The sequence below is a fragment of the Nocardia sp. NPDC055050 genome (assembly GCF_053608345.1).
The window spans coordinates 1-230,686 of record NZ_JBSGVG010000005.1 but is presented as its reverse complement, the minus strand read 5'-3'; the positions used below and the strand labels follow the sequence as shown (position 1 = coordinate 230,686).

At 67.6% G+C, this 230,686-nt stretch carries 188 protein-coding genes, 2 tRNA genes, 1 pseudogene and 1 riboswitch (1 of these 192 cut by a window edge); of the genes and pseudogenes, 87 read left to right on the top strand and 104 right to left on the bottom strand.

Translation table 11 applies throughout. The features are described 5' to 3' along the window. Positions 1-247 carry the beginning of a YceD family protein gene (locus ACWGCN_RS08005; protein WP_364401610.1) on the bottom strand. 359 nt of this gene lie to the left of the window's left edge, so the window shows 247 of its 606 coding nt (coding positions 1-247); its start codon is at positions 245-247; its stop codon lies beyond the left edge, outside the window. A gap of 98 nt (positions 248-345) precedes the next feature. Beyond that, entirely contained in the window at positions 346-1,119 is a 774-nt protein-coding gene (locus ACWGCN_RS08000) for a DivIVA domain-containing protein (RefSeq protein ID WP_378992397.1), read from the bottom strand. Between the two features lie 252 nt (positions 1,120-1,371). On the opposite strand from ACWGCN_RS08000, the gene ACWGCN_RS07995 reads away from it, so the two are divergent. Next, on the top strand, positions 1,372-1,917 hold the full coding sequence (locus tag ACWGCN_RS07995; protein ID WP_378992136.1) for a GtrA family protein: 546 nt from the start codon (positions 1,372-1,374) through the stop codon (positions 1,915-1,917). On the opposite strand, the gene coaD is transcribed toward ACWGCN_RS07995, so the two are convergent. Continuing rightward, positions 1,914-2,399, bottom strand: coding sequence for a pantetheine-phosphate adenylyltransferase (gene coaD / locus ACWGCN_RS07990; protein ID WP_056811926.1), 486 nt, complete (start codon positions 2,397-2,399; stop codon positions 1,914-1,916). The genes ACWGCN_RS07995 and coaD overlap by 4 nt on opposite strands. Positions 2,400-2,485: 86 nt before the next feature. On the opposite strand from coaD, the gene ACWGCN_RS07985 reads away from it, so the two are divergent. Beyond that, complete coding sequence (locus ACWGCN_RS07985) at positions 2,486-3,919, top strand: RNA-guided endonuclease TnpB family protein (RefSeq protein ID WP_378992135.1); 1,434 nt, start codon at positions 2,486-2,488, stop codon at positions 3,917-3,919. A gap of 37 nt (positions 3,920-3,956) precedes the next feature. On the opposite strand, the gene rsmD is transcribed toward ACWGCN_RS07985, so the two are convergent. Continuing rightward, positions 3,957-4,532, bottom strand: coding sequence for a 16S rRNA (guanine(966)-N(2))-methyltransferase RsmD (gene rsmD, locus ACWGCN_RS07980; RefSeq protein WP_378992134.1), 576 nt, complete (start codon positions 4,530-4,532; stop codon positions 3,957-3,959). After that, complete coding sequence (locus tag ACWGCN_RS07975; RefSeq protein WP_452458791.1) at positions 4,529-7,927, bottom strand: pyruvate carboxylase; 3,399 nt, start codon at positions 7,925-7,927, stop codon at positions 4,529-4,531. Before ACWGCN_RS07975 ends, rsmD begins: the two co-directional genes overlap by 4 nt. A gap of 301 nt (positions 7,928-8,228) precedes the next feature. Beyond that, positions 8,229-8,414, top strand: a riboswitch (cobalamin riboswitch). A 137-nt stretch (positions 8,415-8,551) separates the two neighbouring features. Between ACWGCN_RS07975 and metE the strand changes: the two genes are divergently transcribed. Continuing rightward, the gene (gene metE, locus ACWGCN_RS07970; protein WP_452458802.1) at positions 8,552-10,822 is read left to right on the top strand and encodes a 5-methyltetrahydropteroyltriglutamate--homocysteine S-methyltransferase; all 2,271 of its coding nucleotides are present in this window, start codon (positions 8,552-8,554) and stop codon (positions 10,820-10,822) included. An 85-nt stretch (positions 10,823-10,907) separates the two neighbouring features. On the opposite strand, the gene ACWGCN_RS07965 is transcribed toward metE, so the two are convergent. Genes ACWGCN_RS07965 through ACWGCN_RS07955 form a run of 3 tightly spaced genes read right to left on the bottom strand, consistent with a single transcriptional unit; the run spans position 10,908 to position 14,492 of the window. Further along, positions 10,908-12,050 carry a bifunctional 2-methylcitrate synthase/citrate synthase gene (locus tag ACWGCN_RS07965; protein WP_449964594.1) on the bottom strand — a complete coding sequence of 381 codons (1,143 nt, stop codon included), beginning with the start codon at positions 12,048-12,050 and terminating at the stop codon, positions 10,908-10,910. A gap of 4 nt (positions 12,051-12,054) precedes the next feature. After that, a complete protein-coding gene (gene prpB, locus ACWGCN_RS07960) occupies positions 12,055-12,969 on the bottom strand; it encodes a methylisocitrate lyase (RefSeq protein ID WP_452459728.1) in 915 nt (304 codons plus the stop codon). Next, on the bottom strand, positions 12,969-14,492 hold the full coding sequence (locus tag ACWGCN_RS07955) for an MmgE/PrpD family protein (protein WP_452459729.1): 1,524 nt from the start codon (positions 14,490-14,492) through the stop codon (positions 12,969-12,971). Before ACWGCN_RS07955 ends, prpB begins: the two co-directional genes overlap by 1 nt. A gap of 353 nt (positions 14,493-14,845) precedes the next feature. On the opposite strand from ACWGCN_RS07955, the gene ACWGCN_RS07950 reads away from it, so the two are divergent. After that, complete coding sequence (locus tag ACWGCN_RS07950) at positions 14,846-16,270, top strand: short-chain fatty acyl-CoA regulator family protein (RefSeq protein WP_378626319.1); 1,425 nt, start codon at positions 14,846-14,848, stop codon at positions 16,268-16,270. Positions 16,271-16,281: 11 nt separating this feature from the next. On the opposite strand, the gene recG is transcribed toward ACWGCN_RS07950, so the two are convergent. Continuing rightward, on the bottom strand, positions 16,282-18,540 hold the full coding sequence (gene recG, locus ACWGCN_RS07945; protein ID WP_378992128.1) for an ATP-dependent DNA helicase RecG: 2,259 nt from the start codon (positions 18,538-18,540) through the stop codon (positions 16,282-16,284). After that, a complete protein-coding gene (locus tag ACWGCN_RS07940; protein WP_452459727.1) occupies positions 18,541-20,499 on the bottom strand; it encodes a DAK2 domain-containing protein in 1,959 nt (652 codons plus the stop codon). 314 nt (positions 20,500-20,813) lie between these two features. On the opposite strand from ACWGCN_RS07940, the gene rpmB reads away from it, so the two are divergent. From rpmB to ACWGCN_RS07925, 3 genes are all read left to right on the top strand, one after another. Then, entirely contained in the window at positions 20,814-21,005 is a 192-nt protein-coding gene (gene rpmB, locus ACWGCN_RS07935; RefSeq protein ID WP_011210730.1) for a 50S ribosomal protein L28, read from the top strand. Between the two features lie 99 nt (positions 21,006-21,104). Beyond that, positions 21,105-21,611 (top strand): N-acetyltransferase family protein, encoded by a 507-nt coding sequence (locus ACWGCN_RS07930; protein ID WP_452459726.1) that lies wholly within the window; start codon positions 21,105-21,107, stop codon positions 21,609-21,611. Positions 21,612-21,620: 9 nt separating this feature from the next. Further along, on the top strand, positions 21,621-22,409 hold the full coding sequence (locus ACWGCN_RS07925) for an enoyl-CoA hydratase/isomerase family protein (protein ID WP_452459725.1): 789 nt from the start codon (positions 21,621-21,623) through the stop codon (positions 22,407-22,409). Positions 22,410-22,610: 201 nt separating this feature from the next. Here the strand turns inward: ACWGCN_RS07925 and ACWGCN_RS07920 are convergent, their stop codons facing one another. Genes ACWGCN_RS07920 through ACWGCN_RS07910 form a run of 3 tightly spaced genes read right to left on the bottom strand, consistent with a single transcriptional unit; the run spans position 22,611 to position 24,611 of the window. Beyond that, positions 22,611-22,862, bottom strand: coding sequence for a hypothetical protein (locus ACWGCN_RS07920; protein ID WP_266291645.1), 252 nt, complete (start codon positions 22,860-22,862; stop codon positions 22,611-22,613). 49 nt (positions 22,863-22,911) lie between these two features. Continuing rightward, positions 22,912-23,595 carry a uracil-DNA glycosylase gene (locus tag ACWGCN_RS07915; RefSeq protein WP_358064032.1) on the bottom strand — a complete coding sequence of 228 codons (684 nt, stop codon included), beginning with the start codon at positions 23,593-23,595 and terminating at the stop codon, positions 22,912-22,914. 11 nt (positions 23,596-23,606) lie between these two features. Next, positions 23,607-24,611, bottom strand: a complete 1,005-nt coding sequence (locus ACWGCN_RS07910; protein WP_452453340.1) for a thiamine-phosphate kinase — start codon at positions 24,609-24,611, stop codon at positions 23,607-23,609. 119 nt (positions 24,612-24,730) lie between these two features. Between ACWGCN_RS07910 and ACWGCN_RS07905 the strand changes: the two genes are divergently transcribed. After that, a complete protein-coding gene (locus ACWGCN_RS07905) occupies positions 24,731-25,492 on the top strand; it encodes a DUF3515 domain-containing protein (protein ID WP_452459724.1) in 762 nt (253 codons plus the stop codon). Between the two features lie 66 nt (positions 25,493-25,558). On the opposite strand, the gene ACWGCN_RS07900 is transcribed toward ACWGCN_RS07905, so the two are convergent. After that, positions 25,559-26,650, bottom strand: coding sequence for a D-alanine--D-alanine ligase family protein (locus ACWGCN_RS07900; RefSeq protein ID WP_378992123.1), 1,092 nt, complete (start codon positions 26,648-26,650; stop codon positions 25,559-25,561). 44 nt (positions 26,651-26,694) lie between these two features. Further along, positions 26,695-27,690, bottom strand: coding sequence for an NAD(P)H-dependent glycerol-3-phosphate dehydrogenase (locus ACWGCN_RS07895; protein ID WP_378992122.1), 996 nt, complete (start codon positions 27,688-27,690; stop codon positions 26,695-26,697). A 31-nt stretch (positions 27,691-27,721) separates the two neighbouring features. Between ACWGCN_RS07895 and cofC the strand changes: the two genes are divergently transcribed. From cofC to ACWGCN_RS07880, 3 genes are all read left to right on the top strand, one after another. Beyond that, on the top strand, positions 27,722-28,393 hold the full coding sequence (gene cofC / locus ACWGCN_RS07890; protein ID WP_452459723.1) for a 2-phospho-L-lactate guanylyltransferase: 672 nt from the start codon (positions 27,722-27,724) through the stop codon (positions 28,391-28,393). 72 nt (positions 28,394-28,465) lie between these two features. After that, entirely contained in the window at positions 28,466-30,634 is a 2,169-nt protein-coding gene (locus ACWGCN_RS07885) for an RNA degradosome polyphosphate kinase (protein ID WP_378992119.1), read from the top strand. Positions 30,635-30,657: 23 nt separating this feature from the next. Then, on the top strand, positions 30,658-31,578 hold the full coding sequence (locus ACWGCN_RS07880) for an NUDIX hydrolase (protein ID WP_452459722.1): 921 nt from the start codon (positions 30,658-30,660) through the stop codon (positions 31,576-31,578). Positions 31,579-31,700: 122 nt separating this feature from the next. Here ACWGCN_RS07880 and ACWGCN_RS07875 read toward each other — a convergent pair whose 3' ends face one another. From ACWGCN_RS07875 to leuC, 3 genes are all read right to left on the bottom strand, one after another. Further along, positions 31,701-32,351, bottom strand: coding sequence for an HU family DNA-binding protein (locus tag ACWGCN_RS07875; protein WP_358105333.1), 651 nt, complete (start codon positions 32,349-32,351; stop codon positions 31,701-31,703). 156 nt (positions 32,352-32,507) lie between these two features. Next, on the bottom strand, positions 32,508-33,116 hold the full coding sequence (gene leuD, locus ACWGCN_RS07870) for a 3-isopropylmalate dehydratase small subunit (RefSeq protein WP_378626302.1): 609 nt from the start codon (positions 33,114-33,116) through the stop codon (positions 32,508-32,510). Positions 33,117-33,151: 35 nt separating this feature from the next. Beyond that, positions 33,152-34,576 carry a 3-isopropylmalate dehydratase large subunit gene (gene leuC / locus ACWGCN_RS07865; protein ID WP_378992116.1) on the bottom strand — a complete coding sequence of 475 codons (1,425 nt, stop codon included), beginning with the start codon at positions 34,574-34,576 and terminating at the stop codon, positions 33,152-33,154. Between the two features lie 63 nt (positions 34,577-34,639). Between leuC and ACWGCN_RS07860 the strand changes: the two genes are divergently transcribed. Continuing rightward, positions 34,640-35,341 carry an IclR family transcriptional regulator gene (locus tag ACWGCN_RS07860; protein ID WP_101466364.1) on the top strand — a complete coding sequence of 234 codons (702 nt, stop codon included), beginning with the start codon at positions 34,640-34,642 and terminating at the stop codon, positions 35,339-35,341. Between the two features lie 51 nt (positions 35,342-35,392). On the opposite strand, the gene ACWGCN_RS07855 is transcribed toward ACWGCN_RS07860, so the two are convergent. The 4 genes from ACWGCN_RS07855 to ACWGCN_RS07840 form a co-directional block, all read right to left on the bottom strand. Continuing rightward, positions 35,393-35,465: transfer RNA gene (locus ACWGCN_RS07855), tRNA-Glu, on the bottom strand. A gap of 27 nt (positions 35,466-35,492) precedes the next feature. Continuing rightward, positions 35,493-35,564, bottom strand: a tRNA-Gln gene (locus ACWGCN_RS07850). Between the two features lie 190 nt (positions 35,565-35,754). Further along, on the bottom strand, positions 35,755-37,230 hold the full coding sequence (gltX, locus tag ACWGCN_RS07845; protein WP_379221351.1) for a glutamate--tRNA ligase: 1,476 nt from the start codon (positions 37,228-37,230) through the stop codon (positions 35,755-35,757). A 20-nt stretch (positions 37,231-37,250) separates the two neighbouring features. Next, entirely contained in the window at positions 37,251-38,024 is a 774-nt protein-coding gene (locus ACWGCN_RS07840) for a fumarylacetoacetate hydrolase family protein (protein ID WP_378626299.1), read from the bottom strand. 303 nt (positions 38,025-38,327) lie between these two features. Between ACWGCN_RS07840 and ACWGCN_RS07835 the strand changes: the two genes are divergently transcribed. Beyond that, a complete protein-coding gene (locus ACWGCN_RS07835; RefSeq protein WP_378992391.1) occupies positions 38,328-39,503 on the top strand; it encodes an MFS transporter in 1,176 nt (391 codons plus the stop codon). A gap of 185 nt (positions 39,504-39,688) precedes the next feature. On the opposite strand, the gene ACWGCN_RS07830 is transcribed toward ACWGCN_RS07835, so the two are convergent. The 3 genes from ACWGCN_RS07830 to serA all read right to left on the bottom strand — a co-directional run bounded on the left by ACWGCN_RS07830 (position 39,689) and on the right by serA (position 43,224). Further along, positions 39,689-40,297, bottom strand: a complete 609-nt coding sequence (locus ACWGCN_RS07830) for a Uma2 family endonuclease (protein WP_452460493.1) — start codon at positions 40,295-40,297, stop codon at positions 39,689-39,691. Between the two features lie 201 nt (positions 40,298-40,498). Then, a complete protein-coding gene (locus ACWGCN_RS07825; protein ID WP_387442084.1) occupies positions 40,499-41,506 on the bottom strand; it encodes a 3-isopropylmalate dehydrogenase in 1,008 nt (335 codons plus the stop codon). Between the two features lie 119 nt (positions 41,507-41,625). After that, complete coding sequence (serA, locus tag ACWGCN_RS07820; RefSeq protein ID WP_378626296.1) at positions 41,626-43,224, bottom strand: phosphoglycerate dehydrogenase; 1,599 nt, start codon at positions 43,222-43,224, stop codon at positions 41,626-41,628. 135 nt (positions 43,225-43,359) lie between these two features. On the opposite strand from serA, the gene ACWGCN_RS07815 reads away from it, so the two are divergent. Further along, on the top strand, positions 43,360-44,163 hold the full coding sequence (locus tag ACWGCN_RS07815; protein WP_452459076.1) for a nucleotidyltransferase domain-containing protein: 804 nt from the start codon (positions 43,360-43,362) through the stop codon (positions 44,161-44,163). Between the two features lie 72 nt (positions 44,164-44,235). Here ACWGCN_RS07815 and ACWGCN_RS07810 read toward each other — a convergent pair whose 3' ends face one another. After that, positions 44,236-44,439 carry a cold-shock protein gene (locus tag ACWGCN_RS07810; protein ID WP_056812000.1) on the bottom strand — a complete coding sequence of 68 codons (204 nt, stop codon included), beginning with the start codon at positions 44,437-44,439 and terminating at the stop codon, positions 44,236-44,238. Positions 44,440-44,857: 418 nt separating this feature from the next. Here ACWGCN_RS07810 and ACWGCN_RS07805 point away from each other — a divergent pair, with 418 nt between their 5' ends. Together ACWGCN_RS07805 and ACWGCN_RS07800 are read left to right on the top strand one after the other, a co-directional pair. Beyond that, positions 44,858-45,640, top strand: coding sequence for an MHYT domain-containing protein (locus tag ACWGCN_RS07805; protein ID WP_378992106.1), 783 nt, complete (start codon positions 44,858-44,860; stop codon positions 45,638-45,640). A gap of 88 nt (positions 45,641-45,728) precedes the next feature. Next, complete coding sequence (locus ACWGCN_RS07800; protein WP_452459075.1) at positions 45,729-45,998, top strand: hypothetical protein; 270 nt, start codon at positions 45,729-45,731, stop codon at positions 45,996-45,998. On the opposite strand, the gene ACWGCN_RS07795 is transcribed toward ACWGCN_RS07800, so the two are convergent. Then, entirely contained in the window at positions 45,999-46,202 is a 204-nt protein-coding gene (locus tag ACWGCN_RS07795; protein WP_358063985.1) for a cold-shock protein, read from the bottom strand. A gap of 170 nt (positions 46,203-46,372) precedes the next feature. Here ACWGCN_RS07795 and ACWGCN_RS07790 point away from each other — a divergent pair, with 170 nt between their 5' ends. Continuing rightward, positions 46,373-47,668, top strand: a complete 1,296-nt coding sequence (locus tag ACWGCN_RS07790; RefSeq protein WP_452459074.1) for a hypothetical protein — start codon at positions 46,373-46,375, stop codon at positions 47,666-47,668. Here the strand turns inward: ACWGCN_RS07790 and ACWGCN_RS07785 are convergent. After that, positions 47,658-48,101: an NUDIX hydrolase gene (locus ACWGCN_RS07785; RefSeq protein ID WP_452459073.1), complete on the bottom strand. Its 444-nt coding sequence runs from the start codon at positions 48,099-48,101 to the stop codon at positions 47,658-47,660. The two genes, ACWGCN_RS07790 and ACWGCN_RS07785, sit on opposite strands and share 11 nt — an antisense overlap. A gap of 76 nt (positions 48,102-48,177) precedes the next feature. On the opposite strand from ACWGCN_RS07785, the gene ACWGCN_RS07780 reads away from it, so the two are divergent. From ACWGCN_RS07780 to ACWGCN_RS07770, 3 genes are all read left to right on the top strand, one after another. Then, a complete protein-coding gene (locus tag ACWGCN_RS07780) occupies positions 48,178-48,822 on the top strand; it encodes a hypothetical protein (protein ID WP_378992102.1) in 645 nt (214 codons plus the stop codon). An 87-nt stretch (positions 48,823-48,909) separates the two neighbouring features. Next, positions 48,910-49,428: a hemerythrin domain-containing protein gene (locus tag ACWGCN_RS07775; RefSeq protein ID WP_387442075.1), complete on the top strand. Its 519-nt coding sequence runs from the start codon at positions 48,910-48,912 to the stop codon at positions 49,426-49,428. 86 nt (positions 49,429-49,514) lie between these two features. Continuing rightward, complete coding sequence (locus ACWGCN_RS07770; RefSeq protein WP_452459072.1) at positions 49,515-50,087, top strand: HD domain-containing protein; 573 nt, start codon at positions 49,515-49,517, stop codon at positions 50,085-50,087. Here the strand turns inward: ACWGCN_RS07770 and ACWGCN_RS07765 are convergent. Continuing rightward, positions 50,069-50,536, bottom strand: coding sequence for an NUDIX hydrolase (locus ACWGCN_RS07765; RefSeq protein ID WP_452459071.1), 468 nt, complete (start codon positions 50,534-50,536; stop codon positions 50,069-50,071). The two genes, ACWGCN_RS07770 and ACWGCN_RS07765, sit on opposite strands and share 19 nt — an antisense overlap. Positions 50,537-50,546: 10 nt before the next feature. After that, positions 50,547-51,284, bottom strand: coding sequence for an XRE family transcriptional regulator (locus ACWGCN_RS07760; RefSeq protein WP_452459070.1), 738 nt, complete (start codon positions 51,282-51,284; stop codon positions 50,547-50,549). Positions 51,285-51,441: 157 nt separating this feature from the next. On the opposite strand from ACWGCN_RS07760, the gene ACWGCN_RS07755 reads away from it, so the two are divergent. The 4 genes from ACWGCN_RS07755 to ACWGCN_RS07740 all read left to right on the top strand — a co-directional run bounded on the left by ACWGCN_RS07755 (position 51,442) and on the right by ACWGCN_RS07740 (position 55,188). Then, the gene (locus ACWGCN_RS07755; protein WP_378992096.1) at positions 51,442-52,335 is read left to right on the top strand and encodes a radical SAM protein; all 894 of its coding nucleotides are present in this window, start codon (positions 51,442-51,444) and stop codon (positions 52,333-52,335) included. A gap of 548 nt (positions 52,336-52,883) precedes the next feature. After that, positions 52,884-53,564 (top strand): class I SAM-dependent methyltransferase, encoded by a 681-nt coding sequence (locus ACWGCN_RS07750; RefSeq protein WP_452459069.1) that lies wholly within the window; start codon positions 52,884-52,886, stop codon positions 53,562-53,564. Next, on the top strand, positions 53,554-54,108 hold the full coding sequence (locus ACWGCN_RS07745) for a class IV adenylate cyclase (protein ID WP_452459068.1): 555 nt from the start codon (positions 53,554-53,556) through the stop codon (positions 54,106-54,108). Before ACWGCN_RS07750 ends, ACWGCN_RS07745 begins: the two co-directional genes overlap by 11 nt. Before the next feature lie 60 nt (positions 54,109-54,168). Continuing rightward, entirely contained in the window at positions 54,169-55,188 is a 1,020-nt protein-coding gene (locus tag ACWGCN_RS07740; RefSeq protein ID WP_452459067.1) for an HNH endonuclease, read from the top strand. Here the strand turns inward: ACWGCN_RS07740 and ACWGCN_RS07735 are convergent. The 5 genes from ACWGCN_RS07735 to ACWGCN_RS07715 form a co-directional block, all read right to left on the bottom strand. Beyond that, complete coding sequence (locus ACWGCN_RS07735) at positions 55,167-57,275, bottom strand: DEAD/DEAH box helicase (RefSeq protein WP_452459066.1); 2,109 nt, start codon at positions 57,273-57,275, stop codon at positions 55,167-55,169. The two genes, ACWGCN_RS07740 and ACWGCN_RS07735, sit on opposite strands and share 22 nt — an antisense overlap. Continuing rightward, complete coding sequence (gene brxD / locus ACWGCN_RS07730) at positions 57,272-58,549, bottom strand: BREX system ATP-binding protein BrxD (protein WP_452459065.1); 1,278 nt, start codon at positions 58,547-58,549, stop codon at positions 57,272-57,274. Before brxD ends, ACWGCN_RS07735 begins: the two co-directional genes overlap by 4 nt. After that, entirely contained in the window at positions 58,546-59,217 is a 672-nt protein-coding gene (locus ACWGCN_RS07725) for a hypothetical protein (protein WP_452459064.1), read from the bottom strand. The genes brxD and ACWGCN_RS07725 overlap by 4 nt, the downstream gene beginning before the upstream one ends. A gap of 162 nt (positions 59,218-59,379) precedes the next feature. After that, positions 59,380-60,033: a hypothetical protein gene (locus tag ACWGCN_RS07720; protein WP_452459063.1), complete on the bottom strand. Its 654-nt coding sequence runs from the start codon at positions 60,031-60,033 to the stop codon at positions 59,380-59,382. Continuing rightward, positions 60,030-61,109, bottom strand: a complete 1,080-nt coding sequence (locus ACWGCN_RS07715; RefSeq protein ID WP_452459062.1) for a DUF262 domain-containing protein — start codon at positions 61,107-61,109, stop codon at positions 60,030-60,032. The genes ACWGCN_RS07720 and ACWGCN_RS07715 overlap by 4 nt, the downstream gene beginning before the upstream one ends. A gap of 1,063 nt (positions 61,110-62,172) precedes the next feature. Between ACWGCN_RS07715 and ACWGCN_RS07710 the strand changes: the two genes are divergently transcribed. The 3 genes from ACWGCN_RS07710 to ACWGCN_RS07700 all read left to right on the top strand — a co-directional run bounded on the left by ACWGCN_RS07710 (position 62,173) and on the right by ACWGCN_RS07700 (position 64,429). Beyond that, positions 62,173-62,388: a hypothetical protein gene (locus tag ACWGCN_RS07710; protein ID WP_056812051.1), complete on the top strand. Its 216-nt coding sequence runs from the start codon at positions 62,173-62,175 to the stop codon at positions 62,386-62,388. After that, positions 62,385-63,659, top strand: a complete 1,275-nt coding sequence (locus ACWGCN_RS07705; protein ID WP_387442048.1) for a hypothetical protein — start codon at positions 62,385-62,387, stop codon at positions 63,657-63,659. Before ACWGCN_RS07710 ends, ACWGCN_RS07705 begins: the two co-directional genes overlap by 4 nt. A gap of 116 nt (positions 63,660-63,775) precedes the next feature. Continuing rightward, positions 63,776-64,429, top strand: a complete 654-nt coding sequence (locus ACWGCN_RS07700) for a hypothetical protein (protein ID WP_452459061.1) — start codon at positions 63,776-63,778, stop codon at positions 64,427-64,429. Here the strand turns inward: ACWGCN_RS07700 and ACWGCN_RS07695 are convergent. After that, the gene (locus ACWGCN_RS07695; protein ID WP_449964526.1) at positions 64,421-65,377 is read right to left on the bottom strand and encodes a helix-turn-helix transcriptional regulator; all 957 of its coding nucleotides are present in this window, start codon (positions 65,375-65,377) and stop codon (positions 64,421-64,423) included. The two genes, ACWGCN_RS07700 and ACWGCN_RS07695, sit on opposite strands and share 9 nt — an antisense overlap. An 89-nt stretch (positions 65,378-65,466) precedes the next feature. Between ACWGCN_RS07695 and ACWGCN_RS07690 the strand changes: the two genes are divergently transcribed. After that, positions 65,467-65,994 (top strand): DinB family protein, encoded by a 528-nt coding sequence (locus ACWGCN_RS07690; protein ID WP_387442042.1) that lies wholly within the window; start codon positions 65,467-65,469, stop codon positions 65,992-65,994. Here the strand turns inward: ACWGCN_RS07690 and ACWGCN_RS07685 are convergent. Continuing rightward, positions 65,954-68,443 (bottom strand): tetratricopeptide repeat protein, encoded by a 2,490-nt coding sequence (locus ACWGCN_RS07685; protein WP_452459060.1) that lies wholly within the window; start codon positions 68,441-68,443, stop codon positions 65,954-65,956. The two genes, ACWGCN_RS07690 and ACWGCN_RS07685, sit on opposite strands and share 41 nt — an antisense overlap. A 176-nt stretch (positions 68,444-68,619) precedes the next feature. On the opposite strand from ACWGCN_RS07685, the gene ACWGCN_RS07680 reads away from it, so the two are divergent. Both ACWGCN_RS07680 and ACWGCN_RS07675 read left to right on the top strand, forming a co-directional pair. Then, entirely contained in the window at positions 68,620-69,075 is a 456-nt protein-coding gene (locus ACWGCN_RS07680; protein WP_452459059.1) for a carboxymuconolactone decarboxylase family protein, read from the top strand. Between the two features lie 30 nt (positions 69,076-69,105). Next, positions 69,106-69,567, top strand: coding sequence for a nitroreductase family deazaflavin-dependent oxidoreductase (locus tag ACWGCN_RS07675; protein ID WP_378992076.1), 462 nt, complete (start codon positions 69,106-69,108; stop codon positions 69,565-69,567). A gap of 132 nt (positions 69,568-69,699) precedes the next feature. On the opposite strand, the gene ACWGCN_RS07670 is transcribed toward ACWGCN_RS07675, so the two are convergent. The 9 genes from ACWGCN_RS07670 to ACWGCN_RS07630 all read right to left on the bottom strand — a co-directional run bounded on the left by ACWGCN_RS07670 (position 69,700) and on the right by ACWGCN_RS07630 (position 78,958). Continuing rightward, positions 69,700-71,112, bottom strand: a complete 1,413-nt coding sequence (locus tag ACWGCN_RS07670) for a vWA domain-containing protein (RefSeq protein ID WP_452459058.1) — start codon at positions 71,110-71,112, stop codon at positions 69,700-69,702. Beyond that, positions 71,112-71,996, bottom strand: a complete 885-nt coding sequence (locus ACWGCN_RS07665; RefSeq protein WP_387442036.1) for an AAA family ATPase — start codon at positions 71,994-71,996, stop codon at positions 71,112-71,114. The genes ACWGCN_RS07670 and ACWGCN_RS07665 overlap by 1 nt, the downstream gene beginning before the upstream one ends. A gap of 76 nt (positions 71,997-72,072) precedes the next feature. After that, positions 72,073-73,431 (bottom strand): DUF2252 domain-containing protein, encoded by a 1,359-nt coding sequence (locus ACWGCN_RS07660; protein ID WP_387442034.1) that lies wholly within the window; start codon positions 73,429-73,431, stop codon positions 72,073-72,075. 147 nt (positions 73,432-73,578) lie between these two features. Further along, positions 73,579-74,712 (bottom strand): DUF4185 domain-containing protein, encoded by a 1,134-nt coding sequence (locus tag ACWGCN_RS07655; protein WP_452459057.1) that lies wholly within the window; start codon positions 74,710-74,712, stop codon positions 73,579-73,581. Between the two features lie 43 nt (positions 74,713-74,755). Continuing rightward, positions 74,756-75,178, bottom strand: coding sequence for a nucleotidyl transferase AbiEii/AbiGii toxin family protein (locus tag ACWGCN_RS07650; protein WP_452459056.1), 423 nt, complete (start codon positions 75,176-75,178; stop codon positions 74,756-74,758). Next, positions 75,175-75,375, bottom strand: a complete 201-nt coding sequence (locus ACWGCN_RS07645; RefSeq protein ID WP_452459055.1) for a hypothetical protein — start codon at positions 75,373-75,375, stop codon at positions 75,175-75,177. Before ACWGCN_RS07645 ends, ACWGCN_RS07650 begins: the two co-directional genes overlap by 4 nt. Positions 75,376-75,450: 75 nt before the next feature. Beyond that, on the bottom strand, positions 75,451-76,452 hold the full coding sequence (gene ilvC, locus ACWGCN_RS07640; RefSeq protein WP_174551969.1) for a ketol-acid reductoisomerase: 1,002 nt from the start codon (positions 76,450-76,452) through the stop codon (positions 75,451-75,453). A gap of 77 nt (positions 76,453-76,529) precedes the next feature. Then, complete coding sequence (gene ilvN / locus ACWGCN_RS07635; protein WP_019048314.1) at positions 76,530-77,033, bottom strand: acetolactate synthase small subunit; 504 nt, start codon at positions 77,031-77,033, stop codon at positions 76,530-76,532. Continuing rightward, positions 77,030-78,958: an acetolactate synthase large subunit gene (locus ACWGCN_RS07630; protein WP_378992061.1), complete on the bottom strand. Its 1,929-nt coding sequence runs from the start codon at positions 78,956-78,958 to the stop codon at positions 77,030-77,032. Before ACWGCN_RS07630 ends, ilvN begins: the two co-directional genes overlap by 4 nt. A gap of 314 nt (positions 78,959-79,272) precedes the next feature. On the opposite strand from ACWGCN_RS07630, the gene ACWGCN_RS07625 reads away from it, so the two are divergent. Next, the gene (locus tag ACWGCN_RS07625) at positions 79,273-80,052 is read left to right on the top strand and encodes a PH domain-containing protein (RefSeq protein ID WP_452459054.1); all 780 of its coding nucleotides are present in this window, start codon (positions 79,273-79,275) and stop codon (positions 80,050-80,052) included. A gap of 290 nt (positions 80,053-80,342) precedes the next feature. Beyond that, the gene (ilvD, locus tag ACWGCN_RS07620; protein WP_378992058.1) at positions 80,343-82,184 is read left to right on the top strand and encodes a dihydroxy-acid dehydratase; all 1,842 of its coding nucleotides are present in this window, start codon (positions 80,343-80,345) and stop codon (positions 82,182-82,184) included. Positions 82,185-82,341: 157 nt separating this feature from the next. On the opposite strand, the gene ACWGCN_RS07615 is transcribed toward ilvD, so the two are convergent. Then, the gene (locus tag ACWGCN_RS07615; protein ID WP_378997059.1) at positions 82,342-83,961 is read right to left on the bottom strand and encodes a DHA2 family efflux MFS transporter permease subunit; all 1,620 of its coding nucleotides are present in this window, start codon (positions 83,959-83,961) and stop codon (positions 82,342-82,344) included. An 86-nt stretch (positions 83,962-84,047) separates the two neighbouring features. Between ACWGCN_RS07615 and ACWGCN_RS07610 the strand changes: the two genes are divergently transcribed. Then, on the top strand, positions 84,048-84,542 hold the full coding sequence (locus tag ACWGCN_RS07610) for a MarR family winged helix-turn-helix transcriptional regulator (RefSeq protein ID WP_378997061.1): 495 nt from the start codon (positions 84,048-84,050) through the stop codon (positions 84,540-84,542). A 95-nt stretch (positions 84,543-84,637) separates the two neighbouring features. Here ACWGCN_RS07610 and ACWGCN_RS07605 read toward each other — a convergent pair whose 3' ends face one another. Next, positions 84,638-85,486: a DoxX family protein gene (locus tag ACWGCN_RS07605; protein WP_378997063.1), complete on the bottom strand. Its 849-nt coding sequence runs from the start codon at positions 85,484-85,486 to the stop codon at positions 84,638-84,640. Between the two features lie 149 nt (positions 85,487-85,635). Here ACWGCN_RS07605 and ACWGCN_RS07600 point away from each other — a divergent pair, with 149 nt between their 5' ends. After that, positions 85,636-86,757 carry a PQQ-dependent sugar dehydrogenase gene (locus ACWGCN_RS07600; protein WP_387442016.1) on the top strand — a complete coding sequence of 374 codons (1,122 nt, stop codon included), beginning with the start codon at positions 85,636-85,638 and terminating at the stop codon, positions 86,755-86,757. Positions 86,758-86,812: 55 nt separating this feature from the next. On the opposite strand, the gene gatB is transcribed toward ACWGCN_RS07600, so the two are convergent. The 7 genes from gatB to ACWGCN_RS07565 all read right to left on the bottom strand — a co-directional run bounded on the left by gatB (position 86,813) and on the right by ACWGCN_RS07565 (position 95,007). Beyond that, on the bottom strand, positions 86,813-88,318 hold the full coding sequence (gatB, locus tag ACWGCN_RS07595; RefSeq protein ID WP_378991617.1) for an Asp-tRNA(Asn)/Glu-tRNA(Gln) amidotransferase subunit GatB: 1,506 nt from the start codon (positions 88,316-88,318) through the stop codon (positions 86,813-86,815). Between the two features lie 45 nt (positions 88,319-88,363). After that, a complete protein-coding gene (locus tag ACWGCN_RS07590) occupies positions 88,364-89,743 on the bottom strand; it encodes an alpha/beta hydrolase family protein (RefSeq protein ID WP_452460287.1) in 1,380 nt (459 codons plus the stop codon). 52 nt (positions 89,744-89,795) lie between these two features. After that, a complete protein-coding gene (locus ACWGCN_RS07585) occupies positions 89,796-90,830 on the bottom strand; it encodes an ATP-dependent 6-phosphofructokinase (RefSeq protein ID WP_378633402.1) in 1,035 nt (344 codons plus the stop codon). A 28-nt stretch (positions 90,831-90,858) separates the two neighbouring features. Further along, a complete protein-coding gene (locus tag ACWGCN_RS07580) occupies positions 90,859-91,743 on the bottom strand; it encodes a hypothetical protein (protein ID WP_452460286.1) in 885 nt (294 codons plus the stop codon). A gap of 109 nt (positions 91,744-91,852) precedes the next feature. Then, on the bottom strand, positions 91,853-92,662 hold the full coding sequence (fdhD, locus tag ACWGCN_RS07575) for a formate dehydrogenase accessory sulfurtransferase FdhD (protein WP_452460285.1): 810 nt from the start codon (positions 92,660-92,662) through the stop codon (positions 91,853-91,855). A gap of 179 nt (positions 92,663-92,841) precedes the next feature. Next, positions 92,842-93,753: a LysR family transcriptional regulator gene (locus tag ACWGCN_RS07570; RefSeq protein ID WP_452460284.1), complete on the bottom strand. Its 912-nt coding sequence runs from the start codon at positions 93,751-93,753 to the stop codon at positions 92,842-92,844. A gap of 12 nt (positions 93,754-93,765) precedes the next feature. Continuing rightward, positions 93,766-95,007, bottom strand: a complete 1,242-nt coding sequence (locus ACWGCN_RS07565) for an FUSC family protein (RefSeq protein ID WP_452460283.1) — start codon at positions 95,005-95,007, stop codon at positions 93,766-93,768. 296 nt (positions 95,008-95,303) lie between these two features. Between ACWGCN_RS07565 and ACWGCN_RS07560 the strand changes: the two genes are divergently transcribed. Both ACWGCN_RS07560 and ACWGCN_RS07555 read left to right on the top strand, forming a co-directional pair. Further along, positions 95,304-97,625 carry an FdhF/YdeP family oxidoreductase gene (locus ACWGCN_RS07560; protein ID WP_452460282.1) on the top strand — a complete coding sequence of 774 codons (2,322 nt, stop codon included), beginning with the start codon at positions 95,304-95,306 and terminating at the stop codon, positions 97,623-97,625. A 90-nt stretch (positions 97,626-97,715) separates the two neighbouring features. Beyond that, a complete protein-coding gene (locus tag ACWGCN_RS07555; RefSeq protein ID WP_452460281.1) occupies positions 97,716-98,216 on the top strand; it encodes an NADPH-dependent FMN reductase in 501 nt (166 codons plus the stop codon). Between the two features lie 53 nt (positions 98,217-98,269). On the opposite strand, the gene ACWGCN_RS07550 is transcribed toward ACWGCN_RS07555, so the two are convergent. The 3 genes from ACWGCN_RS07550 to ACWGCN_RS07540 form a co-directional block, all read right to left on the bottom strand. Next, entirely contained in the window at positions 98,270-101,203 is a 2,934-nt protein-coding gene (locus tag ACWGCN_RS07550; protein ID WP_452528989.1) for a protein kinase domain-containing protein, read from the bottom strand. Between the two features lie 100 nt (positions 101,204-101,303). Then, the gene (locus tag ACWGCN_RS07545; protein ID WP_358063879.1) at positions 101,304-101,993 is read right to left on the bottom strand and encodes a response regulator transcription factor; all 690 of its coding nucleotides are present in this window, start codon (positions 101,991-101,993) and stop codon (positions 101,304-101,306) included. Further along, positions 101,990-103,303 carry a sensor histidine kinase gene (locus ACWGCN_RS07540; RefSeq protein WP_452458410.1) on the bottom strand — a complete coding sequence of 438 codons (1,314 nt, stop codon included), beginning with the start codon at positions 103,301-103,303 and terminating at the stop codon, positions 101,990-101,992. The genes ACWGCN_RS07545 and ACWGCN_RS07540 overlap by 4 nt, the downstream gene beginning before the upstream one ends. Before the next feature lie 156 nt (positions 103,304-103,459). Here ACWGCN_RS07540 and ACWGCN_RS07535 point away from each other — a divergent pair, with 156 nt between their 5' ends. The 3 genes from ACWGCN_RS07535 to ACWGCN_RS07525 are packed head-to-tail and all read left to right on the top strand — an operon-like array spanning position 103,460 to position 107,022. Next, positions 103,460-103,783 (top strand): hypothetical protein, encoded by a 324-nt coding sequence (locus ACWGCN_RS07535; RefSeq protein WP_449964479.1) that lies wholly within the window; start codon positions 103,460-103,462, stop codon positions 103,781-103,783. Between the two features lie 27 nt (positions 103,784-103,810). Next, on the top strand, positions 103,811-104,533 hold the full coding sequence (locus ACWGCN_RS07530) for an ABC transporter ATP-binding protein (protein ID WP_378633366.1): 723 nt from the start codon (positions 103,811-103,813) through the stop codon (positions 104,531-104,533). Next, positions 104,530-107,022: an ABC transporter permease gene (locus ACWGCN_RS07525; protein WP_452458411.1), complete on the top strand. Its 2,493-nt coding sequence runs from the start codon at positions 104,530-104,532 to the stop codon at positions 107,020-107,022. Before ACWGCN_RS07530 ends, ACWGCN_RS07525 begins: the two co-directional genes overlap by 4 nt. Before the next feature lie 112 nt (positions 107,023-107,134). On the opposite strand, the gene ACWGCN_RS07520 is transcribed toward ACWGCN_RS07525, so the two are convergent. Beyond that, positions 107,135-109,864 (bottom strand): protein kinase domain-containing protein, encoded by a 2,730-nt coding sequence (locus tag ACWGCN_RS07520; RefSeq protein WP_452458412.1) that lies wholly within the window; start codon positions 109,862-109,864, stop codon positions 107,135-107,137. A gap of 154 nt (positions 109,865-110,018) precedes the next feature. On the opposite strand from ACWGCN_RS07520, the gene ACWGCN_RS07515 reads away from it, so the two are divergent. Then, positions 110,019-110,915 (top strand): serine hydrolase, encoded by an 897-nt coding sequence (locus ACWGCN_RS07515; protein ID WP_378991597.1) that lies wholly within the window; start codon positions 110,019-110,021, stop codon positions 110,913-110,915. A gap of 10 nt (positions 110,916-110,925) precedes the next feature. Here the strand turns inward: ACWGCN_RS07515 and ACWGCN_RS07510 are convergent, their stop codons facing one another. Beyond that, positions 110,926-111,591: a response regulator transcription factor gene (locus ACWGCN_RS07510; protein ID WP_358105204.1), complete on the bottom strand. Its 666-nt coding sequence runs from the start codon at positions 111,589-111,591 to the stop codon at positions 110,926-110,928. Between the two features lie 9 nt (positions 111,592-111,600). Then, complete coding sequence (locus ACWGCN_RS07505) at positions 111,601-112,764, bottom strand: sensor histidine kinase (protein WP_452458413.1); 1,164 nt, start codon at positions 112,762-112,764, stop codon at positions 111,601-111,603. A gap of 167 nt (positions 112,765-112,931) precedes the next feature. Between ACWGCN_RS07505 and ACWGCN_RS07500 the strand changes: the two genes are divergently transcribed. Beyond that, positions 112,932-113,693 (top strand): hypothetical protein, encoded by a 762-nt coding sequence (locus ACWGCN_RS07500; RefSeq protein WP_379317129.1) that lies wholly within the window; start codon positions 112,932-112,934, stop codon positions 113,691-113,693. A gap of 40 nt (positions 113,694-113,733) precedes the next feature. Beyond that, positions 113,734-114,165: an SRPBCC family protein gene (locus ACWGCN_RS07495; protein WP_452458414.1), complete on the top strand. Its 432-nt coding sequence runs from the start codon at positions 113,734-113,736 to the stop codon at positions 114,163-114,165. An 84-nt stretch (positions 114,166-114,249) separates the two neighbouring features. Here ACWGCN_RS07495 and gatA read toward each other — a convergent pair whose 3' ends face one another. Together gatA and gatC are read right to left on the bottom strand one after the other, a co-directional pair. After that, on the bottom strand, positions 114,250-115,737 hold the full coding sequence (gene gatA / locus ACWGCN_RS07490; protein WP_378991592.1) for an Asp-tRNA(Asn)/Glu-tRNA(Gln) amidotransferase subunit GatA: 1,488 nt from the start codon (positions 115,735-115,737) through the stop codon (positions 114,250-114,252). Further along, complete coding sequence (gene gatC / locus ACWGCN_RS07485; RefSeq protein ID WP_101466314.1) at positions 115,734-116,030, bottom strand: Asp-tRNA(Asn)/Glu-tRNA(Gln) amidotransferase subunit GatC; 297 nt, start codon at positions 116,028-116,030, stop codon at positions 115,734-115,736. Before gatC ends, gatA begins: the two co-directional genes overlap by 4 nt. A gap of 299 nt (positions 116,031-116,329) precedes the next feature. Between gatC and ACWGCN_RS07480 the strand changes: the two genes are divergently transcribed. Continuing rightward, positions 116,330-116,980 (top strand): ACT domain-containing protein, encoded by a 651-nt coding sequence (locus tag ACWGCN_RS07480; RefSeq protein ID WP_358105186.1) that lies wholly within the window; start codon positions 116,330-116,332, stop codon positions 116,978-116,980. Positions 116,981-116,985: 5 nt separating this feature from the next. Here ACWGCN_RS07480 and ACWGCN_RS07475 read toward each other — a convergent pair whose 3' ends face one another. The 3 genes from ACWGCN_RS07475 to ACWGCN_RS07465 form a co-directional block, all read right to left on the bottom strand. Then, positions 116,986-117,501: a GNAT family N-acetyltransferase gene (locus tag ACWGCN_RS07475; RefSeq protein WP_378991590.1), complete on the bottom strand. Its 516-nt coding sequence runs from the start codon at positions 117,499-117,501 to the stop codon at positions 116,986-116,988. Between the two features lie 70 nt (positions 117,502-117,571). After that, positions 117,572-117,916: a hypothetical protein gene (locus tag ACWGCN_RS07470; RefSeq protein ID WP_378991589.1), complete on the bottom strand. Its 345-nt coding sequence runs from the start codon at positions 117,914-117,916 to the stop codon at positions 117,572-117,574. 20 nt (positions 117,917-117,936) lie between these two features. After that, positions 117,937-119,115 (bottom strand): AAA family ATPase, encoded by a 1,179-nt coding sequence (locus ACWGCN_RS07465; RefSeq protein WP_379313293.1) that lies wholly within the window; start codon positions 119,113-119,115, stop codon positions 117,937-117,939. A 202-nt stretch (positions 119,116-119,317) separates the two neighbouring features. Here ACWGCN_RS07465 and ACWGCN_RS07460 point away from each other — a divergent pair, with 202 nt between their 5' ends. Next, on the top strand, positions 119,318-119,671 hold the full coding sequence (locus tag ACWGCN_RS07460; RefSeq protein ID WP_358105177.1) for a hypothetical protein: 354 nt from the start codon (positions 119,318-119,320) through the stop codon (positions 119,669-119,671). Between the two features lie 15 nt (positions 119,672-119,686). On the opposite strand, the gene ligA is transcribed toward ACWGCN_RS07460, so the two are convergent. The 4 genes from ligA to ACWGCN_RS07440 all read right to left on the bottom strand — a co-directional run bounded on the left by ligA (position 119,687) and on the right by ACWGCN_RS07440 (position 125,513). Further along, entirely contained in the window at positions 119,687-121,825 is a 2,139-nt protein-coding gene (ligA, locus tag ACWGCN_RS07455; RefSeq protein WP_452458415.1) for an NAD-dependent DNA ligase LigA, read from the bottom strand. Positions 121,826-121,914: 89 nt separating this feature from the next. Next, complete coding sequence (locus ACWGCN_RS07450; protein ID WP_378991639.1) at positions 121,915-122,973, bottom strand: methionine synthase; 1,059 nt, start codon at positions 122,971-122,973, stop codon at positions 121,915-121,917. A gap of 201 nt (positions 122,974-123,174) precedes the next feature. Continuing rightward, complete coding sequence (mnmA, locus tag ACWGCN_RS07445; protein WP_378991583.1) at positions 123,175-124,293, bottom strand: tRNA 2-thiouridine(34) synthase MnmA; 1,119 nt, start codon at positions 124,291-124,293, stop codon at positions 123,175-123,177. Further along, positions 124,293-125,513: a cysteine desulfurase family protein gene (locus ACWGCN_RS07440; protein ID WP_452453216.1), complete on the bottom strand. Its 1,221-nt coding sequence runs from the start codon at positions 125,511-125,513 to the stop codon at positions 124,293-124,295. Before ACWGCN_RS07440 ends, mnmA begins: the two co-directional genes overlap by 1 nt. An 830-nt stretch (positions 125,514-126,343) precedes the next feature. On the opposite strand from ACWGCN_RS07440, the gene ACWGCN_RS07435 reads away from it, so the two are divergent. The 5 genes from ACWGCN_RS07435 to ACWGCN_RS07415 all read left to right on the top strand — a co-directional run bounded on the left by ACWGCN_RS07435 (position 126,344) and on the right by ACWGCN_RS07415 (position 133,134). Further along, complete coding sequence (locus tag ACWGCN_RS07435; RefSeq protein WP_452458416.1) at positions 126,344-129,442, top strand: TIR domain-containing protein; 3,099 nt, start codon at positions 126,344-126,346, stop codon at positions 129,440-129,442. Positions 129,443-129,767: 325 nt separating this feature from the next. Then, complete coding sequence (locus tag ACWGCN_RS07430) at positions 129,768-130,295, top strand: RipA family octameric membrane protein (RefSeq protein WP_452458417.1); 528 nt, start codon at positions 129,768-129,770, stop codon at positions 130,293-130,295. Between the two features lie 27 nt (positions 130,296-130,322). Then, positions 130,323-130,796 carry a recombinase family protein gene (locus ACWGCN_RS07425; protein WP_452458418.1) on the top strand — a complete coding sequence of 158 codons (474 nt, stop codon included), beginning with the start codon at positions 130,323-130,325 and terminating at the stop codon, positions 130,794-130,796. A 261-nt stretch (positions 130,797-131,057) separates the two neighbouring features. Further along, positions 131,058-132,554: an ATP-grasp domain-containing protein gene (locus ACWGCN_RS07420; protein ID WP_452458419.1), complete on the top strand. Its 1,497-nt coding sequence runs from the start codon at positions 131,058-131,060 to the stop codon at positions 132,552-132,554. Further along, positions 132,544-133,134: a GNAT family N-acetyltransferase gene (locus ACWGCN_RS07415; RefSeq protein WP_452528988.1), complete on the top strand. Its 591-nt coding sequence runs from the start codon at positions 132,544-132,546 to the stop codon at positions 133,132-133,134. Before ACWGCN_RS07420 ends, ACWGCN_RS07415 begins: the two co-directional genes overlap by 11 nt. Before the next feature lie 42 nt (positions 133,135-133,176). Here the strand turns inward: ACWGCN_RS07415 and ACWGCN_RS07410 are convergent, their stop codons facing one another. Together ACWGCN_RS07410 and ACWGCN_RS07405 are read right to left on the bottom strand one after the other, a co-directional pair. After that, positions 133,177-134,472, bottom strand: a complete 1,296-nt coding sequence (locus tag ACWGCN_RS07410; RefSeq protein WP_449964448.1) for a hypothetical protein — start codon at positions 134,470-134,472, stop codon at positions 133,177-133,179. Beyond that, on the bottom strand, positions 134,448-135,311 hold the full coding sequence (locus tag ACWGCN_RS07405) for a hypothetical protein (RefSeq protein ID WP_449964445.1): 864 nt from the start codon (positions 135,309-135,311) through the stop codon (positions 134,448-134,450). The genes ACWGCN_RS07410 and ACWGCN_RS07405 overlap by 25 nt, the downstream gene beginning before the upstream one ends. A gap of 220 nt (positions 135,312-135,531) precedes the next feature. On the opposite strand from ACWGCN_RS07405, the pseudogene ACWGCN_RS07400 reads away from it, so the two are divergent. Beyond that, a pseudogene (locus ACWGCN_RS07400) lies at positions 135,532-135,834 on the top strand (hypothetical protein); the annotation flags it as partial. A gap of 245 nt (positions 135,835-136,079) precedes the next feature. On the opposite strand, the gene ACWGCN_RS07395 reads toward ACWGCN_RS07400, so the two are convergent. Then, positions 136,080-136,514 (bottom strand): ester cyclase, encoded by a 435-nt coding sequence (locus ACWGCN_RS07395; RefSeq protein WP_452458420.1) that lies wholly within the window; start codon positions 136,512-136,514, stop codon positions 136,080-136,082. A 390-nt stretch (positions 136,515-136,904) separates the two neighbouring features. Between ACWGCN_RS07395 and ACWGCN_RS07390 the strand changes: the two genes are divergently transcribed. From ACWGCN_RS07390 to ACWGCN_RS07375, 4 genes are all read left to right on the top strand, one after another. Continuing rightward, positions 136,905-137,390, top strand: coding sequence for an Lrp/AsnC family transcriptional regulator (locus tag ACWGCN_RS07390; RefSeq protein ID WP_378633322.1), 486 nt, complete (start codon positions 136,905-136,907; stop codon positions 137,388-137,390). 197 nt (positions 137,391-137,587) lie between these two features. Continuing rightward, the gene (locus ACWGCN_RS07385) at positions 137,588-141,061 is read left to right on the top strand and encodes an indolepyruvate ferredoxin oxidoreductase family protein (protein WP_452458421.1); all 3,474 of its coding nucleotides are present in this window, start codon (positions 137,588-137,590) and stop codon (positions 141,059-141,061) included. A 260-nt stretch (positions 141,062-141,321) separates the two neighbouring features. Further along, a complete protein-coding gene (locus tag ACWGCN_RS07380) occupies positions 141,322-142,404 on the top strand; it encodes a Glu/Leu/Phe/Val dehydrogenase dimerization domain-containing protein (protein ID WP_452458422.1) in 1,083 nt (360 codons plus the stop codon). Beyond that, positions 142,401-143,894, top strand: a complete 1,494-nt coding sequence (locus ACWGCN_RS07375; RefSeq protein ID WP_378991568.1) for an APC family permease — start codon at positions 142,401-142,403, stop codon at positions 143,892-143,894. The genes ACWGCN_RS07380 and ACWGCN_RS07375 overlap by 4 nt, the downstream gene beginning before the upstream one ends. A 58-nt stretch (positions 143,895-143,952) precedes the next feature. Here the strand turns inward: ACWGCN_RS07375 and ACWGCN_RS07370 are convergent, their stop codons facing one another. Together ACWGCN_RS07370 and ACWGCN_RS07365 are read right to left on the bottom strand one after the other, a co-directional pair. Next, positions 143,953-144,693, bottom strand: a complete 741-nt coding sequence (locus tag ACWGCN_RS07370; protein WP_452458423.1) for an IclR family transcriptional regulator — start codon at positions 144,691-144,693, stop codon at positions 143,953-143,955. Further along, positions 144,690-146,183, bottom strand: a complete 1,494-nt coding sequence (locus tag ACWGCN_RS07365) for an APC family permease (RefSeq protein ID WP_452458424.1) — start codon at positions 146,181-146,183, stop codon at positions 144,690-144,692. The genes ACWGCN_RS07370 and ACWGCN_RS07365 overlap by 4 nt, the downstream gene beginning before the upstream one ends. Before the next feature lie 239 nt (positions 146,184-146,422). Here ACWGCN_RS07365 and ACWGCN_RS07360 point away from each other — a divergent pair, with 239 nt between their 5' ends. The 3 genes from ACWGCN_RS07360 to ACWGCN_RS07350 all read left to right on the top strand — a co-directional run bounded on the left by ACWGCN_RS07360 (position 146,423) and on the right by ACWGCN_RS07350 (position 149,658). Continuing rightward, on the top strand, positions 146,423-147,988 hold the full coding sequence (locus ACWGCN_RS07360) for a flavin monoamine oxidase family protein (RefSeq protein ID WP_452458427.1): 1,566 nt from the start codon (positions 146,423-146,425) through the stop codon (positions 147,986-147,988). A gap of 29 nt (positions 147,989-148,017) precedes the next feature. Continuing rightward, positions 148,018-148,662, top strand: coding sequence for a Rid family hydrolase (locus ACWGCN_RS07355; RefSeq protein WP_379315268.1), 645 nt, complete (start codon positions 148,018-148,020; stop codon positions 148,660-148,662). A 144-nt stretch (positions 148,663-148,806) separates the two neighbouring features. Beyond that, on the top strand, positions 148,807-149,658 hold the full coding sequence (locus ACWGCN_RS07350; protein ID WP_378991562.1) for a 3-hydroxybutyryl-CoA dehydrogenase: 852 nt from the start codon (positions 148,807-148,809) through the stop codon (positions 149,656-149,658). A 54-nt stretch (positions 149,659-149,712) separates the two neighbouring features. Here ACWGCN_RS07350 and ACWGCN_RS07345 read toward each other — a convergent pair whose 3' ends face one another. From ACWGCN_RS07345 to ACWGCN_RS07330, 4 genes are all read right to left on the bottom strand, one after another. Beyond that, positions 149,713-155,865, bottom strand: a complete 6,153-nt coding sequence (locus ACWGCN_RS07345; protein ID WP_452458425.1) for an amino acid adenylation domain-containing protein — start codon at positions 155,863-155,865, stop codon at positions 149,713-149,715. Positions 155,866-156,243: 378 nt separating this feature from the next. Continuing rightward, positions 156,244-157,155, bottom strand: a complete 912-nt coding sequence (locus tag ACWGCN_RS07340) for a lysophospholipid acyltransferase family protein (RefSeq protein ID WP_379315289.1) — start codon at positions 157,153-157,155, stop codon at positions 156,244-156,246. Positions 157,156-157,201: 46 nt separating this feature from the next. Next, positions 157,202-158,020 carry a GNAT family N-acetyltransferase gene (locus ACWGCN_RS07335; protein WP_378991558.1) on the bottom strand — a complete coding sequence of 273 codons (819 nt, stop codon included), beginning with the start codon at positions 158,018-158,020 and terminating at the stop codon, positions 157,202-157,204. Between the two features lie 247 nt (positions 158,021-158,267). Continuing rightward, complete coding sequence (locus tag ACWGCN_RS07330) at positions 158,268-159,620, bottom strand: NAD(P)/FAD-dependent oxidoreductase (protein WP_452458331.1); 1,353 nt, start codon at positions 159,618-159,620, stop codon at positions 158,268-158,270. A gap of 145 nt (positions 159,621-159,765) precedes the next feature. Between ACWGCN_RS07330 and ACWGCN_RS07325 the strand changes: the two genes are divergently transcribed. Further along, positions 159,766-160,620, top strand: a complete 855-nt coding sequence (locus tag ACWGCN_RS07325) for a LysR family transcriptional regulator (protein ID WP_378633279.1) — start codon at positions 159,766-159,768, stop codon at positions 160,618-160,620. 20 nt (positions 160,621-160,640) lie between these two features. On the opposite strand, the gene ACWGCN_RS07320 is transcribed toward ACWGCN_RS07325, so the two are convergent. The 4 genes from ACWGCN_RS07320 to ACWGCN_RS07305 form a co-directional block, all read right to left on the bottom strand. After that, the gene (locus ACWGCN_RS07320) at positions 160,641-161,621 is read right to left on the bottom strand and encodes an aminoglycoside phosphotransferase family protein (protein WP_378991555.1); all 981 of its coding nucleotides are present in this window, start codon (positions 161,619-161,621) and stop codon (positions 160,641-160,643) included. Positions 161,622-161,656: 35 nt separating this feature from the next. Then, positions 161,657-163,237 carry a protein kinase domain-containing protein gene (locus ACWGCN_RS07315; RefSeq protein WP_452458332.1) on the bottom strand — a complete coding sequence of 527 codons (1,581 nt, stop codon included), beginning with the start codon at positions 163,235-163,237 and terminating at the stop codon, positions 161,657-161,659. A 207-nt stretch (positions 163,238-163,444) separates the two neighbouring features. Further along, positions 163,445-164,401 carry an electron transfer flavoprotein subunit alpha/FixB family protein gene (locus tag ACWGCN_RS07310; RefSeq protein WP_378633270.1) on the bottom strand — a complete coding sequence of 319 codons (957 nt, stop codon included), beginning with the start codon at positions 164,399-164,401 and terminating at the stop codon, positions 163,445-163,447. Positions 164,402-164,438: 37 nt separating this feature from the next. Next, the gene (locus tag ACWGCN_RS07305; protein ID WP_067449214.1) at positions 164,439-165,224 is read right to left on the bottom strand and encodes an electron transfer flavoprotein subunit beta/FixA family protein; all 786 of its coding nucleotides are present in this window, start codon (positions 165,222-165,224) and stop codon (positions 164,439-164,441) included. A gap of 187 nt (positions 165,225-165,411) precedes the next feature. Between ACWGCN_RS07305 and ACWGCN_RS07300 the strand changes: the two genes are divergently transcribed. The 5 genes from ACWGCN_RS07300 to ACWGCN_RS07280 all read left to right on the top strand — a co-directional run bounded on the left by ACWGCN_RS07300 (position 165,412) and on the right by ACWGCN_RS07280 (position 171,594). Next, positions 165,412-166,200: a class I SAM-dependent methyltransferase gene (locus ACWGCN_RS07300; RefSeq protein ID WP_378991552.1), complete on the top strand. Its 789-nt coding sequence runs from the start codon at positions 165,412-165,414 to the stop codon at positions 166,198-166,200. Continuing rightward, positions 166,197-167,741 (top strand): 1,4-alpha-glucan branching protein domain-containing protein, encoded by a 1,545-nt coding sequence (locus ACWGCN_RS07295; RefSeq protein ID WP_378991551.1) that lies wholly within the window; start codon positions 166,197-166,199, stop codon positions 167,739-167,741. The genes ACWGCN_RS07300 and ACWGCN_RS07295 overlap by 4 nt, the downstream gene beginning before the upstream one ends. Continuing rightward, positions 167,738-168,991, top strand: coding sequence for a glycosyltransferase family 4 protein (locus ACWGCN_RS07290; protein ID WP_378991550.1), 1,254 nt, complete (start codon positions 167,738-167,740; stop codon positions 168,989-168,991). The genes ACWGCN_RS07295 and ACWGCN_RS07290 overlap by 4 nt, the downstream gene beginning before the upstream one ends. Before the next feature lie 180 nt (positions 168,992-169,171). Then, positions 169,172-171,112, top strand: a complete 1,941-nt coding sequence (locus ACWGCN_RS07285) for a TerD family protein (protein ID WP_452458333.1) — start codon at positions 169,172-169,174, stop codon at positions 171,110-171,112. Between the two features lie 119 nt (positions 171,113-171,231). Then, on the top strand, positions 171,232-171,594 hold the full coding sequence (locus tag ACWGCN_RS07280; RefSeq protein WP_387447215.1) for a SpoIIAA family protein: 363 nt from the start codon (positions 171,232-171,234) through the stop codon (positions 171,592-171,594). 38 nt (positions 171,595-171,632) lie between these two features. Here the strand turns inward: ACWGCN_RS07280 and ACWGCN_RS07275 are convergent, their stop codons facing one another. Continuing rightward, positions 171,633-172,931, bottom strand: a complete 1,299-nt coding sequence (locus tag ACWGCN_RS07275) for a putative glycoside hydrolase (protein WP_387447214.1) — start codon at positions 172,929-172,931, stop codon at positions 171,633-171,635. 175 nt (positions 172,932-173,106) lie between these two features. Between ACWGCN_RS07275 and ACWGCN_RS07270 the strand changes: the two genes are divergently transcribed. Beyond that, complete coding sequence (locus ACWGCN_RS07270) at positions 173,107-174,096, top strand: polysaccharide deacetylase family protein (protein ID WP_452458334.1); 990 nt, start codon at positions 173,107-173,109, stop codon at positions 174,094-174,096. A gap of 51 nt (positions 174,097-174,147) precedes the next feature. Here ACWGCN_RS07270 and ACWGCN_RS07265 read toward each other — a convergent pair whose 3' ends face one another. Further along, positions 174,148-175,440, bottom strand: coding sequence for an outer membrane protein assembly factor BamB family protein (locus ACWGCN_RS07265; RefSeq protein WP_387447212.1), 1,293 nt, complete (start codon positions 175,438-175,440; stop codon positions 174,148-174,150). Positions 175,441-175,500: 60 nt separating this feature from the next. Next, positions 175,501-176,871: an RNA-guided endonuclease InsQ/TnpB family protein gene (locus ACWGCN_RS07260; RefSeq protein WP_452458335.1), complete on the bottom strand. Its 1,371-nt coding sequence runs from the start codon at positions 176,869-176,871 to the stop codon at positions 175,501-175,503. Positions 176,872-176,887: 16 nt separating this feature from the next. Here ACWGCN_RS07260 and ACWGCN_RS07255 point away from each other — a divergent pair, with 16 nt between their 5' ends. Both ACWGCN_RS07255 and ACWGCN_RS07250 read left to right on the top strand, forming a co-directional pair. Further along, a complete protein-coding gene (locus ACWGCN_RS07255; RefSeq protein ID WP_378633250.1) occupies positions 176,888-177,634 on the top strand; it encodes an acyltransferase in 747 nt (248 codons plus the stop codon). Positions 177,635-177,706: 72 nt separating this feature from the next. Then, the gene (locus ACWGCN_RS07250; protein WP_452458336.1) at positions 177,707-178,246 is read left to right on the top strand and encodes a DUF1697 domain-containing protein; all 540 of its coding nucleotides are present in this window, start codon (positions 177,707-177,709) and stop codon (positions 178,244-178,246) included. A gap of 35 nt (positions 178,247-178,281) precedes the next feature. On the opposite strand, the gene ACWGCN_RS07245 is transcribed toward ACWGCN_RS07250, so the two are convergent. The 10 genes from ACWGCN_RS07245 to ctaD form a co-directional block, all read right to left on the bottom strand. Next, entirely contained in the window at positions 178,282-179,523 is a 1,242-nt protein-coding gene (locus ACWGCN_RS07245; RefSeq protein ID WP_452458337.1) for a THUMP-like domain-containing protein, read from the bottom strand. After that, positions 179,524-180,501 carry a class I SAM-dependent methyltransferase gene (locus ACWGCN_RS07240; RefSeq protein WP_101466273.1) on the bottom strand — a complete coding sequence of 326 codons (978 nt, stop codon included), beginning with the start codon at positions 180,499-180,501 and terminating at the stop codon, positions 179,524-179,526. It lies immediately after the preceding gene. Between the two features lie 216 nt (positions 180,502-180,717). Further along, positions 180,718-181,494 carry an enoyl-CoA hydratase-related protein gene (locus ACWGCN_RS07235; protein ID WP_378991539.1) on the bottom strand — a complete coding sequence of 259 codons (777 nt, stop codon included), beginning with the start codon at positions 181,492-181,494 and terminating at the stop codon, positions 180,718-180,720. Between the two features lie 9 nt (positions 181,495-181,503). Next, a complete protein-coding gene (locus ACWGCN_RS07230) occupies positions 181,504-182,310 on the bottom strand; it encodes an NUDIX hydrolase (protein WP_378991538.1) in 807 nt (268 codons plus the stop codon). A 211-nt stretch (positions 182,311-182,521) separates the two neighbouring features. Next, entirely contained in the window at positions 182,522-183,358 is an 837-nt protein-coding gene (locus ACWGCN_RS07225; protein ID WP_379312003.1) for an ABC transporter ATP-binding protein, read from the bottom strand. Positions 183,359-183,376: 18 nt separating this feature from the next. Next, positions 183,377-183,535: a hypothetical protein gene (locus ACWGCN_RS07220; protein WP_378991535.1), complete on the bottom strand. Its 159-nt coding sequence runs from the start codon at positions 183,533-183,535 to the stop codon at positions 183,377-183,379. 140 nt (positions 183,536-183,675) lie between these two features. Continuing rightward, positions 183,676-184,458, bottom strand: coding sequence for a peptidyl-tRNA hydrolase (locus ACWGCN_RS07215; protein WP_452458338.1), 783 nt, complete (start codon positions 184,456-184,458; stop codon positions 183,676-183,678). 109 nt (positions 184,459-184,567) lie between these two features. After that, entirely contained in the window at positions 184,568-184,993 is a 426-nt protein-coding gene (locus ACWGCN_RS07210) for a hypothetical protein (protein ID WP_387447208.1), read from the bottom strand. A gap of 79 nt (positions 184,994-185,072) precedes the next feature. Next, positions 185,073-186,302 carry a phosphoserine phosphatase SerB gene (gene serB / locus ACWGCN_RS07205; RefSeq protein WP_378991635.1) on the bottom strand — a complete coding sequence of 410 codons (1,230 nt, stop codon included), beginning with the start codon at positions 186,300-186,302 and terminating at the stop codon, positions 185,073-185,075. An 81-nt stretch (positions 186,303-186,383) separates the two neighbouring features. Further along, positions 186,384-188,126 (bottom strand): aa3-type cytochrome oxidase subunit I, encoded by a 1,743-nt coding sequence (gene ctaD / locus ACWGCN_RS07200; protein WP_378991529.1) that lies wholly within the window; start codon positions 188,124-188,126, stop codon positions 186,384-186,386. 297 nt (positions 188,127-188,423) lie between these two features. Between ctaD and ACWGCN_RS07195 the strand changes: the two genes are divergently transcribed. The 9 genes from ACWGCN_RS07195 (at position 188,424) to ACWGCN_RS07155 (ending at position 210,076) form a co-directional block, all read left to right on the top strand. Next, positions 188,424-189,227 (top strand): VOC family protein, encoded by an 804-nt coding sequence (locus ACWGCN_RS07195; protein WP_379312007.1) that lies wholly within the window; start codon positions 188,424-188,426, stop codon positions 189,225-189,227. A gap of 189 nt (positions 189,228-189,416) precedes the next feature. Then, entirely contained in the window at positions 189,417-189,836 is a 420-nt protein-coding gene (locus ACWGCN_RS07190) for an AMP-binding protein (protein WP_452458339.1), read from the top strand. 144 nt (positions 189,837-189,980) lie between these two features. Then, positions 189,981-203,507 carry an amino acid adenylation domain-containing protein gene (locus tag ACWGCN_RS07185; protein ID WP_452458340.1) on the top strand — a complete coding sequence of 4,509 codons (13,527 nt, stop codon included), beginning with the start codon at positions 189,981-189,983 and terminating at the stop codon, positions 203,505-203,507. Beyond that, a complete protein-coding gene (locus ACWGCN_RS07180) occupies positions 203,504-204,514 on the top strand; it encodes an ATP-binding cassette domain-containing protein (RefSeq protein WP_378633221.1) in 1,011 nt (336 codons plus the stop codon). Before ACWGCN_RS07185 ends, ACWGCN_RS07180 begins: the two co-directional genes overlap by 4 nt. Next, positions 204,511-205,329: an ABC transporter permease gene (locus ACWGCN_RS07175; RefSeq protein WP_378991522.1), complete on the top strand. Its 819-nt coding sequence runs from the start codon at positions 204,511-204,513 to the stop codon at positions 205,327-205,329. The genes ACWGCN_RS07180 and ACWGCN_RS07175 overlap by 4 nt, the downstream gene beginning before the upstream one ends. After that, the gene (locus ACWGCN_RS07170; RefSeq protein ID WP_378991521.1) at positions 205,329-206,117 is read left to right on the top strand and encodes an ABC transporter permease; all 789 of its coding nucleotides are present in this window, start codon (positions 205,329-205,331) and stop codon (positions 206,115-206,117) included. The genes ACWGCN_RS07175 and ACWGCN_RS07170 overlap by 1 nt, the downstream gene beginning before the upstream one ends. 48 nt (positions 206,118-206,165) lie before the next feature. After that, a complete protein-coding gene (locus tag ACWGCN_RS07165) occupies positions 206,166-207,260 on the top strand; it encodes an ABC transporter substrate-binding protein (RefSeq protein WP_452458341.1) in 1,095 nt (364 codons plus the stop codon). Positions 207,261-207,346: 86 nt separating this feature from the next. Beyond that, positions 207,347-208,255 (top strand): dioxygenase family protein, encoded by a 909-nt coding sequence (locus ACWGCN_RS07160; protein WP_379312921.1) that lies wholly within the window; start codon positions 207,347-207,349, stop codon positions 208,253-208,255. A 93-nt stretch (positions 208,256-208,348) separates the two neighbouring features. Continuing rightward, positions 208,349-210,076, top strand: coding sequence for an outer membrane protein assembly factor BamB family protein (locus tag ACWGCN_RS07155; RefSeq protein ID WP_452458342.1), 1,728 nt, complete (start codon positions 208,349-208,351; stop codon positions 210,074-210,076). A gap of 22 nt (positions 210,077-210,098) precedes the next feature. Here ACWGCN_RS07155 and ACWGCN_RS07150 read toward each other — a convergent pair whose 3' ends face one another. Further along, the gene (locus ACWGCN_RS07150) at positions 210,099-210,776 is read right to left on the bottom strand and encodes a TetR/AcrR family transcriptional regulator (protein ID WP_387447198.1); all 678 of its coding nucleotides are present in this window, start codon (positions 210,774-210,776) and stop codon (positions 210,099-210,101) included. 95 nt (positions 210,777-210,871) lie between these two features. Between ACWGCN_RS07150 and ACWGCN_RS07145 the strand changes: the two genes are divergently transcribed. After that, entirely contained in the window at positions 210,872-212,164 is a 1,293-nt protein-coding gene (locus ACWGCN_RS07145) for a lipase family protein (RefSeq protein ID WP_452458343.1), read from the top strand. Further along, positions 212,158-213,711 carry an AMP-binding protein gene (locus tag ACWGCN_RS07140; RefSeq protein ID WP_452458344.1) on the top strand — a complete coding sequence of 518 codons (1,554 nt, stop codon included), beginning with the start codon at positions 212,158-212,160 and terminating at the stop codon, positions 213,709-213,711. Before ACWGCN_RS07145 ends, ACWGCN_RS07140 begins: the two co-directional genes overlap by 7 nt. A 244-nt stretch (positions 213,712-213,955) precedes the next feature. On the opposite strand, the gene ACWGCN_RS07135 is transcribed toward ACWGCN_RS07140, so the two are convergent. Then, the gene (locus ACWGCN_RS07135; RefSeq protein WP_378991514.1) at positions 213,956-215,107 is read right to left on the bottom strand and encodes an epoxide hydrolase family protein; all 1,152 of its coding nucleotides are present in this window, start codon (positions 215,105-215,107) and stop codon (positions 213,956-213,958) included. A 63-nt stretch (positions 215,108-215,170) separates the two neighbouring features. On the opposite strand from ACWGCN_RS07135, the gene ACWGCN_RS07130 reads away from it, so the two are divergent. Next, positions 215,171-216,133 carry a helix-turn-helix transcriptional regulator gene (locus ACWGCN_RS07130; RefSeq protein ID WP_452458345.1) on the top strand — a complete coding sequence of 321 codons (963 nt, stop codon included), beginning with the start codon at positions 215,171-215,173 and terminating at the stop codon, positions 216,131-216,133. Positions 216,134-216,151: 18 nt separating this feature from the next. Here the strand turns inward: ACWGCN_RS07130 and ACWGCN_RS07125 are convergent, their stop codons facing one another. Continuing rightward, on the bottom strand, positions 216,152-216,847 hold the full coding sequence (locus tag ACWGCN_RS07125) for an alpha/beta hydrolase (protein WP_378991512.1): 696 nt from the start codon (positions 216,845-216,847) through the stop codon (positions 216,152-216,154). A gap of 112 nt (positions 216,848-216,959) precedes the next feature. On the opposite strand from ACWGCN_RS07125, the gene ACWGCN_RS07120 reads away from it, so the two are divergent. Continuing rightward, positions 216,960-217,937 carry a cupin domain-containing protein gene (locus ACWGCN_RS07120; RefSeq protein ID WP_452458346.1) on the top strand — a complete coding sequence of 326 codons (978 nt, stop codon included), beginning with the start codon at positions 216,960-216,962 and terminating at the stop codon, positions 217,935-217,937. Positions 217,938-217,989: 52 nt separating this feature from the next. Here ACWGCN_RS07120 and nrdF read toward each other — a convergent pair whose 3' ends face one another. Then, positions 217,990-218,952, bottom strand: coding sequence for a class 1b ribonucleoside-diphosphate reductase subunit beta (gene nrdF, locus ACWGCN_RS07115; protein ID WP_056812336.1), 963 nt, complete (start codon positions 218,950-218,952; stop codon positions 217,990-217,992). 393 nt (positions 218,953-219,345) lie between these two features. Between nrdF and ACWGCN_RS07110 the strand changes: the two genes are divergently transcribed. From ACWGCN_RS07110 to ACWGCN_RS07100, 3 genes are all read left to right on the top strand, one after another. Next, positions 219,346-220,332, top strand: a complete 987-nt coding sequence (locus tag ACWGCN_RS07110; RefSeq protein WP_452460250.1) for a hypothetical protein — start codon at positions 219,346-219,348, stop codon at positions 220,330-220,332. Positions 220,333-220,351: 19 nt separating this feature from the next. Continuing rightward, positions 220,352-221,296, top strand: coding sequence for a hypothetical protein (locus tag ACWGCN_RS07105; protein WP_449964350.1), 945 nt, complete (start codon positions 220,352-220,354; stop codon positions 221,294-221,296). A 136-nt stretch (positions 221,297-221,432) separates the two neighbouring features. After that, on the top strand, positions 221,433-222,413 hold the full coding sequence (locus ACWGCN_RS07100; protein ID WP_452460249.1) for a peptidase: 981 nt from the start codon (positions 221,433-221,435) through the stop codon (positions 222,411-222,413). Here ACWGCN_RS07100 and mgtE read toward each other — a convergent pair. Further along, positions 222,410-223,858, bottom strand: coding sequence for a magnesium transporter (gene mgtE, locus ACWGCN_RS07095; RefSeq protein WP_378991507.1), 1,449 nt, complete (start codon positions 223,856-223,858; stop codon positions 222,410-222,412). The genes ACWGCN_RS07100 and mgtE overlap by 4 nt on opposite strands. A gap of 361 nt (positions 223,859-224,219) precedes the next feature. After that, positions 224,220-224,795 carry a TetR/AcrR family transcriptional regulator gene (locus tag ACWGCN_RS07090; protein WP_379313589.1) on the bottom strand — a complete coding sequence of 192 codons (576 nt, stop codon included), beginning with the start codon at positions 224,793-224,795 and terminating at the stop codon, positions 224,220-224,222. Between the two features lie 80 nt (positions 224,796-224,875). Here ACWGCN_RS07090 and ACWGCN_RS07085 point away from each other — a divergent pair, with 80 nt between their 5' ends. Further along, positions 224,876-225,562, top strand: a complete 687-nt coding sequence (locus tag ACWGCN_RS07085) for a DUF899 family protein (RefSeq protein ID WP_379313591.1) — start codon at positions 224,876-224,878, stop codon at positions 225,560-225,562. Here ACWGCN_RS07085 and ACWGCN_RS07080 read toward each other — a convergent pair. Next, a complete protein-coding gene (locus ACWGCN_RS07080) occupies positions 225,541-226,068 on the bottom strand; it encodes a hypothetical protein (RefSeq protein WP_378991503.1) in 528 nt (175 codons plus the stop codon). The two genes, ACWGCN_RS07085 and ACWGCN_RS07080, sit on opposite strands and share 22 nt — an antisense overlap. 185 nt (positions 226,069-226,253) lie before the next feature. Here ACWGCN_RS07080 and ACWGCN_RS07075 point away from each other — a divergent pair, with 185 nt between their 5' ends. Then, positions 226,254-227,246 (top strand): LLM class F420-dependent oxidoreductase, encoded by a 993-nt coding sequence (locus tag ACWGCN_RS07075; RefSeq protein WP_378991502.1) that lies wholly within the window; start codon positions 226,254-226,256, stop codon positions 227,244-227,246. Between the two features lie 41 nt (positions 227,247-227,287). Next, positions 227,288-227,743, top strand: a complete 456-nt coding sequence (locus tag ACWGCN_RS07070) for an RDD family protein (RefSeq protein WP_378991501.1) — start codon at positions 227,288-227,290, stop codon at positions 227,741-227,743. Between the two features lie 17 nt (positions 227,744-227,760). Here the strand turns inward: ACWGCN_RS07070 and ACWGCN_RS07065 are convergent, their stop codons facing one another. Continuing rightward, complete coding sequence (locus ACWGCN_RS07065; protein WP_452450810.1) at positions 227,761-228,249, bottom strand: DUF3558 family protein; 489 nt, start codon at positions 228,247-228,249, stop codon at positions 227,761-227,763. Positions 228,250-228,650: 401 nt separating this feature from the next. Here ACWGCN_RS07065 and ACWGCN_RS07060 point away from each other — a divergent pair, with 401 nt between their 5' ends. Next, complete coding sequence (locus tag ACWGCN_RS07060) at positions 228,651-230,135, top strand: endoglycoceramidase I (RefSeq protein ID WP_452460248.1); 1,485 nt, start codon at positions 228,651-228,653, stop codon at positions 230,133-230,135. Positions 230,136-230,206: 71 nt separating this feature from the next. Next, a complete protein-coding gene (locus tag ACWGCN_RS07055; RefSeq protein ID WP_449964326.1) occupies positions 230,207-230,647 on the top strand; it encodes an RDD family protein in 441 nt (146 codons plus the stop codon). Positions 230,648-230,686: the final 39 nt, after the last annotated feature.

The window sequence follows — 230,686 nt, the reverse complement described above, 5'->3', positions numbered from 1 at the left end:
ACGCCGTGCCGGTGACCAGCACACCCTCCGAGACCGCCTGCAATTGCAGATCGAGTTCCACCTCGGCATCGGCCGGGATGGCTATCAGGTCGAGACCCAGCCGCTCGTGGTCGGTGACCGTGCGACGCAGCTCCCGCATGGTTCCCGGCCGACGGCCGAGATTGCGGACATCCAGCACAAAGCCCGCCTCCGACACAGGACCACTGGTCTTGCGTGGACGCGCGGACGAACCGGAACCGGCGGACATCACGGACTCACTTACCGTCGAGGGGATAATGGGCAACCACTCCACAGTACGGCAGGACCCCGCCGGAACTCAAAACGCGCGCTGGGCGCCAGGACCGGTCAGCGCCGGTGCTCGGCAGCGTATTCCGGGTATTCGGCGGCCGGTGCGCCGCGCATCTGCTGGCGTCCGCGGGTGATCGAGCGCCGGGTGGTGTTGAGCGTCTCTTCCATGGATGCGAGCCTGTTGCCGAAATCGGCCATCTGCTCGTCGACGTAGTCGTCACATTCGGTGCGCACCCGGTCGGACTCGGCCTGGGCCTCGTCGATCAGACGGGCGGATTCGGCGTGCGCGACCCGGACGACCTCGGTCTGCGCGACGAGGCGGGCCTGCTCGGCCTTCCCGTCGGCGACCGAACGTTCATAGGAGGCCTTGCCCGCTTCGATGGCCCGGTCGGCGTCGATCTGGGCGCGACCGGTGAGCTCGTCGTACTCGGCATTGCCGTCGGCGACGACCTGATCGGCCTCGGCCTGGGCCGACGTCACCAGGCGGTCGGCGTGGGCGGTGGCCTCGGCGACCATCCGGTCGGCGTGGTCCTTGGCGTCGGCGAGGATGCGATCGGCCTCGGCGCGCGCCTTGTCGATGGTGGTGCGTGCCTGCTCGTTGGCCGTGGTGACCGTCGTTTCGGCGCCGGAACGGGCGTCGCCGACGATCTTGTCGCGGTGATCGAGCACGTCCTGGGCGTCGTCGAGTTCACCGGGTAGCGCGTCGCGGACGTCGTCGAGCAGCTCGAGAACATCGCCGCGCGGCACGATGCAACTGCGGGTCGGCGGGATGCCACGCGCCTCTTCGACGATGGCGACCAGTTCGTCGAGTGCTTCGAATACGCGATACATGCTCACTACCCTCCTGCGGACTCACGGCGAAACCACTACCGCCGACGCCCAGTGTGCCTGTCCGGGGCGGCTGTGCCGAATGTCGTCGCGGTGTGTCGCGACAGTGTCCAAGATCGCACAGATATCAAGTGGAGTGCAGCCCTCCACTTCGGCTACCATCGGTAAGCACGACAACGCCGTCCGCCGGGAAGCACCGCAACCTTTTCGCTGTTGTACTCCTCGACGTCTGTTCATTTGGGATCGGAGTCGAACATGACCCTCCTGGAAACTCCTAGGAGTCCGGTGTCGCACGTCGCGGGCATGTTCACTCCCTGGACCGGTCCGTTCCCCGTGGTGACGCCGAGTGAAGTCGCACCCGCGCTGCGCCCGCAGTTCGAGGGCGCGCTCACGTACCTGCGCGGCGACCGCGCGCTGCCTCAGCTCTTCCGCTTCGCCCTCGTCGGCGGGTCGAGCAACATCGCCTATGTGTTGCTGTTCTTCGCGATGCACGGCATCGGCCCGCTGGTCGCCAATGTGGCCGGATCGGTGGTCAGCACGATCATCGCCAACGAATTCCACCGGCAGCTCACGTTCCACGCCACCGACCGGGTCACCTGGTTCACGGCGCAGTGGGAAGGCGGCGGGATCGCGTTGATCGGACTCGCGATCACGACCGCGTGTTTGGCCGGACTGGATTTCTGGGCACCCGGACTGGGTGACATCACGCAGGCACTGACGGTCCTGGCCATCACCGCCGCGGTCGGCGGCATGCGATTCCTCGCCCTGCGTGGACTGTTCCGCCTGCCCGCGACTTCCTAGCCCTTACGTTCGGCCAGGCGGTCCAGCAGGCGCTTGTGGACCGCCGGCGGGAGCATGTCGCTCACGTCGCCGCCATAGGCCGCCACTTCCTTGACCAGCGAGCTGGACAGGAAGCTCAGGGACGGGTTGGTGGCGATGAAGAAGGTGTCCACACCGGCCAGTTTGTGGTTCATCTGGGCCATCTGGAGCTCGTAGCCGAAGTCGCCCGCGTCGCGCAGCCCCTTGACGATCGCGCTGATCCCCTCCTGCTTGGCGAAGTCCACCGTGAGGCCCTGCCAGGAGGCGACGCGCACGTTCGGCAGGTGGGCGACGGATTCGCGCAGCAGTTCCATGCGCTCCTCGACGGTGAACATGCCCTGCTTCTTGGGGTTCACATTGACGGTGACGATCACCTCGTCGAACTGGGCGGCCGCGCGAGCAAACACGTCGAGGTGACCGTTGGTGACCGGGTCGAAGGAGCCGGGGCACAGTGCTGCAGCCATACCTCAGAGACTATCTGAGAACTGAGACGGCCCGTGCCGGGCGGCTCGTCATTCAGTGTCGGTGGTGCGTGTCACACTCGTGGATGATGAGCCGCCACACGACTTTCCGGTATTGCCTCGACCCCATAGTCGAGCAGTCCGACATGCTCGCAAGGCATGCCGGTGCGGCCCGATTCGCGTTCAACCAAAGCCTCGACTTCGTGAAAACCGCTCTCACCCAACGCAAAACCCGCCCAGCACATCCGGTCCCATGGACTCGGTTCGACCTGATCAAAACGTTCAACACCTGGAAGAAGACCGAAGCCGCAGGACGGGTCTTCACTGTCGACGCGGCTGGGGTCACCGAAGTACAGGTAACCGGGTTGGCATGGCGTGCTCAGGTGTCTCAGCAAGTTTTCGAGGAAGCCGCCGTCGACTGCGGTCGCGCGCTGGCCGCGTTCTCTGATTCCAGAACCGGCAAACACGCGGGTAAACGGGTCGGGTTTCCCCGGTTCAAGAAGAAGGGTACAACCGTCCCGGCATTCCGGATCCGTAACAAGCCCGCCAAGTCGGGGCGAGCGTCGATCCGAGTCGGTGACCAGGGACGCGCTCGGTCAGTGGCGTTGCCTGGGATCGGCGCGATCCGGGTGCGCGAGGACACCCGCCGGTTGCGGCGGATGCTTACCAAAGACCGGGCGAGGATCCTCTACGTCACCGTCGCCTATCGGGTGCGACGCTGGTGGATCAGCCTGACCGTCGAAGCATCTGATCTCCACACAGCCCATCGTCACCGGCCCCGGGAACACGCTGATCACGGTGGCTGGGTCGGGATCGACCGCGGTTTGACCGCGTTCGCTGTCGCCGCGAACTCCACCGGTGCCGAGGTCGCTCGTATCACCAACGCCCCCAAACCACTGACTACCGGGCTGGATCGTCAACGACGGATGGCGAAGTCGGTGACTCGGAAGCAGAGCGGGTCCCGCAACCATCGGCAGGCGGTTGCCCAGCTGGCCCGCCACCATCACAAGGTCGCCAACATTCGCCGTCATTTCGCTCATCAAGTTGCTAACCAGTTGGTCAAGACCCACGACCGGCTCGTTGTCGAAGACTTGAACGTTGCGGGAATGCTCGGCAACCGTCGTTCGGCCCGCGCGATCAGCGACGTCGGATGGGCCGATTTCGCGCGCCTGTTGGTCTACAAGCAGGCATGGCACGGTGGCACGGTCACCGTCGCGGATCGTTGGTTTCCATCGAGTAAACGGTGCTCGGCCTGCGGCGCACATAATCCGACGCTGTCGTTGGCGGATCGCGTGTTCGTCTGCGAATGTGGGTTTCGCGCTGACCGGGACCACAACGCGGCGGTCAACCTCGCACTGTGGCCGACGATTGAACAAGACTTTTCACGATCCCCGGACCCCCGAGCAGGAGGCCGGGTTACCAAAGTCCGCCGACGGGAAGGCTCTGACCGGCACCCTGTGGGTGTCGGTGAAACCGTCCTGGTAGACGCGGGAACAGAGGTTCACGCCACGCTTGTGGCGTGAACCGACGACGCCCGAGAAGGGCGGTGTCCGGGACGATCTAGGTTTCCGGACACGCTGTAGCACCGAACTCGGCGAGTTCGACTCTGGTCTCCCCGTATTTGCGTGTCTTCAACGCCACATAGCCTGCGGGCCAGGTGATCTCGGGTGAGCGGCTCGACCGTTCCACCACCACCAGTGCTTCCGGTGCGAGCCAGCCGTTGTTCGCCAGCGCGGTGAGGTCGGCGATCACGTCCTCGGTGCTCACGTCGTAGGGCGGATCCGAGAACACCACGTCGTAGGCCCTCGGCGCGGATTGTTTCAGCACCGAGGACACACTGCCGAGCCGCAGTTCGGCACCGGGCAGACCGAGCTCGGCGATATTGGCGCGCACCACCTCGCCCGCCTTGCGATCGGACTCCACGAGCAGCGCCCGCTGCGCCCCGCGCGACAGGGCTTCCAACCCCAGCGCCCCGGAGCCCGCGTACAGGTCCAGGACCAGCGTCCCGTCCAGATCGAGGCGGGCGTCGATCGCGCTGAACAGCGCTTCACGCACCCGATCGGAGGTAGGGCGGGTACCGGCGGGCGGCACCTTCAAGCGCCGCCCGCCCGCCACACCCGCGACGATGCGTGTCATTCCGACTCGCGTGCGACCAGTTCCACCAGCAGGTCGCCGCCCTCGACCTGGGCCACCTTGGTGGTCGCGATCCGGCCCACCACGCCACCGCGCGGCGCGGTGATGGCCGCTTCCATCTTCATCGCCTCGATGGTGCCGACCGTGTCGCCGGCGTGGATCTCGTCGCCCTCGGACACCGCCAGGGTGACCACACCGGCGAACGGTGCCGCGATGTGGCCCGCGTTGTTCTTGTCCGCCTTCTCCGCCGCGGGCACCTCCGAGGCGACGGACCGGTCACGCACCGCGACCGGGCGCAACTGCCCGTTCATGATGCACATGACCGTGCGCATGCCCTTCTCGTCCGGCTCGGAGATCGCCTCGAGGCCGATGAGCAGGGTGACGCCCTTCTCCAGCTGCACGCGGTGCTCTTCGCCACGGCGCAGGCCGTAGAAGAACTGGTTCTCCGACAGCCCGGTGGTGTCGCCGTACTTCTCGCGGTGGGCGTTGAACTCGGCGGTCGGGCCGGGGAACAGCAACCGGTTGAGCGTGGCGCGACGCTCGGTGGACGAGCCGTCGAGGGCCTTCTGATCCGCCGGGCTCAGCGGGGTCTCGGGCTTGGGCTCGTTGCGCCCGGCCAGCGCCTTGCTGCGGAACGGCTCCGGCCAGCCACCGGCCGGGGTGCCGAGCTCACCGCGCAGGAAGCCGATCACCGAATCGGGGATGTCGTAGCGGCCCGGATCGGCGGCGAAGTCCTCGATGTCGACACCGGTGCCGACCAGCGCGAGCGCGAGATCACCGACGACCTTCGACGACGGAGTCACCTTGATCAGGCGACCCAGCAGCCGGTCGGCGGCCGCGTACTTGGCCTCGACCTCTTCGAACCGGTCGCCCAGGCCCAGCGCGATCGCCTGCTGACGCAGGTTCGACAGCTGACCACCCGGGATCTCGTGGGTGTACACCCGGCCGGTCGGCGCGGGCAGACCCGACTCGAACGGCGCGTAGACCTTGCGCAGCGCCTCCCAGTACGGCTCGAGATCGCACACGTTCTGCAGGTTCAGGCCGGTGTCGCGATCGGTGTGCGCGGTGGCGGCCACGATCGCCGACAGCGCGGGCTGTGAGGTGGTGCCCGCCATGGCCGCGGACGCACCGTCGACCGCGTCGGCCCCGGCCTGCCAGGCCGCCAGGTAGGTGGCCAGCTGGCCGCCGGGGGTGTCGTGGGTGTGCACGTGCACCGGCAGATCGAAGTTGCTGCGCAGTGCGGTCACGAGTTTCGCGGCGGCGGGGGCACGCAGCAGACCGGCCATGTCCTTGATCGCGAGGACGTGCGCGCCCGCGTCGACGATCTGTTCGGCCAGCTTCAGGTAGTAGTCGAGGGTGTAGAGCGACTCGTTCGGGTCGAGCAGGTCGCCGGTGTAGCTGAGCGCGACTTCGGCTATGGCGGTACCGGTTTCGCGGACCGCGTCGATCGCCGGGCGCATCTGGTCGACGTTGTTGAGCGCGTCGAAGATGCGGAAGATGTCGATACCGGTGGCGGCGGCCTCGGAAACGAAAGCGCGCGTGACCTGTTCGGGGTAGGGCGTGTAGCCCACGGTGTTGCGACCGCGCAGCAGCATCTGCAAGCAGATGTTCGGCACGGCTTCGCGCAGCGCGGCCAGGCGCTCCCACGGGTCCTCGTGCAGGAACCGCAGTGCCACATCGTAAGTCGCGCCGCCCCAGGCTTCGATCGAGAGCAGTTCGGGGGTCAGCCGCGCGACATGACCCGCCACACCGAGCAGACCGTTGGTGCGGACACGGGTGGCCAGCAGCGACTGGTGTGCGTCACGGAAGGTCGTGTCGGTGACACCGAGCGCCCTCTGCTCGCGCAGGGCCTTCGCGAAACCCTCCGGTCCGAGAGTGAGCAGACGCTGGCGCGAACCGTCCGGCGGCGGCAGCGTGAGGTCGACAGCGGGCAGCTTGTCGTAGGGGTACACCGTGGTCGGGCGGTCGCCGTTCGGCTTGTTGACGGTGATGTCGGCCAGATAGGTCAGGATCTTGGTGCCGCGGTCGGCCGAGCCGCGCGAGGTGAGCAGTTCGGGGCGCTCGTCGATGAACGAGGTGGTGACCCGGCCCGCCTGGAAATCGGGGTCGTCGAGCACCGCCAGCAGGAACGGGATGTTGGTCGTCACGCCGCGGATACGGAATTCGGCCAGCGCCCGGCGGGCGCGCGCGGCGGCGGCGGGCAGGTCACGACCACGGCAGGTGAGCTTCACCAGCATCGAGTCGAAGTAGGCGCCGATCTCGGCGCCGAGATTCGCGCCGCCGTCGAGGCGGATGCCCGCGCCGCCGGGGGTGCGGTAGGCGGTGATGCGGCCGGTGTCGGGGCGGAAGCCGTTGGCCGGGTCCTCGGTGGTGATGCGGCACTGCAGGGCGGCGCCGCGAATCTGCACCGTCTCCTGGCTCAGCCCCAGGTCGGCGAGGGATTCGCCCGCCGCGATGCGCAGCTGCGACTGCACCAGGTCGACGTCGGTGATCTCCTCGGTGACCGTGTGTTCCACCTGGATGCGCGGGTTCATCTCGATGAACACGTGGTTGCCGCGCTCATCCAGGAGGAACTCCACGGTGCCCGCGTTGATGTAGCCGATCTGGCGGGCGAAGGCCACCGCGTCGGCGCAGATGCGCTCGCGCAGTTCCGGTGACAGGTTCGGGGCGGGCGCGAGCTCGATCACCTTCTGGTGGCGACGCTGCAGCGAACAGTCCCGCTCGAACAGGTGCATGACGTTGCCGTGCTGGTCGGCCAGGATCTGTACCTCGATGTGGCGCGGGTTCACCACCGCCTGCTCGAGGAACACCGTCGGATCGCCGAACGCCGACTCCGCTTCGCGCGACGCGGCCTCGATCGACTCACGCAGCTGCTCGGGCGCGGCGACCCGGCGCATGCCACGGCCACCACCACCGGCGACGGCCTTGACGAAGATCGGGTATTCGAGTTCGGCCGAGGCGGTGAGCAATTCGTCGATATCGGCCGAGGGCTCGCTGGACTTCAGCGTCGGCAGTCCGGCCGCCTTCGCCGCCGCGATGGCCGTGGCCTTGTTGCCGGCCATCTCCAGGATCTCGGCGGTGGGGCCGATGAAGGTGATGCCCTCGGCGGCACAGGCCGCGGCGAGGTCGGGGTTCTCCGACAGGAAGCCGTAGCCGGGGTAGATCGCGTCGGCGCCGGCGCTCTTGGCCGCCTCGATGATCGCCTCGATCGACAGATACGCGCGAACAGGATGACCCTCTTCGCCGATCTGATAGGACTCGGCAGCCTTCAGGCGATGGACGGAATTGCGATCCTCGTGCGGGAACACCGCGACCGTTCCGATGCCGAGTTCGTAGGCCGCGCGGAAGGCACGGATAGCGATCTCACCACGATTTGCGACCAAGACTTTCGAGAACATTGGCCTACGGTACCCGGCCACGAGCCGGGGCCGGACACGCAAGGTGGCTTCGCAGCAATCTTCACACCGCACACCTGCCTACCTGCGAAGTTGCGTTCATCGGGCCGTCACATCTCACCGTGCGCAGCGGTGCACGGTGCGCGCGGACAACGTGGGCGCAACCGCAGGTCACGGCCGTGTACCGGATGGGGCGGTGACCCATGGCCCCGCTGAGGGCCTATGCTGGGCAGGCAGCTGGTTCGCGTGCGCGGTGGAAGAGTCGGAGCCCCGACCTCCCGCGTAGGCGTCGAAACCCGGGTGCGGATCATGTTCCGCACCGGGTGAGAGGGAACCCGGTGAGAATCCGGGACTGTCCCGCAGCGGTGAGCAGGAACGACCGCCGTCATCAGCACTGGGCTGCACGCCTGGGAAGCGACGGCCAGTAGGTCGGTCGATCACACGACCGGTGCCCGCGAGTCCGAAGACCTGCCGACTGTGCCGGATACGCCGTATCCGGCGGCCACCGCCTCGTGGATCGGGCGCGCGGACCACCGATACCGACCTGTCGTGTTCTTTCGCGACGCTGTCGGCCGTGTGGCGTGTGCCCGCGAAAAGGCGGCGGCTCTCCCCGCACGACACTGGAGAATCTCCGTGACTGTTTCGCATACCCCCTTCACCGCAACGGTTCTCGGCCTACCGCGAGTGGGCCCGAACCGGGAACTCAAGCGCGCCACCGAGTCCTACTGGGCGGGCCGCGCCGATGCCGCGCACCTGCACGCAGTGGGCCGTCAGCTCCGTCGCGCCCAGCTCACCGAACTCGCCGCGGCCGGAATGGATTCGGTGCCGGTGGGCACCTTCTCCTACTACGACCAGATGCTCGACACCGCGGAACTGCTGGGCGCACTGCCGGCGCGGGTCGCCGGAATCGCCGATCCGCTCGACCGCTATTTCGCGGCCGCGCGCGGCACCGACACGATCGCTCCGCTGGAGATGACCAAGTGGTTCGACACCAACTACCACTACCTGGTGCCCGAAATCGACGCGGCCACCACCTTTTCCCTGCATCCGGGCAAGCTGCTGACCGAACTCGACGAGGCGATCGAGCTGGGGGTCCCCGCACGGCCGGTGGTGATCGGTCCGATCACCTTCCTGAAGCTGGCCAAAGCCGTCGACGGCGCCGCACTGGAGCGGCTGCCCGAGCTGGTGCCGCTGTATCTCGACCTGCTGGCCCGGCTGGCGGACGCGGGCGCGCGGTGGGTACAGATCGATGAGCCGGTGCTGGTCACCGACCTGACCGAGGCGGAGCTAGCCCTGGTCGGCCAGACCTACAGCGCGTTGTCGGCCGCGCAGAACCGGCCCGCGATCCTGGTCGCCACCTACTTCGGGCACCCCGATGCCGCCCTGGCGGTGCTGGCCGACACCGAGATCGAGGGTGTCGCCCTCGATGTCACCGCGGGCGCCGATCTCTCGGCGGTCGCGGCGTTGCCCACCCTGTCCCGCAAACTGGTGGTGGCGGGTGTGGTCGACGGCCGCAATATCTGGCGCGCCGACCTCGACGCTGCCCTCGGCACCCTGGGCACCCTGCTCGGCAGCGCCGACGCGGTGGCCGTGTCGAGCTCGTGCTCGCTGCTGCACGTGCCGTATTCGCTGACTCCCGAGACCGGGCTGGACGAGCGGCTGCGCTCGTGGCTGGCCTTCGGCACCGAGAAGGTCGGCGAGGTGCGCGTCCTGGCCACCGCACTCACCGCGGGCGTCGACGCGGTCGCCGACGAGCTGGCCGCGGCCCGCGCCGCCGCCGACTCACGCCGGACCGATCCGCGGCTGCACAACGACCAGGTCCGCGGCCGGTTGGCCGCGCTCGACGAGAACGACCTCACCCGCTCCCCCGCCGACGAGCGTCGCGCCCGCCAGCGCGATCACCTCGACCTGCCGGTGCTGCCGACCACCACCATCGGCTCCTACCCGCAGACCTCGACCATCCGGCTGGCCCGTGCCGCGCTGCGCAAGGGCGAGATCGACCATGCCGAGTACGTGCGGCGGATGCGGGCCGAGATCGCCGACGTGATCACCCTGCAGGAAAAGCTCGGTCTCGACGTGCTGGTGCACGGTGAACCCGAACGCAACGACATGGTGCAGTACTTCGCCGAACTGCTCGACGGTTTCGCCGTCACCGAGGCGGGCTGGGTGCAGTCCTACGGCACCCGCTGCGTGCGTCCGCCGATCCTGTTCGGCGATGTCACCCGGCCCGCGGCGATGACGCTGTCGTGGATCGGATACGCCCAGTCGCTGACCACCAAGCCGGTCAAGGGCATGCTCACCGGCCCGGTGACCATCCTGGCGTGGTCGTTCGTCCGCGACGACCAGCCGCTGGGTGACTCGGCCCGCCAAGTCGCGCTCGCCATCCGGGACGAGACGCTCGACCTGGAAGCCCAGGGCGCGCGGATCATCCAGGTCGACGAGCCCGCCCTGCGCGAGCTGCTGCCGCTGCGCGCGGCCGAACAGCCTGCGTACCTGCGGTGGTCGGTGGACTCGTTCCGCCTCGCCACCGCGGGCGTCGCCGACACCACCCAGGTGCACACCCACCTGTGCTACTCGGAGTTCGGCGAGGTCATCTCGGCGATCGCGGGCCTGGACGCCGATGTCACCTCGATCGAGGCGGCGCGCTCGCACATGGAGGTCCTCGACGATCTGAACGCGGCCGGGTTCGCGCTCGGTGTCGGGCCTGGCGTCTACGACATCCACTCGCCGCGGGTGCCTTCGGTCGAGGAGATCACGATCTCCCTGTCCGCGGCGCTGAAAGCCGTTCCGGCCGAACGACTCTGGGTGAATCCGGACTGCGGCCTGAAGACCCGCGGACCGGTGGAGGTCGAGGCGTCGCTACGCAATCTGGTGACGGCCGCCGCGGCGCTGCGCTGACCGACGGGAGCTGAGCACCGCGACGGTGAGCGGCACACAGACCACTGCCCCGGACGGAGATTTCCGTCCGGGGCAGTGGTTCGGTTCAGCTCGCCCTGGCGACCGGAACCGCACGCTGGGCCACGCCGCGATACTCCGACAGCGGCCGGATCAGCGCGTTGGCGGCCGACTGCTCGGCGATGTGCGCGGTCCAGCCGGTGATCCGGCTCATCACGAAGATCGGCGTGAACATCTCGATGTCGAAGCCCATCAGGTAGTAGGCAGGCCCTGCCGGAAAGTCGAGATTCGGCGCTATGCCGGTTTTCTCGGCCATCGCGGCGGCGAGTTCGTCGTACATGCGGACCCACTGCTGTCCCCCGGTCACCGCCGCGACCTCGTCGAGGGCCGCCTTCATCGTCGGCACCCTGGAGTCGCCGTTGCGGTACACGCGATGACCGAAGCCCATCACTTTGCGCTTGGCGCCGAGGGTTTCGGCGATCCATGCCTGCGCGTGCGCGGGATCGGCGATCTCGAGCATCGTGTGCATCACCGCCTCGTTGGCGCCGCCGTGCAATCGTCCCTTCAGGGCGCCGATCGCCGCCGTGATGGCGCTGTAGGAGTCCGAGCCGGTGGAGGTCACCACGCGAGCGGCGAAGGTCGACGCGTTGAATCCGTGCTCGGCGTAGAGGATCAGCGAGATCTCGAACGCGCGCACGATCCGCGGATCCGGTACCGCACCGAAGCACATGTACAGGAAGTTCTCGGCGAAACCGAGCTGGGAGTGCGGTGCGATCGGGTCGAGCCCCCGGCGCCTGCGCATCGCCGTCGCGATCACCGTCGGCAGCAGCGCGGTCAATCGCAGTGCGCCGTCGAGCCTTTCGCGCTCGCTCGTACTCTCGGAGGCCGCGTCCTCGGTGCCGAGGTAGCTCACGACCGTACGGACCGCGTCCATCGGGTGGCAGGTCTGCGGCATCTTCTCCAGCAGGGCGAGCACCGACCGGTCGATCCGGCGCTGGGCGCGTTCACGCTGGCAGAGCAGTTGCAGCTGACCGTCGTCGGGGAGTTCGCCATACCAGAGCAGGTAGGCGACCTCCTCGAAACCGCAGCGCGCGGCCAGGTCCTGGACCGGGTAGCCACGGTAGGTCAGCGAGTTGGTCTCGGCGACGACCTTGGAAATGCTCGTCGTGTCGACCACCACCCCGGCCAAGCCCTTGGCGATGGCGGGTTGCGTTGTGTGTCCACTGGTCATGGCGTCACTCACCCACTGTGAAGTCGAAGATGCCGGAGTCGAATGCGTTGTAGCGCCGGTAGCCGAGCAGTTCGTAGAGCCGAGACCGGTGCTGCATCCGGTCCAGCAGCGCCGATTGTGTTCCAGCCGTCGCTATCTCGCGCAGGCCGTCTTCGATCGCGCCCATCGCCAGGCGCAGCGTGGTGACCGGATAGATCACCGCGTTGTAGCCGAGGTCGGTCAGTGTCCGCGCGCTCAGCAGCGGCGTCTTGCCGAATTCGGTCATGTTCGCCAGCAGCGGGACAGCCACGGCGGCGCGGAACTTCGCGAACTCGGCCTCCTCGGCCAGCGCCTCGGTGAAGATCAGGTCCGCGCCCGCGTCGACGTAGGCTCTTGCCCGCTCGATCGCCGCGTCGAGACCCTCGATCGCGCGCGCGTCGGTGCGGGCACAGATCACGAAGTCCGGATCGCGGCGCACCGCCACGGCGGCCCGGATGCGGCGCACCATCTCGGCGGTGTCGACGACCGCCTTACCGTCGAGATGTCCGCAGCGTTTCGGGTTGACCTGGTCCTCCAGATGGCAGCCTGCCAGGCCCGCGTCCTCCAGGAGGGTCACGGTGCGGGCGGCGTTCATCGGTTCACCGAAGCCGGTGTCGGCGTCGATGAGGACGGGCAGATCGGTGGCGCGGGCGATCTGGCGGCCACGCTCGACGACCTCGGTGAGCGTGGTCAGGCCGATATCGGGCAGTGCCAGCTCGGCCGAGATCACCGCGCCCGAGATGTAGACGCCGTCGAATCCGATCTCCTGGATCAGTTTGGCCACCAGCGGGTTCACCGCTCCTGGCAGTCGTTGCAAGCGACCTGAGGCCAGCCCGGCGCGGAAACTCGCGCGCTTCTGCGCGGCGGTGGTGTGCGCGGCGAGCAGTCCGGAAACAGTCATCAGAACAGTCCTTCCCGTGCGGCGGGCAGCCGGTCGAACAGCGCGGGGTCGACGGTGAAGCTCAGCTGATCGAGCTCCCCCGCGCCGAGTTCCGGTGTGCGCTGGGCGGCATCGAGGAAACGGTCCTGCTCGGCGGGCAGCACGACACCGTCGGCGAGGACGCGGAACTTCTCGACGTACTGCTCGCGCGCGAACGGCCGCGCGCCCAGCGGATGCGCGTCGGCGACCGCGAGTTCGTCGACGATCACCTCGCCGTCGTCGAGAGTCACCACGGCACGGGCGCCGAAGGCCTTCTCGGCCGGATCGGTCGCGTGATAGCGGCGCGTCCACTCGGGATCCTCGACCGTGGAGATCTTGCGCCACAGCGCCACCGTGTCGGGTCGCTGGGCGCGCTCGGGCGCGTAGGAGCGCTCGTGATGCCAGGTCCCGTCCTGGAGGGCGACCGCGAAGATATAGGGGAGCGAGTGGTCGAGGGTCTCGCGGCTGGCGTGCGGATCGAACTTCTGCGGGTCGCCGGATCCGGTGCCGATCACGTAGTGCGTGTGGTGGCTGGTGTGCAGCACGATCGAGGTGATGCGGGCGGTGTCGGTGATCCGCTCGCGCAGTCGGCGGGCGAGGTCGATCGGGGCCTGGCTCTGGTATTCGGCGGAGTGTTGCTTGGTGTAGCTGTCGAGAATGGCGCGCTTGGCCGCGCCCGGAGTCGGCAGCGGCACCTGGTATTCGGCATCGGTGCCGCCGAGCAACCAGGCGATCACACCGTCGGCGCCCTCCCAGATGGGTGCGGGCGCGCCTTCACCACGCATCGCCCGGTCGACCGCCTCGACGGCCATCTTCCCGGCGAACGCGGGGGCGTAGGCCTTCCAGCTGGAGATCTCGCCCTTGCGGGACTGCCGCGTGGCGGTCGTGGTGTGCACTGCTTGGCCGACGGCCTGATAGATGGTCTCGGTGTCGAGGCCGAGCAGCGTGCCGATGCCCGCGGCGACCGACGGGCCGAGGTGAGCGACGTGGTCGATCTTGTGTTCGTGCAGGCAGATCGCGCGCACCAGGTCGATCTGGATCTCGTAGCCGGTGGCGAGCCCGCGGATCAGCTCGGCGCCGGACCGGCCCAGGTGCTGGGCGACGGCCAGAATCGGCGCGATGTTGTCGCCCGGATGCGAGTACTCCGCCGCGAGAAACGTGTCATGGAAGTCGAGCTCGCGCACCGCGACCCCGTTCGCCCACGCCGCCCACTCGGGTGAAACTCGCTGCCCGCCGGGCAGTCCGAAGACGGTGGCCCCGTGGCGTGACGAGGCGGCGGACAGTGGATGGGCCGACGCCTGCGCGCGGGCGGCGCGGACCGGACCGCGCAGGACCGACGCGGCGGCCACGGCGGCGTTGTCGATGATGCGGTTGACGATCATGTCGGTGACCTCGCCGGTCACCGCCACCGGATCGGTGGCCACCTCGGCGATCAGCGTGGCCAGATGCTGTGACCGCGGAAAGTCCTCGGCGGCCCCGACGCTGCGAACGATATGGGTTTTCATTGCCATGGTTCGCACGCTACGCACTGGATCTATCGCTGAAAACGGGCTGAACAAGCGTATTTTTGCGTGCGATAGACGACAAATCAGCAACTATTGCGAAGATTGACGATCATCGCCGGATCGGTGATACCGAAGCGCTATGGTTGATTCTCCCGGCAACCACGCAGAGAACGCGCGGGCCACCCTCGGCGACAATGCGGTCGCCGCACGCGAGCTCGCGTCTGCCGCCGAGCGCGACTTCGCATGTTACGCACGGGTAGACACAGGTAAAATCCCTTGCGGGACTGGACTTCTCCCGAGGCATTCGCCACTTTGAGCAAACATTGCGAACAGGTCGCGTTAGGATCTGCGACGTGCGGAAGATGTACGCGGGGGCCAGGCTACGAAGGCTGCGCGAAGAACGGCGGATGACCCAGGCAGCGCTCGCGAAGTCGCTGGACCTCTCACCCAGCTATCTCAATCAGCTCGAGCGTGATCAGCGCCCGCTGACCATTCCTGTTCTGCTGAAACTCAACTCGACCTTCGATCTGGACGTGCAGTTCTTCGCCGCCGACTCCGACGCGCGGCTGGTCTCGGACCTGCACGAGGTACTGGTGGAAGCCGCGGGCGGCGGCGACACCGCCCCGATCACCGAGGTCGAGGAACTGGCGACCCGGCTGCCCGAGGTGGCGCGCATCGTCATCGCGATGCACCGGCGGTTGCGCGCGGCGACCGACCAGCTCGACCTGCTGTCCTCACGCGTCGACACACCGGCCGGCGCGCCGGGCACCCCCATGCCGTACGAGGACGTGCGCGACTTCTTCTACGACCACCGCAACCACATCTCGACCCTCGACCATGCCGCCGAGCAGCTGTTCGAGGAATCCGGTCTGAGCATCGGCTCGCTGGATCGTCAGCTGGCCAGGATCGCCGAGGAACGCGCGGGCGTCACGGTGCTGGTCCGCGGCGACGGCGCCGACCCGGCCATCCCGAAACGCCACTACGACCCCGACACCCGAACCCTCACCCTGGCCAGGCGACTGCGCCCCGGGCAGCGCGCCTTCCAGATCGCGACCACCCTCGGCCTGCTGCTCTACGGCCGCGAGATCGACAACGTGCTCGCCGAATCCCGGGCGCTCACCGGCGAATCCCGCACCCTGGCCAGGGTCGGGCTGGCCAACTACTTCGCCGGCGCGCTGATCCTGCCCTACGGCCGGTTCCTGCGCTCGGCCGAGGAATTGCGCTACGACGTCGACCTGCTCGCACTGCGGTTCGAAGTCGGCTTCGAGACGGTCTGCCATCGGCTCAGCACCCTGCAGCGGCAGGGTCAGCGCGGCGTGCCGTTCTTCCTGGTGCGTACCGATCGGGCCGGCAATATCTCGAAACGCCAGTCCGCCACCGCGTTCCACTTCTCCCGGGTGGGCGGCAGTTGCCCGCTGTGGGTCACCCACGAGGCGTTCGCGCACCCCGGACGCATCCTCACGCAGATCTCGGAGATGCCCGACGGGCGCCGGTACCTGTGGATCGCGCGCACCACCCCCGCCGCCGCGCAGGGGTTCGGGGCGGCGTCGAAGAACTTCGTCATCGGGCTCGGCTGCGACATCGAATACGCCGACCGGCTGGTGTATTCGCAGGGGCTGCAGCTCGACGATCCGCAGGTGGCGGTGCCGATCGGGGCCGGGTGCAAGGTGTGCGAGCGTCCGTCGTGCCCGCAGCGCGCGTTCCCGCAGATCGGGCGGCCACTGTCGGTGACCGAACACACCAGCACCGACCTGCCGTACCCGCGCCTACCTCGCTGACATCGCGGGGGTCAGGACTTGGCGAGGTATTCGATGCGTTCGCCGTCGACGGCGGCGTGCATCATGCCCGCCAAGCCCGGATGATGCACCAGACCCGGGTCCTCGGCGACGACCTGGCGGGCGAGTTCCTGTGCGGCGGTGATCACCTCGAGGTCGTCGAGCAGCGAGAGCAACCGCAAAGACCGGGCGGTACCGGACTGCGCCGAACCGAGGACGTCACCTTCGCGACGTTGCCGCAGGTCGAGCACCGAGAGTTCGAAGCCGTCGGTCGTCGCCGCCACCGCCTCCAGCCGCGCCATCGCTGTCCCGCCCGGCGCGGCATCGGTGACCAGCAGGCACAGGCCCGGGTGCTTGCCTCGGCCGATGCGACCGCGCAGCTGGTGCAGCTGACTCACCCCGAACCGGTCGGCGTCGACGATCACCATGACGGTCGCGTTCGGCACGTCGACACCGACCTCGACGACCGTGGTGCAGACCAGCACGTCGATGGCGCCGTCGTTGAATTGGCGCATCACGTGGTCTTTTTCATCGGACGGCAGCCTGCCGTGCAGCAGGCCGACGCGTACGCCGGCGAGCGGACCGGCGCTCAGCGTCTCGTACATCTCCACCGCGGCCGCGGTGGTCGGGCCCTCCTTCTCCGCCTTCTTCCCCTTGGCCGGTGGCGCGTCAGGATCCTCGCCGATGCGCGAACAGACGACGTAGGCCTGCCTGCCCTGGCCGACCTCCTCGACGATGCGCTCCCAGGCACGATCCACCCAGCCCGGGTGCAGTTTGCGCGGAACAACTTTCGACACGATCGGTGAGCGCCCCTTGGGCAGCTGGGTGAGCGTGGAGGTTTCGAGATCGCCGAGTGTCGTCATCGCGATGGTGCGCGGGATCGGGGTGGCGGTCATCACCAGCAGGTGCGGACTGATGCCGTCTTTTGCCTTGGCACGCAACGCGTCTCGCTGTTCGACACCGAAGCGGTGTTGTTCGTCGACCACTACGAGGCCGAGGTCGTAGAACTCGACGGCATCCTGGATCAGCGCGTGGGTACCGATGACGATGCCCGCCTCGCCGGTCATCGCGTCCAGCAATGCCGCTTTCTTCGCGGCCGTCGACATCGATCCGGTGAGCAGCACGACCTTCGTCGAGTTCTCCGCAGCGCCGAGTTCGCCCGCGTTGCCGAGGTCGCCGAGCATCGCCCGCAGCGACCGATAATGCTGGGCGGCCAGGACTTCGGTCGGCGCGAGCAGGGCGCATTGACGCCCCGAGTCCACGACTTGGAGCATGGCGTTCAGCGCCACGATCGTTTTGCCCGAACCCACCTCACCCTGCAGCAGGCGGTGCATCGGGCGGGTACGGGAGAGGTCCTCGGAGATCTCCGCGAGCACCTGCTGCTGGCCTTCGGTGAGCTCGAACGGCAAGCGCTCGTCGAAGGTGGCGGCGATGCCGTCGGCCGAGGGCGGGCAGGCGGGGGCGGTGCGGCCCTCCACCTCGTGGCGGCGTTCGGCCAGCACGAGCTGCAAGGCGAGCGCCTCATCGAAACGAAGCCTGTCCCTGGCCTTCTCGATATCCAGCTTGTGCTCAGGGAGGTGGATCAGGCGCAGCGCTTCCGAGAGCGCAAGCAGTTGGCGCTCCTCGCGCAGGTCGGCGGGCAGCGGGTCGTCGATGGGGTCGAGCTGGTCGAGTACCTGGCGAATGCAGGCCAGCAGGTCCCAGCTCTGGACCTTCGCGGTCGCCGGATACACGGGGACGAATTCGCGCTCGAAGAACGAGGCATCCACTCCGCCCGCGCCTTTCGCGCTCTGCGCCAGCCCGCGCAGCGCGCCGCTACCGCGCACGGAGGTGAGTTCCTCCACGCCGGCTTCGGCCTTGTCGGGCAGGATCAGGTAGTCGGGGTGCGAGAGGTTCCAGCGGTCGGGACGCCACCAGTGCACGGTGCCCGACATCATCGCTCGCACACCTTCTTTCACCAGATATCGCACCTTGTCGCCGTTGAAGAAGGTGGCTTCCAGTGGACGCTGGGCGCCGGTGTCGAGCTGCACCTTCAGCAGGGAGCCGCGCCGGTTCTTCATCGGGCGCAGTTCGGTTTTCGTGATGCGACCGATGACGGTGATGTGCGCACCCTCCTCCGGCTCCTCCTCGGTGAGGGGCTGCCCCTGCGTGGCGTAGCGCACCGGATAGTGGCGCAGCAGATCCTCGACCGTGGACATGTCGAACGCCTCGGTCAGCCGGTCGGCCGCCTTGACGCCCAGCACATGGTCGAGCCGGTCACTCAACGTCGCCATCTACTCGACCCCTATCTGCACCAGATCCGCTTGCTGTCCACCGGAATACACCACCACCTCGACGCCGGGGAAACCGGCCGTCACATGCTCGGCGAGCACCTGCGCCAGCTCGGGCCCCGTATCGGCGCCCATCAGCAGCGTCACCAATTCCCCACCGAGACCGAGCATCCGGTCGAGCAGAATGCGTCCCGCGCCGACCACATCGGGGTCGATCACCACCACATCCTGGCCGACGAGCCCGAGTCCGTCACCGGGAGAACACATTCCGACCATCGTCAGGGCCCGCACCCGGGCAGCCCGCAGGGCACCCCAGCGCATGGTCGCCGCCGCCTCCGACATCGCGAACGCGTCATCCACCGCGATCCGCCCGCGATCGTGCACCGCCAGCGCCGCGAGGCCCTGCACCATCGACGCGCTCGGCAGCAACAACACATCACGCGACCCGTCACGCGCGGCCACACCGACCGCGACGAGTTCCTGCGCGGGCAGGGCGCCGTTGGGCAGCACGAGTACCTCACGATGTGGCATCCGCCGAATCGCGGTCAGCAGAGTGCTCGTATCGACCTGCCGATCCCCGCGCAACACCACCGCCCCGGCATCTTCGAACAGGCGCGTGGCGGCAGCGCCTGCCACCACCGCCAGGACGCCGCGGTCCGCGAGGACACCGCGCGCGGCGGGATCGCCGAAGACGCGACCATCGCGAGCACCGCCGGTGACGGGAAAGACGTCTCCCTCCGCGGGACGCGACAGTCGATCACCGGCACCGCTCGCAACCTGCGCGCACACCGCGGAGTTGTCTCGCGCACCCGTCCCGCCCCGCGCGTGCCGCGCACCGAGCCGGTCGGCGCCTCGCGCGTGGTGGCCGTGATCGTGATGGCCGGGCTCGTGGTGGCCGCTGTGCGGCGCGGTCACCGCGAAACTCTCGATTCGAATGCTCGTCACCGTGCCCACCGCGAGCCCGGCCTCGATCGCCGCCCCCGCGTCGCGGCAGTGCACGTGGGCCGACCAGGTGCTGTCGCCGTCGCCGACCACCACCACCGAATCACCGAGAACAGCGAGTCGATCGCGCAGTCCACCCGCGGCGGTCTCGTCGGTGCCGGAGATCACGTACATGACCTCGAAGTGTGGATCAGCGTCCCGATCACGGTGATCATGGTCGTCGCGTATCCGCTGCTCCCGGCCGTCGGAAACGGCCTCCCCCTCGCCGTCGCGCGCAGGTCCGTGATCGATGTCACCGGACCCGCCGGGCAGAGTCGCTCCCTGCTCGTCGCCGTCGTCCGGCCGCCGGTGCGGCCCCTGGTCCGCGCGCTCGCCCCGCGTGTATCTGACTCGCGCGGGAGCCTCACCGCAGACTTCGGCCACGAGGCAGTCGAGCAACACCAGCAGCCCGCGAGCCCCCGCGTCGACGACTCCCGCCGCGCGCAGCACGCCCAGCTGGGTCGGAGTCCGGCTCAATGCCCGCGCGGCACCTTCGGCGGCGGCACGGGCCACCTCTTCCAGGGAGGGTTCGGCGACCTCGGCGGCCGCGGCGGCGGCGCGGTCGAGAACCGTCAGGATCGTGCCCTCGACCGGGGCACTCAGTCCCGTGCGCACGAGCACGGCCGACCGCCGCAATGCCTCCTGCAGCCGCGCACCGGTCAACGGGCCTGCGACAACGGCCTCCGCGATCCCGCGCAGGACCTGCGACAGGATGATGCCCGAGTTTCCGCGCGCACCCGTGGTCGCGCCGCGGGCCAAGGCCTGGGCGACGAGGTGGGACGTGGCGTCCTGCGCGTCGAGCACGGCCCGCTCCGCCGTCGCGACCGCGGCGCGCATGGTGGCCAGGAGGTTGGTCCCGGTGTCGGCGTCGGCGATGGGGAACACGTTGAGCGCGTCGATCTCCGCGCGGCGTAGCTCCAGGTCGGTGCGGCAACCGCGGGCCCAGACCAGCAGATCGGGGCCGTCGAGAGACTCCCGCACGTGCGCCACCGCCACCTCGCTCCCCGTTCTGCGTACCCGCGCGCCGAGCACGCACGCCAGGTTAGCGGCAGCTACCGACCGGGGTACGCTGACCTCGGACGGGCCCTCAGCCGGGCTGTGCTCGGCAGGTCGACCGGGATACCCGGTTTGGAACTTCGAGGCCCGGCCCGCTAGTCTTGCAGGGTTGCTTTGTGCGGCCCACGTGGGTCTGCGCTGGCCGACGACAGTCGGCAAGGCATTTGACGACATCAGTTTCCGGTTCAGCGGGCATTACGTGCGCCGCTGTCCGCTTATGACATGAAGGAGCTCGCGACATGGCTGCCGTTTGCGACGTCTGCGCCAAGGGCCCCGGTTTCGGGAAGTCGGTCTCGCACTCGCACCGGCGCACCAACCGTCGCTGGAACCCGAACATCCAGACCGTGCGTGCGCAGGTTGCCCCTGGCAACACCCGCCGGATGAACGTGTGCACCTCCTGCCTGAAGGCGGGCAAGGTCGTCCGCGGCTGATTTTCAGCCCGTACATTCTGCCGACAATGCCCCGGCACCCCTCGTGGGTGATCCGGGGCGTTGTCGTACAACGGCCCCGCGCCCTCGAACGAGCGCGCCGTGTCTGACTGGCGGATCGCGCCGCTCACGGCGAACCGGGTCACCGAACTCGCCGCGTGCCACATCGCCAGCTGGCGTGAGGCCTACGACACGCTCGTGCCCGCCCACATCCTCGACGGCTTCGACCTCGAACGCTCCGCGATCAATTGGGAACGTCGTCGGGCCGCGGGCACCCACCGGTTGCCGGTCGCGCTGGCCGGCGACCGCCTGATCGGTTTCGCCGCCGGGCGGGATCTGCCCGTACCCGGTCGACCGGCGGACCGGTGCCCGTCCACCGAGGCCGAACTCGAAGCGCTCTACGTCCGCAGTGCCTGGCACGGCACCGGCATCGCCGACGCCCTGATCGAGGCGGCCGCCCCCGGATCGCCGTGCACCCTCTGGGTCTTCGCCGACTATCCGCGCGCCCACGCCTTCTACCGCAGGCACGGCTTCACCGACACCGGCAACCGCCGCACCGACCCGTTCACCCTGCTGCCCGAACAATTGTGGCGACGCGAGCCGGGTTAATGTGACGCCATGAGTACCACCGAACCGGTCGCCGCCGCCGAGATCATCGACGGCGTGCTCCAGCTGACCATCGCCACCTCCGCCGCGGGCACCTCGATGGATTTCGACCTGATCAACGCGGGCACCGCGGCCCTGCGCGCCCTCGACCCGTCGGTCGGCGCGATCCTGCTCACCGGCGCGGGCGCGAACTTCTGCGCGGGCGGCAATGTCCGCAATTTCGCCGGGGCCGATGACCGCGGCGCCTACCTGCACCAGCTGGCCGACGAACTCCACGAGTTCGTCCGCGCGCTCGCGGCCGCCCCCGTTCCCGTGATCGCCGCGGTGCAGGGCTGGGCGGCGGGTGCGGGCATGAGCCTGGTCTGCGCCGCCGACATCGCGATCGGTGGGCCCTCGACGAAACTGCGCCCCGCCTACCCCGGCATCGGCCTGTCCCCCGACGGCGGCATGTCCTGGCTGCTCCCCCGGATCGTCGGCCTGGGCCGCGCCAGCGAGATCCTGCTCACCGACGCCGTCCTCGACGCCGACGAAGCCGTCCGCCTCGGCATCCTGAGCCGCACGGTCGCCGACGACGATATCCGCGCCGAAGCCCTCCACCTGGCACAGACCTTCGTCAACGGCCCCCGCGCCACCTACTCGGCCATGAAAAAACTGCTGGCCCAGTCGCCCACAGCGATTCTGGACCAGCAGCTCGATGCCGAACGCGACAGCATCTCGGCCGCCGCGAACAGCGACACCGGCCGCGAAGGCGTCGACGCCTTCGTCGGCAAGCGCAAGCCGAACTACGTCGGCCTCACCTAGAAGCCACCAACTCCGACATAGAAGTCACCAACTCCCGCGACTGAACTGACCACCCCGGCGCGACCAACGCCACGCCGGGTGTCAGCCACCACGGGTTTTCGGCCGCCTCGCATCCGAAGGGCGAGACGGAACGCCGAAGGCGCAGTATCGCCCTTCGGATGTGAGGCCCTCAGGGCCGAAAACCCCGCGGCGCCAGCCGCTCTAACAAGCAGCGCCGAGGGCGCTGAAGGTGTTCTGCAGCAGGCAGGTCACCTTCGCGTTCACGCCCGAGGAGATCGTCGAGGTGCCGGTGGAGGTCCATTCCTCGCCGACCTGGGTGGTGGCCACCGGTGCGGCCTGCTCGTTGTAGGGCTCGAGCTGCAGGCCTGCGGCGGTGGCCGAGCCCGCGCCCGCGGTGATGGCGGCGGCGACGGCGGCGGTCGCGAGGGCAGCGCGAACGGTGGAGATGTGCATCGGGTTGTGCTCCTTCATCATTCTCTTCTGGTGCGGGCGACGCCCCGGGTCAGGGCAGCCGCCAGTCGACGGGGTCGGCGCCGAGTTCGTCGAGCAGTTCGTTGACCCGGGAGAACGGTCGTGAACCGAAGAACCCGCGCGAGGCGGAAAGCGGTGAGGGGTGCGCCGATTCGACATAGGGCACCTCGGCGTCGACCAGTGTGGGTTTCAGTGAGCGGGCGTCGTTGCCCCACAGCACCGCCACGAGCGGCTCGTCACGGGCGACCAGCGCCCGGATCGCCTGCTCGGTGACCGCTTCCCAACCCTTGCCCCGGTGCGAGGCGGGCGCGCCGGGGGTGACGGTGAGTACCCGGTTCAGCAGCAGCACACCCTGATCCGACCAGGGGCTCAGGTCTCCGCAGGTCGGCGTATCGAAGCCGAGATCCTTGCTGTATTCGGCGAAGATGTTGGACAAGCTGCGTGGAACCGGCGAAACCTGCGGTGTGACAGAGAAACTCAGCCCCATCGCGTGGCCCGGTGTCGGGTACGGATCCTGGCCGACGATCAGCACGCGCACCGCGTCGAACGGGCGCTGGAACGCGCGCAGCACGTTCTCCCCTTCGGGAAGATAGCCGCGGCCCGCCGCGTTCTCTTCGCGAAGGAATTCGCCCATTTCGCTGATGCGGTCGGTGACCGGCTCCAGTGCCCGGGCCCAGCCCGGATCGATGATCTCCGACAGTGGTTTGGCACCCATGACCGCACAACCTATCGTTCGCCGTCGGTGGGCGTGGCGTCCGCCCCACGGAACGATTCCCAGCCGGTGCCGCCGGTGGGTGTCACGCCGTCGACGGTGACGCCACTGCCTGCGGTTACTACGCCGATCGGCCGCCAGCCCGCGGGGAGCGCCACCTCGGCCGGCCAGGTTCCGGCGAAGGCGTGGTCTTCGCCGCCGGCCAGAATCCATTGCGCGGCATCGGCATCGAGCAATGTCGCGAGGGCCGCCAGTTCGGGGTCGGTCAGTGCCGCGCTGTGCACGTCGATCGCGACGTTCGAGGCGGCGGCGAGATGCCCGAGGTCGGCGAGCAGTCCATCGGAGACATCGGTGAGGGCGGTCGGGGGGTGCGCGCCGAACGCGTCGATCACCGCCGCGTACGGCGGCTGCGGAACACGATGCGTCGCAAGGGCATAGGTGAACTCGGGATCGGCGAGGTCCGCGCCGCCGGTCAGGACGGCCAGCCCGGCGCCGGACCAGCCGAGTTCGCCTGCCACCGCGACGATGTCACCGGCCACCGCGCCCGAGCGGGTGATCGCGGGCTGTCCGCCGAGGTCGCCGAACGCGGTCACCGAGACGATCAGCTGATCGCTGCGCACCAGGTCGCCGCCCGCGATGGAACCCCCGGCGCGGCCGGCCTCGATCCACATCCCGTCGGCGATCCCTTCGACCACGGACACGGGGGTGTCGGCCGGGCAGCCGAGCGCGACCACGAACGCGGTAGGCCGCGCACCCATCGCCACCACATCGGCGGCGTTCTGGGCGATGGCCTTGCGGCCGATGTCGACGGGCGAGGACCAGTCGAGGCGGAAGTGTCTGCCTTCGACGAGCATGTCGGTGCTCACCACGAACCGCCCATCGGGCGCCGCGACCAGCGCGGCGTCGTCACCGGGGCCGAGCAGCACGTGCGCGGCCTGCTCCCGACCGGCGTTGATCCGGTCGATCAAGGCGAATTCGCCCAGCTCACGCACCGTCTGCGGACGGCTGTCCTCGCTGATGACCGACCCCTTCCCGCTGTGCTGCTGACCGACGAAATCGCCCCGACGGTACCCTTTCGGAGGCGATCGGGCACCACCGACGGCGCAGGCGAACCAGCGAACGGAAGGACCACACAGCTATGGCGGACTCGACACCGGAGGATCGCGACGAGGCGACCACTCCCGACGACACCGCCGCTGCCGACCCGAATTCGTCCGGCGACGAGCCGACGTCCGACGACACACCGTCGTCCGGCGAAGGCGCCCACCCGGAACCCGCCGCCGAGCCGAGCCTCGCCGCCGACACAGACAGGGACGCGGGCGATTCGGAGTCCGACGACGAGGACGAGGACTCCGACGATGCCGACCTCGAGTCACACCACTCTCCCGCGCTGATCGCCACCGCGGTCGCCCTGCCCGTCGTCTTGATCGTCGCCGTCCTGGTCGCCGCCTTCATCGCCCTGCGCGCCCCCGTCGAACGCGAGCCCCTCGCCCTCGGCCCGGTCCCGGCCCCCGCCGCCGACGGCCCCGCCTGTCAAACACTGCTCCCGGCCCTGCCCGCCGAGCTCGGCGACTACACCAAGTCGACCCTCGTCGAACCCGCCCCGCCGGCCACCCGCGCCTGGCAGCTCCCCGACGGCGGCGATCCGATCACGCTGCGCTGCGGCCTCGACCGGCCCCTCGAGTTCAACCGCGCGTCACCGCTGACGGTGATCGACGGCGTGAAGTGGTTCCAGGTCCGCGACGAGGTCGGCAAGACCGGCACCTGGTTCGCCGTCGACCGCGAGACCTACATCGCGCTGACCGTCCCCGACGGCTCCGGCACCAGCGCGGTGCAGACCGTGTCCGACATCATCAACGCGAATCTGCCTGCCCGCGAACCGACTCCGGGCGAACTCTGAGCTAACAGACTGGTGCCGTGAGGCTTTCGCGCACAACCCCGCCGAAAGCCCTGCGGCCGAACAGGACTACCGCAGCCCGGTTCCGCGCGCGAGCGCCGTCTCGATCAGCGTCGACACCAGCGTCGGGTAGTCGATTCCGGTCGCTTCCCACATCCGCGGGTACTGCGAGATCGGCGTGAAGCCGGGCATCGTGTTGATCTCGTTGATCACCGGACCGTTCTCGGTGACGAAGAAGTCGACCCGCGCCAGCCCCTGGCAGTCGAGCGCGCGGAACGCCCGCACCGACAGCTCCCGGATCTCGTCGGCGACATCGTCGTCGAGCTTGGCGGGCACATCGAATTCGCACACGTCGTCGAGGTATTTGGTGGCGAAGTCGTAGAACTCGGGGGCGGCCGCGTCGGCATCGGGCATGCGGATCTCGGAGACGACGCTGCCGCGCACCTCACCATCGGCGAATTCCAGTACGCCACACTCGACTTCGCGTCCGACGATGCCCGCTTCGATGATCACCTTGGGGTCGTGCGCACGGGCGGCGGAGATCGCCGCGGCGAGATCGGCCCAATCGGTGATCTTGGTGATGCCGATCGAGGAGCCACCGCGCGCGGGCTTCACGAAGGCAGGGAGGCCGATCCGGGTCCGGTCGGCCTCGGACAGGGTCTCGGTGCCCGGCCGCAGCACGACCTGCACGCCGACGGGCAGCGATTCGGCGGCCAGCAATTTCTTGGTGAACTCTTTGTCCATGCCCGCCGCGCTGGCCAGCACGCCCGCGCCGACATAGGGAATCCCGGCGAGTTCGAGCATGCCCTGCAACGTGCCGTCCTCACCGAAGGGGCCGTGCAGGATCGGGAACACGACGTCGACATTGCCGAGGACGTCGCTCGAGTCGAGGGCGACCAGCGCACCGGAGCGGCCGGGGTCAGCGGCGAGGGTGAGAGCGGTTCCCGACGCGTCGACCTGCGGTTGCACGCCGTGGCTCAGCGCCAGCTCGCCGATCCCGTCGGCCAGTACCCAGCCGCCGGTCGGGGTGATGCCGATCGGCACCACCTCGTAGCGGGTGGGATCGAGGTTGCGCAGCACACTGCTCGCCGACACGCACGAGACGGCGTGCTCGCTGCTGCGCCCGCCGAACACCACAGCCACCCTGATCCGTTCCGTCATGAACGTCACCGTAGTAGGTTCTCGCCGCCGTGGCGCTATCGCCCTTATTCGGGCTTGATCCGCCTGCCGAGCAGGCTGCCGACCGCCTCGCTCACCGATAGCCCCTCATGACACACCCTGTGCACCGCGTCGGTGAGCGGCATCTCCACCCCGTGCTCGGCGGCCAGGGCCCGCACCGATGTGCACGACTTCACACCTTCGGCCACCTGCCCATTGGTCGCTTCCTGCGCGGCGCTCATCGTGCCGCCCGCACCGAGCGCGTACCCGAAGGACCGGTTGCGCGACAGCGGCGAGGTACAGGTAGCCACCAGATCGCCGACACCCGCCAACCCGGCCAGCGTCACCGGCTGCGCGCCCAGCGCCACCCCGAGCCGGATCACCTCGGCGAGCCCGCGCGTGATCAGGCTGGCCGCCGTGTTGTCGCCCAATCCCATTCCCGAAGCGATGCCGCAGGCGAGCGCGATGACGTTCTTGCACGCGCCACCGATCTCGCAGCCGATCACATCGGTATTGGTGTACGGCCGGAAGTACCCGGTGGCACACGCGCGCTGCGCGACCCCGGCCCGCTCGGTGTCGGTGCAGGCGATCACCGTCGCCGCGGGCTGCCGTTCGACGATCTCGTGCGCCAGATTCGGGCCCGACAACACCGCGATGCGTCCCGGCTCGGCCCCGGTGACCTCCGCGATCACCTGACTCATCCGCAGCAGCGTGCCGGTCTCGATCCCCTTGGCCAGACTCAACAGCGTGGCGTCGGACCCGATATCGCCCTTCCACAGATCCAGATTCGCCCGCAACGATTGCGACGGCACCGCCAGCACCACCAGATCCGCTCCGTCCAGCGCGACCCGATGGTCATCGGTGCCCCGCACCGGTGGCAACTGCACGCCGGGCAGGTAGAACGGATTGCGGTGCTCGGTATCGAGCGCCTGCGCCACCTCGGGCCGCCTGGCCCAGATCGTCACGTCGGTCCCCGCCTCGGCCAACACCTTCGCGAACGCCGTACCCCACGACCCCGCACCCATAACCGCCGCCCTCGTCATCAGCCCAATATGCCATGCAAGGATCGGAACCATGCACACCGTGCACGCCGTGATGGCGGTCAAACACATCGGCCGGGCCAAGAGCAGGCTGGCGAACGTGCTGAGCACCGAGCAGCGGGCCCAGCTCGTGCTCGCCATGTTCACCGACACCGCCGTTGCCGCCACCGCGGTGCCCGAGCTGTTGTCGCTGACCGTGGTCACGCCAGATCCGCTGGTCGCCGCCCGCGCGCGCGAGCTCGGCGCGCACGTGCTCGATGAGCCACCGGCCGGTGCCGACCCGCTCAACACCGCGCTCGCCGCGGGCGCCGCCCACGTGCGCGATCGCCACGGACCCACCGCGCTGCTCGCGCTGCAGGCCGACCTGCCCGCTCTCCGCCCGTCCGAACTGGCCGACGTTCTCACCGTCGCCGTCAGCGCGCGATCGGTGGTGATCGATCACACCGGTACCGGCACCGCCGCATTGCTGATCCGCGACACCACCGCGCCGCTGTCGCCCCGCTTCGGCGCCGATTCCGCGCGCGCACACCGCGACGACGGCGCCGTGCCGCTGCTCGGGCACTGGCCGGGCCTGCGCTGCGATGTCGACACCCCCGAGGATCTCGATCTCGTCCGCACGCTCGGCGTCGGCGAATTCACCACCTCGACGCTGCGTGAATTCGGATTCTCATCGCACAGAAGTGATCCCGTTCGCACTGTGTGCTAGCTGATCGCCACAATCGGACCGGTCGGAACGAATCGTGCAATGTCGTGATGCGCGGCGCCCGTTCCTCGAGGGATGATTGATCTCGTGAGCGATACGGAAACCATCAAGCAGCTGCCCCCGATTTCCCCGCCACCTGCGGCCGCCCTCGCCTCGGGCGGTGACGCGAGCGCGCAGCGGTTGCCCAGAGATCGCTACCTCAACCGCGAGTTGAGCTGGCTCGACTTCAACGCCCGTGTCCTGGCCCTGGCCGAGGACGCCTCGTTGCCGTTGCTGGAGCGAGCCAAATTCCTCGCGATCTTCGCGTCGAACCTCGACGAGTTCTACATGGTGCGCGTGGCCGGCTTGAAACGCCGTGCCGAGACCGGCCTGTCGGTGCGCTCGGCCGATGGTCGCTCACCGTCGGAACAGCTGGAGATGATCACCGCCCGTGCCCAGGAGCTCGCCGAGCGGCACGCGAAGGTGTTCATCGACGCGGTGAACCCGGCGCTGGCCGTCGAGGGCATCGACATCATCGGCTGGAGCGACCTCGACGACGATGAGCGCCAACGCCTGTCGAACTACTTCACCGACCAGGTGTTCCCGGTCCTCACACCGCTCGCCGTCGACCCGGCGCACCCGTTCCCCTACATCTCGGGCCTGAGCCTGAATCTGGCCGTGACCGTGCGTGATACCGGCACCGGCGGTGAGCACTTCGCCCGCGTGAAGGTGCCCGACAACGTCGACCGTTTCGTGCGCGTACGCCGCACCGGCGCGCCGTCGGCGATCGCGGCGTTCCTGCCGATGGAAGACCTCATCGCCGCCCACCTCGACCTGCTGTTCCCCGGTCTGACCGTGGTGGAGACGCATTCGTTCCGGATCACCCGCAACGCCGATTTCGAGGTCGACGAGGACCGCGACGAAGACCTGCTGCAGGCGATGGAGCGCGAACTCGCCCGCCGCCGCTTCGGCAAGCCGGTGCGCCTCGAGGTCTCCGACGACATGACCGAGCACATGCTGGAACTGCTGTTACGTGAGCTCGAGGTCGACCCCGCCGATGTGATCCAGGTGCCCGGCCTGCTCGACCTGTCCTGCCTGTGGCAGGTCTACGGTGTCGACCGCCCCGAGCTGAAAGACGCGCCGTATGTTCCAGCCACTCCGGCGGCCTTCGGCGAGCGCGAGACTCCGCGCAACGTCTTCGCCGCGCTACGCGAGGGCGACGTGCTGGTGCACCACCCCTACGACTCCTTCTCCACCAGCGTGCAGCGCTTCATCGAACAGGCCGCGGCCGACCCGCAGGTACTGGCGATCAAGCAGACGCTCTACCGCACCTCCGGTGACTCCCCCATCATCAATTCGCTGATCGAGGCCGCCGAGGCGGGCAAGCAGGTCGTCGCGCTGGTCGAGATCAAGGCCCGCTTCGACGAGCAGGCCAACATCAAATGGGCACGCGAGCTGGAACAGGCGGGCGTGCACGTGGTCTACGGCCTGGTCGGTCTGAAGACCCACTGCAAGACCTGCCTGGTGGTGCGCCGCGAGGGTTCCACGATCCGGCGCTACTGCCACATCGGCACCGGCAACTACAACCCGAAGACCGCGCGCCTGTACGAGGACGTGGGGTTGTTCACCGCCGCACCGGAGATCGGCGCCGATCTCACCGACCTGTTCAATTCGCTGACCGGCTACTCCCGCAAGGAGGACTACCGCAATCTGATGGTCGCGCCGCTGGGCGTGCGCGCGGGCATCATCGAGCGGATCGATCGCGAGATCGAACTGGCCGGACAGGGCGCGGCCGCCCGGATCCGGATCAAGGCCAACGCGATCGTCGACGAGCAGATCATCGACGCGCTCTACCGGGCCTCCCAGGCGGGTGTGCCGGTGCAGATCGTGGTGCGCGGCATCTGCGGCCTGCGCGCGGGTGTGCCCGGTCTGAGCGAGAACATCGAGGTGCGGTCGATCCTCGGCCGGTTCCTGGAACATTCCCGGGTCATGGAATTCGGCGCGCAGGAGCAGACCTGGATCGGCAGCGCCGACATGATGCACCGCAATCTCGACCGCCGCGTCGAAGTGATGGTGCAGGTGAAGGATCCCAAACTCGTCGATCAGCTCGCGCAGGTGTTCGATTCCGCGCTCGATCCGGCGACCCGCTGCTGGATCCTGCTGCCGGACGGCACCTGGCAGGCCAGTCCCACCGATGTCGAGGCCGACCAGGTGCGTGATCACCAGGCCTTCCTCATGCGCCGGCGTCGTCCCGATCAGCCGTGAGCGCACAGAGCAAGGATGCGTCGTTGCGTGACCCCCGCGTACGGCCCAATATCCATGCCGCGGGGGCGGTCCTGTGGCGTGCGGGCGCGCTCGGCCCGGAGATCGGCGTGATCCACCGGCCGAAATACGGCGACTGGTCGCTGCCGAAGGGCAAGCTCGATCCCGGCGAGACCCCGGTGGTCGCGGCCGTGCGCGAGGTGGGCGAGGAAACCGGCCTCGCTGCCACGCTGGGGCGCTATCTCGGCCACGTCACCTATCCGATCCCGGGCCACCGTCAGCTCAAGCGGGTCGACTACTGGGCTGCCGAGGCGGCCGACGGCGACTTCGCCGTCAACGACGAAGTCGACCAGCTGCGGTGGTTCCCGTTGGCCCGGGTGATGGACCAATTGTCGTATCCGATGGATCGCCAGATCGTGCGGATCTTCGCGCGGCTGCCCGCCCGCACCAACACGGTGCTGCTGGTGCGCCACGCCAAGGCGGGCAAGCGCAACCGCTTCGACGGACCCGACGAGTTACGGCCGCTCGAGGCCGCCGGGGAACAGCAGGCGAAGGCATTGACGCCGAATCTGTTGGCGTTCGGCGCATCCGAGATCTATTCCGCCGATCCCCTGCGCTGCATCCAAACCGTGACCCCGTTGGCGGAACAGCTCAACGCCGAAATCAATTGCGAGCCAATGTTTTCCGAGCAAGGTTACGATTCAGCGAAAAGCACGGCGCGGCAACGATTTCTGTCGTTGGTAACAGATCGGGGGGTGCCGGTCGTGTGTAGTCAGGGCGGGGTGATTCCCGATCTCACCCAGTGGCTGGCCGAGCAGGGCGGGCTCACGCTGCCCTCGGCGCGCAATCGCAAGGGCAGCGTCTGGGCATTGTCGTTCGTCGCGGACCGATTGGTCGCGGCGGACCATATGGACCGTTCGTTGTCGACGGCAATCGTCACCACCTGAGTCACCCGGACCGGCTCGGAAACAGCCGAAACGGCCCCGGGATTCCCGGGGCCGTTCTCGGTCCAGTGGTGGGTGATGCGGCCTACGTGCACATTCCCCGACCTGATCCCGCTGCGGCAGGATCAACGAGCACGACGGGCGGCAGTCTTCTTAGCAGCAGTCTTCTTGGCGGCAGGAGCCTTCTTCGCAGCGGTGGTCTTCTTGGCGGCCGTGGTCTTGGCCGCCGTCACCTTCTTGGCAGGAGCCTTCTTGGCCGCCGTCACCTTCTTGGCGGGCGCCTTCTTGGCCGCCGTCACTTTCTTTGCCGCCGTGGTCTTCTTGGCGGCAGGTGCCTTGGTGGCGGCCTTACGGGCCGTGGTCTTGGCCGGACCCTTGGACGGCGTGGCCTTCTTGGCCGCGGTCTTCTTCGCCGCGGTCTTCTTGGCTGCCGCCTTCTTCGCCGCCACCGGGGCATTCACGCCCCGCTTGACGGCAGGCCCGGACGAGGCCAGCTTCTGCTTACCCGCGATGACTGCCTTGAACTGCGCGCCCGGCCGGAAGGCAGGCACCGAAGTAGCCTTCACCTTCACGGTTTCACCGGTACGCGGGTTACGGGCAACCCGGGGAGCACGCTTGCGCTGTTCGAACACACCGAATCCGGTGATGGTGACGCTCTGACCCTTGTGCACGGCACGGACGATGGTGTCGACAACATTCTCGACAGCCGCGGTAGCCGTCCGCCTGTCCGTACCCAACTTTTCGGTCAGAACGTCGATCAGTTCCGCCTTGTTCATTGAATCCTCCGCAGACTAATGGCCCGTCGTCGGACCGACTAGGTACCACGGTAAACCCAGTTTGAGCAAGAGTCTATGTGCCACGCCAAAATTCATGTGGTTTAGCACACGTCCAGCTACCGCCGCCCAGGATGCGCCCCTAAGCGCCCCAGCTGATTACGCCCGTGAAATAGGCTCCGGCAGCGTCACGGGTTTCCATGACGGCCTTCCCTTTTCGAACTCGCTGATCTCGTCGGCGCGGCGCAGCGTGAGGCCGACATCGTCCAAACCCTCCAGCAGACGCCACCGGGTGTAGTCGTCAATATCGAACGGCAACACGACGGTTCCCGCTGTGACGGTGCGCGCGGACAGGTCGACAACCAATTCGATGCCGGGCTGTTCCTCGATCAGCTTCCAGAGCATTTCGACATCGTTCTGTGACATCTGCGCGGCCAACAGCCCGCCCTTGCCCGCATTTCCACGGAAGATGTCCGCGAAACGCGACGAGATGACCACCCGAAAGCCGTAGTCCGACAGCGCCCACACAGCGTGCTCACGCGAAGAACCGGTACCGAAATCCGGGCCCGCCACCAGCACGCTGCCCCGGGTGTACGGCTCGGTGTTGAGAATGAACTCCGGATCGGCACGCCAACCGGCGAACAAGCCGTCCTCGAAACCCGTTCGGGTCACGCGCTTCAGGTAAACGGCGGGGATGATCTGATCGGTGTCGACATTGGACCGGCGCAGCGGTACGCCGATGCCTTTGTGAACGGTGAAGGCTTCCATAACGATTCCCTTTCGATCTGTAGGTGATCGGTGACTCAGGCCAGATCGGCAGGCGAGGACAGGGTTCCACGGACCGCCGTGGCGGCCGCGACCAGCGGCGAGACCAGGTGCGTGCGACCGCCCTTGCCCTGCCTGCCCTCGAAATTGCGGTTCGAGGTCGACGCGCAGCGCTGGCCGGGTTCGAGCTGATCGGGATTCATACCCAGGCACATCGAGCAGCCCGCCTGACGCCATTCCGCGCCCGCGGCGGTGAAAATCTCGCCGAGTCCTTCTTTTTCCGCCTGCGCGCGCACCCGCATCGAGCCAGGCACAACCAGCATTCGTACGCCCTCGGCGACCTGGCGTCCCTTCAAAACATCGGCCACCGCGCGCAAATCTTCGATCCGGCCGTTGGTGCAGGAGCCGACGAATACGGTGTCGACGCTCACCTCACGCAGCGGCATTCCCGGCGTCAGGTCCATGTAGCGCAAGGCCTTCTCGGCGGATTCGCGCTCGTTCTCGTCGGCGATCTGGGCCGGGTCGGGCACATTCGCGCCCAGCGGCAGGCCCTGGCCGGGGTTGGTGCCCCAGGTGACGAACGGGGTGAGCGTGTTCGCGTCGATGTGGACCTCGGCGTCGTACTGCGCGCCTTCGTCGGTGACCAGCGCGTCCCAGGAGGCCACTGCGGCATCCCAGTCGGCTCCCTGCGGTGCGTGCGGGCGGCCCTTCAGGAATTCGTAGGTCACCTCGTCGGGGCCGATCATGCCGGCGCGTGCGCCCGCTTCGATGGACATGTTGCAGATCGTCATCCGCGCTTCCATCGACAGCTTGCGGATCGCCTCGCCGCGGTATTCCAGCACATAGCCCTGGCCGCCGCCCGTGCCGATCTCGGCGATCACGGCGAGGATCAGGTCCTTGCTCGTGACGCCCGGCGCCAATTCACCGTCGACGGTGATCGCCATCGTCTTGAACGGGCGCAGCGACAGCGTCTGGGTGGCGAGCACGTGCTCGACCTCGCTGGTGCCGATGCCCATCGCCAGCGCGCCGAAGGCGCCGTGGGTGGAGGTGTGGCTGTCACCGCAGACGACAGTCATGCCGGGCTGGGTGAGACCCAGCTGCGGACCGACCACGTGCACGATGCCCTGCTCCGCGTCGCCCATCGAGTGCAGGCGCACGCCGAATTCGGCGCAGTTGCGGCGCAGCGTCTCCACCTGGGTACGCGAGATCGGGTCGGCGATCGGCTTGTCGATATCGGTGGTGGGGACGTTGTGGTCCTCGGTGGCGATGGTGAGATCGGTCCTGCGCACCGGACGGCCCGCCGCGCGTAGCCCGTCGAAGGCCTGCGGACTGGTCACCTCGTGCACGAGGTGCAGATCGATGTAGATCAGGTCGGGTTCGCGGGAGGAACCATCGCCTTCGCCAGTGACGACGACGTGCTGTTCCCACACCTTCTCGGCCAGTGTGCGAGCGCGCTCGGCCATAGCTTGATCACCTTTCGACGGGCATACTTGGTATCTCAGCATTTGAGACGTTAGTATCGTTCTATGAGACAGCATAGCGGTATCGGTGTTCTCGACAAAGCCGTGGCGGTGCTCTATGCCGTCGCCGACGAGCCCTGCGGTCTCAACGACCTGTGCACCCGCACCGGCCTGCCACGCGCCACCGCGCATCGGCTGGCGGTCGGGCTGGAGACGCACCGGCTGCTGGCCCGTGACGGCAACGGACTGTGGCGGCCGGGGCCCGCGCTCACCGAGTTGTCGGCGGGGGCGGCCGATCCACTGGTGGAGGCCGCCGGTGCCATTCTGCCCCGTCTGCGCGAGATCACCGGCGAGAGCGTCCAGCTCTACTGCCGCGACGGTCACGCCCGCGTCTGCGTCGCCGCGCTGGAGCCGCCCGTCGGCCTGCGCGACACGGTGCCGGTCGGTTCGCGACTACCGCTCACCGCGGGTTCGGCGGCGAAGGTGTTGCTGGCATGGGCCGATCCCGAGTTGCAGCGCACGGTCCTGGCCGACGCGGTGTTCGGCGACCGGGCACTGGCCGAGGTGCGCAAGCGCGGCTGGGCGCAGAGTGCCGCCGAGCGCGCGCAGGGGGTGGCGAGCGTGTCGGCGCCGGTGCGCGATGCGGGCGGGGTGATCGTGGCCGCCGTGTCGGTCTCGGGGCCGATCGATCGAATGGGCCGTAGGCCGGGCGCGCGCTGGGCCGCCGATCTGGTCGCGGCCGCCGAGGCGTTGCACAAGCGATTGTAGAAACGAAGAAGGCCCCCGGTCGGATTCGACCGGGGGCCTTACTTTGCTTTGTAGCCCCGACGGGATTCGAACCCGCGCTACCGCCTTGAGAGGGCGGCGTCCTAGGCCGCTAGACGACGGGGCCAGGACGATCTCACAGAGTGAAACCTTGCTGGGGTACCAGGACTCGAACCTAGAATGGCTGTACCAGAAACAGCTGTGTTGCCAATTACACCATACCCCAAAGACCGAAACGCCCGGCCTTGCAATCCCCACCGAGTGGTTGTCGGTGTTGCGAGGCCGTGTTCCGCGGCGATGAGAAGATTACCAAACACTAGGGGGTAAACTACAAATCGCCTGGTCAGAAGCCGCTTTTCGGCCGTTTCGACCCTGCTGGAGCGGATGCGGCGCAGGGCCGCACCCGCTTCCCACAGCTACTGCGCGGCAGGAGCCCAACCACGGGCGGCACGCAGTCGATCGAGTGAGGCCTCGCGACCCAGCAATTCCATCGACTCGTACAGCGGCGGGCTGATGTGCGAACCCGTCACCGCGACCCGCACCGGCGCGAACGCCTTACGCGGCTTGAGCCCCAGATCGTCGATCAGCGCCTTTTTCAGCGCCTCCTCCAGTGCCGGGGTGGTCCACTCGCCCAGCGGCTCCACAGCGGCGATCGCGGCGTCGAGCACGGGGTCGGCCTCGGCGCCGAGATTCTTGGTGCCCGCCGCCTGGTCGATCGCGAACTCCGCGGGCGCGACGAAGAGGAACTTCAGCAGGTCCCACGCGTCACCGAGCACCACGATGCGGGTCTGCACGAGTTCGGCGGCGACCAGGAATGTCTTCTCGTCGACTTCGGCCCCGATGTGGCCCTTCGCGGTGAGGAACTCACGCAGACGGTGACCGAAATCGCCGGGCTCGAGAAGGCGAATCTGCTCGGCGTTGATCGCGTCGGCCTTCTTCTGATCGAAGCGGGCCGGATTCGAATTCACCGAGGAGATATCGAAAGCCGCGACCATTTCCAGCATGGAGAACACATCGCGGTCCTCGCCGATGCTCCAGCCGAGCAGGGCGAGGTAATTCAGCAAACCCTCGGGGATGAATCCGCGGTCCCGATGCAGAAACAGATTCGATTCCGGGTCGCGCTTGGACAGTTTCTTGTTGCCCTGACCCATCACGAACGGCAGATGCCCGAACTCGGGCGTGAACTCGGCAACCCCGATACGCTGCAGCGCGGCATACAGCGCGAGCTGACGTGGTGTCGAGGAGAGCAGATCCTCACCCCGCAACACATGGGTGATCCGCATCATCGCGTCGTCCACCGGATTCACCAACGTGTAGAGCGGGTCACCATTGCCACGGGTGAGGGCGAAATCGGGGACGGTGCCGGCTTTGAAGGTGGTTTCGCCGCGAACGAGATCATTCCATCCGAGATCTTCGTCGGGCATCCGCAAACGGACCACGGCGGGGCGACCCTCGGCTTTGTACGCCGCGATCTGCTCGGCGCTGAGATCGCGATCGAAATTGTCGTAACCGAGTTTCGGGTCGCGGCCGACGGCGCGATGACGGGCCTCGACTTCCTCCGGCGTCGAGAATGCCTCATAGGCCTCCCCGGCCTCGAGCAACCGGCGCACCACATCCAGATGCTGATCGCGGCGCAGCGACTGCCGGTAGGGCTCGTAGGGTCCGCCGACCTCGGGGCCCTCGTCCCAGATGAGCCCCAGCCAGCGCAGCGCGTCGAGCAGCGCGCGGTAGGAATCCTCGGAATCGCGGGCGGCGTCGGTGTCCTCGATGCGGAACACGAATTTGCCGCCGTGGTGGCGCGCGAACGCCCAGTTGAACAGCGCCGTGCGCACCAGGCCGACGTGCGGCGTACCGGTCGGCGACGGGCAGAAACGGACCCGTACTTCAGTCATGACTCTCTTCTCCGCTGGTCTCAGCGCTTGGTGGCAACAGGATTGGTGAGGGTGCCGATGCCCTCGACGGTGACCGACACGTTCTGCCCGGCCTGCAGCGGACCGACGCCTTCCGGTGTGCCGGTGAGGATCACGTCACCGGGCAGCAGGGTCATCACCGAGCTGATCCATTCGATGATCTTCGGAATATCGTGCAGGAACAACGACGTGCGGCTGCGCTGACGGACCTCGCCGTCGACCTCGGTGACGATCTCCAGATCGCTTGGATCCAGCGCGGTTTCGATCCACGGGCCGAGCGGGCAGAACGTGTCGTAGCCCTTGGCCCTGGTCCACTGGCCGTCGTGGCGCTGCTGGTCACGAGCAGTGACGTCGTTGGCGATGGTGTAGCCGAGGATCACCTCGGACGCCTTGGCCGCGGCCACGTCCTTGCACGGACGGCCGATCACCACGGCCAGCTCGCCCTCGTAGTCGACCTGAGAAGAGCTGGGCGGCAGGATGATCGATGCGTTCGGGCCGATGATCGAGGTGTTCGGCTTGATGAAGATCACCGGGTCCACCGGCGCCGCACCGCCCATTTCGGCCGCGTGGGCGGCGTAGTTCTTCCCGATGCAGATCACTTTGCTCGCCAGGATCGGTGCCAGCAGGCGGATATCGGCCAGCGGCCAGCTCCGTCCGGTGAACGTCGGCGAGCCGAACGGATGTTCGGCGATCTCCTTGGCGACGGCATCGCTTCCGTCACCCTCGATGCTGACGAAAGCGACTCCATCGGGACTGGCAACTCGACCTAAGCGCATGCCCCGGAGTCTATCGAGACGGGGCTACCTGCCCGAACGCACCCGTGATGCGACACCGGTCGCTCGATAGCCGCCCGGTGGAAGTGCGGGCAAGATCACACCGGTGTGATTCGAAGCCACTGCCCGCCTGCGGGATTCGCGCGTGCGCCGATGTGACCCGTCAGACACCTCGCCGGTGCGGAAATTCCACGGGTCACCGGTGTAGCGTGATCATCGACGTTCAAACAATGAGACATCAATCTCAGATAATGAGATGCAATCGTGCAATTCGGCGAGGTGAGAATCGTGACAGACGCGCGGCCGATGGCCCCAGTGACGCGGATCGGTGACGGCAGACGCTGGATGATGCTCGCCCTCGGTGTCTTCGCGCAGACCTCGAGTTCGATCTTCATCCACGGCACCCCGTTCCTGCTGCCCGCGCTCACCGCTCGTGGCGATTCACTCGCGTCCGCCGGAGCCCTGGTGGCATTGCCGACCGTAGGTCTGGTCTGCACCCTGATCGCCTGGGGGTACGTGGTCGACCGGATCGGCGAACGCATCGTGCTGGTGGCGGGGACCCTGCTGATGTTCGTGGCAGGCGTCGCAGCGGCCGTGGTGGACAACCCGGTCGCGTTCGGTGCGCTGCTGTTCGTGGGCGGCATCGGCGCCGCCAGCTCCAACGGCGCGAGTGGCCGGGTGATCGTCGGCTGGTTCCCGCCGGACCGGCGTGGCCTGGCCATGGGTATACGCCAGACCGCACAGCCACTGGGCGTCGGCATCGGCGCGCTCACCATCCCGTGGGTGGCCGCGCACCACGGCATCCCCGCGGCGCTGCTGGTACCGGCCCTGATGGCCGGGGTCGCCGCGATCGGCTGCCTGGTCGGCATCATCGACCCACCGCGACCGGCCGCGAAGGCCGCCGATCGCGCCAATCCCTATCGCGGCGACTCCACTCTGTGGCGCATCCACGGCGTCTCGATCCTGCTGGTCGTCCCCCAGGCCACACTGTGGACCTTCGGCCTGCTGTGGCTCCACGTCGACCTGGGTTGGTCACTGGCCGCGGCAGGCGCCTTGATGACCGCCACCCAATTCCTCGGCGCCGCAGGCAGAATCGGCGCGGGAGCCTGGTCGGACCGAGTCGGCTCCCGCCTGGGCCCCCTGCGTCAGGTAGCCATCGCCGCCGCCCTCGCCATGGCCGCCCTGACTGTCACCGCCTGGACCGACTGGTGGTGGGCCGCCGTCCCGTTGATGGTCGCGGCTTCAGTGATCTCGGTGTCCGACAACGGATTGGCGTTCACAGCCGTGGCCGAGATCGCCGGCCCCTTCTGGAGCGGTCGCGGCCTCGGCATCCAGAACACCGGCCAGAACCTCGCGATAGCCGCCGTCCCACCACTTTTCGGTGCCGTGATCACGGCGACCGGCTTCCCTGTGGTCTACGCCTTGGCGGCGGTCGCCGCAGTGGCGGCGGTGCCCTTGGTACCCAGAGAATCCCGAAAGTAACGGCACGGCAGTCTGGTTCATCGAGACACGGCGCCCCCTACCCTGCTCGCACCCCTGCCCACGAATTGCGTTCCGGGACAGTCGAGTAGCCGTATCACCCACTCACCGGACACAATTCGATCCGCGCCACCAACGGCAAAGGCTCGCTCCGGCATTCAGCCGGAGCGAGCCTAGTTGCCGAGCTGTCAGAACTCGATCAGCTGTTCGGGATCGAAGGACAATCGAACATCGCTGTCTCCCTGCAACACTGCGTCGAACATCGAGCCGGATCCGACCGCCGGATCGGCACGATAGGTACCTGCGCCCGCATCGAGCAGCAGCCGGATGACTCGAATGCTGGGCCGATGCTCCACGATCCAATATTCGGGAATCCCGAGCGCCGCATACTCACCGACTTTTCGCACCCGATCGGTACGTTCGCTCCCGCTGCCCGGCGAGACCACCTCGACAACGAGCAAGACATCGAGTCCTGGAAGAATTTTCGGCACCTCGTCCACGATCACCGATCGTGCGACGTCACGAGGAACGATGAGAACGTCAGGCTTCCGTACACCGGAAGGGGTGCTGATCTCCCACTCACCGCCGTCGAGGACCACCAGTGAGTCGTTGGGCAGTGCGCCTCGCACTATTTGAGCCAGCCGGTGCGCGATCCAGTTGTGCCGAGCCCCCGCAGCCACCTCGACCAACCACCCGTCCTCGAGTTCGAACCCTTTGCCGTCCTCCGACAGGTCGTGCAGATCGAGCACAGTGTAGGGGCCGAAGCCGCTGTCACCGACAGCGCGGTCAACCGTCATCTCGCCTCCCGATCTGGGGCCTTCCACCCTTCATCTGCCTGACCGCCCGACTGGACACGCCACGATGTGATCAGTCTAATCACCACGGTCTGGGATAGACACCACCGTCGAGTCGCGTACAGATTCAGCGACCGATCACCCGAAACCTGGAAGGGCCTGCACCATCGAGCACCGGTGCAGGCCCTTCCCCGTCGAGTTGTCCTACACGATGGCCGCGATGCGGTCGCCGACCTCCACGGTGGAGGCGGTGCCGGTGCGCGAGGCCAGGTCCTTGGCGACGGCGGATTCGATGCGCGCCGCGCCCTCGGTGTTGCCGAGGTGGTTGAGCAGCAACGAGACCGAGAGGATGGCGGCGGTCGGATCGGCCTTGGACTGACCCGCGATATCGGGGGCACTGCCGTGGACCGGCTCGAACATCGACGGGTTCACACCCGAGGCGTCGATATTGCCCGAGGCGGCCAGACCGATGCCACCGCTGACGGCGGCGGCGAGGTCGGTGATGATGTCGCCGAACAGGTTGTCGGTGACGATCACGTCGAAGCGGCCCGGATCGGTCACCATGTGGATAGTGGCGGCGTCGATGTGCTGGTACGCCGTGGTCACATCCGGGAATTCGACCGCGACCTCGTCGACGGTGCGCTGCCACAGCGAACCGGCGAAGGCGAGCACATTGTTCTTGTGCACCAGGGTGAGGTGCTTGCGACGGGCACGCGCGGTGGCGAAGGCGTAGCGCACCACACGCTCGATGCCGAAGCGGGTGTTGTTGGAAACCTCGGTCGCCACCTCGTGCGGGGTGCCGACGCGGATCGCGCCACCGGTGCCGGTGTACGGGCCCTCGGTGCCCTCGCGCACGACCACGAAGTCGATATCCGGGTTGCCCGACAGGGGGCTGGTGACACCCGCGTGCAGCTTCGACGGACGCAGGTTCACGTGGTGATCCAGCGCGAAACGGGTCTTGAGCAGCAGTCCACGCTCGAGCACGCCGCTGGGCACCGACGGATCGCCGATCGCGCCGAGCAGAATCGCGTCGTGCTGCTTGAGCTCGGGCAGCACCGACTCCGGCAGGATCTCCCCGGTGCGGTGGTAGCGCGCGGCGCCCAGGTCGTACTCGGTCTTGTCCACACCGGGCACCACCACGTCGAGCACCTTGAGCGCCTCGGCGATGACCTCGGGACCGATGCCGTCACCGGCGATTACTGCGAGTTTCATGAACTAGCTCCGTTCGAAGTCGGGGCGGACCGTGCCGCGCCGGGATACAGGTGCGCGCCGCCACCGTGAGGTGACGGCGCGCAGCTGCCGATGTCCCGGCTGTACCGGGACGAAACAACTCAGGCCAGGTCGACCAGGACGACCTTCGAGGCGCCGACGGCCTCGGCGATCGCGGTCTGCACCTCGGCGGACACCTCGGCGTTGACGCGCAGCACCACGGTGGCGCCTTCGGCGTCCACGTCCTGGCTCAGCTGCGCGGCCAGGATGTCGATCTCGGCCTCGCCCAGCAGGGTGCCGATCTTGCCCAGCGCGCCCGGCTTGTCGCTGTAGTTCAGCACGGCCAGGTTCAGGCCCTCGGCGCGCATGTCGTAGTTGCGGCCGTTGATGTTGACGATCTTCTCGACCAGGTTGGGCTCGGTCAGGGTGCCCGCCACGTTCAGGGTCGAACCGTCGCCGAACACAGCGCGCAGGTCGACGACGCTGCGGTGAGTGGGGCTCTCCGACGCGGTGGTGACGGTGGCGGTGATGCCACGGTCCTTGGCCAGCGCCGGGGCGTTGACGAAGGTGACCTGGTCCTCGACCAGCGCCGAGAACACACCGCGCAGCGCCGACAGCTCCAGCACGGCGACGTCCTGCGCGGACAGCTCGCCGCGCACCTGGACCTCGACACTGACGGGCAGCTCGCTGGCGATGGCGCCGAGCAGCGCGCCCTGCTTGCGGACGACGTCCAGCCAGGGGGCGACCTCGTCGTTCACGGCGCCACCGGTGACGTTCACCGCGCCCGGCACGAACTCACCGGCCAGCGACAGCAGCACCGACTTGGCGACGTCGGTGCCCGCGCGGTCCTGGGCTTCCGAGGTGGAGGCGCCGAGGTGCGGCGTCACGACGACCTGCGGGAGGTCGAACAGCGGCGAGTCGGTGCACGGCTCGGTCTCGAACACGTCCAGGCCGGCGGCACGCACGTGGCCGGACTTGATGGCGTCGGCAAGCGCCTGCTCGTCGATCAGCCCACCACGGGCGGCGTTGACGATGATGACGCCCGGCTTGGTCTTGGCCAGCGTCTCGGCGTTGAGCATGCCCTTGGTCTCGGGCGTCTTCGGCAGGTGGATGGAGATGAAGTCGGCGCGCTCGAGCACCTCCTCCAGGCTCAGCAGCTCGATGCCGAGCTGCGCGGCGCGAGCGGGCGAGGTGTAGGGGTCGTACGCGACGATCTTGGTCTCGAAAGCGGCCAGGCGCTGCGCGAACAGCTGCCCGATGCGGCCGAGGCCGATCACGCCGACAGTCTTGCCGAAGATCTCGACACCGTTGAACTTGCTGCGCGCCCAGGTCTTCTCCCGCAGGGTCGCGTCGGCGGCCGGGATCTGCCGGGCGGCCGAGAGCAGCAGTGTGACGGCGTGCTCGGCGGCGGTGTGGATGTTGGAGGTCGGCGCGTTGACGACCATCACGCCACGCTCGGTGGCGGCGGGCACGTCGACGTTGTCGAGGCCGACGCCGGCCCGGGCGACGATCTGCAGCTTCTTGCCCGCGTCGAGCACTTCGGCGTCGACGGTGGTGGCGGAGCGCACGAGCAGTGCGTCGGCCTCGGGGACCGCGGCGAGCAGCGCCGGGCGGTCGGGTCCGTCGACCCAGCGAACCTCGACACCGTCACCGAGTGCGTCGACGGTCGACTGGGCGAGCTTGTCGGCGATCAGAACTACAGGACGGCCTGCTTGGCTCACTGTGGGGTACTCCTGGGGAAGAAAGGGGGTCGGCAGTTACCGCCGACCAGGATAGTCGCCCGGACTTCGGCTGCCCTTACCCCCCTGCCCGAAAACCGGGTGAACCCTGGGCACCCACCGCTCTACGATCACCGCATGTCCTTGCGCACCGTCCCCGAATCGATGGACCCGGCCGTGGTGGCCGCCGTCGACGCAGAGCTCGATCGGGTGGCTGCCGAGCACAACGTGTCCATCCGTCTCGCGATCGAAAGTGGCAGCCGTGCTTGGGGTTTCCCCTCGCCCGATTCCGATTACGACTGCCGTTTCGTCTATGTGGCAGGCCTGGAGACCTACCTGTCTCCGTGGCGCACCCGCGATGTGATCGAAACGCCGCTGATCGGGCTGCTCGACGTGAACGGCTGGGATCTGGCCAAGGCGCTGCGCCTGCTGGTGGCGGGCAACGCGGTGCTCGTCGAATGGTTGATGTCGCCGATCGTCTACCGCGGCGACGAGGCGTTTCGCGCCCGGCTGCGCGAGGTGGCGAGGGAGGTGGCCGATCGCGACCGGATCGCTCGGCACTACCTGCACCTGGGCGCGCGCCAGTGGGCGCTGTTCGAGCGCAACGGCGGTTTGAAGAAGGTGTTCTACGCGCTGCGGCCCGCGATGGCGCTGCGCTGGTTGCGTGAGCATCCGGGTGCCGCGGTGGCGCCGATGCATCTGCCGACGCTGCTCGCCGAGTGCGAGTTGCCGGTCGACCTGGTGGCGGCGATCACCGAACTGACCGATCTCAAGTCGAAGACGAGGGAGATGGGTTCGGCCGCCCCGCCCGCGTTGATCACGGCGTTCATCGACGCCGAATTCGACAGGGCCACCACGGAATTCAACTCCCGCAGGCCGCGTGATCTCACCGCGTCGATGGCTGTCACCGGCGAGTTCTTCCGCGCCGAGGCGCTGCGGTGACTACCCCCGGATAGCAGAAACTCCGCACCAACTGGTGCGGAGCTTCACATTCGTACGCTGGTCAGCGCAGAATCAGATGGCGCGAACGTCCTGAGCCTGGGGGCCCTTCTGACCCTGACCGACCTCGAACTCCACGCGCTGGCCCTCTTCGAGGGACTTGAAGCCGGAGCCGCCGATCGCGGAGTAGTGAACGAAGACGTCCGGGCCGCCTCCGTCTTGGGCGATGAAGCCGAAGCCCTTTTCGCCGTTGAACCACTTAACAACACCCTGTGCCATTTCAAAAACCTTCTGTAGATGAGCTAGGTCCTAATAGTCCGGCCCTGGTCTCGGTGTCCACCATGCCATGATCCGACGAATTCGGCCACATCGCACAGTGCAAAGTGTGCGAACTGTGAGGAAGGCAACCCCCAGATCCTGCCAGCAGCCACTGGCACGGAGGTGACGCGGGCTGCTTTCGGGGTGGATGCTCGCCGTATGCCGAGGCAGTTGCTCCACGGATGCCGGATTAGCCGGGAGCGCACACCAAACCGACTGGAACGCTTCACCATCGAGAGCTCTATGCAATAGGGGCATGTCATCGTCAGCAACCCTAGACATTTTCGAGAAACCCAGTACGGCAAATTCCCTACCAGCGTATTTTCCGAGATCGTGAGGGATCGCACGCCTCGCCGAGAAATCACGCTAGGAGTAGACGGTGCTGGATATCAACCATTTCACTTACGGCTGGGTGACCCCCTTGCTGGCCTATGCCATGTCGGTCGTCGGGTCGATGCTGGCGCTGCGTTGCATGGTTCGCTCGCGCGCTTCCGGCATGCACGGCGGTTGGCTCACGGCGGCCGCGATCGCACTCGGTGGCACCGGAATCTGGGTCATGCATTTCATCGCGATGCTCGGTTTTTCGGTACGCGGCGTGACCATCCGCTACAACGTTCCCGTCACCTTGTTCAGCGCCGCTGTCGCCATGGGTGTGGTGTGGCTCGGATTGTCCATCGTGGTGCGCCGCAGCTGGGACAGCGCCGCATTACCGGTCGGCGGAACGATCACCGGGCTCGGCGTGGGGGCCATGCACTACGCGGGCATGTACGCGATGAAAACCGACGCCGAGATCATCTACGACCCCGTCGTGGTCGCCGCGTCGCTCGCCATCGCGGTGGTCGCCTCGATCGCGGCGCTGTGGTTCGCCCTGCACATCCACGGCATCGTCGCCACCGCGGGCGCGGCCCTGCTGATGGGCGTGGCCGTCACCGGCATGCACTACACCGGCATGTTCTCGATGAGCGCGCACACCAGCGCCCACGTGGCCCATGCCAGCGGCGCCACCGCGGCCCAGCTGCTCACACCCCTGATCATCGGCATCAGCATGGTGACCATGATCCTGCTGATGCAGGTCGGCATCACCGAAGCCGAGGACCCCAACCTCACCCGCCCCGTGGACGGTCAACGCGCCAGCCGCTTCTGGCCCAGCGGCCAGAACTGAAACCTGTCGGACCCCGATGCGACAATGAAGGAGGTAGAAAACACCGGCATGAGCTGCGGCTATGCCGATTTCCGGGGGGAGTTACACGATGCCGATCGTCATTGTCGCCACCATTGCCTGCGCGGTCCTCGGCGCACTCAGCCTGTATGCCGCCACCGTCGCCGAAACCCGCGCGAACCGCGCGTTGCACGACTCCCGGTCCTGCTTCGTCGGCGACGGTAACCCCACGAATTCCTTCTTCACGCATCGCGCCCGGCACGACCGGCTGCACCGCCTGACCAATCAGCTGCTCATCCTGAGCGCGGTCGTCTCACTGGCGGCAACGGGGTTGGCCGCCTACGCGGTGGCTGTCTTCTGATCACCCGGCCCGCACATCGTGTGCTTCGGGTCCGCGCCGGGTCTCGGTGACGGTGTATTCCACGCGCTGACCGTCGCGCAGCGTACGGAACCCCGCACCGGCCAGCGCGGTGTATTCGACGAATACGTCGGGTCCGCCTGCGTCGGGAGTGATGAATCCGAATCCCTTGCCGCTGTCGAACCAGGCCACGATCCCGCTCGGCATCCACCGACCTTCCGACTCCTGTGCCTGCCAACCTGATTCGCTAATCGTCGCATGCCGGTGCCCGCGACACGACCGGCATTCGATTCGAGGAGCCGATCGCCCGGTGACGAAGTGGATATGCTCCGGACACGGTCCGACCGGACCGGCTCAGCCGCGAGAACGGGGATTCGGTGCAGCCTTCGACCGTTCGCTGCGCGGCCGAAACCGTGACGATCTTCGTCACCACCTCGGTGGCGGCGCTCGTGATCATGTTGCCGATCAGTTTCGCGTCCTTGGCGGCATCGCTGCACGTCGACCTGCTGGTGTTCAACATTCCGCGGGCGATGACCGGTGCGGCGTTCATCGCGGTGATCACCGCCGCCGTCACGGTGGCGATCGGCAGCGTGCGAACGGCCCGCTGGACCGCGCTGATCGCCCTGGTCGGCATCTTGGTGAACCATCTCGCGCTACTCCCCGACAGCGCCGACGGTCACCTCGACATTCTGTCGCTGCCCACCTTGAACTTCATCGACGCACTACTGGCGGGGGCTGTCATCGGCGCGCTCGCGGTCGCGGTCTGGAACGAACCGCTCCTGCGCACCGTGTATCTGTTCGGCACGCTCGGCGGCACCATCCTGGGCGACCTGACCCAGTCGCCCACCGACCCGAACTCCGACGGTTTCAGCGGTGCGCTCGGCGGCGCACTGCCCCTGTGGTTCATCGCCGCGAGCGTGCTCGCGCTCGCCTACTTCGCGCTCACCACCGTGGCCACGCCCCGCTGGACCACCGAAACCGCCATTCCGCTGGCGCCCGTGTTCGCCGCCGTCGTCGCCTTCACGACGACCATCATCACCGCGCTCGCCGTGGCATCGCACAAGACCAGCGCCCCTTATCTGATCGTCGCCTCGGTCGTCGCCATCGCGGCCGCGGTCGCCGCCGCGATGATCCTGCCGGGACGCGACGGGATTCTGGTCCTGCTGATGAGCAGTTTCTCGGTCGCGGGCAGCCTCGTCATCACGCTGCCGCGTTCCGGCTGGGTCGATCTCGCCACCCTCGCCGCCACCGCCGCCGGCCTACTGATCGGTATCCGCACACCGCGTCCACTGGTAGCCGCGACGAGTGTGCTCGCCCTGGCCTGCCTCGTCCTGGCCGCCGATATCTTCGACCCACCCGCCACGCTCACCGCGGCCCTCGGCTGCCTCGCCCTCGGCTCGGTCGCCGGGTATTGCCTCGGCACAGCTGTTCCACAAAGTCCCACGTCCGGGACCGTCGGACTGGCGATCCTGTTCGTGCCCTCGATCGGTGTCGCTTTGAGCGACACCGACTTCGGCCACCTCGCCTATTCGTCGTCCTGGTACCGCACCACAGATGTCGACCGCGGGATCGGCCCCGGCGCGGTTGCGATCGTCGTGGCACTCGGCTGCGCGATCGCCGTCCTGGCCCTGATGCGCCTGCGCTCCGAGACCTCCGAGATCGTCAGCTCCTAGCCGAATCCCAGCCGTATTCCGAGAACGTTTCCCCTGTCATCACCTTGCCGATCCCGACCCGGCAGTAGTCGACGATCTCCTCGGGCAGCGCTTCGGGCTCGAACCATCCCAGTTCCGAACATTTTTCGGGCTCCCGGTTGGCGACCCCGCCTGTCCAGCGTCGTACGGTGAAGAACATCTGAACCCGCTCATCGCTGTGCAGCACATGCGCGAATTCCACATCCCGAGCGTCGATCTCGACCCCCACCTCCTCGCGAGCCTCCCTGATCAACCCGGCCACCGCCGACTCGCCCGCCTCCAGATGTCCCGCGGGCACATGGAACAACCCATCGCCGAACCCCGTATTCGCCCTGCGCCCCAACAACACCCGCCCCTGTGCGTCGACCAACACCAGATGAACCCCCACCAGCACCCGGTACTTCTCCACTGTCACCCCTCCTGATCGAATTGCCCACCCAAGAACTTCGAGACCGCCGCTGTTGCAGATGTTTTCGGGGTATACCCACATCATGAGTTTCCCGGTTTCCTTCGGGTTCGCCCAGGTCGGTCTCCTGGCATTGATCGCCCTCGCCATCGCCCTACTGGTCATGGCCGCACTGGCCGCCACCCGCCGTCGCGGCCCCAAAGCCGTTCTCGGCCGCGCGGTCCCCGGCACCGCCCTCCTCCTCGTCGCGGTCCTCCTGCTCTGGATCGCCACCCTCCTCCAGACCTATCTCGGGCTCACCGGCGAGATCAAGGCCGCCCACGTAGTCGCCAAACCCGTTGCCGGCCAGGAACACCAACTCGACCTCGTCCTCACCCAGTTCGACGAAGACGGAAACGCGGGGCAGCCGACAACCCATCGCATCGAGGGCGACATGTTCGCCCTCCAGTCCAACATCGTCGAACTCGAACCGTGGGTCAACGCCCTCGGCTTCCACTCCGGCTACAAGCTCAGCCGCCTGTACGGCCAACGCCTCGACGGCAAATCCCCCGCCCAGGACCAGACCTTCCTCAACGGCGGCGACCGCGACTTCTTCGAAGACATGAACAAAAACCGCTGGTACACCAGCCCTTTCATCCGCTCCGCCTACGGCAACGCCACCATCGCCACCCCCGGCGAATACGACGTCTACATCTCCCGAGACGCCATCAAAGTCCGCCAGACGAACTGATCAGCGCCTCGGATCCTGAGACGTTCGCGTATGGACTCGAGCATATGAGCGATGTCTCGTCTCGTCTCGCGCGGATGTAATTGGACCATGACTGAACGTGACGTGACCATGATGTACGCAGCACACGACGCCTTCCGGCGCGATCTCCGAGCGCTCGCCAGCGCCCCGGACCGTGAACGATGGACGCAGTTTCACACCCAACTATCCGTCCACCACACCGCGGAGGACGTCGTGCTCTGGCCGAGTCTGCGCCGCCGCGGCGTGAACGCGCAGCTGGTCGAGGCGATGGCCGCAGAACACGACCGCATCGACCCACTCCTCGCCCAGGTGGACCGGGCCTTCGATAGCGCGGGACCGGACGCCGCGCGACCGACGCTCGGGGCACTGTCCGAGCTGTTGCACAACCACCTGCGCCACGAAGAGCAAGAAACACTGCCATTGATCAACGACCGAGAGTGGTCGCTACTCGACCGAGAAATGCGCCGCCGCATCGGACTCCGAGGACTTCGGCCCTACTACGCATGGCTGCTGCGCGATGTAGAGGGTGAACGCCGCCGCAGCGTTCTGTCCACTATTCCCCGCCCACTCCGGCTGGTGATCTCGTAGAAGGATCGTGGCATCGACCGATTGCGCCGACTTCAGATCGTCGCAACGAACTCTCGCTGCTCGCTCCGCGGGTATCTTCGTGCCCTGTGATTGATTCCATCGATGTCGAGTGGGCTCGGGCCGTTGCACGGTCAGAGCTCGAGCAGGCTTTGCCGCGCCGCTGGTCGCACTCCCAAGGTGTCACGCGAGCGGCTGACGCTCTGGCAGGGATCGTCGAGCACAACACAGACCTTCTGCGAGCTGCCGCCATCTTGCACGATGTCGGCTATTCCCCAAGGTTGGCGCTGACCACATTTCATCCGCTCGACGGCGCTCGATTCCTGCGCGACCAGCACGGCGCCGATGAGCAGCTGACACGGCTGGTCGCCAACCACAGTTGTGCACTGCTCGAAGCTGAGGAGCGTGGACTCCGCCACGAGTTGGAGACCGAGTTCCCGCTCCCCGACAATGAACTCCTGGTAGACGCCCTGATCTACGCCGACATGACCACAACCCCCGACGGAAGTCCAACGGCCCCGTCCGCGCGGATCGCCGAGATCGTCGGCCGCTACGGGCCGGACACACTGGTGGGCAGATTCATTCAACGCGCCGAACCAGAAATCATGGCCGCCACAACAAGAATCGAACAGGCGAGGGCGAATCAGCCGAGATATGGATAGCTTCCGGACAGGAAGTCACCGATCTGCTGCCGCATGCTCGGGTGGATGTCGTAGGCGCCCAGGTCATCCGGGGCGACATACACCACGCCATCGGCTTCATCATTGATCGTCGGTTCACCTGACACCGGTCGCCCGATGTAGGTGTTCTCATATTGCTGCCGCACCTCACCGTCACTGTAGGCCACAATGTGGTGGGGATTGCTGTAAATACCCAGGAATCCCGTGATCTCCGCTGTAATGCCCGTTTCCTCCTGGCATTCCCGGATCGCACATTCGGCCGCGGTTTCGCCGAAGTCCATGGCTCCGCCGGGCAGCGCCCACTGCCCGGTATCACGCCGACGCTGCAGCAGAATCGCCCCAGCCCCATCGACAACCAATAGATTACAAGCCACCACAAGCGAATTCGGCTTCGGTGCCTTGGGATCGTGGTAGTACTCGATTCTGCCCATCGTCGGCCTCTCAGTCCGGAATCCAGGGCTGTGCATCGGCCCAGATCGCGTCGAAACTCTCGGAATAGTTGTCGAACCAGCCGACATCGTTGACCCGCCGGAGTTGAAAGACAGGATTGGCGCTGGCTGGCTGACCCCAGATGTGGGGATTGACCAACAGAGTGTCGTCGTATCGAAACAACGAGTTGTACAGTGTCGTCCCGTGTAGGCGTACCTCGCACCGATCGACCGCAAGAAGCGGGCGGTAGTAGGTGAGCGAGCCGCGGATTTTCGCAGCGAGCGTGTCCGGGCCGAGGCCCTCTTCGCTACCACGGTCGATGACAGCTCTGCTGCCAGGATTGCCGAAACACATCCGGATCCGCACACCTTCCCGTGCTCGTTCGATCAGTGCGTGGGCAACCCGCGGGTTGGATTGAGCAAAGAAGGTGCCCGAGAACACGAGCACGTCGATCTGCTCAGTTGCCTTGTCCAACAATGACAGCCACGTCTCGCGAGGAACTTCGGCACGGTTGTGGTAGGTGGCGACGAGTTCGACATTCGTCGGTACGGCTCGCTCGTCTGTGACCGGCGGCCAGAGGAATCCTTCTTCAACCCGCAGGTGATGCGCGACCCGTCGTCTGTGACGCGGGTGAGGTACACGACCGCCGAGCCAGCGCCCGACCGTCTTCGGATCGACCTGACAGACAACGGCCAGCGACTCGGGTGCGATCCCCCGTTGGTGGAGCACGGTCTGAAGCCGGACATTCACGCCTCCAATAGAAGCCGATGCGACGGGGTCGAGCAAGCACACACGAACGTCACCTCGAAACGTCCCGGGACGTCCCTGCCTACGTCCCAAACGCGGTTACGCAGTCCGACTACAAACGGCCACGATGTTGACCTCACCAAAACCCAAGGGAGCCAGCATGATCACCGAGCGAACCGGCATCCACAGCATCCGACGGCTGTACCTGCAGCTGCTCTATCGCTGCAACTTCGAGTGCCTGCACTGTTTCCACGGTGAGCGGCTTCGGCATTCCGAGGCATTCACCGTCGCACAGGCCTGCAACCTCATGGGGCGTATGCAGCGCGAGTACGCCACAGAAGAGGTGGTCCTGCTGGGCGGCGAGCCGTTCGTCTACAAGGATCTGCCACATGTTGCACGCTACGCCAAGCACACGCTGGGATTGAAGGTCGAAATCTGTACAAACGGATACCGGATCGGCCGACAGCTGCGCGAGATCGCACCCTGCATCGACCTGCTTCGAATTTCGCTCGAAGGGATCGGTGCGACCAACGATCGCATCCGCAATACAGGAAGCTACGACGCTGCGATGGAATCCATCTCACTCGCGAACACTCTCGGCGTACCGACCGGCGCGACCCTCACCGTGAACCGATACAACATCGATGAAGTAGTCCACCTCGCGGAGACTCTCCAATCGCTCGGAGTGAGGCAACTCAAGCTGCACCAACTCCGAGCAGTCGGGAACGCAAAAAAGCACACCGACATGCTGATCACCGACTCCGCCGCCTACACCCGGCTCCGCCGTCAACTCGGCGAGACCCAACTGGAAATCGAAGTGATCCTCGACGAGGACCTCAACGAAGTGCCGGCCTGCGCGTCCGCGGCCATCAACGACACGATCGACCGTATCGAGTCAGACCCCCGCGGCGCACTCACGATGTCATGCAAGGCAGTCGGCAAGGACTCATATGCCTTTTGGTACGACAAGGCCTCTGACCGTATCGAATACCGACCCTCCGCCAGCGACGAGATCGCTCTGGGAATTCCGGACGTGGTGTACGGCCATGTCTGATCGCCGACTCTTCGAGTGCATCGAGGGAATCGCCGGGACCGGTAAGACCACAGTCGCACCCCTGCTTGCGGAGGCTCGCCAGGGTGTCTTGGTCCCAACAGTTCCTCCGAATTTCCAGTCCCTACGCCGGGAGCTGGACCACACGAGCAATCCAGACGCGCGCATGTGCCTGTTCCTATCCGCCCTCTTCACCGCAACCGACCAAATCCTCCGCTACCTCGATGCAGGGATCCCCGTAGTCGTCGAAAGCTACTTCGCCCGCTGCCTCACTACTCACCGGGAGTTCGGTGCCCAACTCGACATCGTCCTCCCCTCAGACCTCCCCGAGCCTGTGACCTATCAGCTGACATGCACACCTCACGAACGGCTTCGTCGGCTGGCGCAGCGCGACCGGGCGATGACCAAATGGGATGTCCTGGCAGAGAGTGGCGCCCAGAGCCTCGCCGAAGCAACCAATGCGTGGACCACACACCTCATCGACACCACAGCGTCCACGCCTGCGCAAGTTGTGCAAACCATCCTGTCCCTCAACACAAGTGAGGTCCAACATGCCGACCACCAGCCTTTGGGAGCAGACCCTGACGTTCTTTCCCCAGTTCGTACGTGAACTGGGCGATCGCTGCGCCCCTGGCGCAACCGTGACCGTAATCGGAGCCAGCGACGGCAAATTCGTCTTGCCGCTCGCGAATGCGGGCTACCGCGTCATCGCAGTCGAGAACGATCCGCAAGCTCTGCATGGTGGCGAGGTGCTCCTGCCTGTCGCCGGTTTCGCGTACGCGCCCAGCCTTGCCGAGCGCGTGGCGGAAGCCGGGCTGACAAGTCAGGTGCGGATAGAACCGCACGACTTCTTCGACGCCGCTCTGACGGACATGCACGCCGACGCAGTCTGGACGAGTTGCTCATGGCACTACAGCGCAAACCACCGCCGTCCCCTCCGCGAATTCATCGGACGGATGCAAGATCTCCTCGCGCCGGGCGGCCTTCTCGGCTCCGAATTCATGATGCCGGTCGAGGACCGCCACTACCTCATCGAGCACTACACGACGCCGGACAAGCTGTTCCGCCGTTTCCCCTGTGACACGTGGGAGGTACTGCTCACCTTGCGCACCGACCCCTTCATCGAACGACCCCATGTCGGACAGCTCCACGACCACACGCACCGCATGGGTGTATTTTTCGCTGCAAAGCGCGAACACCTCGACGAAGGGCGCGACCTCGATGAAGCATGAATACGAAGCGACCTTCTTGGCGATCGACGTCGATGCGGTCAGGGCTCGGCTCGAGGCTCTCGGCGCCACCTTGGCCCTCCCGCGAACCCTGCTGACCCGCAAGATCTTCGATGGCGACACTCTCCCCGCTGGCGCCTGGGTCCGCCTGCGCCACGAAGGCACCCGAACGACGTTGACGCTCAAGCACGTCACCGACTCCTCCACGATCGACGGCACCACCGAGATCGAGACCGTGGTCGGCGATCTCGACTCGATGGCCGAAATCCTCATCACCATTGGGCTGCAGGAGGTCCGCTACCAGGAGAACTACCGCGAAGAATGGCGTCTCGGCGACATCGTCTTCGATCTGGATACATGGCCTGACCTGCCCACATTTCTCGAAATCGAGGGGCCCGACGAATCCGCGGTTCGCCGTGCCGCGGCAGACCTCGGGCTCGACTACGGCCAGGCGAAGTTCGGCAGTGTCGACACCGTCTACCGAGTAGAGATGGGCCGCGACATCCTTGCGGAGCCGACGCTACTGTTCAACGACTTCGCCGATTAGACGTGCCATCGCATGATCTCAGCGGAGATCGTGTGGTGACCACGTGGCAAGCTGGGCCAGGTGGATCTCGATGCCGAACTTACTCTCCGAGCCGAAATATTCAGCACCCTAGACCAATTAGTCGCGGCGAGGGGTGGTGCGCTAACACGAGCCGAGCTGTTCGACTTCGAATTGCGCGGGCAGCAGCTTCCGCTGGTCGACCGCAATCGTGGGATCCGCAACCCTGCGCGGCTGATATCGACTCTGTCGATCATGACGAAGCCGGACAGCGAGTATTCCGACGAGGTAGTCGGTGCATCCTTGCACTCGTACGCCTACACGAAAGGCCCGATCAACAAGGGCGACAATGTCAAGCTGCGGCATTCGGTGACGACGCGACTGCCGATGATTCTCCTGCAATGGATCAATGTCGACGGTATCCGGTACGTCCCGGTCTATCCGGTCTACGCGATCAAGGACGACCCGGTAAACCGGCGGATCATTCTCGCTCTCGACGAGAGGCTGCTCGATGTCGAAGACCCTACGCACCTGTCGAAGGTGGAGAAGCGCTACGCACAGCGAATCACCGATCAGCGACTCCATCAGCCCCAGTTCCGCAGCCAAGTGCTGTTCGCATACAAGCGACGTTGCGCTGTTTGCCGTTTGGGGAGACCCGAACTGCTCGAGGCCGCGCACATAATCTCGGACAAGAAGACGCACGGAACAGCTGAGATCCCAAATGGGTTGAGCCTGTGTAGGATTCACCACACCGCGTTCGACTGCAACCTCATCGGGTTCTCGCCGGATCTACGGGTACACGTAGGCTCGGCCTTGATGGAGGCCGAGAATGAAGGCCCGATCCTGAAGTTCGCGCTAAAAGGGCTACACGACTCGAAATTGTTCGTGCCCAGCAAGAAGAAGCACAAGCCGTCAGAGGATCGGCTTGCCGAGCGATTCGAGGAGTTCTTGTCCGGCAAGCCAGCCCCAAAGCTCACCAACATCGACTTCGCTCGAACCGGGCCCGTTCATTGGGGAAACAAGCTTGACTCCAAATCAGCGGCTGCCGATGTCCTCATCGATCAACAGTCCGATCGAATCTGACGGCGTTCAGCGATCACCGAATGTGCGACGGACATGTTGCCGAGACGACGTGCGAGGGTGTCCATCGCCAGGGCCTCGGGTAGCGCGGTCGAAAACTTGAGTCCGGCAAGCGCATTCGGGTTCACACGGGGTGGAACCAACGCCCGTCCCGTACGAAGTGCTCCTAAATCCTCGATGTCCAGCCCGCTACGCAACCGAATTGCCTTCTCGTTGATCCGCTGAGCGGGCTCGAAGAGATCCGGAAATGAGGCGTGCAGAGTACGGTTCGCCGCGGTGCCGGCCCACGTCCACCACCGGGCGCCTTCCTCGTCAGACATCGTGACGATCAATCGGTCCGGGGAAACGGCCTGCGAGAAGACCGAGCGCTGGGCGGCAAGTACCCGCGCGGCTCGATCGGTTACCTGAACTCCGGGCACGTCTTCTCCCAGGAGTATCGCTCGCATTCCGCGCGCCACCTCATACGACCAGTCGGATGCTGTTCCCGACCATTTCGCTCGACCACCGTCACCGACCTCCACGACCCAGCACCGTCGACGTCGCCAATCTATGTTCTCCACCTGCCACGACCGCCCAGCCAGCAGCAACACAGTCGCTTCGTCTCGGCGCTCAGCAAGCAACTCTGTTCCAACAGTGCCGATTTCGTCATTGCCGGCGAGGACAACGAACTCCGGTGGCGCGCTGAAGACTGCGGTCAGATCCGAGAAGTACCGGTGGCCGAAACGTCGTTCCGCTTCGGGCCCGATGATGAGATAGTTTCCGTCACGGACCAAGAAGCCTGCCAGAAGGAGGTGGTCGAGGATGCCCGAAATGTCTTCGTCAAAAACCGAAAGCGATCCCCACCAGCGACTCGGGCTTTCGAATGTCAGCTTCCCCTCTTGTAGGCACAGAGCGAGGAGTTGTTGCGCGGCAATGTGTCGCGGCACAGACGGAGGCACTACTTGCTCTACCCAACCGCTGGCCCAACAATGCAGCATCCCGAACGTCGGCAAGACCTCCTCGCTGTCGATCGCGAGGAACAGACAGTTGCGGACTGAACCGGTTCTACGACCTGTACGGCCCAGTCGCTGGAGAAATGATGCGACCGTTCGAGGCGGTCCGACCTGAATCACTCGGTCGAGGTCACCGATATCAATGCCCAATTCGAGGGTGGATGTCGCGACGATAACGGTGTCGCGCGAGTCTGCGAATGCGGCCTCGGACCGTCGGCGCTCTACCGCCGACAACGAGGAATGAGACAGATAGGTTTCGACACCCGCCTCACGGAGTGCAGCACCGAGTTCCTCGGCTCGCCGCCGACTGTCGACGAACACCAGCCGCTTCTCGCCACTGTGCAACGCGGCAATAACCCTGGCAGCGTTCGGGATCGAACCCACGTAGTCGGCTTCTACCGATGGTTGTGCCAGTGGACGCTGAGGTATCGGCTCGACGACAGCCCGCGGGCGGCCCCTGCTCCCCCCTTGGAGCCACTCGACCATTTCCGCAGGATTTCCGACTGTTGCCGACAGACCGATTCGCTGAAGAGGACGCTTCGCAAGGCGGGACATCCGCTCCATAACAGCGAGCAGGTGCCAGCCACGGTCGTCGCCAGCAAAGGAATGCACTTCGTCGACAACGACCACCCGCAGGTCAGCGAAGAGGGCGCCGTGGTCCGTTCTTGTCGAGACGAGAACGGCTTCGAGGGATTCGGGCGTGGTCAACAGGAGGTCTGGACGGCTTGCAACGATTCGCTGTCGTTCAGGTTGGCTGACATCGCCATGCCAGATTGCGACCGTTCGGCCCAACCAGGTCGCGTACTCCGCAACCCGGGGGCCGATGTTGTTCAACAACGCACGAAGGGGGCACACGTAGAGAATCGACACCCCTTGCCAGTCCTCTCGCGCCATACGCGACAGTAGTGGAAAGACAACAGCTTCCGTCTTACCTCCGGCAGTCGGTGCAACGACGACCAGATCCTGACCGGAAAGTACAGGCGCGATCGCAGCAGACTGAGACTCTCGCAGCCCGTCCCACCGCAGCGTGTTTGCGATGTGGTGTTGCACATCCGGATGAAGCAGTAGGAACGCCTCGTCGGAGCTATCGGCGGTCATAGGTCCAACTGCACATCATTCGCACTCACAGCGGCCTTCTCCACCTCATCCAGCTCCGAGTCCGAAATTTGGAGCTTGTAGTCGCTCATCGGATCGAATGCTTCGAACTGGTCGATTTTGTCGAGCACGTCGACCAACTTGCGTAAGAAGATCCGGGGCGCGGTTCCCACCTGGGCGCCCAAACGGCCCGCCACGGCAGTTGCCAGCTGCTTGATGAAGACGTCGGTGGCAACCGACCGAACCCGATCCTGGTTGTCTGAGCCTGACGCGTAAAGCTCACGTACTCGGGTTCCGAGTTCTGCCAGCTTCTCGAGGTCGAATGCGGTCAAACGCAGCTGAGGCGCGCGCACGTTGTCGAATCGTGGATCCGACGAGAAGTCTGTATGCAGCCGTTCGGCGAGTGGCTGTAGAAGTCGAATTCCCTGACGCCCCTCGAACAGCGCCGGCGTCCCGGTCACCAGCAAATATAGGCCCGGGTACTCACCCTTGTGGACCTCGTCGATGAATTGGCGGAGGGTATTGAGCGCCTTCATACGTGTATCTGCACGCATGCGCTGAACCGTCTCCACCTCGTCGAGGACCAGAATCAGGCCGGGGTGTCCAGCATCCTTGAGCACGGCAAGAAGGCCGCGGAAGAAACTCGGTGCGAGTTCGTTGGTCAGATCACCGCGGATGTTCGCCTGCCGCTTGATCGTTGCGGCCACGTTCGGTTGGCCACCGATCCATGCCACCATCGCATCGGCGCCGGTGCGGTCCTCATCCTCGACCATCTTTCGGTACGCCCGGATCGCCAAGGGAAAAATCGGTGCCTTGTCACTGACCGCGGCGAGCCGTCGATCGATCAGAATGTCGACGCCTATCCCCTGCTCGTCGGCTTCTTCTTGGACCGTGTGCAGCCATGCGTCGAGGAGCTTTCGCAGTGCACTCGGCTGAACGCTCGCCATGCGCAACGATTCGATCGCCCGCCGGTAGACCGAATCCAGCTTGTACAACGGCGTGTCGGACTCATTGATCTGGACCTCGGCCACCGCGTAGCCCATCTTCAGAGCACGGTCACCGATCCATCGGGAGAAGAACGTCTTTCCCGACCCGTAATCACCGCGAACAGCTTTGAATACCGAACCACCGTGAGCAAGCGTGCCGAGGTCCTGTGTGACCCCTGCGTCGAACTTCTCGAGTCCAACCGCCAGTTGGTCGAGGCCGTTTGCCGGAACGGTACCGACCCGTAGCGCGTCCAGGATCTCGCGGCGCCTCCGGTGTGACACCTGGCTCACCGGCGCAACCCGAACTGCTCGACCATGGCACCTTGGTCAAGGCGCACCACATCGTAATTTCCGAGGATCAACACCTCGTACCCCTCCACATCGAGAATCTTCTGCACCTGAGACAGAGCGCCGGTAACCCGACCCAGCGGGACTCCTAACAAAGCCGCGGCCTGGAGGCGAGTCACCTCGAAGAGCCGTGTATTCAGGAGCGCACCGACCAGTTGACCGATCTTCGCATCAGACACCGACACTCGGCCAGCAAGTCGCCGTTGAAGGTCGAAGATCTCGCTGTTCAACAGTTCCGCGACCAGCGGATGCTCGGTCGGCGGAACATCGACGACTGGCTGGTTGTCGAGTGTGCTGTTCGAGGCGCCGCGCTCCACCGCTTGATCACTAGGGGGATCGCTCACCGCCGCTTCCATCCTGCTGCGCGCGCCAGCCAACACGTCTTCCAGCGACGCGCCCGACTCGGTCCCGAAAGCCTCAACGAGAATCGCGATCAGTTCACGCCCCACGCCCGCACTGAGCTGGATCGACTGACTGCTTTTTCGTTTGGACGCTCGGTTGGTCGATCCGAAGGTGCTCAGGTGCAGCAGCGGGGAGCCATCGGTGTCGACGATGATTTTCCACTCGCATTCGACCTGGTCCTCGACATTGTGAGGCCTGATCTGCTGCATGCTCGGCAGTACCTTCGAAATGCGCGCCATCGCGGCCTTGATCCCCCCTGTCGGGTAGCCCGTCGTCGAGCTGGTCGGTTGGGATCGAGACTACCGCTCCCGGACACCACACCTAGACCGCATGTTGGCGTCTGCGGATCACATCACGATCGGCAGAGGGGCTCAGTGGCAGGCGTTTTCCGCAATCGCAGACATCGTCCGCGCCCACAACGAAAACCGCTCGACGCCGCCCCTAGTCTTGGCCCACAGATAACGATGGAGGTCGCCGTCCGGCCCACCGCCGATCAGCGATCGAATGCTTGAGAGGCGATAATCCGTCTTATGCGCGACAAAATTTCGAACATCCTGCAACTCAGCAACTGGGCTAGCGACCGGGGTGCCCGATCCAAGAATGACGCTACTTGCGCCGATAGCACCGATGATCTGATTGGCATTCGAAACCTCCAGCTCATCTAGAATATTTGGGAGTTGCCGAAGGTCATACCAATTCGGCTCTCCATGGATCAATCTAATTTTTGTTCCACAAGGGTTTTTAAGCCGTTGCAGCGCCTGGATCTCGGTACGAGCGGTTGCCGGTCGATACGTTACTCCAGAAATACCTTCGCACTCACCCGATGCACTCAGAAGAGCGCATGCCCTCAGAAAACGATTCCAACTGTCCCACAATGAAACGATACAGCCGTCAACGTGAGGTGCGTACCCCATCGAATACTGCGTTACCTTTACCGCGTCAGGGGTTGACAGGAAAGCAGCCTCAATTTCGTTGACTTCAAACTTGAACGCGGTCGATGCGTCCTGCAGCCGAACAGAACTCACTGCTCACTCCACGCCCGCTGTTCCATTCCTGCTAGCGCACGCGTTATGTAGTCAAACCGCGTCTGCCGACTTCGAAGTCGCTGCGTCGATGTTTTCGCTTCAACGAGTGCAGCAAATTCTGCAGGCACTTCATCATGGTCAGTTGACGATAGGTAGATATTAATCTCGGCCAGTCGCTCTACAGCGACCTCGCGATCGGCCAGCATCGCCACTGGCGACGGGCTGCGCTCGAACGATAGCTTGCCGGGCTGCAACTCGCCACGGGCGTACATGAGCGCGGCCACGACCATCAAATAGTTCGGCCGCGATACGATCGGCTCCTTTTCGAATCGCGCCAACAGATCCGCAGCAGATGACATCACATCGACTACCTGATCAACAGAAGGGGACATCGAATCATCCCATTTCGAGAATTGATCATATATCCGGTTCAAGCGGTTTTCATCGCCATCCAAGACCCCGTCCGCGAAGAATCCAAAGATTTCGGCGACGACGGACTGATCAACCATCCGAACTCTGTCACGATTGCCGAGAACGCCGAGTTCCCACACCCTCGCAGTCTGCCGAATGACGTCCTTCACCGCGCTAGAGAAGTGGTTGTCATACTTAGCATTCCGCAACTCAGACCCGATTACTGGAACGGCATACGAATTAATCCGCAGAAAAACCTCTAGCACGTCCGAATCCGACGCATTGATCAGCTGCTCACAGGTCAGCTTATATGACAGAAAATCGTCCTTCTGCTCATCCTCGAGATCGGAGTAGCGTTTACCGCGGAAATCTCCAGCCTTGGGCCCCAACACAAGTTTGTTTCCCGCAAATTCGATGATCGAACGCAGGCGCTGCTGACCGTCCACCACATCTCGGATAGTCCGGCGACTATCTCGGTCTACCGTCGTTCGGAGCAACAGCTTCGGAATCGGGTACCCACGCAAAATCGAATCGATCAGATACGACCGCGCCGGTGACGCCCAAACTGGACCACGTTGAAACGTCGGATTGAGAACGAGCTCTTTATCGTCATCCCACTTGAGAAAATCTGCGATGGTGTAATGCTGAGGTGTGCTTCCCTGCACGAGCGAATCCTTGCGTAGTTGCTATCCCGATATGACTAAAACCTACTGCACAGCAACACATCTCGCCATCCACTAGGACCGACCGTCGGGCGCGCTGGCCTGCCGCCACAAGCGACTGGACGGTATGACGGGCGGAAAACTCTCGCGCGGCGCACGTCCTGCTTCAGAAGCCCACGGCAGCCGCACCTCGTTCGACTTCTCAGCCTGGGCACACTTGACGCCGAGGCCGAATGGGTGCCGACGCGGTAGGGCTGTCCGGACGAGCTGATCGCCAACCAGACGCCAAGGCGTGGGCCCACTCGAGCCGGGCTGGCACGCTGGGGACTGCCCGCGCCGCCGCCGACTGGATGGAAAAGGGCTGTGTCAGACCAGGATCGGTGGTCTGAGGATTTGACGACGTTTCTTGGATAGCCGACGGCTATGGTACGGTCGCCGCACAAGTCAGGCCCCGGTGGTGCTACGAACACCGCCGAGGCCCTGGGCGAGAATCTGGGTTCAGCAGACTCACCGCCGTAGGCAGGAAGCCTACCGATGATTCTGGCGTCTCCGCCAACCTCCCCCCTTGCCGCTGTGCGCCCGGGCGAGTTGTGCGGGTGATGCGCCTTACCCGCGCAGTCGTCGCCCGTCAGAGGGGCCGATGCATCTATTCCGATGACACAGGGTCGGCCGGTAAAGGCGGACTCGGACGGCTCCACCGTGGTTGGTGGCGTGGATACCAGGGCTTCCCTGGGTGTTCCTGACTCTGTGCAGCAACCCAGTCCCGGCCCTTGCCGAGTAATGCCCGGCGGGCGTGCATCACCAAACGACCGTAGCGACGACCGACCGGCGGACCTCGCGTCACGGGTGCATCCGTACCTCGCGGTACCGGGGTACCCCTGCACTCCCTCCGCTCTCCCACTCCCAGCGGGACGGGCAGTCGCGCGTTACCAAATAGTGGTACGTCCGTTCACATGTACCTGGGCTGGGGTTTTCGTTGCCATGCACAGTGATTCGGCGAAGTTCTGGCGCGTGGCGGCGGGAAGGGGGACCCTCGGAGTAGAGGATCGCGTTACCCAGGAGCCGCATGACTGTCAGAAGTGACCGTGAAGGTGGCTTGCCGGAGACATTGCCCGCGCTGGAGCAGTTGCCGGCGGATGAGGCTCGGGATCTGTTCGAGTTGATGAGGGCCGCGAGTACGTTCGAGGCGGCCGCGTTGGACAAGTCCATCGATTCGATGGTCTCCGCGTTGCCGCGGCCGTTGCGCCGGGTGACGAAGAAGATCATGTTCGGCGGCAGATGACGGACCTGACTACGCGGGCGCAGTTGATTCTGCTGGCGCGGACATTGCATGTTCATCCGCAGCGGTTGGATCACCTGCGGTATCTGGGGGCCGATCGGCTGCATGCGTTGCATCAGCAGATCTCGGGGGTGTTGTTCGATCAGCACACGGACACGTTTCGGCGGATCAGCGCGCTGGTGCCGTTCATTCCGTTGACGATCTCGATTCCGCTGGTGCAGAAGCTGGTTCCGCCGATGATGACGGGGCGGGCGGCGGGGTCGGTGGGGTTGGATCATCCGGGCAAGGCGGCGGAGACGTTGACGATGCTCGAGGCGGGGTACGCGGCGGATTGTGCGCCCTATCTCGATCCACGGGCCATCGAGCAGCTGGCCGATCAGATGGCGCCGGGGCCGATCGTCGACATCGTGAACGAGTTGCTGCGGCGGCAGGACTATGTGACAGCCGGTCCGTTCTTGTCCTGTGCGACACCGGAATTGATCGCCGCGGTCGAGGCGGGGGTGCGCGATGACGCGGGGCTGATCTTCTCGGCTGCGTTCTCCTACGACGTCGACGTGCTCAGTGCGGTGGTTCGCCAACTGCTGGATGGGCCGCATCGGCGGGTGCCGCGGATGACGCAGACGGTGTTGGCGGGTTCTCCCGACCTGCAACATGCTGCGCTGTCGGTGTTTTCCCGGTGCGCGCCCGATGTGATCCGCCGAGTCGGTGACATTCTGTTCGGGAATGCGCAGCCCGGTGATGTCGCGCGGTTGGTGCGCAACGCGCTCGCGCTCGGGGCGGTTCCCGAATTCCTCACCCTGGCCGGGTATCTCACGCCGCTGGGGCTGTGGACGCTGGTCGGCAATCCAGTGTTCAGCGATCCGGATGTCGGGGTGGATCTGGTCGCGCCGATGGATGGGCGCGGCGATGCGGAGAGTTGGCGTGGGTTGTTCACGTTGATGTCGCGGATGGATGACGATGTCAGGAGCGCTGTGGGGTACGCGCTGGCCTTGCTCTCGGAGTCCGCGGTGGCGGAGTTGCCCGCGCGGGCGACCGAAACCGGTTGCTGGCCTGCGTTACTCGATCTGGTGGCGGTTTCCGGGGAGCGGGGGCAGTCGCGGTTCGGGTCGATCTGGGCGCAGTTGGGGCCGGAGCGGCGGGCCTATCTGCACCGGTGCATCACCGAGCTCAGGTACGACTCGCGGTTGGCCGAGATCACCGCACTGGTCGAGCCGGTGGAGGTGGATCTGCTGTTCTATCAGCGGCGGCAGAAGGGGCGCTATCGCAACGGGTGACGCGACATCCGCGTGCGAGTCCGACAAAGTGGGTACATCGGACATCGACCGTTGATTCCAGGAGGACCCGTATGTATCCCGCTCCCGCCCAGCGCCCAACCACCGGAGGAACGGCGGTGACCGCGGCGATCCTGGCGTTGCTCGGTGGGTTCGCGGCGTTCGGCGGGGTCGTCATGTACGTGGTGAACACGCTGCGCTTCGACGCGCGGTGGCTCGCGTGGGGGCTCGTGCCGGGATGGGCGTCGATCGTGACGGCGGTGCTGTTGGTGATCGACCTGGTCGCCTCGATCATGCTGGTCTCCGGGGCCATCCTGATCTTCCGCAAGCGCAACCCGGGGCGCGTGCTCGTGGTTCTGGGCTGTCTCGGCGTGATCGGCACGTATGCGCTCGGAGCTCTGTCGACGGTCATCCAACTCATGAAATACCGGTTTCCGTTGAGTCGGCAGCTGGAAGCGATACTCGGGAATTCCAGCATCGACTCGATACTCGGGGCCGACGTCGACATTCCCTGGGCGGTTTCGCTGCTCATGATGGTGTTTCCGGTGCTCACTGTTGTCCTGGCCGTGCTGCCGTCGACGAAACGGTGGTGTCGAGGCGGCGCTGATCGGCGCCCGGCAGGTTGGGCCCCCGGCGCGCCGACGATGCAGCCCTACCCGATGCCCAGACCCGGAATGCCTCCCGCAGGTGGTTACGGTGCACCACAAGGACATTGGCAACAGCCGAACCAGCCACCGCAGGGCGGCTACCGACCGGGCAACCCGCTACGTTGAGCAGGTGAAGCGGGTTCCCCATTCGTGTAACTGCTCGACCAGTTCCGGTGGGCCGAGGACGCGGAAATTCGCTTCTACCTTGCCGAGCACCAGCATCGGCCAGTCGAGGCTGTCGACGGTCATTTCTATGTGGGTGCGGTTGTCGGGGAGGGCGGTGATGGTGCACCAGCGGCCCACTCGGGCGTGGACGTCGGTGGCCGGGGCTGCTATTTCGGCGGTGACGATATAGCCGGAACGGCGGGCGCCGATGGCGTTGTGGACGAAGGTGGCGGCGTCCGGGGCCGGAAGGGTGCGGGGGCGGAAGCGGGCGCCGGTGCTCGCGGAGCCGGTGAGGCGGTCGACCCGGAAGGTGCGCCAGTCGTGGCGGGTGAGGTCGTAAGCGACGAGGTACCAGCGCCGGCCCAGGGAGACGAGGCGGTGGGGTTCCACTTCCCTGGTACTGGTGCGGCCGTCCGCGGCGGTGTAGGTGAAGGTCAGGCGTTCTTCGCGACGGCAGGTGAGGGCCAGATCGGTGAGGACGGCGGGGTCCACGTCGGAAAGGGGGACGGCGGTCCAGGCGGTGGATTCGGTCATGGCGCGTAAGGCGTCGACGCGGCGGCGTAGGCGGGTGGGCAGGACGGTCACCAATTTGCCGAGTGCGCGGATGGACGGTTCGGCCAGGCCGTCGCCCGCACCCTGGGAACCGGCTTGCAGGCAGACGGTGATGGCGACGGCTTCGTCGTCGTCGAGGACCAGGGGTGGCATGGCCGCGCCCGCGGCCAGCTGATAGCCGCCGTCGACGCCGGGGCGCGCGTCGACGGGGTAGCCGAGTTCGCGAAGGCGGTCGATGTCGCGGCGCAGGGTGCGGGCCGAAACACGTAGGCGTTCGGACAGTTCCGTGCCGGACCAGGACCGGTGGGTCTGCAGCAGCGACAGCAGTCGGAGGGTGCGTGCGCTCGTATCGGCCATATTCCGAGTATCTCGCAATTGCGGTCAGAAACTGGCCGCAATGGGTTCTACCTTGGGTTTCACAACACCGACAAGCAAAGGATCCGGACATGACCACGAGCACCCAGATCGACACCGAGCGCACCGACATCCTCGAGATGCTCGCCAAGCACCGCCACTTCCTGCGCTTCACTGTCCGCGACCTCACCGACGAGCAGGCGGGTCTGCGCACGACCGTCAGCGAGCTGTGTCTGGGCGGACTGATCAAGCATGTGGCCGCGGTGGAAGCGAATTGGGCGGGTTTCATCCTCAACGGGCCCACGGAAGCCCCCGATTTCTCCTCGATGACCGAGGAACAGATCGCGCAGTGGGGCGAGATCTTCCGGATGCTGCCGGGCGACACGCTCGAGGGCGTCCTGGCCGAGTACGAGCGGGTGGCCGCACACACCGACGAGCTCGTGCGCACCCTCCCGGATCTGAACGTGAGTCAGCCCCTGCCGGAGGCCCCGTGGTTCGAGCCCGGCGGACGCTGGACCGCGCGCCGCACGCTGATGCACATCATGACCGAGACCGCCCAGCACTCCGGGCACGCCGACATCATTCGTGAATCGCTGGACGGAGCGAAGTCGATGGGGTGATCTCGGCGAACAGGGACTCGGCCGCCGTACGGTGTTCGGTGGCGGCAGCCGGGTCCGTCGCGTCGAGAACGTCGGCAATGCCCTGGTGGGCTGTCGCCTCCTCGAAGCGGTGTCCCAGTCTCGGTGCCAGGGCCAGGGTTTCGCGGTAGAGGTCGAGGGCTTGTTCGGGAAGTCCTGCGAGGCGGCAGGTTTCGGCGTAGCCGTTGAGGAAGTGGATCTTCCAGTGGTCTTCGAAAAGGGCGTCCAAGAGGGCGAAGGCCTCTCGGTGGCCGGCGAGGGCTTCGTCGTAGCGACCCATTTCACGCAGGGCGACGCCCCGGCAGTTCAGGCACCAGGCTTCGTTGTGTTTGTGGCCGTCCTCACGAGCGAGGGCGAGGGCCTGGTCGAGGTGGTCGAGGGCTTGCGCGGGTTCGTCCGCCGCGATCGCTACGCCGAGCGTGATCTGGGCCTGCAGCGAGGGGTTGACCGCGGGGATCGCGAGGGCTTCGCGGGCGAGTTGGACGGCTTGTTCGCGATGACCCAATTGGAGCAGGGCCCAGGCTTCGCTGGCGATGGCGTCGGCGGCGCTCGTCGGGCAGCCGCCGGTGGTGTAGAGGTCGCGGGCCTGGCGGAACAGTTCCAGTGGTTCTTCGATACTGCCCTCGTCCCAGCGCAATTGGGCGCAGCGCATCGTCAGTTCGGCTCGGGGTAGCGGGTCACCCACTGCGGCCACCAGGGGTGCGGCCGCGGCGTACGCGGCGGCCGCTTCGGTCATCCGCCCTGCGTTGTATCGGGCGAAACCCAGGTCACTGTGAGCTTCGGCGAGTTGGCGTGGGTCGCCGAGATTCTGTGCGGCGGTGAGGGATTGCTCGAAGAGCGCGTTGAGATGTGTGGTGCCGCACCGGCGGGCGAAGAACGCGCGCATGAAGCGCGGCAATTCGCAGACGTGGGTGTCGGCGCCGACTTCGACGGCGGCGTAGAACACGGCCATCAGGTTGGTGTACTCGGAGACGAACCAGAAGAACGCGGCGTCGCGGCCGGGGAACCGCGGCAGTTCGGCGGGCGGTGCGCCGGCCGAGACCGGGCGGGTCGGCGACAGGAACGGCATGGCGCCGTCGGCGGCGGCCGCGGTGTGCACGTAGTAGTCGAGGATGCGGTGTAGTGCGCGTTCACGGTCGGCGGGGGTGTCGTGTTCGAAGGTGGCGGTGCGGGCATGCTGGCGGACCAGGTCGTGGAGGCGGTAGCGGCCGTCAGCCGGTTGCTGGACGAGGTGCGCGTCGAGGAGGTCCTCGAGCATGGCGCGGGCGCTGCGCAGCGAGACGTCGGCCACGGCGGCGGCGACGTAATCGGTGAACGTGGAGCCGGGGATCAGGCCGAGCAGCCGGAACAGGCGACGCTGGTCCCGGTTCAGCTGACGAACCGACATGCCGAAGGCGGTGTCGAATTCGCTTGCCCCCTCGGACATCCGCTCCACGAGAATGCCGATCGACCAACCCGGGCGATGACGCAGACGAGCGGCCGCGAGACGCAACGCCAGCGGGAGATTGCCGCACAGGCGCAGCACTTCGGCGGCCTGCTCGGGTTCCTTGGCGAGCCGTCCGGCGCGTGCGTCACCGCTGGCCCGCACCAGCAATTCGGCGCTCTCTTCGGGAGTGAGTACGTCGAGGGTCACCGGCGGGACCTCGTCGAGCTCTAGCAACCGGTTGCGGCTGGTGATGATGGCGACCGACTCGCCCGCACCCGGCAACAGGAGGCTGACCTGCGCGGCGTCGGCGATATTGTCGAGCACGACGACAGCGCGCAACCGCGCCAGCTCCGAACGCCAACAGGCGGCGCGCAATTCGACTCCCCCGTCCTGCGGCACCCTTTCCGAAGGGACCTGCAACGCGGCCAGCAGCGCACGGAGGGCGGCGTCGGGGTCGAGCGGCTGACGACCGTCGGTGAAGCCGTGGAGGTCCAGGTACAGCTGGGCGTCTGGGTATTCGGCGGTGAGCTGATGCGCGGCATGCACGGCCAGTGAGGTCTTCCCGACGCCTGCCATGCCGTCGATGGCAACCACGCGATCGGCACGCACGGCGGCGATCACCTCGGCCAGTGCCTGCTCGCGGCCGGTGAAGTCGGGCACGTCGCGGGGCAGGTCGTTGCGGGGCGGCGGTGGGGCGTCGGCCGGCGGGCTCGGCGGGGCCGGCTGGCGGCTGGTCTTCGGCGGGGCAGGCAGAGGGTTGTTGGCGCGCTCCCAGAGGGGACGCAGCGGGCGCGGGTCACGTTTGACCAGGCGGCACAGCTCGATGACCGCCGGCCACGGCGGGACCGTCTGGCCGCTGAGATAGCGCGAGAGCGAGGACGAACTCAGGCCGGTGTCGCGGGCCAGGGCGCGCACGCCACGACCGGACAGTTCCTGGATCAGGCGCAGGCGCGAAGCAAGCTCGTCCTGCGGGTACGCCCGTGCCGTCTGCTGTTGCACAACCACCGTATTCCACTCCCGTTGTCCCGGCCTGAACCAGAAATCTCACGACGGACAAGCCGGTGGTCAGGGCCGTTTTCAGCTGTCCCACAGTGTCCCACAGCCATTCTGTTCCAGCGCCGGACGGGCTGTTATTGGGTCACACCGCAAGCAGCGGAGAAACACCGAACAAGGAGAACGACATGCAGTCTCGGATGAAGAACCCCGCCATGGTCCTCACCGACACGATGGGCCCCATCCAGCAGGTACTCAAGGCCGTGGAGACCGGTGGCGTGGACAGCGAGATCCTGGAGCTGGTGCACCTGCGGGTCAGCCAGATCAACGGGTGCAGCGCCTGCGTGCACGGCGGCACCACCACCGCACGCAAAGCGGGCGTCAGCGAAGACCGCCTCGCCACCGTGGTCGCCTGGCGCGAGACCCCCTTCTTCTCCGAGGAGGAGCGCGCCGCCCTCGAACTCGCCGAGGCCGCTACCCGGCTGGCCGACCGTCCCGACGCGGTCACCGACGAGATCTGGGACAGCGCCGCCAGCTACTTCGACGAGAAGCAGCTCGCCTCGATCGTGCTGATGATCGGCGTCACCAACATGTTCAACCGGCTCAATGCCACCACCCGTCAGATCGCCGGCGCCTGGGGCTGAGGCGCCCCCTCCTCGAAAGGAACAGTGACGATGTCCGCGAATCAGCAAGCGAGCAAGAGTAATTCACACGGCGGGTTCTCCCGGTGGATGCAGCACCGGATGAACGCGCGCATGAACCGCAAGATCCGGCGCGGCAAGGGCACCTTCATGGGAATGGACGTGCTGATCCTGCACACGGTCGGCCGCCGCAGTGGCCAGCCACGCGATACCCCGATCAGCTGGTTCCCCGGCGAGGACGACTCCTGGCTGCTGGTCGCCTCGGGCGGCAAGGACGGGCACCCCGACTGGTTCCTCAACCTGATGGGCCATCCCGATCAGGCCACCGTCCAGCTGCCCGACCGCGACCCGGTCGCCGTGACACCTCGGGTACTCGACGGCGCCGAGCGTGCGACGGCCTGGGACCACATCGCCGCAGCCCAGCCCCGCTACGACAAGTACCAGGCCAAGGCAGGCCGGGAGTACGCGGTCGTGCGGCTGGCGGCCACCGCTTGAACGCTCGTGTCGAAAGCAGAGGGCCTGCCGAGGCATTTCAGACTTCTCGGCAGGCACGGGGGACCGAGCGCCCCACGAGGACGCCTCGGCGCGACCATCACCCACAGTCAGCGTCGACCTGGCCGAGCTGAATCAGGCGGGCAGCAGTCTGCCGATCACCTCGGCGAGCTGGGCTACATTGCGACATTCGTGCATGGTGACGATGTCGGTGTAGTCCTCGGCGGCCGAGTCGCCGGTCGACCAGGAGCGCGACGGCTCCGGGTTGAGCCAGTAGACAGCTTTGGCTCGCTCGGTGATCGCTTGCAGCGCGGCCAGATTCGGATCGGTGCGGTTGGTGCGGGCGTCGCCGAGGATCAGGACACACGTACGGGGGCCGACAGCGTCGAGATAGTGGTCGACGAAACCCTGGAGGACCTCGCCGTAGTTGCTGGATCCGAACCGGGCGACGCCACCTTCACGGACGATGTCCTGCGCGAAGCCCGGTGACGGCGGCTCACCGGGAGTGAAGTACTGGGTGATCTCGGCACAGGTGTCGACGAAACCGAAGCTGCGGACCTTGCTGAACTGGTCCTGCAGCGCCTGCACCAATTGCAGCGTGAACTCGGCGAAACCGCTGACCGAGCCCGAAACATCGGCCAGCACAACGAGGTCGGGCCGACCGCGCTTGCGGGCCCGCAGCACCGGATCGACCGGGACACCACCGGTGGCCATCGATCGGCGCAGGGTGCGGCGCAGATCGATCTGACCGCGCACCGCCTTCTTGCGACGCACCGCCAGCCGGGAGGCGAGCTTGCGGGCCAGTGGGTGCACCAGGCGGCGCATCTCGGCGAGGTCCTGCTCGCGAGCGCCGAGGAAATCCGTTCGGTCCGCGGAGTTCTCGACGCCGCGCCGGGCGATGTAGTCGGTGCCGCGCAGTTCGGCCGAACGCAGGCGCGCTTCGGTTTGCACATCGGTGCGGAACTGGTCGACGCGGCGACGGGCCTCGATGGTACGCACCGCCGTATCGAACTGCCCCGAGCCACCCATGGTTCGGGCGAGCTGCTCGGAGATCTCATCCGGGCGTAGCGATTTCATCGTCAGGTAGGAGGACCAGCCGGCGCCCGAAGCCTGGGTGACCCGGCCCGCGCTCTCCCCCGCACCGCCGTAGGCGCCGAAGGTGTCGAGTGCTTCGCGGGCCAGTTCGGCAGTGTCCTCACCCTGGACGAGGGTGGCCAGCAGACGCTCGCGCAGGTCCTCGGCGCTCTCGCTCGGGCGCGCGGGTGGCAGCGAGACGCCGAGGAAGTACAGGTCGAAGAGTTGGTCGAAGACCTTGCGTTGGCCATTGCGGCGCAGCAGGCAGGCGGCCAGGCCCGAGCGCAGGACGCGGGGGTCGGTGGTGCCGAGAGCTACCACCGCCGCGGCCGCGTCGATGGTTTCGCTGGGGCCCGCGTGAATGTTGTGCTCGCGCAGCAGAGTGACGAAATCGACGAGCCGAGCGCCCGTGGGGGCGAAGCGCGAATCCGTTGCCGCGACAGGCGCCGAGCTGCCGAGGTGATCGCGGCTCATCACCGCACACTGCCGTCCGTCTGGTCGTCGAGGCCGAGACGGTCGATGGCCACGCGATGGTCCGACTGATACTTCAGCAGGACTCCGAGTGTCGAGCGGACCACGCCGCCGGTCAGCGTCCGCGTTCCCAACGCGACCAAAGTTCTTGCCCAGTCGACGGTTTCGGCAATCGAGGGTGCTTTGCGCAGCGAGAGCTGCCGCAGTGCGCTCACCGTCGCCACCACCGGTTCGGCCAGCGACGCATCCAGCTCGGGGACTTTGAGCGCGACGATCGCCTTCTCCAATTCCGCTGTCGGATAGTCGATATGGAGATACAGGCAGCGGCGCTTCAACGCTTCGGACAGGTCGCGGTGAGCGTTGGAGGTGAGGATGACGAAGGGCTTGCGGACGGCGGTGACCGTGCCCAGCTCGGGGATGCTCACCTGGAAGTCGCCGAGGACTTCCAGCAACAGACCCTCGAGCTCCACGTCGGCCTTGTCGAGTTCGTCGATGAGCAGAACCGTGGGGTCGGGGTTGCGGATCGCCGCCAGCAGCGGGCGGGCGAGCAGGAACTCCTCGGTGAACACGTGGTCGCGGGTGCTGTCCCAGTCCTCGCCGGACGTGGCGGTGATGCGAAGCAGCTGCTTGGCGTGGTTCCACTCGTACAGGGCACGGGCTTCGTCCACGCCCTCGTAGCACTGCAGACGGATGAGCTCGGCGCTCACCGCGGCGGCGATCGCCTTGGCGAGCTCGGTCTTGCCGACACCGGCGGGACCCTCGATCAGCAGCGGTTTACCGAGGCGATCGGCGAGAAAGACCGCAGTCGCGATATCGAGGGACGGCAGGTAACCGGCGGCCGTCAGCCGGTCGGTCACCTGGTCCACCGAGGAAAAGAAGTTACTCATCGGTAATGAGTGTATCGAGTGTTGCCGGGATGGCGGCGACGCGAGCCCCTGTAGCTCCGACGCCGCCTGTTCGGCCTCAGTACGGGTTGTCGGCCACCTCGACCCGGCCGTCCTTGATCGCGGCCTGTAGCAGGCCGTAGTCGGCTTTGCTCTGATCCGAATACGACATCGCGAAATCGCTCAGAGCCGTGTCGAACTTCTCGCTGCCGCCGATATAGGCGTCGATGGCCAGCGGATCACCGGAGCGACAGTGAGCCCGGGCCAGCACGCCACCGCAGACGGCGCCATAGTTGGACAGTTGCCGGTGGGTCAGATTGTCGATATCGACGGAGCCCTTCATGTCGCGGAACTGACGCCAGTAGTGATGCACGCCCTCGGGGCCGGTGGCCCAGCCGAGGAAGATGTCGCTCGACGCCTGCATCAAGCGCTGACCGGCGACGACGCGATGTCCCTGGTGCTTGTACCGGCTCGCCTTCTGATACGGCGCCAGCACCGACGTGTCGGCCTCCTTCAACTGCAGGAACAGCGGAGCGCCGGACTCCTTGTCCATCAGCAGCGCGATGAAGCACCGGGTGCCGACACTGCCGACCCCGACGACCTTCACGGCGGCCTCGACGAAGGTGTAGCGGTTGAGCAGCACGCGCATGTGGTCGGGCAGGGTGCGCCGATATTCGGCGAACAGCGCCGTCACGGTCGCCGCGTCAGGGGTGGTGATGGGTACCAGCAGTGGCGGCTGATTCTTGATCCGCGGAATGCCGTCGGCATCGGGTTCGGTGAGTTTGTCCAGCGCTTGCAGGCTGGTGCGCTTCTTGGCCGAGGCGATCGTCTTCTCCGCCAGCTTGCGGCCCTTCTTCTTCTGGACCAGCTCGAGGACCATGTCAGAGTCGACCCGGTCGTACCAGATCTCGAGACTGTCCTGCTCAGCCATCGCCTCGATGCCCTCGCGATAGCCGCGGGCGGTGGCCTCCGCCGCCGAGGCCGCGTCCTCATCCGAACAGCCGTTGCCCAGCGCCGCGACCGCGACACTGGCGACCAGGCGTTTGACGTCCCACTCGAACGGGCCGGGCAGCGTCTCGTCGAAGTCGTTCACATCGAACACGAGATTGCGTTCAGGAGTGCCGAAGAGTCCGAAGTTCGACAGGTGCGCGTCACCGCACAGTTGCACGATGAGCCCGGTATCGGGACCGGATCCGAGGTCATTGGCCATGACCGCCGCGGCACCACGCAGAAAGGTGAACGGCGACACTGCCATTCGCGCCATCCGGATCGGCACCAGGCTCGGCACCCGCTTCGCGTTCTGCTTCAGCAGAATCGCCACCGGGTCCTCCCGGCCCGGCTCCGGTTTCCACTCCCCCAACGCGGTACGAGAAACCCGCTTCCGCGCCGCTTTACCGACCTCCGCCGCCTGCCGATCGAAATCCTCAACCGTCGTCATCGAGCAAGTCTCGCGCTACTGGACCACCACGGCAAGGACCAGCGGGTAACCATGCGGTGACAGAGTGCGCCACCACCCAGCAAACACGAACAACTCATCGAGCGAGACTCCCGCTATCGACCGCCGACAGCAAGGGGGCGGGTGGCGCTACGGACCAAGGCGCCTGCGCCACTCGTCGACTCGGCGGACGAGCTCCTGCCACCAGGTCCGATGCGGGTCCGGCGGTGGAGTCGGCCAGGGCTCGGGCGTCGGTTCGGGGTCAGGGGCCGGGACGAGCACCTTCCGGTGAATCCCGGTGCAGGTGAATTGGGTCGCCCGATAGGGATTCCCGTTCTGCGCCCACTCGGAGACGATGAGGGTGAACTTGCCGTCTTCGAGCCTGCTGTAGGGGTGTATGTAGCCGCCGTACAGGCGCGCGACGGTGTCGACACCGCGCGGCATCCCGGTGATCGGCCGGTGTGTGTGGGTCGTGATCCAGTTCGTGTTGTCGATGCGGTCGCCGACCTTGACGAAGATCGAGTAGTCCCCCGCGTCGAATCCGGAGATCACGGCCCTGTTCTCGACATAGCGCAGGCAGATCTCACCGAATTGCCAACCGGGCAGGATCGGTGTGGGCTCACGGTTCCAGGCCCAGTTGCCGCCGTCCCAGCCCCAGCCCTGCCAGGCGTGCGGATCGGACAGGCCGTCGACCGTCGCGCGCCACAGCAGCATGTCCTTGTTCCTGGCCAGGCCGCCGGTGGAGATGATGTGCACCCAGTCGCTGTGCGGGTCCTTGGCCCAGGAGATCATGACCCGCTTGCCGTCGAACGCGCCGCACCAGAACTTCGAACCGCTGCGCGCCCAGGTGACACCGCTGTCGTCGGATGTCCATACCTCGCACCACTTCTCGTTGCCCAGGCCCTGGGTGTACATGACCCACAGGTAGATCCGGCCGTCGACGGTCATCGCGTCGCACGGCAGGACGGTGGAGTACTCGGCGTTGTCGTGCTGGTAGTCCCACAGCTGGCGGCCGTCGGTACCCGGCGAGGTGGCCATGACGATCGGCTCGGCAGGGTCGCGTTGAGACGTACGAGTGATGATGGGGGAACGCCAGTTCCCGATGCCGCCCATCGGTGGGCCGTACGGGCCGTCCCCGGAGAACGAGTCCCCCCAGATGAAGCCGACATCGCCGTCGGGCAGCTCGAACGGAATCGCGAGATCGCCGCCACCGAGGTCAGCCGACGGTACAGGGTTCAGATCCGTGACGCGAATGACACACCCACCCCGGTCGGCTCGAACCAAAATCGTTGGGCTGGTTTCACTTCCGTCACGCCACCAAGCTACGTCACAATGCCGAAAGGCCCGCTCGCACGTGGCGAACGGGCCCTTCGAGACGCGGTGAAACCTTACGCGGTTTCGGTGATCGGGCGGTCAACCCGGCGGCGATCTCGTGCTCGATTCCTGAACTTGCGAAGAGCAGATCAACCAAGACAGGGACGCCGTCGAAGTTTCTGCGCAGACGGATCGTGGCGAGTCGTCCGTTGTCGTGTTCGACAGACGCGTGCATGGTGTAGCCCGCGTCGAACATGCTGCGCACCAGCGCTTCCGCGTCGCCATCATCGGCTACTGCGACCGCGAGGTCGATGTCATGGGTGAATCGGGGAATCGAGCGCGCCGAGACCGCGAAGCCACCGACAAGGGCCCAGCGGTAGCCCAGGCTGTCGATGTCAGCTCGCGCACGCCGCAGCGCTGATTCGAGGGCGTTCACGCAAACCTGGCGGATGACCGACCAGCTTTGTCTTCAACGCCTTGCCGGGACAGGAGCCAGGATGCGACTTTGTCCGCGATCTCGGCAGAGGATGCATCCGGATGCATCCGGCGCATCCGCGTACGGTACATCTGCACGCCGAATTCCGACATCTCCAGGGCAAGCCGAAGTCTCTGCGCTGGCGTTCCTTCCGTCACGCCACCAGGTTACGTCACAATGCCGAAAGGCCCGCTCGCACGTGGCGAACGGGCCCTTCGAGACGCGGTGAAACCTTACGCGGTTTCGGTGATCGGGCGGTCGACCCAGCTCATCAGGCCGCGCAGCTTGGCGCCGGTGACCTCGATCGGGTGCTCGGCGTTCTCCTTGCGCAGACCCTCGAGCTCCTTGTTGCCGCCTTCGACGTTGGCGACGAGGCGCTTGACGAAGGTGCCGTCCTGGATATCGGTCAGGATCGCCTTCATGCGCTCCTTGGTACCGGCGTCGATGACGCGCGGGCCCGACAGGTAGCCACCGAACTCGGCGGTGTCGGAGACCGAGTAGTTCATGCGGGCGATGCCGCCCTCGTACATCAGGTCGACGATCAGCTTGAGCTCGTGCAGAACCTCGAAGTAGGCCATCTCGGGGGCGTAGCCCGCCTCGACCATGACCTCGAAACCGATCTTGACCAGTTCCTCGGTGCCACCGCAGAGCACGGCCTGCTCACCGAAGAGGTCGGTCTCGGTCTCTTCCTTGAAGGTGGTCTTGATGACGCCGGCGCGGGTGCCGCCGATGCCCTTGGCGTAGGACAGCGCCAGGGCCTGGCCCTCGCCGGTCGGGTCCTGATCGACAGCGATCAGAGCCGGAACGCCCTTGCCGTCGACGAACTGACGACGCACCAGGTGGCCGGGGCCCTTCGGGGCGACCATCGCGACGGTGACGCCGGCCGGAGCCTTGACGAGACCGAAGTGGATGTTGAGGCCGTGGCCGAAGAACAGCGCGTCGCCGTCCTTCAGGTTGGGCTCGATGTCGTTGGTGAAGATCGACGCCTGCGCGGTGTCGGGCGCGAGCACCATGATCACGTCGGCCCAGGCGGAGACCTCGGCGGGGGTGCCGACGGTCAGACCGGCCTCTTCGGCCTTCGGGCGAGACTTCGAACCCTCGGCCAGGCCGACGCGGACGTCGACGCCGGAGTCGCGCAGGCTCAGCGAGTGCGCGTGGCCCTGGCTGCCGTAACCGATCACGGCGACCTTGCGGCCCTGGATGATCGACAGGTCAGCGTCGTCGTCGTAGAACATCTCGACTGCCACTTTGGTTGGTCCCTTCTGAATGAATGCGGTTAGGAAAAGTTATCGCGGAGGTTGCTGAAGGAGGTTCAGCGGGTCGCGGTGATCGATTTGGGGCCGCGGCCGACGGCCACGACACCGGACTGCACGATCTCGCGGATCCCGTACGGCTCGACCATGCGCAGCAGCGCGTCGAGCTTGGAACGGGTGCCGGTCGCCTCGATGGTCAGCGCGTCGGGCGACACGTCGATCACCTTGGCGCGGAACAACTGCACGGCCTCGATCACCTGCGTGCGCACCGACGCGTCGGCGCGCACCTTCACCAGGATCAGCTCGCGGGCCACCGAGGCGTCGGCGTCCTGCTCCACGATCTTGATGACGTTGATCAGCTTGTTGAGCTGCTTGGTGACCTGCTCGAGGGGCAGATCGTCGACGGTCACGACGATCGTCATCCGCGAGATCTCGGGGATCTCGGTGCCACCGACGGCCAGGGATTCGATATTGAAGCCACGGCGCGAGAACAGGCTCGCGACTCGCGCCAGCACGCCCGGCTTGTCCTCGACGAGGACGCTCAGGGTGTGGGTGGTGCTCATTCGTCGTCGCCCTTCTCGGAGGTGGCCTGCTCGCGTTCCATCGCCTCGTGGATGACGGCCGGTTCGGAGACCGACTCGTCCTCGTCGAAGAGCGGACGGATACCGCGGGCGAACATGATCTCGTCGTTGCTGGTGCCCGAGGCGACCATCGGCCACACCTGGGCGTCCTTGCCGACGATGAAGTCGATCACGACCGGGCGGTCGGTGATGGCCTGGGCCTGGCGGATCGCGTCCTCGACCTCGGACTCCTTCTCCACCCGGATGCCGACGCAACCCAGCGCCTCGGCCAGCTTCACGAAATCGGGGATGCGCAGGGAATGCGTGCCGAGATCGGTGTTGGAGTAGCGCTGTTCGTAGAACAGGGTCTGCCACTGACGGACCATGCCCAGGTTGCCGTTGTTGATCAGGGCGACCTTGATCGGCACCCCCTCGATGGCGCAAGTGGCCAGTTCCTGGTTGGTCATCTGGAAGCAGCCGTCACCGTCGACCGCCCAGACTTCCTTGTCCGGCGCGCCCATCTTGGCGCCCATGGCAGCGGGCACCGAGTAGCCCATGGTGCCGAGACCGCCCGAGTTGAGCCAGGTGCGCGGGTTCTCGTACTTGATGAACTGCGCGGCCCACATCTGGTGCTGGCCGACGCCGGCGCAGTAGATGGCCTCGGGGCCCGCGAGCCGGCCGAGCGTCTCGATGACGTACTCCGGCGAGACCGAGCCGTCGCTGGGCGTCTTCCAGCCCAGCGGGTAGTTCTCGCGGATGCCACTGAGGTAGGCCCACCATTCGGTGAGGTTCAGCAGCGGTGCGTCGCCGGCCTGCGGATCGGCCTTGAGGGTTTCGATCAGCTCGACGATCACCTCACGCGCGTCGCCCACGATCGGGACGTCGGCGTGGCGGTTCTTGCCGATCTCGGCCGGGTCGATGTCGGCGTGGATGACCTTCGCATCGGGCGCGAAGGAGTCCAGCTGACCGGTGACGCGGTCGTCGAAACGGGCGCCGAGGGTGATCAGCAGGTCCGACTTCTGCAGCGCGGCGACGGCACCGACGGTGCCGTGCATGCCGGGCATGCCCATGTTCAGGGTGTGGCTGTCGGGGAACGCGCCCCGCGCCATCAGCGTGGTGACCACCGGGATGCCGGTGAGTTCGGCCAGCTCGAGCAGTTCCGGCGAGGCGTCGGACTTGATGACGCCACCACCGACGTAGAGCACCGGCTGCTTGGACTCCAGGATCATCCTGGCGGCCTCGCGCACCTGCTTGCCGTGAGGCTTGGTGACCGGGCGGTAGCCGGGCAGACGCATCTCCGGCGGCCACGAGAACGTGGTCTGGGCCTGCAGCGCGTCCTTGGTGATGTCGACCAGGACCGCGCCGGGGCGACCCGAGGCGGCGAGGTAGAACGCCTCGGCCAGGGTGCGCGGGATCTCGGCGGCGTCGGAGACCAGGAAGTTGTGCTTGGTGATCGGCATCGTGATGCCCGAGATGTCGGCTTCCTGGAACGCGTCGGTGCCGACCAGGCTCGACGGCACCTGACCGGTGATCGCCACGATCGGGACCGAGTCCATCTGGGCGTCGGCCAGCGGGGTCACCAGGTTGGTCGCGCCGGGGCCGGATGTGGCCATACACACACCGACCTTGCCCGAGGCCTGCGCGTAACCGGTCGCCGCGTGACCGGCGCCCTGCTCGTGCCGGACCAGGACGTGGCGGACCTTCTTCGAGTCGAACAGCGGGTCGTAGACAGGAAGGACCGCGCCGCCGGGAATGCCGAATACCGTGTCGACGTCGAGCTCTTCGAGGGACCGAACCACCGACTGGGCGCCGGTCACGCGCTCGGGCGCGACCTGGCGGCGGGCGGGGTTGGTCGCCGGGCTACCAGGGGTAGCTGAAGGCGCTGACCTGCGGGCCGATGGCCCGGGTCGTGCGGTTGGTGCACTCACCGTCTTCGTTCCTCACTGTCTCGTTCTGACTCGGACTGACCCGACAGGGCCGCTGGCATTCGCCCGAACACAAAAAAGCCCCCGCCCAGCGCATGGCTGTTCGAGGGTGGCGCGTCGCAAACGCGAGCTGACGTATTGACTAGGTGTCAGGCTCAGCGCTGGACGCGCCGGCCGATTACGAGCTCGTTTCGAATCACGCATACGACGTTAGGCGCGCGTAGTGCGTCGAGTCAAACAGGCTTTCCGCTCCGGTCCCATTCTGTGGGACTCGAGTGGTTGCGTGGGTCCGTGTACCAAGATGCGAGGATAGGAGGGTGTCATCACCGCATCAGTCCGTGCCACCGGCTAAATCGTCCCACACCACCGACGAGGGAACCGATACGGGTCGCCCGTCGCGACCCGGCGGCCTGCGCTCGGCCAGTCCGGGGCGGCTCGCGGCGATCGGCGCGGTGGTGCTGGCCTACCTGGTCTTCATCGTCGTCGGCACGGTGCAGGACTGGTCGCTGGGGGTGCGGATCGGGGTGATCGTGCCCGTCGCGGTGGTCGTCTGGCTGCTGATGCCGCGCCGGACGAACACGCCGACGCCGGGTGTGCACGTGATCGGCGTTCCCCGCCTGGCCTATATCGGCGTACTGGTGCTGGCGTTCTGCGTGTTCTTCCCGTTCGTCGGGTGGCCGGCCGTCCTGTGGCCGCTGCTGCTGGCCCCGGTGATCGCGGTGTGGTGGGTGGTGCGCACGCACACGACCGTGTCCGAGTCCGGGCTGGATCTGAGCTCGATGACCAGCACGAAGCACCTCGACTGGGCGCGGATCAAGGGGATCAGCATTCCCAAGCGCGGCTCTGTGCGCGCCCGGCTCGACGACGAATCCGAGGTGAAGCTGCCTGCCGTCGGTTACGACCGGTTGCGTGAGCTGATCGAAGCGTCCGGCGGGCGCCTGCCCGATGTGTTCGCCGCCGCCGAAGCGGCCGAAGCCGAGCGTCTCGCCGCCGAGCGGGCCGCGGCGAAGGCGGAAGCCGACGCGAAGGCCGAGCCCGAAGCTGCAGCGTCGGAGGCGAAGGCCGAACCGGCCGCGGAGCCGAAGACCGAGCAGTGACCGTGGGCACTGTGGGAATGAGCACGTCGGCGCGATCCTTGTACCGGTAAGCTGACGGCGACCGGGCACCCCGCGCCGACGGCACCACCGCGGCGACACCTCACGGAGCGACACTCCCGCCTCGAGCCCCGGTTCCCGCTCCCCCGCACGCCACCACCGGCGCGATGCGACCATCGCTCGCCGGAGTAACGTGAAGGGCTGCCGGACGCACCGCGATCGCGCACGTGCCACGCAGGTCAGCCCCCTGTGCGCACGCTCGCCACGCACCCAGCGACATCACGAGGACTTCCATGCCACCGCTTCGCTCACGCACCACCACCATCGGCCGCAATGCTGCGGGCGCGCGCTCACTCTGGCGCGCGACCGGCATGACCGATTCCGATTTCGGTAAGCCGATCATCGCGATCGCGAACTCCTACACCCAGTTCGTGCCCGGTCACGTGCACCTCAAGAACATGGGCGAGATCGTCGCCGAGGCGGTGGCCGCCGCCGGTGGCATCGCACGCGAGTTCCACACCATCGCCGTCGACGACGGCATCGCCATGGGTCACGGCGGCATGCTCTACTCGCTGCCCTCGCGCGAGATCATCGCCGACTCCGTGGAGTACATGGCCAACGCCCACACCGCCGACGCGCTGGTGTGTATCTCCAACTGCGACAAGATCACTCCCGGCATGCTCAACGCCGCGATGCGTCTCAACATCCCCGCCGTGTTCGTCTCCGGCGGGCCGATGGAGGCCGGTAAGGCGGTGATCGTCGACGGTGTCGCGCAGGCGCCGCTCGACCTGGTCAGCGCGATCTCCGCGAGTGCGAACCAGGCCGTGTCCGACGAAGGACTGGACGAAGTCGAGCGGTCCGCGTGCCCGACCTGCGGTTCGTGTTCGGGCATGTTCACCGCGAACTCGATGAACTGCCTGACCGAGGCGCTCGGCCTCGCGCTGCCGGGCAACGGTTCCACCCTCGCCACCCACTCCGCGCGCCGTGCGCTGTTCGAGCGGGCGGGCACGGTGATCGTCGATATCGCCAAGCGCTGGTACCAGGACGACGACGCCTCGGTGCTGCCCCGAAACGTGGCCAACGCCAAGGCTTTCCGCAACGCGATGGCCCTCGACGTCGCCATGGGCGGCTCGACCAACACCGTGCTGCACACCCTCGCCGCCGCACAGGAGGGCGAGATCGACTTCGACCTGCAGACCATCGACGACATCAGCCGCAAGGTGCCGTGCCTGTCGAAGGTGTCGCCGAACTCGGATTACCACATGGAAGACGTGCACCGTGCCGGCGGCATCCCGGCCATCCTCGGCGAGCTGCGTCGCGGTGGGCTGCTGGACACCGACGTCACCACCGTGCACACCGCCTCCTTCGAGGAATACCTCGACACCTGGGATGTGCGCTCGGGCAAGGCATCCGAAGAGGCCATCGAGCTCTTCCACGCCGCCCCCGGTGGCGTGCGCACAGTGGAACCGTTCTCCACCAGCAACCGCTGGTCCTCGCTCGACACCGATGCCGCCGGTGGCTGCATCCGCGACGTCGAGAACGCCTACACCGTCGAAGGCGGGCTGTGCGTGCTGCGCGGCAATATCGCTCCCGACGGCGCGATCCTCAAGACCGCGGGCATCGACGAAGACCTGTTCACCTTCGAAGGCCCGGCCGTGGTGGTCGAGTCGCAGGAGGACGCGGTGTCGATGATCCTCGGCAAGAAGATCCAGCCCGGTGACGTGGTCGTCATCCGCTATGAAGGCCCCGCCGGCGGTCCGGGCATGCAGGAGATGCTGCACCCGACCTCGTTCCTCAAGGGTCTCGGTCTCGGCAAGGTGTGCGCGCTGATCACCGACGGCCGCTTCTCCGGCGGCACCTCGGGGCTGTCGATCGGTCACATCTCCCCCGAGGCCGCCTCGGGCGGTGCCATCGGCTTGATCGAGAACGGCGACCGCATCCGCATCGATGTGCACACCCGCGCGCTGGAAGTGCTTGTCTCCGACGAGGTCATGGCCGAGCGCCGCGCGAAGATGGAGGCCTCGGAGCGCCCGTGGCAGCCCGTCAACCGCGACCGCACGGTCACCACCGCCCTGCGTGCCTACGCGGCGCTCGCCACGTCGGCGGACAAGGGTGCCGTTCGTCAGGTGCCGTAGCCGCCTCCCCGCGTATTCAGGCCAGATTCAGGCTCGCCGCCAGTCGTTGATGCGACCGGCGGCGAGCCTGTTATCGGGTAGCCCGATCCCGGCAAGTTACCCATGTTCTTGCGAAATCACGGGTTGCGATTCACGGGCGGGGCGGACTGTCCTGCTGTCAGACGAGCGCGGGTTGTGTTGTCGACGTCGACGACTCGTCGTCGCGGCCGGTTCGGGAGGGAATCAGGGCCGTGGCCACGAGGCCGAGCAGGACGAAGCCCGCGGCCAGGTAGGCGCCGAGGTTGACGCCGGCGGTCATGGCTGATCGACCGGCGGTGGCTACTTCCTGCGTATCCGGTTGGGCGGCAAAGCCTTCGATCGCCGCGCCCGCACTGCCGGTGATGGCGTGCGCGTATTGCTGGGCTTGCGCCGGGGGCGTACCGACCGCGGTGAGATCGTCTTCGACATTCGAGCTCAGCGTGGTGAAGAAGATCGTCGTGAGCAGTGCGATGCCGAGGGCGGAACCCAGTTGACGGAAGGCGCTTTGGATACCGGACGCCTGGCCGTTGTCGGCTTCGGGGATGTCGGCGAGGACGACGTTGGTCACCTGCGCCGTAGCGAAACCGACGCCGATGCCGTACACACACAGGACCAGCGCGATCGACCACCATGAGCTGTCGGTGGCGGCGAAGAAGCCCAGCGCGGCCAGGCCGACGACCTCCAGCCCCAGACCGAGGCGGACCATGTTCAGCGGCGAGGCCTTCCCTGCCATCCCGAAGCTGGCACCACTGGCGATGAAGCTGCCGATGGCGATCGGCACCAGGGCCAGACCGGACTGCAGGGCGCTGTAACCGAGGGTGAACTGCAGCCACAGCGGGAGCACGGCGACGATGCCGAACTCACCGAGGCCGATGATCAGCGTCGCGATATTGCCGTTGCGGAACGAGGCCAACGAGAACAGGCTCAGGTCCATCAGCGCCTTGTCGGCATTGCCGCCGCGGCGCAACAGCACCTGCCGGACGACGAACCCGCCCAGCGCGAGCACACTCAGCACGAGCGCGACCAGCACCGGCGACGGCCCGCTCTCCCAGGTGAATCCGGCGATCCCCATCGGATGGACGGTGGTGATCCAGCCGTAGGTGCGGCCCTCGACCAACCCGAAGGCCAGCAGCCCGAGGCCGAGCACCGACAGGATCGAGCCGAGCACATCGAGTCGACCGGCGACCTTCGGCGACGGCGCGATGCACGCCAGCACACCGACCACGATCAGCACAGCCAGGGGCACATTGATGCCGAACGCCCAGCGCCACGACACATGCTCGGCCAACCAGCCACCGAGCAGCGGACCGAGCGCGGCGGCCGCACCGATCGTGGAACCCCATACCGCGAAGGCCTGACCACGGGCTTTGCCCGTGAAGGTGGCGTTGAGCAGGGCGAGCGAGGTCGGCAGGATCATCGCCGCGCCCGCGCCCTGCAGGAATCGGGCGATGACGAGCAGTCCGCCGTCCGGTGCCAGCCCGGCCAGGATGCTGGTCGCGCCGAACACCACCACACCGGTGACGAACACCCGGCGCGCCCCGACCATGTCCGCTACCCGGCCGACCACCAGCAGCAGCGCCGCGAAGACGATCGCGTAGGACTCCTGAATCCATTGCGCCTCGGTGGAACCCGTGTCCAGGTCTTCGATGATCGACGGGATGATCACGTTCACGATCGTGGTGTCGACCACGATCAGCGCCACGCCGAGGGCAATGGCGATCAAGCCGAGCCATCGACGAAGGGACGACTCTTGACTCATCGCACACTCCTATTTCCATGGTGGAATATTTCCATAGTCAAAGTATATTGAGGGCAATAGGATGTCAAACGATGCGAAAGGAACCTATGAGCCAGTCGGACGCTCGCGCCCAGTACGAACGAATCCACGAAGGAATGCGTGCCTACGGCGCGAGTTACCGGGAACTCGCCCGCCGATTCGCGACCTGGCTCGGGTTGCACTCGACCGATGCCGAGGCCCTGATCGAGATCCTCACCGCCGAGGAACGCGGGACCACACTGTCACCGGCACGGCTCAGCGAACGGATCTCGCTGTCCAACAGCGCCACCACCGCACTGCTGAACCGGCTGGAACAGGCCGGTCATATCGTGCGCAGCCGAGAACACGACGACCGTCGCGTGATCACACTGCGCAGCACACCCAGCATCCACACTCTCGCCAACGATTTCTTCGGCCCACTCGGCACGAAGGTGGAAGAGTCGGTGATGGGGAAATACTCCCCCGAGGAGCTGCGACGATTCGAGTCGTTCCTGGCCGACGTGCACGCCACCATGACCGCCCACCTGACTGAACCCGCACCATCGCGACCACTGATGTCGTGAGGACATCGGCAACTCACCGGGTACCGGCTCACCGAGTTGCCGCGTCATCGACGCACCGCGCCCCTGGATCTGACCCAAAGACGCGGAAAGTCGGATCAGAAGGGGCCGATGCCTTTCAAGGGATTGCCGCCGTGGAGGAACCAGAAGGTGAGGATGGCGGCGGCGACAGCCAGGACGACGACCCCGAAGGAACCGTAGGAGGGTCGGGTGGCCCAGCCTCGGGTGCGGTCGAAGGACCAGCGGCCGGGGCCGGTGAGGATGATCGCCAGGGCGGAACCGGCCAGGACGGAGTCGAGTTCGACGCCGGTGGGGGTGCCCGCGTTGTACTGGAAGCCGGGGACCATGCCCTGCTTCCACATCCACGCGTTCAGGATCGTGGCCAGGACAGCGCCCGCGGCGAGCGGGGTGGCCAGGCCGATCACCAGCAGGATGCCGCCGCCGAGTTCACCGGCGATCACCAGCGCGGTCGACAGTGACGGGTAGTCCCAGCCGCCGCTTTCCATCATGGTCTTGGTGCCGTCTAGGCCGGGTCCGTGGAACCAGCCGGTCAGCTTCTGCAGACCGTGGTAGATGAAGGTGTAGCCGACCACCAGGCGCAGCACGAACAGGCCGAGGTCCAGGGTGCCGCGGCGAGCCTCGCGGTTGCGGCGCTGCAAGCGGACGGTGCCCGCCGAGGCCGCCGACGCGGGCGGGATCGTCGCGTACCCGTAATCTTCGTCGCCACCGCCACGGCCGGTTTGCGCGGTGCTCGCACCGGGAACCTCATCACCGGGGTCGAGACCGAGATCCTCGTCGGTGCGGGGGATGTCCTTCGGATCCGGCTTGCGCATCTGCGTCGTCGGCGAATCGAACGGGCTGGTCACCGGGCGACCCGCCGCCGACGCGCCCTGCCCGGCCGGTGCCGAACCTTCGGCCTTCGGAGTGTCATTCGACTTGTCGGTCACCGACTCACCTTATGACGTGCCGTCCCGGTGTGCCGCCCTTCCTCGCAACGGGCGTGTCAGCCCCGCTCGACTTCCGGTCGCGTCCGGGCAGCCGCATTCGGACGCGACGGGCGTGTCAGGCCCGCACCGCTGCCGGTAACGTCTGACCTATGAGTTCGGGAATCGCGGGCCGCGTGGCAGTCGGGGTGGCACTGAGCGCCGTTTTGCTAGCCGGGTGCGCCCGTTTCGACGAGTCGGCGTCGAGTCCGTTCACCACCGAACCGCAACTGGGTGGGTCCGGCGCGGAACCGAAGAAGCCGCAGGAGGACCCCTCGCAGCCGCCGCGACCGACCGGACCGTGTATCGATCCCGATCCCAATGTCATCGCCACCTGCATGGAATCGGGGGCCGGGCTGATCGCGGTGGGCGAGGGCGCCTTCGTCGCGGAGCGAAAGACGGGGCGGATCCTGCAGGTGAAACCGGTCGACGCGAGCACACCGCAGGAGACGCCGGTGGAGATCGCCAGCGTGCCCGTCGACGGGTCGGCCGACGGCGGCATCTCCGATATCGTGCTCTCCCCCACCTTCGGTGAGGACGGGCTGATGTACGCCTACATCACCACCGGCAGCGACAATCGGGTCGTGCGCCTGTCCAAGGGCGGGGCGGCCAAGCCGATCCTCACCGGGATTCCCAAGGGCGCCGACGGAAATCGCGGCGCACTGGAATGGTCGACGCCGACGCAGCTGATGATCCTCACCGGTGATGCCGGAAACCCCGGCGCCGCGGCCGATCCCGGCTCGCTCGGCGGCAAGCTGCTTCGCCTGGAGTCGCCGTCGGCGGGTACGAACAACCCACAGGTGGTGGCGTCGGGCATCGGTTCGGCCGGCGACATCTGCCGCGACGGCAAGGAAGGCATGTGGGTCACCGACCGCACCGCCGCCGAGGACCGGCTCCAGCACCTGAGCCCCGACGGCACCCTCAGCGTCTCCTGGACCTGGCCCGACCGTCCCGGCGTCGGCGGCTGCACGGCCACCGGTGACGGCGTCGGCATCGCACTCAGCGAGGGCAAGGCGCTGGCCGCCGTCGCCGCGGACCCCACTACGTTCGCCGTCACCACCGCCCCCACCCTGATCGCGCAGGACAAGTACGGCAGGTTCCTAGGCGCCACCGCCAGCGCCGACGGCAGCATCTGGGTCACCACCACCAACAAGACCGATGGCGAGCCAGGCGAATTCGACGACCGCGTGGTCCGCATCCCACCCCCGCAGGGTGGAGCAGGCGGCCCGGACTAGGAAAGGAAGCGGCCGCCCGTACTGCGAAAGCAGTCCGGGCGGCCGTTTCTCATCCTCAGCTGCAGGCGGCGATGACCAGGTCGCGGACGCGGGCGGCGTCGGCCTGGCCGCGCGTGGCCTTCATGACGTCGCCGACGATCTTGCCCGCGGCGGCAACCTTGCCGGAGCGGATCTTCTCGGCGATGTCGGGGTTGGCGGCGAGGGCCTTCTCGACCTCGGCCTGCAGGGCCGAGTCGTCGCTGACCATGCCGAGGCCCTTGGCCTCGACGATGGCGGCGGGCTCGCCCTCACCGGCGAGGACGAAGTCGACGACCTGCTTGGCGACCTTGTTGTTGACGGTCTTGGTTTCCACCAGCGCGATCACCGCGGCGACCTGGGCGGGGGTGATGGGCAGGTCGGCGAGGGCGATGTCGCGTTCCTTGGCCTTCTCGGTCAGGTAGGCGACCCACCAGGAGCGCGCCTCGTTGGCGGGGGCGCCCGCGTCGACGGTGGCGATGATGAGGTCGAGGGCGCCCGCGTTGACGAGGTCGCGCATGACCTCGTCGGACAGGCCCCAGTCGGCCTGGATCCGGGCGCGCACCAGCCACGGGTATTCGGGGATGGTGGCGCGCAGCTCCTCGACCCACTCGGCGGCCGGGGCGACAGGCTCGAGGTCGGGCTCGGGGAAGTAGCGGTAGTCCTCGGCGGTTTCCTTGCGGCGACCAGCGGCGGTGGAGCCGTCGGCTTCCTGGAAGTGGCGGGTCTCCTGGATGATCTCGCCGCCGGCGGTGAGCACCGCGGCCTGACGACGCATCTCGTAGCGCACCGCGACCTCGACGCTCTTGAGCGAGTTCACGTTCTTGGTCTCGGTGCGGGTGCCGAATTCCTTGGCGCCGACCGGCATCAGGGACACGTTGGCGTCGCAGCGCAGCGAACCCTGCTCCATCTTCACGTCGGACACGTTCAGCGAGCGCAGCACCTCGCGCAGCGCGGTGACATAGGCGCGGGCCACCTCGGGCGCGCGCTCACCGGCACCGGTGATGGTCTTGGTGACGATCTCGATCAGCGGCACGCCCGCGCGGTTGAAGTCGAGCAGCGAGTGGCTCGCACCGTGGATGCGTCCGGTCGCGCCGCCGACGTGCAGGGACTTGCCGGTGTCCTCCTCCATGTGCGCGCGCTCGATCTCGACGCGGAAGATGGACCCGTCGTCGAGGGTCACGTCGAGGTAGCCCTCGGTGGCGATCGGTTCGTCGTACTGGCTGATCTGGTAGTTCTTCGGCTGATCGGGGTAGAAGTAGTTCTTGCGCGCGAACCGGCCCCACGGGGTGATCGAACAGTTCAGCGCGAGGCCGATCCGGATGGCCGATTCGATGGCCTTCTCGTTCACTACGGGCAGCGAGCCGGGTAGGCCGAGGCACACCGGGCACACCTGGGTATTGGGTTCGGCGCCGAACTCGGTGGGGCAACCGCAGAACATCTTGGTCGCCGTGGACAACTCGACGTGGACCTCCATGCCGAGCACCGGCTCGTACCGGGAGATGACATCGGCGTAATCCATCAACTCGACCGTGGGTGCACTCATGACGCCCAGTCTAGGTAAGCCCGCTGACGCACTCGGCCGGTGGTCCTAGCGGGGCGGGACGCGCTGGGTGAGCCACCCGGTGACGTAGGTGAGCACCGCCGGGTCGATGGTCGTCTCGATGGTCGCGTACTCGCTCGGCTTGCCGGTCGCGGTGGGCTGCATCAGGTGGTTGAGGCCGGGAAAGGTGTGCACGGTCGCGTCGGGAGCGGCGGCGAGGTTCTCGCGCATCGGGCCTTCGTTCTGGGTAGCGATGACCTGCTGGTCCTTGTCGCCGAAGAACGCCAGCACCGGCACGCGCAGCGCCTGTAGCGTCGGTTTCGGGTCGTGGGTGATGAACGAGGTCATGTACGGGGTGTTGAACCCGTCGACCACCTCCTGGGGCGCGCGTTCGGCCACCGGCAGGGAGTCGTTGTGCCGCTGGGTGAAAGCCCGCGCGCCCTCGATATCGCCCGCGCGCAACAGCCTCGACCATTCACTGACGTAGGCGACCTGCTGGTCGATCTGGCCCTGCGGTGCGCCCGTCGAGGCCATGATCACTTTGTTCTGCTCGATCAGCACGTCGGCGCCGGGTACCGACGGGCCTGCCATCAGAACCGCGAAGGCGACATTACTGCCGGGCAGCGCGGCGACCATCGGGGCGAGGTAGCCGCCTTCGCTGTGCCCGAACAGACCCACTCGGGCGGGATCGATCTCGGGGCGGGTACGCAGGAACGCGAGGCCCGCGGCCGCGTCGGCGGCGAGGTCGGGGTAGGTGGCATCGTCGAGAGTGCCGCTGGTGCCGCCGACACCACGGTCGTCGGTGCGCAGCACGGCATAGCCTGCGCGAGTGAAGGTGTCAGCGAGCAGCTGGAACGGGCGGTGGCCCATCAGCTCTTCGTTGCGGTCCTGCGGGCCACTGCCCGTGATCAGCAGCATCGCCGGAAACGGGCCACTACCTTCGGGTTCGGTGAGCGTGCCCGCGATGGTGATGTCGCCGTTGCGATAGGTGACGTCCTCGCTGCGGTACGGGTACGGCGGTTTCGGGTCCTGCGGGCGGGGCAGGTTCTCGATCTTGCCGCGCTGCAGCGTGACCGGAGCCTTCTCCCCGGACTGCACCCAGTCACCGGTGAGCCGGTCGCCGTCGAGCTTGCCGCGGAAGCCGGGGTCACCCGGCGCGTCGGGGATGGTGAACTCCACCCGGTCCGGTTCGGTGCGTACATCTTTCAACGGCGCGTCGCGCACACCCTGCGCCGGGATGTCGATGGTGGCCGATCCGTCCTCGGCGAAGCTCACCCCGATCGAGATCGGCTGCCCCGGTACCTCGATGTCACCGTGCCAGCTGCCCCACACAGTGGGGGCGGCCGCGTCGTCCGAGGCCCCCGAACACCCCGCCACCAGCGCGGCGACGACGACAAGAACCGAAACGATCACTCGACCGGTGCGCATGAACCCACGGTACCGACGCGCACCGACAATGTCGGAGGAACCGGCGCCGATATCAGCCGAAGAACGCCGACGCCTCGCTGAGCCGTTCCGGCGGAACGCGTTTGAGCTGCTTGGTCGCCTCCGACAGCGGAACCAGCCCGATATTGGTGCCGTGCAGTGCCACCATCTGACCGAAATGCCCCGCGTGCACCGCCTCGGCCGCGTGTACCCCGAACCGTGTCGCGAGAATGCGGTCGTAGGGTGTGGGGCTGCCACCGCGCTGGATATGGCCGAGCACCGTGGTGCGAACCTCTTTGCCGATGCGGCGCTCGATCTCCGACCCCAGCTGCTGGGCGACGCCGGTGAACCGCTCGTGGCCGAACTCGTCGATCCCGCCCTCGCGCAACGCGAATCCGGATTCCGGCGCGGGATGCGCGCCCTCGGCGACCACGCAGATGAAGCTCTTGTCACCGCGCTGGAAGCGGGCCTTGATCATCGCGCACACCTGCGACACGTCGAACGGCTCCTCGGGCACCAGGGTCAAGTGGGCGCCCGCGGCGATCCCGGAGTTCAGCGCGATCCAGCCGGCGTGGCGGCCCATCACCTCGACCAGCATCACCCGCTGATGGGATTCGGCGGTGGTGTGCAGACGGTCGATGGCCTCGGTGGCGATCGACAGCGCGGTGTCGTGGCCGAAGGTGACGTCGGTGCAGTCGATGTCGTTGTCGATGGTCTTGGGCACGCCGACCACCGGCACGCCCTCGTCGGCGAGCCAGCTCGCGGCGGTGAGGGTGCCTTCGCCGCCGATGGGGATCAGCGCTTCGATGCCGTTGTCGTCGAGGGTCTGCTGGATCCTGGGCAGGCCTGCGCGCAGCACCTCGGGGTTGGTGCGTGCGGTGCCGAGCATCGTGCCGCCCTTGGTGAGCAGGCGGTCGGTGCGATCGTCGTTGTGAATGCGGATCTTTCGATCCTCGAGTAGGCCGCGCCACCCGTCCTCGAAACCGACGATGGCATCGCCGTAGCGGCCGTTCGCGGTGCGGACCACAGCCCGGATCACCGCGTTCAGACCTGGACAATCTCCGCCTCCGGTCAAGACTCCGATGCGCATGGCGTTCATCTTGCCGCACCGGCCTCGATCAGGGGCAGTGACCTCCGGCCAGCTCGCTCAGGTGCCCCGAGATGAGCGTCGCCATCTTGTCGAGCATGGCCATACCGTCGTTGAAACTGCCCGAATCCGGTTGTGCGGCGAAGGCGATCGCGATCCGGCCGGTGGGCGAGTCGATCAGACCGAACTGACGGACCAGGTACTTCCCCGCCGGGTCGGGCCCCCACCCGCCCTTGAACTCGGCACTGCCGAACGCGCCCAGACCCCAGTGGTGGCTGGCGATGATCTGCTGCATCAGCCCGACCACCCGCTCGCTCTGCGGGATGCACGGCAGCTGCGAGGCGAAGCGCACCTGGTCGGCCAGTGTCCATTCGGCCTGACCGTAGACCGACGCGTCGGCACGGGTGCGCGTGGCCGGCACGGTGGTGCGGGTGTCGCTGCCTTCGCGCAGCACGCCCTCCACCGCCTTGGCCGCGTCGGCACCGCTGCCGAGCGAGGCCCACAGGGTGTCGGCGGCGCCGTTGTCCGACGCGGTGATTGCCGCTGAGGCATACGACGAGTAGGAAGCGCTGTTACGCAGGGCCGCGATGGCCAGCGGCACCTTGATCGTCGACCAGGCCGGACCGGAGGACCAGTTGCCGAAGGTGACCATCTTCTTGCCGCCCACCGGCATGATCGCCAGCCCCGCGCTCCCGCGGAAACCCTGCTGGAGCTCGCTGAAATCGGCGGCCAGGCTGCCGGGTACCGCGATCGAGATCGTGCCGTTGTCGGCGCCGGGATCGGCGACGGGAACCGTGGTGGTCACGCTCGGCCGGGCGGCCTTCGGCTCGGTACCGCAACCCGCGGTCGCGAGCACGACCACGCCCAGCAACGCGGACAGCACCACCCGGACGTGATGGCGTCGTTCATTATTCATTATGTGAAGCATTTTCGTTTGTAAACTCCCCCGGGGCGTTCGGTGCTGGCGACCCGTACCGTTACCGTACTGCGACATATGCCGATCGCCCACTTCGAGCACCGAACCCTCAGGTCAGACGGTGTTCGCCCGTATAGATATTCATCGTTTCGGCACGCAGGAAGCCGACGAGTGTGAGGTCGGACTCGGCGGCCAAGTCGACGGCGAGCACGCTCGGCGCCGACACCGCGGCCAGGATCGGGATCCCGGCCATCACCGCCTTCTGCGCCAGTTCGAACGACGCGCGACTGCTCACCACCAGCACCAGATCGTGCGCGGGCACCCGGTTCTCGCGCACGGCCCAGCCGATCACCTTGTCGACGGCGTTGTGCCTGCCGATGTCCTCACGCAGGGCCAGCAGCGTGCCGTCGGTGGTGAACAGACCCGCCGCGTGCAAGCCCCCGGTGGCCTCGAACAACTTCTGCCCGGCGCGTAGCTGTTTCGGCAGGTCGGTCAGGGTGTCGGTGCTGATCGACACCGATTCGCGCGGGATCGGGAAGCGGGTGCGGGTACGCACTTCGTCGAGCGCGGTCTTACCGCAGAGGCCGCAGGCGCCGGTGGTGAGGAAATTGCGGGTGTGGATCGGCACGGGATTACGCAGGCGCAGATCGAGGACGTTGTAGGTGTTGCGACCGTCGCTGTCGGTACCCGCGCAGTAGCGCGCGGTGACGATGTCGTCGGCCGAGCCGATGATGTCCTCACCGAACAGGAAGCCGTGGACGAGGTCGATGTCGTTGCCGGGGGTGCGCATGGTGACGGTGAGCGATCGGCCGTCGACCCGGATCTCGAGCGGCTCCTCGACGGCGAGCGTGTCGGGTCGCTGAATCCGCCCGGCCGGGGACAGGCGGATCGTCTTGCGCCGTGCGGTCACTCTGCTCATCCCATGACTCTGCTCACTGTGCGGGTTCTGATCAAACACGGGTTGCCGATCAGGTGATCGGCGCGATGGATCAACGCTCAACCGGTGGCGAGTCCGGCGACGGATTTGATCGTCGTCGTGACCGGGTGGTCATGGTCGTGCACAGTACCCAACGGTTGCCCGGTCATAGCTGAATGGGATCAGCCCGCTGTCGGGCGCGGCGCGACGGCGAAGTCGGTGGCCCGCGCGGTGCCGATCAGCGCGGTGGTGAGCACCGAGCCGGGTTCGACCGCCGCGGTGACGAGCACGATCTGCGCGGTGACCACCGGGTCGGCGAGTTCGAACACCCGGATGTCGGCGGTGGGTCCCAGCGCCGCGACCCACGGCTGCGGCACGATGCACGCCCACCGCCCGGTGCGGGCGTGCTCGAGCAGTGTCGCCACCGAGTCGCTCTCGAGTTGGGGCGCCGCGGTGAGGCCCAGTGTCGCGAGCGCGTCGTCGATCAGCTGACGACCGCGCATCCCCGGTGGCAGTAGGCACATCGGCAGTTCCAGCGCGTCTGCCCAGGAGATCTCGGTGCGGCCCGCGACGAGCGCGCTCCCCGCGACGAGAACGTGGCGTTCGGCGTAGAGCGGGGTGAGGGTGAGGCCCGAAGTGTCGATACCCTGCGCGTAGACGATGCCCGCGTCGAGCTCGAATCGGCGAATCCGTTCGACGATGTCGGGCGAGCGCAGACTCGTCTCGACCCGCACCCGCATCAGCGGATGTTCGGTACAGAAAGGGTCGGTGAGCAGCGCGACGGTGCTCGACGCCGCGGGCACCACCCCGATCCGCAGTTCACCGGTGAGACCGGTCTGCAATGCGCGGACCTCGTGTTCGAGCGCCTCGCGGTCGGCGATGATCCGCCTGGCCCACAGCACCAGCCGCTCGCCCTCGGGGGTGAGACCCTCGAACGTGCGCGCGCGGCGGACCAGCGGCACGCCGAGTTCGTGTTCGAGTTTGCGGATCGCCTCCGACAGCGCGGGCTGCGACACGTAACAGGCCTTCGCCGCCCGGGCGAAATGCCGTTCCCGGGCGAGCGCGACGAAGTATTCGAGCTGACGGAACAGCATTCGGAGAGCGGGTCAGTCGTCCTGGTCGTCGGCTGCTTTGTTGCGCGCCTTCGCGATCTCGAGCGCCTTCTCGGCGGTGGCCTGGTCCGGGTAGGGGCCCATCCGGTCGCCGTACCAGCAGGCCTTGCCCTGTTCGGCCTTGTGGTGCTTGAGGCAGTAGTACCACTCGTTGTCGTCAGCCATGCCGACAGTATGCAACGTTTCGCATACCGGCGTCTCGAAGGTGGGTAACGCGGGGGTAGCGGGTTCGCGAATGAGCAGGGCGACAGCGATTCCCACCGCGACGCCGATCACCGTGTCGACTCCGCGTTCGGTGAGCAACGTGAGCGGATCGGACGGATCGGCCAGTTCGGTCATCGACATGATCAGCGGCGTGAAGAAGCCCATCGCCACCGCGTAGTGGCGGGCCATGAACAATTCGGTCGGGTAGAGCAGCGCGATGATCGCCAGGCCGAGCATCGCCGGGCTCGGACCCGGGATCAGCAGCGGCGCGGTGACCGCGAGTCCGATGAACGTGCCGACCACCCGGTGCATGCCGCGGGTGATCCGGTCACGGGAGCTGGCGGCGGCCAGCGGCACCGCGGCGCCCGCCATCGCCCAATTGGCATGGCCGACGCCGAGCAGCAGCCCGATCCCGCCGGCGATCGAGATCGCCAGCGCGTAGCGTCCCGCCTGCACGTACGACACCCCTCCGGTGCGATGCGGCGGGATCGGTATCCGCATCGCACACATGCCGGCCCGGCGGACTCGCCGCGTCGACTCGAGATAGCCGACGATCACGCACAGCACCGCGGTGCCCGCGCACAGCACCAATGCCAGGAGCGGATCGCGCTGCGCCCCGGCCACCATGGCGATGGCGCCGAACGCGAAGATCCCGAAGAACGGCCCCTCCGGTCGCAAGCCGAGGCGGTCGGTGATCGGCGAGGCGACCGCGGCGAACACCGCGACCGCCGACACCAGCACCGCGGGAGGGGCGTGCAGGCGCGCGAGCAGGATGCCGGCGCCGACGGCGCCGACCAGCATCACCGCCGCTTCGCTCTGGTGGATCAAGCGCCGGCGCGGCGATTCCGCGAAGCCGTACATCCCGGTGAAGGAACCGAAGACCGCGTAGACGAGCAGGTCGGTGCGGCCCACCGCGATCAGCACGAGGCCGGGGATCGCGAGACCGACGAAAACGCGGGCGGCCGGCAGATGATCGATCTCGGTGACGAACCGTCGGTAAATCGGGCGCGCCCGTGTTCGCGTGGTGCGCAAGGGTTCCTCCGAAGTCGGTCGCGGGACATGCCCGTAGGGCCGATGATCAAGCCTGCACGATCCGCGCGCACGCCGTCAACCTGCGGTGATCCCGGTCGCACCGGCGAAAACGGCGCTATGGCGGGGGTGATAAGCGCGACCGATCGACCGGTCGGAAATCGGACTTGGACGCCGCCGAGCGACACGACGAAAGTTACCTACGCCCTTCCGTGATCTCGACGGTAGAGAATCCAACCGAGGCACTGGACAGGGCACATCTTTCTCGACCCGCATTCACCGCGAAGGGAAGATCTGACATGGCTGACGGTCCGCACACCATCTGGGATCCCGATCGGGGCCCGAGCGAAGCAGCAGACCGGGCGGCCGTGCCGAAAGCCGAGCCCTACCACCATCCGGCGGCGGGCTGGGGCGCGGCGATCGCGGTCGGAAAGTTCATGGTCGGCAAGGAACACGAGCCGTTCATCGGCACCAAGGCCATCCTGAAGATGAACCATCAGGAACGCGGCTTCGACTGTCCGGGCTGCGCGTGGCCCGACGCCACCGACGGTTTGGTCCTCGACGTGTGCGAGAACGGCATCAAGCACGTGACCTGGGAGATGACGCACAAGCGGTGCACTCCCGAATTCTTCGCCCAGCACACCGTCACCGAGCTGGCCACCTGGAGTTCCTTCGACCTCGAGGACCAGGGCAGGCTCACCGAGCCGATGGTCTACGACCCCGAGACCGACCACTATGTGCCGATCAGCTGGGCCGACGCGTTCGAGATGGTGGGCAAGGCGCTGCGCGAGCTGCCCGACCCGAACGAGGCCGCGTTCTACACCTCGGGCCGACTCGCCAACGAGGCGACGTTCCTCTACCAGTTGATGGTGCGCGAGTACGGCACCAACAATCTGCCCGACTGCTCCAATATGTGCCACGAAGCCAGCGGCCGAGCTCTACAGGCCTCGCTCGGCACCGGCAAGGGCACCTGCGACCTCGAGGACTGGGACAAGGCCGACGCGCTGTTCGTGATGGGCCTCAATGTCGCCTCGAACGCGCCGCGCATGCTGACCTCGCTCGCCGAGGCCTACAAACGCGGCGCCCAGGTGGTGCACGTCAATCCGCTGATCGAAGCGGGCTCGCGCAACACGATCATCCCGCACGACTTCCTCGCGATGGCCACCTTCCACCCGACCAAGACCGGCACGCTCAACCTCCAGGTGCGCATCGGCGGCGACTTCGCGCTGATCCGCGGCATGGCCAAGGCCGTCCTCGAAGAGTCCGCGACCGACGAGAAGGCTCTCGACCACGAGTTCATCGAGCGCTACACCGTCGGCTTCGACGAGTACGTGCGCGAAGTCGAGGCGACCACCTGGGCCGATATCCAGACCGAGTCGGGCCTGAGTGAGGCCGAGGTCCGCAAGGCCGCCCGCATCTACTGCGACTCCGACCGCAGCATCATCAGCTGGTGTCTCGGCGTCACCCAGCACGAGCACGGCGTGGAGACGATCCGCGAGATCGTCAACCTGCTGCTCCTGCGGGGCAACCTGGGTCGCGAAGGCGCGGGACCGTCGCCGGTGCGCGGGCACAGCAATGTGCAGGGCAACCGTACGTGCGGCATCGACAACAATCCGCCCGCCGCATTCCTCGACCGGCTGGCCAAGGTCTGTGAGATCGACGTGCCGCGCGCCAACGGCTACGACGTCGTCTCCGCCATCGAGGCGCTGCAGAAGGGCAAGCTGAAGTTCTTCATGAGCATGGGCGGCAACCTCGTCCAGGCCGCGCCCGACAGCGAATACACCTTCGAGGCGTTCCAGAAGGCCGACTTCACCGTCATGGTCTCCACCAAGCTCAACCGCAGCCACGTCGTGCACGGCAAACACGCGCTCATTCTGCCCTGCCTCGCGCGCACCGAATACGACGAGCAGCGCAGCGGCCCGCAGGTGGTCTCGATGGAGAACGGCATGGCCGTGGTGCACCTGTCCAAGGGCATGAAGAAGCCCGCGTCGCCGCATCTGCTGTCGGAGCCCGCGATTCTGGCGGGTATCGCCAAAGCCGCACTGCCCGAGACGAAGACGCCGTGGGAGTACTACGTCGAGGATTACGACCGCATCCGCGACACCATGTCGAAGGTCCTGGACGGTTTCGAGGACTACAACCGGCGGGTGCGACTGGGACTCGGATTCCGGATCCGGCAACCCGCACGGGAGCTGATCTTCCTCACCCCGTCCAGCAAGGCGGAGTTCTCCGCCGCGACGCTGCCCGACACGACCAACCCGGCCGGGGTGCTCACCCTGGCGACGCAGCGCTCCCATGACCAGTGGAACACCACTATCTACACCAACAACGATCGCTACCGCGGGGTGAAGAACTTGCGCACGCTGGTCTTCATGAACTCTCGCGATATGCGCGACCGCGGCCTGAAAGAGTTCGACGAGGTCGACATCACCAGTACCGCCCGTGACGGGTCGACGCGATCGCTCTCCAAGTACAAGGTCGTCACCTATGACATTCCGCCGGGCTGCGCCGCCGGGTACATGCCGGAAATGAATGTGCTGTGCGCGATCGGCGATTACAGCACCGAGAGCGATCAGCCGATGATGAAGAGCGTGAAAGTGACTGTCACACCGTCGAGTTGAACTCTGTCGAGGAGATGGCAATGAACCAGCACATGCGAAAGACACTGGCGTCGATCGGCGATATCGAGCGCGCGAAGTAGGGGGCAACCGATGTCATATCTGCTCGCACTCATCGCCGAACCCGGCGAGACGTCCACGGCGCAGCAGTTGGCGACCGAGGCCCAGCAGATCGCGATCCGCAACAACATCGACGTGGTGAGCCTGGCCGAGCTCGATACCCTGCCCGCCTACAGTGCCGCGATCGACACCGAGGACGGGCGGCCACTGATCGCCAACCAGCTGCGCCGCTCCACGCTGGAAGCCGACGGTGTGCTGCTGTTCGCGGCCGAGGGCGAGACCGTGGCGCCGCTGGCGGCGAGTGTGATCGCGTGGCTGGCCAATCCGGACTCGGCGCCGGCCGTCGGGGGCAAGCCGGTCGCGGTGATCACGGTAGGGCCCGGTGAGGTGATCAATCAGGACTTGGCCGATCGATTGCGCAAGGCGGGCGCCGAGGTGGTGGCCGACGGTGTGTCGATCACGGGGTCGTGGAGCGACCCGGACACCGTGGCCCGGCTCGGCGACACAGTGATCGCGGTCGCTTCGGCGAGCTGAGGTTCCTCCGCGACCGCGGCCCCCGAGATATCGGGGGCCGCGGTCGTTTCGGGTCAGTAGACGTAGACCACGGCGTTCTCACCGCCGGTGCAGGTGACGAGTTTGCCCTCCGGTGCGCACGTCATCGTGTAGGTGCGGCCGGTCACCGGGCTGGTCGCCACCACTGAGCGGGCTCCCGTACCGCCGCCGGCGTAGGCCTCCCGGACCGCTTCGGCGAAACCGCAGCTGGTGACCGCGCTGCCGACGGCGACCTTGCTGTAAGAGCCTGTGGCAGTGCCGGTTTCACAGGGCTGCGCACCCGCGGGCAAGGTGGCCGGTCCCGCCGAGGTGGTGGGAGCGGCCGTGGTCGCGCGCGGGGTCGTGCCCGCGGGTTGGCCGGAACCGCCCGGCGCCTGCGAAATCGGTGCGGCTGTGGAGGTCTCGGCGGGATCGGCGGCCGACATCATGCGCCAACCGATCGCGCCACCGACCGCGAGTACCAGGACGGCGAAGACACCGGCCAGCACCGGCAGCAGAACCGATCGCCTACGCTCCGAATCCTGGTGCGCCCAGGCCGGATCGGGACCGTACGCGGGGTCGGGTCCATAGGCCGGGTCAGGCCCGTAGCCGGGGTCGTATGCCGGATCGCGATAGGCGTGATCGCCGTAGGCACTGGGCGGTTCGTCGTAGTCGGAGTACGCGTTCTCCTGACCCACGTACTGCCGGGTCGCGGCCGCCCTGGCCGGATCCTCGAACTCCGGCGGGGCCTGATGGGCAGCGAAAGGCGCGGCACCGCCACGGTATTGATGTGTCGGCTGCCAACGCTGCGGATCGAGTTCGTCGGCCCCGTAATGCTGGGTCGGCGCCGACCGTTGCATGTCGGCGGGGTCGTACTGCTCGGTCGCCGGTGCGTACTGCGCGGGCGGACCACCGAACCGGTCGTCGGCGTCCTCGTCGAAACGCTCGGGGGGACCACCGAATCGGTCTCGCGGATCGTCGAGATCGCCGCCGAACTTCTGCGTCGGCGGCGCGAAGGCGGCGGGGTTGTACTGCTCGGTCGGCGGGCCGAACGCATCGCCTCGGCCATGGCCGGGAGCGCCGTCGAATCCGTCGTCCGGCGGGCCGCCGAAAGGTCCTGCGGGACTGGCGAACCGGTCCTCGGGGCCGTTCTGTTCCGCACCGAACCGCTGGGTGGGAGCCACGAAGGGGGCAGCCGAGTTCGGGCGGGGTGCGTCGAATTCCGGTGTGGGAGCGGGGAACCGGGGGTTGGGGTGCGATGCCGGCGGGAGGTACTGCTCCGTGGGCGGGGTGTAGGCCGCCGGGAGGGGGTGTTCGCCGGAGTAACGCTGGGTAGGGGCGCCTCGGTGGGGATCCTGCTGCGGCGGGAGGCGGTGCGGTCCGGTGGGCGCCGGGTACGGGGTGGCCGACGCGGGCCGCGGTGGCTGCAGGAGGGGAGCAGACGTTTCGCCCGGCTGCGCACCGTCGTAGAGGTGCGCGTCCGGGAAGGGACGCATCCGCGGGAGGCCCTGGTCGGGGGTGTAAGCCGGGGGCGGCTCGGGGGCCTCCGGCTCATCGGCCGACGGCAGGGGCGCGAAGTAGGTGTCGGCGGGCCGGATTTCGGCGGGGCCGGTCGGCTGGATCACCGCGGGTATCGAGATCTCGCCGGTGCCCTCGGCGGGAACACGGCGGAAACCGGTGGTGTCCGATGCCCCGGGGCGCGCCTCGGGCGGGCGGATGATCAAGGTGGGCTGGGCGCCGGTCGCGGTCGACTGGCTGCGCGAGGTCTCCACACCGCCGGTCGCGGTCACCGCGCCGATCACGCGGAACTCCCCGGTCGGCGTCGGCACCTGCTCGACGTCGGCGGGCTCCTCCGAGACGGGGGCGTCCTTACGGGCACCACTCGCGGCACCGATGGGCACCGCACGCGCTGGACCGGCCGCGGACCCCGCGTGGCCACCACGCTCGGCACCGGCCGGTCCGCCGGGAGCACCGGTCGGCGCCCCGGCGGCACCGCGTCCCACACCGGCGGCGAAACCGGCGGCGGCGGCGAAACCGCGCCCGGGAGCCGAGCCCGGGCCACCTTGCGGGGCACCCGATGGCGCGCCTGCGGAACTGCGGAGCGTGGGACCGGACGAAGAACCTGGAGTCACATCGTGGCCACCGGGGACGCGGCGGGCCCCGTCGTACGACGCGAAAGCACCCGATGGCGCGGGCGCACCGGCTTCCCGCACGGCCGAAGCCAGCGCTCGGCGAGCGGCGACAGCCAACGCACCGGCCGACGCGTAGCGATCGGCCGGATCCTTGGCCATGCCGGTCCCGATGACGTCGTCGAGTGCGCCGGGTATCCCGTGCAACAGCTCGCTCGGCCGCGGCGGGGCCTCGGACAGGTGCGCGCGGACCAGCACGCTCATGCTCGCCGCGGGGAAGGGCGAAGCACCGGTGAGGCATTCGTGCAGGACGCAGGCCAGTGAGTAGACGTCGGCGCGGTGGGAGATCGGGCCGACATCGAAGCGCTCCGGCGCCATGTAGATGTAGGAGCCGACCGCCATCCCGGCCTGGGTCACCGCGCTGTCGCCCTCGGTGTGCGCGATGCCGAAGTCGGCGAGGTAGGCGAAATCGGCGGGCGTGACCAGGATGTTGGCGGGCTTCACATCGCGATGCACCAGCCCGCCCGCGTGTGCGGCGTCGAGCGCGGCGGCGATCTGCTCGACGACGGCGACCGCGCGTTCCGGGCTCATCGGCCCGCCTCCGCGCAACACGGTCCGTAGATCGGAGCCGGGAACCAGGCGCATATCGATGAAGAGGACCCCGTCGATCACACCCCAGTCATGGATCGGGATCACGTGCGGTTCGGCCAGCTTGGCCGCGGCCTGGGATTCGCGCCGGAATCGGACCTGATAGGCCGGGTCTTGCGCGAGCTCCTCGGCCAGCAACTTCAGAGCGACCACTCGGTCCTTGCCGGTGTCGTAGGCCTCGTAGACCTCGCCCATCCCGCCTTTGCCCAGCATCGACCGCAACTCGTACGGGCCGAATCTGCTCCCCGTCCGTGACCCAGGTGCCTGCACCAGCGTCCGCCTCCCACTTCTGGCAGGCCCGTGGACCTGCTTCTCAGTAGGAAGATTCTCCCGGTGTCACTACGCCGTGGTCAAACGCGAACACGATCGCGGCAGCGCGATCGCGCAGGTCGAGCTTGCCGAATATGTGTCCGACGTGGCTTTTCACGGTTACTTCCGAGATACCGAGTTCGGCGGCGATCTCGCTGTTGACCCGGCCCGAGCCGATCAATTCGAGCACTTCGTACTCGCGGGCGGTGAGTTCGCCGAGCCGGCGATCGGTTCGGGTACCGACCGGTTTCACTGTTCTGTACGCCGTGAGCACCCGTCCCGTCACCGAGGGATCGAGCCACGCGCCACCGCCGGCCACGGTGCGGACCGCGCGGATCAGATCCTCCGCGGGCGAATCCTTGAGCAGAAAGCCCGCGGCGCCCGCGCGCAGCGCGCCGGAGAGAAGTTGGTCGTCGTCGAAGGTGGTGAGCACCAGCACCGGTGGGGCGTCGGGGCGGGCGCGCAGCAACCGGGTCGCATCTATGCCGCCGACCCGCTTCATCCGCAGATCCATCAGCACCACATCGGGTCGTTGCGCGGCGACGGCGGCTGCGACCTCGTCGCCGTCGGCGCACTCGTTGATGGTGAAACCGTCGCGACGCCGCAGGATGCGACGCAATCCGCCGCGTACGAGTTCCTGGTCGTCGACCACGAGCACTGTCACCAGCTGCTCGATCGGCGAAGCGGTCGTCACGTGTCCTCCTGGGGTCTGTGCCAGAGCTTGCCCGGCAGCACGGCCGAAAGGGCGGCGCACGAGCCTGCTCGCAGCGGGAAGCCGACCCGCACGGTCCAGCCGTCGTCGCCGGTGCCCACGATGATCTTCCCACCGAGCAGGTCGGTGCGTTTGCGCATGCCGCGCAGTCCCATCCCGGTATCGCGGCCCAGCGCGGGCCCGAACGGCAGCGGATTCGACACGACCAGCGTCGCCGCCTCGGCCGAGACGTCGAAGCGCACCGTGGCGGGCGCGCCCGGCGCGTGCTTGATGACGTTGGCCAGCGATTCCTGACCGATCCGGTAGAGCGCGTGGCCGATGGCGCCGGAGACGGTGGTCAGGTCGCCGGTGCGCGCGTAGTCGACGGTGAGCCCGGCGCGGCGGAAGTCGCCGACGAGTTCGTCGATATCGGCGGCGCCCGGCTCGGGAGCCAGTTGCGCCGGGCCCGCGTCGAGCATGCCGACGGTGCGCCGGATGTCGGCCATCGCCTGGCGGCCGAGGCGTTCGGCCTCGACGAGCGCTTCCACCGCCTCGGTGACGTCGTCGTCGGTCTGGAGCGCGCGGCGGGCGGCGGTCAGATGCAGCAGGGTGATCGAGAGCGAATGGGCGATCACATCATGGACTTCGCGGGCGATCCGGCGCCGTTCCTCGTCGGCGGCCTGACCGGAGCGGATCGCTTGATTCTCGCGCTCCTGATACAGGAAACGCCGCTGATACTGCAGCATCACCCCGACGAACATGCCGAGCAGGATGCCGATCACATACATCGGTAGTCCTTGCAGCGGCTGCTCACCCCAGTGCACGTGCCCGGCCACGTCGAACGCGACCAGTTCGAGGATCGCGAGCAGGGTGAATCCGATGGTCCACCCGCGCGAGGCGACCGCGGCCACCTCACCGGCGACGATCACCAGCACGAACGGCGCGAAGTCGGCGTTGACCGGCTGCAACAGGAACAGGGCGCAGGAAGCCAGCGCGCTGCCCTTCAGCAGCACGGGGTGCGGATTCACCCGGAAGATCGCGAACAGCGGAATCGGCAGGAACGCGGTGGCCATCGCCAGCAGCGGCAGCACACTCGGGAAGTACGCGTGCCGCTGGATCACTGCCGCACCGGTGACCACCAGCAGCGCGAGGTCGGCGGCCAGGATCACCGCGGGCGGATAGTCGTAGGGCAACGATTCGATACGTTCGCGGACGGTGGTGAGCAATCGCGGCACCGCAGCTCTGGCCGCGAACCGCTGCCGCAGGCTCACTCGGCCCGGCGCCTTCGCGGGGATGGCGTGGCTCACATCCATGATGTAAGGCTAGTCGCCACCTACCGGGCGAGCATCGTCCCGCGAACGGTACCGATCTCCTACCTGGGTAGGAGAAGAAGTCGGGTCCCCGGGACGACGATTCGGCCGTTCGCCGCCCGTAACGTTCGATTCACCCGCTCACGGAAGGTGAAGCCCATGACCTGGACCGATCTACACCACCGCACCGAGATCGTGCACACCGTGCTCGCCAGGGCAGCCGTCGACCCGAACGACCCGGCCCTGTTCGCCGGCCTCGCCGAGCTCGACACGCTCTTCGGCGGAGTCGACGGCCTGCTACAGGCGCTGGCCAACCGCTGGGACAATCATCTGCGCGTCAAACTCGAACTGGCCGAGATCGACGGCCGCACCCCGATGGAGGCCTATCTCGAGCTGGCCGCCGAACAACCGGCCCTGCGTGGGCTTCTCGACGCACGCCCGGCGATCGGGCAGACTACCCGCGACCGCGCACTCGCACGCTGAAACCCGAAACTCCCTGGGGGACAAGATATGCCCGACATCGAATCGCCACAGCAGCCGATGCTGGAGTTGACCCGGGTGGTCAAGCAGTATCGCGTCGGTGATCAGGAAGTCCGCGCGCTCGACGAGGTGAGCATGCGCATCGAAGCAGGCCAGTTCACCTCGATCATCGGGCCGTCGGGTTCCGGCAAGAGCACCCTGCTGCACCTGCTCGGGGCGCTCGATCGTCCCGATGAGGGCTCGATTCGTTTCCGCGGCACCGAGATCGGCGATCTCGACGAAGACCAGCAGGCCGCGTTCCGGCTCGAGCAGGTCGGCTTCATCTTCCAGTTCTTCAACTTGCTCCCCACCCTCTCGGCCTGGGAGAACGTCGCCGTGCCGAAGCTGTTGGACGGCACCGGCTTACGCAAGGCCAAGCCGCGCGCGCTGGAACTGCTCGATCTCGTCGGCCTCGGCGATCGCGCGCAGCACCGGCCCGCGGAGCTCTCCGGTGGGCAGATGCAGCGCGTGGCGGTGGCCAGAGCGCTGATCATGGATCCGCCGCTGATCCTGGCCGACGAACCGACCGGCAACCTCGACTCCAAGACCGGCGCCGCGATCCTCGCGCTGCTGGGCGACATCACCGCGCAGGGCAACTCGGTGGTGATGGTGACGCACGACATGAGCTCCGTCGACTACTGCGACCGGGTGATCACCTTGCGCGACGGTCAGATCGGCGCGGACGAGCGCGTCGCTTCGCGAGTCGACGCATGATCGCCGCCGCCATCGATCGATTGCGGCTGTTCAACTTCGGTGAACTGCTCCGCCATCCCGGCCGCACCCTGATGTCGGGAGCCGTGATGGGAGTCTCGGCCGCGCTGATCGTCGCGGTGCTGAGCATCTCCGGGTCGGTCACCGGGTCGGTCGACAAGCTCACCAAGGGTCTGGCGGGCACCGCCGAACTCGAGATCACCGGTATCACCGACGCGGGCTTCGAACAGTCACTGCTACCCCGGATCGCCGCGACACCCGGTGTGGCGACGGCGGTGCCGATGCTGCGCGGCACGCTCGGCGCCGGCCCTGACCGGGCACTGCTGATCGGCGCGGATCAGAATATCGGCGCGCTCGGCAGCGATCTGGCCGGGCCGATGTCGCAGTACACCACCAAGCTGCTCAGCACCGAGCGCGGCGTGCTGGTCGGCGCGGCCATGGGTCTGCGCGAGGGCGACCCCGTACCGATCGGGGCAGGCACGGCGAAGGTGGCTGCCGTCCTCGACTCCGAGGCGACCGACCGGCTCAACAGCGGACACGTGGTGGCGGGTCCGCTGCCGCTGATCCAATTCCTCACCGACCGGGTGGGCAAGCTCGATTCGGTGCAGATCGTGGTGCGGCCCGGCACCGATGTGGCCGCGCTGCGCACCGCCCTCACCGATGCGGTGGACGGCCGGGCCGTGGTGGCCGAGCCGAGTCTGCGCACCGCGCAGGCCGGTGGCGCGATCCAGATCATGCGGTATTCCACGCTGATGTCGTCGGCGGCGGCGCTGATCGTGTCGGCCTTCTTGATCTACAACGCGATGAGTATGGCGGTGGCGCAACGCAGGCCGACGCTGTCGCTGTTGCGGGCGATCGGCGGCAAGCGGGCCCCGATGGTGCGTGATCTGCTCGTCGAGGCCGCGGTGCTCGGGCTGATCGGCGGGGCGATCGGCGCGGGAATCGGTGCGCTGATGGGGCGGTTCGCGATCGACAGGCTGCCCGCCGCGATCGTGCAATCGGTCGAGGCGCGCACCGAATTCCAGGTGCCGAACTACGCGATCCCCGTCGCGATCGCCGCGTGTGTGGTGGCGACGGTGCTGGCGGCGTCGATCGCGGCCAGACAGGTGTACAAGGTCGCCCCTGTCGAGGCGTTGGCGCCGGTGGAGGCCAGCGATGCCGCGGCGACCAACTCGGTGTTGCGCTGGGTCGCTCTGGCCGCGGGTGTGCTGCTCGGTGCGGCGGCGGTGGCCATCGCGTTCGTCGACCTCGGGCGACTGTCGCTGGCCGCGATCACCACGTCGTTTACCGCGACGGTGTTCCTGTGTTTCGCCGCCACCGGTCCGATCGTGCGCGGATCCGCGGCGATCGCCCGCTGGTTCGGCGCGCCGGGCGCGCTCGGGGCGACGACGCTGGAACGCGCGCCGCGCCGCGTCTGGGCCACCGCGATGACGGTGATGATCGGCGTCGCGGCGGTGGTTGCGCTCGGTGGGGCGTCGGGCAACATGGTGAAGTCGGCGACCGATTCGTTCCAAAGTCTCGGCGATACCGATCTTTACGTGAGTCCGAGCCCCGTCGAGCAGTTCCCGACCGGGCCGGTCCTGCCCGACGGCCTGGCCACACGGGTCGCGAACGTCCCCGGCGTGGAACGGGTGAGCCCCGCCCAGATGGCCTTCGCGACCATCGGCAGCGGTCGGGTGATGTTGCAGGGCTATCCGCCGAGTACCTCCGATACCCGTCTCGGCGCGGTCGATCGGGCGGTGATCGACCGGATGGAGCGGCGCGAAGGTGTGGTCATCACCCGTGACGTGGCACGGTCGCTCTCGCTTGCCGTCGGCGACGAGATCACCATGCCCACCCCCTCCGGTGAGCGCAAAACAGCTGTGCTGCAAGTGATTCCGTACTTCACCGCCGTCTCCGGCGTGGTGATGATGAATCTCGACCAGATGCGGGAGTGGTATCAGCGACCCGGCGAGACGATCCTGTCGATCCAGTATTCGCCCGGCGCCGACCCCGACACGGTGCAGGCCGCGGTCCGCTCGATGGTTCCCCGCGAAATCCATGTCGACACCGGCGCCGACATGGTCGACGCGATCTCCTCGAGCGTCCAGCAGGGTGCGGCGATGAGCAACATGATCCTGTGGATCGTCGTCCTGGTGGCGACGGTGGCGTTGCTGAACACCCTGATGCTGTCGGTCCTGGAGCGACGCAGGGAGCTGGGGGTGCTGCGCGCCATGGGCACCAACCGCAAGTTCCTCCTGCGCTCGGTGCTCGCCGAAGCCGCGGGTATCGGATTCATCGGCGCGGCCATCGGTCTGCTCGTCGGCGTCGCGGTGCAGTATCTGGCCACGGTGGCGATCGGGCATGCGATGACCATCGACATCGTCTACCGGCCGAGCCCGCTGATCGCGGTCTACGGTGCGGTCGCGCTCGGCCTGGCACTGCTGGGCTCGATCCCGCCCGCCCTGCGCGCGGCGCGGATGCCGATCGTGGCCGCGCTGGCAGTGGACTGACCTCGGTCGCCGCGGTGCCCGGCATCTCAGCCCGGCGCCGCGGCGACGCCTTCCCTCGCACCATCACCTCGGTATCGCGGGTCTACCACCCCGGGGGCGGCGTTGTCATCGATCAGAGCGGAACTTCGTCCCACCACGCGATGACCTCGTCCTGCGCCGAGGGGCGGGTGGCCCCGCCGGTGCCGCTGCTGCCCCGGCGACTCACCACGACAAGGTAACTCGCGCGGGCGGAGTCGCCGGGGAAGCTCAACACCTGGTGCGCGGTCTGGACGCGGATGTTCGCCGGATCCGGAACCACCCACCGCTGCAGTGAGAACGGCACTTCGTCCTTGCTCCCCGCGTAGCGAACGGTCGCGGGCACCGCCTCCAGCACCGACCGAGCCTGGCTCGCGTTCGCGTACTCGAGCACCAGGTAGCTCAGCGCACCCACTTGATTGTCGGACCGCTCGCACTGCCACCCGGTCGTGATCGGAGTCCACTGCAACGCAGCCTCTTTCCACGCCAGCTCGCTGACATTGCGCACCCCCACACACCGCGCCCCCCGATACCCCACACCATCACTCATCTGCCCCTGCGGAACCAAGGTCGGGAAAACCCGCCGACTCTCCGCGAACGAATCCGCCACCTCGGCCACCGAATTCGACGGCCCGCTCGCGCCGTCTTCCACGTCGAGACCGTCGTCGTCTCCGGGCAACACCACCACGACCAACGCGACAACCAACGCGACCAGCACCAGAACCAGTGCCACCAACACAACCCACCCGAACCGCTGCATCCCCGACACCCGTCGAGGCACCGGCCAATACCCCCGATGCGGCACCATCCAGGGCCCCCTCGGCCCGGACCGCACCACCCCGTGCTGCTGACCCGCACCACCCGGCACGACCGGACCACCCGACTGCCCCGCCGCCGCCGACTGCCCCGCGTCTACCTGAGGCCCCGCGCCGCCCGGCTGACCCGCACCACCCGGCTGACCCGCACCGCCCGGCTGACCCGCACCGCCCGGCTGACCCGCACCGCCCGGCTGACCCGCACCGCCCGGCTGACCTGGGCTGCCCGGCTGACCCGCACCGCTCGGCTGTCCGGCAATGCTCGGCTGAGGCGCATTGCTCGGCTGACCGGCATTACCCGGCTGACCCGGATTGCTCGGCTGACCGGCAATGCTCAGCTGTCCGGCAATGCTCGACTGTCCGGCAATACTCGGCTGAGGCGCATTGCTCGGCTGACCGGCATTACCCGGCTGACCCGGATTGCTCGGCTGACCCGCATTGCCCTGTGCTGCGCTACCAGGCTGTCCCGGCTGGCTGGACTGCCCTGCGGCTCCCTCCGGCGCCACAGGCGCGGCTGGGGCCGCCTTCGAGGCCCCAGCGATCGACGTCACCTCGGTCAGGGCCGCCGCGTTCGCCGCGTCCAGCTCGCCCGCGTCGCGCATCGACACGACATCGGTTGCCGCAGTGGCCGATACCTCGCCGGACTCCGCACCGCCGGTCGCTGCGGCGGTGTCCGATCGAGCCGCCGTGGATGACGGCTTGTCGAGAGAGACTGGGCTGGAAGATATTCCGGCATCGACCACGGGCACCGCCACAGCTTCGGCGACCCCCGGCGCGGGGCGCTGCACGCCCGCGGATGGCGGCACCGCAGCCGAGGCCGCGACCACAGGCGCAGCGGCAGCCAGGGGCGCCGCACCAGGCGCAGCGGACCCGGATCGGCGCGCATTCGGCTGTCCGGCAACCGGACTCGCGGCCGGACGCTGAGCCACCGGAGGTACTTCGCCGGGCGGCACCGCACCGCTGGGCGCAGCCGGGCGCGGAGCGACCGGCGGGACAGCTCCGAAAGGCCGTGAGGGTGGTTGCCAATGAGGTTGTGGCGCAGGCTGTCCGGGTGCGCCTTGATACCCGGGCGGTGCCATACCGGGCGGCGCGAAAGGCGCGGCGGGGCCTTGCTGCGGGGCGGGCGGGTAGTAACCCGGCACCGGGTTCGCGGGCGGGCGCGGCAGGACCGGTGGGGTCGTGGAGGTCAGCGCCTGGCGGGCCGCCTTGGCGAACGCGGCGCAGGAATCGAACCGTGCCGCAGGATGTTTCGCCATCGCAGCGGCGAGGACGGCATCCATGATCGGCGGCAGACCCGCGCGACGCAGCGCCAAGGGCGGCGGCGGGGCGTAGAGGGTTCCGCGGATGATCTCGTTCGGGTCGGCGGAGTCGAAGGGCGCCAGTCCGGTGAACAACCAGTACAGCGAACACGCCAACGAGTACTGGTCGGAGCGATGATCGAGCTCGGCGCCGGTCATCTGCTCCGGTGACGCGTAAGCCAGTGTCGCGGTGAACATTCCCTGCTGGGTGAGGTGGGTGGAGTCGGCGCGGAGCCGGGCGATGCCGAAGTCGGTAAGGAAGACCCGCTCGCCCTGGCCTCCGGTGGAGCGGGCCAGCAAGATGTTGGCGGGCTTCACATCTCGGTGCAGCACTCCCCTGCCGTGCGCGTAGTCCAGCGCGTCGGCGACCCCTTCGACGATCTGCACGGCCCGCTCGGGTGGCAGCGCCATCGGGTCCACCGTCGCCGCGTCGATCCCGTCGACGTACTGCATGCTGATCCAGAGTTGTTCGCCCTCGGTCCCCCGGTCGAAGACGGTGACGATGCCGGGATGGTCGAGCCCGGCGGCGAGATCGGCCTCCCGTTCGAACCGCGCGCGAACGCGCTCGTCGGCGAACAGATCCCGGTTGAGCAGCTTGAGCGCGGTGAGCCGGTCCAGGCGCGGATGCCGGGCCAGATACACCGTGCCCATGCCGCCCTGGCCCAGCATCGCCTCGATGGTGAACCCCGCGAACACCTCACCGATGTCGTGCACTACGACCCCCTTCCGACCGTGTGACCACGTTCATTCGAATTCTCGCCGAAAATCGGTGAAACTTGCTAACAGTCGTCCGGGTGTGACCGGACGCGTTCGACGAGAAGTTTGCACCGCCGGAGCACGCGCAATGGGTGGTGGGGAGGATTCGGTGGTGAAGTCGACCGGAACGACGGCTGCCTGTCGCAGGCTGCTGCTCTGTGGGGTGCTGGCAACTGCCGCACTGTCCACCTCGTGTGCCACGCCGGGCACCCCGACGGCGGTGAGCGCGCCCACGGTCACCGTCAACAGCGAAGACGCGTGGCATCCCGGTCTGTCGATCGGGCTGCCCGATTCGCTGGCCGCGGAGTTCACCCTCTTGCAGTCGAAGCTGCCGGGCCAGGTCGGCATGGCCTTGATGCCGGTCGGCGGCGGCCGGATGACGATCTACGGCGACTGGACCACCGGCATCGCCTGGTCCACGATCAAGATCCCGCTCGCGGTCGCCGCGTTGCGCCACGACTCCGACCAGTCGATCTTCGAGATGGTGGAGGCCGCGATCACGGTGTCGGACAACGACGCCGCCGAAGGCCTGTGGGAATCCCTCGGTGACGCACCGGAAGCCGCCGACGCGGTGCAGCAGATCCTCGACGAGGCGGGCGACGCGGCCACCGGCAAGTCGGGCACTCGCACCGAACTCGACGGCACCTCCTTCGGCGGTACCGAATGGTCGCTGGCCAACCAGGTGCGGTTCGCGTCGCGACTGCCGTGCCTGCCGCAGGCCGAGGTCGTCACCTCGCTGATGGGTGAGATCACCGAGGATCAGGGATGGGGTCTCGGCCTGCTCGACGACACCGAGTTCAAGGGCGGCTGGGGTCCCGACGACGTCACCGGGGTCTACACCGTGCGCCAGTTCGGACTGGTACCCGTGGGCAGCGGTCAGCTCGCGGTCGCCCTTGCGGCACAAGCCGATTCGGGCTCGTTCGACGACACCACCGCACTGCTCGACCGGATGGCGCTGTTGCTGGCCCGGCACCTGCCGAACCTGCGCGGCGGCGTCTGCCCGCGCTGAGCGCACCGGCTCAGCCGGGAACGACCAGGCCGGATTCATACGCCAGGACCACCGCCTGGGCGCGGTCGCGCAGCCCGAGCTTCGAGAAGACCTTGGAGACATGGGTTTTCACGGTCTGCTCGGCCACGAACAGTGCCGCGGCGATCTCGGTGTTCGACAACCCCTTGGCCACCAGTTCCAGCACCTCGCGTTCACGGGGAGTCAGGGTGCCGAGCGCGGGCGCCGGGGCGGCCCGCACGGTATTGCGCCTGCGGGTGACGTCGGCGATGAGCCTGCGGGTGATCGTCGGCGCGAGCAGCGCCTCACCGTCGGCGACCACCCGCACCGCACGCACCAATTCCTCGGCGGGCGCGTCCTTGAGCAGGAACCCGCTCGCCCCGATGCTCAGTGCCTCGTAGACGTAGTCGTCGATGTCGAAGGTGGTGAGCATGAGCACCCGCACCGGCGGATCGAGATTCGCGGTGAGGATCGCGCGGGCGGCGTCGAGACCGTTCATCTCCGGCATCCGCACATCCATCAGCACCACGTCGGGACGCAGCCGCTTGGCCTCGGCCACCGCCACCTTGCCGTCGGGCGCGTCGCCGACGACGCTGATATCGGTCTGCGCACCCAGCAGGGCGCCGAAACCCTGGCGCACCATCGCCTGGTCGTCGGCGATCAAAACGGTAATAGCCACCCAGTCACCCTAGTGGGTGGGCAATGTCACCGAGACCTCGAATCCGCCGCTGAGCGTGGGCGCCACGTGCAGCTCACCGCCGACCGCGACCACGCGGGTGCGCATGCCGTCGATGCCGTGACCACCGCCAGCACCGGGCTGGGGCACCGTGGCGGTCGCCGCGTTGTGCACGGTCACGCTCACCTCTCCGGGATCGACCGCCACCGCGACGTGCACCGCGGCACCCGGTGCGTGCCGCGCGCAGTTGGCCATCGACTCCTGCACGACCCGATAGACGACCAGCCCGGTCGTCTCCGGCACCGATTCCAGATCCCCGGTCACCGTCCAGTCGACGGGCAGACCCGCACGCAGAGCCGACGCGCACAGGGCGGGCACGTCCGAGGCGCGCGGCTGCGGCGCGTGTTCGGGCAGCTGGCCGTCACTGCGCAACACCCCGAGCAGGCCCCGGATCTCGTTGAGCGCGGTGCGGGCGGTGGCGCCGATCGACTCGAACTCGGCGCGCGAGGCCGGGTCGAGGTCGTCGATCCGGTACGGCGCGGTCTGCGCCTGCACCACGACCATCGACATGTGGTGGGCGACCACATCGTGCAGGTCACGGGCGATGCGGGCCTTCTCCTCGAGGATCGCCCGGCGCGCGCGCTCGAGCTCGGTCACCTCTTCCTGCCGCTCGAGCTTGCGCCGCGAGGCCAGCAGGATCCGCACGAGATAGCCGAACAGGGCCAGCGCGCCGAACCCCATCGCCCAGCCCCACAGCGGACCGGTGTCCGAGCCGGGCATCGTCGTGGCGAACAGCATCGAGGTGGCCGCCCAGGCGACGACCACGATCGGCACCGCGGCCCGCAGCGCCACCGCGAACAACAGCACGAACAGCACGATGATGTGCACGACCTGGAAGGGCAGATCGTTGTCGGCACCCGGCTGCATGCCGATCGAGAACAGCAGCGCGGCGCCGGCGGAGATCGCCCACCCCATCGCCGGGTTGACCCGCACGAACAGGATGGGGAAGGCCGCCAGGGCCGACAGCAGGGGCGCGGTGACCGGCGAGACCTCGTGGGTGACGAACAACGTCGGCCACGCGATGCTGTACAAAATCAGCGCGACCAGCACCGTTGCGAAGTCGAACCAGGTGCGCGCGGGTATTCCTCGCGCGGCGGGGCGCAGTGGTGCGGTCATGACAGTGAGCCTACGAACCGTCCGGTCAGCGGACCTCATACCCACGAACCGAATACGACCCCCTACCCTGGTGTGACCCCGGCGCCGGGCCTGCCACCCGCGCGCCCCGATAAACAAGTCCGTAGCGGGATGCCCGCCGCGTGACCCGCTCCTTACCGTCGGAGGCCATGAACACCCCGCTTCGCCCGGTACCCGCCGCTGCTCGGGCCCGTACCGCAGATTCCGCCGCCTCCGCGCCGTCCCCCGATTCCGCGCAGCACCGCCGTCGTAGCGGTGTCGCGCTGTGCACGGCCGGGCTGGCCATGGCCGCCGCCGTGGTCATGTCGGCACCGGGCGCCATGGGCGGCACCACCCCGGCCGGCAGCGAGAACGTCGCGGCCGCCGCCGCGGTCCGCGCGCTCATCGACGACAGCCCGGACGCCACCTCGCTCATCCCCCGCGATTTCGGCTACAAGTTCGGTTACGACCCCGTCCAGCTGGACGGCTTACTGGTGAACCCGAACGGCGGCTGCTCCTCACCGGTGACGCTGCCCGCCGAGTTCGAGTCGGCGTGTAAGGCGCACGACCTGGGCTATGACGTACTGCGCTACGCCGAGCGGGTCGACGAACCCCTCGGCGGGTGGGCCCGCCGCTCGGTGGACGCGGCGCTGAACCGGCGTATCCACGCCTCGTGTCAGCTGCGCGACGACGAGTTCTCCCGTGCTCGCTGCGGCGTGATGGCCGATATCGCGTTCACCGCCGTGGACGTGAACTCGCGGCGTCAGGAGTACGGCGCACCGGTGGTCGAGAACGTCTTCGCCCAGACCGACCCGGCCGACCGACCCAACCTCTGGCCGCTCGCGCGCACCGTCCTCGGGTTGTTCGCGGTGACAGCGGCCTCGGCCGTGATCATCGACGCGCTGCGCAAGTTCCGCCGGCGCTTCGTCTGATGCGGTTGCCGAAAACTAGAACATGTCCTAGTTTTCACACATGTCTCTAGTCATCGACGAAACGATCGAGATCGACGCCCCCGCCGCGAAGGTGTGGGGGGTGCTCACAGATTTCGAGCGCTACGGCGAGTGGAACACCTTCTGCTACGAGGCGTCGAGCACGCTGGAACCGGGCTCGCCCATCGACATGCGGGTCCAGCTGGGCAGCAACCGTCGTCCGCAGCGGGAATGGATCCGTACCCACACCCCGGGCGTCGAGTTCAGCTACACCATGAAGCCGGTGCCGCTGGGCGCGCTGCACAGTCTGCGCTCGCACACTGTCGTCCCGCTGGGCCCCGACCGGTGCCGCTACGAGTCCCGGTTCACCCTCGCCGGTTGGTTCAGCCCCGTGGTGACAGTGGCGCTCGGCATGCATCTGCGGGCCGGCTTCACCGCGATGACGGCGGGCGTCGGCCGCCGCGCGGTGGCGTAAACACCCACCACCGGCGGGCACACCGCCACAAGCGGGGCGTACCAGGTTCTTTCGAACCGGCACGCCCCGCTCGGGGAGAATTTCTCAGACCGCGCTCGGGGTCGGCAGCGCGCCGCGTGCCACCTCGTAGGCCGCGCCCACCCGGTACAGGCGGTCGTCGGCCAGCGCGGGCGCCATGATCTGCAGACCCACCGGCAGGTTGTCGTCGGCCGACAGACCCGACGGCACCGACATGCCGGGATGACCCGCCAGGTTGGTCGGCAGGGTGCACAGGTCCGACAGGTACATGGCCAGCGGGTCGTCGACCTTCTCGCCCAGCTTCCACGGGGTGAACGGGCTGGTCGGCGAGACGAGCACGTCGACCTGCTCGTAGGCGGCGTCGAAGTCGCGCGCGATCATCGTGCGAACCTTCAGCGCCTGGCCGTAGTAGGCGTCGTAGTAGCCCGCCGACAGCGCGTAGGTGCCGATCATGATGCGGCGCTTGACCTCCGGACCGAAACCGGCCTCGCGGGTCAGCGACATCACCTGGTCGGCGCTGTGGCTGCCGTCGTCACCGACGCGCAGGCCGTAGCGCATGGCGTCGAAGCGCGCCAGGTTCGACGACACCTCCGACGGCATCACCAGGTAGTACGAGGACAGCGCGTACTCGAAGCTGGGGCACGACACCTCGACCACCTCGGCGCCCAGTTCCTTCAGCACCGCGACGGCGGCGTCGAAGGAGGCGATGACGCCGGATTGGTAACTGTCGGAGTGCAATTCACGCACCACACCGACGCGCACGCCCGTCAGGTCACCGTTGGCGCCCTGCTTGGCGGCGGCCACCACCGGCGCCACCGGAACATTGCGCGAGGTGGAGTCGCGCGGGTCGTGCCCGGCGATCACCTCGTGCAACAGCGCGGTGTCGAGCACGGTGCGACCACACGGACCACCCTGATCCAGCGACGACGCGCACGCGATCAGGCCGTAGCGCGAGACGGTGCCGTAGGTGGGTTTCACCCCGACCGTCGCGGTGACCGCGGCGGGCTGACGAATCGAGCCACCGGTGTCGGTACCGATCGCCAGCGGCGCCTGGAACGAAGCGAGCGCCGCCGCCGAACCGCCACCGGAACCACCGGGGATGCGGGTGGTGTCCCACGGATTGCGGGTGGGACCGTAGGCGGAGTTCTCGGTGGAGGAGCCCATCGCGAACTCGTCCATGTTGGTCTTGCCGAGAATCGGGATGCCCGCGGCCCGCAGCCGTGCGGTGACCGTCGCGTCGTACGGCGACATCCAGCCCTCGAGGATCTTCGAGGCACAGGTGGTCGGCATGTCGGTGGTGGTGAAAACGTCCTTGAGCGCCAACGGAACTCCCGCCAGCGACGAGGCGGGCGTTTCGCCCGCGGCGAGCGCGGCGTCGACCACGGCGGCCGCGGCGAGGGCTTCGTCGCCCGCCACGTGCAGGAAGGCGTTGAGCTCACCGTCGACCTTGCCGATGCGATCCAGGTGCGCCTGGGTGACCTCGGTGGAGGTCACCTCGCCGCCGTGGATCTTGCTCGCCAGCTCGGCAGCCGACAGCTGCGTCAACTCGCTCATTCGCCCTCTCCCAGGATCTGCGGGACCAGGAAACGCTGTTCTTCCACGGCGGGCGCCTGGTCCAGCGCCTGCTCGGGGGTGAGGCCGGGCGTGACCACATCGGGCCTGGTCACATTGGTCGTCGGATTCGGCGACGCGGTGGCGGGGACGTCGGCGGCGACCTCGGTGATGGTCTGCACGTGGCTGAGGATCGAATCCAGCTGACCGGCGAACTGGTCGAGTTCGGCGTCGGTCAACGCCAGCCGGGACAGCCGGGCGAGGTGAGCGACCTCGTCACGGGAGATTGCGGGCACCGCGGGACCCCTTTCGGCTTCGGTGGGCAGTATCGGTACAGCCTAATTCACACGGTCGCGAAGCAATCCACAGCCTGCGCATGGCCGGAGCGCAGGCGGAGGTACGCCTGATCGGCGCGTCATATCGGTTTCGACGCGCCCGCCCCCGCGGCTCGGACGCACCCGCCGCACACGAAAGTTCGCGCATGTCGCGCCGATGGGGTCATACTTCGGGTCGAGAACCCGCGTTCAGGGGTGTAAGTATTGCTTCACCGGGTATTCGTCTCGAACAACCCCGGCCGTTATGGAAAGGAACGCACGTGTCATACCTGCTCCGCGTGCAACTTCCGGATCGACCGGGAAGCCTCGGCTCCCTCGCACTCGCCCTCGGCGGGGTCGGCGCGGACATTCTCTCGCTCGATGTCGTGGAACGCGGCGCCGGGTTCGCGATCGACGATCTCGTCGTCGAAGTGCCTACCGGCGCACTGCCCGACACCCTCATCACCGCCGCAGAGTCGGTGCGCGATGTGAGCGTCGACTCCATTCGCCCGTACTCCGGCGTACTCGACACCCACCGCGAGCTCGAGCTGATCGACCAGGTCGCCAGTGCTCGCGACGACCGGCTCCAGGTACTCGTCGACGGCTGCCCGCGGGTGCTGCGCGTCGGCTGGTCCACGATCATCGGCCTCGGCCCTGCAGGCGCCTACCGCATCGTCGGTAGCCCGAGTGCCCCTGAGACACAAGCGGGTTCGGCCCCGTGGATGCCCATCGAGAAGCCGATGTGGCTCGACGGTGAGGCCGAATGGGTGCCCGAGATCTGGCGCGACATGGACACCAAGCTGGCCGCCGCACCGCTGGGCAACACCGGCAGGGCACTGCTCCTCGGTCGCCCCGGTGGGCCCGACTTCCGGCCGTCGGAGGTGGCGCGGCTCGGCTACCTCGCCGGCATCGTCGCCACCGTCCTGAACTGATCGGGTCAGCGCAGCGCGAGCCGCATCACGAACAGTTGCAGTCCGTCGTGGGTGGCCCAATCACGTTCGGGCACACCGACGAAGCCGAGGCGCTCGTAGATTCGGTGGGCGTCGACCATCGAGAACATCGTGGTGAGCGCGACTGCGTCGAAACCGCCTGATCTCGCCTCGTCGACGACGGCGCGAACCAGCGCGGTGCCGACACCGAGTCCGCGTGCCCGCTTGGATACCGCGAGCATCCGGAATTCGAGTTCGCCGGGCTGAGCGATCTCCGCGTAGGGCGTGCCGGGCTTCGCGACGGTGAGCGAGCCGACGACCGCACCGTCGTGCACGGCGACGAGGACCTCGGCCTCGGCGGCCCGGTGCGCCACGTCGGCGAGTTCCCGCACGTAATCGTCCCCGTCGGGGACATAGCCGTCGCCCACGTACACCTCCACAGTCAGCGCGGCGACCGCGTCGTATTCGTCGGGGTGGGCGGGGCGGATCAGGAGTCCGGTGGTCTGCTCATCGGTACCGTGCATCCCCGAATGCTCCCATCTGGACGCTTGTGAGCTCCGACTCACCCATGCCCGGCGAGGTCGGTGAGGTCGCTCAAGAGCCGAGGTAGGGGCGCAAGCCGGGGTGCTCGGCGTGCCAGTCGTCGGGGTTGTGCGGTGGGTAGGCCACGGCGAGGTGGTCGCCGGGTGCGGGCCAGTGTGCGGCGTCCCAGGCGAAGCGGCGGTAGACGACCTTGCCGGTGATCGACGGACCGGTGACGGTGCCGGTGATCGTCACGTAGTGCTCGCCGGTCATCGCGGGCAGCGGGCTGACACCGGTCACGTAGAGCGACCCGTGTTCGAGGTTCGCCCTTCCCCGGCCGGTCCGTCCGGAGACGACGGCCGCGATCGTCACCACCAGCATCGTCACCAGCGCTACCGCCATCACCACTTCGAGCATGCGCCCATGCTATGCCCCGCTCACAGCGGCGTGAGTTCGCTGACCCCCCGTGCACGGCGCACCTGCCACACCGCCGTGCGGGTGCGCTGGGAGCGGCCGTTGCCGCGGTCGATCAGCGCTCGATCGGCGGTGGTGTAGATCAGTTGTGCGCCACGGGAATTGGTCTCCGGGTTCTGGAACAACTGGACGAGGCGGTCGGTCTCCTCGACCGGCAGGCCGACGCCGAGATCGTCGACCGCGAGCACCTGGCCGGTGTCGAGAGCCTCCAGCATGGCGGGCAGTACGCGCAGCAGCGAACGGGTGGCGGTGGATTCGTCGGCCAGTTCGAACGGGACGTCGATGCCCTCGTGCACCAGGCTCAGCCCCGCGCCGCGGCGGTCGACCATGCGCCGGTACAGCGCGTCCCGCGCCGCGCGCAGGGTGCTCAGCTCGCGATCCACGAGAATCTGCTCGGGGTGGTCGAGATGGCCTGCCAGCGCGCCGATCTCGGCGTCCAGATCACGCAGGTAATCCGCGTACATCGGATCGTGTTCGGCGACGAGCAGATCCTCGATCCCGAGATCGGCGGTGCGCAGCAGCATCAGCAGACGCGCCGCGTTGTCGGGCGAGCGGGAGATATGGCTGCCGAGATCGTGCGCGAGCGCGTCGGTGTCGACATCGCCCTGCTGCACAGTCAGATTCGCCGCGAACCACCGGTACGCGGGCACGAGCGCCTCGGCGTACATCTGCCCCGCCAAGCTCAGCAGCAGCGCGTTCGGCCGCAGCAACGGCACCAGCGCCGCCACCCCGTACCGGGCCGCTTCGAACATCGGCCCGATCTTCACCTCGTCACCCCGGCGTTCGAATACGATCCGCTTGCGCGACCGTGGATGGGTGTAGAGCCACTCCGCGACCACGTCGGCGTTGTCGAGCCGGAACCCGTAGGTGTAGGGCACGCCCTCGGCGACGAATCCGGCGACGAATTCCGTCGGCCGCTCGGCGAACCCGAGATGCGGTCGCCGCACCGGGCCCGCGTAGGGGTCCCATCCGCTCACGGAATTCAGGACCGCGTCCCGCATCTGCCCGATCGCGTCGATCACGCTCGTCTTCCCGGCCGCCGCCACCCCGTGCACCGCGGTCACCGGCACCGCCAACGGCCCGCCTGCCCCCTTGGTCAGCCGCAACTGCTGAGCCTCCGCCAGCGATCCATGATTGGTCACCTGAAAACTGCGCAGCAAGGGTCCGCCTCTCCGAGATTCTTGGCAAGACTAAGGGACACGGGGGCTCGCCCACGCGGCAGCCTGATCCGGTGAACGGCAGCACCGATCCCGCGCGTGTTCGGTTCGGACGCACTAAGGTGCTGGACACTGCGGCTGGTTCGTCGCAGGTTCGGCGGTCGGCGATGAGGGATGGGTGCGCGTAATGGCGGTTCGGGTAATTGTTCGCGGAGTTGTCGTTGCCGCGGTGACCGCGGGAGCGCTCGTGCCCGCGGCGCTGGTGAGTGCGCCCAGTGCGCTGGCCGATCCGTGCCCGACGGGAACCGCGCGGGTGTTCCTGGGGAACTCGACCAACTCGTGTCAGGGCGCGGGGTCGGTGTCCTACACCGACGCACCGGTGTCGAAGGTGTGCTCGATGGCGAGCACCGATGTGACGGTGGAGATCCAGACCAACATCAAGAAGCGGCCGTTGCGTACCCAGGAGCTCAGCAACGGGCAGTGCGCGTCGTTCGACATGAAGACCCAGATCGGCAACACGGTCACCGTCACCCCGAACTGACGCGAACCCGGCTGTTCACGTCGCCGGGCTCGGCTGGTCCGCCACGAGCGGATCGTCCGGTGCGACCCTGACCGCGTCGGGGCCGCCCTCCAGCAGTAGCCGGAAGCCGTCTTCGTCGAGGATCTGAACGCCCAGCTCTTCGGCCTTGGCGGCTTTCGAACCGGGCGCCTCGCCGATCACCACGAACGCGGTCTTCTTCGACACCGAGCCCGCCGCCTTGCCGCCGCGAACGAGGATCGCCTCCTTCGCGCCGTCGCGGCTGAAGGTCTGCAGGGAGCCGGTGACGACGATCGACAGGCCGTCGAGGTTGCGTTCGATGGATTCGTCACGCTCGTCTTCCATCCGCACCCCGGCCGCTCGCCACTTGTCGACGATCGCGCGATGCCAGTCGACGGTGAACCATTCCACGACCGCGGCGGCGATAGTGGGGCCGACCCCGTCGGTGGCTGACAGTTCTTCTCCTGTCGCGGATTCGATGCGCTCGAGGTCCGCGAACTCGGCGGCCAACGCACGGGCCGCGGTCGGGCCGACATGGCGGATGGACAACGCGACGAGCACCCGCCACAACGGAGTGTCCTTGGCCGCTTCGAGGTTCGCGAGCAGGCGGGCACCGTTGGCCGAGAGGGTGCCGTCCTGTTTGGTGAACAACGGCACGCCGAGCAGATCCTGCGCGTCGAGGGCGAACAGGTCGCCCTCGTCGGTGATCGCGCCCGAGATGAGCAGGTCGTTGGCGGCTTCGTAGCCGAGGGCCTCGATGTCGAAGGCACCGCGACCGGCCAGGTGGAAGACGCGTTCGCGCAGCTGGGCCGGGCAATGCCGCTGGTTGGGGCAGCGGATGTCGGCGTCGCCCTCCTTGGCGGGGGCGAGTTCGGTGGCGCACTCGGGGCAGTGCGTCGGCATGACGAATTCGCGTTCGGCACCGGTACGCGCGTCGACGACGGGCCCGAGGACCTCGGGAATCACATCACCGGCCTTGCGGATCGTGACGGTATCGCCGATGAGCACACCCTTGCGCCGCACTTCGGAGGCATTGTGCAGGGTCGCCATCGACACGGTCGAGCCGGCGATCGAGACCGGCGCCATCACCGCGAACGGGGTGACCCGACCGGTGCGGCCGACGTTGACCTCGATATTGAGCAGCGTGGTGGTGGCCTCTTCGGGCGGGTACTTGTAGGCGATGGCCCAACGTGGGGCACGGGAGGTGGAGCCGAGGCGGCGTTGCAGGGCCGTCTCGTCGACCTTGATCACCTGACCGTCGATCTCGTGCTCGATGTCGTGGCGATGTTCGCCCCAGTAGGCGACCCGCTCGATGACCGCGTCGATGCCCTCGACGAGGCGGGTGTGGGCCGAGACCGGCAGGCCCCAGGCAGCCAGTGCCTGGTATGCCTCGTGCTGGGAGGCCGGGCGGTATCCCTCGATGCGGCCGAACCCGTGGCAGATCATCCGCAGCCGACGCTGGGCGGTGATCGCGGGATTCTTCTGGCGCAGCGAACCGGCGGCGGTATTGCGCGGATTCGCGTACGGCGGTTTGCCCTCGGCGACGATCTGAGCGTTCAACGTCTCGAAGTCCTCGAGCCGGAAATACACCTCGCCGCGTACTTCCAGGAGCTCGGGGATCGGGAATTCCTCGGTCGGGGTGAGCTCGGCGGGGATGTCTTCGATGGTGCGCGCGTTGAGGGTGACGTCCTCCCCGGTGCGCCCGTCACCGCGAGTAGCACCGCGCACCAGCTTGCCGTTCTCGTACACGAGGTTCAACGCGACGCCGTCGATCTTGACTTCGCACAGATAGTGCAGCCCGGACCCGGTTTCGGCTTCGACCCTGCTCGCCCAGGTGCGCAGTTCGTCGTAGTCGAACACGTTGTCCAGCGACAGCATCCGCTCGAGATGATCGACCGCGGTGAACTCGGTCGCGAATCCGCCGCCGACCAGCTGCGTGGGCGAGTCGGGAGTCCGCAGATCCGGATGCGCGTCCTCGAGAGCCTGCAATGCGCGCAGCAACGCGTCGAACTCACCGTCGGTGATGATCGGTGCGTCCCGCAGGTAGTAGCGGAACTGATGCCCACGCACCTCGTCGGCCAACTGTTGCCACTGCACCCGCTGCTCGGGCGTAGCCGCTTCGGCACTCACAGAAACCGCGCTGTCGCTGTCACTCACCCACCAGAGATTAGTCGAGCCCACCGACACATCCATGCACGTCGCAGCCGTGCAGGAACGAGATTTCGTGGAGATCGGCGGGAACTACGTCACCGACGACCGCGGCCCGAGCGCGACTGTTCCGGCCGCTCGACGGTGAGCGACTCCGGGTCCTCGGCGAAAGCGCGGGCAACGTCGGCGGCCAGTGCGAGGGCCTTGCGAGACCACGCGAGCGGAGCGCCCGCCAGACCGCAGGTCGGAGTGACCAGGACTCGAGTGAGGGCCGCACGAGGGAAGCCGAGATCGTCCACGAGCCGGACCGCGGGCTCGGCGGCGGCGCGCCAGGTGAGCGGGCTCGTGGGCGGTTCGGTGGGGACGAGTCCGAGGGCCAGCTTCTTGCCGGAGTCCACGGCTTCGCCGATGTCGTCGAAGTCGGCGGTGGTGATGGCCGACGCGTCGAAGGACAGGGCGGCGGCCGCCGTGCGGCGCAGGGTGGGCAGGGCCGGGCGGGCCGCGCAGGTATGCAGGATGACCGGTCCCGGTTGGGCGTTGATCACGACGTCGAGAAAGTGGATCGCCTCCGGACCGGGCAGTGCGCGGACGGTGTTGAGCACGCTCGGGCCGGTCAGCGATCCGTCGAGAACCGTCGTCAACTGCGGTTCATCCAGTTGCACAACCACGTTCGCCCCGAGTCGCTTTCCGATCTCGGCGGCGTGCAGGGCCAGGCCCTCGGCCAGCGAGTCCGTGAGGTCGCGCAGCGCACCGCGATCGGTGAGAATGCGATGGCCGCCGGGCAGTTCGACCTCGGCGGCGAGGGTGAGCGGCCCGACCGACTGGATCTTGATCGCCCGGCCGGAACCGACGAGACCCGCTGTCTCCCAGGCTTCCTCGATCGCGTCGAGATCTACGCGCACGAAGTCGCGGGCCTTCCGCGAGACCGAACCCGGGCGGTCGGCGAGCCGGTAACCGCGGGTGGTCGCGTCGAACCGCAGATCCACCAGGAGCGCGGAGGCGCGTCCGATCATGTCGGCGCCGATCCCGCGTTCGGGGAGTTCGACGAGGTGGGGCAGTTCCGGCAGTTCACCGACGATGGTGGTCGCCGCCTCGAGTGGATCGGTGCCCGGCCAGGAACCGAGACCGGTGGCGAACGCCCCGGCGAGCAAGTCCACCGGCTCCGCCGCGGCCGGGTCGCCGAACTGCTCACTGCCACGCCACAACGTCACGCGCTCAACACCTTTCGTGTCGTCTGGGTCAGTGGTCCACACCGGATCGGCGTCGACCACCACGAACCGTGCGCCGCACCACGGCGCGGGCCGTCACCCGTCATCCTGCCGTGCGCGCCGACCGCCGGCGCACCCGCCACGACACGATCAGGCTGACGCCGCCGATGAATCGGACTCGATGCCCGCGGCACGGTCGGTGCCGTTGATGGTGCCGCTGCCGATCACGGTGTCGCCGCCGTCGGCATCGGGCAGGTACAGCACGATGGCCTGGCCCTTCGCGACGCCGGTGAGCGGCTCACGCAACCTGGCGACGAAACCGTCGCCCTCGGGCTCGACCACGGCCGGCGCGGTCCCGCCGTGCGCGCGCACCTGCACGACGCACTCGACCGACGAGGCCGGGCGCACGCCGGAAGTCCAGATCGCGCGGTCGGCGGTGACGATGTCGACCTGTAGATCCTCGACCGAACCGACCTTGACGGTCCCCGAATCGGGATCGATCCCGGTCACATACCGCGGCTTGCCGTCGGCGGCGGTGTGGCTCAGGCCGAGGCCCTTGCGCTGACCGACGGTGAACCCGTGCACACCCTCGTGACTACCGAGCACCGTGCCGTCGGAATCGACCAGCGCACCGGGCCGGATGCCGATCTTGGCACCGAGGAAGGCGCGGGTATCCCCGGACGGGATGAAACAGATGTCGTGGCTGTCGGGCTTGTTCGCCACCGCCAGCCCCCGCTCGGCGGCTTCCTCGCGGATCCGCGGCTTGGGGGTGTCGCCGACCGGGAACATCGCCCGCGCGAGCTGTTCGGCGGTGAGCACGGCCAACACGTAGGACTGGTCCTTGTCCGCGTCGACAGCACGACGCAGCACGCCCTCGTCGAGCCGCGCGTAATGCCCGGTCACCACCGCGTCGAAGCCCAGCGCCTGCGCGCGATCGGCCAGCGCGGAGAACTTGATCTTCTCGTTGCAGCGCAGACACGGGTTCGGGGTCTCCCCCGCGGCGTAGGCAGCGACGAAGTCGTCGATCACGTCTTCCTTGAAGCGATCGGCGAAATCCCAGACGTAGAACGGGATTCCGAGCACATCGGCGGCGCGACGCGCGTCACCGGCGTCTTCCTTGGAGCAGCAACCCCGCGACCCGGTGCGCAGCGTGCCCGGGTTGGCCGACAGCGCCAGATGCACCCCGACCACCTCGTGCCCGGCGTCCACGGCCCGCGCCGCGGCCACCGCGGAATCGACACCACCACTCATCGCGGCGAGAACTCTCATCAGGCACCTCCTCTAGCGCCGGCCAGGCCTGCGGCCCTGGCCCGATCGATGACCTGCGGCAGCACGGTCAACAGTGTTTCGACATCGGCTCCGGTCGACGTGTGACCGAGCGTGAAGCGCAGCGAACTGCGCGCCTGCCACGGTTGCACACCCATCGCGATCAGCACATGGCTGGGCGAGGCGACGCCCGCGTTGCAGGCCGAACCGGTGGAGCATTCGACACCGGCGGCGTCGAGCAGCATGAGCAGCGAGTCGCCCTCGCACCCGGGGAACGTGAAGTGAGCGTTGCCGGGCAGTCGTTGCGCGGGCCCGTTGAGCACGGCATCCGGCACCGCGGCCCGCACGCCGTCGATCAACTCGTCGCGCAACGCCCGCAATCGCTGAGCGCGCCCGGGCAGGTCGGTGACGGCATCGCGCAGCGCGGCGGCCATCCCGATCGCCGCGGCCACATCGGAGGTACCGGAGCGCAGGTCGCGTTCGTGCCCGCCGCCGTGCACCAGCGGCACACACGGCACACTTCGGCCCAGCAGCAGTACGCCGATCCCGTGCGGACCGCCGACCTTGTGTCCGGCCACGCTCAGCGCGGCCAGCCCGCTCGCGGCGAAGTCGACCGGAATCTGGGTCACCGCCTGAATGGCGTCGCTGTGCATCGGGATGTCGAATTCCTGTGCGACAGCGGCCAATTCGGCGATCGGCTCGATGGTCCCGACCTCGTTGTTGGCCCACATCACACTGACCAGCGCCACCTCATCGGCATGCGCGGCGAGTACCTCACGCAACACCTGCGGCGACACGACACCCTCGGCGTCGACCGGCAGCCAGCTGACCTGCGCGCCCTCGTGCTTCTCGAGCCACTCGACCGCGTCGAGCACCGCGTGATGCTCGACCGCGCTGGTGACGATCCTGGTGCGCCGCGGATCCGCCGCCCTGCGCCCCCAGAAGATCCCCTTGACGGCCAGATTGTCGCTCTCGGTGCCCCCGGAGGTGAAGATCACCTCGGACGGCCGAGCACCCAGATCAGCCGCGATCGACTCGCGCGCCTCTTCCAGCGACCGCCGCGCCGCCCGCCCCGAACCGTGCAGCGAGGACGCGTTGCCGACCGCCCCGAGGGCAGCCGTCATCGCCTCGACGGCGGCGGGCAACATCGGAGTGGTCGCCGCGTGATCGAGGTAGACCGTCTTGGGCGCACCGCTGACCGGACCCGAATAAGCCGACTTCATGACCGACAAAGCCTATACCACCGCTGACCTGGTCATCTTCGGGGTCCACCCCTGCTTCCTACGATTTTTCGACGATTTACCCAGGATCTTCAACACGTGTATCACCTACTTTCATTCCCAAATCGTCGATGAGCAGGCCGGGAGACGGTCGAGACAGCTGGGTGCGAAGGAGCCGAGCTGGCGGACCGCAGCGGTCCAGCGACCCGGCAGACAGATGAATATGAGATTCTTCGCGCGCGCATATGCTTCTTGGACCGCCAGACTGCCCCCTGCAGCGCATCCGCCCGCTGGCCGGGGCCGCCGCGCAGCGGCCGACAACGGCCGCTAGCGGCGCCGCTACCGTGACAAACCCCATATGCCGCAGGCCACCGGACCGGGGGCGGCGCTGGTGCCTGCACGGGCGGGTTCGAGATCGCTTGGCGCACTGTCGTCGTGTTCGTCGGCATCCGGCCGCGTAAGGACCTGGTGGCGATTCCGAAGACGATCACGACCACCTACTGGCCCGTCGTGCTCGCCACGGCCGGCCTCGTGCGGAGTGTGGAACGAAGTCGCTCGGCCCCACTGGGTATCAGCCCTTACGCGTTGCCGACACCCTCTTGTAAGAGCCTCAGCGCAGGTCGAAGCGCGTACGGGCGCGGATCCCTCAGCGGGACGGGATTGACAGTCGGGAACAAGGCTCGCCATCACCTTCCTAGGTGCGCAAACTCTTTGCGTTCTTGCGGCAAAAGTCGAGTAGTTGGGTACCCGCGACATCCGTACTCGCTTGCGTAAGACTCAGATGGTCTCGTCCAACGCGCCTCGACACCGTCTGGAGAGTGGGGTGATGACCCGTGTGCGCTCAGGCCGCGGAGACTCCGGAGCAGCAGGCTCAGGGGCAGGGTGAGCCGTTCGACTACGACGCTTTCATCTCCTATGCCCACCACGATCGACCGGTCGCCGCGGGGATCCAGAAGGGCCTGCACCGCATCGGCCGTCGCATGGGCCACCTGCACGCCCTGCGGGTGTTCCGCGACGCCACCGACCTCACCGCCAGCCCCAACCTGTGGGGCGAGGTCACCGAGGCGATGGACCGCGCCCGCTATTTCATCGTGGTGCTCTCCCCGCACGCAGTCGCCTCCCACTGGGTCAACAAGGAGGTCACCCACTGGCTGGACCGGCGCGGACCGGACCAGCTGCTGTTCGTTGTCGCTGACGGACACCTGACCTGGGACGAGGGCACCGGACGGTTCGACCCGGACCGGTCCGACGTGGCCCTGCCGGTGCTGGAGGAGCCGGGGGTACTCGCCTCCGAACCGTTCTACGTCGACGTCAGTGAAGATGAGCCGTGGGATCCCCACGCACCGATGTTCCGGGAGAAGGTCACCGACCTGGCCGCCCCGATCCACGGCAAACCCAAATACGAACTGGCCAGTGAGGATCTGCGGGAGCAACGCCGCTTCCGCCGCCTCCGCCGCGCCGCCATCGCCGGCCTGGTCCTCCTGACCGTCCTCGCACTCGCCGCGGCCACGATCGCATTCGTGCAACAACAGGAGGCGGAACGCCAACGCAACGAAGCGGTACGCCAACGGAACCAGGCGATAGCCCTGCGGCTGGAATCCGATGCCGAGTCTATGCTCGACGGCACACATGCCCGCGACGACGTCCGCGCAATCCAGGAAACACTCGCCGCCCAACAGATCGCGACGACACCCAACCCCGGCGCTGCGCTTCGGACTCTGAATGCCCTGTCCTCCACCGAAAAGATCATCAGGACCGGTGCCCCGTACTCGATTCCTCCGAACGCCACCGCCGACAGCCTCAGGCGTGCAACCGAAACCGCGCAGCCGGTCTTCAGTATTGCAATTCGACCGGACGGGCACCGCATCGCCACCAGCGGTCTCCAAACAAGAGTGTGGGACGCCAACACTGGTAAGCAGGTCGATCTATCTTCCCGAACGGATCGCGGATCGTACGCCGTGGCGTACAGCCCGGACGGGCACCGCATCGCCACCGTCAACGCAGACGGCAACATCCAACTGTGGGATGCCGACACAGGGACGCCGGTCGGTGATCCCCTCACCGGTCATGCAAACGGCTCCGTCAAGAGTGGTGTGGCGTTCAGCCCGGACGGGCACCGCATCGCGTCAGTCGGCACCGACGGGACAATTCGGGTGTGGGACGCCGAATCCCGCGTGCCCCTCGTTACCTTCACCGGCCACGAGGGTGGCGCACACAGCGTGGCGTTCAGCCCCGATGGGCATCGCATGGTTTCCGGTGGCGGCGACGCGACGGTCAGGATGTGGGACGTCGACAAAGGCGAGCCCATCGGTGAACCGATGAGACGCCACACCACGGCTGTGAACAGCGTTGCGTTCAGCGCGGACGGTCGGCGCATCGTCTCGGGCAGCGGAGGACCCACCCCTGGGTCCGACATTCTCTACGACCTCGCGGCGCCCATCGTCCTGTGGGACGCAGACACGCGCCAACCCGTCGGCGAACCGTTGACCGGCCACGCAGGTTATGTCAACAGTGTTGCGTTCAGCCCCGACTCCCAACGAATCGTCTCCGGAGGCGGGGACAATGTTGTGCTCCTCTGGGATGCCGAGACCGGCGCGCCGGCCGGCCCACCGCTACTGGGGCACACCGGCACGGTCACGAGCGTCGCATTCAGCCCCGACAAGGCCAATCCGCGCATCGTCTCCAGCAGTATTGACGGAACCCTGCGCATATGGAATACCGAACCGGACGACTCCATTGGTCATCTTTGGACAGCACTGTCCACCGAGTCTCGAGGGCCGGGCCACAGTGCTGTGCTGGCTGTCGAACCGATCGGTCACCGAATACTGGCGTTCGAATTCAACGACCCGCAGTCCGGCGAGGGGACCGTCTGGATAGTCGACCCGGATACCGGAGCTCGCGCGGGCCCCTTAGCGCTACCCGAACAAGTCACCATCACCTCCAGCGCCTTCAGCCCCGACGGACGTCGCGTGGCTATCGGTACCGATGACAAAACCTTCCGGATCTGGGAGGCCGACTCCGGCCGCGCCCTCGGCGGGCCGGTCACCGGTCTCCACGACTCGGCTTCGAACCTGGCGTTCAGCGGCGATGGACGCCGCATCGTGGCCGGCGGCGCGGACAAGTCCGTCGTCGTCTGGGACGTCGATTCAAGCCGAGCGATCGGCACACCATTGACGGGTCCAGATGGCGCCATCGTGAATGTCGCGTTCAGTCCGGACGGGCGCCGAGTCGCGGGAAGCACAGACAAGTCCGTCTGGATATGGGACGTCGATTCCGGCCGGACAATTGGTGGCCCCCTCGAGGGTCACGAGTGGGACATCAGTACTGTCAGATTCGGTTCCGGTGGGCGACGCGTCATCTCCGTAAGCGGGGACTCGGTTCTCCTGTGGGACGCCGAGACCGGACAGCGCGTCGCGCAAGCACCTGCAACGGGGTATTTAGGCGCCTTTGCGATCAGCCCGAACGGGGAGTTCTTCGTCACCGCGGTTGGGGTTGACCTGCAACGCTGGGATTCCATGACCGGCAATCCGATCGGCGCCCCCATGCCAGGCCGCCAGCCAGGGAAGATCTTCAGCATCGTCGTCACCAGTGATGCGCGCTACATCCTTTCCGGAGGCATGGACCAAGTCCTGCGGTTCTGGGATGCCGCGACGGGCGAACCGATCGGCGACCCACTCAAAGGTCCAGACGGCTGGATCATGATGATCCAGGTGACCCCCGATGGTCGCGTCGTGCGAACAGTTTGGCTATCTCCGGACCAAGGCGCCGGCGGCGGGGTCTGGGTCTGGCCGGGGCCGGCATCCTGGGAGGACGAGCTGTGCTCGAAACTCAGCGAGAATATGAGCGGCAAGCAGTGGTCCGAATGGGTCTCACCCGACATCGAATACACCGCGGTATGCCCCGATCTACCTCAACATTCGGGCGACAACTAAACCACCTTCGGATCGAATTATCGGTTTCGGCTCGCGCCGCACCCCCGTCCGCTCCGACCCCGACGGTCCAGATCGTGCGGGTCACCGATTGAACAGACTGACAGTGATCGCACGAACGTAGTGTCGACGTCGGTTCCGCTGGTCGACAGATACCTGTCGCGTAGGACCTGTCCCACGGTTTGTCCCCGCTCAAGTTGCGAGCAAAGCTGGCTTACGCCAAGACTCGTCGCCGGAGTCCGTGCGCAAGTCGTGCGTAGAGGCTGGCCCGGCCCGAATGGAAAGATGGATCCGCCGCAGGACACAGCGCCACTCCAGGAGGTGGACGATGCACCACAACGATCACCCGTCCGAGCTTCGCACCCGACTCTGGAACGATGCACTGGGCAAGACCGGGCCTGAGGCACGCGCCACGACATATGAGAGCGCGGTGCTCGAGCAGTACCGGCTCTACGTGGAGATGGCCGACCGGGTAAGCGCCCGACGGGGCCTGGCAAATTCGTTCTTCCTGACCCTTAACACCGGCATCTTCACTCTCGTCGCCGCCTTCTGGAAGACCCCTCCACCGGACAACGCGGGGTGGCTGGCCATCCCACTGGCCGCGATCCTCGGCCAGTGCTTCGCCTGGTTCTACCTGGTCCGCAGCTACAGGCTCCTGAACAGCGCCAAGTACCAGGTTGTCGGCGCGCTCGAGGAACGACTCCCGGCTTCCCCGTTCTGGCGTGCCGAATGGTGGGCCCTGGGTGAGGGGAAGGACCGGTCCCGGTACTGGCCCCTGTCGCACATCGAGCAGTGGGTCCCCTTTCTCTTCGCGCTCGCGTACATCGCGGGGTTCCTCGCCGCTGTTCTCGCCTGAGTCTTCGCCGATAAGGCCTGTGCGGGATTGTGTCGATTCGGGGAACCCCCACCGCACCCGGGCCGCGATCGGGCGCCGACAAGTTTCGACAGCTCACCCCTGACCTGCGGATTCCCTCAAGCTCCCCCCGGCAACAATGCCCGGTGCAGGGGCCTAACGCTAGGGTCAATCGGTCCCCGAACTGTTGGTTGGCTCCTGCCGCCGCAGCACCGATTCACAGGACCTCACCGCGCAGATCGATACCTTGACCGTCTGGGAGTCGGTGCCCAACGGATCTATGTCGATCATGGACTGACCCGCACCAATCGTGACGGTCCCGGGCTGCGTGAGGCCCTGGCGGCGGTACACGAAGCTGACATGCTGGTCGTGAGCAAACTCGATCGCCTGGTCGGCACCATGCCCGATGCTCGCGCGATCGCCGACGAGCTCACCGACCGGAAAGTCCGGCTCAACATGTCAGAATTCGCGCCTCAGCCACTTGGCCACGGGAGGCAGAAGTAGGCCGCCCAGCCGTCCTGCGCGAACTGAGCCCAGCGGTGCGCGGTGTTGGGGTGGACTCCGAATAGCTCGCTGATCACGATCGCTGGCAGGCCGGTCACATTCTGCCGTACGCCGGGAGGCCGCCCGAATCCGTAGGTGTTCGGAAAACGACGCTGCGCTCAAACAGTCAGTGCGTCAACACTGTTCAGATGCTCAGCGTAGACCTCGGCAGGGCTGCAGTACCCGTGGATCTTGCGGGGCCGGTGCTTGAGTTCGAAGGCTATGACGTCGAGATCGTTCTGGGTGAAGCGGCGAAGGTCGGCGTTCGTTCGCGATATCGAAATACCTTGCCGCAAAAGAGGATCCACCGATCTCGATGACGGTATGATCTTCCTGACACCAATGGTGAAGGTGACTCAGGCGGAAGCCGCGGACGCGGTGCCACACCGCGGCCAACCTGCCGCCGCGGGTATGCGAGGGGTCGGTGACTCGATGAAGCGGATCGCATTTCTCTATACTGACGAATTCCATTGGTCTGCCCCCTATCTCGATGTGGCGCTATCTCGGCTCGGCGCAGAGATCACGGCAAAGCTGTTCTTCATCGAAAATGAGCGTGAAGTACAAGATTTTCCTGTCGAAGCGGAGCAACTGAAGCCAGGAATGGACTGCGACCAACTCGTCGACAAACTTCTCGAGTGGGGTGCGGATGGCGTAATTTCGCTCCCCATGTACGATCAGGAAACGATGCGTGACGCGGTGGTAAAAGATCATCTCGCCGACCGCGGAATACCCATGATTATGCACCGTCCGGAAGTGATCCGGATGTTCAGCAGCAAATGGGACACCAAGGAAGTCGTCCGCAGGTTCGGAATCGAGGCATCCGACGGAATCCTCATCGACGGGGACCTCCTGAACGGTCGGGGCCCTGCTGTTTACGGCTACCCAGCGTACGTGCGGCGTCGGGCATTGGAACTCGGGTTCCCGTTGCTGGTCAAGCCCCTGTGGGATTGCGGCGCCAACGGGATATGTTTCATCGAGAACGAACTCGCATTGATAAATTACCTTCAAGATCCGTATGACGGCAACGCGGTTCTGGAGCAGTGCCTCGAAGGTGAACTGTGCTCGGTCGAGATTGTCGGGCATGACGGGTCCTACGTTATCCAGCCGCTTATCTGGAAAGGGAGAACCGGATCAGCACCGCCCTTCATGGCGTCCGATCGTTTTCGTTACTGCATACCACGTCGAGAAGCGGACGATGCTTTCGCTCCAATCGCCGCTCGGCTGCGAACAATGTGCACCACACTCGGCGTCGAGGGCGTAATAGAGGTAGAGATGATCTACGTCGAGAATACATATCGGGTAATCGAGATCAATCCACGTCTGTCCGGAACGACGACACTGTCCATCGCAGCCTCCGACTGTGACACATATGGATGCTTGGTCGCAATGCTCTTAGGCAATTGGACAGAGGAGTACGCGCGTTCCGGGGAGCGAAGGATGCGCAGCGCATTTCAGTTCCCGGTACTACGGCTGACCGATGAGCTGGTCTATGCTTTGGAGCTAGATTTCGGTCTGGTCAGGACGCGGAGCTTCACATTTCGGGGCCGGGAGTTTCATGACGTCGTTGTTACGTGTGAGTTCACCGAGACCGCACTGCTGAAGAGCAAGCTGGCGTCGCTTCAGTCCAGGTTCAACCTGCTCACGCGCGCCTTGGCAGCAGAAGCCGACGGAGTGATGACTTCCTCGCTGACCGAACTCCCGTTATTCGATGTGCGATAACTCCCCGATGGGAGAGCGATTTGAGGAGCTGCAAATGATAATCGATCGCGCCGTATCGTCGGATGTGGAACAGGTGCTAGCAATGCGATCCGAGGCGGCCGCGTGGCTTCGCCGACTCGGAACCGACCAGTGGTCAGTGGAACCTGATGGCTTCCGGACACATGTGCTTGCGGGAATCGAGGCCGGCGAGACATGGATGCTGCGGGAAGGATCGGAGACTGTCGCAACTATCACGATCGATTCCCGCCCAGACCCCCTGCTGTGGACAGCGGATGAGCAGGCAGAGTCGGCGTCCTACCTGAAGAGGCTGATAGTCCGCCGGTCTCATGCCGGATGCGGCTTGGGGGCTCAGCTCTTGAAGTGGGGTCTTGATCGCTCCGCCAACATAGGAGTCTCATGGTATCGATGCGATGTTTGGACGACCAACATCGCACTCCAGGACTATTATCGACGGCTTGGCTTCACACTTGTCCGGGCGATCGCCCGTGACGACCTCCCGTCCAGCGCGCTCTTCCAGCGTCGGCCGCTGGAAGCCGCGCATCCGATCTTTGCCAACCGCGATGATGACCACCGTGTGTAATAGCGCGAACGCTACCGATTTCCAGTGACCTGTGAACCGATTTCAGTCCTGGACAAGCGTTCGGTCCCAGTCCTGGTCGGCGCCGACGAGGTGAATGCCGAACTCCCTCACCAGAAGGTCCGCGAGATCGAACTCGGCGTCCATCGACGCCGCCAGCCACAGGCGGAGCGGCTCATCGAGTGTCGCATCGAGCATGCGCTCCATCTCCGGCAGACTTGCGTGCTCGGCCTGGACAATCGACGCGAGGAAAAGCTGGACCGCGTCGGAGTCGAGAGTCGGCAACCGGCCGAGGTTCTTGCTGGCGAACCGGATCCAGTCCGGGTCGATGTCGATCATTGCCTCATCGAGCAGCGTGGTGCAATCGTTCGTACGCAGCCGGTGTCCGCCGCGCTCGCAGGCGAGACGGACAACAACACGATCCCTCGCCTGAACGCCTATCCGATACGCAGTCGCGGCATATGCCCGCCGCAATTCCGGGTCGGTGTCGAATTGAAGAAGAAAGCGAAAAATGTCTGCGTCTTCCGCGGCGACCAGCCTGGCCCGAAGCTCCGGAGAAATCACTGTGGGCGCATCCACGCAGAGAGCGAACAGCGCGGGAACTTCCGCGACACGACCTGCACGGAGAAGCTCGTTGGCGTGTGCGGCGAAATCGGTGACGGGACCTGATCGGCCCGAGGACTTGACCATTGCGGCCAACTCTCTCAGCTGCCGTTCCGCGAATGCCCGGTCGAATGCCCGCGCCAACTCGTCCTGCCGCAGCTCGCCGATCGGCTCGTTCGGAAAAGACCGAAGCAATTCGGTCACGGTGGCGTACCGTCCTGCGCGGAGCAGCGTTCGCAATCCTGCTCGACCAGCCTCAACGCTGAATCTTACCGGCACGCCGGAGAGCTGCCGGACGTAGTCTGCGGCACCGAGACGACCCGTCGAAACCAGGACGTCGTAACTACATCGGGCGGCTTCCTCGCTGATCCGTGGCAGCACGCCGGTCATCTTGGAAATATCCTCGATCCCCGTGACGTTGCCGCGCTTGGCCAATGCCTGATACGCCTCGGCCAGCGACTCGGGAGCCACGTCACCGCCGTGGGGCAGTGCGCCGTACAGGAAGCAGAAATCGTCGGCTCGGCAGTCTCGCAGCGCACGATCTCTAGCGGCGGCGAGCTCGAGTGGATTGAGTGAGGTCAATACATCGGTGCGCACGGCGAGCTGTTGGAGAATGTAGATGTCGTCGTGACGGAGGAGCCACGATGCTTCGCGTAGGACAAGCGTTCGGGGAAGCGACGCCAGTCTGCCGGGCTCGTGCTCGCAGAGATTTCTCAAGAGTTCCCGATACGGGCGCACGCCGCCTCCCCGTCTTCGTCCGTGTGCTCCAGCAAATGTGAGTAGGGCTCCAAATAGGACGGGTCGGCGGTGCGGTCGAAGTTGACCATAGCCAGGCGCAAGCTGGGATCATAATCGGTGTGCCCCCGGAAATCGTTCTTTTCGTCAGCGAGCCCCTCGCTCCACAGCCCGGTGTAAACCGGAAGGCCCATGCGGTGCCCGGCGACCGCAATCCGGTAGATGCTTTGAATTTTCGGCGGTACCCAGTCTCCCGGCCGGCTTACACGTTGAAGGTGTGAACCCTGGGCGATGTAGGTCGGGGTCAAATAGATGACCAAATCGACACCGTGCCGATCACATATCTCACCGAGATACTCCATAGTCGCGATCGCTTCCGCTACCCCCTGTTCCTCGCTCATACGTGGCGCAGGCTTGATCAGGACGTAAGAGGTGAGCCGCATACCGAGCTCGCCCAGCAGGGCGATGCGGTCCTCGAACATTCGTCGGCTGATCTTCTTCCGAAGTGTCACCTGCCGTACTTCGTCGTCCTGGGTTTCGAAACCGACGGTCAGATCGATTACCGATGCGGTCGTGCGGGCACGCACATCGATCAGACGACCCCGGCTTATGTACTCCGGGCGTGTTTCGAGCGATAACACCTCTAGGCTTTCCATGCTGGCCGCATGGTCGAGCAGGTGATGGAGAGAGTACGAATGGAAGCGTGTCGGGTCGAGTACCGATCCCTCGTTTCCGAATGAGAATTGCTGGAACGTACCGATATGGTGCTGGTGGTCGTCGAACACCCCGGTGATCTGCTCATTGAGGTCAGCAACCGAGACCGTGCTGGTTGACGACCTCATCGGCAACGCACAATAGCTGCACTCGAACTGACATTTCCGAGTGTAGAAAGAGACCACCAAGTCGGTGCGGCCCAAGAACAGTCGCTTCCCGACATAGATAGGAACTCGCGCATTCGGTATCGATTGCATATGCCCGCCCCGAGTTGAGAGTCCGCCTGGGTATCCCTCAATAGTATGACCCAATTGCGCTGCGGGAGTGCATGTTTCGAGATCTCGACACATGAATCGTGTGAACAGCCTGGATTCCACAAGTGCGACCGCCAGCCCGACTGCGCGCGGACGCGAGAGCGGACGCGGGGGCGCGGACAACGACAGCGAGTGCGCGCGCGACGTACGGAACAGGTTTCACACAAACAGCAGAGCGAACACGAACGCTGTCGGCACCGGCCCGGAGTGGCAGTTGACCTTCCGCGTCGCTGCGGCTGGTCGGGACCGTCTCGCCGAGCGCATCGCGGAGTCGCATCCGTGGAGCGGACTAGAGATCAGCGCGACACCGGCGCCCTGGACGACCGAAAAATACGCCCAGTGGGTCGAAAGCCCAACAGTGCCACAGGAATGGGCGCACGCGCCGCTGTGGCGCGCTAGCAGTCCGGGTCGGCCGGTGCCGCCCCTACCGACGCACCGCTGCGCGACCTCTTTCTGGGTCCGTTTCGCGTACAGACCCAGACCCACCATCGGCCCCGGAGATCCGTTCCCTCATCACGAATCCCAGGGGCGAGGTAGCCGGGGGCCCGGAAGTTGCGTGGGTGCGGTCTCCCACGTCACGAATCAGGTTGTCGCGGAGTGCGCCGACGGGACTACGCCGAGTTGCTGCATCATCCCGAGCGTGTCCCAGGAGGCCCAACTCTCGATGATCTTGCCGTCCGCGAAGCGATTGATCGTAATTCCCTGAACAACTGCCGATTTGCCGGTGGCGGGCATACCCATCATCTCGCCGTCATTGGTTCCGGTTCCCGTCCATCGGGTGGTGACGAAGTCGCCTTCGGCGATCTGTTCGTTGATCAGGAACCGTTGATCCGAGAAAGCGGCGAGATACATCTGCACGAGCCGCCTGAGGCCTTCGGGGCCGTGGACCTCGGCGAACGGGTTCTGCGGATCGTGGTTGATGCAGTCGTCGGCCATGACCTCGTCGAAGACATCGAGGTCTCGCGAGTTCCACGCGTCGAAGATGCGCTTGGCTGAAGCCTTGTTCTGCTCTGACATGGCGTTTCCTAACTGGTAGTGACGCCGAACCGGCGAAGGGGCTCGTCACTACAGGCAGCCTTCGCCACGCCCGGCGTTCAGCACGGTGTGACGCTCGGGCCGACGGAATCCAGCCGTCACAGCCCGATACGAGGACGTTGCCATCACGGAGGATGCCCGCCCCGGATGTTGCCCGGCAAGCACTCAACTCCCCACCGGGCGCAAACTTTGAAGCCGGTGTACGGAATAATTGTGCGCCTTTTTCGCAAGCAAGGTAAGAGGCGACCACGTACACGTTCGATGTCTTTTCCAGCCTCGACGGCGATATCCAGGAACTCGTCTACCGGCCGACCCTGCACGGTTGAGATCAGGTGTGCGGTTCCCGGGTTCGGCGCGTGTCAGAATGCGCCCATGACCATCAAGTTCGACGCGCTCGATGCCGCGTTGCTGGCCGAACTGGCCCGTGACCCCCGGGCGCCGATTCTCGAGCTGGCGCAGCGACTCGGGGTCGCCCGCAATACCGTGCAGGCGCGGATGAAGCGGCTCGAGGCATCGGGTGCCGTACGGGGTTATCCGCCCGATATCGATGTGCAGGCCATCGGGTTCGCGGTGCACGCCTTCCTGGGCATCGAACTCGATCAGAACAAGATGGATCCGATCATCGAGACGCTGCGCGGGTTCCCGCACGTCCTCGAGGTGCACGCCACCACCGGCCGCGCCGATCTGCTGGTGCGCATCGCCGCGCAATCGCAGCAGGATCTCCTGGAGATCATCCAGCGGGTGCACGCCATCGACGGCGTGAACCACACCGAGACCATGCTCGCCCTGGCCACGCCGATCGGGTATCGGAGCCTGCCACTGGTCGAGCATCTGACGAACCGGACGAATCAGCCGTGATGTGACCCAGGTCTCTCGCGCTCGAGCAGATTGATACATCCAGCTCAGTGGTACAGATCACTTTTGAGCAGACTGATCAACTATTCGACTGACTGTTGACACCGATTGCCCTCCACGGCACATTTCGCAGCACCGATAGCAAGTTCCTTCGTTGCGCAGCTCACGATCTGGGTTGTGGAAAGTGTGGTGAGGCGTTCATGACCACCGTCGTCTGTGCGACTGCTCGACCGTCGGCCGAGGCGGCCGCGCCCTACGACCTCGCCGATCGCTACCGCTCCGGCGCGGGCCCGGTGCTGCTGACCGGGGTCCAGGCCATCGCCCGGCTGCTGGTGGAACAGCATGTGCGCGATATTCGCGCCGGTCGCCGCGTCGCGACGTTCGTCTCCGGCTACCAGGGCAGCCCGCTGGGCGGGGTGGACAAGATGCTGCTCGGCATGCCGGAGGTACTCACCGAACACGACATCACCTTCGTCCCCGGGTTCAACGAGGAACTGGCCGCCACCGCGGTCTGGGGCAGCCAGGCCGAGCTGCCCGCCGGGCGGCCGACCCACGACGGCGTGGTCGGTGTCTGGTACGGCAAGGGTCCCGGCGTCGACCGCGCGACCGACGCCATCCGGCACGCCAACATGTACGGCGTGAATCCGCGCGGCGGCGTGCTGCTGCTGGTGGGCGATGATCCGGCCTCGAAATCGTCGACCGTACCCGCGGTGAGCGAACGCTCGCTGGCCGCGATGGGGGTGCCCGTTCTGTTCCCGCGCAATGCCGAGGAGATCATCACCCTCGGTATGCAGGGCATCGCGATGTCGCGGGCCTCGGGGTGCGTGGTGGCGTTGAAGATCGTGGCCGATGTCGCCGACGGGGCGTGGACGGTCGACGAGGGCGTGGCCGACCTCGCCCTGACGGTGCCCGAAGTGCAGTGGGAGGGAACGCCTTTCGTCTATCGACAGCGACCGATGGCGGCGCCGACCGACAGTGTGCTCGCCGAAGCGGACCTCTACGGGCCACGCTGGGCGACGGTGCACGCCTACGGTGCGGCCAACGCTCTCGACGTCGTCGAGGTGGACCCGGCCGAGGCGAAGGTGGGGATCGCGGCCACCGGCACCACCTTCGACGCGGTCCGCCAGGCTCTGCTCGATCTGGGTGTCGACGAGGCGAGCATGCACCGCGCCGGAATCCGGTTGCTGCGCATCGGCATGCCCTATCCGCTGGGCACGGCCGCGCTCACCGAGTTCGCCCGCGGGCTCGAGCAGTTGATCGTCGTCGAGGACAAGACCGCGTTCATCGAAACGCAGGTCCGCGAGATCCTCTACGGCACCCCGGACGCGCCGCGCGTGCTCGGCAAGCGCGACGAGCGCGGCGCGCGCCTGATGCCGGTCGACGGCGAGCTCACCGCCGGACGGCTGCTGGCGCCGCTGCGCCGGGTGCTGCGCGGACAGGTGGAGCTGAAACGGGCAGCGCCCCCGGCACTTCCACTGGAGGTTCTCTCCGCCAAGCGGACGCCCTATTTCTGCAGCGGCTGCCCGCACAACCGCTCCACCGCCCTGCCCGACGGCTCGATCGGCGGCGGTGGCATCGGCTGTCACACGCTGGTCACCATGTCCGGGCGCACCGACAGCGCGGTCACCGGGCTCACCCAGATGGGCGGTGAGGGCAGCCAGTGGATCGGGCAGGCGCCGTTCACCGATGTGCCGCATCTGTTCCAGAACATCGGCGACGGCACCTTCTTCCATTCCGGGCAGCTGGCGATCCAGGCCTGCGTCGCGGCCGGGGTGAACATCACCTACAAGCTGCTCTGGAACGAGGTCGTCGCGATGACCGGCGCCCAGGACGTGGAGGGCGGGATCACCGTCGCGCAGCTCACCCACAAACTCACCACCGAGGGTGTCCGCAAGATCGTCATCTGCGCCGATGAGCCGAAGCGGCACAGCAAGCGAGCGCTGGCGAAGGGCACGCTGCTCCTGCATCGCGACCGGCTCGACGAGGCGCAGAAACTGCTGCGCGAGATCGAGGGCGTCACGGTGCTGATCTATGACCAGCACTGCGCCGCCGACGCCCGCAGGCAGCGCAAGCGCGGAACACTGCCGACCCGCAACACCCGGGTGGTGATCAACGAGGCCGTGTGTGAGGGCTGCGGTGATTGCGGCGCCAAGTCGAACTGCCTGTCGGTGCAGCCGGTCGAGACCGAGTTCGGGCGCAAGACCCGCATCGATCAGACCTCGTGCAACACCGATTACAGCTGCTTGGACGGCGATTGCCCGTCCTTTGTGACGGTGGAGGTGGATCCGGCCAAGGGCAAGTCCCAGCGGCGCGAACCCGTCGAGCCGCCTGCCGTAGCCGACCCGGGCGTGGACGCACCGCAGCGCACCCAGAACGTGCTGATCGCCGGAATCGGGGGCACCGGCATCGTGACGGTGAACCAGGTCCTGGCCACCGCCGCCCTGCGCGCAGGCTACGAGGTGGAGAGCCTGGACCAGATCGGCCTGAGCCAGAAGGCCGGCCCGGTGCTGTCCCACCTGCGGTTCTCCACAACGGAATTGGAGCCGGCCAACCGGCTCACCCCCGGCAGCGCCGACTGCCTGCTCGCCGTCGACCTGCTCACCGCCACCGACCCCCGCTACCTCCAGTACGGCGACGCGGCGAGCACCGTGGCAGTGGCGTCGACGAGCCAGACCCCGACCGGCGACATGGTCTTCGACAAGTCGGTGGCCTACCCCGCGACGGACACTCTGCTGGATCGGCTTGCCACGGTGACGAATTCGATCAATCACTTCGACGCGCTCGCGGCGGCACTGACGCTGTTCGGGAACACGGCAGCGGCCAATTTCCTGATCGTGGGCGCGGCCGTCCAGAACGGCGGGCTGCGCCTGCCGGTCGCGGCGATCGAGGAGGCCATCGGGATCAACGGTGTCGCGGTGAACGCCACCATCGCGGCGTTCCGGTGGGGACGGGTCGCCGTCGCCGATCCGGCGGCGTTCGCGGCGGCGGTCGACACAGGCCGACCGCGGCGCACCCCGCCGGTGGCGCCCGCGGAGTTGCTGGCGAACACCAGCTTCGAGGGCGAGGTGCGCCGGGTTGTGGAACTGCGAGCGGCTCAGCTGATCGGCTACCAGAACGCGAAGGTGGCACACCGTTACCTCGAGACGGTCGAATCCGTCTGGGCGGCAGAGCGTTCGGTCACCGAGCGCACCGAGTTCAGTGAGGCGGTCGCGCGGGGGCTGTTCAAATTCACGGCCTACAAGGACGAGTACGAGGTGGCTCGGCTGCTCGTGGACCCGGACTTCCTCGCCGATGTGCAAGCCCAGGTGCCCGGTGGCGAGAAGCTCACCTACAAGCTGCACCCGCCGATGCTGCGTGCGTTGGGCCGCGACAAGAAGATCGGTCTGCGGCCGAAGTCGCATGTGGCGCTGAAGGTTCTGGCCAAGGGCAAGTTCCTGCGCGGCACCAGGCTCGACCCCTTCGGCTACGCCCACGTCCGCAAGGTCGAACGCGAACTGCTGGCCCACTACACCGACATGGTGCGCCGGCTGGCACACGATCTGACCACCGAGAACTACGAAACAGCCACTGCGGCAGCGGCACTGACCGATGTCGTGCGCGGCTACGAGGACATCAAGCTCGGCAATGTCGAGCTCTACCGCGCACAGCTGCGCGAGCTCGGCATCGACTCCTGACGGGAGACGTTGCCACCGAGCCCACGGCACCATCCACCTCCGCGTTCGCTCGACCACGTCCTCACCGCCACACGAACCCTGCCCCTGCGGCGTGCACCGCCGCGGCAAACGGCTGAGCACATCGCCGCGCCGCAGCGCACCCGCGCCACCACTACGTCGCCGCACCAGCGGCACAACTGAAACTGCCGCGGACCCGCGGCACCACAACCCCGCAGCCCAGGGCACAACCCTGGTGCGCGGAACCGGAAAGGAAATCGACAGTGACCGTTGCGCACACCGAAGCAGGAGTCTTCGGCCGATCGCACGAGCTCAGCGCCCGCGCCCACGAGCAGGTCGTGTTCTGCGAGGACGACAGATCCGGGCTGAAGGCGATCATCGCGATCCACTCGACCGCACTCGGCCCCGCCCTCGGCGGTACCCGCTTCTACCCGTACGCCGATGAATCCGCGGCCCTGCAAGACGTGCTGCGACTGTCCTGGGGAATGACGTACAAGGCCGCGGCGGCGGGGGTGGATCTCGGTGGCGGCAAAGCGGTGATCATCGGCGATCCGGCCACTCACAAGAGCGAGGACCTGCTCGCCGCCTACGGGCGGTTCGTCGAAACCCTCGGTGGGCGCTACATCACCGCCGGTGACGTGGGCACGAACACCGACGATCTGGATGTCATCGGTCGGCACACGCGCCACGTCACCGGCCGCAGTGTCGGCGCGGGCGGCAGCGGCGACAGTGCCCGGCTGACCGCGCTCGGCGTCTTCCACTCGATGCGGGCCGGAGCCGAGTTCGTGTGGGGCGCACCGACACTGGCCGGGCGCACGGTCGGCGTCGAGGGTGTCGGCAAGGTGGGGCGCGAACTCACCGCCCTGCTGCTCGCCGACGGCGCCGAGGTCTGCGTGACCGATGTGAACGAGGCGGCGCTGCGGCGCGTCACCGACGAACTGCCCGCCGTCCGGCTGCTGTCGACAGTGTCCACCGCGCCGGTCGACGTGTACGCCCCCTGCGCGATGGGCGCCACCCTCACCGCGGCGAGCGCCGCGACGATCGAGGCGAAGCTCATCTGCGGTGCGGCGAACAACCAACTCGCGACACCCGAGGTCGAGCAGGCGCTCACCGACCGCGGCATCACCTGGGTGCCCGATTTCGTGGCCAATGCCGGTGGCCTCATCCAGGTGGCCGGTGAACTGCGCGCCGCCACGCCGGCCGAGGTCGAAGCCGAGGTCGCCGACATCTACCCGCGCTGCCGCGAGATCATCGCCGCCGCCATCACCGAGGGGATCGGGACCGGCGCCGCCGCCAACCGGTTCGCCGAGCGCCGTCTCGATGCCATTCCGAGGTCGCTGCGATGATGAACAAGAGCAGCCTGTTCCGGACCAAGTCGGTCGAACAGTCGATCCGGGACACCGACGATCCGGATGCCAAGCTCCGCAAGGATCTGACGGCGAAGGACCTGACGATCTTCGGTGTGGCGGTCGTGATCGGCGCAGGCATCTTCACCCTCACCGCGCGCACCGCGGGCACGGTGGCGGGACCGGCGGTGTCGCTGGCCTTCGTCTTCGCCGCGATCGCGTGCGGGCTCACCGCCCTGTGCTACGCGGAGTTCGCCTCGACCGTGCCGGTGGCGGGTAGCGCGTACACCTTCGCCTACGCCACCTTCGGCGAGGTGATCGCCTGGATCATCGGCTGGGATCTGATCCTGGAGTTCGCGCTCGCGGTGTCGGTGGTCGCCAAGGGCTGGTCGCAGTACCTCGGCGAAGTGCTCGGATCATCGGCGCCGGTGCTCCACCTCGGCACGGTGAAGTTCGACTGGGGCGCGGTGGTGATCATCGCGGTGGTCGGCGTGCTGCTGGCCACCGGGACCAAGCTGTCGTCGCGGGTGTCGGCCATCGCCGTCGCGATCAAGCTGGGCGTGATCGCGCTGGTGCTGGTCGTCGGCGCGACGTATTTCAAGCCGTCGAACCTGACCCCCTACATCCCGCCGGCGCAACCGTCGGAGAAGGCCGAGGGGATGCACCAGTCGCTGTTCGCCTTCCTCACCGGCTCCGGTGGCACCAGCTACGGCTGGTACGGGCTGCTCGCCGCGGCCAGCCTGGTGTTCTTCGCCTTCATCGGCTTCGACGTGGTCGCCACCACCGCCGAGGAGACGCGCAACCCACAGCGCGACGTCCCGCGCGGCATTCTGGCGTCGCTGGCGATCGTGACGGTGCTCTACATCGCGGTCTCGCTGGTCCTCACCGGCATGGTGTCCTACACCGAACTGGCCGACGGCAACGCCACATTGGCCACCGCCTTCGCCATCCACGGCGCCACCTGGGTGAAGAACATCATCGCCATCGGCGCGCTGGCCGGGCTGTCGACCGTGGTGATGGTGATGTTCCTCGGCCAGACCCGGGTGCTGTTCGCCATGGCCCGCGACGGTCTGCTGCCTCGCGGTCTCGCGCAGACCGGCAAGAAGGGCACACCCGTGCGGCTGACTGTGCTCGTCGGTGTGGTGTGCGCACTGCTGGCCGGTTTCGTCGAGTTCGGCACGCTGGAGGAAATGGTCAATATCGGCACACTGGTCGCGTTCGTCCTGGTGTCGATCGGGGTGCTGGTGCTGCGTCGCACCCGTCCGGATCTGCCGCGCGGGTTCCGCGTTCCGTTCGTCCCGGTGGTTCCCGTTCTCGGCGCTCTGGCCTGCGTGTGGCTGATGGTCAACCTCTCGATCGAGACCTGGCTGCGCTTCGTGATCTGGATGGCACTCGGTGTCATCGTGTACTTCGCCTACGGGCGCAGGCACTCGGTCCTCGGTCGCAGGCGACCCGATTCCGCGGAACCGGAACTGACACCGGTTCGATAGACCCGCTGCACACCCGGGGCCCGGCGATTCGGTGGATCGCCGGGCCTCGGGTGTGCGGTCACAGTGTCAGCTGATCGGCCGCCGACGTGAGCAAGTCGATGAGGTCGCGATCGTGCACGGGCAGGCGGCCGGTCTTGCCGATCGCGGCCAGGGCACCGGTGACCGTGCCGTCGGCGGTGCGGATCGGGACGGCGACGGCGCTGCGGCCGAGGCGGCATTCGTTCACCTCGACGGCCACGGCGTCCGCGGCGACTCGGCGTAGCTCAGCGGCGAGATCGGCGGCGTCGGTGATAGTGAAGGTGGTGATCTTGCGCAGCGTGGCCTCGGCCGCGAAGTCCGGGTACCGCGCCAACAGGATCTTGCCGATGGCCGAGGCGTGCGGGCAGGCGAGCAGCACCTTCTCCCCACTCAGCTCATGGTCGGGGTCCTTGTCGACCATCCTGATCCGGCCGCCGGCGAAGGAGGCGAGATGGATGCCGAAACGCAACTGGGCGCGCACTTCACCGAGGATCCGGTGATTGCCGGAGACAGGCTCGGGAGCGGCGGCTCCGGCGAGCTCACGAGTACGGCGGCCGAGAGCGAAACCGGACAGGTCCTCGATCCGCACCAGGTAGCCGTCGGCGACGAGGAGATTCAGGAGGCGGTACGCGGTGGCGGGGGCGATGCCGGTCTGCGCGGCGATGTCCTTCGCGGTGGCGCCCGAACCCAGCTGCGCTACCGCCTCGAGCAGAGCGAGGGCCTTCTGGACAGCCCTCGGCTCGTGCCCGGTCGGGCCGTCGCGGCGGGTCGTCGTTGTCACTGTTCGCCGCGGTCCGCCCCTACCAGGGCCATCGCGCCGCGGGCGTTGACGGCGAACACCCCGGCGCCGGGCAGCACGTCAGCGGATTCGGGACTGTCGAAAACACCGATGGCCGTGAGACTTTCGGGACAGCTGTCCCGCAGACAGCGGTACCAGGCAGCACCGGCCAGCAGCACCGCGAGCACCGTCGCGGGCGCGACCACCACACCGTCGCTCGCGTCCGACACCGTCAGACAGACCAGCACCGCGGCGAGCACCCCACTGCCGACCCAGCCGGCGACGAGGTCGACGCGGCTGCGCTCGCGGATACGGCCGAGCAACAGCACCGCACCCACCGCGACCAGGATGTAGGACACCGCGAGCGCCGTGCGCATGACGGTCTTGGCCGCGGCGGGCACACCGTCGAGCGCGACGAAACCCGAACCGGCCGTCGCGACGATGCCGATGATCAGCACCAACGCCACGTGCGGGGTCCGCAACCGCGGACCGACCCGGCTCAGCAGGCGCGGCAGCACACCCTCCACACTCATCGAATACAGCAGTCGCGACGCGGCGTTCGACGAAGCCATCGACGACCCGAGCCACGAGCAGGTCAGCCCCGCGTCGAGCAGGATCACCACGAGCAGACTCGACCCACTCGCCGTCCCGTGCAGATACGCGTTCACCACCGTTCCCGCATGCCCGGACCAGGCCGCCCACGACGCGAAGATGAACAGCGCCCCGCACAGCACCGGGGTGAGCAGCACCGTACGGGTCACGGTGACCAGCGGACGCCGCGTCTCCGGTGCGAAGAACGTGGCGCTCTCGAAGCCCGCGAGCGCGAACAGCGCCGACATCGCGATGGCCAGCACCGCGGGAACATTCGGCGCGGCCGGGGTGATCGCGACAGCAGGCCCCGACACCAGCATGAGGCCGATGATGAAGGCCAGCGAACACGCCTCGACCGCCAGAATCGCGATCGCGGCGAACCGCACACCACGCACCAGCACCGCGCCGATCAGCACCGCGATGCCGAGATAGACGGCCCCGATCTGCCAGCCGCGCAACGTGATTCCCAGCTGCGCTGCCAAGGCGAGAGCGGTCTGCGACCCGTGATACATCGTCAGCGACGCACTGCCCAGGTACTTCACGAGCATTCCGACGCCACAGGTCAGCGCCGCACGCGGTCCGGCGCCGTGGCTGACGAAGGTGTAGAGCCCACCCGCCGCGGACAGCCGCCGGGTGAACTGTGCGACGCAGTACGCGATCAGCGTGATGACCAGCGTCGCGATGACGATCGTCACCAGGCCGGGCAGCAGGGCGTCGTGGGTGAGCATCGTGACCGGCAACAGCACCATCGACGCGGCGGGCGCGGTGGTCGCGATCGACTGGCCGAGCAACGCCACACCCGGCAGTTGTCTGCGCCCCAGCGCACGCAACGGCGACACCGCGGGGCGCTCGGGTTCCCCGGCCGCGAACGAGCGCGCGACCGCGTCGGCCAGTGCCGTCACCACACACCTCCCAGCGTTGTCGGTGCGGGCGAGGATATCCAGACCTGGTTTCGGCGGTATTGCGGGCGCGAGTCGGGGCGATGGTCACCGAGCGAGAAAGCGACCGCGGCGGATCTCACTCGCCGATCGGTGAACGTTTTCCGCGGCGTAGCGGCACCGACCCACCGTCGACGGACGCTGTCGCAGAACGGATATCGCGGCGGACGGAGCTACCCATGGCAGTCACCAGAAGATCATTCATGCAGAGTCTCGGCATCACCGGTGGTGCCGGCCTCGCCTACGGCGCGATGTCGACCCTCGGCCTCGCGCCCGCCACGGCGCAGGTGTCGTTCCGCTCGCCCGCCATGGGCGACCTCATCGGCAAGGGCGACGGGGGCGCGAAGGTTGCGATCCTCGGCGGCGGCCCCGCGGGGTTGTGCGCGGCCTACGAGCTGGGCAAGGCCGGATACGACGTGACCGTGCTCGAAGCCAGGAAGCGAGCGGGCGGACGGGTGTGGTCGGTGCGCAACGGCACCACCGAAACCGATCTCAACGGCGAAACCCAGAGCTGCACCTTCGCCGAAGGGCACTACTTCAATCTGGGCGCCACGCGAATCCCGCAGGGCCACATCACCCTCGACTACTGTCGCGAACTCGGTGTCGAGATCCAGCCGTTCGGCAATCAGAACGCGTCCACCTTGGTCAACTATCAGAGCGGCACCTCGATCTCCGGGCAGTCGGTGCAGTACCGCGCCGCCAAGGCCGACATGTACGGCTACATGTCCGAGCTGTTGCAGAAGGCCGCGACGCGGGGCGCACTCGACGACGTGCTCTCCGGCGCCGACAAGGAAGCGCTGTCGTCGTTCCTGCGCGATTTCGGCGACCTCTCCAGTGACGGCCGCTATCTCGGCTCGACGCGGCGCGGCTACACCTCCGAACCCGGGGCGGGTCTGAACTTCGGCGAACAGCCGAAACCGTTCCCGATGTCCGACACGATCCGCAGCGGTCTCGGCCGCAATTTCAGCTTCGAATTCGGCTACGACCAGGCCATGATGATGATGACCCCGGTCGGTGGCATGGACCGCATCTACGCCGCCTTCCAGCGCGAGATCGGCACGCAGCGAATCCATTTCGGTGCCGAGGTGTCGGCGATGAAGAACACCCCCGAGGGTGTGCGGATCGAGTACACCCAGGACGGCGCGCGCAAGTCCCTCGATGCCGACTACTGCATCTGCACGCTGCCGCCCCATCTCGTCGGTCGCCTGGCCAACAACCTGCCCGCCGATGTGCTCACCGCGCTGAAAGCCGCGATCCCGGTGTCCTCCGGCAAGCTCGGCATCGAATACTCGCGCCGCTGGTGGGAGCTCGACGACCGGATCTACGGCGGCGCGAGCAATACCGACAAGGACATCGCGCAGATCATGTTCCCCTACGACCACTACAACGGCGACCGTGGCGTGGTGGTCGGCTACTACAACACCGGCAAACGTCATCAGGCCTTCGAATCACTCACCCACCGGCAACGTCTGACGAAGGCCGTCGACGAGGGCGCAGCGATCCACGGCGACAAGTACCGCGCAGACATCGCCTCGTCGTTCTCCGGCAGCTGGCGGCGAACCAAGTATTCCGAGGGTGCGTGGGTCGGCTGGTCGGGCAGCAATTCCCACGGCGGTGAGGCCACCCCCGAATACACCAAACTCCTTGCCCCCGTGGAGCACATCTACTTCGCCGGTGACCACCTGTCCAACGCGATCGCCTGGCAGCACGGCGCCTTCACCTCCGCCCGCGACGTGGTGACCGCCCTGCACGCCCGCGTTGCCGCCTGAATCTCTCACCCCGACAAGGAGTATCGACCATGAAGACGACGATCACGCTGGCCGTGACGGCCCTCGCGGCGCTGACCCTCACCTCCTGCTCGGCCGACCCGGCCGAGTCGCAGCCGTCCACTGCGCCGAGTACCTCGGTTCTCGAAGCGGGACAGGCGAATCCGATGATCGCCCAAGGCGTGACGATCGCCGCCGACGCTACCGTCTACAAGACCAGCGGCCTCGGCCCCACCGCCACCAACAAGGCCGCGCCCACCGGCAGCCCCGAATCCTTCATAGACACCCAGCAGTTCGCGGACGCGAAGCTGCCCGCCGGTGTCACCGTCACCGAAGCGCAGGGCATGTCGGTGCTGGCCAGAATCCGGGAGAACCTCGAAGCCCAGGGCCTGACCCTGGACGACGTGATCACCATGCGGGTGTTCCTCGACAACGCGCCCGGCACCGACCGTGCCGACTACGCCGGCTGGAACCGCGCCTACCGGCAGTTCTTCGCCAATACGAACCTCACCACCGGCGACACCGAGCTGGTCCCCCTCGGCACCGCTGCCCCGGCCGCACCGCTGGTCCGCAACGCGGCACGACCGAGCCGCTTCGCCCTGGAAGTGGCGAGCCTGCCGGTGGCGGGATGGTTGGTCGAGGTCGAAGTCGACGCCGTGTACCCGGCGGGTAAGTGAGTCGGCTCGCTGACGAATGCCCTGGTCAGCGTCGCGTCCAGCTGGTGCGATAGCTCACGTTCCGGCAGCCTGTGGCACTGAGTGCCAGCCCGGGTGAAATAATCTCCGGGACAGCCAGGGCAATGCGATGTTGGGAGTTCTCCAGTGGAGTTGATCGGTGTAATCGGTGGCGGCACGATGGGCGCGGGGATCGCGGAGGTGTGCGCCAAGGCGGGCAGCTCGGTGCTCGTGCTCGAGACGAAGCCGGAGTTCGCCGAGGCGGCCAAGAACCGAATCGCCACCTCGATCGCCCGTGGTGTGACCAAGGGCAAGATCACCCAGGACGAGGCCGACGCGGTGCTCGCGCGGGTGCGCGTCACCCTGGACATGGACGAGTTCGCCGATCGTGACCTGGTGATCGAGGCCGCGCCGGAGATCGAGGCGCTCAAGTACGAGATCTTCGGCAAGCTGGACAAGATCGTGAAGCCCGAGGGCATCCTCGCCACCAACACCTCCTCGATCCCCGTGATCAAGGTGGCCGGGGCGACCGAGCGGCCCGAGCGGGTCGTGGGCGTGCACTTCTTCAACCCGGTGCCGGTGATGCCGCTGGTCGAGATCATCTCGACCCTGGTGACCGCGCCGGAAGCGGCCGTGGCCGTCACCGACTACGTGAAGAACACCCTGGGCAAGATGGCCGTGCAGGCCGGTGACCGCTCCGGGTTCATCGTCAACGCGCTGCTCATCCCCTACCTGTGTTCGGCGATCCGGATGCTCGAGTCGGGCTACGCCACCGCCGAGGACATCGACGCGGCGATGAAGGGCGGCTGCGGCTACCCGATGGGCCCGCTGACGCTGCTCGACACCGTCGGCCTCGACATCGCCCTCGCGGCGTCGGAGTCGCTCTACGCGGAGTTCGCCGAGCCGCATCTCGCCCCGCCCGCGCTGCTGCGCCGGATGGTGGACGCGGGCCGACTGGGCCGCAAGACCGGTCGCGGGTTCTACGACTACGCGAAGTAATGCTGATTCCCGCAGGAGCCCGGTGCTCCTGCGGGAACCTCGGCGAGCTCCCGCTCACGCGTGCGTGAGATGGTCCGCTCCGGGCGCCGGGAAGAAGCCGATGTCGATGTAGTGGTCGAAGTAGCGGGCGATGACCGCGGCGTCGACCGCGGGGAACTCGATCGGCAGGCCGCGGAAGGGTTCGGCGGGGGCCGATTCCACGCGGGTGAGCACCGCCGCCGGATTCGCCTTGGCGAGGGCGGCCGCGTAGTTGCCGCTCAGTGCCGAAGCCCGCGCCAGGATGGGGTCCGCGTCCTGGCGTTCGGCCGCGGTGGAGAGCTGGAGGCCGAATTCCATCGGGTCGATGAAGTCGAAACGGTAACCGCGACTGCGGATCTCCTCGTAGACGACTTGCAGCGGCACCTGCGCACCGGAGGCCCGGAAGATGTTGCCGATGGCCGCCGCCTGGCGAGATCGGCTGACGATCCCCGCCGCGACATGGTCGACCGGGGCCATCTCGATGGCGATCGCCCGCACATCGACAGCCACCCCGAGCACCAGCATGGACCGCAACATCGTCCACCAGGCGTCCTCGGCGGGGGCGACGCCCGTGCGGGAGTCGCCGGTGATCAAGCCGGGGCGGTAGACGGCGATGGGAACGCCACGCTCGATCGCGGCGTGCACGAGCTGCTCGGCGACCCACTTGGTCATCGCGTAGCCGGGCAGACCCGCGGGCACCCCGTTGTCCTGCGGGACCCCCGCCAGCACCGACAGGGTCGACACATAGTGGATCGGCTTGACCCTGGTGGTGGTGGCCAGGCGCAACACCTCGGTGGTGCCGCAGACATTGGCCGCTCGCATCCGTGCGTACGGCTCGAGGTGGTTCACCAGCGCGCCGTTGTGATAGATCGCGTCGGCCCTGGCGGCGAGTTCGGCGAAGCGCAGTGGGTCCATGCCGAGGTTCGGCTGCGCGAGATCGCCGGGGACGCCGACGATTCGGTCGCGATAGGGCCGCAGATCGATGCGGTACTTCGCGGCGGTGGAGACCACGCGATCCACCGCGCCCGCGTCATCGGTGGCGCGGACCAGGCAGTGAACGGTCGCCGACGTCTGTTCGAGGAGTTCGCGCAGCAGGAAGCTGCCGAGGAACCCGGTGGCGCCGGTGAGCAGCAGCGTGGCCGGTGCGCCGGTGCGCTGGGGCGCGCAGCCGGTGAGGTCGATCGACGGGTCGAGGATCGCGTCCACGGCCGGATCAGGACCGGCGGCCGAGGCCGACGACTCGTCGCGCAAAGCCAGCGCCAGGTCGCTGACCAGCGGATAGCTGAACAGCAGGCGCAGCGGCACCTCGATGCCCAGTTGCTCGGCGAGGGTGGCGCGCACCCGGATCGCCGCGAGCGAGGTGCCACCGAGGACGAAGAAGTCGTCGTCACGGCCGACTCGTTCGAGGTCGAGTACTCCGGCGATCGCCGAGGCGACGATCTGCTCGTCGGCGGTGGCCGGTGCCTGGTATTCGCGGATCTCCACGGCGGGCGCCGGCAGCGCCTTGCGGTCGAGCTTGCCGGTGGCACCGAGCGGGAACTCGTCGAGCACCACCAGACGGTGCGGAATCATGTACGGGGGCAACAGGGTTCGAATGGTCGCCAGCACCTCGACGGTGTCGACCGACGCGTCGAGGGGTGTCACGTAGCCGACCAGCTGTTCGTGATGCACCGCGACCGCCGCGCCCGCGACCGCCGGATGCGTGCGCAGCGCCGCCTCGATCTCGCCGGGTTCGATGCGCAGGCCGTGCAGTTTGAGCTGAACGTCGGTGCGGCCCAGGTAGGTCAGGTCACCGGACGGGAGTCTGCGCACCAGATCGCCGGTGCGGTACATGCGCTCACCGACGGGACCGTACGGGTCGGCGACGAATCGCTCCATCGTCTTGTCGGGGCTGCCGAGGTAGCCGCGAGCCAGTTGCGCGCCGGCCAGGTACAGCTCGCCGGGCGTGCCGACCGGCACCGGCCGCAGCCGCGCGTCGAGCACGTAGGCACGAGAATTCCAGTGCGGCAAGCCGATCGGAACGATGCCGTCGCCCACCTCGGTCACATCGGCGCCGGTGATCGACACGGTGGCCTCGGTGGGGCCGTACAGATTGTGCAGACGACCCGCGGTGACGGTGGTGAAGCGTTCGATGGTGGCGTTCGGCAGCGCCTCACCGCCGACCCACACCGCGCGCAGCGAACGCAGGGCGCCGGTGGGCGCGGAATCCAGCAGCATCTGCAGGACCGAGGGCACGATCGTCGTGCCGGTAACACGATGACGGGCAACGAGTTCGGCGAGGTAAGCGGGATCGGTGAGCCCCTGCGTGGCGGCCACGATCATGTGCGCACCGGCGCGCAACGGGGAAGCGAAACCGATCATCGAGGCATCGAAGGTGAACGGAATCGACTGCAGGACAGTGTCGGACTCCCCCACCCCGTACTCGCCGACCATGAACGCGGCCTGGTTGACGATCGCCGCGTGCGGCACGCCGACGCCCTTCGGCTTACCCGTCGAACCGGACGTGAAGATCACATATGCCAGGTCGAGGGTGTGCAGGGGGCGCAGCCGGTCGGCGTCGGTCAGCCAGGCGTCCGAGAAGTGCGACAGCGCGACCCGGTCCACCTCGACGACCGGCAGTCCGTCGGCCGTGATCGCGTCGCCGGTGGTGGTCAGCAGGCAGACCGGCTGTGCGGCGGCGAGGATGTCGGCGCGGCGTTCGGCGGGCGAATCGGGATCGAGCGGCACGTAGGCGCCACCGGCCGCGAACACGGCGTACATGGCGACGACGAGATCGATCGACGGCCGAATCGCCACGCCCACCGTGCTTCCGGGGCCGACGCCGTCGGCGACCAGCAGCCGGGCCAGCCGGTTGACGCGCCCGGCCAGCTCGCCGTAGGTCACCGTGACCTCGTCGAAAGTGACCGCGGGTGCGTCCGGACGATGCTGGGCGCGGGCCTGGAACTCGTCGAGCAACGTCGCGTCGGAGACGAGCCGGAGCTCGCCGGAGGGCTCGGTCAGCTCGGCTTCCGTCAGCACCGGCAGGTCGCCGACGGGCCGGTGCGGCGCGGCGACGGCCGCGGCCAGGAGCCCGGCCAGCCGGGCACCGAGCGTCGCCATGGTCGAGGCGTCGAACAGGTCGGTGGCGTAGCGCCACGAGCAGCGCAGACCGGCGGGTCCGTCATTGTCCTCGAGCGGAACAACGGTGAGCTGGAGATCTACCGGTGCCGCTTCCTCGCCCAGATCCACCGCCGACACCGTCAGCTCGGGCAGTTCGAGGCGCGTGGCGCCGAAGTTCTGGAACGACAGCGCCACCTGATACAGCGGGTGGTGTGCTTGGGTGCGCGGCGGATCCAGTTCGGCGACAAGGCGTTCGAAGGGCACATCGGCGTGGGCGAAGGCGGCCAGATCGATATCGCGAACCCGATCGAGCAGGGCCGCGAAGGATTCGGCGGCGTCGACGCGGGTGCGCAACACGATGGTGTTGACGAACATGCCGACGAGATCGTCGAGCTCGGGTTCGCCACGGCCCGCGACCGGCGCGCCGACGGTGACATCCTCGGTACCGGCGACCCGCGCCAGCAGCACCGACAGCGCGGCGCGCACGACCATGAACAGCGAGGCATTGTGTTCGCGCGCCAGGGTTTCCAGCGCGGCATGCACCTCGGCGGGCACCGCGAAGTCCTCTGCGGCACCGCGAGTTCCCGCCACCGGCGGACGCGGCCGGTCGGTGGGCAGCTCGAGCAGGGCCGGGGCACCGGCGAGCGCGGTGCGCCAGAACCCGAGCTGTTCGGCCAGCAGCGAGCCGGCATCGTCTGCCGCGCCGAGCATTTCCTGCTGCCAGAGCGTGTAGTCCGCGTACTGCACGGGCAACGGCGCCCAGCCGGGCGCCGCACCGGCGGCACGAGCGGCATAGGCGGTCATCAGGTCGCGCGTCAGCGGGCCGAGCGAGAAGCCGTCGGTGGCGATGTGGTGCACGACCACCGCCAGCACATGGTCGGTCGCGGAGAGCCGGAACACGGCCGCGCGCACGGGAACTCGACGGCACACGTCGAATCCGCCGAATGTCAGCCTGGCCAGTGCGCCCGGCAGATCGGCTTCCGCGATCGGGTCGACCACCACGTCGAGGCCGGCCTGCGCCACGGGCAGCACCTGCTGGAAACCCGCGCCCTCGTGCTCGGGGTACACCGTGCGCAGCACCTCGTGGCGCTCGAGCACGTCGTCGAGTGCGGTGGTGAGCGCGACGGTGTCGAGCGGGCCGGACAGCCGCAGCGCGACCGGGATGTTGTAGGCACTGGAGTCGGGATCCAGCCGCGCCATGAACCACATGCGCTGCTGGGCGAGCGACAGCGGGACGTGCGCACCACGTTCGCGCCGGGTCAGCGGTACCCGCGCCGACGCGGCACCGACCAGCGCGTCGAGGGCACCGGCCAGCTCGGCCACCGTGCCGTGCTCGAACACGGTGCGGGCCGGTACCCGCACCCCGACCGCGGCACCGAGCCGACCGGCCAACTGGGTGGCGAGCAGCGAATTGCCGCCGAGAGCGAAGAAGTCGTCGCCGCGCCCGATCGGGTCGGCGCCGAGCAGTTCGGCGAAGACCGCGGCCACGGTGCGCTCGGTGTCACCGCGCGGCTCCTCGAACTCGCGGGCGGCGAGTTCCGGCGCGGGCAGTGCCCGGTGATCGAGCTTGCCGACCGGCGTCAACGGCACCTCGTCGAGCACCACGATCGCGGCGGGCACCGCGTGCTGGGGCAGGCGCCGCTCGGCCAGCCGGATAAGTGCCGTCGTGTCGATCGTGGCATCCGCGGCCGCGACGAGGTAGGAGACGAGCGCGCTCTCCCCGCTGGGCAGCGTCCGGATCAGCGTGGCGGCGAAGCGCACCGTGTCGTCGGCGGCGAACAGCGCGTCGATCTCGCCGAGTTCGATGCGGAAGCCACGCAGCTTCACCTGCGCGTCGGTGCGCCCGAGGAATTTCAGGCCGACCCCGCCGGGCACGGGAACCCACTGCACCAGATCACCGGTGCGGTAGAGCCTGCCGCGACCGAGCGGGTCGGCGACGAATCTGCTCGCGGTGAGCCCGGCGCGATCGTGGTAACCGCGGGCCAGACCTTCCCCCGTCAGGTAGAGCTCGCCGGGCACCCGATCCGGAACCGGGCGCAGGCGGGCGTCGAGGACCAGTGCCGTCATCCCAGGGATCGTGTCGCCCATGGTGATCACGTCGTCGGCGGTCAGCCGATCGCTCATCGCGCAGACGATGGTGGTCTCGGTCGGGCCGTACACATTGAAGAACGCGCGGCCGGGCGCCCACCGCGCGATCAACTCGGGAGGATATGCCTCACCGCCGACGGCGAGCGCGGCCAGTTCCGGCAGCGCCGCCGGGTCGAGCCCGGCCAGGGCGGCGGGTGTGATGAAGGCGTGGGTCACCCGTTCGGCGCGCAGCAGTTCGGTCAGTTCGTCGCCACCGTAGACATCGGGCGGCGCGATGACCATCGTCGCGCTCGCGCCGATCGCCAGCAGCATCTCCAGCATGCTGGCGTCGAAGCTGGGCGAGGCGAAGTGCAGCGTGCGCGAGGCGGGGGTGATGCCGAAGCGGCGGACCTGTTCGGCGCACAGCCCGGCCAGACCGGTGTGGGTGACCGCGACCCCCTTGGGGACGCCGGTCGAGCCGGAGGTGTAGATGATGTAGGCGAGGTCGTCCGGGGAAAGCCTGCGGACGCGTTCGCCCGCGCTCACGGGTTCGTCCGACATCGCGGCGCATTCGACGCCGAACTCGTCGGAATCGAGGGCGAGCCACTGGATCCCGGCGTCGAGCCGGGCCGCGTCCGCCGCCGTGGCCAGCCCGAACGCGGCACCGGAGTCGGCGAGCATATGGGCCACCCGTTCGGCCGGGTAGCGGGGATCGACGGGCACGAAGGTGGCGCCGGACTTGGCGGCCGCCCAGACCGCGACCACGGACTCGATCGAGCGGGTCAGCGCGAGGACGAACCGATCACCGGGGCCGAGGCCGCGGGCGATCAGCACCCTGGCCAGACGCGACGACCACTGGTCCAGTTCGGTGTAGGTGAGGGTCTGCCCGGCAAATCGCAACGCGGGCGCCTCGGGGGCACGCTCGACGGCGGCCAGCAGGAGGCGCGGCAACGTGGACGTCACGGGCGCGCGGCGGATTCGGCGCGCGGCGCGACGGCGTACGCCAGAAGCTTGCTCAGTCACCGGAAAGGCTTCCCTTCACCATGGATCACCCTTGCGATCGCACATCTCGACCATCGCCTGGACTCTCGGCTACACGGGGTATCGGAAAAATCCTGCGTGACGGTACCGCAAATATCTCATCAATTTCGGCGCAGTGGCAATTTGATCGTTTCAACGTACACACCGATGGGTATAGCCGACTGGCCAGTTTGTTACACAGCTCATACGCAGGTCATACGCAGGACGAAACATCTCCGAGCGGACACGAGCTTTTCACATTCCCACTATTTGTCGGCCCGTCGCCGACCTGCACGTCCGTGACGATTCCTCCGACACAGACGACAAAACCGGAGACCGCGAACGCGGTCTCCGGCAGTCGATGATTCCGGCCGAGAATGGTTACCAGGCAGTAGCCCTAGCCGGTCGGCGAACCTCCCCCTGCTCCCCCATCGAGGGGTCCTGCACGCGGGTATTGCCCGCTTCGATCCACTGGGTGTCGGCCACCCCGTGGCGGGAACGGTCGGTGCCCCGCACCGCCGCCTCGCAGCGCCGGGCCAGATCCCGGCGATCCAGTCCGGGGTGTTCGAGCGGCTCGAGCACGATCTCGGCGATCATGCCCTTGCTGCGCAGCACTCTCTTCGCGGAATCGGCGAAGGTGTCGGTACCGACGAAACCGGGTACGGTGCACGGCATTCCGTCACTGTCCAGGTACCGCAGCCGCACCGGCTGGACCGGGGTGGTGGTGTCGACGGCGGCCTGGAACATGGCGGGCCGCATCGAACCGTAGGCCCGGCCGCACCAAGTGGTGCCCTCGGGGAAGACGACGATCCGGTTACCGGCGGACAGCCGGTCGGCCACCTGCCCGACCACGCCGGGCAGTTCACGCAGTCGCGCCCGCTCGATCGGGATGACGCGAGTGAGCTTGGCGAGTTTGCCCAGCAGCGGCCACTCGACCATGTCGGCACGGGCCACGAAGCTGACCGGCTGCACCGCAGCCAGCGCCACCACATCCGCCCAGCCGATGTGCCCGGCCACGATCATCACCGCGGTGCCGGTGTCGGCGAAACCCTCCGCCGAGGACTGCTCGGGAATCCGATTGTCGATGATGCGTAATCGCATCCCGAGGCAACTCAGTGCCGCCCTGGCGTAACGGCGCTGCAACTGCTCGCGCCGCGACTTCGGGGTGGCCACGGTCAGTACCGGGAAGCTGAGCACCAGCCCGGCCATTCCGGCTAGCCGGGCAAACATCCTGGCGGTGCCGACCTCGTCGATCGGCTCGATGCAGCCGGACCCACAGGGGCTCGACGGCATCCACGAATGAGAGTGCGTTGCGAGCGGCGCGTCGAACACCATGGGTTTACTTCCCGTCGAAATTGGCGGCCGCGCTCTGCAGCCGCTCCAGGTACCGGGTGTTGATGGTTTCCATGCCGAGCAGCGCGACGAAGTCGGCGACGGCGAAATCGGGATCGTGGGCCGGTTCGCCGCAGATCTCGGCGCCGAGGCGCAGGTAACCGCGCAGCAGCGGCGGCATCTTGGGGCGGCTCGGCGGGGTCATCTGATCGAGGGAGAGTCCGTCGACGACGACCGGGTTGTACGGGTGCACCCGGCGCTCGGGGTCGCACGCGTGGCGGCCGAGCAGCTGGTCGCGCACGCCGCGCACGTTCACCCCGGCCGGATCGGTCGGGGAATCGCGCATCGGCACCGACACACAGCCCATCACCCAGTCGTATCCGGTGAGCTGGATGTAGTGCAGGATGCCCGCCCACATGAGGGTGAGCACCGAGCCGTTGCGGTGATCGGGCACCACGCAGGCCCGGCCCATCTCGACGATCCGGTGACCGGTGGGATCGAGCTGGGTCAGATCGAACTCGGTGGCGGTGTAGTAGCCGCCCGCCGCGTCGACCTTGTCCGGCGGCAGCATGCGGTAGCAGCCGACGAACTGTTCGGAGAACTCGTCCCGAACCAGCAGGTGGTCGCAGTGCTCGTCGAACTTGTCGGCGTCGAGGCCGGTGGCGTTCTCGGGCATCTGGAAACCGGGTTCGGAGGCGAACACCTGATAGCGCAGTCGCTGTGCGGCTTCCCGGTGCTCGGCATCAGACGCGACGACCAAGGAGTACCGAGATTTCCCCACCCCGGAGTCCGGCGCCGGGGCGGTCAACACGGACGAAATTGTCATACTGCTGATGAAGCCAGTCCGAGCTGGCATCGGAGCGACGCTCCAGTGTCGTGCCGATGCCCGTTCGGTGAACGAGATGGGCGTCACACCGGGCGTTTACCGACCCGCTGCCCATCGTTCGCCCACCTGCGGGTTTCTAGCCGAACACGACCGATTTCGGCGCTGGACCCGCTTCGCGATCGGGTATTTCGAGCATTGCGAAAACGACAACGGCCCGCCGATTCTCGGCGGGCCGTCGCAGGGTGGGTCAGGCGTTCACCCGCTCCTTGGTGGTCGCCGCGACGGTGTCGTCGGCGCGATCGGCGTCCGCCGACTCGGCCTTCGCCGGTTCAGCCTTCGCCGGCTCGACCTTCGCCCGCTCGGCCTCAGCGCGCTCGGCCTCGTCGAAGCCGGGGCGCGCCGTCCCGATGAACGCGACCAGCCACCCCGCCACCGCGGCGAAGCGGTTGCGGAAGCCGACCAGGTACATCAGGTGCACGGCCAACCACATCGCCCAGGCGATGGTGCCCTTGAACGTCACCCGCTCGTTGAGCTTCACCACCGCGCTGAAGCGGCTGATCACGGCCATGCTGCCCTTGTCCCAGTAGACGAACGGCGTGCCCGCGGCCTTCTTGCGCCGGATGATGTCGGCGGCGTGGCGACCCTCCTGCATGGCGACCGGCGACTGGCCGGGGTAGCCGTTGAGCGAGGTCATGTCGCCGATGGCGTAGATGTCGGCGTGGCCGCCGACGGTCAGGTCGGGGTTGATCAGGATGCGGCCCGCACGGTCGGTCTCGGCGCCGGTGGCCTCGGCGAGCAAGGTCGCGAAGCCGCCGACCTGCACGCCCGCCGACCACACCACCGTCTCGGCGGCGATCCGGCGCTCCATGCCCTCTTTATCCTTGACCGTCACCTTGCCCTCGTCGATGTCGGTGACGAAGGTGCCCAGCAGCACCTCGACGCCGCTGTCGGTGAGCGAGCGTTTCGCGTATTCCGAGAGCCCGCCGCCGAAGGGCGGCAGCACCTCGCCCGCACCCTCGACCAGGGTCACCGAAACCTGCTGGTGGAAGTGCCGCTTCGCAAGTTCCTTGATCTGGCCGGCCACCTCGACACCGGTCGCGCCCGCGCCGACCACCACGAAGCTGAGCAGGCGATGCCTGGTCACCTCGTCGGCGCCCTCGGCCAGGGCGAACACGTGGGCGATCTGCCGGCGCAGACGCTGGGCGTCGTCGATGGTCTTGAGTGAATAGGTCTTCTCGGCGAAGTCGTCGCGGCCGAAGTAGCTCTGGCTGGCGCCGGTGGCGGCGATCAGCGAGGCGTAGGCGATCTGGCGGGGACCGTCGGCGGTCTCGTAGGTGAGGACCGCGTTCTCGGCGTCGATGCCGGTGACCTTGCCGAGGCGGACGTCGATCTCGGGGTGGCGGCGCAGTACGTTCTTGATCGGCGGCGCGATCTCCTCGGGCGCGAGCACGCCGGTCGCCACCTGATACAGCAGCGGCTGGAACAGGTGTTCGGGCGTGCTCGAGATCAGCACGACACCGACTCGTGACTTGGCCAGTTGCTTGGCTGCGGCCAGGCCTCCGAAGCCCGAGCCGACGATGACGACATCTGTGTGTTCCATGATCACTCGCTCCAAGATCGCGTTCCAGATCGGTAATAAGTCCTTTCCTATGAGTAAACGCGATGCGGAACGAAGATGTTTCCACTGCCTGGGCGCATAATAGAGATGACTCTTATCTGTATGACTAATCAATGGGAGGTACCTGGTGGAACTTCGACAGTTGGCCTACTTCGTGGCCGTCTGCGAGGAGCTCAGTTTCAGCCGCGCGGCCAACCGCTGCTTCATCTCCCAATCCGCGATCAGCCATCAGATCGCGAGACTGGAACGTGACCTCGGCGCGCAACTGTTCGAGCGCACCACCCGCGCCGTCGTCCCGACCGACGCGACCTCGCGCCTGCTGCCACTGGCCAAGCAGATGCTGAGCCTGGAATCGGCGATCCGTGCCGCCGTGCGCACCACCGGACCGCGCATTCGCCTGGCCGCGAACATGTCTTTCGCCGCGCCGTCGCTGTCGGCGATCGCCACCGCGCGGGCCGCCCACCCCGACGCCGAGATCGAATACGTGATCAAACCCTTCCGTCAGCGGATCACCGCGGTGGCCGACGGCGACTGCGATCTGGCGCTGATCCGCGGCAGCGTCGAGCAGCCGGGCCTCGCGGTGGAACAGCTGTGGGTCGAAGACCTGGTGATCGCCATCTCGAGCAATCATCCGCTGGCCGAACGCGGCGCGGTCACCCTCGCCGATCTGAGCCCCTACCCCCTGCTGCTCCCGCCCGAGCAGGAGCAGGTGTTGTTGCACACACTGATCCGCTCCGCCTTCGCCGACCTCCCGACCGGACCCACCTTCGGCCCGCCGATTCCGCCCGATCACACCGCCACGATGGAGCTGCTCAACCGCCCCGAGTCCTGGACGATCCTCTACGAGGGCCCCACCAAGGGCCTGCTCACCCTCGACCTCACCGACCACCGCCTGCGCATCCCGGTGTCAGCGGTCCTGCGCGAGGACGCCCGCGAGAACCCGATCGTGCAGACCCTGCTGGACGCGCTGCACCGGCCGTGAGTCGTGGTGGCCCCGGCCGTTCAGGTCGGGTCGCCGGATCGCCACGGGTCGCCTGCCAGCGCCGTCGCGACCGCCACGTGCAGTGGCAGAGTGTCGTCGTCGCCGTCCTCGACCGACCAGACGATCTCCTCGATCGCGCGCAGGAAGGCCCAGGCGCCCGCGCGGTCGATCGGAACATCGAGGTGACGCGCGGTCGTGACGACGACGGCGCGCGCGTGTTCGGGGGTCGGCGTCGTCTGGACCTGGATCATGATCAGGAAGCCCGCGTCGAAGGCGGCTTCGCCGAGGCAGGGTTTCGGATCGATCAGCAGCCACGGTTCACGTTCGGCGGCCACGATATTGCCGAGATGGGTGTCGCGGTTGACGATCAGCAGTTCACCGGCCGGCTCGCTCAACTCGGCACACCTGCTCAATGCCCGTTCTCGCAGCAGCGGTGAGAGGTGTTCGGCCAGTGCAGGTTCCGGATCGGCCAGCCGCGCACGGAGACCGGTCACGATATCGGTGGCCATGGGCAGTTCCGGGAAACCGGCGGGAACCGCGGTCCGGGGACGCCGCAGTCGGCGATACAACCCGCAGGCGAACGCCACCTTGTCGGCGTTCTCCGGTCGCCCCTCCAGGCTCGGGAACCCCGGCTGGGTGAGCAATTCCGTGCCCGGACGGGCCCATTCGAGCAGCATCGCACCGCTGGCCGGGTCGAAATCGAGCAGCCGGACCGCACCGTCGCCGGCATAGCTGTGCAGCGCGGTGGCCTCGGCGACGTTCTCCTCGTCGACCATCGGCACCTTCAACACCACCCATGCCCCGCCCACGCGCCGCGCGGCCGCCACATAGGCGTGCGTTCCGCCACCGAACGGCGCGGAGAACTCGGTCAGCCCCCACCGAGCGGCCAACCCCGCCACCACCTCGGGCAACGCGTCGATCCACCGCGCCCCGGCCGCACCGAACACCGCGCGAACCGTCTCCTCGACCGAAGATGGCAGCACCACACGCCCAGACGACATCAGCCCACCCTACTGATGGCCGCCTGCACCGCGGGTCATCGCCAACGACTCGCGCGCACCGCCTTGCGATAGCGGATCCAGCGCCCGGTCGACGATGATGCCGCGAAACCGACCAGCGCCGCCGCGAGGACGAACACCGCGGCACTGGCGGCGGTGGCGGCGTAGACCTCGCCCACCGCGGACCCGATGACCCCGAACAGCGCGAAGAGCCCGACGAGCACCGCGGTGATGATCGACATGACACGACCGGCGGTGCGCGCGCAGAGCAGTAACACCGCGCCGCTGCCGGTGAACGCGACGACGACGGTGAGAATCGCGATCGCGATGAACGACCCGCTCGGATCCTTGCCCCGGTCGATCTCGTCGAGGGTTTCGGTGATGCCGTAGATCAGGAAGGCCGCGATCGACAGACTGAACAGCAGCGTCACGATGCCGACGAAGAACGCCGCGGCCTTCGACGGCTCCGGGCCGCCGACCGGGGCCTGGTACCACTGATTGCCCGCCACCATCGGGTACATCCGCGGATCACCCACCGGCGCACCGTATTCCGCGCGCCCCCAGCCGGGTTGTGGGTGCCCACCGGCGCCCTGCGCCTGCGGGCTGTGCTGCTGCACCTGTTCACTGTGACCATGCGCCGGGAGGACGGGCTGCTGCGGATGTCCGCCGGAGCCGTGCCACTGCCGGGCGGGATCGGTCCACGGTCGCTGCGCGTGTTCACCGGATCCCGGGACCTGGTGCGCGGGGTCGGTCCACGGCCGGCGCACGGTCGGCGCGGCGACATGCCTGCCCTCGAGCGCATCCCGGATCGCCTCGGTGAATTCCGTTGCGCTGCCGAACCGCTCGTCACGCCGCTTGGCCATCGCACGGGCGATGACGTCGTCGACCGCGGGCGGCAGATCCGTTCGCACCGTGGTGAGTCGCGGCACCGGGTGCGACAGGTGTCCCGCTACCACCTGGCCGGGGTTGGTCGCGGTATAGGGCGGATGCCCGGCGTACATCGCGAACAGGGTGCAGGCCAGCGAGTACTGGTCGCTGCGGTGATCGACGATCTCACCGGAGAGCTGCTCGGGCGAGGCGTAGGCGAGGGTGGCGGTGAAGGTACCCGTCGCCGTGAGCTGAGTGTTGGCGGTGGCCACCCGGGCGATCCCGAAATCGGTGAGTACCGCCCGGATTTCACGACCGTGTTCGGCGTCGGCGATCAGGATGTTGCCCGGCTTCACGTCACGGTGCAGCACTCCGTGTTGGTTGGCGTAGTCCAGTGCCGACGCCGTTTCCCCGATCAGGCGCGCGGTGACCCCCGGCTCGTGCGCACGCGAATCCCACGTGGCGGCATCGGTTCCGCGAATGAACTGCATCGCGATCCACAGATACCCGTCATCGCTGCCACGGTCGTACACCCCGACGATACTCGGATGATCCAGCTGCGCGACAACATCGGCCTCCCGCTCGAACCGCCGCTGCAATTCCTGATCGGCCGAGAACTCCCGATTCAGCAATTTCAGCGCGACACTGCGCGGCAAGCGAGGATGCTCGGCCAGATAAACCGTGCCCATCCCCCCTTGCCCGAGCACCCGCTCCAAGCGATATCCAGCGAAGCCCGCCCCCGATTCCAACACGACTCGCACGCTACCCGCCCTCGGCGAGGTCCACCGAAGTACCTGCGCCACACGCCTTCGCGACAGTGGCCGACTCCGCTCGATGTTGCGAGGTCGACCGCTCAGCGCCCCGTGCCCGGTCGGGGAAACGGCAACGGCCCGCGAAACCGGGCTGCGCTGGCGCAGGAACGGGTTTCGCGGGCCGAGGTCGAACCGACCGGGTGGTGATCAGCCCTTGTGGGACTTCACGGCTTCGGTCAGCTGCGGGGAGACGTTGAACAGGTCGCCCACGATGCCGTAGTCGGCGATCTCGAAGATGGGTGCTTCCTCGTCCTTGTTGACAGCGACGATGGTCTTCGAGGTCTGCATGCCGGCGCGGTGCTGGATGGCGCCGGAGATGCCCAGTGCGATGTAGAGCTGCGGGGAGACCGTCTTACCGGTCTGACCCACCTGGAACTGGCCCGGGTAGTAGCCCGAGTCGACGGCGGCACGCGAGGCGCCGACAGCGGCACCCAGCGAGTCGGCCAGCGCCTCGACGACCGAGAAGTTCTCAGCGGAACCGACACCGCGGCCACCGGAGACCACGATGCTCGCCTCGGCGAGATCGGGGCGGTCGCCACCGACGATCGGGTCACGCGAGATGACCTTCACGACGCCGTCTTCCTGCGCCGGAACCTCGACGACGACCTGCTCGCCCGCGCCGGCCTGCGGAGCGGCCTCGATGGCGCCGGGGCGCACCGAGATCACCGGCACGTCGCCGGTGGCCTTGGCCTCGACGGTGAACGCGCCACCGAAGATGGAGTGCACAGCGGAGCCGTCGGCGTTGACGCCGATGACGTCGACGAGCAGACCGGAGCCGATGCGCGCAGCAAGGCGGCCCGATACCTCCTTGCCCTCGGCGGAGGCGGCGACCAGCACGGCGGCGGGCGCGGCGGAATCGACCAGGCCGGCCAGGACGTCGACCTTCGGGGTGACCAGGAAGCCCTCGATGTCGTCGGACTCGGCGACATAGATCTTCTCGGCGCCACCGGCGGCCAGCGCGGCGGCCAGCTTGTCGGCGGTACCGGCGGGACCGGTCACGACGGCGGCGGGCTCGCCCAGCGCACGGGCGGCGGTGAGCAGTTCGGTGCTGACCTTCTTCACGGCACCGTCGGCGTGCTCGATGAGCACAAGTACTTCAGCCATTAGTTCTTTCTCCTTGGAAGTCTCGGACGGCGCCGGATCAGATGATCTTCTGACCGATGAGGTAGGACGCGATCTGGTTGCCGCCCTCGCCCTCGTCCGCGATCTTCTCGCCCGCGGTGCGAGCCGGCTTCGGGGTGGCACCGGTGACCTGGGTACCCGCGTTGGCGACACCGACGGTCTCCGGGTCGACGCCCAGATCGGCCAGGGTGAAGACCAGAACTTCCTTCTTCTTCGCGGCCATGATGCCCTTGAAGGAGGGGAAGCGAGGCTCGTTGATCTTCTCGGTGACCGAGACGATCGCAGGCAGGGACGCCTCGAGCTTGAAGACACCTTCGTCGGTCTCCCGCTCGCCGGTGATCTTGTCGCCGTCGACGGTGAGCTTGCGCAGGTGCGTCAGCTGCGGGATGCCGATGTACTCCGCGATGATCGCGGGCACGGCACCGGCGCGGCCGTCGGTGGCCTCGTTACCGGCGATGACCAGCTCGACACCCTCGACCTGGCCGAGCGCGGCGGCCAACACGTAGGCGGTCTGCACGGCGTCGGAGCCGTGGATCGCCGGATCGTTGATGTGGATGGCCTTGTCGGCGCCCATGGACAGCGCCTTGCGGATGGCCTCGTTGGCGCGGTCGGGACCGGCGGCCAGCACGGTGACCTCACCGCCCTGGGCCTCCTTGATCAGCAGCGCTTCCTCGACGGCGCGCTCGTTGATCTCGTCGAGCACCGCGTCGGCGGCCTCGCGGTCGAGGGTGTAGTCACCATCGGTCAGCTTGCGCTCGGACCAGGTGTCGGGGACCTGCTTGATGAGTACGACGATGTTCGGCATCGGTCTTCGTCGACCTCCTTCTGGGGACACGTGTGTGGTGGGGCCGCACGAGCTGAGCCGTACGTCCGTGTGAGATATCTAGCTCAGATCGGAACACTACCCTACGCTAAGTTACTCGTGGGTAACCTACCTGCGCAAGAGGTCCCTGACTCCTGCGTGAACCGGCGGTACCAGTAACCTCGGACCAATGAGCGAGGCTGTGATCCCTGCCGCACCCGTGGCCGCCACACATGAACCACTGCCGTTGACCGGCGAGCGGACGGTGCCCGGCATCGCCGAGGAGAACTACTGGTTCCGTCGGCACGAGATCGCCTACGCCCGCCTGCTCGATCGGTGCACCGGCAAGATCGTGCTCGAGGCGGGCTCGGGCGAGGGCTACGGCGCCGACATGATCGCGGGCGTCGCCCAGCGCGTCACCGGTCTGGACTACGACGAGAGCGCCGTCGCGCACGTCCGCGCGCGCTACCCGCGCGTGCAGATGATCCAGGGCAACCTCGCCGCGCTGCCGCTGGACGACGAATCCGTCGACGTCGTGGTGAATTTCCAAGTCATCGAACATCTCTGGGACCAGGGACAGTTCCTGCGCGAGTGCCTGCGCGTGCTGCGCCCCGGCGGCGTGCTGCTGATCAGCACCCCGAATCGCATCACCTTCTCCCCCGGTCGCGACACCCCCCTCAACCCGTTCCACACCCGCGAACTCAACGCCGCCGAGCTGACCGAACTGCTCGTCGAGGCCGGGTTCACCGTCTCCGAGATGCTGGGCGTGCACCACGGCGCGAGCCTGAAAGCGCTGGACGCCAAGCACGGTGGGTCGTTCATCGACGCCCAGATCGAGCGCGCGCTGGCCGGTGAGCCGTGGCCCGCCGACCTCACCGCCGACGTCGCCGCCGTCACCATCGATGATTTCGACCTGCGCGCGGGCGATATCGACGCGAGCCTGGATCTGGTCGCGATCGCCGAAAAGGCACCACGTTGACCGATTCCCGCTCCGCCGTGCCGGGCCAGTTCACGCTGGTCCTGCACTCCCACTTGCCGTGGCTCGCCCATCACGGGCGCTGGCCGGTCGGCGAGGAATGGCTCTACCAGTCCTGGGCCGCGTCCTATCTGCCGCTGGTCAAGGTGCTGAAAAATCTTGCCGCCGAAGGCCGTTCGCATCTACTGAGCCTCGGCATCACACCGGTGCTCGCCGCGCAGCTCGACGATCCACACTGCCTCGCGGGCATGCACCATTGGCTGGGCAACTGGCAGTTGCGCGCCGACGAGGCGTCGATGTCGGGGAATGTGGCGCTGGGCCGTCACGAACATCGGCTCGCCGCGACCGCGCTGGCCGATTTCGAACAGAACTGGCAGCACGGCGGTTCGCCGGTCTGGCGTTCGCTGATCGACGCCGACGCGATCGAACTGCTCGGCGGACCGCTGGCGCACCCGTTCCAGCCGCTGCTCGATCCGCGCCTGCGCCAGTTCCAGCTCACCGAGGGCCTGGCCGACGCGCGCCTGCGCTGGGGCACCACACCGACCGGCATCTGGGCACCCGAATGCGGCTACACGCCCGGCATGGAACGGGGCTACGACGCCGCGGGCATCACCCACTTCATGGTCGACGGCCCTTCGCTGCGCGGCGACACCTCGCTCGGCAGGCCGGTCCGCGATTCCGAGGTCGTGGCCTTCGGGCGCGACCTGGCCGTGAGTTACCGGGTCTGGTCGCCGAAACAGGGCTACCCGGGCCAGAGCGCCTACCGCGATTTCCACCACTACGACCACGCGACCGGGCTCAAACCCTCGCGCGTCACGGGCAAGACCGTCGACGGTCCTGACAAGGCCCCTTACGATCCCGAGCTGGCGGCCGAAGCGGTCACCCGCGACGTCGCCGACTTCGTCGAGACCGTCCGTGCCCGGCTGATCGAGGAGTCCGCGCGGATCGGCAGGCCCGCCCTCGTGGTGGCCGCGTTCGACACCGAGCTGTTCGGGCACTGGTGGCACGAAGGGCCGCAGTGGCTCGAACAAGTGCTGCGCGCCCTGCCCGAAGCGGGGGTGAACGTCGGCACCCTCGCCGATGCCCGCGAGAAGGGCTTCGTCGGCGAACCTGTGCAGCTCAACGACTCCTCGTGGGGTTCGGGCAAGGACTGGCGGGTCTGGGCGGGCGACCAGGTCGCCGACCTCGTCGCGCTCAACGCCGACATCGTTCGCCTGGCCTTGGACACCCTCGACAAGGTGCGCCGCGACGGATCCCTGCGCGACCCGGTCGCCGATCAGTTGCTGCGTGAGGCGATTCTCACGGTGTCCAGCGACTGGGCGTTCATGGTCAGCAAGGACTCCGCCGCCGGGTACGCGCGCGATCGGGCGCACGAACACGCGCACGCCGTCCGGGAGCTCGCCGAGGCGATCGGCGCCGGTCAGTTCGCCAAAGCGACCCGTCTCGCGGCAGGATGGGCGATGGCCGACGGATTCTTCCCTGGTCTGGACGCGCGGCGGTTGCCGACCGTCGTCCCGTCGGCCGCCGCTGAAGGATCCGCATGAAGATTTTGATGGTGTCGTGGGAGTACCCGCCGGTCGTGGTCGGTGGGCTCGGCCGGCATGTGCATCACCTGGCCGTCGAGCTGGCCGCGGCCGGTCACGAGGTCGTGGTGCTGGCCCGCCGCCCGACGGGGACCGACTCGGTCACTCACCCCACCCACTCCTACATCGCCGACGGCGTGCTCGTCGTCGCGGTGGCCGAAGACCCGCCGTGCTTCGACTTCGGCGAGGACATGCTCGCCTGGACACTGGCCATGGGGCACGCGATGGTGCGTGCCGGGGTAGCGCTCGGCAAGCCCGGCGTCGGCGAGGGCTGGACGCCCGATGTGGTGCACGCGCACGACTGGCTCGTCGCGCACCCGTCCATCGCGCTCGCCGAGTACTACGACGTGCCGCTCGTCTCGACGATCCACGCCACCGAGGCCGGGCGCCACAGCGGCTGGGTGTCGGGCCGGGTCAACAAGCAGGTCCACTCGGTGGAGTGGTGGCTGACCAACGAGTCCGATCAGCTCATCACCTGCTCGACCTCCATGCAGGACGAAGTCGACCGGCTCTACGGGCCCGAGCTCGCGCCGATCACGGTGATCCGCAACGGCATCGACGTCGGCTCGTGGACCTTCCGTTCCCGCGCGCCGCGCTCCGGCCCGCCGCGCCTGCTCTACGTCGGCCGCCTCGAGTACGAGAAGGGTGTGCAGGACGCGATCGCCGCTCTCCCCCGCATCCGCCGCGCCCACCCCGGCACCACGCTCACCGTCGCCGGTGTCGGCACCCAGTTCGAGTGGCTGCGTGAACGCGCCCGCGTGCACCGCGTCGCCCGCGCGGTCCACTTCGTCGGCAGCCTCGGCCACGACGAACTCCTCGGCTGGCTGCACGGCGCCGACGCCATCGTCCTGCCGAGCCGCTACGAACCCTTCGGCATCGTCGCCCTCGAGGCCGCCGCCGCGGGTGTCCCCCTGATCGCCTCCACCGCAGGCGGTTTGGGCGAAGCGGTGATCGACGGCGTCACCGGCGCGTCCTTCGCCCCCGCCGACATCGACGGCCTGGTAGACGCCACCCGCGCCGTCCTCGACGACCCGTCCACCGCCCAGGCCCGCGCCCACACCGCCCGCGAACGCCTCACCGCCGACTTCGCCTGGGACGTGGTGGCCGCCGAAACCGCCCAGGTCTACACGGCCGCCAAACGCCGAGTCCGTACCTCCCTCGGCCGCCCGGACATCGTGGAAAGACCCCTACCGGAACGCGATCCGAAGTAACCCCACCCCTTTCCATTCGGGCGATCATTCAAACGTGATCCGTGTAACAGAGTAGGTTTCGCCGCCGACAACCCTCGGCACCGTCATGCCATCGCGGTGTGCGCCAAGGGGGGTCAGCGAGCGGGTCGGCTGCATCAGCCTTGCGACTGAACGCCGACCTTCGAAGGGTGAACCGCCACTGTGTCGTCTCCGCTGCTGTCCAAGGGCCAGAACATTCCGCTTCCCGAGGATGTCGACCGCGTCGACATCGTGATCGGCTGGCCGGAACCCGAGATCGAAGTCGACGCCTCCGCGCTGCTACTCGGCGCCGACCGGCGCGTCGGGTCCGATGCCGACTTCGTCTTCTACAACCAGACCGAATCACCCGACGGCTCAGTATGTTTCCTCGGAACGAGTGCCACCGAGGAAGGAAAGCAAGCCAGGATCTCGATCGACCTGTCGGCGGTTCCCGTGCACGTCCACACCATCGCCTTGGCGGGCAGCGTCGGTGAGGGGACATTCGGTGCGCTGGGCAAACTCGCGTTCCACGTCATCGATCCGGCCGGGCATTCGCTGGCCGAATATCTCACCGCCGACGCGGACACGGAGTCGGCATTCGTCTTCGGCGAGGTGTATCGGCGCGACGGCAACTGGAAGGTGCGGGCTGTCGGGCAGGGCTGGGAGTCGGGCCTGTCCGGGCTGGCAACCGATTTCGGGGTCACTGTCGAGGACCCTGCGCCAGCACCCGCTGAGCCGGAAGTCGTTGTCCCCGAGACCCCCGCCGTGCAAACACCGTCGCGCGGAGTAGCAACCACCAAGCGCGTGGTGCGCAAAACCAAGCCGATCGAATTCAGGCAGGCCGAATCGGATACGTGGCAACCCGCTCGGTTGTTCTCGGTCGTCGGGGTCGGCGCGGGCGAGGAACAGGAACGGCGCACCACCTCCGCACTCATCGCCACCATGCAGGCCGTACGACCCTTCGCCCGGGCCATCTGTGCCCGAATGGGCGCGCCCGCAGGGGCTTTCGAGGGCTATCTCGAAGTGCAGTACGAATCGGGCGATACCAAAGTCATCCCGGACGCGGTGTTGAAGGTGAGTCGCGGTGCCAAGCAGTGGACCGGGCTGCTGGAAGTGAAGACGGGCAACGGCAAGCTCCGGCGAGATCAGCTGGAGAGCTACCTCGACGTCGCGCGGCGAAAGAAGTACGACGCCGTCGTCAGCCTGTCCAACGACATCCCCGCCGGACCGGGCGAACTGCCCGTCCAAGTCGACCGCCGCAAGCTGACGAAAGTGGCACTGCGCCACCTGTCGTGGGCCGAAGTGGCCCACGAGGCGCGCATGCTCACCACCCACGGTGGCATCGACGACGCACTGCAAGCCTGGATTCTCGCCGAATTCCTGCGCTTCCTCGATCATCCCCGTTCGGGTGCGGCCGAGTTCGTCGACATGGGCAGACACTGGGTCACCGTCCGTGACGCCGTCACCCAGGGAACACTGCGGGCGGGTGACGCGAAAGCACTGACGGTCGCCGACACGTGGGTGTCGCTGTGCAGGCATCTCGCGCTGCGACTCACCGCCGAACTCGGTGTCGAGGTCAAGCATGTCCTCGCCCGCAAGTTCCACGCCGATCCGGCGGTGCGGGCCGCCGCCGTCGCCGAACGGCTGGCCACCGACGGTTCGTTCGAGGCCGTCCTGCGCATCCCCGACACCGCCGGCGACCTCACCGTCATCGCCGATGTGCGGACGAACAAGGTCCGCTGCCGCACCACCATCGCCGCACCCGACGAGGGCACCCAGGCCCGCCGTGTGTCGTGGCTGACCAGACAGCTCACCGATGCGCCCGGCCGCGTCCAGGTCGAAGCCGTCTTCGCCGAACGCGGCAACGAAACCTGCGAATTCCTCGACACCGTCCGCACCACCCCCAAGTCGCTCATCGACGGCCGCACCAGCCCGATCGTCTCGTTCACCCTCGAACAGACCTTCCCGATGGGCAACAAACGCTCGGGCACCGCGGCCAGCTTCATCGCCAGCGTCACCACAGCCACCGACGCTTTCTACGGCGCGGTGATGCAACCGCTGCGTGAGTGGGTCCCCGCGGCCCCGAAACAGGCCGGCCTGGACCCGACGGAAACAGCCGAGTAGTTCGATGGCCGCTCGGAGGAGGTTCTGGGCGGTTCATCCGCGATGGGTGAGGTGGGGGGCGGTGGGGCGGGTCTAGGGTCGCGGAGTCTGGACCTATGTCTTCGAGTCGAGGAGAGCCGATGCCTTTGCAGCCGATTTCTGATCTGCCCGCGGCGACCATCGGGTTCCGGGCCAGCGGGACGGTGACTGCCGACGACTACGCGACGGTGCTCGATCCGGCGATCAGGGAAGCCGTCGAGCGGGAAGAGCCGGTCAATCTGGTGTATGTGCTCGGCGAGGACTTCGACAGGTATTCGCTGGGGGCGATGGCCAAGGATCTGGAGTTGGTGAAGGTGCCGCGGGATGCGTGGGGGCGGATCGCGCTGGTCACCGATCATCGGATGTTGGGCGAGGCTGTGCATCTGTTCGGGTTTCTGATCCCGGCGCAGGTGCGGGTGTTCGCGCTGGCCGACGAGAGCGATGCGCTCGCCTGGGTGCAGTGAGCGGCGCGGCGTCGGCTCGGCAGGCACCCTGCTCCGGCTCAGGCCGGTTGGAGGCCGCCGCCGTGGTAGCGGGTGGCGGCGTTCCAGAGGAAGAAGCTGTCGATGCCCGCGTCTCGCGTGGCGTCGATCTGGGCGCGGAGTTCGGCGTCGCCGTAGGTGACACCGAGGCTGAAGTCCTGGAGCCACGGGGCCACTTTCGCGCCGGTGCCCGCCGTGGCCGCCGTGAAGTCTTGCAGTGAGCGGAAGATGATGTCGTAGGGCTGGGCGTTGGGGTTCGCGACGCCGTATTCGCCGGGGCCCCAATGCGACGGGTAGATCATGGGCGCCACGAAATCGACGCTGCGGGCGATGAGCGGGATGTCCTGGGCGATCTCGTCCGGGCGGGTGGAGGCGATTCCGTAGACCGCGGCGCTCAGGTGCGCGCCCGCGAGGTGCACGGGGTAGCGGCTCTCGGCGAGGAAGCCCGCGACCGCGGCGGCGGGGGTGTCGGTGAGGCCGGTGAAACGCATGCTGTTCAGGCTGCCGTCGGGGCGGCGGACATAGTCGTACATGATGCCGTCGAAGCCGAGTCGCGCTGCCTCGACCGCGAGATCGATGTTGTATCCGCGCACGTCGGGGTTGGCGAAATTGGTGAAGGCGATCGGGCCGTAGTGGCTGGAATAGGGTTGCCCGGAAGGATTCTGGACAACCCAGTCGGGTCGGCCGTTGTGCCAGGCCCAGCCCGCGAGAGTCGGATCGCGGAATGCGACGATGCGCCCGACCACCCGCAGGCCCATATCGTGCAATTGCCGCAGAGCTGCCGGGGCATCGTAGATCGCCGCGGCGGCACCGGATTCGAGGGCGAGCGGCACCTGGGAGGCGTAGCCGATCACGCCGTCCTCGTCCTTGATATCGAGCTGCACGGTGTCGATACGGCCCTCACGGGCAAGATCGAGAACAGCTTCGCGCAGTCCCTCGTGCGACCAGGCGTGCGCGGTGACGTGCACCGCGCGCATCCTCGGTAGCGTGCTCGACGTGACCGCGGTGCTGCTGGTCTGATTGCCGTCGGCGTCGGTCGCGACGACCTCGAAAGCGGGGGCCCATCGCACCGAGAGTTCGAATGTCCCGTCCGCGGCGGGGACCACCGAATCGGGGCCGATGGACACGCGAGCCGCGTCGATGGCGGTGCCGCGCACCACGACCGGCGCGCGATAGGAGCTCACCGGATCGGTCGGTGTCATCCGCAGCGTCGGCGGCACGGTGTCGGCGACGGTCGATTCCGCGGATCTACTCAGCGCGAATCCGGCTACCAGGGAGACCACCAGCGACGCGAGGGCGACACCGATAACGGGAGCCATCCATCGCCGTCGATCGGCCGATCGGAGCTGCCATTCCACCGTCAACACCGCCTTTCAAAACCATTGACACGCCAACTATTTCGCAGTTCCGACGCGGCGTACTCGGTATCGATAGATCGACTGTAATCCGTCGCCGCGGCGTAATATCGCATTGATGATGGGCGGTTCGAACACAATGTTTCGGCTCGTGTCGGCGGCAGCGCTGGCGGCCGCACTCACAGCCTGTACCGCAGTGAACAATGCCGCGGTTCCGGCGCACACGACGGTGCCGGTGACGACGGCGAAACCGGCACCGCCGAATCCCGCCGAGATCGCCGCCAACGAACTGGGATTCGTCCCGGTCCTGATGTATCACCAGATCACCCCGAATCCGGCAGGCGAATACGACCAGACCCCGGCGGAATTCCGGGACGAACTCGAACGGCTGTACCGCGAGAACTACCGTCCGGTCACCGCCGCGCGATACATCTCCGGCGACCTCGACCTGCCCGCCGGTACCCACCCGGTAGTACTCACCTTCGACGATTCCACCGGCAGCCAACTCGGCTTCACCGACACCGGCGCGGTGGCACCGGACAGTGCCGCGGGCATTCTCGCCGAGTTCGGGGCCCGCTACCCCGACTTCCGCCCGGTGGCCACCTTCTACGTGAACAACGAGCCCTTCGGCGCAGACCCGCGCGCGCTGCCGTGGCTGGTCGCGAACGGCCACGAAATAGGCGCGCACACAGCCGATCACGCCAACCTCGCGAGCCTGGACGCCGACGGCGTGCAACGCGAACTGGTGCAGAATGTGCGCGCGGTGACCACGGCGGCGCCCGGAGCGGCCGTGCGCACCATGGCGCTACCGCTCGGCATCCATCCCCGCGACCACGCACTGGCCACGGCAGGCCACTGGGACGGCACCTCCTACCGCTTCGACGCCGTGATGCTGGTGGGCTCCAACCCCGCCCCCGCCCCCTACGGCGCGGTCGACCCCGGCGGGGTGCCGCGCATCCGATCAGGCCGGGGTGCGGTCCCATTCGATTCGGCCTATTGGCTGGACTGGCTCGCCGCGAACCCGGACCAGCGCTATACCGCCGACGGCGATCCGGCGCGTATTTCCTTCACCCGGCAGCGCGCGACGGAACTCGACGCGCGCTGGCTGGACCGAGCCAACCCGTACTGAGGCGATTCAGGCGTACCTCGTCCGTGCGCGGCGGAAGAAGCCCGCGGGTACTCAGGCGTCCGGGGTGAAGGCGAAGATCTCACCGAGGCGGGTGGCGACGACGACTTCACCTTCCGGACCGATGGAGGTGCCCGTGGTGGTGCCGGTGGCGGCCGGCAGGGGGTCGGAGTCGATGGTGTTGCCGGTGGTGGTGTCGAAGGTGATGAGACTCAGGCCCGCGCCGATGGCGGCGACGGTGTAGCCGATATCGCCCGCGGTGTGTGCCGGGGTGCCGCGCAGGGCGAGATCCTTGCGTTCCCAGACGATCTCGGCCTTGTCGTCCTTGTCGCGCAGCGCGGTCAGGTAACCGTCGTCGCCCGCCGGGATGATCAGGTCGCCCGCCACGGAAATGCCGCCCTGCGGCGCCCACGGCAACGGCTGGGTCCAGCGGGTGGCGCCGTCGGTGGTGTTCAGGGCGATCAAGCGCTTGCTGTTGTCGCCGATGTAGACGGTGTCGCCGTCGGCGGAGAGGGAGGGGCTGGTCGCGCTGCCGCCGGTGAGTACCTCGGCGCTCCACTCCTGGGTCACGGCGCCGTCGGCGTAGCGCATCGCGCGCAGAGCGGCGGCCTGCTTGCCCGGCTCCCAGACGGTGACGAAGAAGCGGCCGGTCGACGGGTCGACGGCGGTGGTGTTGGCGACGGCACAGCGGGGACCACCCGTCTGGCAGTCGTCGAGCCCGTCGCCGGACGCGGGACGGGTGAGACCGGGGTACTTCAGGAAGTCGGGTTCACCGAGCAGCTGCAGGGTCGGGACCACCCGACCGCCGGTCTGCCGGCTCAGCACGTCGACCTGACCGGACTGCGTCACCGTCAGCACGTTGCCGTCGCCGGTGAACTGGATCGCCACCGGCACGCCCGCCACCGGGGTGCGCCACCGCGGCTGCCCGAGGTAGTTGAACGAATTCACCGCGCCGTCGTCACCGACGTACACATTGCTGACTCCGTCGAGCACGGTCGGCGCTTCGATTGTCGACGGGCCGAGCGGGTTGCAGAAGCGTTTGCGGCCGGTGAGCATCTGGAAGGAGAAGATCGCACAGTTGCCGGTGCTCGTGGTGACGAACATCTGGCCCTCGGCGCCGATCGTCAACGGCTGGGCGATCGGGCCGCCCACCGGACGTGACCAGCTCAGCGACATCGAGTCCGCACCCCGCACCGGGCTGCCGCTCGCGTTGCTGCCATCGTGATGCGTTGCGGGCCAGCCTTTTCCGGCGCCGACCGTGATGTCGTCCACATCCGTGCCGCACCCGGCCAGCGCCACCACACCGGCGGCAGCGAGCGAGGCAACGACGCGAGTCCGAGTTCGCACTGCTGATCTCCCTGTGTATTGACGTCCTCCCGCGGATGGCACCGGGGATTCCAACCGCTTTCAAGCGGCAGTTGGAGCGGTAGTCCCTCGCGGGATGTCCGCCTTGGATTCCTGCTTCATAGACCGACTAGCGCTGAGGTCTCCACAAGCTGTGACCGCACGCCCTGCGGCCAGAATATTTCGTGCGGCATTCACATCCGCGTTCAGGGTGTGACCGCAATGGGCACACCGGAACAGCGCTTGGCTCTTGCGCGATTCCGGATCCACTACTCCACATGCCGAACACATTTGCGACGTGAAAGCTGCGGGTACCACCACGATCCGTGTGCCCGTGTATCGAGCTTGGCCGGCCAGCGCAAGCTGCAACCGACGCCACCCTTTCGCAAGGATCGCCCTGTTCAGACCAGCCTTCTGCCGCACATTCACACCCGGAACCACCGCCGTGCCTCGCGCACTGCGGGTCATGTTCGTGATTTTCAAGTCCTCCACTGCCACCAGCGAATTCGCTGTCGTGAGTCGATGCGCAGTCTGTTCACAGAAGTCGGTACGGCGATCCCGCTCCCGCGCACGGATGCTACGCATCCGTGACAGGGTCTTGCTCCGGTTGGCGGAACCCTTCTTTTGCCGCGCCAACTGCTGCTGTAACCGCCGGTAGCGTTTCGTTTCCCCAGCTGTGGCGAATACCCGGTCGACCATGACGCCGTCGGAACACGCCACGGCGACCTTCACGCCACGATCCACGCCCACTGCGGAATCAGGTGCAGAATGCTGCTGTGGGGTCACCAGTCCATCCTCAACGATGAACGACACCATCCATCTGCCACCATCCCGCGACACCGTCGCGTTACGGACCTTTCCACCTACTGCCCGTGACATCCGGAACCGCACCCACCCGAGTTTGGGCAGCTTCACCCGACCCCACCGCTTGTTCAGCCGTTCGACGACCATCTTGCCGCCCTCCGGGAACCGGAACGATGGAACCCACCGTCGCGCCGAACGAAACCGCACTTTCCATGTCCCGTGCTCGCGACACGCCTTATCCAGATCCATCAGGGTCTGCTGCAAGCAATGCCCCGGCGCGGCTTTCAACCACGTGTGGTCGGCCTTCGCCGACGCGAGCTCGCCCGCTTGCCGGTGGTAGTCGATCCAACCATCGCGGCGCCGGTAATCGCGCCGCTGCTCCAAACCGGTATTCCACACAGCCCGGCACACCGCAGCGAACCGCTCAGCGCAAACTTGCTGCTCAGCAGTGAGTTCGAGGCGGTACCGTCGACCGGTCAACATGCCGTCGATACACCGTTGCTGCAGCTCGACATCCGAACGCCCTATCTGCTCGCGCCGTTGATCGGGGTATGGCACGGTAAGTGTGCCCTGCGAAAGTACTCTGTGTACCCGAGGACCGAATCCCCGGGGCAGGCCCGGTGCGATCATGACGGGAGAGTAGTTCGTGACGAGCATGTGGGGCGCGCCGCTGAGCGCGCGCTGGCGTGGATCACGCCGCCGCGATCCGCAGCAGGCCCGATTTCTGACCAGGGATTCGCTGCGCTGGGTGCTCGCCAACCGCGCCTACACCCCCTGGTACCTGGTGCGTTACTACCGGCTGGCCAAGTTCCGCCTGGCCAACCCGCATATCGTGCTGCGCGGAATGGTGTTCCTCGGCCGCAATGTGGAAATCCACGCGACCCCGGAACTCGCGCGCATGGAGATCGGCCGCTGGGTGCACATCGGCGACGGCAACGCCCTGCGCTGCCACGAGGGCTCGCTGCGGATCGGCGACAAGGTGGTGTTCGGCAAGGACAACGTCGTCAACACCTACCTCGACATCGAGATCGGTGAGTCGACCCTGGTCGCCGACTGGTGCTACATCTGCGACTTCGACCACCGCATGGACGACATCAACATGCCCATCAAGGATCAGGGCATCGTGAAGAGTCCCGTGCGGATCGGCCCCGACACCTGGATCGCGGCGAAGGTGACCGTCCTGCGTGACACCCGGGTCGGCCGCGGTTGCGTGCTGGGCGCGCACGCGGTGGTGCGTGGGGATGTCCCCGACTACAGCATCGCGGTCGGCGCTCCCGCCAAGGTCGTGAAGAACCGCAAGGTCGCCTGGGATGCCAGTGCCGAGGAGCGCGAGGCCTACATGGCGGCGCTGGCCGACATCGAACGCAAGAAGAACGCCGCCGCTCAGTCCTGACTCCGGGTGCTTCGCTGACACGGCCGCCGGATGCGATGGTTTCTGTCGGTGGGGGTCGGTACGGTCAGCGACGTGGAGAGCTATGCGGCGCTGCTGCGGGGGATCATGCCGACCAACCCGAACATGCGCAACGAGAAGTTGCGCGGGGTGTTCGAGGGGCTGGGCTTCGATAAGGTCGCGTCGGTACTCACGAGCGGCAATGTCGTCTTCCGCACCGCGGACGACCCCGCCGACCTGGAAGATCGCATCCAGCAGGCGCTCAACGCCGAACTCGGCATCCCGGGCGGCACCATCATCCGCAGCCGTCCCGAACTGCGCGCGCTCCTCGACCGCGACCCCTTCGAAGGTCTCCCCCACGAACGCGGCTCCTATCTCACCGTCACCTTCTTCAAGACGACGATGCGCGAGGCCGACACCAAGACCTTCGACGACGACCCCCTCACCCGCGTCATCGGCTACGACCGCAAGGCCCGCGCCTTCCTCACCGTCATCGACAACAGCACCGGCGCGACCCCTGACTTCATGGCCCGCCTGGAGAAGATCTACGGCAAGGACATCACCACCCGCACCTGGCTCACGGTGCAGCGCGTGGTGAAGAAGATGGAAGCCTGACCTGTGACCAGGTGCGGCCGGCCATAGGTGCGTTGTCAGCGGGTGGGAGCGACCGCTCGGCAGAGGAAGACGACGCCGGCGCGGCCGATGCGGGTGATCACCAGGGTGTACGGCGTCGAGCCGCGCTGCTTGAGCTTCTTGCGAAGTCCATCGGGGTCGACGTCGACGCCGCGGATGAGGATTTCCAGGGAGCCGCAGTCACGGCGGTTCAATTCCTGGCGGAGGGTCTTCTCGCGGAGTTCGAAACGGTCCTCGATGCGGAAGCCCCGCATACCCGCAGGGACCGTGTCGCCGGTGAGATAGGCGATCTGTGGGTCCAGTTGCCAGAGGCCGTGTTTCGCGGCGTAGTGACGGACCAGGCCCGCGCGGACGACGGCGCCGTCGGGGTCGATGATCCAGTCGCCGGGGGCGCGGTCGGGGATGTCGTCGGAGGCGGCGTCGGTGAGCGTGGTCGCACCGCCGTGGGAATTCAGGACGGTGGCGCGGCGGGTGACGCCGGGTTCGGTGAGGCCGGGCGACCAGAGGCAGGCTTCGCGGACGGCGCCGTCGAGGGAGACGATCTCCACCTCGCCGTCCCAGCCTAGGCGGTCGAAATCCAGGCCGGGTGCGGACTTCACGGCGATATCGCGGCCCGCGTAGGCGGTGAGCAGATCCGGAAGTGGGGGTTGGAGTTTCGCGGGATCGTAGGTGCGACGGCCGTCGGCCCGGCGAGCCGGATCGGCGATGATCACGGTATCGCGCGTGGTCGGCACGAGAGCATCGGCCTTGGCCAACACGATGTTTCGGCTACCAGTCGCTGCCGGGGCGGCATCCGCACTGATCGCCGGGCCGCGATCCACCGCCGATACCGGCCCCACCCCGAGATTGTGGGCGGCCATGGCCAGGCGGACATCGTCGAGATCGCTACCGACCACCGCCGGACAAGCCGCGGCCAGCTCGGACAGTTCCGCGCCGATCGAGCAGGTCACGTCGTGCACCGCGCGGCCGGCCAGGCGGGTCGCCCGATGCCGGGCGACGAGCGCGGGCGTCGCCTGTTGCAGCGCGTCGTCGGTGAACAGCCACTCCCCTGCCGTGGGCAGCTTCACCACGGCCCTACGGCGCAACCGCACCGTCTCGATCAAGGCGGGCGCGAGTGCACCGTGCGAACGACGCACCTGCTCGATATCGCGCAGGTGCGTCGCGGTCGTCAGCTCCAGCCGGTCGACCTCGGCGAGTGCGGCACGGCCTGCCGCGCTGCCGAGATAGGCGACATCGTCGCGGCCGAAGCGATAGCCCACCTACTTCTGCGCCGCGCCCGGCTTCACGCCGGTGATCATCGCGTTGTAGAAGAACTCGCGCGGCACGACCTTGCGCAGCACGTTCTCGTCCAGCCAGCTCAGACCCAGCCACGCGCGGTACTGCGCCAGGCGGTAGGGCATGGTCAGCTTCTCGTCGGGGACTGCGGCCTCGAAGGTGCGCACCGGCCAGCCCCACAGGGCGGCGGCGAGTTCCTCGGTGGTGGCCTTCACATCGACGGCACCGGCCGACTTCGCCATCTTCTCGAGATCGCTCGGGTCGAAGGTGTGCAGGTCGACGACGGCCTCGAGCGCGGCGGCGCGAGACGACTCGTCCAGTTCGGTCTGCGGACGACGCCAGCCCGACAGGAACGGCAGCTTGGTGATCTCGGTGGTCACCTTCCAGGTGGCCTGGCCGAGGCGACGGGCGTAGATGTTGCCGATGGTGGTGGGCTCACCGGCGAACACGAAGCGCCCGCCCGGCTTGAGCACGCGCAGGCACTCCTTGAGCGCCAGTTCCACGTCGGGGATGTGGTGCAGCACGGCGTGGCCACACACCAGGTCGAAGGTGTCGTCGTCGTACGGGATGGTCTCGGCGTCGGCGACGCGCCCGTCGACATCGAGGCCGAGGTGCTCGGCGTTGCGCAGCGCGACCTTCACCATGCCGGGCGAGAGGTCGGTGACCGAACCCGACTTGGCGACGCCACCCTGCATCAGGTTGAGCAGGAAGAATCCGGTGCCACAGCCCAGCTCGAGCGCACGCTCGTACGGCAGCGGAGCGGGGCCTACGGCGAGGTCGAACCGGCCGCGCGCATACGCGATACAGCGTTCGTCATAGGAGATCGACCACTTGTCGTCGTAGGTCTCCGCTTCCCAGTCGTGGTACAGGACCTGGGCGAGTTTGGTGTCTTTGCGCGCTGCTTCGACCTGGGCCGCGGTGGCGTGGGGGTTCGGCGCCGGGTCGTCGGGATGGACCGTCATGCAGGCCAGCCTAATATGTGCGCCCGGGCACGCCGCTGCTGGGACAAGAGACTGCTCTTTCCTGCACCCACGACCGGCCGCCGGGCTCCCGCGAGCGCGAGCCGCCATCGGACCGGACAGCCGGTTCGCACCGCCCCAGCGCGGGATGGCTGGGAGGTTACCCGGGTTCTCGCAACACCGGCCCGCACGAAGTTAACCCAGGTTCCGGCGGTGTTGCTAGCGACCCGTGAAGGTCGCGGCGTTCGGTCCTTCCGCGGCGAAGGTGCGGGTGCCGGTGCGGGCGTCGTCGGTGTCGAACAGGGCCGACCATTCGGTGACAGCGGTGGCGTGACCGTGCGGCCCGGACTCGAAAACCGCCTTGGCCGCGGCGAGGGCGCGGGGTGCGGCGGTGACGAACTGAGCGGCCCACGCGCGCGCCGCGGTGAGGACATCGTCGGGCGCGACGACCTCATCGACCAAGCCGAGCTTCTCGGCTTCTTCGGCGCCGACGAAACGACCGGTGTAGACGAGATCCTTGGCCCGGCTCGCGCCGATGAGCAGCGAGAGCCTTCGGATGCCGGACAGGGGAATCAGGCCCGCTTTGATCTGCGGCAGACCGAGTTTCACGTTGTCGCCGACGATCCGGTGGTCGGCGCCCAGCGCGAGTTCGAGGCCGGCGCCGAGGCAGTAGCCGGTGATCGCGGCAACCGTCGGCTGCGGAACCCGCGAGAGGCAGCCGAGTGCGGCCTGGAGATCGGCGGCCATGGCGGCGGCCTGTCCGGCGTCGAGCTCGGCCAGCTCCGCCATCTCGTCGCCCGCGCTGAACACCCGCTCGTCGCCGTAGACGATCAGGGCCGAGACCCCGGGATGCTCGGCCACCGCGGCCGCCGCGGCCGCCACCTCACGGGCCAGCTGGGCGTCGACAAGGTTCAGCGGCGGACGATCGATGCGCAACAGCGCGACGCCACGGGTGGTCGGCTCGGCGGGCAGCTCGAGGGTCACGAATTCGGCCATGGGAGCAACCTACCGGCCGCCGAGTGCACCCAATTGCGGCAGCTCGTCGAAATACCGTTCGTTGTCGGGGAAGTCCGACAGCGGACGCCCGCCCGCCCCCGGCGAGTACTTCGGCATGATCGGCTCGACGACGCGGTCGGCGGCCAGCGCGGCCGCGGTGTCGGCGAACCCGCACAGGGCGTCGAGCTGCGACCACGTCGGTGGCATCAGCACGTGTTCGCCTGCCCGCCAGCTCGCCAGGGCGTCCTGCGGTGTCCGCCAGGCCACCTGAGCGGCCTCGGAGGTGGCACCGTCGGCGATCTGGCCCTGCGGGAGCACCGCGACGAAGAAGCGGGTGTCGTAGCGGCGGGGTTCGGCCTCCGGCGTGATCCAGTTCGACCACGGGCGGAGCAGGTCGGCGCGTAACACCAGGCCCTCGGCCGCGAGGAAATCGGCGAGCGACAATTCGCGGCGCTCGAGCTTGCCGCGGGCCGCGCGATAGCGCGCCGAGTCGTCGACGACCGAATCCGCGGTCGGTCCGGCCAGCAGCACGCCGCATTCCTCGAACGTTTCCCGCACGGCCGCGGCAACGAGCGCCTGCGCGGTCTGTTCGTCGGTGGCGAAACGCTCGGCCCACCAGGCGGGTTCGGGGCCCGTCCAGGCGATGTCGGCCGTGCCGTCGGCGGCGTCGACGCCACCGCCGGGGAACACTGTCACCCCGGCCGCGAACGCCATCGCCTTGACCCGACGCTGCAGGAACACCTCGATACCCGCCTCGCCGTCGCGCACCAGCATCACGGTCGACGCGTCCCGCACGGAGACCCCGGACTCACTCATATCGTTCCTCTCCACCACCGAGCCACACGCCCGGCGGGCACCGATCTGCCGACCGGACCGGCTGTCTCCTTCGAGCGCAGCCCTCTCAGCACCCTAACGCCCGCTTGGTCGACCGTGAGCCGGGATTCCCGGCGACCGGACGCCCAGCCAGGTCAGCCCGGGCGCCGGTGCGCGTAATCGGCGCCCGCGAGTCAGCGCGGCGAGCCGGCGCTCAGTTGCGGCGCCGGTGCCCGCCCGAACGACGAGCCCGCCGCGCGAACCACCGCCCGTCGACCCGGTCGAGCGCGATCGACTGGCTGAAGGCGTTGCTCAGATTCTCGGCGGTGAGGACATCGCCCAGGAGACCTTGGCCGACCACCTCCCCCTCCTTGAGCAGCAGCGCGTGAGTGAAGCCGGGCGGGATCTCCTCGACGTGATGGGTCACCAGCACCATCGCGGGCGCGTCGGGGTCGGCGGCGAGATCGCCGAGGCGTTCGACGAGTTCCTCCCGCCCGCCCAGGTCGAGGCCCGCGGCCGGTTCGTCGAGCAGCAGCAGTTCCGGATCGGTCATCAGGGCGCGCGCGATGAGCACCCGCTTGCGTTCGCCTTCGGACAGGGTGCCGTAGGTGCGGTCGGAAAGGTGTTCGGCGCCGAGGGTTTCCAGCATGTCGACCGCGCGTTCGGTGTCGATGTCCTCGTAGCGCTCGCGCCAGCGGCCGAGCACCGCGTAGCCGGCCGAGACCACCAGGTCACTGACCTTCTCGTCCACCGGGATGCGGCTGGCCACCGCCGCCGAGGACAGTCCGATACGTGGCCGCAATTCGCTGACGTCGACGCGACCGAGCGTCTCCCCCAACAGATTCGCGTGACCGGAGGTCGGATGGAGTTCGGCGGCGGCCATTCTCAGCAGCGAGGTCTTGCCCGCGCCGTTCGGGCCGAGCACCACCCAGCGTTCGTCGAGCTCTACTTGCCAGGAGACCGGGCCGACGAGGGTTCGGCCCGAGCGACGGATGGTCACATCGGAGAAGTCGATGAGCAGATCGGGATCGGGTTGCGACACGCGCTCCATCTTGGCCCACGCGGGCTCTCAGCGCAGCGACCGGCCCGTGCGAGATTCGTCGATCCTGGTCGTCGACGGGTCACCCGTGCTGCGAACCTCGCTGCGCAACATCCGCGCGGCGACGAAGGAGACCGGCACCGACAGCACAACCCAGACGATCAGGATCACCACAATCGTCGTCATCATCGCGGAACCTCCCTGTACCTCGACGTGCACGGCTGTCGGTTACGTATACCCGCGAGGCGCTGCCGCCACACCGCGTTATCGCGGCGAGTCGCGAAAACCGCAACCCAACCGCCGGATTCGCGTCGCGCGTGTCGCGGCGATCACTCCCGTGGCGGCACCGCGATCACCGTCATCGAACCGGGCGCCACCTCGGTGAAACCGGCGTCGCGCACAGCCACCGCACGACCCGCCGCCACCTCGTCCACCAACCCCGCCCACTGCTGTTCGCCGGCGTCGCGCACCGCGCAGCGGAATCCGCGGCCCGCCCACGCGGCCGCCGCGTCCACGGGCAACGCACCCGCCAGCAGCATGCTCGCATGCCCGACCTGCGCCGCTGCCTTGCCCACCGACATCTCCAGCGCCGCGTTCACCCACAGCACCGGCGATGCCGGATCCGCCGGGCCCGGCTCGTCGTGGTCGAGATCGGTACCGCCGATCTGGAGTTTGCGGATGCGCTGATCGATCTCCCCGACCGGGCCGGGAACGAACGCACGGGCCTGCGCGCCGTCGACCTCGACCGTCACACCGTCGACGTCTCCCGCGGCCACCCACTGCGCACCACGCGCCCGCCGGGCGACCTTCCTGATCCGCGACCGCTTCCACGCGAGGTACCGCGGCTCCCACTCCCCGCCGGGTCCCGAACGCGGGTCGAGGCACACCGCGACCGCCGCGGCGGCGGCCGCTTCCAGCAGTGCGCTGCGGGCGGGTGGGTCAGCCTTGGGGATGTGCAGCACCATCTGCATCGCCTGCACCATCGCCGGGTCGTCGGGGTCGCCGCCGCCGCCGTAGCCCTGCGCCAATTCCGCGTGCCGAGCGGCGAATTCGGCCGCCTCGTCGCGGACCGGGGCCTCGGCCTGCTCCTCGGTTTCCAACCCACTACCCATGCCACAACACCCGTTCGATCGACACCAGTCCGCCCGCCAGCCTAATAGCGCGGGCGCCTGACCTTCCCGGGCCTTCCCGGAGGCGAGCGTGGCCTCGCGCCGACCCGGCTCAGCTCACCCGGACATCCACCATGAAGGTCGGCTCGGGGCCGATCGAAGGTTCGCTGGCCGGCCCGTACGTGAACTGCAGCGAGGTCACCCCCCGCTCGATCGCCCGGAACGGCCACACCGTGGCGTTGCCCTCGCTGGTCGGCCCACCGTCGGCGATCAGGATGCCCTTCTCGGCGTTGACCATCCCCCACTCGCCGGTCGACGCGGGATCCCGCGGCAGACGTACCAGCAGGCGCTGGCCCACCGTGGCCACCACCGTGCTGCCGTTGGCGAACAGCTCGATCGTCAGCGGATCGGCCGCGGACTGCGCAACGGCGGTCGGCTGGAGGGTGACGTCATACGGTTCGGTCTTGTCGCCACCGCATCCGGCGGTCGATCCACCGAGCCCCGCCAGGGCGACCAGGACGAGAAATGACCTGCGCACAACAACCTCCCGGTGACGAGCGGTGACGACGTGCCTGTGCGGTCACTCTACGTCGGTGAGGTCGCGATTCCGCGTGACGCTACCGGCCGAGCAGCGGAACCCGTCGTACGCCACCGTCACGCGCGTCGGCCGCTTCCACCTCGTCGCGGGTGACGCCGAGGATGAACAGCACCGCGTCCAGGTAGGGGTGCGACAGCGCCGTGTCGGCCACCTCGCGCAACGCGGGCTTGGCGTTGAACGCCACGCCGAGCCCGGCCGCGTTGAGCATGTCGATGTCGTTGGCGCCGTCACCGACCGCGACGGTCTGCTCCATCGGCACCCCCGCCTCGGCGGCGAACTTGCGCAGCGCGGTCGCCTTGAACGCCCGGTCGACGATCTCGCCGACGACCCGCCCGGTGAGCTTGCCGTCGATGATCTCCAGGGTGTTGGCCTGCACGAAATCGAGCTCCAGCTCGTGCGCGAGCGGCTCGATCACCTGCCGGAAACCACCGGAGACCACACCGCAGCGGAAGCCGAGCCTGCGCAGGGTGCGAATCGTGGTGCGCGCGCCCGGGGTGAGCTCGATCCGGTCGGCGACCTCCTCGATCACCGACTCGTCGAGGCCCTCGAGGGTGGCCACACGCTGACGCAGCGATTCGGCGAAGTCGAGCTCGCCGCGCATCGCGGCCTCGGTGACCTCGCGGACCTGGTCTTCGACGCCGGCGTGCGCGGCCAGCATCTCGATCACTTCGCCCGTGATCAGAGTGGAGTCGACGTCGAACACGATCAGGCGCTTGGCCCGGCGGGCCAGCCCGGCCCGTTCCACCGCGATGTCGACCTGTTCGGCGACGGCCACCTCGGCCAGTGCGGTGCGCAGCCGCGCGTCGCCTTCGTCGCTGGTGTCGGTCGCGGTGACCATCAGTTCCATCCCGGTCACCGGGTAGTCGGCGATGCCACGGATGGAGTCGATATTGGCGCCACCGGTGGCGAGTTCACGCGAGATGGCGCTGAACGCCTTCGCGGTGACCGGGGCGCCGAGCACCACGACCGCGTGCGTGGACATCGGCGGCTTGCCGATCTGCGCGTCGACCGACACGTCGACCTGCATGCCGACGGTGTTCATCGCCTCTTCGAGCTCGTCCTGCAACGCCTCGGGGTCGTTGGGGCACGACACCAGCACCCCGAGGGTGAGTCGACCCCTGATGACCACCTGCTCCACGTCCAGCAAGCTCACCTGATGCCGGGACAACGTCGCCAGCAGCACCGAGGTGACGCCTGGTCGGTCGGGGCCGGTGACGGTCACGAGAACTGTGGTGTCGGCCAAGTCGATCTGCTCCGTTCGATTACCCACAAAAAGAGTGTGCACCCGCTGGTCACCCAGCAGGTGCACACCCTGTCGTTCGGTGGTGTCCTACTTCTTCGCGAGCGCGCCTTCGGACACGTGCGTGCTGTGCTTACCCGAGCCCCAGCCGACGTGCGCCTCGGCCTTCATGCGCTCGACCATGTGCGGGTAGTGCAGCTCGAACGCCGGGCGCTCGGACCGGATCCGCGGCAGCTCGTAGAAGTTGTGGCGCGGCGGCGGGCAGGTGGTGGCCCACTCGAGGGAGTTGCCGTAGCCCCACGGGTCGTCGACCGTGACGACCTCGCCGTAGCGGTAGCTCTTGAAGACGTTCCAGATGAACGGCAGCATCGACGAGCCCAGGATGAACGCACCGATCGTGGAGATCGTGTTCAGCGTGGTGAAACCGTCGGACGGCAGGTAGTCGGCGTAGCGACGCGGCATGCCCTCGGCGCCCAGCCAGTGCTGAACGAGGAAGGTGGTGTGGAAGCCGACGAAGGTGGTCCAGAAGTGCCACTTGCCCAGACGCTCGTCCATCATGCGGCCGGTGATCTTCGGGAACCAGAAGTAGATACCCGCGAAGGTCGCGAACACGATGGTGCCGAAGAGCACGTAGTGGAAGTGCGCGACGACGAAGTACGAGTCGGTGACGTGGAAGTCCAGCGGCGGCGAGGCCAGGATGACGCCCGACAGACCACCGAAGAGGAAGGTCACCAGGAAGCCGATCGACCACAGCATCGGTGTCTCGAACGTCAGCTGACCGCGCCACATGGTGCCGATCCAGTTGAAGAACTTCACACCGGTCGGGACCGCGATGAGGAAGGTCATGAAGGAGAAGTACGGCAGCAGCACGGCGCCGGTGGCGTACATGTGGTGCGCCCACACCGCGATCGACAGCGCCGCGATACCCAGCGTCGCGTAGACCAGCGTGGTGTAACCGAAGATCGGCTTACGGCTGAACACCGGGAAGATCTCCGACACGATGCCGAAGAACGGCAGCGCGATGATGTAGACCTCGGGGTGACCGAAGAACCAGAACAGGTGCTGGTAGAGCAGGATGCCGCCGGTGGCCGGGTCGTAGATGTGGCCGCCCAGGTGGCGGTCGTAGGCCAGACCGAACAGCGCCGCGGTGAGCAGCGGGAAGGCCAGCAGCACCAGGACCGAGGTCACCGCGATGTTCCAGGTGAAGATCGGCATGCGGAACATGGTCATACCGGGTGCGCGCAGGCAGACCACGGTGGTGAGCATGTTGACGCCACCGAGGATGGTGCCCAGACCCGACACGGCCAGACCCAGGATCCACAGGTCGGTGCCGACACCAGGGGAGTGCAGGATGTCGGTGAGCGGCACGTACGCCGTCCAGCCGAAGTCCGCCGCGCCGCCGGGGGTCACGAAACCCGCGGTCGCCATCGAGCCACCGAACAGGTACAGCCAGTAGCTGAACGCGTTCAGTCGCGGGAAGGCGACGTCGGGGGCGCCGATCTGCAGCGGCAGGATGATGTTGGCGAAGCCGAACACGATCGCCGTCGCGTAGAACAGCAGCATGATCGTGCCGTGCATGGTGAACAGCTGGTTGAACTGTTCGGGCGAAAGGAACTGCAGACCCGGACGGGCCAACTCGGCGCGCATCAGCAGCGCCATGAGTCCACCGACCAGGAAGAAGCTGATCGCCGTCACCAAGTACATGGTGCCGAGCACCTTGGGGTCGGTGGTGGTGACCGCCTTGTAGAGGAACGAGCCCTTCGGACCGGTCCGGGCCGGATACGGTCGAGTCGCTTCCAACTGAGGGACTGGCCTGGGCTCTACCGCAGTCACTGATCCTCCTGAAGATGCCTGTACGTCACTCGCAGAGCCGGCCGCGCCTCCATGACGGACAGCAGCAGACATGCGTTGGAGTGAATCGTAAACCGTGCTGCCGCAGCATTCCGCGCGGGTCCTACTCTGTGTCGTATTCGGCGCGCCGTAGTTCGCGATCCCGATCTTCCTCCGCAGGTCGCATGGGTGCAACGGTTGTCGGCGATGACTTTTCGGCGGTCGGCGCGTCATGATCGATGCCGACGCGCGAACATGCCAGCGTCTCTGACGCGCTACCCCTTCAGCCGAGGAGAAGTCATGTCGTTCAGCCCGAAACCCGGCGATCCCACCTGGGTCGACCTCTACACGACCGATCTCGACCGCGCGATCGCCTTCTACGGCGAGTTGTTCGGCTGGACCGCCGAACGCGGCGGCGAGGAATTCGGCGGCTACACCACCTTGCGCAAGGACGGGCGGGCGGTGGCGGGTGCGATGGGCCGCCACGACGATCCCGGCGACCCGTATCCGGACCGCTGGACCGTCTATCTGAACTCCCCCGATGCCCTGGCCACGACAGCCGCGGCGAGCGCGGCGGGCGGCAATGTGATCGTCGAGCCGATGGCGATCGCCGATCTCGGTGCGATGGCGGTACTGGCCGATGTCGGCGGAATCGGTGTCGGCGTCTGGCAGGCCGACACCTTCGCCGGCTTCGACGCGGTCGGCATCGTCGCGGACGGGACCTGGACCGACCACGTCGGCGTCCCGTCCTGGTTCGAGCTGATGACCCGCGCCTACGACGAGTCGCTGGTCTTCTACCGCGACGTCTTCGGCTGGCGCGACACCCTGACGATCGCCGACACCGCGGACTTCCGCTACACCACCATCCACACCGTTCCCCCCATGGGCGGCGGCGTCCTCGACGCCAACGGTCACCTCGCCGAGGGCGTACCCGGGTCGTGGACGGTCTATTTCGGCGCCGACGACGTCGACAAGTCCGCCGAACACGCGGTGGCCCTCGGCGGCACCATCGCCTTCGAACCGATGAACACCCCCTACGGCCGCCTCGCCGGCCTGATCGACCCCACCGGCGCGCATTTCAGCATCGGCGGAAACGCCCGCTGAGGCGAGTCCCACGGCGGTCGGCGGTGCGTGCACGAGGCCGCCGCCGCCGGGGTTCGCCCACCCAGGGGTGGTAATCGATCCCCCTGGGAGTCTGCGCATCAACGCTGGGGTTGCTGTCGGATCCCCCTCCCGAAGACGAGATTAGAGGTGTACCCACAGACACCCGTCAAGCCTTCGAAGGGGAACACGATGAGCACCCTGGTCACCGCACCCGCCGGCAACGTCATCCCGATGCGCAGCCGCTCCGGCGCGCCGGTCGCCGGTCAGCTCGCCGACGCCGATCTGGACCGTTGGGCGAACCGCCTGGCCCGGCTGCTGCTCACCCGTGGCGCCGACGCCGGCGACCGGATCGCCCTCGCTGTCGACCCCCGGATCGAGTCGGTGGTCGCCGAGGCCGCGGTGCGCAAGATCGGTGCGATCCCGGTGTCGCAGGCCGAGGGCGCGTCCACCGGCCCCGGCGCCGGATTCGGGATCACCACCAAGGCCCGCCGGGGCGAACTCGGCGGCGGCGCCGACTGGCTGGTGCTCGACGACCGCTCGACCCTGCAGCGCTATCTGGTCACCTCCGACGCGCCGCTGGCGGCCACGGAACTGCGCGCAGTCTGCTGAACCCATTCCGATGCGCTCGATACAGGTTCAGAATGAACATAGAGCGCAGTACGCAACGGCGGGTACTACCTACCAGGTAGCTACCCGACGGTCGGGAACCAGAGGTGAACGCCCAGCTCCAGACATGAGAACGCAGGTTCGCTCATGATCCAGTCCTCTTCGCATGCGTCGGATGCCGTCGCACCCGAAGGCCCTTTTCCCTTGTCGGCCGCCCAGCGCGGCATCTGGTTCGCCCAGCACATCGCGGGCGATACCCCCATCTCCATCGCCCAGTACGTGGAGCTGTCCGGCGCGGTCGACCTCGCGCTGCTGATCGACGCGGTCCAGCGGACCGGTCGTGAGTTCGGTACCGGCTATCTGCGGCTGGTCGATATCGACGGCCACCCCCATCAGGTCGTCGATCTGACCCTCGACGACGACGTGGCCGAACTGGATCTGCGTGACCGCCCCGACCCGGAAGCGGCCGCGCACGCGTGGATGCGCGCCGAGTACACCGCACCACTGGATGTGATGCACGACCGATTAGTCCGCATCGCCCTGCTGCGTGTCGCCGAGGATCGCTGGTTCTGGTACGCGCGCATGCACCACATCGTGCTGGACGGGATGGGCGCGCTGGCGCTGGTTCAGCGCGTCGGCGAGCTCTACAACGCCGCCTTCGACGGCCGTGAGCCGCCGGCCACCAAGGCCGAGCCGTTGCAGAAGATCGTCGATGCCGATCTCGCCTACCGCACCTCCGGCCGTTTCACCACCGACCGCGACTACTGGCGCGAGCACCTGGCCGCGCTGGCGGATCCGGTGACGCTCGCCGGCCGCGACGCCGAGGTCGACGCCCACCCCAACCGGGTATCGGGCGCGCTACCCGCGGAGACCGGAACCCTGCTGGATTCGGTTGCGGCATCGGTGAATTCGGGTGTCGCCCCGACCGTGGTCGCGGCCTTCGGCGCCTATCTCGCCGCGATGACCGGCGCGCCGGAAGTGGTGCTGAGCCTGCCGGTCTCCGCGCGGACCTCGGCGACCCTGCGTCGTTCGGGCGGCATGCTCGCCAATGTCGTGCCGCTGCGCGTGCGCCTCGATCCCACCACCACCGTCGGGGCGGCGATTCTCGCCGTGCAGAGCGAGCTGACCGGTGCGTTGCGACGCCAGCGCTACCGCCAGGAGGACATCGTCCGCGATCTCGGCTGGGCGATGGACGAGGCGGCCTCGTTCGGCCCCGCCGTGAATCTGATGATGGTGGACACCAAGATCGCGCTGGGCCCGGTCGTCGGGCGGCTCCACGTGCTCACCTCCGGCCTGATCGACGACCTGTTCGTCAACCTGTACCCGGGCGTCGGCGGCGAGAGCACCCACATCGACCTGCAAGGCAACGCGAACCTGTACAGCGACGCCGACCTGGCGGGCCATCACGAGCGATTCCTGCTGTTCCTGCATCGGTTCCTCGTCGCCGGGCCGGAAGCCCCGCTGTCGACGGTGCCCGTTCTCTCGGATGCCGAGCAGGCGGCCTCGGTGCCCGCGCGCGGCCCGGCCGGCGTCGCGACGCGCACCCTGCCCGAGATCCTCGCGGCGGGCGCCGCGCTCGACCCGGACGCGGTGGCGCTGCGCTGGGGTACCGACGACACACTGAGCTATCGCGAGGTCGACGACTACACCAATCGCCTGGCCCGCCTGCTGATCGCCGCCGGCGCGGGGCCTGAACACGCGGTAGCGCTGTCGATTCCGCGGTCCGCGGAGTCCGTGCTCGCCACCGTCGCGGTGGCCAAGACCGGTGCTCCGTTCGTGCCCATCGATCCGACCTACCCCGACGATCGCATCGAGCACATGATCGACGACAGCGGGGTGGTCACCGGCTTGACGGTCGACGAGGCGCGAAAGTCGCTGCCCGACAAGGTCGATTGGCTCTCGCTGGACGACCCGTTGATCACCGCCGAACTCGCCACCCATGACCCCGCGCCGATCACCGATGCCGACCGCACGGCCGCGATCGCGGCGGATCAGGTCGCCTACGTCATCTATACCTCCGGGTCGACCGGTCTGCCCAAGGGCGTGCTGGTCTCGCATCGCGGCCTGGCGAACCTCGCGGCGAGTTCGGGGGCCGGGTTCGGGGTCGAGCCGGACTCCGTGGTCGCCCACGCGGTCTCGCCGAGCTTCGACATCTCGGTCGAGGAGATCGTGGTGACGCTGGCCGCCGGTGCCACCCTCGCGGTGGTCCCGCCGTCGGCCTACGCGGGTGAGGACATGGCGCACGTGCTGCGCACCCACCGCGTCACCCATCTCAATGTCACCCCGGCGGTTGTCGGTTCACTCGACCCGGTGACGCTGCCCGACCTGCGCACGATCGTGGTCGGCGGTGACGCGTGCCCGCCGGAACTGGTGGCGAAATGGGCCGGACGCTCGCTGATCAACGGGTACGGGCCCACCGAAACGACCATCACCACCACCCTGAGCGAACCGCTGGTGCCCGGCGCCCCGGTGACGATCGGCAGCCTGGTCGGTGGCGTCTGCGGCCTGGTCCTCGACCCGTGGCTGCGCCCGGTACCGGCGGGCACCGTGGGTGAGCTGCACCTCGCGGGCCCCGGTGTCGCGCGCGGCTACCACCGGCGCAGCGGCTTGACCGCGAGCCGGTTCGTGGCGAATCCGCACGCACCCGGCGACCGGATGTATCGCACCGGCGATCTGGTGCGCTGGACCGACGCCGAGGGCCGCGTCACCCTGGAATACCAGGGGCGCAGCGACTTCCAGGTGAAAGTGCGCGGCTACCGGATCGAACTCGGCGAGATCGACGCCGCGTTGCAGCGGCTACCCGAGATCGACTTCGCGATCACACTCGGTGCCGAGTCGCCGACCGGCGCCACCGCGCTCGTCGCCTATGTCACAGCCGAGCCGGGTACCGAGGTCCATCCAGAAGCGGTGAAAGCCGCTGTCGGCGAAACGCTTCCGGCCTATATGGTGCCCGCCGTGGTGATGGTGCTCGACCGGGTGCCGCTGACCCCGCTCGGCAAGGTGGACCGAAAGGCATTGCCCGCACCGGACTTCGGTGCGCGCACCGTCGCGAGCCGGGCTCCGTCCACGCCGCGCGAGGAAGCGTTGGCAGCCCTCTTCGCCGAGGTGCTCGGACTCGGCACCGTCGGTGTCGACGACAGTTTCTTCGCGCTCGGTGGCGACAGCATCGTGTCGATCCAGCTGGTCTCGCGGGCGAAGGCCGCCGGTATCTCGTTCAGCGCCCGCGATGTCTTCGAACGCAAGACGGTCGCCGCGCTGGCCGCTGTCGCCGACGACACCCAGGTACCGGTGGTGGACGAGCTGCCCGGCGGCGGGGTCGGCGCGGTGGAGCTCACCCCGATCGTGCACGCGATGGTCGAGCACCCGGACACCTGGGGACGCTACGGGCAGGCCGTCCTGATCGGGCTGCCCGACGGTTTCGACCGTCCGCGGCTCGCGGCGGCGCTCCAGGTGCTGCTCGACCAGCACGATCTCCTCCGCTCGTCGCTGCGACCGACGGCCGACGGCTGGGAATGGGTGGTGGCCGAGCCCGGTGCGGTCGACGCCGAGGATCTGATCGAGGTGACCCGGGCCGACACCGAGGACGCGGTCGAGCGCGCCTTGCAGAACGCCGCGGACCTACTCGATCCCCCCGCGGGTGTCGTCGCCCGGTTCGTGTTGGTCGAACGCGCCGACGCCGCCCCACTGTGCTGGCTGGTCCTGCATCACCTGGTCACCGACGGTATCTCCTGGCGAATCCTGTTGCCGGACTTGGCGACCGCATCCTTCGGCGGCACGCTCGACCCGGTCGGCACCTCCTTCCGCCGCTGGGCGCACAGCCAGCCCGAGAACGCCGCGACACGTCTCGACGAACTGCCGATCTGGCAGCGAATCCTGGCCACACCCGACCCGCCGTTCGCCCGCACCGACCGTCGCAGTGCCCACCGCGCGACGACCACCTCGACTCTTTCCGATCGGTCCGGCGACACGGCCCAGACCGCCGCGCCGGCTACCGCCTCCGAGCTGTCCGACCCGGTAGCGGAGACCGCCTGCGCCTTCGACCCCGCCCTCGACATGGTCGCCACGATGGCGCAGTGGCAGTCGACGGTGCCTTCGGACGTCGCACAGACCGTCTTGCACGGCGTGCCCGAGCAGTTCCATTGCGGCGCCGACGATGTGCTGCTGGCCGCGCTCGCCATGGCCGTATGCCGATGGCGCGACCGCACCGGCGCACTGCTGACGCTGGAGGGCCACGGCCGCGACGAATCCCTGCTGCCCGGCGCCGATGTCGCGCGCACGGTCGGCTGGTTCACCAGCGTGTACCCGGTCGCACTCGACCTGACCGGGATCGATCTCGGCGACGCGTTCGCCGGCGGCCGTGCGGCGGGTTCGGCGATCAAGGCCGCCAAGGAGCAGTTGCGGTCGGTCCCCGATCGCGGCGTGGGCTTCGGCTTGCTCCGCTATCTGAACGACGAGTCCGCCGCGGTACTGGCCGGCGCGCCGACACCCCAGCTGAGCTTCAACTATCTCGGCAGGGCGGTGACCGGCGACGATCCCTGGGTTCCGCGACGTTTCGCCGCGACCAACGACGACCGAGCCCCACTGGCCGCCGTCGTCGATATCAACGCGGTGCTGACCGATGCCGGGCTGGAAGTCACCTGGGCCTACGCGAGCAGACTGCTCGACGAGGCCGACGTGCGCGCGTTGGCCGAGCTGTGGTCGCAGGCCCTGCGCGCACTCGTCACCCATGCCGCGACCGGCGACGCGGGTGGCCGCACCCCCTCGGATTTCGCGCTCGTCACGGTCGATCAGCCGCAGATCGAGCGCTGGGAGCACACCTACCCGGCGCTCACCGACGTCTGGCCGCTCTCGCCGCTGCAATACGGCCTGCTCTTCCACGCGCTCTACGACTCCGACACCGCCGACGGTTACACGGTCCAATCACTGCTCACCCTCGCGGGCACGGTCGACGCCACCCGGCTGCGCGGTGCCGCACAGGCGCTCGTCGATCGGCACGAGAACCTGCGTGTGGCCTTCGTCGAGACCGACGACGGCCCGCGTCAGCTCGTCCTGTCCGCCGCCGAGATCCGTTGGGAAGAAGTAGATCTCACCGAGATCGCCGACGAAGACCAGCGAGCTCGCGAGCTCGACCGAGTGATCGAGCTCGACGCGCTGACCCGCTTCGACCTGACCCGGCCCCCGTTGCTCCGCTTCACCCTGGTCAGGACCGGCGCGGAAACGTTGCGGCTCATCATGACCAATCACCATCTGGTGCTGGACGGTTGGTCGACGCCGCTGCTGGTGCGGGAGCTGCTCACCCTGTACGTCACTGCGGGCGACACCTCGATGTTGCCGCCCGCCCCGTCCTACCGCGACTTCCTGTCCTGGCTCGGAGACCAGGATGCGGAGGCGTCGCTGTCGGCGTGGAAGCAGGCCATGGCCGGGATCGACACGCCGACCCGCGCCGTCCCCACCCTCGTCGGCATCGAGTCGACCGAGACCGCGATGCTCTCGCACGATCTGTCCTCCGCCACGGTCGCGGTACTCGAATCCGCGGCCAGAGAAGCGGGTGCGACCGTGAACACGCTGGTCCAGGCCGGTTGGTCGCTACTGCTGGCCATGCTCACCGGTCGCACCGATGTGGTGTTCGGCGCCACGGTGTCCGGTCGGCCGCCGGAGCTGCCCGGTGTCGAGGAGATGGTCGGGCTGTTCATCAACACCGTCCCGGTGCGGGTGACGCTGGATCCGTCGGAAAAGGTCCGCGACCTGCTTGCTCGCGTGCAGGCAGAGCAGGCGCGGCTCATGGACCACCAGCACGTCGGCCTCGCCGCCATCCACCGCGTGGTCGGGCTGGCCGAATTGTTCGACACGCTCACCGTTTTCGAGTCCTACCCCATCGATCGGGAGGCGCTGTCGCAGGCCTTGGACATCGCGGGCATGCGGGTGCTCGATGTCGAGGGCACCGACGCGACGCCGTACCCGTTGAACCTCATGGTGATTCCGCTGCGCGGCGAGGCCGGTGCGGGCGACGCCCTGCGCATCACGGTGAAGTTCATGGCCGATCAGCTGGAACCCACTGCGGCACAGATACTCCTGGACCGGTTCGTCCGGGTGCTCACCCAACTCGCCGAGAATCCGCACACCCTGGTTTCGCAACTGCGAAATTGCAGCGACGCCGAACTGGCCACGCTGGCACCGGTGCACGGGCCACCGCCCTTGCCGATGCGCACGCTGCCCGACATCCTCACCGCAGGCGCGCGCATCGATCCCGACGCGATCGCGGTCAGCTCGGGCGAGCTGCGAATGAGTTACGGCGACCTCGACGCCTGGTCCAACCGGTTCGCCCGGGTCCTGCTCCGCCGCGGGATCGGGCCTGAGATCTTCGTCGTGCTCGCGCTCACCCGGTCGCTGGAATCGGTGGTCGCCGTGTGGGCACTGGCCAAGACGGGGGCGGCCTTCGTCCCGCTGGATCCGAGCTATCCGGTGGAGCGGATCGAGCACATGCTCACCGATTCGAAGGCCCCGATCGGCGTCACCGTGACGGCTACCGGCGAAGACCTGCCCGGGTCCATCGACTGGCTGCTGCTCGACGACCTGAACACCATGCGCCGCGCCATGCTGGTCTCGGACGCGCCGATCACCGACGCCGAACGCGGCGGCCCGCTCGATATCGACCACACGGCCTACCTGATCTACACCTCCGGTTCCACCGGCAAGCCGAAGGCGGTTCTGCTCAGCCATCGCGGCATCGCGAATCTCGTTGCTGCCCAGCGCGAAACCCTGGCGCTCGACCCGACCGCCAGCGCACTCCAGGTCGCCTCCCCCAGCTTCGACGCCTCGGTCTTCGAGATGCTGACCGCGCACGCGGCGGGTGGACGCCTGGTGGTCTCACCGCCGGAGGTCTACGGCGGCGGCGAACTCGAGACGCTGCTGCGCACCGAGCGGGTCACCCACGCGGTGATCACCCCGTCGGCGCTGGCGACGATGGAGCCCACCGATCTCACCGAGCTGCGGGTGCTGTCGGTGGCCGGTGAGGCGGCCACCCCCGAGCTCATCGAGAAGTGGGCCGCGGGCAGGCGGATGGTGAATCTGTACGGCCCCACCGAGTTCAGCATCTGGGCAACCGGTCCCGCCGAACTGCTCCCCGGCGAACCGGTCACGATCGGCGGACCGATTCGCGGTGCGACACTGGTGGTGCTGGACAGCTGGTTGCGTCCGGTGCCGGTCGGCATCGCCGGTGAGCTGTATCTGGCCGGGCCCGCGCTGGCGCGCGGCTACTTCAACCGGTTCGAGATGACCGCGAGCCGGTTCGTCGCCAACCCGTTCGGCGTCGCCGGGGAACGGATGTACCGGACCGGCGACATGGTGCGCTGGGTCACGGGCGAGAACGCCGCGCTCACCCTGGAATACCTGGGCCGCAGCGACTTCCAGGTGAAGATTCGCGGCCTGCGGATCGAACTCGGCGAGATCGACGCGGTGCTCTCGCGCGACGCCGAGGTCGACTACGCGGTGACGATCGGACGCGAAGGACCGGCGGGCGCCACCGTGCTCGTGTCCTACGTGCTCGCCGTGCCCGATGTCGCACTCGACACCGAACGGTTGCGCGCTCAGGTCGCGGCGGAACTGCCGGGATACATGGTGCCCGCCTATATCGTCGTCCTGGACGATATCCCGCTCACTCCGGTCGGCAAACTGGACCGCAAAGCCCTGCCGATACCGGACTTCTCGGCCACCCAGCAGTCCTACCTCGCACCGCGCACACCGATCGAACAGGCCGTCGCCGCGGTGTTCGCCGATGTCCTCGGCAGCGAACGGGTGAGCGTCGACCAGTCCTTCTTCGAACTCGGCGGCAACTCGCTGAGCGCGACGAAGGTTGTCGCCCGGGTCAATTCGGCGCTCGGCTCCACCATCGCGCTGCGTGATCTCTTCGACGCGCCGAGCGTCGCCCAACTGTCGGCGCGGGTCGTCCCCGCCGCCGAGGGCAGTCCTGGCCTGCCCGCGCTGGCTCCCCGCCTGCGCCCGGACCGCATCCCCCTGTCCCCCGCCCAGCAGCGTATGTGGGTGCTCAATCAACTCGACCCCGACTCGTCGGCCTACAACATCGCGATCGCCCTGCGCCTCACCGGAACCCTCGATGTGGAAGCCATGCGCCGCGCTCTCGCCGACGTGGTCGAACGACAGGAGAGCCTGCGCACCCGCTATCCCGCCGACGCCGAGGGCCCGCGTCAGGTCGTCGTCGGCATCGATACCGCGGTTCCGTCGATGCCGCTGATCGACACCGAAGACGGCGCGCCACTGCGTGAGCAGATCAACGAACTGGCAGGCACCGGCTTCGACCTCACCCGTCAGGCACCACTGCGTGTCGGCCTGTTCCGCCTCAACAGTCACCCAGCCCAGACCGGACCCCGCAATGCCTATCGATCCGAAGACCCTGTGTCAGTGCATGTCATCGTCCTCGTCGTACACCACATCAGCGCCGACGGCGCATCGATGGCCCCCCTGGCGGCGGACCTGGTCGCCGCCTACTCGGAGCGGGTGTCGGGTACAGCACCCACGCAGCCGCCGCTCACGGTGCAGTACGCGGACTTCGCGCTGTGGCATCGCGAGCTTCTCGGCAGCGCGACGGATTCGGAGTCCGTGGCAGCACAGCAGATCCGGTACTGGCGCGAAACACTCGCGGGTGCACCGGATGCGCTGGAACTGCCCACCGATCGCCCCCGTCCGGCGGTGCAGACCATGAGCAGCGACGATATCGACTTCACCGTCGACGAACAGACCCACCGTGCGCTGATCGACTTCGCCGCCGCGAACAATGTCAGCGTCTTCATGGTCGTCCACGCCGCCCTCGCGGTGCTGCTGGCCCGGCTCGCCGGTACCGGCGATGTCGTCATCGGCACGCCGATCGCGGGTCGCGGTGCGGCCGCGCTGGACGATCTCGTCGGCATGTTCGTCAACACCCTCGCCCTGCGCACGCCGGTCGACCCCGGCACCGGCTTCCGGCAGCTGCTCGCCACCGTCCGCGACACCGACCTCGACGCCTTCGGCCACGCCGACGTACCGTTCGAGCAGCTCGTCGCGGCACTCGACCCCACCCGGTCGACCGCCCATCACCCGCTGTTCCAGGTGTCGCTGTCGCTGCAGAACTTCATCGAACCGGTGCTCGAACTGCCCGGGCTGCGTTTCGAGGTCGAGGACTTCGACCGCCGATCCTCGGCCTTCGACCTCACCCTGGACCTGCGCGAACGGTTCGACGAGACCGGCCCGGCGGGCATCGACGGCGTCCTCACCTACGCGACAGATCTGTTCGACGCCGCCACCGTCACCTCGTTCGCGACCCGATGGCGGCAGGTGCTCGCCACCGTCCTCACCGACATCGACATCCGCCTCGCCGATATCGACCTCCTCGCCGAATCCGAACGCGCGGAACTCGTCCCGGTCCACGGCCCCGCTACCGCGGGCACGACGACCTTGGCCGACCTGCTCACCGCCACCGCCGCGACCTTCCCCGACCGACCAGCCCTGGTTGCCGGCACTGCGACGGCCACCGCGACCCGGGCCACCGGCACCATCTCCCCGACCGAGCCCACCTCCGCCGACGCCGCGGCACAACCCACACAGGTATCCGACACGATCACCTACGGTGCGCTGCACGCCCGGTCGAATCAGTTGGCCAGGTTGCTCATCGAGGCGGGAGCGCACACGGAATCTGTGGTAGCCCTCGGTCTCCCCCGGTGTGTCGAGCTCCACGTCGGCATCTGGGCCGCGGCGAAGGTGGGCGCGGCGTTTCTGCCGGTCGACCCGAAACATCCGGCGGACCGCATCGACCACATGCTCTCCGATTCCGGCGCGCGAGTCGGGATCACCCTCGCCGCATACCGGCCGCAGCTGTCCGACACCACCCACTGGCTGATCCTCGACGACCCCGGCTTCGCCACCCGCGTGGGCGCCACCGACGACGCGGACCTCACCCCCGCGGAACTGCCGGTTCCGATCAGGGTCGAGAACCCGGCCTGGATGATCTACACCTCCGGCTCCACCGGTACCCCGAAGGGCGTCACCGTCACCCATCGAGGCTTGGCCGACCTGGTCGCCTCCCAGCGCACCGACCTCGCCCTCGACGAACACGCCCGGGTGATGCAGGTGGCCTCGCCGAGTTTCGACGCGTCGATCTTCGAGGCGCTCATGGCCTTCGGCTGCGGCGGCGCCTCGGTGATCGCCCCGCCGGATGTCTTCGGCGGCGCCCCCCTCGCGGAACTGATCGCCGCCGAGCAGGTCAGCCACATGGTGATCACGCCGTCGGCACTGGCCACCATCGATCCCGCCGACGTGTCGAGCCTGCGGGTGCTCGCGGTCGCGGGTGAGGCGGTCGGCCCCGATCTCGTCGCGCGCTGGTGCGGCGGCGCCGGCGGGCGGACGATGGTCAACCTGTACGGCCCGACCGAATACACCATCTGGGCAACAGGTTCCGCGCCGCTGTCCGCTGCGGAGCCGGTGACCATCGGCGCTCCCGTTCGCGGTGCGTCCGCACTCGTCCTCGACGACCGCCTGCGCCCGGTACCCGTCGGCGTCGCGGGTGAGCTGTACCTCGCGGGCACCGCGCTCGCGCGGTGCTACCACGCGCGGCCGAGCTTGACGGCAGCCCGATTCATCGCCGACCCCTTCGGCCTGCCCGGCGAATGCCTCTATCGCACAGGTGATCTGGTCCGGTGGACTCGCACGAACACCCCGGTACACAGCGTCCGCGCCACTCGGTCCGACAGCCCCGCCCTGTCCGAGAACCCCGCTGGCACGTCTCCAGGATTGGCGCTGGAATACCTCGGCCGCACCGACTTCCAGGTGAAGGTGCGCGGCCAGCGCATCGAGCTCGGCGAGATCGATGCGGTGCTCGGCGCCATCGACGGTGTCGATCTCGCGGTGACGCTGGGTGTTCCGGGGCCCACCGGCGCCACCGCCCTCGCCGCCTACCTGGTGCGCATGCCCGGCGCCGACCTCGACATCGCACATATCCGCGCCCTCGCCGCCGACACGCTCCCCGCGTACATGGTGCCCGCCGCGTTCGTGGTGCTGGACGAGATCCCCATCAACGCGGTCGGCAAACTCGACCGAAAAGCACTGCCGGAGCCGGTGTTCGTCACCGACGACACCCCGTACCGCGCACCGGAGACGCCGACCGAGCTGGTACTCGCCGAGGTCTACGCCGAACTGCTCGGTCGCGCACGGGTCGGCATCGACGACTCCTTCTTCGCCCTCGGCGGCGACAGCATCCTGGCCATCCAGCTCGTGACCCAGGCGAAGCTGCGCGGCGTGCACTGCACGCCGTTGCAGGTCTTCGAACACCGCACGGTGGCGGCGCTCGGTGCGGCCGTCGATGCCGCCGAGACGGTGGAAGCGCTGGCCGAACTGCCCGGTGGGGGCACCGGTGACCTGCCGCTGACACCGATCGTGCACTACATGGTCGAACGCGGCGGCGACTTCGACCGGTTCGCCCAGACCGCGGTGCTGGAACTGCCCGTCGGCATCGAACGCGCGCAACTCGTCGCCACTGTCTCGGCCGTGATCGACCGGCACGACATGCTGCGAGCCCGCCTGTGGGCAGCCGAGGACGGCTGGCGGCTGCGCGTGGCCGACCCCGGTTCGATCGAGGTCGACGCACTGGTGCACCGCACGGCCTTCGACGCCGCCATCGACCCGATCGAGCTGCGCGAATACGCCCAGACCGAGCTCGACTCCGCGATGAACCGACTGAATCCGGCGGACGGGGTCGTCCTGCAGTTCGTGTGGCTGGATCCGGTCGGCGACGCCGGCGCGCACACCGGGCCCGGACGCCTGATCATCGTCGCGCACCATCTCGCGATCGACAGCGTGTCGTGGCGAATCCTGGTGCAGGACTTGATCGCCGCATGGGCCCAGGTATCGGCGGGCGCCACCCCGATCCTCCCGGATATCGGCACCTCGATGCGGCGCTGGTCGCACGCCATGACCGAGCAGGCCCGTTCCGAGCGGCGCCGCGCCGAACTCCCGTACTGGCAAGCGGTGGTGCACGGCCCCGACCCGCTGCTCGGCGCCCGTCACCTCGATCCAGGCACCGACCAGGGCCAGACCGTCCGCCGCCTCGACATCGAGGTCGACGACAACACCACCACAGCGCTGCTCACCACCCTGCCCCGCCTGTTCCAGGGCAGTGTCACCGACGCGCTGTTCGCCACCCTGGCCGTGGCGCTGGTGCGCTGGCGTGCGCGCAGAGGCGTGGACGAACCCTCGGCGCTGCTGCGTCTGGAAGGCCATGGCAGACAGGAAGAAGTCGTGCCCGGCGCCGATCTGTCGCGGACCATCGGCTGGTTCACCAACCTGTACCCGGTGCGCCTCGATCTCACCGACATCGACATCGACGACGCGCTGGCGGGCGGCCCCGCCATGGGCGCGGCCATCCGCCGGGTCAAGCACGATCTGCTCGCGGTGCCCGACAAGGGCATCGGATTCAGCCTGCTGCGCTACCTGAATCCCGAAGCAGCCGAGCATCTTCCGACCCGGCTCCCCGGCCAGATCTGTGTGAACTACCTGGGCAGGCACACCTCGGTCGACACACCGCCCGGCCTGGAAGGTCTCGGCTGGCTACCGACCGACGCGCTCGGTGAGCTCGAGGCGGCCGAGCATCCGGAGGTGCCGATCATGTCGCCGATCGATATCAACGCCATGGTCGTCGGCAACCGGCTACAGGCCGACTTCGGTTACGCGGCACAGCTGCTGGATCGTGCGGACGTCGCCGAACTCGCGCAGCTGTGGGTCGAGGCACTCGACGCGGCGGCGCGATTCGCCGAAACCCCCGCGGCCCAGCTCGCTTCGGCCGACGAAGCCGCCGCCATGACCGCGCGCGCGGCAGCGGTCGCGGAGCCCGGACCGACCGGACTCGGTCTCGACGTGCTGCTACCGATCCGCCCCGACGGCGATCGACCCGCGCTGTTCTGCGTCCACTCCTCCTCCGGAATGTCGTGGAGCTACCTGGGGTTCGCCGAACAGCTCCGGCCGGGCCGCCCGATCTACGGGCTCCAAGCACCCGACCTCAGCGGCCGCGAACCCTCCGCCCGTTCCATCGAGGAATTCGCGCAGCGCTACGTGCGCGAGATCCGCGCGGTGCAGCCGAGCGGCCCCTATCACCTGCTCGGCTGGTCCTTCGGCGGACTCATCGCCCAGGCCATGGCGGTGCAACTGCAGGCGGCGGGCGAGCAGGTCGGCGTCGTGGCACTGCTGGACACCGATACCGCCGACATCGACGGCGACACCATCGAGCGGCTCTCGCCGGGCGCCTTCATCAATACCTTCGGCGCCATCTTCGGCATCGACGACGTGCCCGCCGAATCGACCGCCGAACAAGCGGCCGAGCTCATCACCGCCAGGCTCGGCGGGGTCGAGCTCATCGACGCGGCCACGATCGAGCGCATGGCGGGCTCCTACAACGCCTCCGCCGGCACCCGGACCGGATATCAGCGCCCGGTCTACCACGGCGACGTCGTCTATTTCCGCGCCACGGTCGATCCCGCCGAATGGATGGGCCCCGACGGCTGGCGGCCCTACGTCACCGGCGACATCACCGACCACGACGTCGACGTGACCCACGACGACATGACCAATCCCTACGCACTGTCGATCATCTCGCCACTGCTCGATGACCACTTGGAAGCAGGAGACCGGATATGAGCGTCGAACACACTCTCGTGCAGAGCAACCCGCGCACCGGCGGCGTCGTGGTCGAAGGGATCGAGAAGTCCTTCGGCGACGTGCACGCGCTGCGCGGCGTCGATTTCGAGGCCGCCCCCGGTGAGGTGCTCGGCATCCTCGGCCCCAACGGCGCGGGCAAGACGACGATGGTGAACATCCTGTCCACCCTCGTCACGCCCGACAGCGGGCGGGCGGTGGTCGCAGGCCACGACGTCGTCGCCGACCCCGCCGCGGTGCGCAAACGCATCATGCTCACCGGGCAGTACGCCGCGCTCGACGACATGCTCAGCGGCTACGAGAACCTCGTCATGTTCGGCAGGCTGATGGGGCTGCGCAAACCGGCGGCGCAGGTCAGGGCCAGGGAACTACTCGGCGAATTCGATCTGGAGAAGGCGGCGAATCGGCGCGTCGGCACCTATTCGGGCGGCATGCGGCGCCGCATCGACATCGCGTGCGGTCTCGTGGTGCGACCCGATGTCGTCTTCCTCGACGAACCGACCACCGGCCTCGATCCCCGCAGCAGACAGGGCGTCTGGGATCTGGTGCGCAGCTTCAAGACCGCGGGGATCACCACCCTGCTCACCACTCAGTATCTGGAGGAGGCCGACGCGCTCAGCGACCAGATCATCGTGATCGACCACGGCGTGGTGATCGCCTCCGGCACCGCCGACGAGCTGAAACACCGCACCGGCGGAAGCTACTGCGAGATCGTGCCGCTGGATCTGGAAGGGCTACCCACCATCGTCGCCGCGCTCGGCTCATTGCTTCCCGCGGAGAACCTGGCCGCGCTCACTCCCGAATCGGATCGCATCACCATCCCCGCGCCCGACGGTGCCAAGACACTCGCCGAGGCCCTGCGGCGACTCGACAACGCCTCGGTCGAACTCGTCGACATCGCCCTGCGCAGGCCCTCACTCGACGATGTGTTCCTGCAGCTCACCGGTCACCTCGCCTCGACCGAGGACGAATCGGCGGCCACCCCATGACCGCCATCACCTGGAACACCTCCGTGCGCGCGACACCGGAGACGGTGCAGCAGTGGTGGGTCCTGAGCACCCGGCTGATCGTGCCCTCGATCAAGACCGGCGAGTTCCTCGCCTCGGTGCTCGCGCCCGCGGCCTTCACGGCCAGCTTCTACATCCCGCTGAAAACGGTGATGACGTTCTCCGGCAACGGTTTCAGCAGTTACGCCCAATACATGATGCCGCTGGTGATCCTGCAGGCCGCCGCGTTCACCGCCATCTCGGCGGCGTTCCGCTCGGCCACCGATTCCGTGGCGGGCCTCAACCGCCGCTTCGGCGCGATGCCGCTGCGCCCGCTGGTTCCGGTCGCGGCGCGGATGTCGGCCAACCTGTTCCGGCTGCTGATCGCGCTGGCCGCGGGGATCGCCGCGGGCTATGTGATCGGCTTCCGATTCCGGCTCGACGCCGCGCACACCCTCGGCTATCTGGCATTCTCGGTACTCATCGGACTCGCGTTCACCCTCGGCGCGGATGTGATCGGCACGCTGTCCAAGAGCCCCGAAGCCACCTCGCAGGCGCTGCTGCTGCCCCCGTTGATCTTCGGCATGCTCTCGACCGGTCTCGCACCGGCGAGCCAGTTCCCGGAGTGGATCCAGTGGTTCGTGCGCAATCAACCGGTCTCCCAGTTCGCGATCGTGTTGCGCGCGCTGGCCGGTGACACCAAGGGCAACGCCGGGACGGTGACCTGGTCGCTGGTGACCCCGTCGCTGCTCTGGCTGGCCGCGATGCTGGCGATCTGCGCGCCGGTGGCCATCCGGCTGAGTTCCAGGAGGGCCTGATGGCAGAACACTCGGAGACCTCGGCGGTGTCGCTGCTGCGGCACACACTGATCCAGACCGAGCGGCTGCTGGTGCGCTGGGCACGCAACCCGGTCACGCTGCTCGAGACCTTGCTCATCCCCTGTCTGCTGCTGGTGATGCTCAATATCGTGGTGGGCGGTCAGATCGAGAAGTTCACCGGCGACGATGCCCTCTACGGCTCGGTGCCGATGGTCGCCCTCGTCGGCGCGCTGTCCGGCGCCGTCGCGAGCGGCGTGCTGCTCGGGCGTGAACGCGACGCGGGTCTGCTGGCCAGATTCTGGGTGCTGCCCGTGCATCGTGCGTCGGGCCTGATCTCGCGCATCCTCGCCGAGGGCTGCCGGATCCTGCTCGGCACCGTGACGGTGCTGATCGTCGGCTACCTGCTCGGGTTCCGCTTCCACCACGGTCCACTGGCCGGCCTGGTATTCCTGGCGATCCCCGTGGTGTTCGGCCTCGCCTTCGCCACCATGGTCACCGCCGTCGCCGTCTACAGCGCGAAGGCCTCACTGGTCGAGGGCATCACGATCCTGGCCTCGCTGATGATGTTCTTCAGCACCGGATTCGTGCCGCTCGTCGCCTTCCCGACCTGGATTCAGCCGGTGGTGCGCTACCAGCCGATGTCGGTGGCCGTCGACGCGATGCGCGGACTGTCCGACAAGGGTCCCATCGCCGTACCGCTGCTGCTCACCCTCGCCTGGTCCGGCGCCGCGCTCCTGGTGTTCGCCGTGCCCGCCGCCGTCGGCTTCCGGCGCGCGAGCCGCCGGTAGCTCGGCCCGCGGCATTCACGCCGTCGGCTACGCAGTACCCTCGTGCGCATGCTGGCGAGCGTCCGAAACCGCACCCGATTCCGTCGCACCGCAGAGCAGGGCGGGCGCGTCCGCTCACGCGGCTTCGTCGTGGCTGCCGCGGTGCTGTGCGCCGCCGTGTTCACCGCGGGATGCGCGGACAAGCACGACGACGCGAGCACGATCATCCGCACCACCACGAATATCGCCGGTGCGGGCGTGGTCGGGGCCGATCGCGACACCGCGACCGCGTGCCCGTTGCCGAGTGCGCCCGACGCGGGCCCCGGCGGCACCCGAACGGTGACTCACACCGCCGGTACCTCGCAGGTTCCCGCCGACCCGCAACGCATCGTCGTGCTCACCACCTCGGCGCTCGACGCGGCCTGCGCGGTCGGTCTGTGGGAGCGGGTCGCGGGCGCGGTGACCCTCGACGGCGACCGTTCGCAGCCGATGTACCTGGGGTACGGCGTGGTGAAGGTGCCCAGCATCGGACCGATCGGTCAGCCCGATCCGGCTCGCATCGCCGAGCTGAAGCCCGATCTGATCCTCGGCGACGTCGCACCGGCCGCGGGCGGGTACGAGGCGCTGAGCAAGATCGCGCCCACCGTGCTGATCGGTGCGGGCGGCAGCTGGCAGTCCGATTTCGCCGCTTATTCCGCGGGGATGAACCGCAACGATGCCGCCGAAACCGCCCTGCAGAACTACCTCACCGAGGCGCACGACCTCGGCCCCGCACTGAACGCGCGCCAGTCCCAAGCTTCGGTGCTGCGCTTCACCGCCGACACCACGCAGGTCCAGGGCGCCGAAACCTTCGCCGCCCACGTCCTGTCCGATGTCGGCGTCCAGCGTCCGACCGCCCAGCGCGGACCGTCCTTCGACATCACCGAAGCCGACCTCGCCACCAAAGCCGAAGGCGACATCATCTACGTGATGTTCGACGGCCCGGACGGCGAGAAACACGGCAAACAGGTCCTGCGCTCCGACCAGTTCGAGGAACTGGGCGCCTCGACCGACAAGCGGGTCTTCGCGGTCGACGACAAGATCTGGCACACCACAGGGCTCACCGCCGCCCGCGCGGTCCTCACCGACCTGCGCAACAGCCTCAACGGTTACGTCACCGATTGACTCCCAGCTGACTCCCAGCATCTTCGCAGTCCCAGCGCAGTCCACCTGCTTAGCGTGGTCGGCAACAAGGCAGCGAAGGAGCAGCTATGGGCGAGCACGATCTGGGACTCGGGCACGATCTTCGAGTGATGTCACGGCGGCGAGCGCTGAGTTTCCTCGGCGTCGCCGGGGTCGCGGCAGCGGCGGCGGGTTGCGCGGCCGCGACCGACAGCTCCGGCACGAGCACGAGCTCGGCCGGCAGTGCCACCTCCGCGTCAGCGCAAACACCCGCCGCGGCACCGCAGGAGACGGCGGGCCCCTACCCGGGTGACGGTTCCAACGGACCCAATGTCCTGATCGAATCCGGTGTGGTGCGCTCCGATATCACCACCAGCTTCGGCGCGTATTCCGGTACCGCCCAGGGTGTTCCGATGACACTCACGCTGAATCTGCGCGACCTCGTGAAGAACGCGGCAGGCACCGGAATGGCGGTGTACGTCTGGCATTGCGACCGCGAGGGCCGGTACTCCCTCTACACCGAGGGCGCCACCGAACAGAACTACCTGCGCGGTGTCCAGGTGGCCGACGACGACGGCACCGTACGGTTCACCTCGATCTTCCCCGCCTGCTACGCCGGGCGCTGGCCCCACATCCACTTCGAGGTCTACGACTCCCTCGCCACCGCGGTCGCGGGCGACAACGCCCGCCTCACCTCCCAGATCGCCCTCCCCCAAGACGCGTGCACCGCCGTCTTCGACGCCGACTCCGGATACGTGAACAGCACCCGCAACCTGTCCGGCGTGACCCTCGCCTCCGACGGCGTCTTCGGCGACGGCTGGGACGCCGAACTAGCAACCGTCACCGGCACCCCGGCCACCGGCCTGTCCGTCGCACTCACCATCGGCGTAGCAGCCAAATCCCAGAACACCCAGTCCGACAATGGTTTCCCTGGCTCGCCGCCCGCGGGCAACGGCGCGCCGGGCGGCCCGCCACCCGGCGGGCCAGCACCCCGCTGACGAGTCCGCGGGTACTGACGCCGAACGGTCGGGTAGCCGTGAGCCCGCTATCCTCAGGACGCGACTCTGTCGCGCCATCGCTGGGGAGGGTCGATGAACAACAGCCGCACTACGTCTTTGCCACGGCTACCGGACTGTTCGCGGCTGGCAACGTTGACCGCAGCCCTCGGTACCGCGGTACTGATCGGTGGCGTCACGCTCGGCCTCTACAGTCGGTTCCTCGCCGCGGCGAACCCGGTCACGCCACAAGACGATGCTCCAGCCGAGCTACCCGATGCCCTGGGAATGTCGGCCATCGTGGTCGGCGGCGCGGCACTGCTCGTCGTCGCTGTCGTTCTCCTGGCGGCGCGACGACTGCGCGCCGCAGGTTTCGGCAACCCCGGCGTGACGATATATCTGGTCTCGGCCGTCGCCATCGGGCGCACAGTGCAACTGCACGTTCCGTCCGTCACGGAGCAGATATTCGAGCACTACACAGCCTTTCCCCGGCTGCCCACCGCGCTCGCCGCCTGGGTTCTCGTGTGCCTCGGCATCCTTGCCCTCTGCTATCCCCTCACCGTCGCACCACGTTTCACACCGACGACGCGCACGATCGCGGTGCCTGCCACGATCGGCCTGCTGCTATGCGCGCTTGCCACCGGCGCGGCGCTGCGGGCCGGTGACGACGACCGGTCCGTCGACCATCGCACCGCCGCTTCGGTAGTCGCACCGCCCATCCCGAATCGACTGGGGCAAGAGCGATTTCGCATGGACCTGGAGGAAGGAAGCAGCACAGTCGTCGGTGGTCCCGGCTTCGTCGTCGGCACCACAGCCGGCATCACGGCCTATGACGGAGCGACGGGCACTTTCCGCTGGAACTACCTACGGCCGGACGCCGCCGAAAGCGGTGTTTTCCACCGCGCGGAAAACCTGCTGTCCATCCCGGCCGAGAATGTTGTCGTCACCAGCTGGAACCACCTGGGGTGGATCGCATTCGACGCCACCACCGGCGAAAAGCTCTGGACCGAATCCGAATTCGCCGATGACAGCCGATCCGAGATGCGAGTCGCCCGAGGCTTCGGCACCGCCGGCGAAACCGCGCTTGCCTTGGTCGATGACGAACTCTTCGGCGTTTCGCTCGGTAACTTCGCCCGGTACGACGCTCGCACCGGGCGACACATGTGGTCCGAACCTGCCCCACCCGAGGGTTGCGCCAAGAAGGGGTCGCAGATCGCGGTCACCGCCCCCGCGGTCTACCACGTCCTGATCTGCCGCAAGGCGGAGTCCGCGTGGACCACCGTTCTCGCACTCGATCCCGCTACCGGCACGCAGATCGCGAAGCGGGATCTCCCCAACCCCGACCCCGATCGCGCACCGACGGTTTCCGTGCGCAAGGACGCGCTGTCGGTCGACTGGCGCTACCGGAACGCACCGCTCGACCACCTGGTCGTCACCTCTCCCGAACTGCTCAGCATTGCCGCCGTCACAGCCGGCCATGTCGAGGTGATCGCCCTCGATCCCGCGACCGGCACGGTCGTCACCATCTCCGGGGATACCGGAATCACTCTGTCGGAGGGTGGGGATCCAGCTCGGTCACGGGCCGACCCCGTAGCACGATCGGTCAGCCTGAAACCGTCCGACTCGATGCTGCTGACCGAAGAACTGGTCACTGTCAGCGGGGAGCAATTGCGTACCTGGCGGCGAGAAGACCTCGCCGAGAACCCATCCCCGGTACCACTCGGATCCGGACAGGCTTCCCAGATCATTGCCGCACCCGGCATAATCCTGGTCCCCTTCACCGACAAATCCGCAGGCCGACAGCTGATCGGATTCGCGCCCTGACCACAGGCGCCGCACAGCGACCTCAGTGCCCTGAACGGTCCGCGGCGGCGGCCAGTCCCAGGTGCACGATCTCGATGAAGGCCGTGAGATCTCTGATCAGGACGTCGATGTCGCCTGTCGCGCCCGCGTCGGTGTGGAGCCAGTCGGCGACGGTTTCGAACAGGCCGCCGATCGCGGAGACAGCGAGGGCGTGCAGGTCGACGCCGATTCCCGCGGGGGGCACGAATCCGTATTCGCGCCACAGGGTTTCGAGGAACTGGGCGGCCCAGCGGCGGTTGACGCGCCGCTGCTGTTCGACCTTCGCCGAAATGCCGCTGGCCTCACCGAAAGTCACCTTCGCTACCCGGGGGTCGTCGACCATCGAGTGGGCGAAGGCGCCGATCACGGCGGCGACCACCTCGTCGCGGGTGCCCGGGGATTCCGACAGCGCGGTGGCGACCCTGTCCTGCGCGCGTTCGCTCTGCTGCTGCAGCAACGCCAGATAGCAGTGTTCTTTGCTGTCGAAGAGCTCGTAGAAGGCCTTGTTGCCGACGAAGGCGGTCTGGCAGATCTGCTCGATCGCGGTGTTGACGTAGCCCTCGGCGGCGATCAGGTCGAAGGCGGCGGCCAGGATCTGTTCGCGCCTGCGCGCGCGGCGCTGTTCGGCGTCCAGGCCCTGGATGCGCCGGGAGCGGACTTGGCTCTTGTCGGTCGACGTCACGCAGCTCAGCCTACAGATTGCCGAATATAAACAAGAACTCTTGTTCTCAACAAGACGTCATGCTGTAATCAGCATCACCTATCGAAGGAGATGCCATGCAGCGCAGCACGGCCACCTGCCGGTCGCCCCGGCTCCGACGGCTCGGCGCCCGAGCCCTGCCCCTGCTCGCGATGACGGCGCTGGCGGCAGGGGGTCCGGCGGGCGCCCAGGATTTCGAACTGCCGCCACTGCCGAACGAGGCGCAGGTGTATCCGGCGGTCGTGCCGATCCCCACACCGCAGCACGACCCCTGGTACGCCGATCCGGCCGACCTCGCCGGCTACGCCAACGGCGACGTGATCCGCAGCCGGGTGGTGCAGACCCACGTGCTCGGCCTCCCGGCTCCCGTACACACCACCCAGCTCCTGCTCCGCAGCTCCGACGTACACGACAACCCGATCGCCACCGCCACCACCGTGCTGATGCCGGGCATCCCGTGGCCGGGTCCCGGTGCGCGCCCGCTGATTTCGTATCAGGAGGCGATCGACAGCCTCGGCCGCCAGTGCAATCCGTCCTACACCCTGCGCGCGGGCATCCAGAAGGAGGTGGCCATCATGAGCCAGTTCCTTGCGGCGGGCGCGGCCGTGGTGGTCACCGATTTCGACGGCACAGAGAACACGATCATGTCGCCCAGCGAGGGCCGGATGGTGCTCGACGGCATTCGCGCGGCCCAGCGCGGCGGTCTCGGGCTCGACGCCGCACCGGTGGGGCTGTGGGGCTATTCCGGGGGCGGCAACGCGTCCGCCTCGGCCGCCGAGCAACGCCGCCACTACGCTCCCGAGCTCGACATCAAGGGCAGCGCGCAGGGCGGAATCCCCGGCGACAAGGTTGCGATCGCCCCGTTCGCGATCTCGGGACAGCAGCCGCAAGCCAACTTCACCGGCTGGCTCGCCGTGCTCGGACTGGCTCGCGAATACCCCGACTTCGACGCCCAACTACAGCGATACTTGACTCCGGAAGGCCGCCGAGTGGCCGACGACCTGCGGGAACGTTGTCTCTACACCTCCGTGGCGACCACCCTGCTCCGCCCGATGACGCAGTACCTGACCGATCCGGAGGCCGCGCTGGCCGCCGCGCGACCCGCACTGTCCGCCGCGAGTTTCGGCAGACCCGAGAACACCCCCGATATGCCGCTGCTGATGTGGCATTCGACCACCGATCAACTGCTGCCCGCCGAACTGGCGATCGACAAGATCGCCGCCGACTACTGCGCCCGCGGCGTGAACATGCGGATGATCCGGGTGCCGTTCTCCGAGCACATCAGCGCCGAGATCGTCCCCGAACTGGGCACGGTCGCCTGGTTGCTCGCGGTCACCGCGGGCGCCGACCCGGGGCCGCGAGTATGTTGAGCGCCGCCAAGACCTCGCTACGCCAGATCCGCGCCCTGGCACGGGCCGGGATCATCGATCCGCGTCGTCCCGCGCAGATCCTGCGCACCGCCCGCACCATGCGCGCGTTCGGCCCGATCGCCGGTGGGATCCGTTCCTCGGCGCGCCGCGCACCCGACCGCATCGCGCTGATCTGCGACGGCGAGCGGGTCAGTTACCGGGAACTCGATCAACGCACCGACGCACTCGCGGCCAGCTGGCACGCCGGCGGCCTCGACGCGGGTGACACGGTCGGCGTGCTCTGTCCCGACGGAGTGCGGCTCGTCGAATCCATGGCCGCCACCGCGAAACTCGGCGCTCGACTGGTGCTGCTCAATACCGGCTTCGGCGCGGCGCAGTTGCGTGACGTGCTGGACCGGGAGAGGGTCAGCGCACTCGTGCTCGACCCCGCCCTGTCCACGATGGCTCAGGATCTACCCGAACGGATAGTCCTGCTGGACAGCGTGATTCGCTCCGAGGCCCCACCGATCGGCACCCCCGCACAGCAGGGCGGTTTCGTCCTGCTCACCGGCGGCACCACAGGGACGCCCAAGGGCGCACCACGACGAGTCGAATCACCCTTGGCCGCCGCACAATTCGTCGACCGGGTCCCGCTCCGACGCGGGCAGACGGTGCTGCTGTGCGCGCCGCTGTTCCACGGCACCGCGCTGTCCCAGTTCATCCTCTCGCTGAATCTGGGGTCGACGATCGTGCTGCACGGCAGGTTCGACGCCACCCGCGCGCTCGCCCAGATCGCCGAGCATCGCGCCGACATGGTCGTGCTGGTACCGACCATGCTGCGCCGCGTCCTCGATCTGGGCCCGAAGCCGTTGTCCACCACCGATACCAGCTCCCTGCGAATCGTGTTCACCGCCGGAGCGGCGTTGCCGTCGGCGTTGGGCACCAGGGCGATCGACACCTTCGGCCCGGTGATCTACAACTTCTACGGCTGCACCGAAACCGGTACGGCCACCATCGCGACCCCGCGAGACTGGATCGCCGCACCGGGCACCGTGGGCAAACCCCCGGTCGGGATCACCGTCGCGCTCTACGACGCCGACGGCACCCGGATCACCGAGCCCGGCGCGGTCGGCACCGTCTACGTGGGCAACACCATCGCCTTCGAGGGCTACTCCGGTGGCGGGTCCAAGCAACTCCGTGGCGGTTTGATGAGCACCGGCGATCTCGGTCATTTCGATTCCGGCGGAAGGCTTTTCATCGACGGACGCGATGACGACATGATCGTCTCCGGCGGTGAGAACGTCTTCCCCGGCGAGATCGAGGACCTGCTCTACCGGCACCCGTCGATCACCGAAGCGGCCGTGATCGGTGTCCCCGACGAGGAATTCGGTCAGCGGCTCGCCGCGTTCGTGGTGCCCGCGGGCGAGATGGACGCCGAGACCGTGCGCGACTACGTGAAAACCCATCTCGCCCGTTTCAAGGCTCCCCGCGACGTGCTGTTCGTCGACGAACTGCCCCGCACGCCCACGGGCAAGATCGATCGCCGCGGTCTGGCCGCGCTCGGCTGAACGGACCAGGCGGCGCCGACGAGGGGTCGACGCCGCCGGCTCGATCGAGAAAACCACTGGTAGACGGCCGATTGCTATCATGGCCAGCAGTGCTCCATGACGTCGCGACGCCGCTCGGCCACCCAGCGCCCGAGGAGGAACCATGGCTCAGCATTCCGATGATCGAGTCCCACCCGCATCCGACAACGCCGCCGATCTCGACCTGCCGTGGGCGCCCCGCGACCACCGCCCTGGGACCGCTGACTCAGCGCAGTCCGCGAAAGAACGCGCGGATGTCGCCGACCAGCAGGTCCGGCACTTCCATCGCCGCGAAGTGGCCGCCTCGATCGAACTCCGACCAGTGCACGATGTCGGCGGCGGCGTAGCGCCGGATCGCGATGTCCTCGGCGAAGACCGCGACGCCGACGGGCGTGGTCAGCGGCGTGGTCTCCCTGGAGCGGACGTGGGTGGCCTCGTAGTACAGCGCGGCGGATGAACCCGCGGTGCCGGTGAGCCAATACAGCATCACGTTGGTCAGCAGCCGATCCCGGTTCACCGCGTCCTCGGGCAGGCCCGCGGCCGGGAACGTCCACTCCTTGAACTTCTCCACGATCCACGCGAGCTGGCCGATCGGCGAATCGTGCAGGCCGTAGGCCAGGGTCTGCGGGCGTGATGCCTGGATCGTGAAGTAGCCGTTGCCCTCGCCCTTGAACCGGGCGAGGCGCTCCAGCCGGGCGAGCTCGGCGGGCGTCATCGTCGCCTTCTCGTCGTCGGAGACCGGGCCGAACGGGATGTAACCGAAGGTCGCGGCATTGACGTGCACGCCGATCACCTTGTCACCGCCCGCGCGCCCCACCTCCGGCGTGACGAACGCGCCCCAGTCACCGCCCTGTGCGCCGTAGCTCTCGTAACCGAGCCTGCTCATCAACTCCACCCACGCCTTGCCGATGCGCGCCGGATCCCAGCCCTCCTCGGCGACCGGACCGGAGAAGCCGAAGCCGGGCAGCGACGGGATCACCAGGTGGAAGGCGTCGGCCGGATCGCCGCCGTGGGCCGCGGGGTCGGTGAGCGGACCGATCACATCGAGGAACTCGACGACCGAACCCGGCCAACCGTGCGTGAGGATCAGCGGCGTGGCGTCGGGATTCGCCGAACGTACGTGCAGGAAATGGATGCGCTGGCCGTCGATCTCGGTGGTGAACTGCGCGAACTTGTTCAGTTCCGCCTCGGCCGCGCGCCAGTCGTAGGAGGTGCGCCAGTATTCGGCCAGCTCGCGCAGGTACGCGACCGGCACACCGCGACTCCACTCGGCGCCGGGCTGCTCGGCGGGCCAGCGCGCGTCGGTCAGCCTGGCCTGCAGACAGTCCAGCTCGGACTGCGGGATGTCGAGGTGGAACGGGATGATCTCGTTGCTCATGAGGACAACGTTATGACCACAAGCGGACACCTTCTGTCCTATAGAACTGGCAGAGTCGAATTCGTGAAAGAAACTTCGGCGCGGCTGCTTCGGCTGCTCGCGCTCCTGCAAACCCGGCGCGAATGGTCCGGCGACGAGCTCGCCGCGCGCCTGGACGTGAGCACCAGAACAGTGCGCCGCGATGTCGACAAGCTGCGCGCGCTGGACTACCCGGTCCGCGCGGTGAAGGGCATCGACGGTGGGTACCACCTCGAGGCGGGCGCGCAGCTGCCGCCGTTGCAGCTCGACGACGAGGAAGCCGTCGCGATGGCGATCGCGCTGCGCACAGCGTCGATCAGCGGAGTGAGCGGCATCGGCGAGACCGCACTCAGCGCGCTGGTCAAACTCGAGCAGGTGCTGCCCGCGCGATTGCGGCACCGGGTGCACGCCATGCAGGTCTCGAACGTCCAGACCCCCGGCCGGGCTCGCGTCGATGTCGATCCGGCGGTGTTGTCCGCCATCGCGGCCGCGTGCCGCGACCGTCAACGCCTGCGATTCGACTATCGCAGCGGCGACCGCGAATCGCGTCGCGAGACCGAACCGCACGAACTCGTCACCTGGGGCCCACGCTGGTACCTCGTCGCCTGGGATATCGACCGCGACGACTGGCGCACCTTCCGCGTCGACAGAATGCAGCCCACAATCCCGGTGGGCCCGCGGTTTTCGCCGCGCGAGATCCCCGGTGGCAACGCGGCGCAACACGTGGCGAAAGGTGTCGCCCAACTCTGGCCCTACCGCGCCACCGTGCGGCTACACGTCCCCGCCGACTCCGAACAAGCGCGCTCGGCCGCCACCTACGGCACCATCGAACCGATCGACGCCGACACCTGCCGCCTGGAGATCGGCGCCGACAACCCGCGCGGCCTGACCTTCCTCCTCGGCGCCCTCGACACCGATTTCGACATCGAACGCGGCCCCGAACTGACCGAGCACCTACGCCGGATCGCCGCCCGCTACTCCCGCGCGATCAGCGTGGCGCCGGAGTAGCGCGGCGACGAAGCCGGGTCAGCCCGCGATGTCCAGCGCGGCCGCGTCGATCAGATCCACGACCGCGCCAGGCTGCGAGGCCAGCGAGGCATGGCTCGCGGCGAGTTCGATGGTCTTGCGCGGGTTCATCCGCGCGGCCATCCGCCGCTCGTTGTCGGGGTGGATCATCCGATCCTCGGTGGACACCTGGTACCAGGTGGGCTTCACCTTCCAGGCAGGCGCGGTCACCGTGTCACCGAACGTCGAGCCGAGTGGCGCCTTCTGCGTCACGGCCATCACCAGCGCTTCCTCGGAAGTCAGGTCCTGGCAGAAGCTTTCGTGGAACTTGTCCTGCGCGATCCACAGGTAACCGTCAGAGTCCGGCGCGATGTTCGCGAACGCGGCGGGCGGCAACTGCTCGCTGATCGCACCGGGGCTCTCCCCCGCGTCGGGCGCGAAGGCCGCGACGTAGACCAGGCCCGCCACGTTGGGCAGATCACCGGCTTCGGTGATCACCGCGCCACCGTAGGAGTGACCGACCAACAGCACCGGGCCGTCGATCTGCGCCACCATTTTCCTGGTGCGCTCGGCATCGTCGGCCAGCGAGGTGAGCGGGTTCTCGACCGCGTACTGCCCCGGATAACCGCGTCGGTTCAATTCCACGATCACCTTCGCCCAGTGCGCGGCGCCACCCCAGAATCCATGGACCAGAACGATTGTCGGCTTGGCAGCCATTGCGAGGCCTCTCTCTCGGTCGGATTTCTCGCCTGCCGGATCGGCCCGATACCGCGGAGCCGATTGACGCGACGAGCACCATTGACGATATTTGGATGATGAGGCAAATACCATGACCGAAGACCCGGTATATTTTGCCGATCAACCGATCGTCGGTGACCCCCTCGCGCGAGACACCACCCTCGACGCCCTGTCGGACATCCTGCACACCGTCCGGCTGCGCGGCGATCGGCTCATCCGCTGCGCACCCCCGGCACCCTTCGCGATCGGGCTGCCCGGCGGCATCCGGCTGCTGCACATCGCCGAACGCGGAGACCTCGAGCTCCGCGTGGGCGACCGGTCCTACACCCTGCGTGACGGTGATATGGCGCTGCTCGCGCGCGGCGACCCGCACGTGATCTCCGTGGGCACACCCTCGGTGCCCGCACGCGGGCTCACCGCCGCCGACAGCGTCCGCCGCGTCACCGAACTCGCCGATCCGGCGGCGCCACGCTGGGTCACCGGCACCTTCGGCGTCGAGGAGGCTATCGCCGATCCACTGCTGTCGGTCCTGCCGCCGGTGGTACTGATCCGGGCGGGAGGCGACGACCGTGATTGGCTGACGCCGAGTCTGCACCTGCTCGTCGTCGAGATCACCGACGCCAGACCAGGTGCCGCAGTGATGATCTCGCGCATCCTGGACCTACTGTTCATCCACGCGCTGCGGGCCTGGTCCGCCGACGACACGACCGCGCCCGGATGGCTCACCGCCGCCCTCGACCCCGCCCTCGGTCCGGTACTCACCAGGATCCACAACAATCCGGACCGCGCGTGGCCGATCGCTGAACTCGCGGCCGAGGCCGCGATGTCGCGGTCCACGTTCACCGATCGGTTCACCCGGCTGCTCGGGCAGTCACCCGGCGCCTACGTCACCGACCGGCGCCTCGAACACGCGGCCCGCCTTCTCGGCTCGACGGCCGAACCGGTCGGCCGGATCGCCGGCGCCGTCGGCTATCACTCGGAAGCCGCGTTCAACCGCGCTTTCCACCGCCGGTTCGGCATGCCACCGCTGCGGTGGCGCAAACGCGGTCATCCGAAGACCGCGCCATAGACAACGACGGCGCACCCGAACAGGTGCGCCGTCGTTCACAGTACTGGCGCGCTCAGAACTCCCAGTCCTCGTCTTCGGTGTTGATCGCCTTACCGATGACGTAGCTGGAACCCGAACCCGAGAAGAAGTCGTGGTTCTCGTCGGCGTTGGGCGACAGGGCCGACAGGATCGCCGGGTTCACCTCGCACTCGTCCTTCGGGAACAGGCCCTCGTAGCCGAGGTTCATCAGCGCCTTGTTGGCGTTGTAGCGCAGGAACTTCTTGACGTCCTCGGTGAGGCCGACCTCGTCGTAGAGGTCCTGGGTGTAGTCGACCTCGTTGTCGTAGAGCTCGAAGAGCAGCTCGAAGGTGTAGTTCTTGAGCTCGTCGCGCTCGGCCTGGGAGACCAGCTCGAGGCCCTTCTGGTACTTGTAGCCGATGTAGTACCCGTGCACGGCCTCGTCGCGAATGATCAGCCGGATCATGTCGGCGGTGTTGGTGAGCTTGGCCCGCGAGGACCAGTGCATCGGCAGGTAGAAGCCGGAGTAGAACAGGAAGCTCTCCAGCAGCGTGGAGGCCACCTTGCGCTTGAGCGGGTCGTCGCCGTTGTAGTAGCCCAGGACGATCTCCGCCTTGCGCTGCAGGTTGCGGTTCTCCTCCGACCAGCGGAAGGCCTCGTCGATCTCCTTGGTGGAGCACAGGGTGGAGAAGATCGAGCTGTAGCTCTTGGCGTGCACCGACTCCATGAACGCGATGTTGGTGTACACCGCCTGCTCGTGCGGGGTGATCGCGTCGGGGATCAGCGAGACCGCGCCGACGGTGCCCTGGATGGTGTCGAGCAGCGTCAGGCCGGTGAAGACCCGCATCGTGAGCTGCTTCTCGTCGGGCGTGAGGGTGTTCCAGGACGGGATGTCGTTGGACACCGGGACCTTCTCGGGCAACCAGAAGTTGCCGGTCAGCCGATCCCAGACCTCGGCATCCTTCTCATCAGGCACCCGATTCCAATTGATGGCCGACGCCCGATCGATGAGCTTCATTCCGCCTCCACACCTTTCCGCCAGACCTGTTGACCCGCACCCGCCGCCGTGCGCGAAGCCCTTCACCCACAAACACTACTCGTAGTGGGTGACAACCTCGGGGAGCACTACAGCTTGTGTTGCGGCGCGCGGAACTCGACCCGACCGGCCGAACACCCACACCACACACGCGGCCCCCATTGTGCGGCACGATCGCGAACTCACCACCATCGCATCGCCAGTGATTCGCCACATGTGTGCCGGCACCCGCTGCACCGGTGAGCGCCGCCACTGCCCGGCGCACCCGGGCCCGGTGCGGATCCGGGGCGCCGATTCCGGCACACTGGGCATTCGACAGGGCTCGAACGTGAGCCGGAGGGAGGCGGGAGTCGTCCCGCGCGAGGGGGATTGTCGATGCTGTGGCGTCGTTGCGCGGTGGCCGCCGCTGTCATGATCGGGCTCACCGCCTGCCAGGAGGAGCTGCCCGGGCACCGGCCGGTCACCCCGATCGAGGCGGCGTCCGCGATGCCCGCGTACTGGAAGACGGCGCCGACCTCCGACGATCAGCGCCTCGAACTGCTGCGCCGGCTGCGCGCGATCGACCCGTGTGCGCTCATCCCCCGGACCGACCTGGCGAAGATCGGCACCTTGCTCGCGGTCGAGAACGACGGCCCGAACAAGTGCGAAGCGACGTTCGACTCCGCCGAGAGCGGCAAGGGCACCTCGGTCAGCTGGGCGATCGGCGTCGCGCCGACCGGGTACGGCTGGGGACAGTCCCGGCGCGAGGAGGTCGACGGCATCACCGTCGGCGTTCTGCGCGATCTCGACAACGGCCCCCAGGTCGAAGGACAGCTCGACCGAAGTTGTCTCGCCACCGCGGCTTTCGCCAATACGACCACGCTCCCGGTCCACGTGCGAACACCACTGGGCACCGAACCGTGCCCGGCCGCCCAGTCCGCACTGGCCCGCGCGATGGGCGGACTCGCCGCCGAACCAGCACAGGGCACCTCCCCGGACACCCCGCGGACCGCACTGCACGGCAAGGACCCGTGCGAGGTCGCCACCGCGCTCGACACTGCGGTCACCGTCCTCGACCTACGGATATGGTCCTGCCAGTTCACTTTCCGAGGTGCGGCCATCGATGTGGACTACGGCTACGAGGCGCGCGGCTACGCGGACACCGGCAAGTCCCTCTTCACCGTCAACGGCCACACAGGGTACGGCCCCAGCGACGACACGAGCGAATACGCCTCGTACACAGCGATAGTCGGCCCCAGCCTGCCCGGACCCGGATCCGAGCTGATGGGCCCCGCCGTCCCCACCATCCGGGTCTTCGGCACGGACCGTGCCGCCCTCGAATCCGTCCTCCGTGCGACCACCGAACTCTTCCCCGCCACCTGACCGGACAAGGAGAACCCCTGTGCGACAGCTCATCCTGATCGCCACCGCAGTGCTGACGATGGTCGCCTGCGGAAGCGAACCCGCACCGGACTCCATGCCCGAGGGTGGATTCTGGTCCACCGCAGCGGTTTCCGATCAGGAGAAGGTCGCGGTTCTGCGCAAGGTCAGGGCGATCGATGTGTGCGCGCTGCTCCCCCGCGTGGCACTGGGCACCCTCGGCACCGTGCGCGACATCGAGAACGTGCATCCGAATCAGTGCCGGCTCAGTATCGCCGTGCCGGGTCATCTCACCGGCATCGACGCGACCTGGAGTACCGGGGTGATGTTCGAGGGCGAGCCGAGCATGGACGGTCCGGTGGACGAGGAGTCGATGGGCGACGTGCGGGTGCTGTTCAACGACGAGCCCGCCGCGTCGGATGATCCGCAGGTGCGCGGGGCCTGTCAGGCGTGGGCGCGGTTCGTGGCGGGCGCCGACCTGTCCTTCAGCGTGCGGGCGCCGCAGGACGCGTGCGCGACGGCGAAGACGCTGGTGCGGATCGCGTTGACCGAGTGGCGCGAGGAGCCGCCCCAGGGTTCCTCGCCGGATTCGGATCGGGCGGTGATCACCGGAGCCGATCCGTGCGCGGTCGCGCCGTTGCTCGGCGTTCGGGTGCCGGTGGCCGATCAGCGCGTCACCACGTGCAAGATGAGCGTCGACGGGCACGACGCGATCGTCACCTTCGACTACAACGAGGAACGCTCGATCATCGACGACACCCCGGCCTTCACCGTGGGCTCGCGCCAGGTGTACCGATTCGATACAGCCCAGGCCGACATGGCGTCGCTGTCGGCCGTCGTCGGTCCCGGACTCGCACCGGGACCGACCGACGCCCTGCTCGGTCGGCGCGTGCCGACGGTCTCGGTCACCGCCCACTCGACGATCGCGGAGAAGGTCATGCGCGAAACCTTGCCGTTGGTTCGCTGACACCTGAGCGCCGGTGCGATGACGACAACGTTCTGAGAACGACCTGGCGTGATGTTTGCACGAGAGTTGCCGTCACGGGCAGACTCGGTGGTCGGGCGCGGGTCCGGGCCCGTATCTGTCGAGGACAGGGGTGCCGATGGATCGCAGGATGGCGCTGGCCGCTGCCGCGTTGCTCGTGTGCGCCGGATGCGGGAGTGACGACGCGGGCAACCCACCCGATTACGGGGAGCTGCCGCCGCCGCCCGCACCGGTGATGCCCGCCCAGCCCCCCGATTTCTGGTCGAAGGTCCCCCAGGATTTCGCCCAGCGAGCCGAGGTCGCCCAGGCGACCCGCCAGATCGATGTCTGCGCGCTGCTTCCGCGCGACACGCTGGCACGGCTCGGCGAGGTCAAGAGCGTGACCGTCGGCCTGGATTCGTGCCGGGCCATCATCGGCAGCGACAAAGCCGGTGAGGGCTCGACCCTGACCTGGCACGCCACCCTGCTGAGCAGCCTGTCGGCCGGTGGCCGGGGCACCACGCGGCAGATCGGCGACGCGAACGTCCGCACGGTCCCCGACCGCGATACGGGTGAACCGCGCGCCTGCGGCGTGACCGCCCAGTTCCCGTCGAGCGCGGCCTTCTATCTCGGCCTTTCCACACCGGGCAAGAACCCGTGCGCGGTCGCCGACGAACTCGTGCCCGGCATGATCGACCGCTGGCGTCAGTCGCCGAAACAGGGCACCTCCCCCGACACCGCGCCGACGGTGCTGCTCGGCGCGGATCCGTGCACGGTCCGGGGCAGACTGGCCGGCGCCGTCCCCGACGACGAACAGCGACTCACTCAGTGCCTGTTCGGTTATCGCGGCGAGAAGATCACCGTGAGCTACGAGTACCGCGTGCCCGAGTATCTCGCCGCCAACAGCACCGAGGACCACATCAACGGCCGCACCGTGCACCGCTCGGTCTCGGTGTACGACAGCTCGATCCCGATCTACACCGCGGCCGTCGGGCCGGAACTGCCCGCCGAATCCACCGTTTTCGGCAGGCGCATCCCCGTGGTCGAGGTGGTCGCCGCCACCGACGACGTCGCGAAAGACGTCATGGCACAGGCGCTCACGCTCTTTCCGCAGCGTTAGATCCCCAGCACGAGCTTCGCGGTCGTGAAGTAGATGATCAGCCCGGTCGCATCGACCAGGGTGGTCACCATCGGCGCCGACACGACCGCGGGGTCGATTCGGAACTTCTTGGCCAGCAACGGCATCGTGCCGCCGATGGTCGCCGCCCAGCCGCAGATGACCACCAACGTGATGGCCACGACGATGGCGATCTTCGGCCCCACGAACACCGTGCCGATCAGCAGTCCGGCCGCGGCCAGCATGCTGCCGAGCACCAGCCCGACCCGGCATTCGCGCCAGATCACCTTGAACAGATCCGAGACCCGCACCTCGCCGACGGCCAGCGCGCGTACGCACGCCGTCGCCGCCTGCGCACCCGCGTTGCCGCCCGCGCCGATCAGCAACGGGATGAACAGCGCCAGGCTCGCGGCCTGTTCGAGCGTCGTGGCGAACATGTCGGTGACACTCACGGTCAGGGTCGCCGCGAACAGCAGCAGCATCAACCACAGCGCCCGATACCGCGCCAGCTGGAACACCTTGGCGGCCATGTAGTGGCCCTCCCACGGCGCCGAACCGGCCTGCTTGGCGACGTCCTCGCTGTCGGCGGCCTCGAGCACCTCCATCGCGTCGTCGATGGTGAGCAGCCCGACCACCCGGTCCTCGCTGTCGACGACCACCAGGTTGATGAGGTTGGTGGAACTCATCAGCCGGGCGGCCTTCTCCGCGGCATCGGTGGCCCGCACGAACGGCGGCTCGGTGACGACTAGCTCGGACACCATCGCGTCCGGCGCGTGCAGCACCAGCTCGCGCAGTTCGACGATGCCGGTGAGGCGGCGGCCGCGATCGACCACGGGCAGCGTGTAGACCGTTTCGGCGTTGGCGCCCTTGGCGCGCACACAACCCAGCGCCTGCGCGACGGTCAGATTGTCCGGCAGCGCAACGACTTCCGGCGTCATGTACAGCCCGACCGAGCCCTCGGGGTAGCCGAGCAGCGTGGCGGTCATCCGGCGCTCGCGCGGGCTCAGCCCGGCGAGGACCTTCTTGGCGACCTTGGCGGGCGCTTCGTGCAGCATGCGGGCGCGGTCGTCGGGGTCCATCGCCTCGACGAGATCGCGAAAGCTCTTCTCGCGCAGGCCCTGCAGGATCTGCTGCTGGTCGACCGGCTCCAGCTCCTCGAACACGCTGAGCGCGCGCTCCTTGTCGAGCAGCCGAAACACGACACCGGCCTGCACGGCGTCCATGCGGGCCAGCGCGTCGGCGATGACGTGCGGCGGCCGGTTGTCGAGCCAGTCCAGGCCGCCACAGACCCGGTGGGTCTCGACGATGTCGCGCACCGATTCGGACAGGATCGCGAGCGCCTCGGTGACAGCGTGGTCTTCCACCGCCGCGCGGCGTGGTGAAACCACTTCGGGCACAACGGTTTCGGTGGGCACATGACGGGTGGTGACGAGATCGACGTTCGACATGATCGAGTCCTCTGGCGTGACAGCGCGCACGCCTGCGGCACGGACAGCTACAGGATGCGCGAGAAGTGGAACGAGTGACGGTGGTTCACACCGCGGGGCGTCCACCACCGAGGCCGGCACGCACAGACCGGACCGAGCAGGTCAGGATCGGCAGTACGAGGACGAAGGGGTGACGCCGCGCGGCCTTCGACTGGGAGGTTCGTTGCGCATTGCAACCCCACCTCCTCGCAGTCGCCGCGGGTGATCGCTCCGCGGATCGCTTGGAGTACCCACTCGGGCACACCCTTCCACTGATGAGACTACATGCGAGGGCCGATCGTTTCACCTTCAGCTCGCGTACCACTGGTCACAGTGATACCGATCACACCACCGACGGCAGCCCCGCGATGACCGTGTCGACGGCCTGTTCGGCGAGCGGCCACAGTTCGGCGCGGTCCAGGTGCCGCAACGGCCCGCGCAACGCCAGTTCCGCGAATCCGTGCACGGTGGACCAGCAACTCCAGGTCGCACCCGCACGCGCCGCCGGAGCGAGCTCGCCGATGTGCACCATCATGTCGAGCGCGTCGGCGAGGGCGAGGTAGGCGGGCGAGTCGACGACCGACTCGGGCGAGGTGTCACCGGCACCGAAGAACGCGACCGCGAACCAGCCGGGCTCGAGCAGCGCGAACCCGATATAGCCGAGACCGACCGCGCGCAGGCTCGCACGACCGGTCGCGGGGCCGCGCTCCATCCCCTCGGCCATCCTGGACTCGATCGCGGCCGAGACCGCGCGCAGCAGGGCACGCCGGTCGGGAAAGTGCCGGTAGGCGGCGTTCGGCGTGACGCCGACCTGGCGGGTGACCGCACGGATGGTCAAGGCGCCCGGGCCGCCGGCCCTGGTGAGTTCCAGCCCGGCCTCGACCAAGGCCGCCGCGAGGTCACCGTGGTGATAGGCCAACTCTTGAAGCCCCTTTCGCCGGAGTGTACGGTGTGAACATATCAAATGTGCACGCCGTACACATTGAAGGGTGGCTCACCATGACCGCATTGCCCACCATCGTCGATCAGGACGTCTGGCAGGCCGAACTCGATCAGCTCCGGATCCGGGAGAAGGCCGCGACCCGCGAACTCGACGCCGTCGCCGCCCAGCGCCGGCGCATGCCCGCCGTCCGCCTGCCCGACTACACGCTCACAGCCGAAGACGGCAGCGGCGTTTCACTCGCCGAGGTCTTCGACGGACACTCGCAACTGATCACCTATCACCACATGTGGACACCGGGAAACACCTGGCAGTGCCCCGGCTGCACCGGCCTCACCGCGCAGTACGCACGACTGGACTTCCTCGACGGCTACGACGCGCGATTCGTCATCGTGACGCAGGGGCCGATGGACGAGGCACTCGCCTACAAGAAGCGCGTCGGCAACGCGATGACCTGGTATTCGACCGCCGACAGCCCGTTCGGCGCCGACATGGGCGCGGGTCCCGGCGCGGGTTTCGCCGTGAACACTTTCCTGCGCGACGGCGACACCGTCTACCGCAGCTGGCACACCGACGGCCGCGGCACCGAACAACTCGCCTACACCTTCGGCCTCATCGACGCGCTCCCCTACGGCCGCCAGGAGGAATGGCAGGACAGCCCAGCGGGCTGGCCGCAATCACCGACCTACAGCGGGTGGCCGAGCAGCAAGGACATCGCCGCGTCCTACGGCGATCCGAGCGTCTGACCTGCGAGATCCGCGCCGACCGCACGCTCGACCGCGGGCCAGTCGGGCGTGTGGGTCAGCCACGACGGGATCGGCCCGGTCTGCGCGCCGAACAAGTACAGCCGGGGCACCAGATCGCGCAGGGTCGCGTGCACTTCGAGCCGGTCGTCGATCATGTGCGTGATGCCGAGTTCGGCGCAGTGCGGCGCCTTGCCCGCGCGAGTTCTGCAGAAGCGCAAGTGTTCTCGGGCAATGCCGGTGCGGGCGGCGAAGTCGTGATGGTCGAGCCATTGCCTGGTGCGCTGTTCGATGCGCGGACCGCATTTCGAGATCACCCAGGCGTTGCCGTCGAAGCGGCTCACCAGCCGGTTGAGCACCGCGAACGCGTCGGGACCGGGTGGAGTGCTCATTGCTTCGTCGAAGCCGCCCGACAGGAATACGGTGTCCGCGGCGCCCGGTGTGAGCGCGGCCCCCTGAATCACTCGGCCGAAGTCGACGCCGAGGCGGGGTAGCGAAATATTGTTCATACGTCTGCAAGCATGCCCGGGTTTTCCCCGCGTGCCAACTGATTTTCGGCGCATAACGGCCGGTCCAGGGTTCAGCGCGGTGCGCGCACAATAGTTGCCTGAGCGCGTAGAAGTGGAACAGTGGATCTCGACAGCCGCGGCGTGTGGCGCGCCGCTCGAGTTCCATTCACTCCAGGAGAAAACCTGTGCGCTTCGGCATCTTCGTTCCCCAGGGCTGGCGGCTAGATCTGGTCGGTATCGAACCGGCCGACCAGTGGTCGGTGATGCGCGAACTGGCCCAGCGGTTCGACGCGGGCTCCGACTGGGAGTCGATCTGGGTCTACGACCACTTCCACACCACGCCCGTTCCCACCGACGAAGCCACCCACGAGGCGTGGACGTTGATGGCGGCGTTCGCGGCCACCACCTCCCGGGTGCGGCTGGGCCAGATGTGTACTGCCATGAGCTACCGCAACCCCGCCTACCTCGCCAAGGTGGCCGCCACCGTCGATCTCATCTCGGGTGGCCGGGTGGAGATGGGCATCGGCGGCGGCTGGTACGAACACGAGTGGCGCGCTTACGGTTACGGCTTCCCGTCCGCCGGTGAGCGTCTCGGCCGCCTCGACGAAGGTGTCCAGATCTTCCGCGAGGCGTGGAAGACCGGCCGAGCGACCCTGGACGGCAAGTACTACCAGGTCGACGACGCCATCGTGCACCCACGACCGTTGCAGGAGAACGGGATTCCGATCTGGATCGCCGGTGGCGGCGAGAAGAAGACCCTGCGCATCGCCGCCAAATACGCTGACTACACCAACTTCAGCGGCGACCCCGACGAGTTCGCCCGCAAGTCCGACATCCTGCGCCAGCACTGCGAAGAGGTCGGTACCGATTTCTCCGCCATCACCCGCAGCTCGAACTTCAACGCCATTGTCGGTACCACCGAAACCGAAGTACAAGAACGACTCTCGACCATCGTCGACCGCTTCACTCCCTTCCTCGGCGCCGATGAGGCGAAAGCCCGTGTGCACGAACAGTTCGCGGCCAGCGCGGCCGTCGGCACCCCGGAACAAATCGTCGAACGCCTCACGAAGGTGAAGAACCTCGGCCTCGCCTACACCATCGTCAACTTCCCGGAAGCCGCCTACGACACCTCCGGCATCGAACTCTTCGAACGCGAGGTGATCCCGGCATTGGCGTAATCCACGGCCGGTCATAAGCGTCGCCACCTACCTTTTCGTCCATGAGCGACCCGGTGACCGTGCGGAACGAGGCGAAGGTTCTCGCCGCCGGATACGAGCGAGATGTTGACGGCCGACTGATCTTCGTTCCCGCGGTCCCCGACAAGCCGGAGCCGAAACCCGAGTTCCCGCTGCTCGCGACGAACGCACACGGCAGCTCCACCTGGATGTGGCTCGCGTTCCCCATCGACATGGCACTGCACCTCGCGATCGGCGCCGCTGTCTGGTTCGTGTTCCCGACCCCGGTGGCCTTCGCGTACGGCGCCCTGGCCTGGCTGGCCGCCTCGTTCATCCACCGGACCTTCGTCCAGCGCCTCACCCGAACAACGCTCGGCAAGTCGCTGTTCGGCCTTCGAATCCGCTACGCCGACGGCACCTACCCCACCCTCGGCCGCCTCGTCGCAGAATGGTTTCGCGGCGTCGGTTGCACCATCGAACTCTGCTGCTCGTTCGGCTGAACCCAGTCGGACTCGGCTCAGGTCGGGAAGGTCGGAATGATCGAATCGCCCATGTGGCGCAGGGTGGCGCAGGCGTCGGCGGTCTGCTGGGTGGGGTTGTTCACGACGACCATGCGGATGACGCCTTGGGACGCGGCGAAGAGGATGTCGCAGGAGGTAGGGGTGTCGCCGAGGCGACGGCCGGCGCGGCCCGCGACCGTGTAGTCGGTGAAAGGTGTCGGACCTGCTTCCTTCTCGAACTCCGCGAGAGTTCGCGAGGTCGAGAACACCCTCAGGTAGGCGGTGGCGCCGGTCCACTCGCAGGTCTGCCAACCGGCGGACACCGCACCTGCCGCCACCTTCGTCGCGGGGTCGACACCGGCCTTCTGTAGTGCGTCCGCGGTGACTCCGGTGCACGGCTCGAACAATGCCTTCGGTTGCGCGGCCTCGGGCTCCGCGCTCGAGCATCCGACGAGCGTCGCCAACGCCAATCCCCCGGTCACTACCGCCATGAGCGCGCGCTTCATCCGTTCCCTCTCACCGTGCATCGCAAAACGCGGCCACGTTAACAAGGCTCGCAACCTCACCAGCGATCGTTCGACAAGACTTGGTCCGGTCACCACCTCGCTTGCACCACGACTGTGACGAACACCCACACCACGCACCCGCCGCAGGCCGAGGGTTACGCCCTTCAGTGGTGGTGTGCTCCGACAGCGGATCCGCGATAGCCCAGCCCGCGGCCAGCAGCTCGTCGACAGCGGCGGCGAGGCAGATCGGGCATCGAACACGAAGCGATTCAGGCTCTTTCATGATTGTGGCCTTGACCACATCATGGCGGTCCGGCTATGTTCTCTCGCCAACAGACTTGGACATTCGTTCAGTTGAACGAGCGTCCACCTGGGGATCGAGGACGCAGATGATGAGGACAATGAGGCGACCGGTGCGCTGGATGACGGCGCTCGCACTCGCAGCCGGGCTGGCCGTGAGCAGCGCCCCGGCGACCGCCGACCCCGCGAGACCGCTGACGCCCCTGCGGGCACAGGGGTCGGCGTTGATCGACGGGTACGGACGCACCGTGCTGCTCCACGGGGTGAACACCGTCGACAAGGACGCGCCCTACCTGCAACCCGGTGACGGATTCACCCTCACCGACGAAGCGGCGGCGACACTGGCTCGGCACGGGTTCACCACAGTCCGGCTCGGGGTCTCGTTCGACGGACTGATGCCGACGGCGGGTGTTGTCGATACCGCCTACCTCGACCGGGTCGAGAATGTCGTGGATACCCTTGCCGCGCACGGCATCTACACGTTGCTCGACAATCACCAGGACGGATTGTCGAAGATCTGGAACGGCAACGGGTTTCCCGAATGGGCGATCCGTGCCCGGCCCGCGGACGGTGAGCCGAATCCCGGATTCCCGCTGTACTACCTGATGCCGAGCATGAATGCCGGGTGGGACGAGGTGTGGAACAACACCTACGGGGTGCTGAACCATCTGGGGGTGGCGCTGGGCGCGCTCGCCGAGCGGATGACCGGGCGCGCGAGCGTGCTCGGGATCGAGTTGCTCAACGAACCATGGCCCGGCTCAGCGTTTCTCACCTGCTATCCCGACGGCTGCCCCGACTTCGACGTGAAATATCAACGGGCGCTGCAACAGCTGACCGATGCGGTGCGGGCACGCAATGCCACGGTACCGGTGTTCTGGGAACCGAATGTCACCTGGAACGAGACCATGCCCAGCCACCTGGGCAAGAATCCACCGATCACCAGCCCGAACATCGTTTTCTCCCCGCACGATTACTGCATTCCCAGCCAGCTCGCGATCTACCTCGGCCTGCCCGAGGAGCTGCGCGCCCTGTGCCCGCCGCAGCAGGACCGGACCTGGTCGAACATCGACGCTTTCGCCGACCGCACCGACATCCCCACCATGGTCACCGAATTCGGCGACGGCGATCCGACCGTGTTGCGCAACACCACCACCCGGGCCGACGAACGGTTCGTCGGCTGGCACTACTGGCATTACAGCGCCCGCGACGGTGATCCTTTCCGCGGTGAACTCGGGCGCGAACTGGTCCGCACCTATCCACAAGCCACCGCGGGAATTCCCGATGGCATGGTCTTCGACTCCAGCACAGGCGATTTCGCGTATCGGTACCGGCCTCGCCAGGCCTCGGCGCCGACCGAGATCTACGTCTCGGATCTGTTCCATCCGGACGGCTACGAGGTGAAGGTCACCGGCGGTCGGGTCACCTCGGCGCCCGGCGCGCGCATCGTCACCGTGGAAGCCGACGGCACCGACCCGGTCACCGTTCGCATCCACCGCCCCGGCTCGGCGGGAGCGGATCTTCCCTCCGGCGGTGGCACCGGCTCGGCATCCGGATTCCCCTGGCTGTCATCGGGATCCGCGGGCTGACACCGGCGGTGATCAGGTCGGCAAGGTCGGCACCGGGTGCTTGTTAAGCGGTGTCGACCACGCTGACCTCCATGAGCAACGCAGCACCGTCCCGGCACGCCACGCGGGAGCGCGGATACGAACGTGACGCCGAGCCGATGTTCGTCACATCCGAAACGCGGGAGCGCTCGACAGACGAATTCCCCCTCACCGGACGCACTTCCAGCGGCGACGAGACCGGCGTGATCCCCGCGTTCCTCATCGATATGACGCTGCACGCCGCGATCGGCGCCACCGCCTGGTACCTCGCACCCGGCCCGACAGCCGTCCTGTACGGCCTCCTCGCCTGGCTGAGCGCGTCCTTCCTGCACCGCACGGTCATCCAGCACCTCACCCGGACAACGATCGGCAAGTGCCGGTACGGACTCCGACTGCGCTACGCCGACGGCACCTACCCATCGACCTGGCAGCTCACCGTCCAGTGGTTCCGCGGCGGCTGGTCCTGCTTCGACCTCTTCGACAGTGCCCGCTGACAGAGAAGGGGCGGTCTCCCTCGGGAGACCGCCCCATTT

What these genes read in the sequence shown, in the direction of transcription:
- ACWGCN_RS07915 (WP_358064032.1), bottom strand. Translation starts at nt 23,595, where the DNA reads ATGGGTGCCAAACCACTGTCGGAGATCATCGATCCGGGCTGGGCCCGG.
- ACWGCN_RS07135 (WP_378991514.1), bottom strand. Translation starts at nt 215,107, where the DNA reads ATGAGCAACGAGATCATCCCGTTCCACCTCGACATCCCGCAGTCCGAG.
- ACWGCN_RS07500 (WP_379317129.1), top strand. Translation starts at nt 112,932, where the DNA reads ATGAACACCCCGCTTCGCCCGGTACCCGCCGCTGCTCGGGCCCGTACC.
- ACWGCN_RS07610 (WP_378997061.1), top strand. Translation starts at nt 84,048, where the DNA reads ATGAGCCAGTCGGACGCTCGCGCCCAGTACGAACGAATCCACGAAGGA.
- ilvN (WP_019048314.1), bottom strand. Translation starts at nt 77,033, where the DNA reads ATGAGCACCACCCACACCCTGAGCGTCCTCGTCGAGGACAAGCCGGGC.
- nrdF (WP_056812336.1), bottom strand. Translation starts at nt 218,952, where the DNA reads ATGAAGCTCATCGATCGGGCGTCGGCCATCAATTGGAATCGGGTGCCT.
- gltX (WP_379221351.1), bottom strand. Translation starts at nt 37,230, where the DNA reads ATGACTGAAGTACGGGTCCGTTTCTGCCCGTCGCCGACCGGTACGCCG.
- ACWGCN_RS07280 (WP_387447215.1), top strand. Translation starts at nt 171,232, where the DNA reads ATGCCTTTGCAGCCGATTTCTGATCTGCCCGCGGCGACCATCGGGTTC.
- ACWGCN_RS07695 (WP_449964526.1), bottom strand. Translation starts at nt 65,377, where the DNA reads ATGGCCGATACGAGCGCACGCACCCTCCGACTGCTGTCGCTGCTGCAG.
- ACWGCN_RS07750 (WP_452459069.1), top strand. Translation starts at nt 52,884, where the DNA reads ATGCCGACCACCAGCCTTTGGGAGCAGACCCTGACGTTCTTTCCCCAG.
- leuD (WP_378626302.1), bottom strand. Translation starts at nt 33,116, where the DNA reads ATGGAAGCCTTCACCGTTCACAAAGGCATCGGCGTACCGCTGCGCCGG.
- ACWGCN_RS07745 (WP_452459068.1), top strand. Translation starts at nt 53,554, where the DNA reads ATGAAGCATGAATACGAAGCGACCTTCTTGGCGATCGACGTCGATGCG.
- ACWGCN_RS07300 (WP_378991552.1), top strand. Translation starts at nt 165,412, where the DNA reads ATGAGCGAGGCTGTGATCCCTGCCGCACCCGTGGCCGCCACACATGAA.
- ACWGCN_RS07275 (WP_387447214.1), bottom strand. Translation starts at nt 172,931, where the DNA reads ATGGCTCCCGTTATCGGTGTCGCCCTCGCGTCGCTGGTGGTCTCCCTG.
- gatB (WP_378991617.1), bottom strand. Translation starts at nt 88,318, where the DNA reads ATGAGTGCACCCACGGTCGAGTTGATGGATTACGCCGATGTCATCTCC.
- ACWGCN_RS07110 (WP_452460250.1), top strand. Translation starts at nt 219,346, where the DNA reads ATGCTGTGGCGTCGTTGCGCGGTGGCCGCCGCTGTCATGATCGGGCTC.
- ACWGCN_RS07735 (WP_452459066.1), bottom strand. Translation starts at nt 57,275, where the DNA reads ATGACCGCCGATAGCTCCGACGAGGCGTTCCTACTGCTTCATCCGGAT.
- ACWGCN_RS07905 (WP_452459724.1), top strand. Translation starts at nt 24,731, where the DNA reads ATGGCGGACTCGACACCGGAGGATCGCGACGAGGCGACCACTCCCGAC.
- ACWGCN_RS07475 (WP_378991590.1), bottom strand. Translation starts at nt 117,501, where the DNA reads ATGCACGGTACCGATGAGCAGACCACCGGACTCCTGATCCGCCCCGCC.
- ACWGCN_RS07235 (WP_378991539.1), bottom strand. Translation starts at nt 181,494, where the DNA reads ATGGCCGAATTCGTGACCCTCGAGCTGCCCGCCGAGCCGACCACCCGT.
- ACWGCN_RS07405 (WP_449964445.1), bottom strand. Translation starts at nt 135,311, where the DNA reads ATGAGGTCGTCAACCAGCACGGTCTCGGTTGCTGACCTCAATGAGCAG.
- ACWGCN_RS07895 (WP_378992122.1), bottom strand. Translation starts at nt 27,690, where the DNA reads ATGACGAGGGCGGCGGTTATGGGTGCGGGGTCGTGGGGTACGGCGTTC.
- ACWGCN_RS07795 (WP_358063985.1), bottom strand. Translation starts at nt 46,202, where the DNA reads ATGCCGAGCGGGATCGTGGCCTGGTTCGACAGCGGCAAGGGATTCGGA.
- ACWGCN_RS07195 (WP_379312007.1), top strand. Translation starts at nt 188,424, where the DNA reads ATGTCGTTCAGCCCGAAACCCGGCGATCCCACCTGGGTCGACCTCTAC.
- ACWGCN_RS07585 (WP_378633402.1), bottom strand. Translation starts at nt 90,830, where the DNA reads ATGCGCATCGGAGTCTTGACCGGAGGCGGAGATTGTCCAGGTCTGAAC.
- ACWGCN_RS07725 (WP_452459064.1), bottom strand. Translation starts at nt 59,217, where the DNA reads ATGCAGCAGATCAGGCCTCACAATGTCGAGGACCAGGTCGAATGCGAG.
- mnmA (WP_378991583.1), bottom strand. Translation starts at nt 124,293, where the DNA reads ATGAGAGTTCTCGCCGCGATGAGTGGTGGTGTCGATTCCGCGGTGGCC.
- ACWGCN_RS07875 (WP_358105333.1), bottom strand. Translation starts at nt 32,351, where the DNA reads ATGAACAAGGCGGAACTGATCGACGTTCTGACCGAAAAGTTGGGTACG.
- ACWGCN_RS07680 (WP_452459059.1), top strand. Translation starts at nt 68,620, where the DNA reads ATGCAGTCTCGGATGAAGAACCCCGCCATGGTCCTCACCGACACGATG.
- ACWGCN_RS07670 (WP_452459058.1), bottom strand. Translation starts at nt 71,112, where the DNA reads ATGAGCCGCGATCACCTCGGCAGCTCGGCGCCTGTCGCGGCAACGGAT.
- ACWGCN_RS07550 (WP_452528989.1), bottom strand. Translation starts at nt 101,203, where the DNA reads ATGCTGGGCAAAGGCGGGATGGGCGAGGTCTACGAGGCCTACGACACC.
- ACWGCN_RS07955 (WP_452459729.1), bottom strand. Translation starts at nt 14,492, where the DNA reads ATGAAAACCCATATCGTTCGCAGCGTCGGGGCCGCCGAGGACTTTCCG.
- ACWGCN_RS07755 (WP_378992096.1), top strand. Translation starts at nt 51,442, where the DNA reads ATGATCACCGAGCGAACCGGCATCCACAGCATCCGACGGCTGTACCTG.
- ACWGCN_RS07925 (WP_452459725.1), top strand. Translation starts at nt 21,621, where the DNA reads ATGAGTACCACCGAACCGGTCGCCGCCGCCGAGATCATCGACGGCGTG.
- ACWGCN_RS07065 (WP_452450810.1), bottom strand. Translation starts at nt 228,249, where the DNA reads ATGAAGCGCGCGCTCATGGCGGTAGTGACCGGGGGATTGGCGTTGGCG.
- ACWGCN_RS07810 (WP_056812000.1), bottom strand. Translation starts at nt 44,439, where the DNA reads ATGGCACAGGGTGTTGTTAAGTGGTTCAACGGCGAAAAGGGCTTCGGC.
- ACWGCN_RS07165 (WP_452458341.1), top strand. Translation starts at nt 206,166, where the DNA reads ATGCTGGCGAGCGTCCGAAACCGCACCCGATTCCGTCGCACCGCAGAG.
- ACWGCN_RS07775 (WP_387442075.1), top strand. Translation starts at nt 48,910, where the DNA reads ATGACTGAACGTGACGTGACCATGATGTACGCAGCACACGACGCCTTC.
- ACWGCN_RS07395 (WP_452458420.1), bottom strand. Translation starts at nt 136,514, where the DNA reads ATGTCAGAGCAGAACAAGGCTTCAGCCAAGCGCATCTTCGACGCGTGG.
- ACWGCN_RS07460 (WP_358105177.1), top strand. Translation starts at nt 119,318, where the DNA reads ATGGCGGTTCGGGTAATTGTTCGCGGAGTTGTCGTTGCCGCGGTGACC.
- ilvC (WP_174551969.1), bottom strand. Translation starts at nt 76,452, where the DNA reads ATGTTCTACGACGACGACGCTGACCTGTCGATCATCCAGGGCCGCAAG.
- ACWGCN_RS07675 (WP_378992076.1), top strand. Translation starts at nt 69,106, where the DNA reads ATGTCCGCGAATCAGCAAGCGAGCAAGAGTAATTCACACGGCGGGTTC.
- fdhD (WP_452460285.1), bottom strand. Translation starts at nt 92,662, where the DNA reads ATGAGCAGAGTGACCGCACGGCGCAAGACGATCCGCCTGTCCCCGGCC.
- ACWGCN_RS07240 (WP_101466273.1), bottom strand. Translation starts at nt 180,501, where the DNA reads ATGACGGTCCATCCCGACGACCCGGCGCCGAACCCCCACGCCACCGCG.
- ACWGCN_RS07665 (WP_387442036.1), bottom strand. Translation starts at nt 71,996, where the DNA reads ATGAGTAACTTCTTTTCCTCGGTGGACCAGGTGACCGACCGGCTGACG.
- ACWGCN_RS08000 (WP_378992397.1), bottom strand. Translation starts at nt 1,119, where the DNA reads ATGTATCGCGTATTCGAAGCACTCGACGAACTGGTCGCCATCGTCGAA.
- ACWGCN_RS07220 (WP_378991535.1), bottom strand. Translation starts at nt 183,535, where the DNA reads ATGATGACGACGATTGTGGTGATCCTGATCGTCTGGGTTGTGCTGTCG.
- coaD (WP_056811926.1), bottom strand. Translation starts at nt 2,399, where the DNA reads ATGGCTGCAGCACTGTGCCCCGGCTCCTTCGACCCGGTCACCAACGGT.
- ACWGCN_RS07975 (WP_452458791.1), bottom strand. Translation starts at nt 7,927, where the DNA reads ATGTTCTCGAAAGTCTTGGTCGCAAATCGTGGTGAGATCGCTATCCGT.
- ACWGCN_RS07225 (WP_379312003.1), bottom strand. Translation starts at nt 183,358, where the DNA reads ATGGAGCGCGTGTCGCAACCCGATCCCGATCTGCTCATCGACTTCTCC.
- ACWGCN_RS07860 (WP_101466364.1), top strand. Translation starts at nt 34,640, where the DNA reads ATGAGACAGCATAGCGGTATCGGTGTTCTCGACAAAGCCGTGGCGGTG.
- ACWGCN_RS07780 (WP_378992102.1), top strand. Translation starts at nt 48,178, where the DNA reads ATGAGTTTCCCGGTTTCCTTCGGGTTCGCCCAGGTCGGTCTCCTGGCA.
- ACWGCN_RS07920 (WP_266291645.1), bottom strand. Translation starts at nt 22,862, where the DNA reads ATGCACATCTCCACCGTTCGCGCTGCCCTCGCGACCGCCGCCGTCGCC.
- ACWGCN_RS07415 (WP_452528988.1), top strand. Translation starts at nt 132,544, where the DNA reads ATGTGCGATAACTCCCCGATGGGAGAGCGATTTGAGGAGCTGCAAATG.
- ACWGCN_RS07180 (WP_378633221.1), top strand. Translation starts at nt 203,504, where the DNA reads ATGAGCGTCGAACACACTCTCGTGCAGAGCAACCCGCGCACCGGCGGC.
- ACWGCN_RS07145 (WP_452458343.1), top strand. Translation starts at nt 210,872, where the DNA reads ATGCAGCGCAGCACGGCCACCTGCCGGTCGCCCCGGCTCCGACGGCTC.
- ACWGCN_RS07530 (WP_378633366.1), top strand. Translation starts at nt 103,811, where the DNA reads ATGCCCGACATCGAATCGCCACAGCAGCCGATGCTGGAGTTGACCCGG.
- ACWGCN_RS07495 (WP_452458414.1), top strand. Translation starts at nt 113,734, where the DNA reads ATGTCTCTAGTCATCGACGAAACGATCGAGATCGACGCCCCCGCCGCG.
- ACWGCN_RS07525 (WP_452458411.1), top strand. Translation starts at nt 104,530, where the DNA reads ATGATCGCCGCCGCCATCGATCGATTGCGGCTGTTCAACTTCGGTGAA.
- ACWGCN_RS07900 (WP_378992123.1), bottom strand. Translation starts at nt 26,650, where the DNA reads ATGACGGAACGGATCAGGGTGGCTGTGGTGTTCGGCGGGCGCAGCAGC.
- ACWGCN_RS07330 (WP_452458331.1), bottom strand. Translation starts at nt 159,620, where the DNA reads ATGGAACACACAGATGTCGTCATCGTCGGCTCGGGCTTCGGAGGCCTG.
- ACWGCN_RS07080 (WP_378991503.1), bottom strand. Translation starts at nt 226,068, where the DNA reads ATGAACAATATTTCGCTACCCCGCCTCGGCGTCGACTTCGGCCGAGTG.
- mgtE (WP_378991507.1), bottom strand. Translation starts at nt 223,858, where the DNA reads ATGTCGAACGTCGATCTCGTCACCACCCGTCATGTGCCCACCGAAACC.
- ACWGCN_RS07190 (WP_452458339.1), top strand. Translation starts at nt 189,417, where the DNA reads ATGAGCACCCTGGTCACCGCACCCGCCGGCAACGTCATCCCGATGCGC.
- ACWGCN_RS07305 (WP_067449214.1), bottom strand. Translation starts at nt 165,224, where the DNA reads ATGCCGAACATCGTCGTACTCATCAAGCAGGTCCCCGACACCTGGTCC.
- prpB (WP_452459728.1), bottom strand. Translation starts at nt 12,969, where the DNA reads ATGACTGTTTCCGGACTGCTCGCCGCGCACACCACCGCCGCGCAGAAG.
- ACWGCN_RS07385 (WP_452458421.1), top strand. Translation starts at nt 137,588, where the DNA reads ATGACCACCGTCGTCTGTGCGACTGCTCGACCGTCGGCCGAGGCGGCC.
- rsmD (WP_378992134.1), bottom strand. Translation starts at nt 4,532, where the DNA reads ATGACACGCATCGTCGCGGGTGTGGCGGGCGGGCGGCGCTTGAAGGTG.
- ACWGCN_RS07705 (WP_387442048.1), top strand. Translation starts at nt 62,385, where the DNA reads ATGACGGACCTGACTACGCGGGCGCAGTTGATTCTGCTGGCGCGGACA.
- ACWGCN_RS07140 (WP_452458344.1), top strand. Translation starts at nt 212,158, where the DNA reads ATGTTGAGCGCCGCCAAGACCTCGCTACGCCAGATCCGCGCCCTGGCA.
- ACWGCN_RS07290 (WP_378991550.1), top strand. Translation starts at nt 167,738, where the DNA reads ATGAAGATTTTGATGGTGTCGTGGGAGTACCCGCCGGTCGTGGTCGGT.
- ACWGCN_RS07825 (WP_387442084.1), bottom strand. Translation starts at nt 41,506, where the DNA reads ATGAAACTCGCAGTAATCGCCGGTGACGGCATCGGTCCCGAGGTCATC.
- ACWGCN_RS07835 (WP_378992391.1), top strand. Translation starts at nt 38,328, where the DNA reads ATGGCCCCAGTGACGCGGATCGGTGACGGCAGACGCTGGATGATGCTC.
- ACWGCN_RS07535 (WP_449964479.1), top strand. Translation starts at nt 103,460, where the DNA reads ATGACCTGGACCGATCTACACCACCGCACCGAGATCGTGCACACCGTG.
- ACWGCN_RS07100 (WP_452460249.1), top strand. Translation starts at nt 221,433, where the DNA reads ATGGATCGCAGGATGGCGCTGGCCGCTGCCGCGTTGCTCGTGTGCGCC.
- ACWGCN_RS07765 (WP_452459071.1), bottom strand. Translation starts at nt 50,536, where the DNA reads ATGGGCAGAATCGAGTACTACCACGATCCCAAGGCACCGAAGCCGAAT.
- ACWGCN_RS07270 (WP_452458334.1), top strand. Translation starts at nt 173,107, where the DNA reads ATGTTTCGGCTCGTGTCGGCGGCAGCGCTGGCGGCCGCACTCACAGCC.
- ACWGCN_RS07600 (WP_387442016.1), top strand. Translation starts at nt 85,636, where the DNA reads ATGAGTTCGGGAATCGCGGGCCGCGTGGCAGTCGGGGTGGCACTGAGC.
- ACWGCN_RS07590 (WP_452460287.1), bottom strand. Translation starts at nt 89,743, where the DNA reads ATGCGCACCGGTCGAGTGATCGTTTCGGTTCTTGTCGTCGTCGCCGCG.
- ACWGCN_RS07555 (WP_452460281.1), top strand. Translation starts at nt 97,716, where the DNA reads ATGTCATATCTGCTCGCACTCATCGCCGAACCCGGCGAGACGTCCACG.
- leuC (WP_378992116.1), bottom strand. Translation starts at nt 34,576, where the DNA reads ATGGCCGAGCGCGCTCGCACACTGGCCGAGAAGGTGTGGGAACAGCAC.
- ACWGCN_RS07070 (WP_378991501.1), top strand. Translation starts at nt 227,288, where the DNA reads ATGAGCGACCCGGTGACCGTGCGGAACGAGGCGAAGGTTCTCGCCGCC.
- recG (WP_378992128.1), bottom strand. Translation starts at nt 18,540, where the DNA reads ATGGCGACGTTGAGTGACCGGCTCGACCATGTGCTGGGCGTCAAGGCG.
- gatA (WP_378991592.1), bottom strand. Translation starts at nt 115,737, where the DNA reads ATGAGCGAGTTGACGCAGCTGTCGGCTGCCGAGCTGGCGAGCAAGATC.
- ACWGCN_RS07375 (WP_378991568.1), top strand. Translation starts at nt 142,401, where the DNA reads ATGATGAACAAGAGCAGCCTGTTCCGGACCAAGTCGGTCGAACAGTCG.
- ACWGCN_RS07060 (WP_452460248.1), top strand. Translation starts at nt 228,651, where the DNA reads ATGAGGCGACCGGTGCGCTGGATGACGGCGCTCGCACTCGCAGCCGGG.
- ACWGCN_RS07230 (WP_378991538.1), bottom strand. Translation starts at nt 182,310, where the DNA reads ATGAGTGAGTCCGGGGTCTCCGTGCGGGACGCGTCGACCGTGATGCTG.
- ACWGCN_RS07840 (WP_378626299.1), bottom strand. Translation starts at nt 38,024, where the DNA reads ATGCGCTTAGGTCGAGTTGCCAGTCCCGATGGAGTCGCTTTCGTCAGC.
- ACWGCN_RS07505 (WP_452458413.1), bottom strand. Translation starts at nt 112,764, where the DNA reads ATGACCGCACCACTGCGCCCCGCCGCGCGAGGAATACCCGCGCGCACC.
- ACWGCN_RS07360 (WP_452458427.1), top strand. Translation starts at nt 146,423, where the DNA reads ATGCAGAGTCTCGGCATCACCGGTGGTGCCGGCCTCGCCTACGGCGCG.
- ACWGCN_RS07560 (WP_452460282.1), top strand. Translation starts at nt 95,304, where the DNA reads ATGGCTGACGGTCCGCACACCATCTGGGATCCCGATCGGGGCCCGAGC.
- ACWGCN_RS07470 (WP_378991589.1), bottom strand. Translation starts at nt 117,916, where the DNA reads ATGCTCGAAGTGGTGATGGCGGTAGCGCTGGTGACGATGCTGGTGGTG.
- cofC (WP_452459723.1), top strand. Translation starts at nt 27,722, where the DNA reads ATGCACACCGTGCACGCCGTGATGGCGGTCAAACACATCGGCCGGGCC.
- ACWGCN_RS07710 (WP_056812051.1), top strand. Translation starts at nt 62,173, where the DNA reads ATGACTGTCAGAAGTGACCGTGAAGGTGGCTTGCCGGAGACATTGCCC.
- ACWGCN_RS07985 (WP_378992135.1), top strand. Translation starts at nt 2,486, where the DNA reads ATGAGCCGCCACACGACTTTCCGGTATTGCCTCGACCCCATAGTCGAG.
- ACWGCN_RS07540 (WP_452458410.1), bottom strand. Translation starts at nt 103,303, where the DNA reads ATGGATGTGAGCCACGCCATCCCCGCGAAGGCGCCGGGCCGAGTGAGC.
- ACWGCN_RS07800 (WP_452459075.1), top strand. Translation starts at nt 45,729, where the DNA reads ATGCCGATCGTCATTGTCGCCACCATTGCCTGCGCGGTCCTCGGCGCA.
- ACWGCN_RS07355 (WP_379315268.1), top strand. Translation starts at nt 148,018, where the DNA reads ATGAAGACGACGATCACGCTGGCCGTGACGGCCCTCGCGGCGCTGACC.
- ACWGCN_RS07260 (WP_452458335.1), bottom strand. Translation starts at nt 176,871, where the DNA reads ATGATCGCACCGGGCCTGCCCCGGGGATTCGGTCCTCGGGTACACAGA.
- ACWGCN_RS07120 (WP_452458346.1), top strand. Translation starts at nt 216,960, where the DNA reads ATGACCGAAGACCCGGTATATTTTGCCGATCAACCGATCGTCGGTGAC.
- ACWGCN_RS07175 (WP_378991522.1), top strand. Translation starts at nt 204,511, where the DNA reads ATGACCGCCATCACCTGGAACACCTCCGTGCGCGCGACACCGGAGACG.
- rpmB (WP_011210730.1), top strand. Translation starts at nt 20,814, where the DNA reads ATGGCTGCCGTTTGCGACGTCTGCGCCAAGGGCCCCGGTTTCGGGAAG.
- ACWGCN_RS07430 (WP_452458417.1), top strand. Translation starts at nt 129,768, where the DNA reads ATGCACCACAACGATCACCCGTCCGAGCTTCGCACCCGACTCTGGAAC.
- ACWGCN_RS07340 (WP_379315289.1), bottom strand. Translation starts at nt 157,155, where the DNA reads ATGCCGTCGAGCCCCTGTGGGTCCGGCTGCATCGAGCCGATCGACGAG.
- ACWGCN_RS07580 (WP_452460286.1), bottom strand. Translation starts at nt 91,743, where the DNA reads ATGAATAATGAACGACGCCATCACGTCCGGGTGGTGCTGTCCGCGTTG.
- ACWGCN_RS07830 (WP_452460493.1), bottom strand. Translation starts at nt 40,297, where the DNA reads ATGACGGTTGACCGCGCTGTCGGTGACAGCGGCTTCGGCCCCTACACT.
- ACWGCN_RS07690 (WP_387442042.1), top strand. Translation starts at nt 65,467, where the DNA reads ATGACCACGAGCACCCAGATCGACACCGAGCGCACCGACATCCTCGAG.
- ACWGCN_RS07390 (WP_378633322.1), top strand. Translation starts at nt 136,905, where the DNA reads ATGACCATCAAGTTCGACGCGCTCGATGCCGCGTTGCTGGCCGAACTG.
- ACWGCN_RS07420 (WP_452458419.1), top strand. Translation starts at nt 131,058, where the DNA reads ATGACGTCGAGATCGTTCTGGGTGAAGCGGCGAAGGTCGGCGTTCGTT.
- ACWGCN_RS07320 (WP_378991555.1), bottom strand. Translation starts at nt 161,621, where the DNA reads ATGTCGTCTGGGCGTGTGGTGCTGCCATCTTCGGTCGAGGAGACGGTT.
- ACWGCN_RS07615 (WP_378997059.1), bottom strand. Translation starts at nt 83,961, where the DNA reads ATGAGTCAAGAGTCGTCCCTTCGTCGATGGCTCGGCTTGATCGCCATT.
- ACWGCN_RS07055 (WP_449964326.1), top strand. Translation starts at nt 230,207, where the DNA reads ATGAGCAACGCAGCACCGTCCCGGCACGCCACGCGGGAGCGCGGATAC.
- ACWGCN_RS07215 (WP_452458338.1), bottom strand. Translation starts at nt 184,458, where the DNA reads ATGGGTAGTGGGTTGGAAACCGAGGAGCAGGCCGAGGCCCCGGTCCGC.
- ACWGCN_RS07965 (WP_449964594.1), bottom strand. Translation starts at nt 12,050, where the DNA reads ATGACCAGTGGACACACAACGCAACCCGCCATCGCCAAGGGCTTGGCC.
- ACWGCN_RS07660 (WP_387442034.1), bottom strand. Translation starts at nt 73,431, where the DNA reads ATGACGACGGTTGAGGATTTCGATCGGCAGGCGGCGGAGGTCGGTAAA.
- ACWGCN_RS07085 (WP_379313591.1), top strand. Translation starts at nt 224,876, where the DNA reads ATGACCGCATTGCCCACCATCGTCGATCAGGACGTCTGGCAGGCCGAA.
- ACWGCN_RS07815 (WP_452459076.1), top strand. Translation starts at nt 43,360, where the DNA reads ATGTCCTTGCGCACCGTCCCCGAATCGATGGACCCGGCCGTGGTGGCC.
- ACWGCN_RS07440 (WP_452453216.1), bottom strand. Translation starts at nt 125,513, where the DNA reads ATGAAGTCGGCTTATTCGGGTCCGGTCAGCGGTGCGCCCAAGACGGTC.
- ACWGCN_RS07335 (WP_378991558.1), bottom strand. Translation starts at nt 158,020, where the DNA reads ATGACAATTTCGTCCGTGTTGACCGCCCCGGCGCCGGACTCCGGGGTG.
- ACWGCN_RS07185 (WP_452458340.1), top strand. Translation starts at nt 189,981, where the DNA reads ATGATCCAGTCCTCTTCGCATGCGTCGGATGCCGTCGCACCCGAAGGC.
- ACWGCN_RS07125 (WP_378991512.1), bottom strand. Translation starts at nt 216,847, where the DNA reads ATGGCTGCCAAGCCGACAATCGTTCTGGTCCATGGATTCTGGGGTGGC.
- ACWGCN_RS07885 (WP_378992119.1), top strand. Translation starts at nt 28,466, where the DNA reads ATGATTGATCTCGTGAGCGATACGGAAACCATCAAGCAGCTGCCCCCG.
- ilvD (WP_378992058.1), top strand. Translation starts at nt 80,343, where the DNA reads ATGCCACCGCTTCGCTCACGCACCACCACCATCGGCCGCAATGCTGCG.
- ACWGCN_RS07160 (WP_379312921.1), top strand. Translation starts at nt 207,347, where the DNA reads ATGGGCGAGCACGATCTGGGACTCGGGCACGATCTTCGAGTGATGTCA.
- ACWGCN_RS07155 (WP_452458342.1), top strand. Translation starts at nt 208,349, where the DNA reads ATGAACAACAGCCGCACTACGTCTTTGCCACGGCTACCGGACTGTTCG.
- ACWGCN_RS07170 (WP_378991521.1), top strand. Translation starts at nt 205,329, where the DNA reads ATGGCAGAACACTCGGAGACCTCGGCGGTGTCGCTGCTGCGGCACACA.
- ACWGCN_RS07310 (WP_378633270.1), bottom strand. Translation starts at nt 164,401, where the DNA reads ATGGCTGAAGTACTTGTGCTCATCGAGCACGCCGACGGTGCCGTGAAG.
- ACWGCN_RS07570 (WP_452460284.1), bottom strand. Translation starts at nt 93,753, where the DNA reads ATGCTGTTCCGTCAGCTCGAATACTTCGTCGCGCTCGCCCGGGAACGG.
- ACWGCN_RS07995 (WP_378992136.1), top strand. Translation starts at nt 1,372, where the DNA reads ATGACCCTCCTGGAAACTCCTAGGAGTCCGGTGTCGCACGTCGCGGGC.